Raw genomic sequence first — 230,686 nt, 5'->3', positions numbered from 1 at the left:
AGGTCTGGCTTCCATTTTTGCATTTCTTCTGATTTTAACATTGGTTCTGCTCCGCCCGGTCCTTCCTCGGCCGGTTGGAAAACAAATAAAAGGTCATCTTTAATTGGATTCTCCGTGAAATAAGTAAGTACCCCAAGAGCAATGCTCATGTGAAAATCATGGCCACAAGCATGCATCTTGTCATTATGTGTAGAAGAAAAGGGTAAGCCTGTATCTTCACTTATAGGTAATCCATCAATATCAGTTCTATAACCAATTGTTTTATGAGGATCGATACCGTGGATCTTAACAAACAAACCAGTCTTCCATTTCTTTATGGTCATACGGTCTTGTGGCAAAGATTCAAGGTAATTTAACAAGTATGCCTGTGTTTTAAACTCTTGGAATCCTAGTTCTGGAATTTGATGAAGGTCACGGCGGATTTTGATAAAATGATTCATTTAATTACCTTTCCCCCCTATAAAAGAAGCGTGGAAAGAATCCACGCTTCCACTTTTATTATCTAACCCTAGTACCTCTAGGCAATTCCGCTTTTATAGTTGTCGAAGTTCTTGCATAATTTCAGTTTTCGATTTTGTTTTTTCATCGATGTCTTTTATTTTCCTAGCAGGCATACCAGCTACAACTGTGTACGGCGCTACATCTTGAGTAACTACTGCACCAGCAGCAACTACTGAACCTTGTCCAACTGTTACCCCCTCAAGGACAACGGCATTTGCACCAATAAGAACGTCATCTTCAATTACAACTGGCTTAGCAGATGGTGGTTCAATTACTCCCGCTAATACTGTTCCAGCTCCAATATGACAATTCTTTCCAACCGTTGCTCTGCCGCCAAGGACAACACCCATATCAATCATGGATTTTTCGCCAATCACTGCACCAATATTGATAACAGACCCCATCATAATAACTGCATTATCCCCAATCTCTACTTGATCACGGATAACAACACCTGGCTCGATTCGTGCATTAATATGCTTCATATCTAATAAAGGGATTGCAGAATTACGGCGGTCATTTTCAACTACATAATCTTCAATATTTGCTTTATTCGCTTCTAATATTTCATTAATATCAGACCACTCACCAAAAAGAACACCAGTATTCCCATTAATAAAAGTTTTTGTATCATTACCAAAATCAATACCCTCTAATTGACCTTTTACATAAACCTTTACTGGTGTAGATTTTTTGCTATTTTGAATAAAAGAAATAATTTCATTTGCATCCATCATTTTCATTAGTAGGCCCCCTATTGTTGTCTTTACTAAAAATTACTTTATCAAACAAAAGAACTGAAAACAAGAAAAACCACCTTATTCTTCTGAAGATTCTGCGATATATTCCTTAATTAATTCGACAAAAGCTTTAACTTGCTTTAGTTGAAAGGCTGATTCATAGCCCAAAAGCCATGTATCACGTTTTAAGGGGTGATTATTCTCATCTACAAGCGGTATTTTGAAAATTTCCCTATCAGTTTTCGTTAATGTTATCGCCGGTAGTATAGCATAACCGATACCATTAAAGGCCATTTGTTTACAGGTTTCAATTTGATCGACGACTACTGTTCTTTTTGGTGAAGTCTTAAAATTTCTCATCCACCAATCCTGAATTTCTTGATAATAATTTGAATCACTTTTAAATTGAATGAAGGGACGGTCTGTATGTAACACTTGTTCAGGACTAGTAATTTCCCTGTCAACTAAATATAACGGGTCATTAAAAAGGTGAACCTTAACCCCTTTCCAATCAGGAGTTCCCCGAATAATTCCAATATGAACTTGGTCCTCATATAAGAATTTTAAAATTTCGCTGCTCCATCCGGTCACTAATGAAATCTTAACTTGAGGGTATCTATCAATAAATTTCTTTAACACCTGCGGAAGCCAGTTTTGCCCTACAATCGAAGCAACAGCAATTTTTAAAGTGCCTGACACCCCCGATTGGAGAGAATAAATAGTTTCACGAACCTTTTCTTGCTTGGTAAGTACATCATTGACAAATTCAATGACATGTTCACCAGCAGGAGTTAGTGATAAACCTTTTTGTGAGCGAATAAATAGTTTAGTGCCCCAATCTTTTTCAATTGTTTGCAAGCGTTGTGAAAGGGCGGGTTGTGAAACAAATAGTCGTTCCGACGCCTTTCGCATATTCATTTCCTGAGCCAATACAGATAGTAACTGAAATTCAGATAATGAGGACAAACGGACCACTCCTTAAAAAAAGCCCTGTGAAAGTTACACAGAGCTATCAATCTTTTTCGGTATAAATAATATTAATAGTAAACTAATAACAGCAAATGCAAGGACAACATAATAAACAAAGTGAAGGGAATGGGTCAAACCATTCTGTAAGATACTTCGGGCTGATTCTGAGAGTTGGTCTCGTTCAGTAGATTTTAAGAGGATATTGACATCATCCACTGAATAGGAATGTCTATTTTGGCTGAAATACTGACTTAGCCGATTATTTAGGATAGCTCCCAGTAATGCGGCACCAATGGTATTTCCAAGATTCCGCATAAACATATTAGATGCGGTGGCGATTCCTCTTTGTTCCCAACCAACAGTACTTTGAATCGAGACAATAAATGCTGTTGATGTTAAGCCCATCCCTAATCCTACCAAAAATGAACCAAACGCTGCCCATAGTGGCCCAGATGATGCTGACATTATCACAAAAGTTATACTGCCGATGATTAAGGACACCCCGCCAATAATCGAAGTTTTTCGATAGCCAATGGTAATTAACCATCGTCCTGCTAGAGTGGATGCGATAGGCCAGCCTATTGACATCGTTGTCAATGTAAATCCTGCGACAATAGGGGTTTGTTCCATCACACCTTGGACAAATGTTGGTAAAAAGCTGGAGATTCCAATTAACATAATACCTGTTGTAAGCGATGTTGTGTTAGCGATAAGAATTGAACGTTCTTTCCATAGCGAAAATGGCATAACTGGCTCCTTAGCACGGCTCTCTTGAAGCACGAACAAAAGGAATGTTAAGGCACAAAATGCAAATAAACTAAGTGCCTGCCATGAATCCCAAGCAAAGCGGCTTCCACCCTCCATAAGAATAAACATCAGCGAAGAGATCATGAACGTCATCAATAGCGCACCAAGATAATCTATCTCATGTTTTTTCTTACTGATATCTTCATGTAAAAACATCCAGAGACCCACTAATGAAAGAATCCCAAGTGGAATGTTAATCCAGAAAACATAATGCCAGCTAACATATTGAACAAGTAATCCCCCAACTGCTGGTCCTGTAATTGCCGAAATACCCCAAACACTAGATAGATATCCCTGAATTTTCGCTCTTTCCTCAGTAGTGTAGATATCACCAACGATGGTTGTCGCGATTGGCGTTACAGCCCCAGCGCCAAACCCTTGAATCAAACGAAATACTATCAACATTTTCATGGAAGTAGCGAACCCACATAGTATCGAACCGATTAAAAAGAATATAATACCGATTGTAAGTATTGGTTTCCGACCGAATAAGTCAGATAATTTCCCATAGATGAGCACGGTTACAGAATTCATTAATAAGTACGCAGAAAATACCCAGCTATAAAGGGTGAATCCGCCTAGGTCTGCAACTATGGCCGGCATAGCAGTGGAAACAATCGTGGCTTCAATCGCTCCCATAAACATTGCTAACATCACTGATGCTAATACTAGTGGTTTTTTTGTTAGCTTTTTTCGTGAACTTTCTTTGGTAATCTTTCCAGTAGGGATACTCATATTACCACCTCAAACGTTAAAAAAATCAAGCTCCCATTTCGGGAGCCTAAAAGCATCATTTTTCAGTGTTTTGAATTTTGTTAATTATTTTATTTAATTGATTTAATAAAGTGCTTCTTGGTAATATTCCTTCAAAATAACCATCATCAGTCTCTACACATAAAAAAGGTTGAGTAACAAGTAACTCAAGGCATATTTTAATTGATGCCGAAATTTTCACGCGCGGTACCGAGCTTTTCATAATCTCTTCTACACGCTTTTTTTCAAGTTGTTCAAACTCAATTCGTTCTAATCCTAGAATTGAATCCATAATAATTGGTGTGCTAATTAACCCATGAAGTTTGTAATGGGGATCTAACACAGGAATTGCCGTATAACCGCTTTTTGTTAAAACTAATAAGGCATGTTCGAGGTTATTCCCAATTTGCACATGTGCGACCCGTTCAGAGGGGATCATTAATTCTTTTATCGTTAATTTTAAAAATTCATCGTTAGGAAGACTGATCATCGCCGTAACTCCTCAATTTGTTTTTCTACAGTTACATTCTACCATAGTATCCAGGAGTCTGTGTTAAATTTGGTACCGTAACGTTGGAAACGTTTCCTCCTCCTGCACCATTGTGCACAACATGAAAAAGAAAGGAACCCTTAAGGTCCCTTATTGAATCAAATCAAAAATTTCAATTGTAATCATATCAATATTATCAAATTGATAACGTTTTGGTTTTTCCTTTTCATTATAGACTTCTAATTCAAATGTCTCCGTTTTCGGATGAAATGTTACTTGACACTTCCGATCTCCGTTTACTTCGAAATAGCGTTGTGCTGGTTCACCACTATTTGCTGTTTCCTGAAGATTTTTTAACCTCGTTAATATACCTTGAAGCTGTGACATATGCTTCGACTCCTTTCCAACCAAACAAACATCTACAATTATATTTCTCATTTAGCATTTTTCTATCCGAGTGGATGACTTTCACAATTTTCCAGACGTAATTAAATATGCCAATATTAAAAGAATAAAATAACACTGACCATTTGTCCAAGTAAAAATAATAAAAGAGGGTAATTTTTTCTATGTGACCGAAGTTTGGGTATTAAACATATAACAATCCTTTAAAGTAATTGATCGTTTTGGAATAAGTATTGATAGGCAATATCAATAAATAAATAATCATCCCCATTCATAGGAAAAGAAAAAGTACGAATGGTTTCTCCAGTTTCTATATCAGAGTATAAGTCAGATAAGATCCCTTTCCGCTCATTTCTCATTTTAATAATATTTTCTAAAAAATATGGCCGCCAGCTCCAGTTCTTATGAATGTATTCTGCTTGTTCAATCCATCCATCTATCCCTTTGAAAATATTAACAGATTTCTGGAAGCCATCCTCATCACAGACATACATCCTAAAAGCTATCTGGTCTAATTCCTTTATTAAAGCCTGAAAAAGGGTTTGAAATGTTCCATTCCTGTTTTTCATCACAATCTCTTGGACCTTAGCTTGAAAGGTTTCTGCGGTCGTATAAACAGCCTCTAATTTCTTTTTTTCATAGGAAATAAAGTCATGAAACTTATCTTTTAATCGCTCTTTCAACAAATCATGTTGAATAAAGTCAGGTGCAGGCGGATGTAAATAATATCCCTGATAATAGCGGCCGCCATTTTTCCATGCAAATTGCAGCTGATAACTCATCTCAATATTCTCAAACAAGAGGGTTGCACCTATTTTCCTTGCCAGCAGGGATAACGAATACAATACATCATTAAAATTTATTCCTGTTGATGTTGATTTTAAAGCCTGTAAGTTAATTTTCAAAATATCTGGTTCCAGCTGCCCAATCCGTTCAAAATAATGACTTTCACTATCAATTCTTGCAATGGCTATTTTTATTCCATATGTTCGATAATATTGGAGTAAGTGATCAAATTGATTTAAATCCCCAGAATAATTCCGATCAGATATTTCAAGGACAATTCGAGTGAGATTAAACCCTTTTTTTTCAAAAGAGAGCAGTTCTTGTAAGAAAGGCTCACCATGCCCGTACATTAATAAATCAGCATGTCTATTTAAAAATATACTTACATCCTCATCTAGGGTCAGTGCTTTTTCTAGCGCCATTTTAACTAATAACAAATCTACTTCGTATTTATATTCATCAGGAATTTGATCATCTTGAAAAAAGTTCCCTAAACTAATGATATTCTCTTCAGATTTATATCTCCCTAACACCTCATAGGCAATTACACTTTGTTGATCGGCACTAAAAATCGGTTGAAAATAGGGAAATACATTTTCAAGATCCGATAGTATTTCCAAAGCATCCATCCAAGTACCTCCAAAAATTTTTTCTTATTATACCATACGCTTATGTAAGGTTTATCGTTCTTTTCCAAAAGGATACCATTATAACCGCCTAGAAACAATCATATCCTATACCCAAGTTGTATGATAAGGAGGATATGTTTTGAAAAGACTTTGTTTATTAACCATGATCCTTCCTATGTTTGGATGTAGCCATTTTGATGCTGATACCAATGATAACATTGAAATTAAACAGCCTCTCTCCGCGGTAACAGTAGAAGAGAGCACACCCAACTCTTCTACATCTAATTTAAATAGTACTCCTTACAATATTCAAGATGTAAAAGAGCAAGTGATAAATGTTAAGAATAAAGTAAATAAAAGCAAGTCGGTTACTACCACCCAAAAGAAAAAAGAATCCGTAATGCTGAACGTAGTGCTAATTAAGCAAAATCCTGAGTTACGATACGGTTGTGAAGTCACAAGTCTTGCAATGGTGTTAAATTATGCCGGGGTAAAAACAAGCAAGTTCGACCTTTACAGATCTGTTCGGAAAGATTCAGACCCGTTAATCAAATCACCAAAAGGTGATATTTTACGTTGGGGAAACCCTGCTGATGGCTTTGTTGGGGATATGACTGGCCGAAGAGCAGGTTATGCTGTGTTTGACAAACCAATGATTGACTTAATCAACCAAAAGCTTCCTGGAAGGGCGGTTAATTTAACAAACAATCCCTTCGATCAAGTATTAGAGCATGTATCTGCTGGATATCCTGTTGTAGTTTGGACAACCGGGGATTACCGCCTGCCTGACCGTTGGGAGGGATGGTACCACGAGAAGCAATATATTAAAACTCCCCTTGATTTACATGCCGTCGTCTTAGTAGGGTATGACAACAATTATGTCTACTTGAATGACCCCCTTTCAGGTAGAAAAAAAGTACGGGTTGGTAAACAACAATTTATATCATCGTGGAAAGCATTAAAAAGCCGAGCAGTTAGTTACCATTAGGAAAAGCAGCCAAATTTGGCTGCTTTTATGAATATTTTATCTTTTTATGAATAAACACATACAAAGTACCTTTCCACTTGCATTATTTATCGTTTTTAATGAAAATACAGAAAGATGCTGCTTTTTTGGTAAATAACAGATAGGCTGGTAGAAAAAATGGCTAAAAAACAGACGAGGAGAACGTTTTTAAGACGATCATTTGGCTCAGTCCTTACCCTTCTTGGCTTAAGTTCAGGTGGATTTCTATATGCTAACCGAATAGAGCCTTCCTTACTCGATATACAAGAACTTCAAATAAAACATCCATTAATCCCAAAAAGCTTTGATGGGATAAAACTAGTACAATTTAGTGATACTCATTTAGGTTTTCAGTATAGTCTTCACCAATTTACTAAATTAGCAAAAAAAATTAATAGTCTTCAACCTGATATAATTTTGTTTACTGGAGATTTAATGGATGAGCCCAATCAATATACAGAAATTAATAAATTGCTGCCGATTTTAAAAAGTTTACATGCCCCACTTGGAAAATACTGCATTTTTGGAAATCACGATCATGGCGGATATGGTTCTGATATTTACAGAAATATCATGGAGAACTCTAATTTCAACGTCCTTTTAAATGAATCAGCTCTAGTTAAAATGAGTGATGGAAGCATGATCTGTTTGCTCGGAATTGATGATGCGATGTTAGGGAATCCCAATCTGCCATTGGCATTAAGAAATGTACCTCAAAATACTTTTAAACTATTATTATCGCATGCCCCTGATCTTGCACAAACTGCGGCACAATATCCGGTCCATTGGCAACTTAGCGGCCATAGCCATGGGGGACAGATTAAAATCCCATTTTTGGGAGCACTTGTGACTCCCCCCTTTGGCCAATTATACCCAGAGGGTCTTTATTCAGTTGGTGATGATTCCCCCCTATCACTCTATGTGAACAGAGGAATTGGAACCACTCGTCTCCCCTTTCGCTTTTTGTCAAAACCTGAGTTAACTATTTTTACGCTTAGACACGAAAAGTAATCAAGAAAAAACTCCTTTCCATTATTTTTGATGGGGAGTTTTTTAAAATTAGAAAAAGTTCTTTACAATAATGTTTGTACATTCAATTATTTATATTTTACAATGAAATTAACGTTATATTTCTTTTTATTAATAAAAAAGGTATAATATAGATGTTTTATATAACTGAAAGGAGAACATATTTTGAATCGTGATCAGAAAGGCCCCCTAATCAATCTAAATCTAACCATCGACAACCTCGCACAAGCTATCTTTATTGTGAATCGCCATGCCAAAACAGCACCTAATCCCAAATTATTGTACAAATTAAAACAGGAAACACTTAAGAAATTAATTAACGAAGGTAAAGCGAAAAAAGTGGGTCTCCATTTTTCTGAAAATCCGCGAAATAGTCAACAGCAGTCCGATGTGCTAGTTGAATGTGGAAGGTACACATTCCATATGCCTCCAACGAAAACTGACTTTCTAAATCTACCTCATTTTGGGAAATTAGACGAACGAGTAAGAAATCCAAAAGCAACCCTTTCCCTTAATTCAGCAAAAGCATTACTTCAACTTTATACAGGTATTTCAGATCTAGAGCAAATTCCACCGAAAAATAAAAAAAGCAAAACCTATCAAAAGCCCATCTTCAAAAAATTAGGCGAAAGATACTCTTGAAGCCAGGTCTCCTGGCTTTTTCATTTTGAACATCTGTCCTTTTTCGCAACAGCTTCGTGATGATTTTGTGAACAATATCACTAAAATATAGACGTGTATTCACAGCAGATTTACAATACAGTTATAGATAAATAATTCAAAGAGGTGCTTTACCAATGAAAGGAACTGCGATTCTTTTTCAGAAGCAAAATGTTACATTTATTGAAGATGTTGATCATTCTATTTATGAAGAAATTAAAGAACAGTGTGGTTGTGAACAATGTCATTGCAAACTCGAAAATAAATTAGTTAATTTCGGTGCTGTATCGCCTGTATTTTGGCACGAAGACGAAGTTGACTGGGACTATGGCTACTAAAGACACTGTCATTTTAAATACACCACCACCCTCAAAAAACGATCTGAGAGCTCAGATCGTTTTTTTCATTCCTGTTTGGTAGAATCTTCACCCAAAAATAGTCTATAATCATTTTATACATAAAAAGAAATGAAGATTTACTCGGAAGGATGGACAATGTTGGAGCATTTAATCAATCAACGCGTAAAAAATATCGAAATCTCCGGAATTAGAAAGTTTTTCAATATGGTAGCCGATGTCGATGACTTAATTTCCTTTACGATTGGGCAGCCTGATTTTCCTACTCCAGAGCATGTGAAAATGGCCGGTATTGATGCGATTAAGCAAAACTTCACTTCATACACCCATAATGCAGGAACAATAGAATTAAGGGAAGCTGCTTGTAATTTTGTTAAAACTAAATATGGCTTGGATTATAAACCTGAATCAGAGGTTATTGTTACTGCAGGGGCAAGCGAAGCAATCGATATTGCATTTCGGACTATTTTAACAGAGGGTTCCGAAGTTCTTTTACCGGGGCCGATTTACCCTGGCTATGAACCAATTATTAATATGATGGGAGCCACCGCAGTCCATGTCGATATTCGACAAAATCAGTTTCGCTTTACTCTAGAAATGATTAAACCCTTAATTACTGAGAAGACCCGCTGTATCGTACTCCCCTACCCTTCTAACCCAACGGGAGTGAGTCTTACAGAATCAGAGTTAAGAGAAATAGCCGATTATCTTAAGAATAAAAATATCTTTATCCTGGCAGACGAAATATATAGCGAGCTTACCTATGATCAGCCACATAAGTCAATTGCTGCTTTTCTAAAGGAACAAACCATCCTCATTAATGGTTTATCAAAATCCCATTCAATGACAGGCTGGAGAATCGGCTTTTTATTTGCCCCTGATAGCATCGCAAAACATATTTTAAAGGTTCATCAATATAATATTTCTTGTGCCACTTCCATAGCACAGAAGGCTGCCTATGCGGCATTAACAACAGGTATTGATGATGCGATTGTTATGAAAGAAGAATATTTAAAAAGAAGAGAGTATGTTTACAAGCGTTTAACTGCTATGGGACTTCATGTAGTTAAGCCAGATGGTGCATTTTATTTCTTTATAAAAATCCCTGAAACCATCGCATTAAACAGCTTTGATTTCTGCCTTAAGCTTGTTCAAGATACAAAAGTGGCTGTTGTTCCAGGTAGTGCTTTCTCAGAATATGGTGAGGGCTATTTCCGTTTATCGTTTGCTTGTTCGATGGAATTATTAGAACTCGGCCTAAACCGGCTAGAACCATTCTTGAAAAACTTAAAATAGGGAAAATTCAAGACCCTCACAATGAATGTGAGGGTCTTAAGATGTAAGTATTACTGCCCTTTGTATTTCCCATTATTTTTAGGTGCTTTTTCTTTTTTTTCTTTATCTTTATGAGCTTGATTTGCCGCTGCTGAACCTATTTCAGTGGCGAATTCTTCGTTGGCAACTGCAGAATCAAATCCCTTTTTATTCTTTTGTTTAGCGTCGTTCTTTTTCGTCCTTTTAGCCATGTTACAATTCCTCCTATATCAAGATATCTCTCATAGTTTCAAATAGATAGGAGGAATTTATTCAATCCAATTTATCACTTCCAATATTTATAAAGCGCTTGGGTACCGCTATTTTCTTCTCCTCTTTCTGCCAATTGATCATATAAAGACTTTGCCAAGGAAAGACCTGGCACTTCCATCTCCATTCGTTCTGCTTCATCTATCGCGATTTTCATATCTTTAATAAAATGCTTTATGTAAAAACCAGGTTCAAAATTTCCTGCTAACATTCTAGGAGCAAGATTGCTCAACGACCAGCTGCCAGCAGCTCCCGTGGTTATACTTTTAAGGACATTTTCAGGGTCCAGACCAGCTTTTTCAGCATAATTAATCGCTTCACAGACACCCATCATATTTGAAGCAATCGCAATTTGATTGCACATTTTTGTATGCTGACCTGCACCAGGTTTACCTTGATAGACTACGTTAGTTCCAAGAAGTTCTAAAATAGGCCGCACCTCTTCAAATGCTCCCTTTTCACCCCCAGCCATGATCGAAAGTTTAGCTTCTTTCGCTCCCACATCTCCACCAGATACTGGTGCATCTATAGCCTGAATTCCTTTTTTCTTTGCCTCCTCATAAATTCTAACCGCAAGTGAAGGGGAGGAGGTTGTCATATCGATAAAGTAACTACCTGGAGTTCCATTAAAAATTAAACCATCTTCATCGAAGTATATTTCCTCCACATCTGTTGGATAACCTACCATTGTAAATGTAACCGATGCCTTTTCAGCCACCACTTTGGGAGTTGATGCCCATTCTGCACCTAGATTTAAAAGTTCTTGTGCTTTTTCCTTTGTCCTTGAATAAACAACTAAGGAGTATCCAGCATTTATTAAATGACCTGCCATACTTTTTCCCATAACCCCAGTACCAATAAAACCAACCACCGTATTTTCTGGTGAAAGCAACATCATCATTCCTCTCATGTCTATTTTCTTATTTATTTTAGCATTATCCATTAAAAATATCGCAAAAAAAAAACCGGAGCGTCCCAATCGCTCCAGTCTTTGTGCTCCATCTCCAATATTATGCACATCTTTATTTTGCCCTTTTTCATTCCAACATAATCATAAATTACAACTCTGATGAAAAGTTTGTGAGATAGACACGGCCGAAAACTTCTTGATTATTAAAGACTTCAATCGAAACGGCATTATTCTTTTCAATCATGTTTTTAAGTTCATGAATATGTAAATCTTCTTTTAGTGGAAGCGGGTCCATAAAAATATATTTTTCGCTTTTTCCTTTTACTTCTAAATATTCACCGTTTAACACTTGATCTTCGCCGTATACTATTTCTCTTTTACCAATTGCGGCTGCTAGTTTATCATCATGAATAGTTACTTTCACTTTATATAATTGCTGTCCTGATAATATTTCATTGTTAATTCGAAAACGGAACTGTAATTCATTATTTTTTGTCAACAAAGCATCTGCATAACGATTGACAATTAATTCATTGGAAAACAGTAAACCACAGCCACTCATTAGCATGGACCCACATAGAACCAAGAGCAAAACAGTCAAGAAACGAATATTCTTCAGCATGTAATAACACTCCCTTAATATTTTTACCATAGCCAAATTACATCGGTAATAAACGTAAAGAAAGGTTAATATAGGAAAAAACTTTTTTAAATTGCTTTGATCATCCCTCCATCTACTAAAAATGAACTTCCTGTCATATAAGAATTAGCATCCGATAATAGGAACGCCGCAACATTTGCAAATTCCTCAGGAGTTCCGTATCTCTTTAAAGGAATTCCTTCCTTGGCCTTTAATGCAACGGTTTCTCTGTCAACCCCTAATTTATCTGCGTTTACTTGATCTAAATGATTAACGCGGTCCGTGGCAATCCGACCAGGTGCAATCGTATTAATTAAAATATGATATGGAGCTAACTCTGACGCTAGTGTCTTTGAAAGCCCAACAATGCCAGTCCGGAAAGTGTTTGAGAGTATTAATCCTGGAATCGGTTCTTTAATTGAAGTAGAAGCGATGTTAAGAATTTTCCCGCCTTGTTGTTTTAAATAGGGCAATGCTGTACGAATCATTCGAACATATGATAATAAATTCAATTCAAAGGAACTCTGCCATTCTTCATCTGTTAATTCCTCAAACGAACCTGCAGGGGGACCTCCAGCATTGTTCACTAGCAAATCAATACTTTGAAATGTATCTGCAGTTACTTTTACCAACTGATTAATATCCTCTACATTCATTATGTCAGTTTTTTGGTAGGCTACTTTTCCCATTCCGAGAGATTCAAGCTGACTTGCTTTCTGTCTTAGCTTTTCCTCGTCACGTCCAGAAATCATAACATTTGCTCCCTCTTTTACTAAACGTTCAGCTATTGCAAACCCTAGACCCTGGCTCGAAGCAACAACCAAAGCTGTTTTACCAGTTAAATTCAACTCCATCGTGTTCGATTCCTCCTTCATAAATCTACTACTAGTATACAGGATATATCGAGGGAATACTTGGTAAAATTTCATAAAAAAAGAGACAGATTTATTCTGCCTCTTTTTCTAAAAACTAGAGTTGTTTTTAAAAAGTATGTGCCAAATCTTTTGCTCTTGCAATTGCATTTTCTTTAATTTCTTGCGCCTTGTCTGGCATAGCATTATGACCTTCTACAAACAATCCTTCAAGAGAAGGAACTCCAAAGAAACTCATCATCACACTAATATACCGGTGTCCCATTTCCATCTCTGCTGCAGGCCCCTCTGAGTAAAATCCACCTCGTGCTTGTATGTGCAAGGCTTTTTTATCAGTTAACAAACCTATTGGACCTTTTTCCGTATATTTAAAGGTCTTTCCTGCAACTGCTACTGAATCAAGATATGCCTTCATAATGGGTGGAAACGAGAAATTCCATAGAGGCGTGACAAATACATATTTATCGGCACTCACAAACTGCTCACTTAACTCATTAAGTCGGCTGACTTTTTGCATTTCCTCTCCTGTTAGGTCATCAAAGCTTTGACCGGAACGGAGTTTACCCCAGCCGCTAAATACATCAGCATCAATATGAGGTATATTTTCTTTATACAAATCTAAATGTATAACCTCGTCACCAGAATTAACTTGTTTATAGCTATCAATAAAAGCCTTACCTACTGCCATACTATAGGATTGTGTTTCATCGTGAGGATGTGCAGTGATATACAATACGCGTACCATTCATGCTCCACCTTTCATTTGAATAAAGACATTATTATTATCAGTTTAAAGGCAGGAAAATAATCAAAAAGGATCTGCCCGAAGACAAATCCTTTTTCTTCCATCATTTATTCATTTGTATCAAGGGAGTAAGGGTTCCGACCAATATTACTTCTCATTTCATCAGTCATCTGGAATGTTTCATTAACCAATGACTCATTTGTTGCCTGACCTAGTAGTGAACTCCCATCATAATGTACAGGTTTTTGTTCCATATGTCCTTTCACCTCCACCATTACTACTATAGTATGTATAATTATCACCTAATATATTTCCTGATTTTGTCTATTAATCACCCAAAAGAACTGCCTTAAAATAGGTATTTGGCATTACTAATTATACTCAAAGATCGATAATAAAAAAGACAAATATATGAAAAGTCAAAAAAATATGTGTATGTATCACAAAAAGACCGGCTAATCTTCAGCCGGTCTTTCTGTTTCATATATTTACTTTGTTGCAGCATTAACTGCTTCGATAACCTGATCAGTTGTTTGCATATTTAAAACTTCTTGAGCAAGCTTCTCCATATCAGATTTTTTCAAATTCCTGATTTGAGAACGAGCTTTTAAAATTGATGTAGCACTCATTGAAAATTCATCAAGTCCAAGTCCAATGAGAACTGGAATAGCTGTTTCATCTCCTGCCATTTCCCCGCACATACCTGTCCATTTTCCTTGTGCATGTGCTGCATCAATAACCATTTTTACTAATCGTAAAATGGATGGGCTATATGGCTGGTATAAGTAAGAGACACGCTGATTCATTCGGTCTGCAGCCATTGTATATTGAATTAAATCATTTGTACCGATACTAAAGAAGTCTACTTCTTTTGCAAATTGATCCGCTAAGACGGCAGTTGACGGAATTTCAACCATAATACCAAGTTCAATACCTTCAGCAACTTTCTGGCCTTCTGCAAGAAGTTTTTGCTTTTCTTCTTCAAGAATTGTTTTGGCAGCACGGAACTCATCTAGTGTTGCAATCATTGGGAACATGATTTTTAAGTTTCCATAGTTGCTCGCACGTAACAGTGCTCTAAGCTGAGTTCGGAAGATGCCTTGCTCTTCTAAACATAAGCGAATTGCACGGAAGCCTAAAAATGGATTCATTTCCTTTGGAAGGTCCAAGTAAGGAAGTTCCTTATCTCCACCGATATCCAGAGTACGAACAACCACAGGTTTACCATTTAAACCCTCTAAAACAGCCTTGTAGGATTCAAACTGTTCTTCTTCTGTTGGTAGTTGATCTCTTCCCATATAGAGGAATTCAGTCCGATATAGACCTACACCCTCACCGCCATTTTCAATAACTCCTTTTAAATCCTTTGGAGTTCCGATATTGGCTACTAACTCAACATGGTGATCATCATTTGTTACAGTTGGTTCATTAACAAGCTTGGCCCATTCGGCTTTTTGAACTTCGTACTCATTATGAATTTTACGGTACTGTTCAACAAGCTCAGGTGTTGGGTTAATATGTACCTCACCCTTAAGTCCATCAACAATAACAAGATCTCCATTATTGATTTCCTCTGTCGCTGCCTTTGTTCCAACTACCGCTGGAATTTCCATTGAACGAGCCATGATAGCTGAATGAGAGGTACGTCCACCAATGTTTGTTGTGAATCCCAAGACAAATTGTCTGTTTAATTGAGCTGTGTCGGAAGGAGTTAAGTCTTCAGCAACAATAATCACTTCTTCAGCAATCATACTTGGATTAACAAGCTGCACACCTAATAAATGAGCTAATACACGCTTCGTTACGTCACGAATATCTGCTGCACGTTCTTTCATATATTCATTATCCATCTGTTCAAACATCATAATGAACATATCTGCTGTTTCCTTTAATGCAGATTCAGCATTTACTTTATCAGACTGAATTTTATCTTCAATTGGTGAATTTAATTCAGGGTCACTTAATACAAGTAGATGTGCTTCAAAAATCGCTGCTTTATCAGCTCCAAGGTCTACTTTTGCACGGTCACGAATTGCTTCGAGTTCTGTTTTAGATTTCTCTATAGCCTTGCGGAAACGGTCAACCTCAGCAGCAGCATCATCAATTGTTCTGGATTCAAAAGATAAATCTGGTTCAACAAGACGGTATGCTTTTGCAATAGCGATCCCGTTTGATGCGGCTATTCCCTGTAAAAAAGTCATTATTCTGCCAATCCTTCTTTTTTCAATGTCTCTTCAAGGCTATTTAATGCATCGTTTGAATCGTTTCCTTCTGCAGAAATGGTAATATCAGCTCCTTGGCCAACACCTAAAGACATAACGCCCATAATTGATTTTAAGTTAACTTTTTTACCTTTATATTCTAAATGAATCTCAGAATCAAATCTGCTTGCTGTTTGAACTAATAAAGTTGCTGGTCTAGCGTGAATTCCTGTTTCTGCGACTATTTTAAATTGTTTTTCTGACATGCTAATCAAACTCCTTTAGTATTTATATAAGATAAAACTTGCTTCATTAAAAATAAACATTTCTCATCATTTAGTCAACTAAATCAATAACTAACTAAAGAGTAATAGTAAAATCATTTCTTTCCAACTATTTTTTCCCAAAAAGAAACAAACATGTAATGCTTATTAACTCTGATGATAATGTTTTGATTTATACAATTGCTAGAATATCATTTTCTTCATATTCAAACAACTGAAAAAGCTAATTTATATTTTATGTCACAAATCTGTCAAAAACAATCAAAATCTTTCATTTTTTTAATAAACATAAAAAATCCTTCAACATAACTTCTACAGCATTTTAGTTATCCGGATTTTTTATTACTATATAGAAAAAGAACTCCCTATTGCGAGAGTTCTTCTGTGTCAGCCATTAACTTCTTGGCTCCTCTAGATATTGATACAATACATCTCCGCCCCTTTGACCAATCCCGCGGAAATGTTTAAAGTCTGCCCTTTTCACTAGCACCTGACGAAATTCCATAAACTGATCATTTGTGACATAATACTCAGAAAGTTCCCCTGACATGAGGCGATTCAATATATCTGTAATCATTTCTTCTGTCATTCCAAACACCACCTTCACCTGATTTTATTTTAACGCAACCGCCTTTCCTTAAGCCAGCATTGTAAATTTCTTCAGTGATTTTTGAAAGCGTTTTCTATTCTTTTGTTGCCTTTTTTCTCATATAATTATATTGTTAATAAAGAATTAACATAATTGTCAAATAAAAGGCTTTACGAAACGAAAAAAGTAGTGCAAACTGTTATTTAACTGGATTTTATTTATAGTTTTTGAGGTAAAGGAGAGAGACATTATGAGAAAAGCAGAAGTTGGAAATATCATAGAATTCCGTGGTGGCTTGAAAGGGATTGTTGAAAAGGTAAATGAAAATTCTGTCATTGTCGACCTAACAGTTATGGATAATTATCGTGATTTAGAATTGGATCAGCGGACTGTTGTCAATCACAAAAACTATAAAGTTATAAAAGAAAGCGCTTATTAAAATAATAGTATCCTAGAAAAGGCAGCCCTTATTATGGCTGCCTTTTCTTTTTTGACATTAGCCAAAATAGTTATTGGCCCTTTCCAGCTTCATTTGCCAATTGCTTTTTTGTTTTTACTTTTCCATGTGGATTTTGATCTTGCTTCCGGACAGTCCATTCTCTTTCTTGTTCACTTTTTGATTTGCTCATTTCTTTCACTCCCTTCCTTTTTTATTTTTTTCTTTTCTTTATGTTCTAACCTAACGAAACCGTAAAATTTGAGATGTAATGATTTCCATTCGAAAAACTTATTTGATAAAATATATTTTATGTTTTGTAAAAAGGAGATCGCGTAATGAAGAAATTCTTCCAAGACCCGCGCGTACTAATTGGATTAATTATTGCACATATACTTTTATTTTTTTCATTTCATGATAAAGTGATCTTTTGGTATATTTTTGCTGGTTCGATTTTAATCTTAATCGCTTATGCTATGTTTCAAGAAGAGGTGGATGATAACGTATCCTTTATTCAGTATATTTTTCTTGGGGCACTTACCGGTTTATTATTATATAGTATCTTTTGGGTTGGGATTCGGGGAATGAAGATCCTGCATCTACCCTATGATACAAGTCTTAGGAACCTATATAAATGGTTTGCTCCTACAATATTTTGGCAATATATTGCCCTTGTATTAGTTGCAGCCCCAGGAGAAGAACTTTTCTGGCGGGGGTTTATCCAAAAAAGATTGAGCAAAATGTTTAAGCCTGGGTTCAGTATTTTGGCAGCGTCAATCCTGTACGCTTCTGTCCATATTTATGCCGGCTCATTTTTATTAGTACTTGCAGCCTTTATTTCTGGTTTCGCTTGGGGATATCTGTACCTTTGGAAAAAGAGTATGCCTTTGGTGATTGTTTCTCATATCATTTTTGATTTGATGATGTTTATTTTCTTACCTTTGCATTAAAAAGCAGTTGCTCTCCTGAACAACTGCTTTTTTTTATTTTCTGACACTTGTTGGTAATGGCTTTATCCAAAGTAAAATAAAAAAAATCATACAAATATACCCAAACAAAGGATATAAATAGGAGAGCAGCGTCCCATAATTTACAAGGCTGATTAAATAAGAAACAACAAAAATGAGTGTTACAGATAGGATTGTCGGAATAGACGAATATTGTTTCAACTGCCGATCGAGTCCAAACACATTTCCAATCACAGAGGTGAAAATTTCTCCATAAATAACGAGAACAAAAATCCAAAATAAAAAAGGGGCTAAATTTTTCATGACAATGGCCATTGGGATGTTATATATTTCTAAACTAGGAAGCATGATTAACGAAAAGTGACTTGCAATTAAGATTATAGTTAAAGCAGCCCCTCCAAGAATTCCTCCCCATTTAATCGTCCAATCATCTTTCACTTCTGTAGCAATTGGCACTAAAACTGCTTGAGATAGGCCAAGATTTAATGCCACATAAGAAAATGGGGCGATGACACTCCTCCAGCCATCATCCGCATGCGGAATAAAAAGTAATTGATCGATAAAGTGGGGCATTTGCACTGAAAAGAGCATTAAGATAAGGCTGAAAGTTATCATAAGTGGAACAACAAATGTATTAACTGCAAAAAGACCTTTTGTTCCAACTAACATGACTAAAAAGGATAAAAAAATGGTCAAGAAAACGCCGGCCGCTTTTGGCAAACCTAACTGCTCCTCAAATACAGCCCCTGCTCCGGAAAGCATGACTGCACTAACTCCAAGAAGCATAAAAAGCATAAAAATATTAATGACACGACTTGGCCATTTGCCAAACAAATACTCATTAAACTCTTGATAGGATTTTGCATTTATATGTGCAGCCATTCTCATTAATTTCGACCCCAATGAAATAAAGAGATATCCGCTCATTATTATACTTATTAAGCCAAAGAAACCAAACCGTGAAAAAAATTCAACGATTTCTTTTCCCGTGGCGAAACCAGCCCCTACTACAGTCCCTACATAGACTGCAGCTATCTGAAACGCTTGCGTCCATTCCCTCTTCACATCATCTCCTCCTTATCATCAATATATGATGATAGTGGCAAACAAAGACGAGCTTTTTTCCTTAATTAGAAAGCATTGCCAAAACATTTCTCTTGAAAGTCAAAAAAGGTCAGAGTATACTATCGACATAAGGTCAAATATAGTCAAAGTCAAACAATATTATTCCATAATTTAATAGGAGGTTATTTACTTATGCTTTGTCAAAAATGTAATGAAAATAATGCAAACGTACAATTAAATATGATTATTAATGGGCAGCGTAAGGAAATTAAACTCTGTCATGAATGTTATGCAAAAGAAAAGCAATCTTTAGGAGCAGGGCTGGGTCAAAATATGAACTTTTTCCAAGGTTTCCCGTTCGAAGACTTTTTCATGTCAAGTGCAGCCCATGGGAAAGATGACATCAGTCAACCTGTTACACAAACTGGGGGAAAAAGCGGACATAGCAGTTTTATAGATCAATTCGGACGAAATTTAACTCATCTGGCTAAAGCGGGATTAATTGATCCGGTAATTGGTCGTGATGGAGAAGTAAAGCGTGTTATCGAAATATTAAATAGACGTAATAAAAATAATCCTGTCCTAATTGGTGAACCAGGAGTGGGAAAAACAGCGATAGCTGAGGGTCTTGCGCAGAAAATTGCGGAAGGAGATGTTCCTGGTAAGTTGCGTAATAAAGAGGTTTACTTGCTAGACGTTGCTTCCCTCGTTGCCAATACAGGAATTCGCGGACAATTTGAAGAGAGAATGAAACAACTCATTTCCGAATTACAAGACCGGAAAAATATTATTCTTTTTATTGATGAAATCCACCTTCTTGTTGGTGCTGGTTCCGCAGAAGGATCAATGGATGCAGGAAATATCTTAAAGCCTGCCTTAGCCCGCGGTGAGCTTCAATTGGTTGGTGCAACCACACTTAAGGAGTATCGACAAATCGAGAAAGATTCGGCTTTAGAACGACGCTTCCAGCCGGTACATGTTCTTGAACCAACACCAGAGGCTGCCATTGAAATTTTAAAAGGGATACAAAAGAAATATGAAGATTATCACCAAGTAAACTATTCCGAGCAAGCGATTCTTGCCTGTGTTCACTTGTCACATCGCTATATCCAGGACCGCTTCTTACCTGACAAGGCGATTGATTTACTGGATGAGGCTGGTTCAAAATTAAATCTTAATTCAGATTATCAAAACAATGAACAAATTGAACAGCGCTTAAAAGAGATTGATGTTGAAAAAGAAGAGGCACTGAAAGGCGAGAATTATGAAAAGGCAGCTACACTTCGCGATGAAGAAGCCAAACTGGAAAAAGCATTAAATAAGGTTTCAGGTATAGAGAGACCTCTTGTGGATGTATCTCATATCCAAGAAATCATCGAAGAAAAAACAGGTATTCCAGTTGGAAAACTACAACAAGATGAACAGTTAAAAATGAAATCTTTAGAAGAAAATCTAAAGTCTAAGGTTATCGGTCAGGAAAAAGCAGCAAATAAAGTAGCGAAAGCAATTAGACGCAGTCGGGCCGGTTTAAAATCAAAACATCGCCCAATCGGTTCCTTCTTATTTGTTGGACCCACCGGAGTTGGTAAAACAGAATTAACTAAAACACTTGCCGAAGAACTATTTGGCTCAAAGGATTCGATGATCCGCCTAGATATGAGTGAATACATGGAAAAACACAGTATCTCTAAATTGATTGGCTCACCTCCTGGCTATGTAGGTCACGAAGAAGCAGGACAGCTAACAGAAAAAGTACGCAGAAACCCTTACTGCATTATTCTATTAGATGAAATTGAAAAGGCACATCCAGATGTTCAACATCTATTCCTGCAAATTCTTGAAGATGGGCGCCTGACGGATAGTCAAGGAAGAATTGTCAGCTTTAAGGATTCCGTAATCATTATGACAAGCAATGCTGGCGTAGGACACAAGACCGTTCATGTTGGATTCGGTACAAACGAGGCGATTGAAGAAGCAAGTATCCTTGACTCACTTGGCAGTTTCTTTAAACCTGAATTCCTGAACCGCTTCGACAGTATCATTGAGTTTAATTCACTCAGCAAAGAGCATATCCTTTATATTGTCGATTTAATGATTAATGAGTTACAAGAAATGCTTACGGCACAAAAGATTGAATTAATGGTGACACAAGAAGCGAAAGAAAAACTCGCAAGGCTCGGATATCATCCAGCTTTCGGAGCACGACCGCTCCGCCGTGTCATCCAAGAGCAGCTTGAAGATAAAATAGCGGATTTTATCTTAGAGCAGCCAGAGATTAAAAAATTAACTGCTATTGTTGAAGAAGATGAGCTAAAAGTTGTTTCCCATGTTACTGTGGTTAAATAAATAATAGCGAAGCCCTTCTAGAAATTCTAGAAGGGCTTCGCTTTTTTCTTTTATAGTTTTTTATCATCTACAGAGTTTAACCAATTTTCAATCACACCCACTACGGATTCTACACAACCGGCCTCAAATGGCGAGATTAAATTCGCTGCTTCAACTAACTTAGTGAATGACATACTACCGCCTAATTTACATAGTTTAACATAGTCTGCCCATGCCTCTTCTTGATTTTCTCTCGAGCGCTTCCAGAATTGAAAAGCACAAATTTGTGCAAGTGTATAATCTATATAGTAAAACGGTGAATTATAGATATGTCCTTGGCGCTGCCAGAAGCCGCCATTTTCTAAGTATTCATTCTCGTCGTAATCTTTATGAGGTAAATACTTCTTCTCAATTTCACGCCATTGAAGCTTACGCTCTTTTGGGGTTGCTTCTGGATTTTCATAGACCCAGTGTTGGAATTCATCAACGGATACCCCGTAAGGCAGGAATAATAGGGCATCACTTAGATGAGAAAACTTGTACTTATCGGTGTCTTCCTTAAAGAACAAATCCATCCATGGCCATGTGAAAAATTCCATACTCATGGAATGAATTTCACATGCTTCGTATGTCGGCCAAGCATATTCAGGAATCTCAAAATGACGACTCGAATAAACTTGGAATGCATGACCAGCCTCATGTGTTAGAACATCAATATCTCCAGAGGTACCGTTGAAATTTGAAAAAATGAAAGGTGCTTTATAATTTTCAATAAAAGTACAATAGCCACCGCCAGCTTTTCCCTTCTTCGCTACAAGATCCATCAAATTATTTTCTTGCATAAATTGAAAGAATGCCCCAGTTTCTTGTGAAAGTTCCTCATACATTTGCTGCCCATTTTCAATAATCCATTCCGGAGTGCCCTTTGGAGTGGCGTTTCCCGTTTGAAAATTAAAAGATTCGTCGTAATATTTAAGCTTATCGAGACCGATTCTTTCTTGTTGGCGCCCCTTTAATTTTGTTGCAATTGGTACAATATATTCCTTAACTTGATTACGGAAATTGGCAACCATTTCTGCATTGTAATCGGTTCTCATCATCCGGTAATAACCAAGTTCAACAAAGTTTTTAAAACCAAGTTTCTGAGCGATCTCAGTCCTAACTTTAACAAGGTCATCATAAATACGATCAAACTCTGCTTCATGCTCAACCATAAATCCAAATTTCGCTTCATTTGCCCTTTTTCTCATTTCTCTGTCCGTTGACTGAGCGAACGGTTCTATTTGGGCTAGAGTTCTTTCTTCCCCTTCGAAGTCAATCTTTGCAGATGCCATTAGCTTCGTATATTCCGTTGACAATCGATTTTCTTTCTGAAGTAATGGAACGATTTCTGGTTTGAATGTCTTCAGCTGTCCTTCGGCAAGGGCAAAAAGCTGTTTCCCCCATTTTGCCTCTAATTGAGACCTAAACTTAGAATCAACCAATACTTGGTAATACTTTGTCACTAACCCTTCCACTTCAGGCTGAATTTCATCCATATAATCTTGTTCTTCCTTGTAAAACTCATCATTCGTGTCAATGGAATGACGGATATAACAAAGATTGAACATCGTACCCAAGTCATTTCTTAGTGTATTAATCTCATTCATTACCGCGTTTTGTTCATCTAGTGAAGTTGCGTTTTTAAAACTCTCAATTGCCGAATTAAATTTTTTAGTTACTTCTTCTAAATTTGGCCGTATGTATGTATAGTTTTCAAACCCCATTGAAACAACCCCTTAGTAAATTTTTCTAATATTTCCACCTATTTTATTATATACTATCGCTTAACATTCCTGACAAAAAAAATACGGCCAAATGACCGTATTAGAATTTACCAGCAGGTATTCCCAGCTTTTTTAACAATTCAATCGCTTCTAGTTTTTCAGATTCACTAAGCGATGACATGAGACTATTGATTTGCTCTGCATGTTCAGGGAAAATTTCCTGAATAAATTTTTTCCCGTCTTCTGTGATTTGTGCATAAGTGACACGGCGATCTTTCGGACAGGCAATTCTTCTTAACATTCCTTTTTGTTCAAGCTTGTCGACCACGTAAGTAATACTTCCACTTGCAAGCAAGATTTTCCCGCCAATTTGCTGCATGGGCTGGTCACCCTTATGATACAGAAGTTCCAGAACGGCAAATTCCGTAGGGTTTAACCCGTTTGCCTGGATTACTTTATTTACATGTTCGTTAATAGCTTTATATGCTCTTGAAAGGACGATAAAAAGCTTTAATGAATTAGCAGTTGAATTATTTTCCATAAAAAACTCATCCTTTTAGTTTTATATAAATTTCATTAATATAAGTGACCGGCCCTTATAAATATCTTGATTTCAAGATTATTATAAGGAATTTTTGACTAGTTGTCAATTTACCCAACACAGAGGAGCTACGAATTTTTGTTGAATAAAGAATAAATATTTCTTATTTCCCTCTTTCAATAGTAAGATAAGGTTAGCATATATTTACAACTACTTTAATAAAGAAGGGATGTTTATGAGTCAATCAGCAGTTTTACCATCACGCAAACCCAATACTTCTGAAGCAACCATGTACAAAATTTTATTTATTATTGGATTGTGCCATTTATTAAATGATGCCATTCAGGCTGTCGTTCCTGCGATGTTTCCTATTCTGGAAAAATCAATGGGCTTGAGTTTTACCCAACTTGGGATAATTGCTTTTTCCTTAAATATGGTTTCGTCCGTTATGCAGCCTATTGTCGGGTTTATTACCGATAAAAAACCAATGCCCTACGCACTGCCAGTTGGGCTCACTTTCACTTTAGTCGGTATTCTTGGATTAGGATTTGCTTCAAGCTTCGGATTGATCGTACTGTCAGTTCTGTTCATTGGTCTTGGGTCAGCGGTATTTCATCCAGAGGGTTCTAGAGTTGCCTATATGGCAGCGGGAAATCGCCGTGGATTGGCTCAATCCATATATCAGGTCGGCGGTAACACAGGGCAGGCACTAGCCCCTTTAATTACAGCATTAATTTTAGTTCCTCTTGGGCAAATTGGAGCTTCCTGGTTTACGGTTGTCGCTGCACTTGCGGTAATTTTATTAGTCTATATCGCTAATTGGTACCATCAGAGATTAATAGTTTCTCCAAATGTATTAAAGAAAAAGAAATCTAGTGCAGGAACGAATAAAGGGTTAACGAAAGAGGTAAAAACTACATTAGTTTTGATTCTGTTATTAATTTTTGCTAGAACTTGGTACACTTCTGGAATTACAAATTTTTACACTTTTTATGCAATCAAGGAATATTCTTTGACGATTAAACAGTCTCAGCTCTTCCTCTTCGCTTTTTTAGTTTCGGGAGCAGTTGGTACTTTTTTCGGAGGGCCGCTTTCAGATCGCTTTGGAAAGAAAACCATTATTACGATCTCAATGTTAATGACCGTTCCCTTTTCTATTTTAATTCCGTATACACCGCCCACGCTGGCGTTTATTTTCCTGATTATCACTGGATTTATCTTAATGACTAGTTTCTCAGTTACGGTAGTATACGCTCAGGAATTAGTCCCAGGTAAAATTGGGACGATGTCAGGATTAACAGTTGGCCTTGCATTTGGTATGGGGGCAATTGGTTCTGTAGGCCTTGGTTATATTGCAGACTGGATTGGACTGCAGCCAATGATCCGATGGCTCGGAGTGCTCCCAATACTTGGTATAATAGCTTTCCTTCTTCCGACCGATAAGAAGATTTTGGAATGGAATAAGCAGGAAAAATAAAGGATGGGCACGGAGCCCATCCTTTTATTTTTCCTGGATTTTTTGATATAGTTCTTCCTTTTCCTCGTCTGTTAACATTCTTTCCGCCATTGGGAATAAAACATTTTCCTCTTTGGAGAAATGCTCTGTTAAGATAAAGTAAGCACTTTGAACGAGCTGTGCTGCTTTTTTCATTTCTTCAATGGCCCCCGATTTATTTTCTATATTTGTAAGAAATTCGCCAATTTTGGTTTTTGCTTGGTCATGCTCATACTCCATTACAGCAATAGGTCCTGAAGTTGTTCCGATATAAACACCCATCATCGGAAAAAGAACACCTTCTTCTCTTTCGGAATGGGGGTCTAATGCGGTCTTAAATTCTTTTACACTTGTAATTAATGCTGAGAAATTAGTCTCGATACCTATTTCTTGGTCAATTTTTTGTGTCAACTCGTACATGTCATCTAATTGCTTTAATAACGGTGGATGTTCACCTTTTAATTGCTTCAGTCCTTTACTTAATTCAGCTTGGGGCATGCCTCCAAACGCACTCATACAGCCACTCATCTACAATCACCTCAATCACTTTTATTGGTACAAGTATAAAATCAACCAGTAGTCTATGTAGTGACTTTGCTCACATTTATGTAAAATTGGGAATCAATTAATGAAATTTTGTCAGTTTAATGAAAGTTCACTAATTTTTTTAATAATTTTAACATTTATCACACAAAAAAAGATTAAATGTTTCATATAATAGAGGTAGAAAATTATAAGGGAGGGAAAAGAAATGAAAACCCCAAATTATCACGATTTTTATCAAAAGGCACTAATCCCCATTGGTGTAAATGACCAAATTGCTTTACAGGAATCCAGTGCATATTATGCGAACTCACCTTCAACCCATTGGCTGATTGCCGTAGAAGGGGTTCAACTCCCACAGACAAAAATATATTTTCATTGGAAAGTAAGTATATACCCTGCTGATTGTGAAGGAGACTTCGATTGGAAAAAGCCTTATTATTGTTCTCCAAACTTGGAGTTAATTGATCATGCAAACGCATTTGCATCTTCTCTCGTTACAGCCGGCAAAAACGATAAACTTTCTTCAGCAACGCTTCTAGAGAAGATAAGCTAACCCCTAAAAAATATTACCTTCTGCTTCACCTTCTTTTTACCTTCATTTGTGAAATAACCCACATATAGTAAAAAAGAAAAATTTACATAAAAAAGGTGCTGTCTGCGATTGCAGACAGCACTTTTTTCATTTGAAACTTAAGCTAACCTAAAGACAATTCCATGTCCGCCTTTAGGGTATTCCCATTTAATATTTTGATATGGACAGCCGATCCGACAGCTTCCGCATTCATGGCAGCCCTCATAGCCTACCTGCATGCGTGTTCCTTCCCACTTATAAACCTCAGCAGGGCAAAATACTGTACAAAGCTTATCGGGACATTTTGTCATGCAAACGTCATGATCCAGTACGGTCAAATGAGATTTTGTATCACATTTAAAACGGAGGAGATACTGTTTTTCCTCGATATTTTTCGTTGACATTATTTCACCGCCTTCCAAGCACGATAAATATCTTGTATCACACGGATGGTTCCACGTTCTGAAGTCACACTCTTCATGATTTGTTTTTGTTTTTCCCGCTTCGGTGTTCCATCAACGGTAAAGAATTTGCTCATAGCTTTATTCATCATTGGAACATATTCATTAAAATATTGTGGATACTTCTCAAAGGTATGTGCAGCATCCTTATATTTCTCTAAATCCTTCATTATGAAACTACTATTTAGTGCATCACGATAGCTATTTAAGCTTGATTCACTGAAATCCCCGCGACTATGTGCCTGAACTACGGCTTCTGCAGCCATTTTTCCAGATGACATCGCCATGTTCGAACCTTCACGATGAATCGCATTGACTAGCTGTGCTGCATCTCCAACGACAATAACTCCATTTCCAGCCACTTTAGGAACGGAACGGTAGCCGCCTTCTGGTATGAGATGGGCAAGATATTCAGCCGATTCTCCCCCAGCGAGCATTGGTTTTACCATAGGGTGAGTTTTTAAGTAGTCTAGGAGCTCATATGGCTTTATTTTCGCTTTGATCATACTCGATAGTGTTGTACCTACTCCAATATTTAAGCTTTCTTTATTGGTGTATACAAACGCGGTTCCTAGGTTGCCTTTTGTTGAGTCACCAAAGATTTCAATGGTACACCCCTGATTATCTTCCAAATTAAAACGATCATTGATTTTTTCTTTTGGTAAATTAATCACTTCCATTACTGTTAAAGCAACTTCATCTGGTCGGAATTCCTTATGGAAGCCCAACTGTTTTGAAAGGAGCGAGTTAACCCCGTCTGCAAGCACAACGACATCAGCATATACCTCACCATTTGGACGGTCAGTACGAACTCCAACGACCTTACCGTTTTCAACAATACATTCAGTTACTACTGTTTCATTTATCAGGAGGGCACCTGCATCTACTGCCTTTTTGGCAAACCATTGATCAAACTGTGCACGTAGGACTGTAAAATTATTATATGGTTCTACACCCCATTCGAGACCTTTGTATCCAAATTGAACAACAGATTCTTTATCCATCATCCAAAAACGCTGTTCAATCACAGGTCGTTCCAAAGGTGCTTCCTTCCAAAATTCAGGAATTAATTCTTCCATTTGCTTTCGGTACAATACCCCGCCCATTACGTTTTTAGCCCCTGGGTATTCCCCTCTTTCAAGTAGTAAAACGTTTAGTCCACTTTTTGCACAGGTAAGGGCACATGAAGTACCTGCTGGTCCAGCACCAACGACAATTACATCAAATTTTTCAGACATAACTCATTTCACCGCCCTTTACAGATTTAATCTGCCTAAATTGTTCGGTTAATTTTGGAATGATTTCCAAGGCATCTCCAACAATTCCATATGTCGCAACATCAAAAATTGGCGCATTGGGATCTTTGTTAATCGCGATAATGAAATCAGAATTTTTCATACCAACGACATGCTGAATGGCTCCAGATAAGGCAACGGCAAAATAAATTTTTGGAGTGACTGTCTCACCTGTTTGACCAATTTGAAGGTGATGCGGCAGCCAGCCAGCCTCAACAACATCACGTGTACCACCAACCGTTGCACCAATAGTTTCTGCAAATTCATATAGAAGCTTGAAGTTCTGCAAATCTCCCATTCCCTTTCCGCCACAGACGATGACATGGGCATCAGCTAAATTGACTTTTTTTGTTACGTCATTCACAATTTGCAATACCTTTGTACGCATATCTTCTTCATGAAGTGATATTTTTTCCTCAATGATTTTGCCAGTTCTCCTTGACTCAGGTTCTAATGCCTTCATTACCTTTGGTCTCACTGTTGCCATTTGCGGTCGATGTTTCTTACAAAGGATGGTTGCCATAATATTACCACCAAAGGCAGGTCTGCTTGCTTCTAGTAATCTGTTATCAATATCCACGTCTAGCATGGTTGTATCTGCCGTTAAACCAGTGTTTAAATCTGTAGCTACGGCACTTGCTAAATCTTTCCCATTGGGTGTTGCACCGTAAAGGATGATCTCTGGTTTGTATTTTTTTGCAAGGAGCATTACACCCTTCATATATGATTCTGTACGATAATTCATTAAAACAGGATGATCAACCATATATACAATGTCTGCACCATAAGAAATGATTTTATCAGCCAATGGTCTTATTTCATGACCAAGTAAAAAGCCAGCTAATGGGACTTGTAATTTATCTGCTAACTTTCTTCCTGCACCAAGTAATTCTAGAGAAACGCCTTCGACCCTGCCATCATTTTGTTCAATGAATACCCAGACTCCTCGATAATCGTCTAGATTCATATTAATTTCCCCCCTTGACAAAAAATTGTTCTATATTATTTAGATATCTGGATTGTTAATAGTTCCTTCTTCTCCATCAAAAGGTCCATAAGTTGCTTAACCTGCTCATCTATAGCACCTTCTAGTCTTTTTCCACCTTCTGGACGAGGCGGTGTAAACATCTTCCCTACAATTGTTGGTGAACCTTTTAGTCCGAGCTGCGAGCGTTCAACATTTTCAAAGTCACTTACTGCCCAAATTATCGGTTCATACCTTGCAGCTTTAATCATGTTGGTCATTGGTGAATACTCAATCTCATTAATCTCTTTTTCAACTGTTAATAAGCAAGGTATTTCTGACTGAATCAACTCATAGCCGTTTGTTAATTTTCGTTTTATCAGTACTGTCTTTTCTTTCTGATTGACCTCTGTCACTTCAATTACATTGGTAATTGGCGGTATATCCATCCTTCTTGCGATTCCGGGCCCAACTTGTCCTGTATCACCATCGATTGCATGCTTTCCACAAATAATCATATCCACTGGGTGCTCTTTATTTATTTTTTCTAAAGCTTTTGAAAGAGCGTAACTTGTTGCCAGTGTATCTGCTCCTGCAAAGGCACGGTCTGAAATTAGATATCCTTTATCTGCACCTATTTCTATACTCTTTCTTATGATTTCAGTCGCTTGCGGCGGACCCATTGATAAAACAGAAATAATCCCCCCAGTTTTCTCCTTGATTTTTACCGCCTCCTGAACAGCGTGGGCATCGTAAGGATTCAAGATAGCAGGTGCACTGCGGCGGTCGAGTGTGTTCGTTTTTGGGTTGATTTTAATAATTTTTGTATCGGGTACTTGTTTGACACATACGACAATATGCATGTAGGAATTTCCCTCCTCCATATGATCTCTAGAATTAGTGAAAGCGTTTGCTCCCTTATGGTTGAAAAATGCTTTTATTAACGATATATGTATCGCAACAGAAGCATAGTACCAAACATTGATAGATTTCTAAATTTCTTACTGGATTTTACTTAAACTAGTGATGTGTAAAAGATTCCAAACAAATCTTTATGCAATATCTAAGAGGCAGTGATAAAAGTATTAACAATTTGAAGTTATGACAAGTTGTGGTAAGATATGTAGTTAATCGTGATGTAAATATTTGATTAATAGTACTAATATAACTATATGAAATATTTAGATATAAACAATGATAAAAATCACAGTTCATGTCTAATTTTGTAGATGTCTTGATTAGGATTATTGGATAAGGAAGGAAGTATGTGATGACTGAGGTTATTTTTGGCAGTGTACTTTCAGCGCTATCTACTGGGGCAGGTGCACTACTCATTCTATTTATTCAACATTCTATTACACATCGCTGGAAGGATATTTTATTAGCCTTTAGTGCTGGTATTATGATGGCAGCTTCTACGATAGGTTTAATTCCTGAGGCATTGAAATACGGTGGATTCGCATCACTTTTTGTAGGAATCTGTCTAGGAGTATGGACGCTTACTCTATTAGAAAAAAATATTCCTCATATTGACTTACAACATAACAAATCTGGAATTCAGTTTGACGAGAAAGCTCTATTAATTATTTCTGCGATTACGCTGCATAATATTCCTGAAGGATTATCAGTTGGTGTCAGTTACGCGTCGGAGCAAGGCGATACAGGCAATCTTATCGCTTTGGCAATTGGATTTCAAAATGCACCGGAAGGCCTTCTTGTCGCATTATTTTTAATTAATCAGCGGATAGGTAAGTGGAAGGCCTTCATTATAGCGACCTTGACGGGAGCCATTGAAATCGTTACATCTTTATTAGGATATTTCTTGACATCATATGTTCAAGGTCTTGTACCCTATGGGCTTTCTTTTGCAGCCGGGGCAATGTTATTTATCATTTATAAGGAATTGATACCCGAAAGCCATGGAGACGGAAATGAGCGGGTGTCCACCTATGCATTTATCATGGGACTGCTGGTCATGGTGTACATTATTGATATATTTTCATAGGTTTAAAAAAACGGGGCCTAATCGAAATGGTTGTTTTTGTATTGTTATTATATCAATATTTTAGGCCAAATCATAATCATCTGTTTAAAAGCAAACTTAATTTCATCATTTGGCTTGGAGGATCCTTCCATAGCCTTTTGATACTTGTTTATTAATTCATCCAGCTCTTGACTATATTTTATAGTTACTTCACTCGTAAACCCAAGTGAGTTGGCACTATTAATCATTAGTTGCCTTTTTTTCTTAATCTCTTCAATCATTTCATTATAATTATTACAATGCTCGTACATGTGTTTCCGCTTCCCCCTACCTATTACCCAATTGCAGTAAACCACTAAAATTTAGACTACTTGATGAATTATGACAAGAATTTTACTAAAAGTAAACACATTCGCAAAAGTAGACAAAACTTCCTATTTCTTTTGTTTTTCGACAATTTCTTTGTTTAATATATCGGTTTTGCGACAAAATTCTTCATTTTTCATAAAAACCCTATTCCAGTAAATTAATAAGTTGGGAGCTAAAAAAAACTGGCCGCTTCAACACAGCAGCCAGTTTTCCTCTTACTATTATTGAACTTCTAACTTCTCGTAAATTGGAACCCATCCTTCGGTTGTTACAAATATCCTTACTGCAACAACTTTTCTGTCTTCTTCTAAGGTAAAATAGTGTCTTGTATTTTCGGGTACTGAAATCAAGTCGCCAGGATTTAAATGTACCTCAAAGAACTCACCATCTTTTCCTTGAATGACAAATACACCGTGACCACTGACAATAAAGCGAACTTCATCATCTGTATGATGATGTTCGTTTTTAAAATTTGTCAGCAAAACATCCAAATTCGGCGTATTTTCTGACAGTGAAATGACATCTTGAGCTTTGTAACCCCGTCTAGCAGAGATATCAGCGATTTCTTCAGAAAAAACACTTAATATTTCTTCTTTTTCTCCCTCACTCAAAAGATACTTTTCTACCAAATCACTAGGGAGCTTGCTAATATCCCAATTTTCATAAATAACTTCTTGAGATTCAAGGAAACTTGCAACCTCTTCTTGAACATTTATTTGCTCTTCTTTGTTTTGAAACGTAATATATGCCATTTTATATTCTTCCTTTCCATTTTTGGTTGATTAGACTGCCTTAAATAATTGGGGATGGTTTATGTTCTAATAACCGTAATTGATACCGAAATAAAAACTCAGAAGCTTCAAGTATTTTTTTCGCTTCAAATGCAGTTCTCCCCCATACCGTGATTCCATGGTTACGAATTAAAATAGCACCTGTATCACCTGAAATATGTTCAGAGAATTCAGCAGCCAGAGTCGGTATATGTGCATAATTTCGAATGATCGGTATTTTTAAGGTTGCATCCTCTTCCCACATATCAAATGCTTTAATTAGCTCTTGTCCTTTAAAGGTGACCACACCCTGATCACCATATATTTCTGAAATAACATTATTATCAATTGTATGAACATGAAGACTGCAGCCAGCATTCGTTTTACGATAAATTTCAACATGAAGAAGTGTCTCTGCTGAGGGTTTTAAATGTGTTTGTTCGACAGGATGACCAAACTCATCAACAAGTAAAAAATCTTCATCCGTACGTTTCCGCTTATCCTTACCACTAGCTGTAACCAGAAATTGTAGTGGATGATCATTTACTTTTATCGCTAGATTGCCGCTCGTACCCATAAACCAGTCCCGATTTGCAAGTTCATCTTTTACATTTGCTAGATCATTCCATCTTTCCTTTATCATTTTAGTTCCCTCACCTCAATTCTTTTTTTTATTTCCTCGATACATTCGAAGAACGTACTAAATCCTTGATGATTAATGCCCCATTCCTCACATTTCTCCTGTAGTAAATCTCTTGCTAACACAAAATTAGCATGTTTCGCTGCCTCAAGATCTGTGACCGAATCTCCGATGACAATCTTGAACAGGTCGTTTTCATGGGTCAGCTTTCGAATAATGCTCGGCTTACAGCAGCCACAATTATTGTCACATAACGAATCGCATTCGTTCGGCCAAAGAATTTTAATCCTCTCACCTGAAAAATCAGATTCGTTACAATAAATACCAGCAAATGGTCCAAACTTCTCTAATATCGGATAAACAAAAAAGTCAATCCCACCGCTAACAATATATAAAGGAATCTCTTCTTTATGCGCAAATTCTACAAATTCTTTAAATCCCGGGCGGATTTTTGCATGCTCAATCGCAAACGCAGTCAACTCTTCCTTCAATTGACTAGGTAATAAGGAGAACAATTTTCCTACTCCCTCATTAATGGAAATTTGGCAAGTGAGAATTTGATCTTTAATTTCTTCCCATCCCTGAGGAGCAAATTCTTCCATCATCCGGATAATGTTATCACTTTCCGTTACGGTTCCATCAAAATCACAAAAGATTACAGGTTTTGTCATACTGTTACCTCTGCATTTCCCCATAGCTTTAGTGCCAGCTTAAGTTCTGGATACATTTCAGCCCCTTCAGACAATAACTTGCCTTGGAGATTAGTTTCAATCGCTTGTCGGAATGCAAGACCGCCGCCCCGGGCACCGTCTGGATGTCCATGTACTCCACCTCCAGCATTAATAACCGAATCGATACCAAAATCACCTATTAACAATGGAACCAAGCCAGGATGAATTCCAGCCGATGGAACGGGGAACGACTTTTTAAAACTGTCCTCACTTGTTAATTCATTAGCAATCGACAGTGCCTTTGGTTTTTCTAATGCAACTGTCCCATACGGCGATGGGAACAGTGACAAATCAGCACCGGCATATCGAAGCAGTTTACCTAGTAATAAAGAATGAGATACTCCATATACGGGTGATGATGCCAATGCACCACTGAAAGCAGGATGTGCCATAAGCGGTAAAGCAATTTCATCATCTTCTCTTAATTCCTGCAGCACATCTAACCCATAGGAAAAAACATTGAATAATAAGAGGTCTGCTCCAAGTTCAGCAGCCTTTCTAGCTTTTTCTTTGAGCTGCGAAGTTCTGCCTGTTAGATTAACAGCATATAAAGTGCGGTGTCCTGTTTGGTCATACACTTCTTGCAGTGCTTTTTTCCCTTCGACAATTCTTTTTTCAAATGGTGTTAATTCATTTTCAAACAGGATTTCATCATCCTTAACCAAATCAACACCACCAAGGGCTTGTTGTTTTAACTGTTCGACTAAAAACGTGAGGTCTTTCCCGAGTACGCCTTTAAAGATGCTCATTAATAACGGTCGATTATTAACGTTTAATTTATTCCTTAGTCCATCAATCCCAAATCTTGGACCAGGGAACTGCCTCTTTAATCCCTCATCAAATTGCAAATCAAGTAATTTAATTTTTCCATCCAATGAAAGTTTACCGAAAACGGTTGTTAAGATAGCAGGGAGGTCATTAGAAAAGTTTATCGTTGGATAGGCAATTTTAATCAGTGCTTGCTCTTCTGTTTCTGAGGGATTCGCTTCGACTGATACAACTCTTCCTTTATGTTTACGCAATTGGTTTTGTTCTAATTCAGGCAGATTCGTCCATGACCCAACTGTTAAACCAAGGGCAATTTCTTCTGCCTTCTTGGATGGTTTCTTTTCGTTATTTAGTAGATATGTAGCAATAATTTCAGTCATTATAAAAACACTTCCTTTTATTCAAACATAAAAAAACCTCTTCAACAAAGAAGAGGTTAGCCGCCAACTAACATCTTCTCATCTATCAGCCTTGTTGCTGCAAGAATTAGCACCGTGCTTAAAACTAGATTTAAGTCGGTTGCCGGGCTTCATTGGGCTTTTCCCTCCGCCTGCTCTTGATAAGAAAACGATTCGTATATTATTCAGTTATTAATGTGTGTTTAACTTTAATTTGCATTATCGCAAGAAAAAAATAAAATGTCAATCGATTTAACTGGCTAATCAGAATTTTAAACAAAATTCTGAACGCATAAGTGCAACTACTCTTCTGTCTTCGCCTTAAGGGGCTCGCCATTCGGGGAGTTTTCTTTAAATATTTCTAAACGACTAATTCTTTCGACGGCTTCAGCTAATCGTTCTTCTGTTGAAAGTAGTCCCACCCGAACATACCCTTCTCCAAATTCACCAAATCCAATTCCAGGTGCAACCATAATATGTGCCTGTTCAAGGAGAATATTAGCAAATTCCGTAGAGGAAAAGCCTTCAGGAACCTTAAGCCAGGCAAAAAAGGATCCCCTTGGTGCGCTGACATTCCAACCCAAGGAATGAAGCCCACTTATCAATACATTCCTTCTTCGCTCATACAACTCGTTTAATTCCTTTACACAGTCTTGAGGGCCAATTAAGGCCTCCGCAGCAGCCTCCTGTACGGCTCCAAATAAACTGACATACAAATGGTCTTGTAAAAGTTCAATAGCGGAAATGACGCTCTCATTCCCAATTGCAAAACCAACACGCCAGCCTGCCATATTATAGCTTTTAGATAAGGTATAAATTTCAATTCCAACTTCCTTTGCCCCTTGAACCTGTAAAAAACTTACTGGTTTCTTACCATCAAACCCGATGGCACCATAGGCAAAATCATGAACTATACAGATATCATGTTCATTCGCTAGTTTGATTGTCTCCTCAAAAAATTCATGAGTCGCTACCGCACCAGTTGGATTATTAGGATAATTGAGGAACATTAGTTTTGCTCTATCTAAAACATCCCCATTCAACTCACCATAATCCGGTAGAAAATTATTTTCCTCCCTTAGCGGCATCCTTACCATTTCGGCTTTTGCAAGTGCAACCCCTGACAAATAATCCGGGTAGCCTGGATCAGGCACGAGGATGGTGTCGCCGGGATTTAATAAACACTGCGGAATTTCGACAAGACCCGCCTTACCGCCAAACAGTATAGCCACTTCTTTATCTGGATCAATGGGAATTCCATATTCTCTAAAATAAAAATCAGCAGCAGCTTGTTTTAAATACTGGTGCCCTTGAAAGGGAGAATATTTGTGATTTAATGGATTCACCGCGGCTTCCTGAAGTTTTGCTACGATATGTGCCGGTGTTGGCTGATCGGGGTTCCCTTGCCCCAAATTAATCACATCATACCCCTGTGAAATATATTCCCCGACTTTTTTAACGAGTGAAGCAAAAAACTGCTTAGGAAGACTATTTAAAATCTCTGATGTTGAAAATTGCTTCATGGTTCTCACCTGCTTTAATGATTTATAAAAGTAATTCTATTGTTAAATTCTAGTCACAAATGATATAACTTTTATAACAGCTTGTAAAGAAAAAATTCCGAAAGTTCAAACGAGGTGAAGATTCGTGAAATTAAAAATTTCATGTATACAAATGGATATCGCCTTTGGGGATCCAAATAAAAACTATCAATCTGCTGAAAGACTCATTGAAAAGGCTGTAGCCGGCCAGCCAGATATCATTGTACTACCAGAGCTGTGGACAACAGGGTATGACTTAACTCGTCTAAATGAAATTTCTGATAATCATGCTGGTAAGACCATTGATTTCCTTCAAAAGGCAGCAAAAAGGTACCAAGTAAATTTTGTTGGCGGATCTGTAGCCAACCGAGAAGAAAACGGTATAAAAAATACCTTGCTCATTGTCAATAAGGAGGGTAAACTCGTACACCAGTATAGTAAACTTCACCTGTTTAAGCTAATGGATGAACATGTTTATTTAGAAGCAGGCTCTCAAAAAGGACTATTTGAAATTGAAAATAATAAATTTGCCGGGACTATTTGTTATGACATTCGCTTTCCGGAGTGGATTCGAGCACATACATCTGAAGGGGCTGAGGCACTGTTTGTGGTTGCCGAATGGCCAGCGCAGCGATTGTCTCATTGGAGAGCCCTTTTAATTGCCAGAGCCATTGAAAATCAATGTTATGTCATTGCTTGTAACCGTGCCGGTCAAGATCCTAATAACCAGTTCGCTGGGCATTCCTTAATTATCGATCCGTGGGGAGAGGTAATAGTGGAAGCTGAAGAAAGCGAAGAAATTTTATCTGCAGAAATTGAGACGGATTTAGTCAAAGAGATTCGTAAACAGATCCCTATTTTCATTGATAGAAAACCCGAATACTATAATTAATTTTCAAAAAATATTGACAATATTATTTTATTGCTGATATGATTTTCACCAGTAAAATAAATATTCTCTTATCACGAGCTGGCTGAGGGATTGGCCCTTTGAAGCCCAGCAACCGACCTTAAACAAATTGGATAATAGAGTGCTTCCTGCGCTTAACGATTCCAATAAGGCACGGTGCTAATTCCAACAGAAGGATTATCTTTCTGAGAGATGAGAGGTGCGATAGACAATTTGTCTTCCCGAGCCTCTTTCAAATGAGAAAGAGGCTTTTTTGTGCCTAATGCACAATGAAGCCTCCCAAAAACAAGGAGGAGCCATTATGAGTCTACTAAAACAGAAAACATACCAACCATTAACTAACGAGAGTGCTGTAGAACTTGCACTGGAATTAAATATTTTTCCAGGCACTGCTAAACTCTCCTGCAAAGAGATTGGCGACGGAAATCTCAATCTTGTTTTTCATATTGTCGAAGAATTAAAAGGAAAAAGTATTATTATTAAACAAGCTCTCCCATATGCAAAAGTAGTTGGTGAAAGCTGGCCATTAACACTGAAAAGAGCAAAGATTGAAGCAGATGCCTTAAAAATTTTCGGGCAAATTGCTCCTGAATATGTTCCAGAAGTATTATTCACAGATGATGTCCTTGCTGTAACTATTATGGAGGATCTTTCCCATCTTTTGATCGCAAGAACTGGCTTTATTAAAGGTGAAAGCTATCCATTAATTGGTAAACATCTGGGTGAATATCTTGCTAAGACATTATTTTACACTTCTGATTACGGATTAGGCCCTGGAGTAAAAAAAGAACGTGTCCAACAATTTATTAATCCCGAATTATGCAAAATCACTGAGGACTTGATCTTTACCGACCCATTTATGGATGCAGATACAAACGAATTTGAGGATAGCCTTCGTCCAGCAGTCGAAGCTCTTTGGCATGATGAAGAACTAAAATTTCATGTAAATGTCTTGAAGAAAAGCTTTTTAACGGAGGCTGAGGCCCTCCTGCATGGAGATTTACATACTGGAAGTGTGTTTGCTAGTAATTCTGAAACCAAAGTAATTGACCCTGAATTTGCTTTCTACGGACCTGCAGGCTTTGATATAGGTCAAGTATTTGCGAACCTCCTTTTCCAGGTTATTGTGAATGAAGAAAAACGTGATCTTTTCATCAACCACATTGAAACCGTATGGAATGTGTTTGAGGAACAATATACATTCCTATGGAATACAGAAAATAAAGAGATTGCTGTAAAAACTTCTACATTCTTAAACTATCAGATATCCAAGTTTTTTGGGGATACCCTCGGGTTTGCAGGCTGTGAATTAATCAGAAGAACCATTGGCCTTGCACATGTTGCAGATTTAGATGGGATTGAGGACGAGCAAACCAGAATCACTACTAAACAAAAAACGATTGAACTCGGAAGAATCCTAATAAAACAACGAAATGAAATTAAGGATCTAACATCATTTATCGCAACTATAAAAGAACGTATATAGGTAAGAAAAGCAATCCATTTTGGATTGCTTTTCTAGTCGATTTTTGCCCACATCTCTTCTGGGTTTAGTTCATAAATACCATTCTCTCGAAACATATAGTGATTAATGATAAATTCCCGGCGAATGGTTGCATAGTCATCATGGAATTGTTTTATAAACTCATTTAATTGTTTTTCTTCGTATTTTTCACCCATTTTTAACCCCTGTATCATGTGTTCAAATACGATTAATTTCTTTTTTCGTTGTGCTGGAATATTTTTTAGTTTCCCAGTTTTCGTAAAGAAATTTTCGATGATTTTTTGTCTCTCGAGACTAGACTCGACCATTTCATCCAACTCCTCTCCCTTTTTTTCTAACAGTTCTGTAAACACCTTTGCCTGCTGATTTATCAGTGATTCGTTTAGGTAAAAGTAGATAGTATTCTTGACTCTTCTGTCATAAACCACATGAACTTCCCGTAATTTCTTTAAATGATGTGTAATCGTTGGAGCAGACAGGCCAAGCTTTCCAGCAATCGCCTGACCGTGGAGTGGGCCTTTCGCCAATATGGCTACTATTCGAATTCTTGTTGGATCTCCCATTGTTTTATAAAAAGATACGATTTTATCTAATTGGATCAATTTCCTACCTCACTTTTTTATAATTTCGATAACTATCTAATTAGATATATATCAAATTAACTTTACCATGTCAATAATTAAAAAAAAACACTCCCAAAAGGAAGTGTCTTTGATCTATTCTACTATTTACAACATTGGATTTTCATCTTTTGCTTTTAGACGCTGCCATCTTTTCTCAACTTCAGCTTCAAACTCTTCTAACATTGGCTTGTTCTCTTCTTTTAGTAGATGTTTTGTTTTTCCCATATACTTTAACCAATCCGAAAGTGGAATTCGTTTATTCTTTTCTTCTGGATTGTAAGTGATTGTTGTAACACCCTGTTCGACTTCATAAAGCGGGAAGAAACAAGAGTTTACCGCAGCCTCCACAATGGTTGTGCCAAAACGGTCATCGGATTTCCAGTTAAGTGGGCATGTGATGAGAATTTTACCATAAACGGTTCCAACATTTTGAGCATACCATTGTGCTTTTGCACCCTTTTTCACTAGGTCCTGAGGGAATGCCTCGGAACCAGTAAATACATATGGAATATTCGTTGCTGCCATTATTTGTGCGGTATCTTTATGATGGAAAGCTTTACCACGCTGTGTTTTTCCTACACCAGAAGTACTTGTCATATGACCGATTGGCGTGGAATATGACATTTGTGAGCCGGTATTCATGTAGCCCTCATTATCATATTCAAGCATAATTAGCTTATGACCACGAAGAGCTGTACCAATAGCTGATCCCATTCCGATATCCATTCCGCCATCGCCAGTAATCATTACAAATGTAGCATCATCAGATACTTGAATTTCACCGCGGCGTTTTAATTCCATGAATGCTTCAACTGTACCTGATAATGTTGCAGCACCGTTTTGGAATAAATTATGCATCATTGTTTGCTTATGGGATGTGCTTGGATACGATGTTGTTGTTACATAGGCACATCCAGTTTGGAATAGTGTAACGATGTCTCCTTCAATTCCTTTAAAGAACAACTCAAGACCAGCAAAAATACCACAGCCCGGACATGCACCGTGACCTGATGCAATTCGTTTCGGTTTACCAGTTAAGGCCCTAAGTGGTGGAATTTTCACTTTTAATTTATTGGTTTCTTCATCCATCTTTACATCAATTAATCCGGTTTTAAAGACATCCCCATGTTGTGGTAAAATAACTGGTTTGAGAATTTTCTCAGGATTGCCAGGGATATGTCCATAGTAATCAAAAGGCTTTTCGGCAAAGCCTTTTTCCAATGTATCCAATGCCATATCAAAGAAAGCCTCTGCATCACTTGCATAGAAATCCTTACCTCCAAGTCCAAATACACGACTTAACACAATCGTCTTGTTGTCTTTGTCATCTTGAAGGGCAGATTTCACTTCATGTGTAAGATTAGGCCCATTTGCTCCATAAGAATCCGCGCGTTCCCCAATTAATAATGATTTTACATTCTTAAGAGCTTCGCGAATTTCTTTTGCTGGGAATGGACGAATAATATTCGGGCTGATCACACCAGCCTTTATTCCTTTTTCACGAAGTTGATCCACAACATCTTTAGCAGATTCTGCTGCAGAGTTTAATAGAAATAAAGCTACCTCTGCATCTTCCATTTTATATAAATCTAGTATAGGATATTCTCTTCCAGAAAGCTTCGCGTATTCTTCAGCTACTTCTTTAAATACCTCACCAGCATTATACATTGCTTCTGACTGCTGGAAGTGATTATTAAGGAAATCATCTCCGCTCATATGCGCACCAATTGTTACTGGTTTACTTAAATCCCTGATAAAGTTGTAATCTGTTGGGCATTCTCCCACAAATTGCTGTACAACACTGCGATCCTTAAAGAATTCAACCCGGCGCTTTTGATGGGAAGTAAAGAATCCATCATAAGCAACAATAACTGGTAAACGGACTTTAGAATGTTCCGCAATTTTTAATGCCATAATATTCATATCATATACAGCTTGCGGGGTTTTTGCTGTTAATATGACCCAGCCTGTATTTAAAGCATAATATAAGTCAGAATGATCTCCGCGAATATCTAATGGACCACTGACAGCACGTGTAACAAGATTCATTACCATAGGAAAACGAGTACCTGATTGGACTGGCATCTGCTCAAGCATATACAAGAATCCATTTGCACTTGTTGCATTGATTACCCTTGCACCTGTTGCTGCTGCACCATAGCAAATCCCGGCCGAACCATGCTCACCATCTGCAGGAATCAGTTTAATATCATGTTCTCCACGTGTTTTCATTTGATCTAGAAATTGAGCAACCTCTGTGGAAGGCGTAATTGGGAAGTATCCCATAATATGATAATTGATTTGTGCTGCGGCCATTGCAGCCATTTCATTCCCAGATTCAAAAGTAGAAATTTGTTCTGCAATCCTTTTTGCTGTTAATTTATCTTCTAAAATAGACATTATTGGACCCCTCCTGCAATATACGGAAAGTTTTGCTTTACGCGGTGTTCATCTGCATACCCAAGTAACTCACGAAGATCACCAAGGGCATCTGTTGGACAGGCCTCCACGCATTTCAGGCAGCCCTTACAGTATTGATAATCAATACCTTTAAGGAACATTTGTTTTCTGCCGCGCTTATCCTCCCCTTCTTCCCAAACGAAACAAAAGTCCGGACAAACATTGTCACAAGCTGCACAGTTAATACATTTCTCTTGCTGGAATTCTGGAAGGAATCCTTGCCGTGAACCGCTTAAATCTTTATATATACTATTAGCTTGTGAAACCATGACTCCACCGATTTCCTGGGTCATGTATCCAAGCATTGGCAATGAACGGGTGAAGGATTTTCCTTCCGCACCGGCTGGTACTTCGTATGTTTTAAATTGAACCTCATTATAACCGCGATCAAAAGTACGGATATTTGGTTCAACTAGATGTGGGTATTTTTTTGTGAACGTTTTCCTTATTACATCTCTCATTGATTCTGGATCTAAAAAGTCACAAATGCGATAGAGTGCACCTAGCATGGCTGTATTTACTTTCGTTTTTTCCTCAACGGCAATCGAAAGGGCATCTATTATAGCAAGTGTACCGTATTGCAATTGTAAATCCTTTTTTACTTCATCAAAATCTCTCGAGGTATTAACGAGTACGATACCATCAGCATTTAATCCGCTGACAACATTAACAGTTCTATATAAAGCTTCATGGAAAACCCCAACAATATGTGGTTGTTCAATTGGACTATGGTCTCTAATTTCCACATCTGGTTCACAGAAGCGGATGAAACTCTTTACTGGAGAGCCCTTTTTTTCGGATCCGTAGGATGAAAAATTGGATCCTTTCAAGCCAAGACTCAAAACGCCTGCCTCCGCCAACATTTTTCCAGCAAGGTTAGCACCTAACCCCCCAATTGATTCAAGACGGATTTCAAAAAATCCTAGTTCATTTTTTTTCGGTAAAATAGACATAATGTCCCTCCCTGACTTCGTTCAATAAAACTCCACGAAATAGACATAAAATTTTACTATCCCACAACTATTGTAAAACGAATATTTTTATTAATCTGTGATAAAAGTCAAACACAAAGAAAAAAATTTTGTAACACAAAAATTAATTATTGAATAAACGCAAGTATATATGATCTTCAAGACGACATTTCATTATATAACAGATTATAAATTGTTGTATAACAGAATAAAACAAAAAAGGCCTGCACCGATTATGGTACAGACCTCTAAAAATTTTTATAAATCATTAATGACAATATATGATGCCTTTACAGGTCCATGAACTCCAACGACAAGATTCAATTCAATATCAGCAGAGTTACTCGGTCCAGTAATAAAATTGATGCATGAAGCTACGTGACCAGTTTTCTTATGAATCTCCCGCATCTTTTGAGATGCTTGCGTAATCCGCGGTACTAGTGTACTTTTCGGTATAAGTGCGATATAGGTGGCAGGGAGAAAACTGACAGTTCTCCCCTTATTCTCATCGCTAAACAATACGACCGTTCCGGATTCAGCCAGTGTTATTTCACTAATTGTAATCCCCACATTGGCCTTCTCTGCTTTTGCAATGTTTTGGTGCCCCTTGCTATGATTCCATTCGTAAACTTCTATATTCTGTGCTGGCCATTCCTTTTTTATAAGTGGATCGAGTCCCCACTTGGAAAAGCGTTCATCTTTCCATGTGACAATCGGACCACCGCCAAAGCCAGAAACTACTTCATTTAGGACTGAAGGTAAATCATTGCTATCAGTTACATAAAGGTTTGTATGAATTTTTTTACATTGCTCTTTAAGAACCTCTAACAATTCATCTTGTGTAGCATCCTTTAATACCTCATATTGGGGCTGGAATTTCCAGGCCGGCCTTTCAACGGGGGAGGAAATGCGCGGCCGCCCAAGACTGCCCGCAATTTGGTTTAGAAATTTATCTCGATTGTGAATCGCTCCAACCATGATTATTTGCCTCCTTTTTCACGGTTTTTAAACCAATCTCTGAATCGCTCTTTATTTGGTGCTGGAAAATCACGAATATCTGTCCAAGCCTTTAATGGACCTGGTCCCTTAGAAATCTTCTCACCCACTGTAAAAGGGTTCATTGCAGCAGGTGCCATCTTAGATCCTATGTTATACATGATTGGAGAGGCTGCCCCTAAACCAAAAGCCTTCATTAATAGTTTTTCGGATATTGGTGCTTTTCCCTCTTTTTCAACAATGACTTCTCGGTGTTTATGAAGAAGGTTATGTAACGGGATTTTTACTGGACATACCTCTGTGCAAGCTCCACATAGGGTTGAAGCGTAAGGGAGCTCTTTAAATTCATCGTATCCGCCTAATAATGGAGATAGGACTGCACCGATAGGCCCCGAATAAATAGAGCCATATGAATGTCCGCCCACATGCCGATAAACCGGACATACGTTAATACATGCCGCACAGCGGATACACTGTAAAACAGATTGGAACTCTCCGCCAAGTATTTTGGATCTTCCGTTATCAACAATGACAAGGTGAAATTCCTCAGGGCCATCGACATCTAATGCTTCTTTCGGTCCTGTTAACACAGTAATATAGCTAGTTAATTTCTGACCTACCGCACTTCTCGTTAGTAAACTAACTAAAACTTCCATCTCTTCAAAGGTTGGAACCAGTCTTTCCATTCCCATAACTGTAATTTGTGTTTTAGGTAATGCTGTTACTAAATCAGCATTTCCTTCGTTAGTTACTAGACTAAAAGAACCAGTTTCGGCCACAGCAAAATTACAGCCAGTAATCCCGATATCTGCTGATAGGTATTCCTTTCGAAGCATCTCACGGGCATGCCATGCTAATTCTTCTGGTTTTGATGTTTTTGTGTAACCTAACCTATCCGTAAACACATCACGAATTTGTTCCTTATTTTTATGAAGCGCTGGTACAACAATATGTGATGGGGGATCATGATCATCAATTTGAAGAATGTATTCACCAAGGTCTGTTTCTATAACCTCACATCCCTCTTTTTCCAACATTGCATTTAAACTGATTTCTTCAGTTACCATCGATTTCGATTTAACAATTTTCTTGGCTTCCTTCTTTTTTACAATCCCTTGGATGTACTCATTTGCTTCTTCCTTAGTTTGTGCAAAAAATACATGTCCGCCACGCTTGGCAACATTCTCACTTAGTTGTTCTAAATAATAATCTAAGTTTTCCAGTACATGTTGGCGGATTTCTTCTCCATGCGAGCGCCATTCTTCCCAGTTTCCTAGTTCCTCAGCGGCGACTCTTCTTTTTACACCCATACCGTCCTGTGCTCCAGCAACAGCCCCGCGCATGAAGTCATCATGAATTCCTTTATCAACACGTTCTTTAAAATGTTCTGTGCTAATCTTCATTGCCATACAGTCATTCCTCCATTCTTCTACGTTAATAAAACTTGTCTGTTGATTTCCGCTCCAGGCACTTCAATCAACAGAGTTCCAAAATCAACGGCTATTTAATACCTCGGCAATATGCATTACCTTGATTGGCTTACCAACTCTATCAATTCTTCCGCCGATATTCATCAAACAGGCTGCATCCGCACCGATTAGATACTCAGCCCCAGTTTCTTCAACGTGTCGGACTTTTTCATCCACCATTTGCTCTGAAATTTGAGCCATTTTTACCGCAAAAGTCCCCCCAAAACCACAGCATTGTTCCTTCCCAGGCAATTCAGTAAACCTTAGACCTTTTACATTACTTAATAGAATCATAGGAGCTTTCTTTACACCCAACAATCTTGTCATGTGACAGGAGGTATGATAGGTTACACTTCCTTCAAAACGGGCACCGACATCTTCAATTTTCAAAACATCAACAATGAATTGCGTAAGTTCAAATGATTTTTCAGCAAGTCTTTTTGCTTTTGGTTCCCAAACCGGGTCTCCCTTAAAGATATGCTGATATTCATGGAACATAGTTATGCAGGACCCTGATGGAGAGACTATGTATTCAGCATCGCTAAACGTGTCGATCATTCGTTTCATAGCTTCTTTTGTTTCTTTAACATAACCACTATTATATGATGGTTGCCCGCAACAAACTTGCGATTCAGGAAAATCAATTTCACACCCGAGCCTCTCAAGTAATTCGACAGTGGCCTTTCCTACATTACTTTTGAACATATCTACAATACAAGTTGCAAAAAGTGTAACCTTCATGATTGTCTTCCTCTCCTATTTTTCAAATTTACACGAGTTCCGCTGATGAACTGGTCATCTGATGACTAATTGAAAAAAATTAAGATTTTTATATCATTCATACTACAATAAAAGTAGACCCTATTGAAAGTGCTTCCAGCAAAAAAAAAGAAAATTTTAAAAAACATGCGTTCCAAATTAGTTTGGAGGTTGCATGTTTTTTGGATTAATTATACAAAAAGTTAGCTTGTAAAATTCGCAGATTGAAAATATTTTTGTAATACGGCTTCAACGTTCTCAAGATGTAAAAGCATAAACTTTCTTGCTTTTTCTTCATCCTGTTCTTTAACCGCCTCAAAAATATCCTTATGTTCATCATAAAGTCGTTCCATCGTGGTTTGTTTAGAAAAGAGCCAAACACGACGTGTTTCTTTCATGGTTTCTCCCATTAATCCAGAAACATGATTCATCAAGCTAAGCAGCAAAGGGTTTTGCGCGGCATCGGCAAGAGCAAAATGAAATTGGAGATCAGCTTTTTCGCCCAGTGTTTCATTCCCTTGAGCATTTCTCATTTCTTCAAGTGCTTCCTCCATCATTGCTAAATGGTGACTTGTTCTTTTTTTCGCAGCTGCAGCAGCCGTTCCAATTTCAATAATCTTACGAACCTCTAATAATTGAGCAATGTCTTCTTGATTCATTAAAATAGCTGTTGATAGTGGGAAAGTAATTTGATCTGATTCAAATTCCTTTATGAAAGTACCTTCCCCTTGCTTCATTTCAACGAGCCCCATCGCTCTTAAAGAGGTTAACGCTTCACGGATGGCGGAGCGGCCTACTTGGAAATTTTCTGCAAGTTGTTGTACCGAATCAAGTTTTTCCCCAGGTTTAACCTGACCCGTTCGAATCATTTCATATATGGCCTCTGCTACTTCTTCATAGATCTTTTTTGGTTTTATTTTTTTATAATTCACCGGTCCAGCCCCTAACAAGCATTTGTTTCTTAGATCCATCTTCATTATACAGTTTTTTCAAAAATCTGCCTATATAATCAACTTTATCACTATAAACAAGATTCCACTATTCGTTACGTAATAATATTTAATAATGGAAATTTTTAAAAAAAAGATTGAATTTCTTCGGTTTCGTCCCTATAATTCATTTTAGAAGCAAGAAACATCTAGTCATCTGATGACCTTGTCACCATTTGTAAGCGATTGCTTATTTAAGGGAGGGTAGAATTTATTATTTGGAGAAAAAATCAAAAAAAGCTAATTCGGGGGGATTAAGCTATTATGACATTTACTCAAAACTTTACAGCAGTGGGAGATAATCTCGCATTATCTGCTGTTGTTGCACTAATTCCGATTCTTTACTTTTTCTGGGCTTTAGCCATTAAACGGATGAAAGGCTATCTTGCAGGAGTATCTACACTTGCTATAGCCTTGGTGATTGCTATTTTTGCCTATAAAATGCCTGCAGGTATGGCATTTATGTCGGCCTCACAAGGTGCTGTATATGGAATACTGCCGATTGGCTGGATTATCATTACATCAGTATTCCTCTATAAACTTACTGTAAAGACTGGACAATTTGATATTATTCGAACCTCTGTTGTTTCTATTACGGAGGACCGCCGTTTACAAGCATTATTGGTAGCGTTTTCCTTTGGAGCTTTTCTTGAAGGTGCCGCTGGTTTTGGTGCACCTGTTGCCATTTCCGCTGCTCTTTTGGTAGGATTAGGATTTAATCCTTTATATGCTGCAGGGCTTTGTCTAATTGCTAATACTGCACCTGTTGCATTCGGAGCGATTGGTGCACCGATTATTGCCATGGAAGGGCCAACTGGTATTGCAGCAACAGAGATCTCAAAAATGGTAGGCCGCCAGTTGCCATTTTTATCGGCCTTTATCCCATTCTATCTAGTATTTATCATGGCCGGCTGGAAAAAAACGAAAGAAGTCATGCCAGCTATTCTCGTATCAGGAGTAGCATTTGCTGGTACTCAATTTTTTACCTCTAACTTTATGGGACCAGAACTTCCCGATATCTTATCAGCTTTAGTTTCCTTATTTGCACTAGCTGTCTTCTTAAAATTCTGGAAGCCAAAAACAATCTTCCGATTTTCTTCTGAGCAAGAACTTGCTGCTACATCGGCAAGGAAACTTAAAACACAAGAAGTTAAACATACGGGAGGGCAAATTTTCAAGGCATGGTCACCTTTCCTATTGTTAACAGCAATTATTACATTATGGGGTATTCCTACCGTTAAGCTTGCATTAACTGGTCATTACGAGGGAGCAAACGCCATCTTAAAAGCAGTTAATTCGATTGGGCATGCACTTACATATATTCCAAATGTGCCATTAATAAATAATAAAATCATTAACACCGCAGGAGCTCCAATCCCAGCAATATATAAATTGGAACTTCTTGGAGCAGCCGGTACAGCAATCTTAATCGCAGCAATTTTAACAAAATTCATCGTTGGCATCTCTTGGAAAAATTGGGCTATTACTTTTGGCGAAACCATCAATGAATTAAAATATCCAGTCATTACAATTGCTGCTGTTGTTGGTTTTGCCTATGTTACGAATGCATCTGGAATGAGTACTACTCTTGGAATGACACTTGCCAAAACAGGTTCATTACTATTTCCGTTTTTCTCACCTTTCCTTGGCTGGCTTGGTGTGTTCATTACTGGGTCTGATACTTCTGCAAACTTATTATTCGGTAACCTCCAAAAAATCACTGCGACTTCTATTGGTATGGATCCGGTGTTAGCTCTGGCAGCTAACTCTTCCGGCGGAGTAACCGGAAAAATGATTTCACCACAATCAATAGCTGTTGCCTGTGCCGCTGTTGGACTTGCAGGTAAGGAATCCGAACTGTTCCGCTTCACAATCAAACACAGCTTCTTCCTAGTAATAATTATTGGAATTATGACCTTTGTTCAGAGTCATTACCTCAGTTTTATGATTCCTTAATAATTATTTATTAGGCTGTGTTAAAGATTAATGTTGATTTTGACACTCTGTTGATTGGAGTGGAAGGCACGAAGACTCCTGCGGGAGTACGGGGCAGGGGAGACCCCGCAGGCGCTAAAAGCGCCGAGGAGGCTCCCCGGCACGCCCGCGGAAAGCGAAGTGCCTGGAACGGAAATCAACAGACAAGTTTAACACAGCCATTTATTAAGACCCATGCCAAACCGGCATGGGTCTTTTGTATCGTTTGCTTCTTTTTTTCTCTAAACTAGGCTATAATAAAATATTGTTTTCATTTATGCAAAGGAGTTTTTATATGAATGTTATTTGTTCAACCCTGAATGCTAAGTTTATTCATACCAACCTAGCGATTCGCTGCCTAAAGGCTTATGCAGCACCAGATTTTAATATACAAATCAAGGAATATACCATAAAGGACCCTATTTTAAATATTGTGACAGATCTCTATCAACAGAAACCGAAGGTGATTGGATTTAGCTGTTATATCTGGAACATTGAAGAAACCATTAAAGTGGTGAATCTGTTAAAAAAAGTGGACCCATCGCTAGTTATTGTTCTAGGCGGACCTGAGGTTACTTATGACACACGTGAATGGATGGAAAAAGTACCTGAGGTGGACTTTATTGTTATGGGTGAAGGTGAACAAACCTTTAAACAGTTACTAACTGAAATCCAAAATAATCATAACTTTAAAAAAGTACCTGGAATTGCCTTACGTGAGAATCAACAAATAGTCATTACTCCCCAAATGAATAAGTTGGACTTAAAGGAATTACCTTCACCCTATCGTTTCCCTGAAGATATCGCCAATTTAGGCAAACGAGTCACCTATATTGAGACTAGCCGTGGTTGTCCATTCAGCTGTCAATTTTGCTTGTCATCGATTGAGGTGGGTGTCCGATACTTTGACCGTGAAAAAATTAAAGAAGATATACGCTATTTAATGGCTAATGGGGCAAAAACAATTAAGTTTGTCGATCGTACCTTTAATATTAGCAGGAGTTATGCTATGGAAATGTTTCGTTTCTTAATTGATGAACATCTTCCTGGAACCGTCTTTCAGTTTGAAATTACAGCAGATATCATGCGTCCTGAAGTAATTGAATTTCTTAATCAAGAAGCACCTAAAGGTCTTTTCCGCTTTGAAATCGGTGTTCAATCCACCAATGACTTTACCAATGAACTGGTGATGCGAAAACAAAATTTTTCGAAACTGACTAGGACAGTCTCAATGGTAAAAGAAGGTAGGAAAATAGACCAGCATCTTGATTTAATAGCTGGTTTACCTGAAGAAGATTACGCTTCTTTTCGAAAGACTTTCAATGATGTATTTGAGCTCCGTCCGGAAGAGCTGCAATTAGGTTTTCTAAAAATGCTCAGAGGCACAGGAGTAAGGCTTCGGGCAGATGACCATAAATATATATATATGGATCATTCTCCCTATGAAATCTTAAGCAACAATGTCCTCTCTTTCGACGATATTGTTAGAATTAAGCAAGTTGAGGATGTGTTGGAAAAATACTGGAATGACCATCGGATGGATGCTACTGTGGAATATTTAATAACCAATGTATTTCCTTCACCGTTTGACTTCTTTCAAGAATTTGGTTCTTTCTGGGAAAGCCAAGGCTGGTCCAGAATTGGTCATCAACTTGAAGATTTATTCCGTAGACTGTATACTTTTTTAGAACACCAGGATGTTGCTGAGCTTGATGTTATTGTTGGGCTAATGAAGTATGATTACTTTTTGAAGCACAAATTCAAACCAAGAAAACCTTGGTGGGAAGCAAGCTTTAATAAGGAAAAAAGAACACAAATTTACAAACAAATTTCCGAACATCCGTCTATTTTAGGGGATTCGTTTGTTGAACTTGGCCTCGATGAAAAAGAATTGTATAAACATACGATGCTTGAAGAACTCACCTTTGATTTATCAGAATTCCTAACAAGCGGGAAGATTTTTAAACATCCTTCATGTCTTTTAGCTTATTTTGACCCCATGAACAGTCGTACACAGATTTTTTCATATTTAGAAAAATAACAAGCCGGCGTTGCCGGCTTATTTCTTTTTATTATTTTTCTTCTCTTTTTGTGTCACCTGCATAATGTCATATAATTTTGTGCCGTTAACATCGCCAAATTCGATGCTGAATTCTTCAGTAGGAATACGTGGTGGGGTTTTACGGCGGCTTTTCATTAACTTCTTCCCTTTTTCCCTAGTTTTGAATTTCGATTTTGAAATCTTATCGCATTGTTATTATCAGTGAATTCCGCTGAAAATTCACTTTCTTGAACATTTTTATGAGGTGTTTTTGTATATTTTTCCACTGCATCAAATTCTGCTTTACGTTTTGCCATCAAATAATCCTCCCAGAAAATAGTTTAACCTTACTACCTTAGTTTTGAACAAACTAAAGGTAATCATTCCTTTCCTTTTTTTTCATAAATAAATTTGCTCTACTCGAAGAAAATAAAGAAAAAACAGGAGTGATTTGAAAATGAAAAAAACGAAAAATACACAGTCCGCCGAGCCAGTAAGCTTGAATGAAACGATGCCTCATCAAATCAGTGCCCCTAGCTTTGAGGGTACTGGAATAAAAATGGAGCCTCCCTTTGTTAATGAACATGGTGTTACGATTGGTGATAGTATTTATGCCTCGCCTAATTCTCCTCTAGAGAACTGGACAAAAGATACCGACCCTTCCATTATGGCGGGAGATAAATGGGTTCATCCAACTAATGATATTGGCTGGAACACAAGTGAAAACCGTGAGTTATTGGAAAGTAAAAAGAAACCGCAAGCATATCCTTTTATGCATCCTTCAAAAGATGTAAGTCAAGGAAGTGATTAAGTTCATCATTTTTACCAAACTCTGGATGACACATCCAGAGTTTTTTTTACCAAACAACCTGCAGGCAAACACTGCTATAATAGAAGCAGTTGTTCTTGGAGGTGTCACCCTTGATATTACCTGAATTAGCTGAAAAAATTGTCAAAGAAGTCCAGAAGTTAATTGGTGAAGATATTATTGTTGTAAACACGGAAGGCTATATCATTGCAAGCACTGACTTCGATCGAGTAGGGTCTTTCCATGAAGGAGCTTTGATTGCATTACAACAAAAAAGAAAGATGATCATTACACATGAAGACCAATTAAAGTTAACTGGTGTAAAAGCTGGGATTAATTTACCGATTTTCTTTCAACATGATGTGATTGGAGTAATTGGAATTACTGGCGAACCAAATAAAGTTACCCCTTTTGGTGAAGTAATCCGAAAAATGACTGAACTCCTTATTAGTGAAAATTATTATACCGAACAGTTTGAATGGCATACGCGAGCATTAGAATCATTCATAATGGATTGGGTCCAAGCCAAAGAGTGGAATTACTCTTTCTTAGACCGAGCTAAGCTTCTTTCAATTGACATAACAGTCAAAAGATTGGTTGTAATTATTGAATTTATCGGGTTAAACGCACCACTTTCGAGGGATAGTTGGACAATGATTTTTAATAGGTTTCAGCAAAATTCAAAAGAAGTTGTCGCTAGGTCTGGCAATGATAGAATGGTATTACTCATAAATTGCTCTAATCGACCTACACGGGAGAGTATTGAGAGACGTTTACAGCATTTTTTTCAATTCTTGACAAACAATTTCGGGATTCAAGCGATTGCTGGTGTTGGTCAGGCAACGGATTCTCAGGAAATTAGTGATTCCTATCGACAAGCTGAAAGATCTTTGAACATAGCAAAGTTAAATACCTCGATTATTTTCGATGAAGATTTGACTCTTGAAATGATTTCTGAAGAAATAAATCCCAAAACCAAAGCTGATTTTATTACAAGAACCATTGGACCCCTTTTGAAGGAAACAGAACTATTAGAAACCATTAAAGAATTATTTAAGCAAAATCATTCGTTGAAGAACACATCGAATACCTTACATATACATATCAATACCCTCCACTATCGTTTAAAAAAAGTTGAGGAATTAACACAATTAACCCCTAATAATATCCATGATTTAGTTACATTGTATCTTGGTATTCTCTTTTTGGATGAACAAACAAAAATCAAAAAATATTATTGAGTTTTTTTAGATGTTTATCCATAGCAGGCAGATGCCTGTTTTTTTTATACTTAATTTAGAACATAAAAACACATTTACCTTGTAGGCGTATTCAGTGAATGAAGTGAATGGAGGAAACAGCATGCTTTCCAAAGTAGTAAAAGACAAATTAATCAGCATTGTTTCAAGGGAAAATTTTGATGATGCCAAAACCGAAAGACTTGTTTATTCCTATGATTCAACCCCAAACTTGCAGGCAATGCCGGATGCGGTTGTCAGCCCAAGGAATACAAAGGAAGTTTCAGAAGTTGTTAAGGTATGTAATGAAAATAAAGTGCCTATTGTACCGAGAGGTTCCGGGACAAATCTTTGTGGAGGCACATGCCCAACTGAGGGTGGCGTAGTTATTCTATTCAAGCATATGAACAGTATTGTTGACTTAGATGAAGAAAATTTAACGATTACTGTCCAGCCAGGGGTCATATGCCTCGATGTAGCTAACGCTGCTTCAGCAAAAGGACTTTTTTATCCACCCGATCCAGGTTCAATGAAAATTGCCACAATTGGTGGAGCCATTAACGAAAACTCTGGTGGATTACGTGGACTTAAATATGGAGTCACCCGGGATTATGTGATTGGTCTTGAGGTTGTCATGCCAAACGGAGATATCGTAAGAACAGGTGGAAAACTGGCAAAGGATGTCGCAGGGTATGATCTTACCCGGTTAATGGTAGGTTCAGAAGGAACTCTTGGGATCATCACTGAAGCAATTTTAAAACTTATCCCCATGCCTGAAACTAAGAAAACGATGCTAGCCTTGTATCAGGATCTAGAAGCTGCAGCAAAATCTGTTTCCAAAATTATTGCCAATAAAATTATACCTGTCACACTTGAGTTCCTAGATCAACCTACGATCAGAGTAGTTGAAGACTATTCTCAAATTGGATTACCTACAGACGTTCAAGCAGTTCTATTAATTGAACAAGATGGCTCACCTGAAGTCGTCGAACGTGATATTGAAAAAATCATCAAGGTTTGTAAGCAGGAAGGTGCCGTCTCCGTTCAAGTAGCATCTTCAGAAGAAGAAGCATTAGCCTTAGCTGCTGCAAGGCGCACAGCACTTTCTGCACTTGCACGACTCAAGCCAACTACTGTACTTGAAGATGCTACTGTACCAAGGTCAGAAATAGCGAAAATGGTAAACGCAATTAATAACATTGCTGACAAATACAATCTGCAAATTTGTACCTTTGGCCATGCAGGTGATGGAAATCTCCATCCTACATGCCCAACAGATGCAAGAAATCACGAAGAAATGGAACGTGTCGAGATGGCTTTTGCAGAAATCTTTGAAAGAGCAGTGGAACTTGGAGGAACCATTACAGGTGAGCATGGTGTCGGAGTTATGAAAGCACCGTATCTTGAATGGAAACTGGGTAAAGAAGGAATTGCCGTGATGAAAGCCATTAAACTTGCTTTGGATCCAAATAATATCATGAATCCGGGTAAGGTTTTTGCAAAAAGTTATAGGAAGCGAGTGGTAGTTTCTGGCAAGGGAACAGTTTTCGCAGCAGACGACAAAAAACACATGGTGGTTTCAAAATGACAACAGTGAAAGAAAAAGAAATCATCCAAGAACAGTTTAAAGTCAGAATGAATGAAGATGAATTATTAAATTGTATGCGCTGTGGTTTTTGCTTACCCGCGTGTCCCACATATATTGAATCAGGCTATAAAGAATCACATTCCCCGCGGGGCAGAATCGCCTTAATGAAGGCTGTTACCGATGGTTTAATTGAACCGGATGAAGACTTTGAGCGTTCGCTTAACCTATGTCTTGGCTGCGTGGCATGTGAAACTGTTTGCCCATCTGGAGTAAAGTATGGTCATTTGCTTGAAGAAGCACGTGATATTGTCAGTCAGAATAAGAAATACTCATTATCGACTAGCATCGTTCGAAAAACAGTTTTCGAGGGATTGTTCCCACATCCAAAACGAATGAAAAATGTGACAGGGTTAATTGGGTTTTACCAACGTTCTGGTTTACAAACTATGGCGAGAAAAATTGGATTTTTAGGTATGTTGCCTGAGCATTTAACCTTAATGGAAAAAATACTTCCACCAGTTTCAACGATGAAAGAACTGAAAAATAGACCGGTTCATGCAGAACCAATTGGAAAACAAACACACCGAGTTGCCTTCTTTAGCGGCTGTTTGATGGACTCCATGTTTATGAAAACAAATGATGCTACCATCAAATTACTCCAACTGGCTGGTTGTGAAATTGTTATTCCTGAGGAGCAAACCTGTTGTGGTGCCCTGCACGGTCATTATGGTGAAAAAGGGAGTTCAAAAGATCTTGCCAAGAGAAATATCAAAGCATTTGAGGATTTAAATGTTGATTTTATCATTACGAATGCCGGCGGTTGTGGTGCATTCTTACTTGGTTATGATCACTTATTAAAAGAAGACCCAGAGTGGAGTGACCGCGCTAAGAAGTTTACCGAAAAAATTCAAGATGTAACTGAAATTTTAGTTTCAGTTAACTTCCATGAAAGGGTAAAATTAGAGCTCCCACCTCAGATAATTACTTATCAGGATTCTTGTCATTTAAGAAATGTGATGAAAACTGCATCTGCCCCTAGGCTCCTTCTGCAGTCCATTAAAGGAGCTAAATATGTTGAAATGAATGATGCAGACCGTTGCTGCGGTTCGGCCGGTATATACAATATTATCGAATCAGAAATGTCAATGAAAATGCTTGATTACAAAATGGACCAAGCAAAAAATACCCACGCTTCCACAATTGTTACTACTAACCCTGGCTGCTTATTACAAGTAAAAGTTGGGATTGAAAAGGAAGGACTTGCTGATAAAATGCGAGGTGTTCACATCGTTGACCTCTTATTAGAGGCAGTGAAGGCATAGTAAAAAAGAGCCGTTTGGCTCTTTTTTATTTAATTGGCTGTGTTAAAAATTAATTTTAACACTCTGTTGATTGGAGTGGAAGGCACGAAGACTCCTGCGGGAGTACGGGGCAGGGGAGACCCCGCAGGCGCTAAAAGCGCCGAGGAGGCTCTCCGGCACGCCCGCGGAAAGCGAAGTGCCTGGAACGGAAATCAACAGACAAGTTTAACACAGCCATTTTATTAAAAAATTTATATCCAATAACGAAAAACATTTCCACTTATAAAACAACAAAATAAATTAATAATACCTATACAGAGGTAAAATTATCTCTGTATTGAAAATAAGGAGCTGATTTATATGGCTAATAGCAGTAACAAGTTGTTAGTACCTGGGATTGAACAATATTTAGATCAAGTTAAATACGAAATCGCCCAAGAATTTGGAGTCAATTTAGGGTCAGATACAGTTTCAAGAGCAAATGGATCTGTAGGCGGGGAAATTACAAAACGCCTTGTCCAACAGGCACAAGCACAATTATCTGGACAACAACAATAATTTCATAAATATGGAAAAAGTCCGGAATTACTTCCGGACTTTATTTATCTATTTCTTCCATGAGAATTTTTATTTTTTTGGTCATCATCTTTATTTTCATTGATATGATGTTTATAGTTTTTATCCTCATGTTTGTTTATTTCTTTTTCTTTATTTTTCCATTTACTTTGGTTTTTATCGATACCATTATGATTGTCTTTCTTTTTAGACTTTTCTTGGTATAACGAATTTTTGTTCTCATCTTTTTTTTCTTTGACGGGGTCTCTATGACTGTCTTTCCCGTTAGACTTTTCTTGGTTCTGTGATTTTTTGTTCTCAGCCTTTTTTTCTTTTTGTTTATTATTTTGTTTTATAGGCCGCTCTTGATTTTGTTTTATATTATGTTCATCTATTTTTTTCAATTGTCCAGGTGGATTAACTTTTCCATTTATCCATTTCTTTTCCAATTGCCTTTTGTTTTCTGCAAATGCCTTATTTTGAACGGCCTTATTTTCTGTTTGTTTCTTCACTGGCCCTGAAGGAGTAGAGTGAACAGGCTGTTTCTTTTGTTTAGGTTTACTATCGGTAGTTTTCTTTTTATCTTTCGTTTTCACTTCATTTGTTCTATTAATGGAAACTTTGGTGTTATTATCGTGTAATTTACCAGCTGTAATGCCAAGTTTATGCGCTTTTTTTAATTCTTCTTTAGTAGGATTTACAACTATAAGTTCAACCTTTTGTTTGTCAACTGATGCTTTAATTTCTTCAATGTTTGCTTTAAGTTCCTTTTCCACTTTTTCATCAGGATCGGTGGTCCTTACTGCGGAAATGGTAACGTGTTCTTTTGTACTCAAATAACCTTCTTTATTCATTTCAGCGAAAATCGTTTGTGCTAATTCAGAAACATTTTTCTTTTTCCAATTAGTCAGGTGCGAGACAATCTTCTTACCGTCATTGTTAAATCCTATAATTTCAACAACCTGCATCTTTTTATTAACACCAAGTTCGATACTTGGATTAACATCAATTGACATATAGGCATACGCTTTATTACTTTGATACATTGGGAAAAATGAGCCAAGCATAATAACGAACGCAGCCACTAGTGCCCAAACAGGTTTAAATTTAAAAATGCTATTAAACCAACTAAAAGGTTTTGAGCTTTTAACATGATCTATTGGAAAAAAGTGAATTTCTTCCCCAATTGCATAGGGCTGATTTTGCCTTCTGCTATGTAAAAACTCACCTTCAGGGGTCATAAGCGTTAGGAATTCTTCTTCAATTTCCATTATAATTCCCTTTTTCATGTGTCTAGCACCCCCTTTATATAATCTTTCATATAAACATAATCACTAGATAATATAAGTGCAATGGCAATAATATATTTCCTATTTCGTTCAATCGTCTTCCTGCTGACATCTACCATTTTCTCTAACTGTTTAATGGGCAGCCGTTTATTATTAAATAACATTTCTTTTAATTCTTCGTTTTCGACTAACAATTTTGCAGCGATGATTGCGTTTTTGCGTGCATCGACATGCTTAGGTGAATTCTCAACTAAATCAGAAAAACTTAAATCAAAAGTAGTTAATAATTTCTGAAAATGAACAATTTCATCTTTTCTTAATTGTTCATCATTCTTTTTCTTGTAATCATCTAATGAGAGTTCATTAACAATAATTGTTCCAGCTGTTTCTTCTTCATTTGTATCATTAGTTAAGTCAAAACTTAAATGTTGATTTTTGGATTGCTTACGAATATAGTCAATTACTCTTCTTTTGATTATGACTTCAGAAAAACTCAATAAGGAGTTCCCACGCTCTGTAGAATATTTCTCAATCGCTTCATTGAACGCGATGAGCCCAATACTAAATTCATCATCGGTTTCATAGATATATCGTTTGCATACAGAAGATACTGTTTTTGCTATAAATGGTTTGTAGGAATTAATAATTTCATCAAGTAAATAACGGTCACCTTGTTGAATCAGAAGAACCGTTTCTTCCAAGGTGTTCTTCTTTTTCTTTTTGGCCATAAACAATAAACCTAGCATATGCTCACCTCTATTCGACCAATTATAACATATGAGTGTTATCTTGGACTTTTTTGGGGTAAGCATTTTAAAAAAACAGCCCCAACAAAGGCTATCTTTTCCTGTTTATTGTTATAACCCTTATTTATTTATTTTTCTTTTTCCCAAACCACATCCTTTTATCTTGTTCCTAATGTATAAAAAGTTTATTTTTACTACATAGTTACGCTCCATCTGAAGCAATTTGTGGGGGTTCATTTTAAAAAAATTTTCCCAATAAAAAGCTTCAAACCAGAATATCCTGATTTGAAGCTTTTTATAAGTAATTTTTATTTTTGAAACTTTAAAGACAATAAAAATTTAATTAAAAAACCAATAAGCAACCCAGGGATTAAAAACAGCATCGGTAAAAAAACTGGGCCAGGATGAATTTGAAAAATTGTAACCTTAGGCGATACCATTAATCCTACAGTAACAAAATAGGCACCGAAGACAAATGGAAAAAACGAGTATTTTTCATTTTCAGGCATAGCTGAACGATAACCATCCCACAAGGAAAACAAATAGACACACGGGTAAAACATAAGCCATTGATAATTAAGTACCTTCTCTGCATTGTTAATTTCTCCTAAGAAACTATACATGATTGCCGAATTAAAGTGACTATTTGAATTGATCATTACTTCTAATGTAACAAACAATATTCCTTTGATATATTGACCCATTAACAATTGACTAAAACCAGGAAAAGCAATATTCCAAAAAACAGCTTCAAGTTTGCTCATCTTTTTCATCGTACAGTCCCGCTTCTCGTGGCATATTTTTAAAGCTAAAAATTCACTTAACTTAGTTTATCCATCTCTGCCAAAAAATAGCGGATATTCTATTATTTTTCCCAACTTAATTCTTTTTGAGGATGCGTAAGTAGGTTTTTGAAAATATAATCCAGTTTCGATTAGCTTGGAAATAACTTTTAAAAAGCTGAAGAAATAATGGGTATTTTCCTTGATAAGGATACCAATGAATTTCACTCTTTTTCCGGCCGAGGTCCTCGACAATAGCTTTTTCATGGCAAAAAATTCTTAACCCGGCATCCCCATGGTACCTGCCGATTCCACTTTGTTTTGCCCCTCCAAAGGGAAGGCCATGATGGGCAATACTAATAATAGCGTCATTTATCACTACTGCTCCTGATACGAGTTTAGAGGATACTCTTCTGGCTTTTACATGATCATTTGACCAAACGCTTGCATTTAACCCATAAACCGTATCATTTGCAAGACTTATTACTTCATCTTCACTCTCAAAAGGAATGACTGGCAGAATCGGTCCAAAGGATTCCTCCTGGATTATTTTCATATCATGGTTCACATTTGTAACTACAATAAGCGGTAAAAACATTCCATTGTTCCATTTTTCAGGCATTAGACCGGTCTCAAGTCTTGCTCCCTTGCTCAATGCATCCTCTAACTGGTCTCTTAAAATTTCTATTTGAGCTGGGAAAGTCATCGAACCGACATCGTCATCTTCATTGTTCCCCTGTTTTAAGTTTAAAATTTCTTTTTTTAGTAAAGATAGAAATTTAGGATAAATTGATTTTTCAACATACAGCCTTTCTGCACTCATACATACTTGACCACTGTTAGTAAATGCCGCCCACACTGCCCCTTTTGCCGAACGCTCCAAATGAGCGTCTGCAAATACAATCATTGGATCCTTGCCGCCAAGTTCTAGGGTTGTTGGAATTAGATGTTTTGAAGCAACTTGTTGAATGATTTTCCCAGTCCGGACAGATCCAGTAAAGAAAATATAATCCGGTTTCCCATTTGTGAAAGCTTCCCCAACCTCTTTTCCACCATGTGCAACTTGAACAACTCCCATCGGAAAGCCCGCTTTAGCAAAAAGCCCCTCCATACATTTCCCTACTAGTGGAGTTACTTCTGATGGTTTTAAAATCACTGTATTCCCAGAGGCCAAAGCACTAAGCATCGGGACCATTGCCAATTGAAAGGGATAATTCCATGGCGAAATTACCAAAACCACTCCCCTTGGCATGTATTCAATAAATGATTTCTTTCCTATCAGTAAAAGAGGCGTTTTTACTCTTTGGCGCTGAAGAATTTTCTCCCCATGTTTTATTATGTGATCAATACTGTCCAGGGTTGGCATGATATCAGCTACCAAGGCCTCTGTTACCACTTTTCCAGTGTCCGCAGCGATTGTTTTTGCTATATCTTCCATCTGCTCTACGATAATATCTTTAAGTCTTAATAGATACTTTCCTCTTTCAGACATAGTCAGATTACTCCACTGCTTAAACGCTGTTTTACTCCTATGATAAAAGGAATCGACTTCGTTAACAGATGTTACAGGAATTTCCCCCAGCCGCTCTCCTGTTGCTGGGGCAATTATTTTAAGCTTTTCTTGAATTGCATCCATTTATTATCACCCCCGTTAAATAATTTTAATATGAAAGGTTGGGTTATCTTTTTGTTGTAAGTAAAATTCTGTCATTGGTTTAATTCCATCTTTAAAGTCAGGACAGGCGATCCCTGATTCCCTTAGGTCTGTGACAGCTTGTGTACAATCGAATTGTCCCTTCCAAGTAAAGTAGTCCAATGCTTCTTTCTCTACTCCCAGAAATTTGCGCAACGGTTTAATAGAAAGGAACCATTTCCCGACAGTTAATGGAATCGTTCCTTTTGGTTGTTTGTTTAGCATTTCTTTCATCAGGATTTCATATATTTCTGAAGCACGGTAGGGATGTGGGTCTGTTAGATGATACGTTTTTCCAGCAGCATTGTCTAATTGGCTAAGATACGCAGTTGCTTGAATAATATAATCAATGGGAACAAGGTTCACATAAGCTTCACCTTTCCCTAGTCGAGGTATGAGAGGAAGAAATTTTAACCGATCTAAAAAGTTCATAATAAAATAAGGGCCATCAAATTTAATGGTTTCTCCCGTATCGGAATGGCCTTTGACAATCCCCGGCCGAATGATAGTAACAGGTATTTCTTTTTTTAATGTTTCCACTAAAACCTCTGCTTCATATTTCGTTTGTTCATAATGATTTTTAAAACCAGGTGGTGTAATAAGTTCCGTCTCATAAAGAGTACCTTCTCTATTTCCGACCACATAGGCAGTACTAAAATAAATATATCTATTTAGGTTTGGTAATCTTCGCACCCATTCATTTACGTTTTCCGTACCATTTACATTCACTATTTGCGCTATTTCTCTTGGAACCGCTAAATCATAAATGGCTGCTAGATGAAAAACATGGGTAACCCTTTGTTGTAAGATTTCCTGTTCTTCTTCTGTAATAGCAAGAAACGGTTTGGTTATATCTCCAACAATAATGTGGAAGGTGGACTCATCTAACCCGTATTCCGCTATTATAGCTTCCGATTCTTTTTTTGCTCTTTCAACCATATTAGGCAGGACTAGGACAAAAACAGATCCTATTAATTGATTATTTTTTATTACTTCGCGAATCAATTGATTACAAATGAACCCAGGAAACCCAGTAAAAAAGAAACCATTTCCCAACTTATCTCCTCCTTAGTCTTTATCAAAACGATTGTAATCATTGTAAAGTCCTAAGAAAAGATTTGTCCATGGGTAATTAGTCTGAATTTTCAGTTTAATAAACATTAAGAAAAGTGGCGGATTCTATTCCGCCACTTTTCTTAATCATTTTGGTCCATTGGATTATAGAGTTTAACCGATGGATTTTTCTCTTGAAACCATCTGAGAGCAAAGTCATTTTCAAACAAAAATACATAATGATCATATCTATCTTTCACTAACATTGAACGAGAACTCGATAGATTTTCATCAACCGTTTCACTATCTACCCACCTGGCAATTTTTGAACCCATTCTTTCCATTAAAACTTCGGCATTATATTCATTTCTCATCCGATGCTCAAAAACTTCAAATTGTAATTGACCAACGGCACCTAATAAATAATCATCAGTTTTAACGGTTTTATATAGCTGAATGGCTCCTTCTTGAACCAGTTGCTGAATTCCTTTATAAAAGGACTTCTGCTTCATGACGTTTTTAGCGGAAACCCTAACATATAATTCTGGTGTAAATTGCGGAAGTCTTTCATATTGAAAATCATTTTTCCCGGTAGTCAAAGTATCACCAATTTGATATGTGCCTGTGTCATATAATCCGATAATATCTCCACTAACCGCTTCATCGACAGTATTCCGTTCTTCAGCCATAAATGAAGTTGATTGCGAGAGCTTGATTTGTTTATTCAAACGCGGAATATTCACTGTCATTCCCCGCTCAAATTTCCCAGAACACACACGGACAAAGGCAATCCTATCTCTGTGGGCAGGATTCATATTTGCTTGAATCTTAAACACAAAACCTGAAAATTGTTCCCCTAACGGATCAATTTCTCCTATGGATGAATTGCGCGCCATTGGAGACGGAGCAAACTTTAAGTATGACTCTAAGAATGTTTGAACTCCAAAGGCAGTTAACGCACTTCCAAAAAATACTGGTGTTAAGTTACCTGCTGCAATTCTTTCAGCTGAGAACTCATTCCCTGCTTCATTGAGGAGCATAATTTCATCGAGTGTTTGATCATAAAGTCCAGAATTTTTTAGTGGATGGTCTCCGGCAATTTCTCCGTCATCATTTAACGGTATAAAACGGTCATCATCCTCTACTCGGAACTGTTCCACTCGATTGTTATATCGATCATAAATACCAAGGAATTCTTTCCCCATCCCAATCGGCCAGTTCATCGGATATGATTCTATGCCTAGAACCTCTTCTAATTCAGCTAACAGTTCAAGCGGCGGCTTGCCCTGACGATCGAGTTTATTCATAAATGTGAAAATAGGAATTCCGCGCATCCGGCATACTTTAAATAGTTTGAGTGTTTGTGCCTCTATCCCCTTGGCAGCATCAACGATCATTACAGCACTATCTACAGCCATTAAAGTACGATACGTATCTTCACTGAAATCTTGGTGTCCAGGCGTATCCAAAATGTTAACTCGGAATCCTTCATAGTCAAATTGCATGACACTGGAGGTAACGGAAATCCCCCGTTGCTTTTCAATTTCCATCCAGTCACTGGTTGCAAACTTTCCTGTTTTTTTCGCTTTTACAGTTCCCGCGTCTCGAATAGCGCCTCCGAATAATAATAATTTTTCGGTTAGCGTAGTTTTTCCGGCATCTGGGTGGGAAATAATCGCAAATGTCCGGCGTGACAATACATCTTCTTTAAAATTGTTACCCATTTCGTTTTCCTCTCTTTTGACAATAAAAATTTTTGTCCATAACTTCAATCTTATCTCTCAAACGGAAACTTTGCAATATTTCTTTAAACCCGAAAGCATAAAGAATATAATGAAAGAAAGCGGTAATGATGAAAAATAAATATCGTGATTACATAACACATCGGAGGTACCTGACTTGGATATTACTAAAATCGATCAACAGACTTTGAATTTATTGCATAAAGCCTTTGAAATTATCCTCAACGAAAACAAAATTTCTTATGAAAAAATTGGAATTGCTGAAGAAGATGACCAATTATTGTTCTTGTTTGAAGGAAAAGATGAAAAAGTTCATGTTTTTAAATGGAATAAAGCATCCTGTATCGGTGCCAGTATTGGCTCAATTGCTCAAAGTGTATTACATCCAATCATTCCACATCTTCGCTTATTATCGTAGCTTTTATAAACCACACCAGCGCATTTTAAAAAAAATTGTGCTGGTTTATTTTTTTTATGCGGGCATTTCTAGTTTCCCAACGATTCCCACATCCATTTTTCTGGAAACCCCTTTATAATAGAGGAGAACTCTGTTGAAGGAGATGAAGAAAATTGAAACCAAGTATAAAAAAAGTCTCGAAATTTATTCCGCTCATTGCAGCGTTAATATTAGTTATTGCAGGAATCGTCTGGATTATTCAAACTACCAATAATGAAGTTGCTATACCATTCTCCTCTGTTGAGAAAACTATTCAAGCACAACAAGGGAAAACTGTAAGTATAACTGAAAAACCCGATGGAAGCCTTTATATTCATGCTGGTGAAACGGTATATCTTTCCCATGTCCCACCGAACAGTCAAATGGTAGATAAGTTGGTTGTTAAATACAATATTGAATACTCCTATTCAAAGAGCAGTAAATATGGAAAATGGATATTAGGCGGCGTTATCCTTCTCTTGGCTGGAGCAGCATTCACGCTTCAAAAAACAAAAGGTGGATTGGGAATAAATAATTCAATGAAGAATAGTGTTGCAAAGTCGCGAACCCTTCCCTCCATTAGTTTGAAGGATGTGGGTGGACTCGGGGACGAAATGAAGGAAGAAATATTACAAACTCTCTCGACCCTAAAAGAACCTGAGCGTGCATCAAAATTAGGGATTACACCACCAAAAGGTATTCTTTTGTACGGACCGCCAGGTACAGGTAAAACATTACTCGCTCAAGCAATTGCCCGTGAATTAAACGCCGCTTTCTTTTCGGCAAGCGGTTCGTCATTTAATGAAATGTTTATAGGAGTGGGGGCTAGCCGGGTCCGTTCATTGTTCAAAGCAGCAAGAAAGCAAGGTCCTGCCGTTGTATTCATTGATGAGGTCGATGCTTTAGCAGCAAAAAGAAAGGCACATGGCGGCGAGGAAGCCGAAAAAACCTTAACAGAATTACTTGTACAACTTGATGGCGGACATTCAAATGATGGAATTCTTTTTATTGCTGCCACAAACAGAAAAGACATGTTGGATGAAGCCTTCCTTCGTCCTGGAAGAATCGATTTTTCCTTCCATGTACCACTTCCAGATACAAAAGGAAGAAGAGAGATAATCGCTATCCATGCTAAAGATAAATCATTTGATAAAGATGCTCTTGCACAATTAGATGAATTGGCAGAAAGTACTTCAGGTTTTTCAGGTGCAGAGCTCCAATCACTTTTCGAAACGGCTAGCAGAAGAGCTGTTCGGAACGGCCAAGAGTCCATCCAAAAGCAGGACATTGACTATGCCCTTGATCGAACGATTTTAGGAAGCACTTCCCGGTCATTACAAGATTATGATACAAAACGCAGGGTCGCAATTCATGAGGCTGGTCATGCCATTGTAGCATCATTGACGAAACCTGGTTCCGTTAGGAAAGCAACCATTATCCCTCGTGGAGAGGCGCTCGGTTATGTTGCACCAATTCCAAAGGAATTGCATCTATCTACGACCAGTGACTTATTAGAGCGCGTAGCAATGATATTAGCTGGCGGGGTTGCTGAGAGAATTCATTTAGGAGAACACAGCATCGGCGTAAGTGGCGACGTTCAACAAGCAAAACAAATTATCGAACAAATGGTAGATACCGGTATGCTTCAAGAAGGATTTACATTGACCTTCAAAAAACAAGATAAAGAAGAAAAGATGCAAGAGCTATTTGAAAAAGCTTTACAAAAATCAGAGAGTCTAATTAATAACCATCAATATCAGTATCAACAATTGGTCGATGCATTATTAAAAAAAGAAACACTTGAAGGCTCAGAGATTGAAGAAATAGTTTGGGGAACACCGGCAACCATAAGTGATAATATGGTCTTAGTATAAAGATAACCTATGAAAACCAGGTGCTGTTTATTGGGCACCTGGTTTTCATTTATGATAAAATATCTAATGTTTTTTTTATTTGGTGGTAAACTAAGCATGGACTTCACAAAAAGGAAGTGAATGCATTGTTCGGTAAAACTAAGATTTTTGAAAAAGAGCAGCATAAATATTCTACCGAAGCTAAAGAATATCTTGGAAACCCGCAAAAAACAGAGGGGTTGCTTAACAAAGCGATAAAAATGGCAAATGAGAAAAAAGGAAGTTTAGGCGATGTTTGGGAAAAACTGCAATTATTTTTTGAATTAGTTAAAGCCTATTCAAAAGGTGAATATAAAAATGTCTCACCCAGCACAATTCTTACTGTCATTGGTACCCTTCTTTACTTTGTTTCGCCACTTGACTTAGTACCAGATTTCATTATTGGTCTGGGGATCCTGGATGATGCAGCTTTGATTGGCTTTACTGTAAAGAAAATCTCCAATGAATTAGATGCTTTTAGTAAATGGAAACGGGCTTTTTCAAATGAAAACCCGCTTGATTAAACAAGCGGGCCTCCATTTTACGTTTTTATCTAAAGCAAGCTGCACCGACAATAATCAAGAGGATAAATAATACTACGATTAAAGCAAAACCGCCGCCGTAACCGCATCCTCCATATCCGTATCCGCATCCTCCATATCCGTAACCAAACATTTTTCAAGACCTCCTTTTTATCTAAGTTGATTTCTTAGTAGCACCATGAAGCCCCAATAATGATTAACAAAATAAATAAAACGACCAGTAGGGCAAATCCGCCGCCGTATCCACCAGCTACACCTGACATTTACATTACCTCCTTTTCTTAATTCCATATATCCTATTCACTTGATTAAAAATGTGCGATAGACACATATCCAAATTACCCAGTTTAATAAAAAAGAAGAAGCCCATAATTAAGGAAAAATTCAAGTACAATAAAGGAATTAGCCCTCAGAAAAATATTTTTTACAATTTTATCCTCTTCGAATTGACATTCTTATCTATTTTTCATACCATGTTCACAAATATATATAGATTGGGGCACCAACTTGAGAAATGCTGCTACGCTTTTATTCGTACTTATCATGATCATATACAGAGCAATCACACGGTTTAGTGAGAAAAAGAAAGAAAGCCGCCCCTTGAAAATCGGTCATAGAGGCGCGGCAGGCTACTGTCCAGAGAATACAATTTCATCCTTTAGGAAAGCCGTAGAATTAGGTGTCGACTACCTCGAGCTTGACATTCAAATGACAAAAGATCATGAATTAGTTGTGATACATGATCCAACCGTTAACAGAACAACTAATGGGAAAGGGAAAGTAAAGGATTTTACTTTACAAGAAATTCAAAGTCTTGATGCAGGAAGTTGGTTTCATTGTAATTTTACGGGTGAGAAGATCCCCTCTCTCTCTGAGGTATTTGAGGAGTTTGCAGGGAAAATCGGCTTTTTAATTGAATTAAAAAAACCCTCACTTTATCCCCTGGTTGAGGAAAAACTTGCGGAGGAATTGAAGAAAAGAGAGTTAACATCCGTTGACAAGCAAATTATTGTTCAGTCCTTTGACCGTGGTGCGCTAAAACGGTTTCACGACCTTCTGCCTACCATTCCAATAGGCATTTTGATTAAAAACTCCGGTGTGAAGATGATTTCGAATAAAAATTTAAAGTCCTTTTCAAGCTATGTGTCGTATGTAAATCCCAAAATAACCATGGTGAATAAGCGGTTGATTAAAAGAATTCACCACCATGGCTTTAAAACAATGATTTGGACTGTTAATAAAAAGAATGACTTAAAAACGCTTAATCATTTCCATGTTGAAGGAATTATCAGTGACTTTCCAGATTTATCATAAATAGGAATAGGGTCTATTATTGACTTAATAGACCCACTTACATTCTTTATTAACCTTTTGGTTTAACAATACAGAGAAGCCACGAATTAGATAAATATTACATACAGGATAATAGCCAGCACAATCCGATAAATAGCAAATGGTAATAATCTTATTTTGTTAATAAGCTTTAGGAAAAAGCGTATAGACAAAAGAGCAAAAATAAAGGCACTAATAAATCCTGCAATAAAAATTGGAAGGGCATCCAACGTCATATACTCCCAATTCTTTAATAAAGAGAGAAAACTAGCTCCGGCCATGATTGGCACAGCCATAATAAAGGTAAAGTCCGCGGCAGCACGGTGACTCATCCCCATCAATACTCCTCCAGAAATCGTTGAACCCGAACGAGAAAATCCTGGCCAAAGTGAAAAACATTGAAACAAGCCAACAGTCAATGCTTGTTTATAAGTAATTTGGTCAACTGTTTGTACTTTTGGACGTTTTGGACCAAAAATATCCGCAAGAATCATTAGGATCGCCCCAATAACTAAGCCAATTAAAACAGTTGCAGTTGAAAATAAGTGCTCATCAATATAGTCGTTAAAAAGGACGCCTAGTACACCGGCAGGGATTAATCCCACAATTACTTGAGAAAGTTTTAAACGGCCTTGTACTTGTCCTGAAGCTGCTTGTTTTTTTAAGCGCCCCAATCCTAATAAATCAATAAAGCGATCTTTAAAGGTGACAACAACCGCCAATATGGAACCAAGTTGGATAACGACTTTAAATGTGTTTGCTCCATGCTGTGTTAAAAACTTTTCGGATTGCAGCCACATATCATCCACGATAATCATGTGCCCGGTAGATGATACTGGTGCAAATTCTGTTAATCCTTCTACCAGCCCTAGAATAATAGCTTTAATAATCATAAGTAGTTCCATATCTGATAATCTCCTAACCTTGTTGCAAAAGTTTTGTAAGTGATTAAATTTATAACTCATCCATTTTACTCATTATACAATAACAATGCAATATTTTTTAAATTCCAATTACTCTCCACTATTAATAACGCAATTATTCAAAAATTAGTTTCATGTATTTTTTTCCAAAGAAAAAATGCAGCCTTAAATTATTGCCACATTCAGTGTTTTTTCATTATATTGTTAGTCGTTGATAATTCTCATAACACGCCCATTAAACTTCTTTTTGTAAAATCCTTGCGTTAAATCTGCAACGGCTATTCCGGTTGAACTTTGAGAACCAATAAATTTACCTCCGCCAAGGTAAATCCCTACATGCCCATCTATTTTATAAGTGTCAAAAAAAACTAAATCTCCAGGATGCGCTTCACTTAGGGTAACTCTTTCTCCAGTATTTTTTAGGATATCTGTATGAGCGCCCACTTTAATTCCTGCCTGTCTGAAGGCCCACGCAACAAATCCTGAACAATCAAATCTACCATGGGCAACATCATAAGAGTTTCTTCCCCCGCCAAATACATAAACGGAGTTCCCAATATATTTTTCCCCAGCATGAATGACCACATTAATGGCTTCATTGGTGGTTGTAGGTAATGGAACATCCAAATTCACGGTTTCATTATTTTTATCTGTTCCCTTAGAATTCTGAGCCTCGTTTAATAAGAGCGCTTCTTTTATTGCTAGTGTTCCATCTTTCTGTTGTAAATCAGCTTTCTCAGAAAGTTTTTCCTGCTCTTTCATCCTAAGTTCTGCTTTTAAAGCATCATTTTGCTTTTTTTGTTCTAATATTTGTTCTTGCATCCATAAAAGTTCTGTTTTCATATTTTGCAATTCGTTTAACTTTTTCACCACTGAAGATTGTTTAGTTTGGACTTCATTCTGATCTTCTTTATAATGTTTAACTAGATCTTGGTCTGCTTCCACCATCGAGGCAACAGCACCAAGTCTTTCTACAAAATCACTAAAGCTCGAAGAACCTAGAACAACGTGTATATATCTAACCTGACCACCACTTTCTTGTAGCGATAAGGCACGTTTTTTTATTAATTCATTGCGTTTATTAATTCTCTCTTGAATGGATGCTATTTCTTGCTGAAGATCCTGTACTTGGGATTGTAAGGCTTTTACCTTTTCTTCTGTTTGTTCAATCATTTTTTTATTATCTTTAATGGCTTGCTCAACTCTAATAATTTGTTCAGCTAGTCTAATTAATTCATCTTGGACTTGAAAAATTTCTAAATTTGCTTTTGAAATATCTGTTTGAAGACCTGTTCGCTGATCCTGTACACTTTTAAGATTATTTTCCTTTGCATCTACTGATGGACAAGAAAAAACACTCCCGATTCCCATAATAAAGGTGGTACATAGTGCGATTATCTTCATTTTCAAATTGGTTCCCCTGCCTTCTTAAAATAAACATCCAGCATCTAAGACGAATTATGTATTTTAAATTCTAGGTCACACAACAAAATTCCTATGTAATTACCAAATTAACAATCCATGAATATAAATGGAAATTATTGACTATACGTCAGCAAAATATAAAATAATTCAATATTTAGGTTCCTCCAACAAATAAAAGAACCACAATCTCTATATAAGAAGAGAGATTGTGGCTCTTATGACTTGCAATCGATGCTTATATTCCCCAATTCTTTTAATTCTCCTTAGTTGATAACTAGTAGTTACGGCATCTTTACAAATTCTTTAAGACTACCTTTGCTTCGGTCAACAATGTTTAAATGAGTATCTCTTGCCAATTTAATATATTCCTTCCTAACCTGCTGCCACGCATTGCGCCGGTCACGACCAAAAGTTACGCTTGATTCTGCATTTTTTTCAAAATTATCTTCAAGTTGGTCGACAATCTGAAAAACTGATTTAATTGGCGTTAATGCAAGCTTCTCTAATTGTTCAGATACCTCTAAAATCTTTTTCTTAAGTTCTTCTCTCTCATTCACCGGAAAGTCCTCATCTTTGATTTCTTCTTTACCGAATGAAAATTGATGCATTAGTTCAGAAACCATCTCTTTGTTTGTTTTTTTCGACTGCTCATACAAATTCGCAACCGATTTTCTAAATTGCTTATTGAAATTAATGACTTCTCTTAAGGCATTAATGTATGCATCTTCTCTATTCTCTTGAAGCTGTTCTGCCCGTTCACTTGAAAGCTCAAATTGATCCCAAAAAGTGTGTACAAATGACCCTGCAGCCACCGATTCTTCTGCCGTTGGTACATTCTTTTCTTTAACAGTCTGGACCGTTTCATTTTTCTTCTGTGCCATCCTCTTTCCTCCTCTTTCTATTATTGACTTTCTCTATTGGATCCTTCTTATGGAACGAAGGAATATAGAGCTCAAAGAAACTGGTGTACATTTTGAAAAATTGATCCAATAACGATTGATAGGATTCTAGTTGGTTGGCATAACCATTTAAGTATGTTATTCCTGCTTTAGTAATTGAATATTTTCTTTTAGCAGGACCGCTCCCAGTTGTATCCCATTCTGAAGATAGAAGCTCGTCCTTTTCTAGTTGTCTTAGCAGTCTGTATAAATTCCCCTGGTCAAGCGTCTTAAAACCGAATGCCTCTAGCTTCTGGCTAAGTTCATACCCATGCAGTGACACCCTGCTAAGAAGCAATAAAATAAATGGCAGCACAAAATTTTTTGATGGATTGATCGTTTGATTGTCCTGATTCACCATATTTTTATCACCTCGCCCTGTATATGTGTATTTTACACCTATGAGTAATATTTTGTCAACTCAGCAAATATTTATGAATAAAAGTTAAAAGTTAGAGTCCTCATTTACTGTTATTTGCCAATAAGCTAATAAAAATAAAAAGGTGGTGTGAAATGGAAGCAGCAAGAATAAGTAAATTGGGAGTTCCTTATATGCACTTAGGGACAGGCGAGCCGTTGGTCTTGATCCATGGATTAGGTGAAGTAAAAGAAGGGTGGGAAGACCAATTTGAATTGGCTAATCAGTATGAATTGATCATCCCTGACTTACGTGGTCATGGAAAATGCAGTAAGACGGAAGGCATATCAATAAAAAATTTTGCCTTAGATATCCTCGGTTTGTTATTGGAATTAAAAATTGAAACCGCTCATATTTTGGGTCTTTCAATGGGTGGTGCAGTTGCGCAAGAGATATATCGACAAGCACCGGAACGCTGCCGCACTCTCCTGTTAATTAGTTCATTTCATTATTTTCCTAAGAAACTGAAGAGTGTATTATTTGAACCACGAAAAGAACTTCTCCAGCAGGTTTCATACATGAAAGAACACTCAGATTATGCTGCACGGATGGCACTTTATTCGTGGAATCAGGACACAGTTGAAAAGTTTAATAAGTATTTCCAACCAAAACCGCAGATATTTGTTGACTCATTAGTAGCATGTTTTGAGGTAAATAATTTATCGTTATTACCAATGGTAGATGTTCCGACACTTATTATTGGAGGTCAGTACGACTCCGTCTTGCCTGTTTGGATTCAGGCTTGGATGCACAGGCTTATTCCAAATTCAGAATTTATTATTATGAGAAATACCGGCCATCTGGCCAAATTGGAGGCAAAAGACCGGTTTAATCGACTCTTAAGGACATTCCTTGCTAAACAAAAAGCTGCTTCATAACTTGTTAAAGCGGGATGGAGGGGAGTCCTTCCCGCTTTTACTTCCTTCTTAATTTAATTAAGAAATTCCTAATTTTATTGTGACCGTGAGCAGAGCCATTTATCCGCAAAAATGGCAAACTTTCCAGTTAAGGCTAAAGAAACGTGTCCACCTTCAAATACCTCGTATGTCTTATCCTCACTAGAAACCATGTCAATAACAGGGAGGCTTTGTTTCTCTAGTATCAAGGTATCTCGTGATGTTGAGAAGACAAAGACTGAACAATGGATATTCTTTAAATCTACTTTCCTTCCGCCAATTGTTAGCTCTCCTTTTAGGAGTTTGTTATCTTTATAAAGATCATTAAATAGCTGTTTGAAGGCAGCCCCTGAAAACGATGCGGAGTCTTTTGTCCACTTGTCCATCCGCCGCCATTTTTTAACATATTCATCATCATGTGCACGGGAAATCAGGTTTACCCATGGACTAACGTAGACGGGTGAAAGTCCCCTAAACATTCCGTACATTATTTCAGATGGAATAACACCATAAACCTCAGAAAGTCTATCAAAATTTATTGTCCCTTTTTGGAGTCCGTTTAACCACTTATCCGGAACGATTCCTATACTGAAATCAATTGGTACCGTTGCTAGGACTAAATTCTTAATAGGCAAGTTTGTTAGTGAGGTAAAAATAGCAGCAATTGTGCCTCCTAAACAATAGCCGATCATCGATATTTCTTTTGCACCGGAATGTCCCAACGCACGTTTGACACCATTTTCTAAATAATCAAGGATATAATTATCAAGAGTGATCTCACTATCTTCATAAGCAGGAGAACCCCAATCAAGGAAGTAAACATCATATCCTCTTTCCGTTAATCCTCCTACTACACTACTTCCTTCCCCGACATCTAAAATATACGATTTATTAAGCAGTGAGTAGACTAAAAACACAGGGATTTGATATTTTTTTTCTTTAGCAGGATGATAATATAATGTTGATTTATTTTTTTTCCAAACAATTTCTCTCTTGGTTGGAACAATATCCGGTTTCGGTTCTGTTAAGACTTTATAGACTTGTTCCCACCTTAAAGATTCCTTTTTCAAATCAACTAATGGAATATTTCTTAGTGCTTTAGCTATCATCTTTCTCAGCCCCTTCCATCCTCACTGCCAGTCCCAGTCAGAACAAGCTCATTGTCCCTGTTCTTAATCTGCACTGGCTGTACAAGTTTTTTCAAGGCTGCAAGTTCCTGTTTAATATCTGTTATTTGAGAGATTTCTTGTCTCAAATTTTGAAACTCTGTTTGAATGAAAGCTGATTCTTCCTTTATCTGTTTTATAATCGTCACCATATCTTGAAACATTGCAACGTTACCCGTACTAAGGGATTCTAAACTATCCTGTAATTTCCAAACCTGCTCTTCTAAAATATCAATTTTTTCTTCGGTTTGAAGAGATAATTTTGCTACATTTGCAATATCTTTTTTGGTTGGAATATTCATTACACCTGCCATGAGTTCTTGGTTCTTTCTTAAATGCTCCATATATCTTGCATGACTATCTGTCCCCACACTAAGAAGTCGAACGAACTCATTATTGTCAGTGATCATGTATAGCATGCCATTCAATTGTCTTTCCCACATTTCACTTATTCTTCTAAATCCTTGCAACGGATCATAGTTTTTTTCCTTCGACATGGCTTTTTGCCTCCTTATTTAGGAATTTGTCATCTCTTCTTCTTTCTCCAAATATTTATTAAATGGAAACATCAACGGTTTAATTTGTCGTGCAAATAAATTAACAAAACCTTTTTGATTTTCATATATTAGGTTTCCAACTTGTTTAAGACCTTTGACATATTGCTTCCTGATTTTTTTCCTAAGGACCACATGTTGCTCGATCGTTTCAAGATATTTATCTATTGATTGATTTTTGCTAATAACTTGGCAAGGTGTACTTAGAATCGAAATGGTTCTTTTTTGAAGTTGATCAATCTGGGCATTGATTTCTTCGTATGACTTGAGTGGAAAGAAATGCTGCAGACTCGTGGTGGACATCAAAAATTCCTCTCTTGCAGTCCTTTCCCATTCAGTAAATTCCTTATCAAATCTCTCTGCCATTTCTTTTATGTTTTCTTGATTCCTTTGGATGCTATCAGCAAAAAACAATGCTTCCTTTAGAAATATCTCGTCTCGGAAGTCTGAACGCTTAGACCATTCGTCTAATTCTTGAAATGCTTTGCGCCAGAGAATGTCTAAGCTTGACAGTTGTGCAGCGCTCACCTCTTTTTCTCTAATTTGTTCAGCTTCCTTATTGATAGTATCAAGGATAGGTTCTTGTTCAATTTCTCTTTTCTCAGACATCCTACTCGCATCCTTATATGAAAAATTTTTTCTTCCATTTAAATACCACCAAAGGCCTGACGATAAATTTCTTCAAGTTCGCCTATAAATGGTTGTTTTGGATTTGCAATCGTATCCTGATCGTCAAATGCACGTTCTGCGAGAACTGCTACTTTGCTATCAAATACTTCTTTCCCAACCCCGCTTGCTTCTATACTCATTGGGATTTCTAGTTCCTTTGTTAATTTAATAATTGCATGGACTAGGCTTTCAATACCTTCTTCAGTCGTACCGGCAGGCAGCCCCAGCATTTTAGCAATTTCCGCATAACGTTTATCAGCTATGAAGTTTTCATATTTAGGGTATGTCATGAACTTATTTGGTTTGGCTGCATTATAACGGATTACATGTGGCAAAAGAATCGCATTGGCGCGTCCATGTGGTATATCAAATTCAGCCCCTAAAACATGGGCAAGACTATGGTTTATTCCTAGGAAGGAATTGGCGAAAGCCATCCCTGCTATTGTAGAAGCATTATGCATTTTTTCACGGGCAAGTTCATTACTTCCATCTCGGTAAGCTATTGGCAAATACTTAAAGACAAGTTGAATGGCTTTTAATGCAAGTCCATCTGTAAAGTCATTGGCCAATACGGAAACATACGACTCAATTGCGTGTGTCAACACATCCATCCCTGTATCAGCGGTAACATGCTTCGGAACTGTCATAACAAACTGTGGATCGATAATAGCTACATCCGGTGTCAATTGGAAATCCGCGAGAGGGTATTTTATATTTGTTTTATTATCTGAAATAACAGAGAAGGCTGTGACCTCTGAACCGGTTCCAGATGTAGTTGGAATTGCAATAAACTTTGCTTTTCCACGTAGTGCTGGGAATTTAACTACTCTTTTACTAGGATCAAAGAATTTTTGTGTTAAGCTATGAAAATCAGTTTCTGGATGTTCGTAAAATAGCCACATCGCTTTTGCGGAATCTATCACAGAGCCGCCGCCAAGAGCAATAATACAATCTGGCTGAAATCTTCTCATCCGCTCTGAACCGATTATTACTGTATCAATGCTAGGTTCAGGCTCGACTTCGGAGAATGTTTCAAATTGGATTGTCCTTTGATTCTTGTTTAGATAGTAAACAACCTTGTCAACATACCCATTTTTGACAGCACTGTTGCTTGTGACAATAAATGCCTTTGAGATTCCTGGTATAGAGGCTAGCATTTGGATTGAATTTTTTTCAAAGAATATTTGCGATGGAACTTTAAACCACTGGGTTAATGTTCTTCTCTTTGCAACCTTTTTAATATTTATGAGATTTTGTGTCCCTACATTTTGTGACACAGAGTTCCCTCCATAAGTACCACATCCGATGGTTAATGACGGTAATGATGTATTATAAATATCCCCGATTGCACCATGTGTCGATGGTGTATTGACCATGATTCGCCCTGCCTTCATACGAAGTGCAAACAAATCTACTAAGCATTGGTCCGTAGTATGTATTGATGCTGAATGCCCAAGACCACCATATTCCAAGGTTTCCTCAGCAATTTGCATGCCCTCTTCAAAACTATTAACCCTGTAACAGGCAAGAATCGGACTTAGTTTTTCACATGAGAGCGCATATTTTGGCCCTACACCCTCAAGTTCTCCAATGAGAATCTTGGTATTTTCAGGAACATTCACTCCCGCCAATTTTGCAATCATTGTGGCTGATAATCCGACAATTAAATGATTAATCGTATTCGTCTTTTCAATAATGGCAACCTTCTCTACCCTTAATCTCTCTTCTTTATTAAGGAAATAACAATTATTTGAAATCATTTCCTGTTTCATTTCATCATAAATTTCTTGATCAATAATTAATGCTTGTTCAGAAGCGCAGATCATTCCGTTATCAAAGGTTTTCGACAGGATAATGTCGTTAACAGCCCTTTTGATATTTGCTGTCTTTTCAATATAACAAGGTACATTTCCTGCACCTACCCCAAGTGCTGGTTTACCTGAACTGTAAGCTGCTTTCACCAAATTTGGTCCACCTGTTGCTAGAATAAGAGAAACCTTTGGATGCTTCATTAAGGCCTGAAACGCTTCATGTGAAGGAACTTCAATCCACTGAATGCAATTCTCTGGTGCACCTGCCCTAATGGCTGCCTCCTTCAGTAAAATCGCGGTCTCTGTACAACATTTTTGGCCAAACTGTGGGAATGCGAAAATAATTGGATTCCTTGTTTTAAGCGAAATCAATGATTTAAATATTACAGTAGAGGTTGGATTTGTTATTGGAATAACCGCAGCAATCACACCTACTGGCTCGGCGATCTCTACTATTCCTTCATTATCGTTTTCGTTGATTACACCAACAGTTTTTATATCTCGAATATTGTTATAAATGAACTCAGTAGCAAACATATTTTTGAATACCTTATCTTCATAAACCCCTCTTTTTGTTTCATTTACAGCCAATTTTGCAAGATTCTTATGATTTTGAAGAGCAGTAAGAGCCATTTGTTTGACAATTTCATCAACCATCTCTTGGTTGTATGAACGGAATTCACCAAGTGATTTCTCTGCATTATTTGCTAATGTATCAATCATTGAAGTAATTATTTGTTTATCATGTACTACCTTTTCTTCAACTGCCATATAATATCTCCTCCAAGTTCATTCCTTGATCTTTGATTCTACTAAAAATTGGCCTATATCCTCTTAATAATTACTTGGATATTCACTCCTTTTCTTTTCTGGTTAAAATATAGCACGATGGATAAATCGAAAAATGTCGAATTTTGCGCAAAAATGAATGAATAACCATTCATTTTTAAATAATTCATAAAACGTTCATAAATTTTCCCATATATATAAAAAAGCCCTAAATTCTTTTTGAAAAAGAATTTAAGGCTTCCTTTCATAAATCAACCAGTATTCCGTAGTCCAGCAGATATTCCACTGATAGTTAGCAAAACTTCAATTAATAAGTCTTCGTTTGATCCACCCTGACTTCGCAGTTCTTTTATTAACTCTACTTGTAAAAAGTTTAATGGATCGACATATGGATTTCTTCTAAATACCGATTCTTTAATATTTGGTGTATGATCAAGCAATTCATTATCGCCTGTAATTCGGAGAAGAATTTCTTTGGTACGTTCATATTCTTCAAGAATATTAGTAAATATCCGTTCAGCCATATTTTGGTCTTCAACAAGGGATAAATATTCTCTAGCTGTCGTGATGTCTGCTTTCATTAAGGCCATTTGTAAATTATCAATTGTTGATCGGAAAAACGGCCATTTTTCATACATATCCTGGAGAATAGGCAAATTTTGTTCGCTCTTTGCTGCAAACCCTGTTAAACCGGTTCCGGCTGCATACCATGCAGGAAGCAGTTGGCGGCTTTGCGTCCAAGCAAATACCCATGGAATGGCCCGTAAATCTTCAAATCGTCCTTGATTTTTTCTGCTCATCGGTCTGGAGCCGATGTTTAAATCCCCTATCTCTTTTAGTGGTGTTGCTTCAGTGAAATAGGTAAGAAAATCTGAATCACCAAACACCAATGATTGATATTTTGTTAAGGCTAAACTCGATATTTCTTCAATCGATTCAACCCAAATTGGATCACGTTGGAAACCTTGCTCTGCTTCCTTAGAGATATGTGCAACGGCTAAAAGTAATGTAGAGGTAGCTTGTTCTAAACTACGGTAGGCAATATCCTCAAGCAGATATCTTGAAGATAATACTTCACCTTGCTCGGTAATTTTTACACCATCCCCAATCGTTTCAGCCGGCTGGGATAGGATACTTTTATTTAATGGACCGCCGCCACGGCCTAACGAACCACCACGACCATGGAAAAACTTTAGTCCGATTTGGTACCTTTTCGCCATTTCATGAATCTCAATTTGTGCCTTATATAGTTTCCAATTAGCTGTCAGTGTACCACCATCTTTGCTTCCATCCGAGTACCCAAGCATGATTTCCTGCTGATCACCCAATATTTGCAAATGATTACGATAGACAGGCATCTCGAAAAGTGTTTCCATTATTTTTGGCCCAGCTGTTAAATCGTCGATTGTTTCCAGTAATGGTGCCACGTGTAAATGACTTTCTAAAGTGCCATCTGCGTGAAGGCGATAAATCCCAGCCTCTTTTGCAAGTACCAGTACCTCAAGCAAATCACTCGGTGATTTTGTCATGCTCACAAGATAAACGGAAATAGCTCGCTTTCCGAATTCTTCGTGTGCCTTCTTAATTGTTTGGAACACTTTAATCATTTCCTGTGTTTCCGTTGAGTAGTCTTCATTTAATAGTAAGAGTGGACGAGGATCTAATAATATATTTTGCAATATTTTTAGTTTCTCCTCTTCAGAAAGATCCGCGTAATTCTCGGTGATACTTACTTTGCGTAAAATTTCTGTTATGGCTGCTTCATGTTCGCCGCTATGATTTCGAATATCGAGTGTAGCTAAATGAAACCCAAATAATTGTACTTGGCGGATCAGCTTTTGAATAATTTTTGATTCATGTCCTGCTGGATGATGCTTTTTCAAACTCCTTTTAATCACATACAAGTCTTCTAATAATTCTTCGGAAGATTTATAGCCCAAGTCCGTTTTTCCAACTTGTTTTACACGTTCAATAATAATTGCAAAGGCACGGCGGTATGCCTCACCTTTATTTGGCCATTTTTTGTCATCCGTTAAATAAGTATCCTCTTGCTCAATTAATGTAAGAAGATCCTCACTTACCTCCACCCTTGAAGTGGAATGACTGTATCGTTTCATTAATTCGACTAAAGCTTTTTTATATTTTTTTAAAACGAGTCTTCTTTGTCTTTTCAAGGTCTCCCAAGTGACATCATGTGTAACATTTGGATTTCCATCCCGGTCACCACCGATCCAGGAACCAAAACGTAAGAAATTAGGAACTTCCCATTGTGTATTAGTGAAGTTCTTCTCTAAATATTCTGCCACTTCTTGATGAATTTCAGGCAGTACTTCGAAAAGAGTTTGATCAAAATAATACAAACCATTTCGAACTTCGTCTAAAACAGTAGGCTTGTTCTGTCGTAATTCATCCGTTTGCCAAAGTATTGAAACTTCGTTAAACAAACTTTCTTCCAGCTTTTTTCTTTCTCTTCTTGTTAATAACGGGTGATCGAGGTTTTTAAGAATATCAGCAATTCGCTGCTGAATCTCAAGTATGGAGCGTTTCGTTGCCTCTGTTGGATGAGCTGTAATTACAAGCTCAAGAGATAAAGTATTTAAAGTATCTTGAATGACTTCTTCTTCTATATTATTCTCTTTAAGCAAAAGAATCGCACTTTCAATAGAAGCAGGTTGGACAACCCTTTCCTCTTGAAGCTGGTACTGTCTTCTTCTACGCATACGATGGTTCTGTTCCGCTGCATTAATTAAATGAAAATACATTGAGAATGCTCGAATAACTTGTTTCCTCATCGGAGCATCTAGACTAGAAATTTCTTCTTTTAAGGCATTATAAATTGATTGATCAAAATTTTCTCTTAATGTTTTACACATTAAACGTATTTTTTCCACTTTATCAAATAATGCAGAACCACTGTGATTAATCAGAATATCTCCTAATATTTTACCCAGTAATTTTACATCACGACGCAACGGAAGACTGCTGTCATTTACTTTTACTTCTGTTGTCATACTGCCACCTTCCTTTAATCTCAAAATTCGCTAAATTTTTTATTTATTAATATACCACAATTTTGTTGGACGTGTTAAAGATAAGTTTTCTTTTTTTTTAATAAATTTTTAATTATACGAAAAAAACCTGCATTGTGCAGGTTTTTTAGGGTTATCTAATACGTACTTTTTTAAGATTCTTTATCAAACACAAGCACATATGTCTTTCGATCACCATCATCATACGTAACGACCACAGAAATAATTGTTTTCTTGTCATTTTCCAGTTTTATTGTTTTGCTCGTTCCACCTTCAATCGAGATTTCCGAACGGCTATATTTTGCAATCGGCTTTAGTGTTATTTCATCAGCATCACTTGACACCGTGATATGATAAGTAAACTCATCGCTTGTAAAGGTACTATCCCATGTTCCTTCAGACACTGACAGTGAAGAAAGTAATGCTTTACTTACTTGTTCGGTATTTAAAGAACTTTGCTGCTGGGGTGTTGGCTGCGCAGAATTAGGTCGATTATTTGTTCGTGTACTAGGCTGGATAGATACTGGATTATTTTTCTGATTTGCCGCAGGTGCTTTGATTTCTGCTGGTGTATCTTCGACTGCTTTATCCTCAACAGCTTTCATCCTTGTAACGTGGATGGTATAAATCTTCATTGTGCCATTTTCAGCAGTTACCGTGATCATTATTTCTGTCTGTCCAACGGGAAGCGAAACATCCACCCCATTTTTCCCTGCTATAGTAGAATTCACTTTTATTGTTGATGTTGCTTCTATCGCTGTCGGTTTAAATGTAATGGCAGGAATTTCAATTGGAACATTGACATTATATTCATTAACATCTGAAGAAAATTTGGGTGATAACTCACCTTTTGATAGTTCAATACTTATTAAGAAATTACTCGCATTTTTCTCTCTTGTTACCGTCAGAGTATAGGTATTTGATGAACCAGTTCCATTATTTACAGATATAATAAACTTATTTTCCCCTGTTTGAAGCGCATAAGTCCCTGTTGTCCCCTTGACAATCTCCTGACCGTTAATCGTAATCAATGCATCTGTATTAGAGCTATCTACTAAAAGCTTAATATTTTCAACCTCGTTCCCAACTGTGGCAGTATATTCAAATAAGTCTGCAGCGAATTTCTGGTCGAGCTCCTTTCCTTCAATTTCTAATTTTGAAAGAGTGCTTGCTAGTTGGTTTTCTTGAACTGTTGACGTGTTAGTTTCAGCATAAGCAGATGGTATGGATGATCCAGCTCCCACCCATGCCAGTGAAATAATAAGAAATACATTTAGGGCTTTGTTTGGTTTTGATTGTTTCATCGTTAATCCTCCTGTCCTCTATCTTTCGGGATAGTGGAATTTGGACTAACTTTATCATGGTTTGCTTAAGTTTATCTTAAATTTTTACCTGCGATGAAATTCTTCTAATTTAGTAGAAATGACTGACGCTACCTCATCATCTGATTTTTGGAGTGCTTTTTTGAAAAGGGAATTAGCTAAAGATCCCATTGGTCCTGTTGCATTGATTTCTAGAAAGCCCGTCACACGAGTTTTATTTTTATTTAATGCCTTTGCTTCAAAATAACCCTTACCTAAATATTTTTCATTTGAACGTTTTAAATCAAAAGATACCCTGGATGGTTCGTTCCACTCTTTAATATCTATCAATAAACTAACCTTTTTTTTCATTACTCCAAGATCACTCTTAAATTCCCAACAGATTTGTCGTTCATTTCTTTTTTCATGTTGAATATAGCCAGGTACAAGTGGTGCCCAATTGTTTTCGTCTCGAATAAAGTCCCAAATCACTTCAATCGGGATATCTAATTCTAAATGTTGTAAATCGCTGAGCATTTTATCCCTCTTTCATTTTCAAAGTAAAAGACCCTCTTGCGAAAGAAGGTCTTTTAAAAAATATATGTAGATATTTATATTTATAGAAGAGGCAAGAAGGAGTTTGCCCAAAAAATCACCATTACGTATGATGTTACTTTACTTCTTTCTTGAATATTCCATTAGGAATTCATAAATTCTTTCAGCCGCTTGGGATAGTCGTTCTGGTGGTTGCACCATAGCAATCCGAACATATCCCTCTCCCAGGTTTCCAAACGCATCACCAGGAATGACAGCCACTCCAGCTTGGTCAATTAATTCAAAGGCAAACTCACGGGATTTCCATCCTGCAGGGATTCTTGCCCACACAAACATGGTTGCTGGGGACTTGGCTACTTGCCAACCACTTTTTTCAAGCCCAGAAATCAATACATCGCGACGCAGCTCATATTCATTCACCTGTGTTTTAAGAAAGGCGAAATCTGAAGTTAACGCCCTTACGGCTGCTTTTTGAATCGGATAAAAGACTCCATAATCAATATGGGATTTAAATGAAGCCAAGATGTCAATGGCTTGCTCATTGCCAACGACATAACCGATACGGCAGCCTGCCATATTAAAGGTTTTCGAAAGGGAATTAAATTCAATTCCAATCTCCCTTGCCCCTGGAACCGACATGAAACTAAGCTGTGGATTCCCATCGAAAATCAACTCAGAATACGCGAAATCATGAACAACCAAAATATTGTGCTGCTTAGCAAAGGTAACTACCTTGTCAAAAAATGACTGATCAGCTAAAGCTGTTACAGGGTTACCAGGATAACTGATAATCATCATTTTGGTTTTATCCAGCACATCTAACGGGATTTCTTCTAGCATTGGCAGGAACTTGTTTTCAGCTAATAACGGCATCGGATAGATAATCCCGCCTGCAATGTTTACACTTGCCTCATAAATGGGATACCCGGGATCCGGTACCAATACATAATCACCAGGATTAATGATTGCCGAAGCCAAATGAGCAAGACCATCCTGAGACCCCATCAGCTGCAATACTTCAGATTCTGGGTTGAGGTCAACCGCATATCTTTGCTTATAAAAATAACTTACGGCATGATTAAATTCAGGTATCCCTGTTAGGGTATAGCCATATTTGCTTGAGTCACTAGCACAATCAATCAATGTATCGACAACAAATGACGGCGGTGGAAAATCTGGACTTCCTACACTTAAATCAATGACATCCTTACCAGCTTTGATAGCTTTCAGTTTTCGATTAGCTATCTCTTGAAAAATACTAGCCGACATTTTTTTTACTTTTTCTGATGCAACGAGATGCATAGATATCCCCTCTATCCTAAGAAAAATTTAACTATTCTAACATATTTAAATTATATCAATCTAACGAATTCAATTCTATATATCAATATAATCATTGATTATTATTCAATCATACTTTAGAATCTTAAGATAGGTTTTAATATTCAGAAAAAAGGTTTTGTGTGGGGGTAACTAAAAATGAAGCTGGTTCAGTATTTATTATTTTTTGCGGGACTAACCTTTTTTGGCTTAGGAAATGCAATTGCCGTTAAGGTAAAATATGTGGGCCTGCATCCTTGGGAGGTACTGAATGTTGCGCTATTTGAACATTTTGGTTTAACCATTGGAACATGGGGAGTCATATGCGGACTGATCCTGATAATCATTTCTGTTTTTGTAGCAAGGAGTTATATTAACATAGGTACTATCCTTAATGCCTTATGTATTGGACCTATCATGGACTTTTTCCTCTGGTTAGATATTCTTCCAAAAGCAACAGATACTTGGGTTGATTACCTTATTCTTCTCTGTGGAATCATCATTACAGGGGTCGGCGGCGGGATGTATGTTGCAGCAGGAATCGGTGCGGGTCCTCGTGATGGCTTTATGTTATCCATCTCTGATAAAACTAAGTTATCTGTTAGTCAAGCACGCATTACGGTAGAAAGCATAGTATTATTGATTGGTTTATTGTTAGGTGGTCCTGTTTTTATAGCTACTTTCCTTTATACATTCATTCAAAGTCCAATTTTCCATCATTCTCTAAAGCTATTTAAGGCATTAGTAGAAACAATCACTAAGAATAAACGCCGAACTCAAGATATTGCCCTATGAATAAGACTAGGAAGACACCATATTTTAACCTTTTAAAAAAATAGAAGATGCACACGGCATCTTCTATTTGCATTTTATTTTTTTCGGATTGCGATAATCAGTGCAGCGAAGGAAAGCAACGCTGCTAATCCCGATAAAATTAGTGATAAAGATGTGAATGTTTCTGTTTTCTTTTCAGTCACTTCTGTTTTCGTTTTTGAGTTATCCTTTGTTTGTGCCTTATCACTATGTTCTGATGTTTGACTGCTATGTTGGTCTGTGTTGGAAGTAGTTACAATATCTGTAATAGAATGGGGTGCGTCAGACCCTTCCCCACCAGTCCATTCGACTATACTGCCATCCTTGTAATATTGAAAAGCATCCCAAGCAGCTTTGGTTGCCTTTTCCGGGTTTTTCGCTACAAATACAAATTGTTGGAATTGACCACTTAAAATCCCTTCCCCAGTTGTTTTGAAGGTAAATGTTTTTACTTTACCACTAGCATCCTTTTCAGATGAATAGGTCCAGCCTGGAACGGGTTGATAAGACATAATTTCTACACCAGCTGGTGCTTTGACCGTTACTTTCGTGGTGGCTACATCCTTTTCAACTGGCACTTTTAAAGTATAAGTTTCCCATGCGCCTGTTGAAGATGTTTTTGGCATTACTGTGACATGAGCACTTGCCATACTTGAAAAGAAAAATAAGCTGATTACTGCCGGAATAAATACTTTTGAAATTCTGCCAATCATTTTTTTCATTGTTAACTCTCCTCGAATGTTTTTATTGGCTTCCCACTAGAACGTTGAAATCTGTATCGATACTTTCTAATGACTTTGTTAAAACGTGTACATGTACGTTCCACTTTCCAGCCATGGTAAAATGTAAACCCTTTACTTCGTACTTTCCTTCGGCCGTTTTTGCTAGGTTAACCGTTTCTTTTCCCATATCCATTTCAAGCATTGTAAACGTTAGGTGTAATTGTTCAATATCTTTGATGGGCTGTCCTGCTTTATCTTTTAATGTAACTTCAAATAAATTCGTTCCAATTATATTTGGGGTTGCTGCCAGTGTAATTTGCTTGCCCTCATTTACTATATTGGTTTCCTTGAACGGCCCCGGCGACTGCATGGCTGTTGGTAAATTGGTTAACACGACAGAAAGAATAAGGATGATTAGACCCGTCAAAAGTTCACCCTTTATGGGAGTCCCTAATCCCTTGGCAGTACCCCTTTTTCCTTTAAGAAAATTCACCCCAGCAAGCACTACCATTAGGACAAATAAACTAACTTTACCTATTAATACCTGTCCATAAGTTGTTTGGACCAGGGCTGAAAGGTTGGGAATATATAATAAGCTGCTATATATTCCTGTACAGGTTAAGAGCAGAACAATAATTAAGCCCCATTTGGAGAAGTTTTTTATCATTCTAAGATAATCCTGTTTGAAATCCGTATTTTTTCTTAATGAAAGGAAGCCGATAAAACCAATTAAACTTCCAATCCAAATCGATGCTCCGAATAAATGAAGGAAATCCATTGCAATCGGTAAAAATTGATTTGATTGGGAAGCGGCATGACTTGTCATAGACTTTGTCCATAGCAAGGCACTTCCTAGAATAAAACAAGCCCACAAAATGATTCGTTTCGTGCTCTCGGCCATCCCCATGAAAGAAGTAAGTAGAACAAGCGTAATGAGGAGAGCGATTTGAATAATCCATGAATGCCCATAACTCGTATTCATTAAGACATTTTCAATTAATGGAAAGCTGAACACTTCACTCCATGGGAATCCAGATTCAATCGATGCCTGTAGTGGCAAACTTAATAAAAGGCTAAAGAATAGGAGGGTTAGACTCGCATTAATTAGTCTCCGGAACTTCTTGTCAACTGATTCTATCTCCCTTAATTTATAGGGCATGACCTTCATATAAAAAAAGATTAGCCCGACATAACAAGCATTACTAAAATATTGAAGCCAACGAATGACGATTAGATCGGCCTTGGGTTTGTAACCCTTTGTTACCTTATTGGAAGTTGCTGAATTTTGACCTTCATCACCAACCTGAAATGGAATGACACCTTCGACCGGATGGCCATCACTTGAAACCACCTTCCATTTAATCCGGTAGGATCCATCGGGAAGGCCCTTCTTTAATCCACTCGTTAAGATAGATGGTTGTTTTGGATCAATTCGGCCATTCTTTTTATCGACTCGATTCCCCTCTGAATCAAACACTTTTATGGAGTTAAAGGCCGGTTGGATTGATTCATCAAATTTTATCATAACCTCGGATGGTGCCTTTTCAACTGTTTCATTTTCTAATGGTGTAGACTTTTTTATGTATGCGTGCGCCGAAGAAATAGACGGAAATAAAAATAGAAACAGGGCAAAGATTAGTAGTAATGTACTTATCTTCTGTTTTGTTTGCAACCCATCACACCCTTATCACCAAAATCATTGTTGTAATAACTAAACTTTATGAAAAATAGTTTCTACTGTCGATACAATGATAATGATAAATAGGATTAATAACAATATCTTTATCAGACCAACTTGTGACTAATTGTTGAACTTTGACATTTATTGAGGAATTTTTATTAATAATTATCCTTAAAAAGTTTGGTTTGCAAGTAATAATCATAAAAGGAAGAGATTAGCAAAAACCTCAAAATAGGTTTTTGCTAATCCCTTCCCCTCTTTAAAATTAATTATAATAAATAAGGCATTATTTAATCCTACATCAAACTCTATGCATCATAGGTAAGGAGAATAAATAAATATTTGTGATTGCTAGTATAGTCATAAGTGCGTAATATGGCAGCATAGCTTTTAAAGATGTCATTTTGCCTCTACCCATTCTGTAAACAACATAACAAGTACCTACCAACCCGATTAATATCACTATATACTGAATCATTTGAACGGTTGAAGTTGAGGCGAGACTTAGACTTGCTGGATTTGAAGCTACTCCAAATAATCGAATTGAATTAAACCATACTGCCTTACCTTCAGTGAAGATGTGGAAAAGGTTATGAGCTAGGTGCCCAGCAAGATCTAAAGGAACAATGGCATAGCCAAAACGGGTAAAGTTTTTTTTAATTGAACCTTCCATTCCAAGTAGTAATGCTAGTTTTGCAGTTCCTACCAATAAAAGAATTGGTAATGCCATGGCAATGATAAAGGCAATCGTAAAGTTAACAACATAGTTTTCTGTACCAGTCACAGAACCAATTGCATTCAGAATATCCTGCCATGGTTCAAGCATGGTTATATTTTGTACGAACACGATACCCATAATAACAGCAGCTAAAGAAGCATGCTCAAGCTTCGGATTTTTTAATCCCCACAATTCTTTTGTAGGAATTCTAGTTGTAATTTTAACCGAATTGCTTGGACAGTTTTTCACACAGTTTCCGCAAATATTACATTCTGCACTGGACTCCATTGTTTTAGGGAATTGGAACATTGGGCATCCTTCAACACCCTCGGTTCCTTTGAAGCAAGATTGGACTTTACAGGTTTTACAAATATCAGGAGTCGCCTGTACTTTTAATGCACCAGAGCGTGAATAGTTTCCAGCAAGACCACCAAGGAAACAGAGTGTTTTACAAAAGGTTCTTCTTTCATAAAAAACAGAAGTGGCTACAACCATGGTTACGAGTAAAAGCAATAGGTAACCTGAACCTCGTGGCGACTCTACAATTCCCCACACATGGTCACTGTAAGTAATGGCAATAAAGAATAAATCTATCAACCAAATTCCATATTTTCTTAAAAACTTAGGCATCGGTCGCCTGCTGCCAACAAATTTACGAACAATATCACTTAATTTACCGAACGGACATATGGCACACCAGAAGCGGCCTGTTAGTAAAAATAGGACTGGAATAATCGGCCACCATAACACCCAAGTCATCGTAGTACCAAAGTTTTTACTCGGATCTACGGTACCCATTACTAATTCGTAAACTATGATGGAAAATACAAAAATAACAATCCATTGAAAGATTCCAGGATACCATTTGCTTTTCACAAACTTTTTCACAACTGATATAGATAGGAGATCAAAAGGTTCCTTTTCTGGTAAGTTTTTCTCAGGCATTGCCATTGTTTACATCTCCCTTCCGTCTAAACCATCTATTCCAGACACCTATTAGGACAAATGATAGATTCACTGCCCCATATGTACTTAACACTTTATAGTTTGGTGGTGATTCAACCACTGGTCCATGATGATCGTGATCTTCATCACCACTTCCCTCCATGTCGGTTCCACTTTCATGGTCCATTCCCTCCATATCGGTTCTGCTGTCATGATCCATAGTGGCATGATCACCAACGGATGTTTCCTTTTTTAGATTCTCTGTTGCTTGTTTTAAATTGGGGGTATGAGAATGCCCCTCATCTGCAAATACCCTTACATCGAATGAAAGGATAAATGATAATGCAAAAATAAATAAAAATAGTTTCTTCATTTTTCCACCTCCAAAAAGCTATTTTTGTATCTAATGTTCATATGTTTAATGTAATGGGGAAATTTGCAGATTGTATGCATTTTTGTTGGAGATAATATGGAGTATTGATTTTCTGTTCATTTGTTCATTGATTTGTAAAATCTGGCTTCAATTTTTTGTTACTTTAGCCCAAAATCTCAAAAAAAAGAAGAACCCAAACGGCTCTCCTTTACTACTTTACTTTTTGTGTTGTTATTCTTATAAAGACCAATAAGTTAATGTATCAAAAATTCCTAAGAGAAACATCAAAATACCGGCAATCCTTTGTATCACCATTCCAAACTTTCTCCCTTTTTTCATTAACACTCCACTACCGCCGAGGAACCAAATGATAAAAATAAAAATCAATAGTGGAATTGCAGTTCCAATTGCAAAGATTGGAGGTAGAATAAACCCATTTGCACTAGATAATACGACAGGCATTAAGGTGACAAAGAAAAGTACAAACATAGTCGGACAGAATGCTAATGAAAAACTAAATCCTAACATAAAAGAGCCGAATGGATTTTCACTCTTGTATTCATTTAATCCCTTTAATAGATTTAATGTTCCTGTTAATTTAATAAAACCCATCATAAATAACCCAACTATCATTAATAATGGCCCCATTATCTTCCGAATCGATGGAAAATATAAGGTGAGATTTTGTTCAATTTCCCTTCCGAGAAGCCACACCAAAACACCTAATAAAGAAAATGCTACTATTTTACCGAAAGTGAAAAAGATAACATCCTTCCAAGCGATTTTCTTTTGAATAGAACGGTTACCATAAATTGTTACAGCACTAATATTACCAGTCAATTGACAAGGAGCAAGTGCTCCAATAACTCCTAGAATAAACGCAAAGACTATTGGCCATGCTTCTAAGCTATAGGCTATATTGGAGAACGGTTTACTAACAAATGAGCTAAAATGACTTAATATACTATACATTTAATCACCTTAAATCAATATATACCTTTTATTTGCTTGAAAGTTCACTTTCTGTTACCCATTTATGATTTGTAACTTTTTCTCCCGCACCAACCGGAGTGTAGTCAATCATATATACCGTAGTTTGTTCTGCTGAATTTATTGTGCCAGAGGCACCCTTCATACCTTCCATGTGGTCTGCTTCTAAGGTAACTTGAGTTCCAGGTTTTAATGATGTACTACCAGCATTCATAATTTCTTCTTGAATCACCCATTTATGGTTTTCTACTTTTTCTCCACCTGTAGTTGGAGTATAAGAAACCGCATAGGCTGTTGTAACATATGCTCCCGCTATTGTTGCTTTAGCTCCATTCATCCCTTCCATATGGTCAGCATTGATAATTGCTTGACTTCCCACTTTATAAGTAGGATTCACTTTTTCCTTTAAACCATTAGGAACCTCATCTGAACCTGAGTGTTCCATATGTTCCATTTTCATACTATTATGGTCCATTTTTTTATTTTCATCAGAACTCTTCTCATTACTATTGTTAGCACAGGCAGACAACATTAACATTAAGCCCAATGAAACAAATCCTACCACCAATCTATTACTTTTCATATTTACCTCCTAAAATTATATTTCAAATGGTATTCTACAACAAAAATTTGCAGAAACTATGAATTTTTATCCCTCTAACAATTATCAACAGCTAATATTTATTTAAAACAATGAGCCACTTTTGATATAAAGTGGCTCACAAAGTAATTTATATTTTTTTGAGACTGAAATGATTATGCCCAAACCTCTTCAAGAATATCTCGGAATAGATCATCCAAAATCGGGGTCATATCCTCTTTAGATACTTTAAGGGTCTTGGTATATTCCTCAATCCGATTGATTTCTTTTTCTAAAAAGTCATTTATGGCATTAACCTTCGGCTCAAGGTTGAGTTCATCGCCGCTGATTTTCCTTTCAAGCAAGGTAGAGATTTCCTGCTTTAACGGCCCCTCTTCAATAAGCTCTTCTACCAAGATTTGAAATTTAATTGGCGGGGCCGTATTGTATCTTTCAATCCAAATACAAGCTAAAACGGGTCTAAGGACATAAAAGTACTTTTTAATTTTCACATGGTCTCCACGGAGATAATCGCGAAAATTGCCTTTTGCCATATTTAAGTAATGATAGAGAGCGGATTGCGGTAAAAACACTTGATTCTGGATTGCCTTCAATTTATCTACTAAAGAAAAAGCTTGATAATAAACAATTCCCGAATGGAGCCACTCCATCAGCGGCGGATTGGATTTTCTAAACAGTTTGAGCGCCTTTCGTATTTCCCAGCCATTTATATCAAGGAGGTCATTAATTGGAAGTTCGATCACCTCTCGCTTTTGATCAATGCTCAAATACCAGTCCTTTTTATGGACATAAATGAATCGAACATCGTAATCACTATCCTTAGAAGGAAATCCCCATGCCCGGCTCCCAGATTCAACTGCCAGACAGATTTTCACTTCAAATTGCTCTTCAATTTTATTAATTTCAGCGATTATTTTTTCCTTCAGGGTTATTCACTCCTTAATCCATGCCTTGACCACAGACTTTTACAATAATGGCGATATTCACGATGTAATAGTTGTACTATTTGGCCTCGTTTACCAGGAAATTCATGTCCTTCCAATGTAGAAATGGGGACGATCTCTTGTATGGAATTAGTAACAAACATCTCATCTGCTTCCAGGCTATGTTCCAAAGGATAAAGCCCCTCTTCTACACTCAGATAATGTTTCTTGGCTAACTCACTAACAAACTGTCGTGTAATCCCATTTAAAATCCCCGTTTGTACGGAAGGGGTGTATAAGCAATTCCCTTTTACCCAAAAGATATTAGAGACAATCCCTTCTGCTATGCACCCTTTCTCATTAAGGAAAATCCCTTCTGTATCTACAGCATGTCCGATTTCCTTTTTTGCAAGAACATTATTCATAAAATGATGGGACTTCAGACGTTCACTTCCTTCGGGACTGTTCCGTCTCAACTCCAATAAAACCGCTTTTTTTTCTGTTAAGTCCCCTGCCTGAGGTAATGGTTTAGGAAAAAAAAGAATGTTTTGGTTAGTATACGGTTCTACTTGTAAGCCAATATCACCAATCCCCGCTGAAACATTTAGCCTTAGGTAAGCATTGTTCAAATGGTTTACTTTTAATAATTCTTGCAGGATATTATTCGTTTCTTCTCGCTCAAAACGATAGTTGATGTTTAGAACTTCTAATCCTTGATTTAGTCGCTCTAAATGGTCATCCAGTAAGAAAGGATGTCCTTCATAGACCCGGAACGTTTCAAATAACCCCATTCCATATAAAAAACCATGATCAAACGGGGAAATCATCGCCTCTTCTTTTGTTAAAAATTGTCCGTTTATATATATCACCATAATTAATGACCCTTTTGCACAACGATATTTTTATAATGATGGACAAAGTTTCTCAAAAGATCCTTTCCTGAGGTAGTCAATATAGATTCTGGGTGGAACTGTACTCCTTCAATTGGTAACTCCTTATGACGGATTGCCATAATTTCTCCTTCTTTTGTCCAGGCGGAAATCTCAAAGCATTCCGGCAATGTCTCTCGTTTGACGATTAAGGAATGGTATCGAGTAGCCGGAAAAGGATTTGGCAAGCCCTGAAAAATTGTCTTTCCATCATGATACATATCGGATGTTTTCCCGTGCATCAGCCTTTCCGCGCGAATTACATCGCCATTAAAAGCCTGAGCAATTGCTTGCTGGCCTAGGCACACACCAAATATTGGGATTTTCCCTGCGAATGCTTGAATCGCGTCCAAGCTGATTCCTGCTTCATTTGGACTGCATGGCCCTGGAGACACCATTAAGAATTCAGGCTGTAGTTCTGCAATCTCTTCAATCGATGTTTGATTATTTCGCTTAACCACTAATTCCTCTCCCAATTCACCTAAATATTGCACTAAATTAAAGGTAAAAGAATCGTAATTATCTATCATAAATATCATTTCTCTACCTCCTCTGCCATTTCTTTCGCTTTCCATAGTGCCGCTGCTTTTTTCATTGATTCTTTGTACTCATGCTTTGGATTAGAATCAATAACGATTCCTGCTCCTGCCTGCACATGTGCCATCCCATCTTTAACAAGCATGGTGCGGATAATTATGTTTAATTCTAAATCGCCGCTAAAATCAATCCAGCCAAGCGAACCGGTGTACACTCCTCTTTGAACGGGCTCAAGTTCCTCGATTATTTCCATTGTACGGACTTTAGGTGCACCAGTTATGGTCCCTCCAGGGAAAACAGAATCAATAATATCAAAACTTGATTTGTCATTCGCTAATTCTCCTCTTACATTGGAGACGATATGCATGACATGTGAATACTTTTCAATGACCATAAATTCATTGACCTCGACGGTCCCATACTTACATACCCTGCCAAGATCATTTCTTTCTAAATCCACTAACATCACATGCTCCGCACGCTCTTTTTCATTTTCAATTAATTCATTAGCAAGCTGGATGTCTTCTTCGTGGTCTTTCCCCCTCGATCTAGTACCTGCAATTGGGCGGGTACTTACCACTTGTCCATCTTTTTTCACGAGTAGTTCTGGTGACCCGCTTACAAGTTGAAAGTCTGGCGTATGCAGATAGGCCATATATGGAGATGGATTTAAGGACCTTAATTGTTCATACACTTCAAGTGCTTCTACTTCAATCTGTTTTGATTGGCGGACGGCTAGATTCACCTGAAATACATCGCCTTGTCCAATATATTGCTGAATCTTAGTGACAGCCTGTTTAAACTGATCTTCGGTCATTGAAACCTCTAGATTATTATTGTTACTTTCTCTAGGCTTTTTTGTTTGAATGGAAGGGATATCTTGAATCCATTGATTTTCCCATAAGGAAATTTTTTCTTCCATCCCCTGATCATTTTCAGCTAAAAACATAAGCCACAAAATCTCTTCTTTATGATCAAAGACAAACCATTCCTTCACAATAAAAAAGTAGATTTCTGGCAATCCTAAATCGTCTGATGCTAGTTCTGGAAGTACTTCAATGTAACGAGCGTAATCATAGCTTATGTATCCAATGGCACCTCCCAGGAAACTAGGAAGCCCTTCTATTTTATCAACATGATACCGGCTCATATATTCCATCAATAAGTGTAATGGATTTCCTTCTTGTTTCTCGGTACCATTTTCATTTTGAATTTCAAGCATATGGTTTTTCCCTTTTATTATCGTCTCAGGCTGAAGGGCAGCAATGCTATAACGCCCGCCGCGGCCGCTTTCCAACAACACATGATGGGTGTTTTTCTCAGCCAATACACGATATTGACTGAAAAACCTTGAATAAGTAAAAGGAATTTTCTTACAGTATAAATGTAGTTGTTTCAACCAATTCACTCCTTAACTTTTCTCTTTTCTCATCATACTTGAAAAGGGTGTCAGGCACCACTCTTGTTGTGAAGTTGCAGGTCGATATTTTTTCAATTAATAAAAGGAATTTATTACCCTGCTATGGAAAAGTGTAATAAATTAGTAATATTCAATTTCTTAGGGGGATCAATTATGAAAAAGGAAACCATTCTAGTGGTTGAAGATGAAGAAAAGATCGCTCGGCTTCTTGAGATCGAACTTGAGTACGAAGGATATGTGGTAACTAAGGTAATGGATGGTCTTGAAGCATTTGAAGCATACAAGAAGGGGAAATGGGATTTAGTATTACTTGATGTCATGCTGCCTGGAATTAGCGGAATTGAATTGCTCAGGCGGATTAGGGTAAATGACCAAATCACACCTGTTCTTTTACTAACTGCCAAAAGCTCGGTTGAGGATAAAGTGTCTGGACTGGATTATGGGGCAAATGATTATATAACAAAGCCCTTTCAAATTGAAGAGGTATTAGCTCGGGTCCGTGCTGCTTTAAGGGTGAAAGCTGTAGAGCAGCCTCAAGAAGACGGAAGTTTATTAATATTTGCTGACCTCAAAGTAAATCCAAAAACAAGGGAAGTTTTTCGTGGAGAAGATGAAATTGAATTAACTCCTAGAGAGTTCGATTTGTTGGTTTATTTATTAACAAATAAGCGGCAAGTATTAAATAGAGATCAAATTTTGGAAGCAGTTTGGGGATATGACTTTATCGGTGACACAAATGTAGTGGATGTTTATATTCGATATGTCAGAAAAAAATTAGAACAGCAGAATAAGCCCGCATTAATTCATACCGTCCGTGGTGTCGGGTATGTTTTAAAGGAAGCTAAATGAAACTTAGTAATAAAATAAATTTTTATACTGCTGTGTTATTTGCCGTCTTATTAATCGTGATGAATCTATCTGTTTATTACACCTTTAACAAATTAATTCTCAACAGTGAATTAAACACCTCCGCAAAGGAAATGGAAAAAACGACAAATGATATTGGGAAATCACTTGGCTCTATTTCTGAGGGAGAACTATTACGTTCTTACGTCCCTATCAATGGAATGATCCAATTTGTCACAGAAAATAACAAACCCTTATCAACAGTTACAAGCCCCACAGAACAGGCTTTAATCGGAAGAAAAGCCAAGTTTCACCAAGGGGATGTTAGTACTTTTATTGTTTTTCAAAAAAAGTCTTATACCTTTGAGTCGATGCCTATTATTTTGCTTGATGGAAGTGTGGCAAATCTTCAAGTAACTAAAAGCATTCAGCCGGCAACTGATAACTTAAAAATTCTGAGGCTTGTCTTGATTTTGGTGACACTTCTAGCACTAATTCCTGTAGTTGTTTCCAGCCGGATTCTCAGTAAACTGATTACCAACCCTGTTACATCCATGATTAAGACTATGAAAGAAATTAGACAGAGCGGCTGCTTCAAGAGGCTGACACTTGATGGAAAATCAAAGGATGAACTTTATCAAATGGGAGAAACCTTTAACCATATGATTGATTTACTTGAGACAAATTACGAAAAACAAAAACAGTTCGTTTCAAATGCGTCCCATGAATTTAAAACCCCCTTAACCATTATTGAGAGCTATGCAAGTCTTTTAAATCGGAGAGGTTTAAAGGAACCGGAGCTTTTTGCCGAATCGATTGAAGCGATTCACTCCGAAGCAGTTCGCATGAAAGACATGACTGAACAGCTGTTACTGTTGGCTAAGCATCACGAGCAGTGGAATATCCAAAAGGCTGAGCTTAATCTTAGTGACTTTATGCTGCAAACGGTTAAAGCCTTTCAAAGTGCTTATAATAGAGAAATACATTTTCAGCAGAAAAAATTACAGAAAACAGTTGTTACGGATGAAAAGAAACTAAAGCAGCTGCTGTATATCTTTCTGGATAATGCACGGAAATATAGTGATGATGCCATTACAGTTAATATCGGCATAATGCATGATGAGGCATTTATAAGTGTGGCCGACAAGGGAATCGGCATCCAAAAAGCTGAACTGCCAAAGGTCTTTGACCGTTTTTACCGTGTTGATAAAGCAAGAACTAGAAAAAAAGGCGGTTCTGGACTTGGCTTATCCTTAGCAAAGGAAATTGCTGACGCCATTGGTATCAGGATTCACCTTGAAAGTGAAGAAGGAGTTGGAACCACGGCAACTCTTTTTATTAAAACTAATAAAAATTAATCCATTTCTCAGAATTTTCTAATCTTCATATTAGAAAATAAATGTACTTTACGTGGTGAGGTGATATTATGAAGAAAAAAACTGGGATTTGGGTGATAATAGGCTTTCTCTTTTTTGCCTTTCTCATTTATTTTAGTTGGCAAAGGTTCGGTCCGACCGAGGCATCGGCTGAAATTCTATCAAAACAGGCAGCGCAAAAACTTGTCCAGGACCGCTATCAGGGAACTGTTATTCAAATTAACTTAACTGACAAGCAATACCATATAGATTTAGAGAAAAAGGATACTATTTATCAGATCGAACTAAATGCGATTTCTGGAAAAGTCCTTTCATTTGTCAAAAAAGAATTGAAGTCTCCACCTCTTAATGAACCAGAGGTTACATTTAAATCAGAAGATGAAATTAGAAAAATCATCTTAGCCAAGGTTAAAGGAACGATTACATCCTTTGAAAAAATAGTCAATGAGGACGAAACGATTTACAAGGCTGTTGTAAAAGAAGGAAATAATCAAACTACACTCTCAGTGGATGCACTTACAGGAAAGATTCTTTCCTCCATTACTACTCAAACCAATACCTCCTCTAGGCGGCTTACCGAGAAAGAGGCTCGCGATATTGCAAAAAAACAAGTGAATGGGATTGTTGAACATATTTGGCTGGAGACTAAAGGCGAACAAACCTACTACCTGGTCGAAATTGAGACACAAGATGACAGAGAAGCAATTGTACAAATACATTCCATTACAGGCAATGTTATATCCGTTTCATGGGACGATCGCAGTAGTGATGACGATGATGAAAAGAGTGATGATTCTAAACAACGCGGCAAGGACGATAAAAAGGAAGATGATGACTAAAGTAAAGAACAGATAGTTTACCTAATGATAATTCTCATTAATTTCTAATGTTATTCCCCTTTTTGCTCTAATCTTCACTGGATATTCTATAAGTGTAGTAAACAAACACAAAGGAGGAATTTTTAATGAAAAATAAATTTATTGTTGGTGCATTATCTGGGTTATTAATCTTGGGCGGTGCCGTTGCAGCGGGGGCTTCAAAAAATGATACACGAGCTGAGGACTCTATCCATCAGGAAGATAAAAAAATAAGTACAAATGTAAATGGAAATGACCAAGGCCAAACAACTATTAAAATGGAATCTGATGACAGCAATAGTACAGCAGCGGCAAATCCTAATTTAATAACGGTGGAAAAGGCAACAGAGATTGCACTTAGTGAAGTAAATGGAACAGTTGATGAAATTGAACAAGAATTTGAGCATGGTAGAATGGAATATAAAGTAGAGCTAAACACGAACACGGGTGAAGCAGAGGTAAGGATCGATGCTGAAACTGGAAAAGTTGTTAGTGTTGAGCACGATGATGATAACGATAGTGATGATGATAATAAAACCGATGACGGCGCTCATCAAAATAGACACAGCGGCGATGACGATAATAACTGAGAACAAAACTTGTGAGGAATCCCCGAATAAAGGAACCTATCCCATTGGATAAGTTCCTAGTTTTTTTGAATCATTTATAAAATTAGATTATTGCTAATGACATTCATTTATATGTAAACAGAAAGAATCCCATCCATATATTGGATAGGCTTCTTTTTAGAATAATAGGATCCGTTAATCGATAACTTAAGAAATCTTTTTTAGCTCTTCTGTTAATTTTAGGAATAGTTCCTTATCCCCGTTTAGTAATGTGTGGTCGATTTCCTTGCGGATTTTCTCCCGTCTAAATTCTAGCAGGGCATTTTTTAGAAACATTTCTGCAACAACAGCATCTGTATTCTCATCCGAATGTTGTGGTGAATTAAGTAATTTCTTTTCCATGGAAATCAACTCCTTACGTTTTTTCTAATTATACAGTTAATTTTCTAAAAATTCAAACACTTTATTCAAAAAAAACAAAAAATTTTTCACAAAAAAGATTGGTGTCAGGCACCACACGAAGACACTTGTTCATCCCAGGAAGACAAATGCTGATTTTAGTGAATTTGGCTTTCAAAAAGGGTGTTTCTCTGGTTAAATTTGGTGATGATTTTAAGTAGGATTCCATTAGCAACCAGTAAACCAACTCCAATTAAGAATAAGGTTAGTGGACTTAGGAAGAAAAGCCCACTAACTTGGCTGATAATAAGGCCGACGACAGGTAACACCATAATACCGCCAAATTGTTGTGCTTCCTGAAAAGATTTTACTCTGGCGGAAACCAGCACATTCAAAACAATATTAAAAATTACTAAGGCTGGGATCACCCAAAACATTAAAAGTAACCAGGTTGAATTCATAAATAAAATTTCATTAAAAATTCGATGAGTAATTAGATTTACAATCACGGCATTTAGTAAAAAAGCTGCAAACGTTATGGCGATTGTAGGGATGAAGGATGCAATTACCTTGCCAAAAAACAATTCAGAAACTGTGATCGGAGCAAATAATAATGTTTCCAATGTATTTCTCTCCTTCTCCCCTGCAAAGCTGTTCGAAGAAGTAACCATAGAATTGATAATAGCAGACATTAAGAAAAACGGGATGATCATAAAGTTTAAGAAATAATAAACCGATTTGTAACCAAGTGTGGGAAGCGCAGATAGTGTATTTCTTAACTCTTCATTCGGAAAGTTCTTAATGATGGCATTGATTGGTTTTTCTAAATCCTTTGAGGATTCCCCAATTAATTCTGTATTTAAACCAACATACGCAAATATTGCTGGGAGTAAAACGCATAGAAATAAAGGTAGGATTATCATTGGTACCCATATCTTTTTGGAAGAAAAAGTATTCTTAATATCTTTTTGAGCGACGGTAGCAATAATGTTCTTATTCATGCTTTTCACCCCTTATTTTAAAATATAAAGACTCCAAACTTCTATTAGTAATTTCACACGAATGAATCCACGTTTCGCTTAAAATACTCTTAAGTAGAGCTGGTATTTCATTTTTTGAGGGAAGATTAAACTCAATATTATGCCGATCTTTTCTAATGTAAGCAAAGCCCCTATATGTCTTAGAGTCGATTGGTAAGAGACCAGTTTCAACCAATAAAGTAACATTCGTCAAATATCGATCCTCTAATTCACTTCTAGTTCCCTTCTCAACGATTTGACCATCCTTTAAAAATAGGAAGGTGTCACAAATAGTTTCCAGTTGGTGCAGAACATGTGAACAGATTACAATCGTGACCTTTTCTTCCTTATTTACTTTTTTTAGGTAATGAATCACATCGTTTATCCCTTCAGGGTCTAACCCATTTGTAGGCTCATCCAAGAACAAAAGCGTAGGTTTATGTAGCAAGGCCTTTGCTAGGGTAATTCTTTTTTTCATCCCCGTTGAAAACGTGCCCACCAAATGGTCCTTCTTTTCAATCATTTCAAATTGCTCAAGTAGATGAGTGATACGCTTGGGGTCATAGGCATTATAGATTTTAGAAAAGAAGACCAAATTATCCCAGGCACTCATGTCATGGTACAGGGCGGCACTCTCCGTTACAATCCCCGCCCTCTTTCTAATTTCATCACCCTCTGTTTGAGGGTCATATCCCATTACCCTCATCTTACCGCTCGTAGCATTAATTACTCCATTTAACAAACGAATCATTGTTGTCTTTCCAGCCCCATTTGGTCCAAGCAGACCAATAATACTACCTTCCTTAATCGCGAAAGAAACACCCTTTAAAATATCACGCCCATTAAACGCCTTATCCACATCAAACGCTTCAATAATTGACAACCTACATTCCCCCCAAATTTGGTGTCAGGCACCGCAAAAAGACACTCTCTCAAGTTTTCCACGACGGATGGACACTTCGCCAAAAATAACCATTTTTATTAAATTTTATCAGATTCTTATGGGAGGTTTGTACTGTTATTTTGAAATTTATATAAATTGCTGATATTAATGGGTTTTTATTTTTAGGATATATATTTTTTGGGTATGTACAGATATTTAGGGAACATTATACTCATCTATTTTATTAACAAGAGTAGGTGAGAGATCTTGATGGAACAAACCGTCTTGGCAGGTTATCAACCAGTAAATAACATTAATGTTTATTACGAGTTTTATCCTAATCACACATCTGAAAAAACGTTTGTTTTATTACATGGCTTCCTTTCTTCCACCTTCACATTTCGCCATTTAATTTCTTTATTGAAAAAGGAGTACCAGGTTCTATCTATTGATCTTCCCCCCTTTGGGAAAAGCGCTAAATGTAACCGCTATGTATATTCTTACAAAAATTTAGCCGATACAGTAATCCAGCTTACAGAATCATTAGGGCTTAAAAAAATGACGTTTATTGGTCATTCTATGGGAGGACAAATTGTTTTAAATATCCTCCATATGATGCCAGGACTTGCGGACAAAGCTATTCTTCTCTGCAGTTCAGCTTATCTCAAGCGTTCAAAATTGCCTTTGATTATTACAAGTTACCTACCCTATTTCCATCTTTTCGTAAAATATTGGTTTGCACGGACAGGGGTCAAGAAGAATCTTCAGGACGCACTTTATAATCACGCCATTATTAATGACGAAATGATTAACGGTTACTTACAACCATTTTTAACAGATGAAATTTTTGTAGCTCTTACAAGAATGATTCGTGATCGCGAAGGAGACTTGCCTGCCCAAATTCTTAACCAAATAAAAACACCTTGTTTATTACTATGGGGGGATCATGATAAATCAATGCCCCTTAATATTGGTGAGAAGTTAAACAAGGATTTAACTAATTCAGAGCTCATTGTTTTAAAAGATTCTGGACACGCCCTTCCTGAAGAACGTCCTAGGGAAGTTTTTGATTATATTAAAGGTTTTATTGATAAGTACCATACGGCAGCTGAAGCCTAGTTGCTTTTTCCTAATGGATTGGATTTGGTCTACTATGAAGAAACAAAAAATGAACGGTGCCTGACACCGTTCATTGACTACTTATTTAAACCAGCCTTTTTCTTTGGATTGAGTAATCGCCTCGATACGGTTTTTTACTTCAAGTTTATCGAGGATAATTGAAATATAGTTTCTAACCGTTCCAGTCTTGATACTTAGCTCTTCTGCGATTTCCTTTGTATTTTTACCATCTGCAACGAGCTCCAACACTTCTTTTTCTCTGTCTGTTAATGGATTTTCCTCCCCATACACATCATCCATAAGTTCTGGTGCATAAATTCTCCTTCCTGACATTACACTACGGATTGAACTTGCCAACTCTTCACTCGGACTGTCTTTTAACAAATATCCGTTCACTCCTGCTTTCAACGCACGTTGGAAGTAACCGGTTCTGGCAAAAGTAGTTAATATGATTACTTTACAGCCTAGACCTTTTAGTTCTTCTGCAGCATCTAGACCACTCTTACCTGGCATTTCGATATCCATAATACAGACATCAGGATGGAATTTTTTCACCAATAACACGGCCTCTTCGCCGTTTGAAGCCTTTCCAACCACTTCCATGTCGTCTTCCAAGTTAAGAAGTGAACCAAAAGCGCCTAATAGCATTTGCTGATCCTCAGCAATCACGATTTTAATCATTTTTCTCCTCCTTTTCCATCCTTGGTTTAACATCATTTGGTACTTTTATGATCAATGTGGTTCCTTCTTTGGTTATCATTTCTAGACTCCCATTAATAAATTCCAAGCGCTCTTTCATGCCAATCAGCCCATGGCAGCCTTGCATCGACTCTTTCTCCCCCTTAAATACTCCATCATCGCGAATGGTCATTACCAATTCCTGCATTGATTGAATAATGGATATGAAGCAAGATTTCGCACCACTGTGTTTGACAACATTATTTACAGCTTCCTTCATACACATGCTGAGAATGTTCTCTGTAAACAGAGTAACTTTTGATGGAGTAAAATCTCCTTCACTGCTAAAATTAATTTCAGCCGCGTGAAGGATTTGTTCTACACGAGTAATTTCGTCTCTTAGTCGGATTCCACGCATCGATGACACCATCTTACGTACCTCACTTAATGCTGTTCGGGCTGTTTGCTGAACATCCTTTAATTCATTCCGTGCTTGCTCCGGGTCCTTTGAGATTAACTTTCGGGCCAAATCCGTTTTCAACCCAATAAGTGAGAGCTTTTGTCCAAGGGTATCATGAAGGTCCCGGGCAATCCGCTGCCTTTCCTCTATTTTAACTAACTCTGAAATCCGTTTGTTGGCATCCAGTAACTTTTCTTCCAGTTGACCTCTTTCCTTCCTGTTATGGATGCTAAACGGGAGGAGGATGACACTAATCCAGATGATAATAACAAAGGGTAATTGCTGTAGAAATAATTTTTCTTGCATGACAATACTGAAGTTAATGGATACCGACGTACTAAACAAATGAATAAAATACAACGTTAAAAAAGCAATTCTTTCTTTAATATTGCCGATAAAATATGCAAGAAAAAAAGCAAAGTAAACATAATTGAAAAGACTTGTAGCAGTAATAGAAATACCAATCAGGATCAACGTCCATAGATAGACGGGCCAGCCTTTAGATATAAACGCAATTCTGTAAAGAATAAAGAATAATAATGTGAGTAATATCCCCACTACTATTTCAATGGTTGAGGGGGATTGAAAAATAAAGTAAAACGGTAAAATGCCAAGAACCGTCCAAATATACGGAGCAATTCCATTGTTTTTTTGAAATGTCAGATACTTTTTTATCATAAGGGAACCTCATTTTCAATTAACGTCCTTAATCCTTTTATCATAACTCAAAAATGCCAGGTTGTACTCCAATTCACTCCATTTTAGCTAAAAACTTTCTCTCTTTATACACGATTATCTTTTGAGACAGTTAACTCTGATATCTGTGCATTACATCCATATGTAATATTTCCCCATAATTACATATATAATAAAATAATCGTACTTTTATACCCATTTAGACCATTCAAATATTGGAAATAACAGTTGTTATTATACAACTAGGAGGAATGAATGTTGAGTGAAATATTCAAAAGTTACTCCGGAATTCCTTATTTGCGGTTTGGTGCAGGTGAGCCTTTGGTTTTTATTCACGGTCTAGGTGAAGTAAAGGAGGGCTGGGCAAACCAGTTTGAGTTTGCGAATCAGTATGATTTAATCATCCCTGATTTACGGGGGCATGGAGAGTACACTGCACCAGGGGAGATCTCCATCAAAAACTTTGCCTATGATGTAATTAGTATATTAAAAGAGCTGGGAATTGAAAGTGCACACATATGCGGGTTATCAATGGGGGGAATGGTTGCCCAAGAAATTTATCGTCAAGCTCCTGGAATGTGCCGGTCTTTGATGTTAGTAAGTACTTACCATTATGCTCCAAAGCAATTCGGAACGCTTTTTATTAATTTCAGGAAAGCCTTAGGGGAAATTAAATCACCTGAAATGGTCACAGAAAGATCTGCAAAGGTTTGTCTTTATTCATGGAGTAAAGAAAATATCGAGACCTTCACTAAATTTTACAAGCCAAACCGTGAATTCTTTTTTAAATCAATGGAGGCTTGTTTACAAGTAAATAACATAACATTACTCCCACAGATAAAAGTGCCAACGCTAATTATAGGCGGGCAGTACGATTCTGTTATACCCGTTTGGGTTCAGTTCCTAATGCATAAACAAATTAGACACTCAGAATTTGTCATCTTCAGGAACACCGGCCATGTTGCTAAATTAGAGGCAAAGGATGAATTCAATAAAGTTCTGAGGACATTTTTAAACAAACATAAAAGAGCAAGTTAGGAGTGAGGAAACCTCTCTCCTCTCCTAACCTGCCCTACTGAAATATATCTGTTTATTCCAATCTATATTTAAAAAAGACGATTGGAACGACTAGACGCCCATTGATCAACAATTTCTGCAAATAAACCAGATAATGCAAGACCAACATGCCCTGATTCAACGCAAACATACGTTTTGTCTTCACTCGATACTAAATCCATAATTGGTTTACTTTGCTCTTCTAAAACTAAATTGTCTCTAGACCCTGAAACTACGAATAGATTGGCACGAATATTTTTCAAATCCGCAGCCTTTTTCCCAACCATCAACTCCCCTTTAACCAGCTTGTTACCTATAATCAATTCATTGACAAATTGTTTATAGGCTTCACCAGCAAAAGGCACTTGATCCTGTGTCCATTTATTCATCCGGCGCCATTTTTCAACATAACGGGAATCGTGGGCCCGATTTAAAAGCATGGTATAATTGGTAAAATAGATTGGTGATCCAATGGCTCTAAACATCAATTCCACATATTTAGGGGGAACAACCCCATAAACATCCAGAAAATGATCGATATTAATATCTCCATTTTGGAGACCTTCCACCCATTTTTCCGGCCCTACAAACGTACTGAAATCAATAGGAACCGTGGCTACGATTAAATTTTTTATTGGTTCCTCGGCTACAGATGCGTAGATAGAGGCAATCGTACCGCCTAAACAGTATCCAACGAGTGAAATTTCCTCCGCTTCAGAATGGCGAAGCGCCCGCTTAACAGCCGTTTTTAAATATTTCTCGACATACGTATCGATACCAATCTTTTTGTCTTCATAGCCTGGTGTACCCCAATCCAATAAATACACTTCATAGCCCATTTCAGTTAAGCTTTTTATCACACTTTTCTTAGGATCAATATCTAAAATGTATGGTTTATTAAAAAGCGAATACACAAAAAATAATGGAATCTCATACTTTTTCTGTTTGGCAGGGTAATGCCATAAAACTGATTTATTCTTTCTCCATACTTCAGTCCTTGGAGTCTGAGCAACCTTGGGTTCAGGTTCAGATAAAAGTTTTACGACATTCGCCCAACGGTCCATTTCTTTTTGATAATCAAATTCTGGAATGCTCCCCTTGAACGGTGCTTCTGTTCCCAAGCTCCCCCCTCCATTTCATTTATTTCGATGTCTCTGATTCTGCTAATTCTCGCTCCACTTCTTTGTCCTTTTTAAGAAGACCTTTTAATGACTCAAATTCTTCTTTAAAGTTAGTTAATTTCTTTAACTCTAACTTCATTTCTTGGAGTTCGGCCTTTAATTCTTTGGTCTTTATTTGCTCTTTTTTCGTTTTTACTAACTCTGTTTTAAGCTGCTTTGTTAATTTAATGATTTCTTTTGCAATATCCACAACACTCTCGATTTCTCTAGTTTGCGACTTCATGGAATCCTGCAAATCCAAAATTTGTTCCTCAATAGCTTCAATTTTTTCCTCGGCTTGGACCGTTAATGATGCAATATTAGCTATATCATTTTTAGTTGGTAAATTTAGAACACTTGCAAGTGTTTCCTGATTCTTTTTAAATGCCTCAAGATACCGAGAATTAATTTCCGTTCCGGCATTAGACATTTTTATGAAATCCTTGTTAGCCGTCCAATGATTGATAAAATCATTTATCTGTTTTTCCCATAAAAGACTAAGCTCATGAAAGGATTCAACTGGATCGTAAGGTTTTTTACCAGACATTACTCTCACTCCTTTTTAGTCATTATTTGGATTGATCGGTAGAATCCTTCATATAATTCTGAAATGGCAATATCGCAGATTTCACTTGCTTAGAAAACATATTTACAAATACTTTTTGATTTTCATATAAAACATTGCTGGTTTTCTTAACACTCTCAATATATTTTTCTCTGCCATTTTTTCGATAAGCAATATACTGTTCAACGGTTTCTACATATTTTTCTAAGGAATTTAATTGTCCTGTTAATAATGCTTTAGTTGGGGTTAATAATAAATGAGCTGATTTAGTTTGAATGTCCTCAACAACTTTGTTAATTTCTTCATATGATTTCACAGGAAAGAACTGCTGTAGTGGAGTGGTTGTCATAAGTAATTCTTCGCGCACTGCCTCCTCCCACTCTTTCAGTTCCATCCCAAATTGCGTCGAAACGGTGAGGGCATTTTCCTGATTCTTTTTAAGCATTTCCACGTAGTTCTTGACTGCTTCTAAGAAAAGTGTATCTCGTTTATTTAAGCGATTTTCCCAAGCATCTAATTCATTGAATCCTAACTTCCAAAGAAGGTCTAAGCTTGAGGCATCCTGTTCCTCTTCAACCTCTACTTTTTGATTTTCTGATTCTAATACTTTTTCAGTTTTATTCGTCATGTTTTTTCTCCTCCAAATTCAATTCAAATAATTGTTTTAACTCATTTAGCTCTTCTTCCAAGCTTTTTAGTTTACATGCGTGGATTTCCCGTGTTTCCTTTTCCAATACTGCTTGCAAAGCTCCCAATGATTCACGAATCATTTTTAACTTATTCCGGTTCTCTTTCTGTCTTTTATTCATCCAATAGATAGATTCATCCAAAAGATCTAACTTTTCCTCATAATCTACGATTCTTACAGAAATAGCACTTATTTCATCTTTATTTGGAAGTCCAAGCTGATTTAATCTTCTTGTTGCTAATCTTCTGTGAATTTTTAAATGCTTCACATGTGTTTCCATAGCATTTCCAAATGCAATAGTGAATTTTCTGTTATTTGTGTATGCATGGATTCTCTTATTGATTTCTGTTTCTATTTTTTTATAAAAAGAATCTCTGTCTTGATGCATGGACTCCATGTACATCCCTCTTCACTAACTGACCAGTTTCTTCTATTTACTGTACACTGGCAGTTGTCCCACCGTCAACATCTAGTATATGACCATAAACGTAATTAGAAGCTTTGAGGCTAAGAATAGTGCTGGACCTTTTATGTTATTAAAAATAGCTGCAATTGCTTCGAAGGGTTCATCAAAATCATTAATTAGAATAGTAATATAGTTAATATTATTGTAGTAAACTGAGGTTTTGTAAACCTCCCTCTTTCGACAATCTCTACAAAAGTCTTCGTCCCTTTAAAGAGCGAAAAATTAATGTTGTTAAATTAAACAAACGTCTTCAAAACACTCCTTTAGACCGGAGGAAATGCCAAAAATTACCGGAACGTTTTTTAAATAATATTATCTGGTGTCAGGCACCGAAGAAATACATTTGTCCTCCAAAGAAGGACACTAAAATTAGATATGCTTATATTATTCTGAATTTTACAAAAACTCAAACTTTACAAATAGTGGTAATCTACTTTATGATAAATAATAATAGGAGGGGTATATTTGAGTAGAGTTTCTTTTTGTTGCTCTGAGATTCCTTACTTACGTTTTGGTGCTGGTGAACCTTTAGTCTTTATTCATGGTTTAGGAGAGGTAAAGGAGGGCTGGAACAATCAGTTTGAATTTGCGGATCAGTTTGACTTGATTATTCCCGATTTACGCGGGCATGGTGAGCATACCACGGATGAGAAGATATCTATTCCACAGTTGGCCCATGACATTATTACTCTATTAAATGACCTTCAGGTTGAAAGCGCTCATGTTTGCGGCTTATCCATGGGCGGATTGGTAGCCCAGGAAATTTATCGCCAAGCGCCCCAGATGTGTCGATCATTAATGCTAGTAAGCACCTTTCATTTCATCCCTAGACCCTTGGCAAAGTTAATAATAAACTATCGAAAAGTCCGCTCACTATCTACCACCCCAAGTTTACCCACAAAAACAGCTGCACACATTTCACTTAATTCATGGAAGGGTACAGTTTATCAGAACTTTCATAAATTTTACAAACCTAATCATGAGGTTTTTCTAAAATCAGTTAAAGCATGTCTGGAAGTGAATAATTTAAAACTACTTCCTCAAATAAAAGTCCCTACCTTAATCATGGGGTCTCAATATGATTCGGTTATCCCTGTATGGATCCAACTATTAATGCACAAACAAATACGCCACTCTGAATTTGTGATCCTTAGGAATACTGGTCATATTGCCAAATTAGAACAAAAGGAGGCATTTAATAGAGTTATTCGCAACTTTTTAAAGAAACACTCAAAAGTAAGCTAAGGGAGGGATTTGGTCCTCCCTTCTTCCATGTTCTTTCCTTAGTTCAATTATCATATAATTTACCGTTACTTTTAATAAAGGAGGATTGAATTAATGCCAATAGCTACTGGAAATGGGATCAATCTTTATTATGAGGTTCACGGAGAGGGTGAACCATTGCTTTTAATAATGGGGTTATCACTAAATTCAAAATCTTGGTTCAGGACACTCCCTGCTCTCAGTGAGCACTTTAAAGTAATTATTTTTGATAATCGCGGGACAGGTCTTAGCGGCAAACCAAATTCCCCCTATTCAATTGAGCAAATGGCGGAAGATGCTAAATGTGTCTTGGATGCTGCCGGAGTAGAAACAGCCCATGTATACGGCATTTCTATGGGTGGGATGATTGCACAAAGATTATCACTATTGTATCCTTCTAGGGTCCGTTCTCTTGTGTTAGGTTGTACAACCTCTGGGGGTGCAACCCATGTCCAGCCTAGTGCAGAAGTCTCGATGCTAATGCTTTCAAGGGGTTCTGCGGTTGCAACACCAGAAGAAATGGCTTGGGCCACCGCTCCAATCCTATACAGTCAGTCATTTATAGAAAAACAACGTGAATTAGTAGCAGAGGACATACAAAGAAGAATAGAGATACCTGTTCTCCCTTACGCCTATATTCTTCAACTTCAAGCCTGCTTAGCTCACGATACCTCCAACGTGATTAACCAAATCGAATGCCCTGTTTTGGTTATCCATGGAGACGAAGACAAATTAGTTCCCTATCAAAATGGGGTAACCTTAGCTGAGAAAATTCCAAATGCTGAATTTTTGACAATTACCGGTGCTGGCCACATTTATATAACCGAGGCCAACGATTTAGTAAATGAAAGAGTAATAGAATTTTTAAAAAATCAATAATGATAAAAAAATGCCCGTTCGCTAATTGAATGGGCATTTCCTTAAATTTGGCGGATTCTATTTTAAGCTTTTATCTAGGAATTTCATCATCTCGAAATACTCTTCTAAGTAATTTGAATAGATAGATCGATCGTTCGATAAGCTACCAGAAAGGTTGCTAAGGAGTAGATGGCCTCACTTAACCCAAAGATGAAAATGGAACTCCCGAAAATGAATACATTCAATAACAAGATAATTTGTCCGATTGAAAATGAAGAATGTTTACTTAAGAGGATAGCTATCACTTCTGTTCCATCAAAACAGCCACCGAATCGAATCGTTAAGCCGACACCTAGTCCTAAACTTATTCCGCCAAGGACAATTACTAGGAGGGGGTTAGTGGTGAGGACCGGAAGTGAATCGAATATATAGGTTTCAAACGAAAGAATGAGGATGGCAAATATGCTGAGAATAAGAAACCTTCTTCCTAGAAACCGATAGGCAAGGAGGAAAAAAGGTGTGTTTAATACCAACAAAAACAATCCTATTTCTTCTTTTGTAATATGAGCTAGCAGGATACTTATGCCAATGATTCCTCCATCAATCACATGATTTTCCACCAAAAATAATTGTAAGGATAAGGTTACAAGCGTAGCACCAAAAAAAATGAACAATAGCCGTTTATAAAAAGAACATGCCTCTGCTCTGCTTAAATCCATATAAAAGTTCATCCTGTTACTTATCATACTTGTCCCCTTTATCAACCAAATTCCATAGATTATTTGTTTAAATATATTCAATAAACTCGAGAAACATTCTCTAACCCCCAGATATAAAAAAAGAACCGCTAATAGCAAATGGGTAATATGTACTAGCTGTTCTCTAATGGAGTTATCTAATGGTGTCAGGCACCATCATGCCTGTGAAGTAAGCGGGTGTTTGAATTCATTTGGTAACGTGACGTTTGTTTGATTCTTTATAAAAAGGACATTATTGGTTTTATATAGCTGTTTTTCATATCCTAGTTCATGCTGATCGGGATGAAAATGGAAAAAGACTTTACTGCAATCCAGCGGGACAATCGCACTTAACACTGTTTGAAAATTTACCTTTCGAGAACTGACAATATCATAGAGGTGGATACAATCCCCCTCTCTTTGAAAGATCACCAGTGCGTTCTCATTCTCAAGATAGTAGAGGTCCTGGCTAAAAACCATAATACAATAAAACATGAGGAGCTCCTCACAATTTGAAGTTCCGAATACTTCCGACAGAACCTTACGATTCCTCGCTAAATTATAGATGTACTCTAAATCATCTGGATTGCTAACATCTAATTTTCTCATTTTAGAAGACGATGGAGGCATATGATTATAGTCCAATATAAATTGCACTTCATCTCTAGAAGAAAATCCAAATTTCGGGTAAAAGTCCAATACTGTTTGATTGGCAAACAAATAAATCATATCGACATGTTTATATTCGTCTAACACAATCTCCATCAAGCGTCTCGACAATCCCTTATTTCGATAATCAGGGTGTGTCATGACTGTCCCGATTTGGATTGCTTGTTTAATATCCGCATTTACGACCAAGTTTACAAGATTAACGGATACATTAGCTACCACTCTATTATTAACAACAAATGAATACGGCAAATACTTATCTGTCCAATATCCATTTTTGTACCACGTTTCAAACTCTATTCCAAAAGTATCAGTGGCCAATTGATTAAAGCTTTTCCTTAAATACTCATGATCTTTATAACCTTTTATTAATAATAAGTCTTTCAACAAACTGCTCCCCCTAGATAGAAACAAAAAAGGACGAGCCATTTATCGGCTTATCCTTATGTATATTATTATTTTTTCAACATCCTAAACACTTGCTCAACATCCTTATCACCGCGTCCTGATAGGTTAACAATTAGGATATCTTCGTTAGATAATTCTTTCGCAAGCTTAATAGCATATGCGACGGCATGTGAACTTTCTAACGCAGGGATTATTCCCTCCGTCTTGCTTAACAATTGGAATGCCTCTAGGGCCTCTTGCCCAGTCACTGTTACATACTCTGCTCGCCCGCTTGTTTTCAAATGGCTGTGCTCAGGACCAACACCTGGATAATCCAGCCCCGCAGCAATCGAGTACGTTGGTTTAGGCTCCCCGTTTTCATCAAGTAATGTTAAACATTTAAAGCCATGAATCACCGCTGGAATTCCTTCCGTCAAAGTTGGTGCCTCAGCTGGTTCGACCCCAATTAAGCGCACACCTTTTTCGTCAATATAATGGGCAAAAGCGCCAATGGCATTGCTGCCACCTCCAGCACAAGCAATCACCGCTGTCGGCAGTTTTCCTTCTTTTTCAAGTATCTGCTTTTTCGATTCTTCGCTGATAATTGCCTGGAAGTGCTTGACCATGGTCGGATAAGGATGTGGTCCTACAGCCGAACCAAGTAAATAAAAGGTATTTTTATAGTTTTGCACCAAGTCACCCAAGGCTTCATCTACAGCATCCTTTAAACGCCCTTGGCCTTTATCAACTGGAACTACTTTCGCACCTAATAATTCCATTCGGAAGACATTGAGCGCTTGGCGTTCCGTATCAAGTTTACCCATATAAATAATGCATTCCATCCCAAACATGGCACAGGCAGTTGCTGTGGCCACACCATGCTGTCCTGCACCTGTTTCAGCAATAATTCTCTTTGCTCCCATTCGTTTTGCTAAAAGAATCTGGCCAATGGCATTATTAATTTTGTGTGCACCCGTATGGTTTAAATCTTCTCGTTTCAGATATATTTTTGCCCCTTGATTTTGTTTGGTTAAATTTTCTGCAAACGTTAATGGATTTTCTCTACCAATATATTCTTTTAAGTAATACTTGAATTCCGATATAAATTCAGGGTCATCCTTATATCGATTAAATTGCTCTTCTAATTCGTTCATTACCACTTGCAAATCCTCGGGAACAAAACTTCCGCCAAATTCCCCAAAATAACCTTTGCTCTCTACACTAAGTCTCTCCATGCTCATCTCGACTCCTTCTAAACTATTATTCTAAGTCAATCCTACCACGAATTATTATCTGAATATTCCTGTAATTATATTATCACATTACCCATAATCTGCAAACTGATAACTATACGGCAATAACAGGAAAAAGCCTACACCTTCGTGTAGACCCTTGATCTTGTCCTAATCAACCTTTATTCATATCTCAGGGAATCAATCGGGTCAAGCTTAGAAGCCTTGTTTGCAGGAAGTAGTCCAAACACAATCCCAATAACCATTGAGAACAACATCCCACCTACTACCACCTGCCAAGACACTAAGGATGGCCAACCTGCAAAGAAACTAACAATGGTGGACGTTCCCCAGCCAAGCAAAATCCCGAGCATACCTCCTATAAAAGTTAGTGTCATCGATTCAATTAAAAATTGAGTCAGCACTTGTCCTCGGGTAGCTCCAAGCGCCATACGAATCCCGATTTCCCTTGTCCTTTCGGTCACGGATACAAGCATGATATTCATAACACCAATTCCACCAACAAATAATGAGATTCCTGCTATACTCCCGATAATTAATGTCATGATTTTTGTGATTTGTCCTACCCCTTGAGCGATTTCTTCCATATTAATAACTTGGTAGGATTTATCTGTATTATGCAGATTATTTAATAATTTAGCAGCCTTTTTACCTGCGACCTGCAGTTGTTCAGCTGACGATGCTTGCAGGGTTACTTGGGTAAAATCACTGCTACCGTAAATCGTTTTCCAAGTTTGGAAAGGCAGATAAACCTCCATTGACCCAAATGATAGAAGACCAGTTGGTTTCTCTAAAACCCCAATGATTTCAATCGGTTGATTGGCAACCATAACAACCTTTCCAACTGGATTTTTCCCTTTAAATAGTTCCTCTTGCAATTTATTACTGATTAATGCTGCACGGCGGCCGCCAAGAAAATCAGAGGTTGACAAGCTCCTTCCCTTAGCAACTTTCAACTCATTTAATTTTATATAGGCCTGATTAATTCCAGTTGAAGAGGCATCCACGGAATCTTTTTGAAATTTAACAGAAGACAATTGGGTGCTGGAAGCTACGACATTTTTAATTTCGGAAATTTGTTCAAGCGCCCTGATATCTTCTTGTTTGAACGGAGCTTGCTGAAATATATTAGGGTTTGCTCTAATTTCCTCGTCTGAGGGCTGATAAAATAATTCAATCGTATTCCCGGGACCTGTAATTTGTGATTTCAGCATCGCTTCCCCGCCCTGTCCGATGGCTACGACGATAATAACAGCTCCCACCCCAATAATAATCCCAAGCATTGTTAGAATACTCCGCATTTTATGGGCTTTTAGTGAACTTAGTGCCATAATAAGATTTTCCATAAAACTCATCCTGCCGGCCCCCTAACACCATCAAAAGGCGACTGAATCATTCCATCCCTAACCATAATTGTTCTGTTCGCGTATTCAGCCACTTCTGATTCATGGGTAACAATAATAATCGTTACTCCTTCATTATTCAGTTCACTAAATTGTTCCATAATGTCCTTGCTTGTTTTTGAATCAAGGGCACCTGTGGGTTCATCCGCTAGAATAATCTTTGGTGTATTGACAATAGCTCTCGCTATGGCAACACGTTGCTTCTGTCCTCCAGATAGAGCATTAGGCAGATGGTTCATGCGGTCGGCAAGACCTACTTTCATTAATGCCTCTTCTGCACGAGCCTGGCGCTCTTTTTTGGAGATTCCTGCATAAATCATTGGTAATTCAACGTTTTTTAAGGCCGTCAAGCGCGGGAGCAAATGAAACTGCTGAAAGACAAAGCCAATCGATTGATTTCTAACCCTGGCCAATTCCTTGTCATTATAATGAGAGACATTTTCCCCGCCAAGATAATACTCACCCTCTGTCGGTTTATCCAAACAACCAATAATATTCATTAAGGTTGACTTTCCTGAGCCAGATGGACCCATGATGGCAGCAAATTCACCTTTATGAATGGATAGACTAATACCATTTAGGACAGGTACACTTTCTTTTCCCAACAAAAACGATCTTGAGATGGATTCTAGCTGGATCATTTAACGGTCACATCCAACCCATCTTTTAGTTTGTCAGGTCCATTAATGATGACTTTGTCTCCTTTTGTAACACCTTCAACGATTTCAATCTTCTTTCCTGATGTAATGCCAGTTTTGACATTTTGTTTTTGCGCTTTTCCATCCTTTACGAGATATACAAAGGGCTGATCCCCCTCATCAAATAACGCATCGAGCGGCAGGACCATCGCTGTCTTTTTATCTGTTTCTATCTCCATGATGACTTGGAAGCCTGGTTTCAACGTTTTTGTATCACCGGAAATCTTTACTGTGACAGGATACTGCACAGCCTGTGTACCATTTTGCAAACTCGCTTGGTTCTGCTCTGGCAAAATAGATGTCTTCGTGATTTCACCCAGCCACTCTTTGCCCGGCAATGCCTCTGATTTGATGATCACTCTTTGACCCTTGTTAACTTTAAGAGTATCGTATTCGGACAGTAGTCCTGATGCTGTCATCCCTGCTAATTTCCCAATATGTATAATAGGTTCGCTTGTTGCATCAAGTGATGTTGCTGGCTTTTTGGCTGTCAAAACAATTCCAGCCATTGTACTCTTAATCTCTAAATCATCCTGGCGTTTACTAATCAAGTCTTTTTGAAGTTCAGTTTGTTTAAGTTCAATGTTAGCTAGCTCTTTTTCCATCTCCAGCTGTTCAAATTCAGGAGAAAGCTGCTTTTTCGCTTCCTTTTTTCCAACCTGCTCACCTAAGGTCTTTTCTTTGTCTTCAAGTTGCTCCAATTTCTTATCGATTTGGTTTATTTTTAAATTAGCGGATTCGACCGCTAATTTATTCTGCTCAATCTCCAACTCAAGCTGAGGATTTTCTAATTGAGCCAAGACAGCACCTTTCTTGACTGTCTCTCCTTCCTTGACGAGCAGCTTCTTGATTTCCCCTTTGTCTGGTGTCGCATAGACCAGTTGTTCTTGAGGGAGCTTTACTGTTCCAGGAATCATTAATAGAGAGGAGATTTCTTCTTGGCTGATTTCCATGGTCTTAACGGAAGGCCCCTTTGCAAGGACCTGCCGGTAGACACTTACAGAAATCATTATGATAATTAATAAAATTACACTAATGCTAATCCAAATTTTCTTCTTCATTATAGCTTCGGCGCTCCCTGTAAAAGAGTACCGACCAAAGCAAAGCCAATACTAACTACGAAGAAAATCACCGCAATTGTCCATGCCAGCCCTTTAGAAATTTGCGCTGTTTTATGAAGTCCCAAGGCAGTCAAAATAGCAGACCAGATTCCAAATACTTCGATGGAACCTAAAACACCAGCTTTATCCTGATTGAGAAGCCCTGCCAAACTGGTAATATATATTTCTGGATCCCCGCCGATGGCATATCTGATTCCCATATTCAATATAAGTCCTGCTGCACCAATAATCATGATAAAAGTATTCATAGATAATAATTGTTTAAAAGAAACAGTGGAACTAGCAATCTTGACAATCGCTAATTGAATAGCACTGCTCACTAAAACACCAATAATAGGCGTAATGATGCCCGTAACTAATACTGTTACTTTTGTTATGGTTAACACCAAATCAACTTGATCTTCAGGCACTCCCTGAGCAATTAAAGTAGCAGCGTCTAGTGATAGAGCCATAAACGCCATACCAATGGCATAAAGGATACTAATAATAGTTAATGGTACCCAAATTTTCGGACTTTGCTTAATTCGCTCAAACTGCACCCCAGGACTCGTAAACATTCCTAATAACTTAGGACTCTCTTTTTGTATATTTACTTCTGTTTGCAATTCCAAATCCAACACCCCTTCTCTCCTCTTATGTAAATTATTCCATTTAAGTATACGACAAACTAAGCCGAAAGTTTCATTTTTTTAATGTCCCCATCTGGTGCCTGACACCAAAGGTAATACTATTATTTGTCTTCTATTCCAAGTTTTTGATATAATTTTAGTTAAACTAATTGAAAGGCTGTGTTAAACGTTAATGTTGATTTTAGTACTCTGTTGATTGGAGTGGAAGGCGCGAAGACTCCTGCGGGAGTACGGGGCAGGGGAGACCCCGCAGGCGCTGTAAGCGCCGAGGAGGCTCCCCGCAACGCCCGCGGAAAGCGAAGCGCCTGGAACGGAAATCAACAGACAAGTTTAACACAGCCAATTGAAAAAAGGGGAAAATAATGTCAAAAAGAAAATTCCAATATGGGTTAATCCAAATCCTTCTAATATTAACCATCATCTTTGTTTCAACAAAGATTTCATTTTTATTTATGCCGATCGGTATCTTTTTCTCTACTCTTTTTTTCCCAATTCTGATAACCGGATTTCTCTTTTTCTTACTAAATCCAATCGTTAATTTTCTTCAGCGCCAAAAAGTGCCAAGAATTCTTGCCATCCTAATAATTTATGTAGTGTTTATTGGTATTCTTGTTTTAGCGATTGGCAACTTGGTTCCTGCCATCACAGAGCAATTTACCGCACTTGCTAATGCACTTCCTGATTATGCCAACAAAACCTTGCAGTATTTTGATAAGCTTTCACGAAGTTCTGAATTCAAATGGATCATGGAGGAGCAAAATGATCTTTTGGAAACCGGTAAAGAAAAACTGATTGCCTATGCGAATACCTTGCCGGATAGGATCACTGGCGGTATTTCCAATATCCTTGGTGTGTTTGCCAATATTGCTGTCATCCTAGCTACAGTTCCGTTTTTACTGTTCTATATGTTTAAGGACGGACATAAGTTCCCTAAGGCTGTAACTAAATTCCTTCCTGTATCATATCGAGAAGCAGGATTGCTTATGTTGAAAGAGACAGGTGAAACACTTTCCTCCTATATACAAGGGCAAGTTATTGTTGCCCTATCAGTAGGAATACTTGCTTTTATTGGCTACCTGATTATCGATCTGCCATTTGCACTAGTTATGGCCGTAATTGTTGCGTTTACCAACATCATCCCATATGTCGGCCCCATTCTTGGTGGTGCACCCGCTGTGATTGTTGCTTTATTTGATTCACCCACAAAAGCTTTATTAGTTATTTTAATTATTGTGATAGCCCAGCAGGTGGAAGGGAATGTATTATCTCCGCTCATTCTTGGAAAATCACTTGATACCCACCCCGCGACAATCATTATCGTCTTGCTCGCTGCCGGAAATTTAGCTGGTATCTTGGGGATGGTTTTGGCTGTACCGTTTTATGCAGTAGTCAAGACCATTGTTTTAAATGTAATCAAGTTTCTGAAGGCTCGAAAGAGGGCAACCATAACAAACGAACCTTAGGATTCCTTAATAAATATCTAATTCAAAAAACTGTTAGGATCAATGATTCCTAACAGTTTTTTATGTTTTTATGCTGGAAATCACAAAATACATTACTCGTATTTCTTAGGATCGACAAAAGCCTTATAGAGCAAATAAATGACCATACAGATTGCTGTTGTAATAAATCCCCAGCCTAGTGTAATTTGTTCAATAATTAAATAGTTATTACATAATTGCACGGGGGAATATATATATAACCACCCCATTGCGGAAAACATGATAATAAAAAAATAAAAAGTGATATGCTTACCAACAGGTCTAAGTTTTTTCCAGCTATCCCTTAGTGGGATCCCTGCCAATATAGGTAAACTAGTAAATTTAAACACTTCCATACTCTGTAAAGTTAATGCTTCATCCATTGACCTTGGCAGTGTCCAATAAGCGACGATGATGATAAACAATATGATTCCTGGTATTCCATTTCCGTTCCATTTTTCAAAAAATCGTGGGAAACGTAGTTGAAAAATACGGGCAAGGAGAAATCCGGTGAAAATTAACAGCGGCATTTGCATATGCATGTGAATAATCATGACAGATTCCATTAAGTTTGCCACAGGAGGCAGTGCAAGGAATAGGAGGATCAATAAGCCATATAGTGATTGCTTCATAACTATTCCCCCGCTTCCATGTCAAGAATCCCTGTAAGCCTTTTAGCAGCTTCATCCGTTTTTTTGTAGTCTAAAACATCTAGAAGTCTGCCTTTTTTATCAACAATATAAAAAGCTGAATTATGGGCAAAATTACCGTATTCATCGGGAATGACAATCACACCAAATGCTTTTAACAATGCATCTAATTCTGTTTTATTTGCAATTCTTGCCATCCTCCATGTTTCACCGTCACTATTAAAATAGCCTCTATATTTTTCCAACGTGGCTGGGTTATCCCTAGAAGGATCGAAGCTGATACTTAAAAAGACAATATCTTTGCCCATATATTTGCTTGGTACCTTATCATAAACTTTCGACATATTCATTTCTAATTGAGGACAAACCGTTGTACAGGACGTATACAAAAAGGTAATAAATACATATTTGCCTTCAAATTCAGAAATAGAATATTCCCTCCCTTTGCTGTCTTCTAAGGTTACATTAGGGAATTGGGGTTTATCGTCAATTAGTTCTTTTACCCGCGCAGTTTCTGCCGTGAAAGCTGTGAAACCATCTGTTCCGAAATAAAACAATGCACAGCCAAATAAGATAACAAGCAAACATGCAAATGTATGATGTCTATTTTTGATCATGAAGATCACTTCCCACATCTATTTTTTGAAGTGGAAAGAGATAGCCCTAGCCACCCGAGCTATCTCTCTCATTGAAAACCTTCCAGATAAAGCGCCTACTGGCTTTTAGCTTTTCGTAATCACCATGTTTTAAACGGTGGTGACCCAGGAGGGGCATTGACGATAAATTCCGTTAATGGGATAACATAGGCCATGGCTACAACTAATAGCATAACAACAATCCAAAGGCCCCAACGCTCTGTCCAGTATGGTGTTTTGGTTGCATTTTCTTCCTCTTCCGCAATCGGAAATTCTGTTTCACCTTTTGGCGCAAAGAACATCATATTGACAACAGCATACACTTGAAGAATAACACCGATAATTAATAGTGTTCCTCCCACAGCTAAGCACATTAAATACGGGTCCCAGCTTAATGCTGTTACATTATCGCCGTAGGTTGTATAGGAAGTTCTTCGCGGAGAACCAAGTAATCCAACCCAATGCATAGCACCTGACATAAATATCATACCAATTGTCCAGATCCAAGTTTGTATTACGCCTAATCTATTTATTTGTGGAGTTAGAACACGTTTTGAAATATAAGGAACTAACCAATAACTAATTCCAAAGAAAGTCATTACCACCGACATTCCGAGTGTTAAATGGAAATGCCCAACAATCCACATGGTATTATGAACAACTTGGTCTAGCTGGTTTGTACTTTGGGCAATCCCTCCTGCACCTGCTGGAATAAAGGCGACCATAGCAATAAATGGTGCTAGGAAACGAACATCCCCCCATGGCATTTTCTTATACCAGCCAATTAGACCTTTTCCACCTTGTTTCCTGGCAGTCCGCTCAAATATAGCAAACATAGCGAATGCGGTCATTAATGATGGGAAACCAATCGCCAAACTCATAAATACATGCATAAATTTAACTGCTTCAGAAATTCCTGGGTCGATAATCTGATGATGGAATCCACCAGTGATGTTCATTACAACTAAGGCAATAATAACCACACGGGTTAAGGTATCACTCCAACGTCTTCCACCGATAATTTTTGGTACAACAACATACCATGCAGACACGGCCGTTAAATACCAAATATTAACCAGCGTGTGTCCAAACGCCCAAAATAGTGTCCGAGCAACCATGACATTAATTGTTTCAACCCACCCAAAGGCCCATGGAATAATGGTTAAAACTTCAATTGCAACTGGGATTAGAGCAAAGAACAAAAGGATAAACACACCGGTTGCAAAGTAAGCAAGAATAGGCACATGTTGACCTTTGTTGTTTTTTCTCCAATTAGCGACATTGATAAACGCCCCAATGCAGCACATCCAAACGCCTAAAGCAATGAATACTAACCCGATATAGAAAGCCGGATGTGCTGCCATCGGCGGATAAAATGTATACATAACTGATGCTTCGTTCATTAGAATTGGCACTATGCATAGAATAAAGCCGACAATCTTCATTCCAAAACCAATCCAAGCTATCTTCCTTATTTTCGGCAGCAGTCCTCCTAAAGTATGGGAAAGTGATGCATAAAAGTATCCAATCGTAAAGAAGGCAGTTAAGACAACAACTAATAATAAACCATGTGCTGTTAATACTTGATAATAGTTACGCCATGATGGCAGTTCTAGAAGTCCTGACCTATTTAGTCCTTGCAGCAGTCCTAATATTCCGCCCAGAAGTAGTGCTGTAAATGCTACAATGATATATGTTTTTGTTAAAACGGCATCTTCCTTACTGATTCCCATTACTTTATTTGCTTGATCTTTTAGTGTATGTGATTTTGCTGTTTGCATTTTCTTTCCCCCCTTTATTTAACCGTAATCGTTGTACTCATTGCTTGGTGACCAGCACCACAGTATTCGTTACATAACACTAAGTAAGTGCCTGGTTTATCAAACTTTTGGGTGATTTTTTGAATATGTCCTGGCATTACCATTGCATTCACGTTTGTTCCAGCTACCTCAAAGCCGTGGACCACATCTTTGGAGGTTAGTGTAAAATGCACTGTAGAACCAGCAGGAACTTCAAAATTACCTGGATTAAAGCTAAATACTTGTAAAGTCATCACAACTTCATATTCATTTTCACCAATTTTAGTAACACCTGGTTTATCGAATGGTGCGATTTGGTCCACTTTTTGTGGATCAATAATTTCCTTATTGCTTGGTGGAGCCATATCCAAGGCAAATGCTTGATAGCCTGTGATAAACATGAAAATCATGATTATCCCAAAACTTAAGGTCAGCCAAATTTTTTCATCAAGATGCATCTTCATTCCAAATCCCCCCTAAACTCTAGACATGTAAAGTCCATATAATAAGAAATACGTAAGTAGAATGACTACTCCCACAACACTTACGGAAATCCATGTTCCTTTTAACGGTGCTTCTTGAACTTCGCCTGCCTTCTTTTTGTTGTTTCCTTTTGCAGCTCCCATTCCGAATCATCCCCTTTGTGATTTTCATACTTATATCATAGTTGGGAACCATTCTCAGTGTAGTGAACCGCATCACACATCTTCTCATTTAAAAAAATAAATACGTTTAAAAGATCCGATTAATAAAAAAAAGTCCAATCGATTGTAGGCATTGTATTTGCCTACAGCGATCAGACTTTTTCATATAATTTCTTTTAGCGATGGAAGATCGGTAAGGTAACCACAATCATCATGAGGAAGATAATGGTTATATAATTAACTGAGTATAAGAAATTCACTTGGGCCCATTTATGGTTATCTTTGATAAAAAAACCGCTGATACTTACCACCAACCACCCTGCGTTTAGCAAAGCAGCTATGACCATAAAGGTTGTTCCAAGTGAATCTAAAAAGAATGGCAATGGAAACAAGCAAGCAATATACATGACCATTTGCCGTTTAGTCACGGAGAGTCCACGAACAACGGGAAGCATCGCCACCCCAGCCGCTTTATATTCTTTATATTTCTTAATGGCTATCGCAAAGGTATGCGGCATTTGAAAAATAAACAAGATTAAAAACAAGATCATTGGTACCTTTTGAAATCCAGGTGCGATCGCTGTCCAGCCAATTAAAGGTGTAACCGCACCAGACACACTGCCAATTATGGTATTAAAGGTATACTTTCGTTTCGACCACATGGTATAGGGAAAACAATAAGTAAACCATCCGACGAAACCATATAACGCAGCTTCGAATGTCGTAAACAGTAATAAAATAAACCCAACTACGGTAAGTGAAATTCCAATGATTAATACTTGCTTAAGTGAGAAATTCCCAGTCACTGTTGGACGATTCTTTGTACGATCCATTACTGTATCAATATCAACATCGTACCAGTTATTGAGCGCAAGTGCCCCGGCAATCACCATTGTACTTCCGAAAATAGTTAAAAGTAATAAATCCACATTACTTGAGAGAGGGACATCCGTAAAATATAAAGCTAACCAGAATCCTGCAAAAACCGGCAGGACATTAGCGGTTAAAACATTTGCTTTAAATAGTAACTTTAGATCAGTCATTAAACTAGATAGATTTCGTTGATTAACTATAATAGACCTTCCATCCTTCTGTAGAGAAGGTACCTCATTATTACTCATATAATATCCTCTCCTAAGAAGTAATTCTAAACAAATTTAATACTATCATACCATATTTAGATTATCATAATAATTGGTGTCAGGCACCCGAAAATGATTGTTGTATATTACCAATTGTCCCAAACCTGATGAGATTTTTGAGGATGTTCCCCACATCTTAGATAAAAAAGGCGTAGAGAATCACCTTTTTTAATGATTCTTTACGCCTTTTATTTATCGGACTTCGCTTAACACCTCTTGATTTATTAAGGAAGGCGGCTGTTTTCCCTGGAGACCACGCACTAGATTTTCAGCTGCAAGTTTAGCCATTTTCAATCGTGTTTCATAGGTTGCAGAACCAATATGCGGCAATGTGACTACGTTATCCATTGACAATAGCGGGTGATCTGGGTTTACTGGTTCTTGTGTATACACGTCAAGTCCCGCAGCTAAAATCTCTCCGTTTTGAAGAGCCCAAACTAAGGCATCCTCGTCTACAGTAGCCCCGCGCGAACCATTGACAAAAATGGCTGATTTCTTCATTAATTTAAATTCCTTTTCCCCGATGAGTTTAACAGTGTTTGGAGTTAGCGGCGTCATTAAGCAAATGAAATCAGCTTGCTGACAAATTTCTTCAAGTGAACAATAGGTTGCATGAAAGGTTTGTTCGGCTTCTGGATTTCGCGAACGATTATGATACAAAATAGGCATATCAAAGCCAAAATGAGCCCGTTTGGCAATAGCCGAACCTACTCCTCCCATTCCGATAATTCCTAATGTCTTATGATGAACATCTACGCCAAATTGCTCTTCACTAATTTTCGATGTCCACTTCCCTGACTTGACCAACTGGTTTAATTCTGGCATTCTTCTTGCTGTTGCTAGTAATAAGCCAAAAATGGTATCTGCAACACTATCATATAAAACACTAGGTGTATTGGTTGCCATAATTCTTCGTTTTGTTATTTTCTCAAGATCTAAATTATCGTAGCCAACTGAAATATTGCTAATTACTTTTAGGTTAGGGGCCTGCTCTAAAAACTTCTCATCAATTTTTAAACTCGAGCCTAGAATTCCTTCTGCATCCTTTAATTCTTGGTAAAATTCAGGAAGTGTGGTTGCATCTAAGTCTTCAAAATAAATGACTTCACAGGCTTTACGTACATACTCCAAAACTGTTGGATCGACTTTTTTATAGACAATAACTTTTGGTTTCAACAAATATTCCTCACCTTCATTATTAGATCCTTCATAGAAGCTTTAATTACATAATCAATATACACTTATTCAAGTGGAAAATAATAGATTTTTGATTGTAGCATCAAGATAGAAACATTGTTTTCTACACTTTTATGATAAAAATAGATTATAGCAAAATGCCGGAGGAGATAAAGTGACGAATCCTAGAAATACCTATGAAGAGGAATCATCCAAAGTAATCATTCCGCTGCCTGAAGAATTTGACCTGAAAGCAAACCTTGGTTATCTAGAGCGGAATAAAAATGAATGTATGTATGAAGTTGAAAATGATACCATTACAAGGGTCATTGCAATTGATGAAATTCCAACCCTTGTCAGAATAAAAGTCAATGATTCAAATCAAATGGTTGTACACTTTTTAAAAGGTAAACCGCAGGAGACTATAGATGTCGTCCAATATATTCGAGAATGGTTTGACCTTGATAATGACTTAACTCCCTTTTATCAAATGGCAAAAACAGACCCATTCCTTAAAATGATTGTAGAAAAGTTTTATGGATTACGTCTCATCGGAATCCCTGATTTGTTTGAGGCGCTCTGTTGGGGTGTCTTAGGGCAGCAAATTAACTTAAGCTTCGCCTACACATTAAAGAAGCAATTTGTAGAAAAATTCGGTGAGTCAATCGAATGGGAAGGCAAAAAATATTGGATATTCCCCTCCTACAAAAGAATTGCTAAACTCACACCTATTGACCTGGCAGATATTAAAATGACTGTTAAAAAGAGTGAATATATTATTGGGATTGCGCAATTAATGGCCAGCGGTGAATTATCCAAAGAAAAATTAAGGGAAGCCGAAAACTTTAAAGAGGTCGAAAAAAGCTTAATTAAAATACGTGGGATTGGTCCATGGACAGCTAATTATGTGCTGATGCGCTGCCTGCGCTTCCCTGCCGCCTTCCCTATCGATGATGCAGGTTTAATCAATGCTATTAAAACCCTACTTAATATGGATAGAAAGCCAACCAAAGAGGAAATCCTAAAGATTTCTATCCCATGGAGAAATTGGGAATCCTATGCAACCTTTTATTTATGGCGTGTTCTCTATTAATTAAGAAAAGCGCAAGCGCCCTGGTCAGCGGCGTATGGCCTCCTCGAAAGAGCTAACGCTCTTTCTTCGTGCGATGAATCAAAAATTATTATTGACCTGCTTATGCCTATGAAAAAACCGAAAATATTAAGTTTCGAAATGAATCTTTAATTTTTTCGGTTTTTTAAGTTATCGATTATTGGTCCTGCTATGGTTGTATCATACCGTGCTTTCCTCCTCTAAAATGGTATCAACTGGTTTCTTTGCCTTAGACCTTCCATCTGCGACAAGAATGGCTGAATACAAAACTAAGGCAATTCCTAACACCTGCCATCCCCGTAGTTGTTCCCCCAGAAAAAGTACTCCAGTTACTACTGCAATGATAGGTTCAATCGTTGCTAAAATGGACGCCTTACTTGCTTCTAAATGCTTTAGTCCTGAAGTATACAAAACAAAAGCTGCGACCGTTGATACGAGCGCCAGCAACACCGCTGCCACCCAAACATCAGCATATTGAAATTGATCAGTCTTTTTTATTATGTCACTTGTCAATAACATGAATATACTCGTATAAAGAAATGTGTACGTTGTAATGGTCAATGCAGAATACCTTTGGGTTACAGGTTTACTGAAAATACTGTACAACGCATAACAAAATCCAGATAAAATCCCCATGACCAAGGTTTTCATTTGTATACCTTCTTGGCCTAGTGGCAGCAGGCCTACAACAAAGGCACAACCTGTAATAGCAAGAGCAAGTGCCCACCCTTTACGAATAGTCAGGGACTCCTTAAAAAAGAGCCGAGACAAGATGGTTACAAACAGAGGACCTGTATATAAAAGTGTTACTGCAAGGGATAAACTCGATTGAGAAAAAACTTCGAAATAAAAAAAATTAAATAAAGCGACACTTAAAATTCCTGCACAGGCGAAAAAAATGTGATCTTTTAATCTGGTACGTAACTGATCCCGATAAAATGCTGTCATAATTAGAATTAAGATAACAAAGGTAAAAATACCTCGAATGGCAACTACGTCCCAAGCCGTAAAGCCGCGAGCATACAAAGGGGCAATAAATAAACCAATAAGTCCCCAACATACCGCACCAGCAATTGTAATAATGTAAACTCTTAAACTCGTCCGTTTTTCCATTTTCCACCTCTTATTTCCAAAGGAAATGACTCTGATTATTCACTTCGCCATTAACCAGGTCAAACCCTCCCAATTTATTATTCAAAGTGGATCATAGGTCATTTAGTTCATAATGACCCTAATAAAAATACAATCGTAAGAGGAAAACTACATCTGATCATAGTAATAGGTTCATTTAACTCTAAAAAAAGAAAAAAATCCCAAAATCATTGAAATTTTAGGATTTCTTATGATGAACCTGTGAGGGATTCGAACCAATCAACTAATTAGATAGAAAGAATCATCCACTTTTCTTTTTAATGTCCTGCCATCATGGTTGCATTCACTTCTTTTGTTTCTTCATCTTGGACATGTTCCCGCTGTTGTTTTGGTCTACTAAGGATTGTTCCTAAAAGCGCCCCTGCCAATGCAATCCCTGCAGCTAGAAGGAACGTGTCACCATAGGCAGAAACGGCAGCTTCAATTGGGTCAGCTATTAATGTCACATGATCAGTAATTCTTGACGTTAGGAACCCAGTCATGCCTGCTACTGCAAATGAAACCATTACTTGTTGGGCCGCAGTTGTTAATGGTGTGACGCGATTTACAAGACGTTTTGGAGCGGATTGAAGGACATGAGTATTAATTGCCATCATGGACAGACCCATTCCTGCTCCCATCATCACCAAACATGAAATGATAAATCCAGTTGTAGTATCCATAGAAATTCGTGAAAGCATAGCTAGCGATGCCGTAATAATAGACAAGCCTGTTATCGCTAAAGGACGAGCACCTATTTTATCATATAAACGCCCTCCGATTGGCATCATAACACCTGATGCTAGAGCTTGCGGGAGAAGAATTAAACCAGTATCCAATGCACCGTAACCTCTTACTGTTTGTAAGAATAACGGGACAATAATCATAACCCCAAATAATGCGATTTGGGAAAACCATGCAATCACAATCCCTTTTCGAAAGTCGGATGATCCAAAAACTCTCAACTCTAATAAAGGCTCCTTTTGACGAAGTTCGACGATAATAAATAGAATGAGAGCAACTCCACCTACAAATAATCCGGTAAGAGTTTCCGTTGAAGTCCAGCTTTTGCCCCCTTCACTCACTCCATAGGCAAGCATGGAGAATGTGATAGGGGCTAATATGATACCTAAATAATCAAGGGATGCAACGGTCTTGCGTTCAACTTTTGGTAAAAATTTCAATCCAACCAAAATGGCAATAATACCGATTGGCAAATTAATAAGGAAAATCCAATTCCAGGTAACGTATTCTACAAGATATCCTGCTAAAACAGGCCCTAGTGCAGGTGCTAAAAGCATCGGAACCCCAAGTGTTCCCATTACAGCCCCTATTTTATCCGGAGGAGCAAGTCGGAAAATAATGGCCATTCCTATTGGCGCTACCATTCCTCCCCCCAATCCTTGAATAACCCGATAGAGGATAAGCTGTTCAGGGTTTCGGGCAACAGAGCATAGAACGGAACCAAGTGTAAACAAGGCGATTGTAATTAAAAATATCTTTTTTGCCCCAAATCGGTCCGTCATCCAACCTGCTAAAGGAATGACAGCTGATAATGCGAGTGTATAACCTGTTATGGACCATTGCATGGTCGAAACATCCGATTTAAAATCTTCCACTATTCCAGGCAAGGCAACATTCATCGCCGTACTATCAAGAATTACCATTATCATACCAACAATGACAGCTAGTAGTGGTCCTATGATGTTTTTAATGGAGAATGCTTTATTGTTATTTTCTGTTTTTACTGACATACGATCTCCTTCTCCTTTTCAAGTGCTGGTATATAGCTACAATTTGGCAAGCACAGATACAGTATTCACTGCTTCGGGAATAATACCCGAAAAAAAAAGAATATCAAACACTACTTTTGGGTAGTACCTGATATTCGAATGACATTTCAAAATGATCATTGGTTAATTTCTTAAGGTTTTTAATGCACCGCTCCAAGCAGCAACTTGATCAAGCATTGCATTTACATTAGTAACGTGCAGGTCAGCTGGTTTAAATGTAGTATAATTTTCAAAGTCAGTAAATAATGACAATGTAGGATGGACACGGACATCTGCAACCATTAACTCACCCAAAATTCCTCGTAAATGTTCAGCAGCACGAGCACCACCAGTTGACCCATAACTAACGATACCTGCTGCTTTGTTATTCCATGGCTCACGAGCTAAATCAAGTGCATTTTTTAAGGCTCCCGTTATGCTGTGATTATATTCTTGAACGATGAATACGAAACCATCTAGTCTGTTAAGTTTTTCATTCCAAGCTGCAATTCCAGGTTCTGTCCCATCAGTTGTCCCAAAAAACGGTAATTGATAATCCGCAATATCTACAATTTCATAGTTTGCATCTCCACGTTGGTCAGCAATTCCTTTAACCCATTTTCCCACTTGCGGGCTTACTCGCCCTTCCCTTGTACTACCTAAAATAATTCCAATATTTAATTTCTCATTTGTCATGTTTCTTCCTCCTAATTACCCTTTTAAATTAATTTTAATTCTGTCCACCCATAATTTTTCATGAAAACATGTTCAACAGGTCAGATATGTTAATAATAGTAATAATAGCTGCCAGTATAGCTAGTATGAACGCCGGAAGGGCCTGACTGAAAGGATCTTTTGCCCAAACATGAGCAATCACTCCGCCAAGCATGGTGATCGCAAGCCATACCCCAGCTAATGCTGTTACTCCAGGATTCCAAAAACCGATAACTAAACCAGCAACCCCTACAAGTTGTACCCAGCCAGTAACCACTCGGAACCATTGTGGCAGGTTGAGGTGCTTGAATGCTTCAACTTGCTGTTTATTACCAGTTATCTTCATGAACCCTGTCATCAAGAAAACTAGAGCTAACAGGCTTTGAAGAACGATAGATATAATGAACAAGATAATTCCCCCCTGTATATTTTTTTTCACAATATCCTTTATAAGGTACAATGGTACTAACGGATATTGAGTTAAATTTTAGTGAGCTTACTCAATATAAGTTTGCTCAATATGAGTTTATTCGATATCTTTAAACGTGTCAAGGAGGATTTTTTATGACGAACCAACATTCTTCAAAAGCATCAGCAATAGAAGCTATCTATGCCTTAATTAAGACTTCTCATTATATTCAGAGAGAATTTGAAGCACATATTTCAGATCTCGATATGCCGTTTCAAATATCAGGACCCAGACTTCGCCTTCTACTTGCTGTTTCTGAAGTAGGGAAAATACGAATGAGTGAGTTAGCGGCCAAATTAGGAGTTAAGGCTCGAACGGTTACTGACTTTGTGGACGCGCTAGAAAAGGATGGACTTCTTGTCCGGCTGCCTGATCCAATAGACCGACGCGCTACTTTGATACAGCTGACTGACATGGCCCAAATGCAAATTAAAAAAGTACGATTGCTTGAAGAAGAAGCAGCAGAAATATTATTAAAGAATCTGACTCAAGAGCAGCGACACCAACTTATTGAACTTCTATCCAAACTTACAAATTATAAAGAAGTTCAATGCTCATTAGATGAATGAATGTAAAAAAACCGATTCTCCTTTAGACAAGGAAAATCGGTTTTTTACATTCATTCAATATTAAAATACATAAAATTTATGATTCACCAGCGAACGTTCTTTTTATGTATTTTTGCCTTATATCAATTTGTATCCTTCTTAAACCCCACGTTAATAGGAATAACTTAGAGCTTCGGGTCACTTTCTAATAATTTTATCTCCTATTCGAGAATATGGCTCGTCCAGGCTGCACAGATACCTGTTACTGCTTCAAAGAACGCAATAAAAAAGCCAACAAACGTTGATTTCTCTCGGTTTGTCGGCACTTGTATGACCTGTGAGGGGTTCGAACCCCCGACCTCAACCCTGTCAAGGTTGCGCTCTCCCAACTGAGCTAACAGATCAAATATTTAACTACAAATCTAATTATAGTAAAAATAAAAAAAATGTCAATACCATTTTAAGTTTCCCCTTATAAATATCCATTATAACTAACACAAATAAGAACATTAGTTCTATTCGTCTTGAATAAAGAACAAATGTTTGGATATAATAATATTATAAACCAAGAAAGGCGTGATCCAGATGGAAGGACTGTTTATACGTTCAATTGAGGAAAATATTCCATTAGAAATGATTTACCTAGCCGAAAACCAAGAATTATCCCAACGGAAGTTGATTGTGAAGGAAATGAATGACGAATATATTCGCGCCTTTTGTCTGCTTCGAAAACAAATGCGCACCTTCAAACGTGAAAATATCCTATCCATTATGCCTGAATCCCGTACTAACCACCGCTATCTTCACTAATTCTCACACCCACATTCACACCATATTCCTCCCCCCTATTATTAAAAGCATTTCCACTTTAGTTTTGTTATAATGCAGTGGTAGAGATCGAATCACAGGGGGTTTTATCACATGGAGTTTCCAAAAGGAACCATCAAAGAACTTACCATTTTTAGTGCAGAACTTGGAGAGGATGTTCAACTCCTTGTTTATCTGCCAGCAAACTTCTCACCGTTATATAAATACTCTCTGTTAATTGCCCAGGATGGCCGAGACTATTTTCAGCTTGGTAGAATCGTGCGATTGGCAGACGAGTTTCTTTTTCAAAGAGAAATTGAAAATTTAATCATTGTCGGGGTACCCTATAAAAACGTAGAAGACCGACGCAAGAAATATCATCCAAAGGGCTCCCAGAATCAACAATACATCCGGTTCCTAGCCCATGAATTAGTTCCTTTTCTTGACCATGAGTTTCCTACCTATCAAATGGGCTCAACAAGAGCACTAATCGGCGACTCCCTTGGCGGTGCTGTTTCTTTAATGACAGCGCTTCAATACCCGCATACATTTGGAAAAGTCCTTTTACACTCTCCATATGTGGATGATAGTATTTTGAGCGCCGTTAAAAACTTCTCAGAGGGACAATTATTACAACTCTATCATGTAATCGGGAATCAAGAAACGGAAGTTCAGACAACAGACGGCAGTCTTAAAGATTTCCTAACCCCGAACAGGGAGCTTTCAAAAATAATTTCAAAGAAACCCATTACATATTTTTATGAAGAGTTTAGTGGTAATCATACCTGGACCTACTGGCAGCCTGATTTACGGCGCGCCCTTAAAATGCTGTTTTAATTAACCCCTATCAACATCATGATAAGTCATTTAATATATTTTGAAAATTTGCTATAATATTAGGAAGGTTAATTTTTGTTTTTATTATAAAGGCTGTGTTAGAGGTTAAAGTTGATTTTTAGCACTCTGTTGATTGGAGTGGAAGGCACGAAGACTCCTGCGGGAGTACGGGGCAGGGGAGACCCCGCAGGAGCAAAGCGACGAGGAGGCTCCCCGGCACGCCCGCGGAAAGCGAAGTGCCTGGAACGGAAATCAACAGACAAGTTTAACACAGCCATTATAAGTTCATCTAAATGGAGGTATACGTATGAAATTTGGAGTTGTTATTTTTCCATCAAAAAAACTACAGGATTTAGCTAATTCCTATCGAAAACGTTATGACCCGCATTATGCTTTAATTACGCCGCATCTAACATTAAAAGATGCATTTGAGGCGTCCGAAGAAGAAGCGAAAGAATATGCTGATAAATTAAGAAGATTAGCTGCCCATCACCAGGCATTTACATTAAAAACTTCGAAAATCAGCTCATTTAAACCCGTAAACAATGTTATTTATTTTAAAGTTGAAAAATCGGACGAACTAACCGCTTTGCATAACGAAGTTAATCAAGAATTTACCGAGCAAAACTTAGAATATGCATTTGTTCCGCATATTACCATTGGTCAACAGCTTTCCAATGATGAACATTCTGATGTATTTGGCTCCCTCCGTATGACAGCGATTAACCATGAAGAAACGATTGATCGTTTCCATCTTCTTTATCAATTAGAAAATGGTTCCTGGACTGTTTATGAAACATTTCGTCTTGGAAAGGAATAGTTTAAGTGAATGTAAAGATTGTTGAAAATCAAAAAGAACTTGAAGATGCTTATTTTATTAGGAAAACTGTTTTCGTTGAAGAACAGGCTGTCCCACTTGAAGAGGAAATCGACTCCTTTGAAAACGATGCAAAACATTTTGTCATGTACCATGAAGGATCTCCAGTTGGTGCTGGCCGCTTTCGTTTCGTTGATGGCTATGGAAAAGTCGAACGAATCTGTGTCTTGAAAGAGGCAAGAAAAACAGGGGCCGGAAAAGCGATTATGAATAAGATTGAAGCCTATGCACGTGACAACGATATTCATCAATTAAAGCTTAATGCCCAAACCCAGGCCATTCCATTTTACTCGGGACTTGGTTACGAAGTTGTTTCAGAAGAATTTATGGATGCAGGAATTCCACATAAGACGATGGTGAAAAAAATATAACCTCATGAAGCACTTGACGCGGCAGCGTTAAGTGCTTTTTTGGTAATTCCATCAATGTCAAAGAACCTCTTTTAGTTCCTCCAAGGTTTTGATATGATAGAACATGTCTTGATTTTTGGATATAGAGGATAAAAAATTATGAAAACAGCGATTTATGAAAATCAGAATATTGTCCTTGAGCAATTAAGCAGGGAGCAATATCAGAAAATATTTCTTGCCGGAAAAAATGGTCATTTAAGTTGTCCAATCTGTAACGAAAACGTTCGCTTGTTTTTAGGTATACACAAGGAACCACATTTTTTCCATACACATTCACCTGAAAAACATTGTCCAGAGCCCGAAATCGTGATCGATGTCAAGGCTGATATACAACCAACCACTGAATTGAATGGATTTAGCATCCCAAAGGGTAGGACGATTACAATACCCCCGCAAAGCATTGACCAATTCAAAGCCGCTAAAACGATTGAATATTCTGTTCCATTTAACCTGCCAGATAAAAACAATCTGGAGGAACTCTCACCTTTTTTACAACAACTTGCAAGAAATGGAGTTGTTCTTGATGAAAGTCAGGCTGCCGCTGTCAAAGAGACGGATGGCTCACTGTTGGTACTTGCTGGTGCCGGAAGTGGTAAAACTCGGGTATTAACAGTCCGAACAGCATTTATGCTGGCTGAAAAACTCATCGACCCGAAAACGATCATGCTTGTCACTTTCACATCAAAAGCGGCAGCAGAAATGAAGCATCGGCTGCTTTCCTATCCACAAATAAAACGCGATAAAATTAATCAACTTGTTACTGGTACTTTTCACAGTATTTTTTATCGCATCCTGATGTTCCACGACGCACATATTTGGTCATCAGACAAACTATTAAAAAAAGAATGGCAGCGTGACAAAATCCTGAAGGAAGAAGGAAAAGAACTTGATCTGTCTGAAAAAGAGTTTGCCTATGATTTAGCTCTTCAGCAAATCGGCCTATGGAAGAACTCTCTGTTAATGCCCGATGAAGTGAAGCCCAATTCTGATTGGGAAGAAAAAACCGCCTTTTTATATAAAAAATATGAGGCCTATAAGAAAAAAGAGGGACTGTTTGATTTTGATGATATGTTGATTGGCTGCTATCATCTGTTTATCTCATCCCCCTCCCTGCTTGACCAGTACCAAAATCGTTTTCATCATTTTTTAATTGATGAGTTTCAGGATATAAATAAGGTTCAATACGAACTCATTAAACTATTATCTGCAAAACATAAAAATGTTTGTGCAGTTGGTGATGATGATCAAGCCATTTATTCATTTAGAGGAAGTGACCCAAGTTATTTACTACAGTTTGAAAAGGATTTTCCCAATGCAAAATTGGTCACACTTGATCAAAATTATCGATCTTCACATGAAATTGTTTCCTCTGCTAACCAGATGATTGCGGCGAATAAAATCAGAAGAGCAAAGAAAATGAAGGCACAGTTTTCTTCAGGAGCACTTCCAACGTTATTTTTTCCCTATAATGAAGAGGAGGAAGCAACGATGATTGTCACAGATATACAAGAGCGTATTTCTCATGGAGCAAACCCTTCCGACTTTGCCATTCTCTATCGAACCAATGCCGGCTCGCGTGCGGTGTTTGAAAGATTGGCCGGCTCTAACCTTCCATTTAAGATTGATCTAGATGCAGAAGCTTTTTACGATCGTTATATTGTTAGAAGCGCCCTTTCCTTTCTAAAGGTAAGCCTAAATGAGGATGACCCACAGGCTATGTCTGAGGTATTACCTTTGTTATTTCTAAGGCAAACGGTCCTTAAAGAATTAAAAGCACAAAGCATCTTGAAGGATTGCAGTCTGCTTGAAGCGCTTAGCCACTTAACTACCGCTCATGCTTTTCAAGAAAAAAAATTAAAAAAAGCGGTCACAATTATTCGGGGATTGAAGCATTCACCCCCACACTCAGCACTTGAAAAAGTCGAAAAAGATATAGGCTTCCTTGATTTTTTAAAAAAACGGGGTAACGAGTCAAATAAGCTTGAAAAAGGCTCTGACGATCTAAAAGACTTAAAAGTGGCTGCAAAAAGCTTCGATAAAATTGAAGCGTTCCTTGCTCATGCAGAACATATGTCGGCAATGAACAAAGAAATTAAAAATTTAAGTAAACATTTTCATGAAGCTATTAGTCTTAGTACGATTCACCGCTCAAAAGGTCTCGAATATAAAACGGTTTATATTGTCGGTGCTGTCGACGGCAGTTTACCGCACGATTTTGCACTGGAAGCGTATCGAAATGGCGACTTTACTGCACTTGAAGAAGAAAGAAGATTATTTTACGTAGCGATGACTCGAGCTAAAGATCAGCTTTTTATCTCCGTTCCAGAAAATAGACGAGGCAAAAAGGCACATCGCTCGCGCTTTATAGCGCCCCTTAATAAAAAGAAGAAGACCACTTCCTAATTTAGGAAGGAGGTCTTCTTCTTTTTATTTTTTATTAATCATATTAGAGATTGTATTAAGATCCAGTTGCTTTCCATCATTAATAATGGATTTAACAATTTGATCTTCCATTTCTTGACTTACCGGTTTATTTGCAATTTGAGAAACACGACGAATTACATTGCGGACAGTTTTTTCATCCTGAAAATTGGCGTTTTGTAATGAATTAGCTAATTCAAAGATATCTTTCATATTCACGCCTGTTTTCTTTTCAATGTTTTTAAAAAATCCATTATCCATATTCAAAGATCACGCTCCTTCATAAACTACTTCTATTGTATGAAGGATGGGTAATTTGGTGAATAAAATTGGAAAAGCGTACGTGCATCTAGGCACTATTCAGTAAAAAAAGTGAAAGGGCTGGCTTCTTTTTCAGGCCAACCCATTTCCCTACAGCAAGCACTACCTATTAATAGAAGCTTGCACCAACGATGATTAAAAGGATGAATAATACGACGATTAATACAAAAGTTGAACCGTAGCCAAATCCACCGCCGTAACCGTAACCACAGCCGCCATATCCAAACATAGAATGTCACCTCACTTCTGTAATCTCATTAATAACATATGAAATTACATTCTACTGTGTGTAGGCGCGCCATCTATTTCAGTAAATTGGATTCAAAAATGTTTAGTTTAACCCTTAGGTTTAAATATTAATGCACCGATAAATCCGAAAATAATTGCTGCTGAAACACCAGAGCTGGTCACTTGAAACATCCCAGTCAACACGCCAATAAGGCCATGTTTCTCTGCATCCTGCATGGCTCCATGAACTAAGGAATTACCAAAACTGGTAATTGGAATGGTAGCACCAGCCCCAGCAAAGTCAACGAGTGGTTCATAAAGTCCGAAACCATCTAATACAGCGCCAATTACCACGAGCAAACTTAGTGTATGGCCAGGAGTAAGCTTTGCAACATCAAATAAAAGCTGCCCAATTACGCAGATTAGCCCGCCAATTACAAATGCCCAAAAAAACATTGCTAACATAGGATCACCCCTTATCTTCGTTCATTTCAATAGCAACAGCATGTGCAATACATGGAATGGATTCGTTTTGCTGAAAGCTGAGCGGGGACAGCAATGCACCTGTTGCGACTACTAAAATCCGTTTATATGTACCCTTTTTCAATTGGTTCAATAAATGTCCGTACAAGACTGTTGCTGAGCACCCAGCCCCACTTCCTCCAGACTGTACCGGCTGATCATCCTTATACATTAATAACCCGCAATCTTGGAATTGTCCTCGTTCTAATTCGAGTCCACTTTTGTTTATTAATTCAAAGGCTGTATCATGACCGACCCTGCCTAAGTCTCCTGTAACAATCAAATCATAATAGGAGGGGTCTAATTGCAAATCACGGAAATGAGCAATAATGGTATCGGCTGCGGCAGGAGCCATCGCCCCTCCCATATTAAAGGGATCTGTTAATCCCATATCAATCACTTTTCCGATCGTAGCCGCGGTTGTAACCGGAAATACCTGCCCAGGTTCATTAGGCTGCACAAGTGCCACGCCTGCTCCTGTTATCGTCCATTGTGCAGTCGGCGGTTTTTGACCTCCATACTCGGTTGGGTAGCGAAACTGTTTTTCTACCGCTGCATTATGGCTCGATGCACCTGTCAGGACGTAATTTGCTCCCTGGTAATTTACAACAAATGAAGCCAGTGCCAACCCTTCCATGGATGTAGAACATGCACCAAATAGACCGAAATGAGGAATCTGCATGGTTCTTGCGGCAAAACTTGTTGGTGTTATTTGATTAATTAAATCTCCAGCAAATAAAAATTGGATCTGTTCCTTTTCCATATTTCTTTTATTTAATGCTGTTTTAATCGCCTCTTCTAATAGTAACCGGTGTGCTTTTTCATATGTTTCCTTCCCCATCCATAAGTCTTCATATAGTAAATCGAAATCCTCTGCTAAATTACCATTGGCTTCAAACGGTCCACCAGTAACTCCGGTAGAAGTGATCATTGGCCGATTTGTAAAAATCCATGATTGGTGCCCTTTTAACAATTACAATACCCCCCAAATCACCAGCAGGGTCTTAATCAGTGCCACAACAAATGCCGAGAAAACACCGAAGAGTATGACTGACCCTGCAAGCTTAAACATATTTCCACCCACTCCTAAAACAAAGCCTTCTGTTCGATGCTCTATTGCTGCAGATATTACTGCATTTCCGAAGCCTGTAACGGGCACAGCACTCCCTGCCCCTGCAAATTGTCCAAGTCGATCGTATACTCCAAATCCAGTTAGTAGCATAGACAAAAATACCATGGTTGCTACCGTTGGATTTCCTACACTCTGTTCAGTAAAATCAAAATAATAAATATAAAAATAACTGATGGCTTGACCGATCACACATATTATACCGCCAACAAAAAATGCTTTTATACAGTTCTTCAGAACAGGTCGTTTAATTTCATGCTTCTGTTGAAGTTGTTGATAGTTGCGCTGCTGGGGTGTCATATTTTTTTGTTTACTCGTTGCCATCTATTTTCTTCCTTTCTTACTTCAATTCTTTTGTCATCTTAACGATTTCGTTAAAACGTTTTTCAGCATTCTTCCCTGTATATTTTGAGGATTTCATTTTCTCATCAAGTCTGACTGTTTCTAGAAAAATTTTATAGTCACTTGAGATTGTAAAGTTTTCATCTGGATATTTTCGTTCCAGCATTTTGTTGATATTTTTTTCAATTTTTTTCATTTTAAATCGATATAAATGTTTAACTTTATAAACAACTAGTGTATCTTTCTTTCCTTCCACAACAGCCACATCATATAATTCTGGAAACGAGCTGACATCCTGCTCAATGTCTTTAATCTGATCTTTACTTTTATTCTTTTGTGTTACGATTGGGCTAGGATTCGTTTTTTTCATAAGTGTTAATTGGCTATCCGTAACCTGTTGGTTTTGGTCACAGGAGGAAAGTAACATTAAACAAGTAAGTAAAACCCATCGATGAGTAGCTCTCATATGATTCCCATCCCTTGTTCCATTTTATATTTACCGCTACTATATAGTTTTTTCGACAATGATTAAAATTATGAGGAATAACTTTTATTTTATCTTTTGTTTAAGAAAAATAAAAACTGCCAGCTAATCTGACAGTTCCTCTTACTTACTTTGAAGTTTTTTTCCCACAGCCACAACCTGTTCCTTTTTGCTTTATTGATTTTGATGGTTGATACATGTTAGTTGATTGTGACGATTGAATTGATTGTGAATACTCAGTTGATTGAGCTCTCCTTTTCTTTTGACTCATGATACTCTCTCCCTCGCTCTTAATACTATGTCCACTGCTATAGAATATGAACAACCTATAATCCTTGTCTCAGCGAAAAACACTATTTTTCGATAAAAAACTGCACAATCGACTCCATTATGGATGCACATCCCGCAACCGCCAATATTAAGATAATTGGAAACGAAAAGTCCGGGAATAACATTGATAAACAAACAATTCCAATGGAAGTCCATATTCCTGTACACCAATAACAGCTAATAAGTTCTCCAAAAAATTTTTTAACTCCCTTATCTTTCGGTACGTAATAAACTTCCATTTCTCCGTACTCATTTTTTTCTTTTATTTCATTGAAAAACGGAACCCGAATAAACTCGGTAATCTTATCAAAAACAAGTAACCTTGTCAGCCTAAAGCTCGCCAGCGATAGTAGAAGTAAGTTTAATAAGGTTATTTTCATTTTAGAGGATCCTTTCAAAGAGCTTTTCTTAGCCTAATTTGCTTAAATAAGGCGATTGTCCGTGTCCCAAGAGTGCTCTGTGAAATATGTTAGTATTGTAAGATATATATCGGAATAAGGAGGAAAAATAAATGGGTTGTGGAAATAATCATGATTTTCGTCACGGGAATTGCGTTTGTGAAGTCGTTCGTGCCATTAAGGACATCCAGGACAATGCAGTTGAAGAAGACGAATGCCCTGAGTGTTCCAGTTGTTTTGCTGAGCCCCTCGGGTCATTGGTGTCTCCCGTAAGGAGAGATCCTGTCGATACTCGCGTATTTGTATTAAGTACTGCAGATGGCTCTCCATTCCATGCATTCTTTAGTAACGAAAATAATGCATGTGTGTCTATCTACTTCCGTGTAGAAGATGTATTTGATAATTGTTGCGCTACACTTCGTGTGTTAGTACCAGGACGCCGCGAAGGTGGTACTTTCTGTCCAGTTAACTTGGTTTCAGGCGGAGATAAATGCTGTATCAACCTTGATAAAGTTTGTCAAGTTGAACGTTTCCGCGCAAGTAACGACTGTATTACAGTTGACTTAAGCTGCTTCTGTGCAGTGCAATGTATTGCTGATGTAAACTTAGGAATTTGTAACTAAAAATGTAGCCAGTCGGTAAAACGGCTGGCTTTTTTATGTTCCAACTATTTCCCTATCCCAATCAAGATGATATTTGTAAGTTCATGTACGGGCACAGTTTTAGTTGTTTTATCATGAAAGCGAATGGTCACATCTTGACCATCGTAATCGATCAGATACCCTTGATAATTATTTTCCTCCGTAACAAAAACACATGGAGCAGGCGGGAGGACCTTCGGATAGTTCTTTAAATATTCTATGCGTTCTTCTATACTCATTTCTTTAAAAGGCTTAACCCGCTTAAAAGATGTAAGCTGCCTTTTTTGAGGTGGTTTAGATGCTGTACCCTGTGAATTCGTGTGTGGTTTTGTAGATGGATTCTCTATTTTAGATCCTATCTCTTTTTTTGCGAGAGAAATTTCTTTATTATTATTTTCTTCATTTAACGGCATTTCTTTCTCTATGTCCACTAGTAGTTCCTGTTTTGCAGTGAATATGTCCTGCATGTTCATGGCAGGAGTTCTTGAAAACGGTTGATGTATATAGAGTAGTGGTCCATTGCTCTTTTTTGTCGACATGCTCAGTACCTCCATTTACGTAATCCTACAATTATATTTATGCGGAATGCCTAATCGCGTTCATACGAAAACTAAGAAATTTCTACATAAAAAGGCCCGCATTATTTGCGGGCCTTTCAAATTATAGGATATGGTATCCAGAATCAACGTGAATGTTTTCTCCAGTAATTCCTCTTGATAGATCACTGAAAAGAAACACGGCAGTGTCTCCCACTTCTTCTGGAGTGGTTGCTCGACGTAATGGAGCTCTTTCTTCAATTTCTTTTAAGATGGAATTAAAATCACTTATTCCTTTTGCGGATAAGGTACGAATTGGACCTGCAGAAATCGAATTAACACGAATGTTTTCTTTACCAAGGTCAGCAGCTAAGTAACGAACACTAGCATCAAGAGAAGCTTTAGCTACTCCCATAACATTATAGTTCTGGATGGCACGTTCTCCGCCTAAGTATGTCAATGTGACAATACTTCCTCCCTCAGTCATTAATCCTCTTGCTTCTTTCGCTACAGCTGTTAAGGAATATGAGCTGATATTGTGAGCGAGCAAAAAGCCCTCTCTAGTTGTGCTTAAATACTCCCCGCTTAGTTCTTCTTTATTTGCAAATGCGATGCAGTGTGCTACTCCATGAATGGAACCAACTGATTCTTTGATTTCAGCAAAGCATCTTGCAACTTCTTCATCGTTTGTTACATCACATGGTAAAACAATTGTCCCTTCGGCTTCTAACGAACCTGCTAGTTCTCGGACACTGCTTTCTAACCTTTCACCTGCATAGGTAAAAATTAATCTTGCTCCTGCATTGTGCAATGAGCGGGCAATTCCCCACGCGATACTGCGTTTATTGGCTACACCCATTACTACGTATGTTTTTCCAGATAATGAAAGGTTCATATAAAAGAGTCCTCCTACAATTACACATGATATTAGTACTTGGTACTAATTTTACACTAATTTGTCATAAATGAAAAGTTTCCCTTTTTCAAAAATAAACTCAGGTTTCGCAGAATTCCAATTCTCTTTTCAACTCATCAACATATTCCTTCGAGCCTGTAACGATTAAACGGTCATTCATCTCTAGTTCTGTATCTCCATGCGGAACGATGGAATCCTTTCCCCGAAAAATTCGGACAAAAATAATATCACCCGTAAACGGAAACCTCCTTATTGACATCCCATCAAATTGGCTATTCATCATGACAATTTCATAAAGTCCTGTCTCTTGGTTGGTAAGTATATTGATTAGGGTTGGAGATTCAATCAATGCCCGAAGTAACACTTTTGTTGACATAAATGTAGAAAATACCTCTACATTATGTCCTCGTAAGTTTTCCTCTATATCTGGACTTTCAATTCGCGCAATAACCCTAGATACTCCTCTTTCTTTCGCAACAACGGACAATGCTGCATTCACCTTCTCATCACCAGTTGATAATACGACAACTTCTGATTGAAAGACTTTTGTATTCTCCAACGTTTCGAGTGAATAGTCTGGAATTTCAACGATATCAAATAGTGAATCGGCAATTTGTTTTTCTGATTTCTCCATTCGGGTATGATAAAGGATTGGATCATACAGTCCTGACTTTAATTCTCGTGAAACAGGCATTGTCGTCTGATTGGCACCTAAGAATGCTATACTAACTGTTTTATTTGCAACCACTTCTTTAGGAAATAACTTTTTAAAAACAATGGGTGTAAAAATAGAAGTGATTACTGCCACTAAAATTAGTGTTCCACTCATCTCCGCTGATATGATTTCTAGTCTTTCTCCAATTGTAGCGGCCGCGATGACCAGTGAAAGAGTAGAAGTAAGCAAAAAGCCAGACGCAATGACCGTTTTCAAATCATACCAAATTTTTAATAAGTAAACTGGTAAGAGTTTTGAAAAAAGCAACCCTACTAATAAAAGCGGTATTAATAACAAAAGCTTTTTTTCACTAAAAAGCGACCAAATATCTAAATTTACTCCTACCATCACAAAAAAGATAGGAATCAAGAAGCCATACCCAAAAGAATCTAACTTATGTATAAGCTCTTGGTTGGGTGCTAACAGGGATACAAGTACTCCTGCTAGAAAGGCTCCTAAGATATTTTCAGCACCCACGGTTTCAGAAAGCCCCACTAAAACAATAATTAGTGTAAAAACTGCCCTGGTTCCAATTTGGACGGTCCCCGTTGACAAAGATTCAATAAATGTACGATTTTTAAATCTTTTTCCAAGAAAATAAAGAACGATACCAGCCGCAAACAAAATAAGTAACAGCCACGTATTCCCATGTCCTGATTCATTTAACGAAACAAACACAGCGAGTAAAATCATGGTCACTAAATCTGCAATGACCGCAACCAATAAAATAATTTGGCCGATTACAGTTTTCATCAAATGGGCCTCTTTCAAGGTTGGAACCACTACACCCAAAGATATCGTCGAAATGATTAGCGTCATTAAAAAGGCATTTTCAATAAAACCTGCCATGACAAAGACAATAGATAGACCGAGAGAGAAGATAAAAACCCCTGCAAAGATTAGTGACGCCACAACAAATGAATTGGGCTCCTTTTTCCCATTTGGAAGCACCTTACGCTTATTTCCTCCAGCAAAAGCTTTAAAATCGATTTCAAGACCGCTTAAAAACATAAGAAAAATAAAACCAAGTGTTGATAAGGTGGAAAGCCAAATATCTTTATGAACTACATCGAAACCACTCTTCCCTATGACAAGTCCCATAATTATTTCAGCGACCACTACAGGGATAAAATTCAATTTAAATCGATGTAAAAAAATCGGGGTGATAAATGCCATTGTTACTACAATTAATAAAGAAATAACTGAAACATTTTGCTCCATATTATGACTCCCTTCATTCATTAGGTAGGAATTCTTTTTATAAAATCCAACGCTTCGACTAAAAATATGGTGGACAAGGAGTTGATCCAATGAAAATTGATGTAATCGGTGATATCCATGGATGTTTAGCAGAATTTAAGGAACTCACCTTAAAGCTTGGCTATAAATGGGAAAATGGAATCCCCCTTCACGAAAACAGAGTACTTGGTTTTTTAGGTGATTTAACAGACCGTGGACCTGCTTCACTACATGTAATCGAAATTGTTTGGCAGTTGGTGATGAAAGAAAAAAAGGCTTACTACACACCAGGGAATCATTGTAATAAGTTATATCGTTTCTTCCTAGGCAACAAAGTTCAGATTGCACATGGGCTAGAAACAACCGTTGCTGAGTATGAATCATTATATAAAAAAGAACAGCAATCCATTCGAAAAAAATTTATTGAACTCTACGAAAACGCTCCACTCTATTTAGTATTAGACAACAAGAAGCTTGTTATCGCGCATGCAGGGATTAAACAAGAATTTATCGGACAATCCCATGGAAAAGTTAAGGATTTTGTTCTTTACGGGGATATCACAGGGAAAAAGCACCCGGATGGTTCTCCAATTCGAAGGGATTGGGCAAAGGAGTATCATGGTGAGCCATGTATCATTTATGGTCATACGCCAGTTAAAGAGCCAAGGTACATAAATAATACGTACAATATTGATACTGGCGCTGTCTTTGGCGGAAAACTTACAGCCTTAAGATATCCCGAAATGGAATTGTTGTCAGTTACATCTACTATGCCATATGTGGAGGAAAAATTTAAACAATTTGATTAGGAGTATTTCTAATACACAAAAAAGGCTGCCTCTTAATCATGGAGGTCAGCCTCTAATAAGTTAAACATATCTTTAGGTAATGGAGCAGTAAATATCATTTCATCGTTTAAAAATGGGTGAATAAAGGATATTTTTTTACAATGTAGTGCCTGTCGATTTATTTGTGATACATCTCCTCCATATAAATCGTCTCCAAGTAAGGGATGCTTCAAAAAAGACAAATGAACTCTAATTTGATGGGTTCGCCCCGTATCAAGCGTAAGTTCCAAATGCGTAAACCCATTATATCTCGCAAGAACCTGATAATGAGTACAAGCATATTTACCATCCTTACGAACTTCCCTCTCAATGATACTGTCATCTTTACGGCCAATAGGAGCCACTATCGTATCATTATCTTGTTGCATTTCCCCCTCAGCAAATGCCTCATATGTCCGCTTAACTTGGCCGCTCTGCTGCATTAAACTAAACAAATGATGTACATGGCGGTGTTTAGCAATCAGGACAATTCCTGAAGTATCCCTGTCGAGCCGTGTGACAATGTGCGTAGTAGCATGTAGACCGCAACGCTGATAATAGCCAATCAGTGCATTTGCCAAACTGCCTGCAGGATGTTCCCGCGACGGAATCGTGTTCATTCCTGCTGGTTTATTCATTACCAACAAATACTCATCTTCATAAAGAATCGGTAAAGGAATATTTTCACCAGAAAGCCCCTCGCTCGGACTTTCACTAGGAAAAATTACCGTTAATTTATCTCTCCATGCTAAACGATAGCGGACATTTACTTCTTCTCCATTTACTAGGATATTACCACCTTTGAACTTTATATCTGTTAAAGCTGTTCGAGAAATTTCTTTCTCTTTTAAAAATTCCCTAACCAATTTTCCTTCATTGCTCTCACCAATGACCCACTTCATTTGAAAATGCTGAGACATTACAACGACACCAGCCTCTTAATCTGAAATAAAAGAATCATGCACTCTTTTCCAAAACGGAAATGGGCGGAAGCGAGCAAAGCGAATTTTTTCTTCCGGCACTCTAAATTGAATTGATTTAACATCTTTATGAAGCATTGTCAGATGGTCAATTGTTACCTGAAAATCTGATCGATTGACTGGCTTAAGCATACAATTATGGTGAGCTGGAAGAATTAGCGGCGAGCCAATCGTCCTAAAAACCTTGTTATTAATCGATGCCATCTCCGCAATCTGAAGGGCTGCTATTGATGGATGAATAATCGCCCCGCCAAGGGCCTTATTATAGGCCGTACTGCCTGAAGGGGTCGAAACACATAAGCCGTCACCACGGAACCTTTCGAAATGCTGTCCACGAATCTCCACGTCCATAACCAGTGTTCCCTCTACACTTTTTACAGTTGATTCATTTAAGGCAAGATACCTTGATTCCTTCCCAGCATGAGAATAACGAATTATGACCTCTAACAGGGGGTATTCGACAACCTGATACGGTGTTTTCGCAATCGCAATCACTAGTTTCTCAATTTCATCCGGAATCCAATCCGCATAAAATCCAAGATGACCGGTGTGAATTCCAACAAAAGCAGTTTTATCTAAACGGCTGCTATAGCGATGGAATGCATAAAGAAGCGTGCCATCACCACCAATGGAAACAACTATATCAGGTTGGTCTTCATCGTATATAAGATCGAAATCAAGTAAATACGTCCTCATTTTGTGCATTAATATATTTGATTTTTGATCTCCTTTTGATGTAATCGCAAATTTCATAAATTATTGGCTCCTTATGCGAATGGCTTTTCAATCGACGATCGTATTTGCTCAATCCTTCTCTTCTTGTTTCAATTCTTTCTTCCTTGTAAAAAAGGCCTGGGCATCTTGAATTTCACCACGAATTAATGACATTTCCTCATCTAAACGAAATGCAGCTTCAGCTGCTCTCTGCAGCCGCATTTGAATGTCACTTGGAAATAGCCCTTTGTACTTATAGCTCAATGTATGTTCAATTGTCGCCCAAAAATTCATTGCAAGCGTTCGTATCTGAATTTCCGCAAGGATATTCTTTTCACCATGAATAGTTTGAACAGGGTAGCGAATAACAACATGATACGACCGATAACCGCTTGTCTTTTTATGTGAAATATAATCTCTAACTTCAACGATTTCAAAATCATTCCGATTTTGCAATAAATCGACTACAGTGTGAATGTCATCAACAAATTGACACATAATGCGCATTCCCGCAATATCCTGCATTTCTTCTTCGAGTCTTTCAAGTGGTATCCCTTTTTGATTTGCCTTATCAAGGATACTTGCAATGGGTTTAACTCTTCCCGTAACGAATTCAATTGGTGAATGAGTAGCATCAAGTTCGAACTGACCTCTCATCCCCTTTAATTTTACTTTTAACTCTGAAACCGCCTGTTTATAGGGGGCTAGAAATTGGTCCCAATGCTTCATGATTTCACCTCTAAGACAAGTTATGTTAAGAAAATACGCTCTCTACTTTTGTAACCATTTCTTTCCCATAATTACTATTACCCGAAATATTAGTTAGCACATAATTAAATTCATCCTGGAAGTTTTCTAGTTCCTTTTTCTCTTCCTTGAAAGTAACCCAAACAGGTAATTGTTTTTCATTTGCAATCTTTAAGTGCGGCCAGAATTGTTCATGTAGAACGATATATGTATAATCATCTTTATCTTCCATTAAATAAATGAAAGAAAATTGGTCAGAATCTACAAGAATCTGCTCTCCAGGAACCAAATCAAGGATGCTCTCATTTGTTTCTAACATTAGTTTTTCTTCAATTATGTATGACTTTTCGATTAAAATTCTTTTCTTCATTGTTTATACCTCCATTATTCACCACCTTATTTTAGCATAATTCACGATTTCTCCCAAGGATGATGTTGAGGTTATAAAAGAGCTATTAAAGATGATCCCCCTTTAGAAAGGTTGATGAAAACATGACGCAAAATATTGAAATTGAATTTAAAAATATCCTAACTAAAAATGAATATGAACGATTGCTTAGGTTTTTCAAGGTGGATAAAAATCAAATTTTTAAACAGGAAAACCATTACTTTGATACACCAAATTTTTCTTTAAAAAGGAAAGAAACTGCACTAAGAATTCGTAAAAAAGGTTTTAACTACGAAATGACTTTAAAACAGCCAGCAACGGTCGGTCTTCTAGAGACCAATCAGACAATCAGTGAAGATGATGCACAATTGGCCATTCGTACGGGAAAACTTCCAACAGGAATCATTCAACGTCTTATAGAAGAAAGTGAGGTCCCTTATTCAACAATTGAATACTTTGGTTCATTAATAACAGAACGAGTTGAATTTGAGTATCAGCAAGGATTATTGGTATTGGACCATAGTATCTATCTAGATACAGAAGATTATGAATTGGAATATGAGGTTGAAAACTATCAGAATGGAGAGAAACTCTTTATTGAACTTCTAGAACAATTTAAGATCCCTACTCGTTTAACAGAAAATAAAATTCGCCGTTTCTATTATCGAAAATACCTGCAATCAAATGGGAATGAATCTTAATTGTATTTAAATGTAGAAATAATTTAATTGGAGTTATTTTCAACTTCCTAATTCTTGCTTTTTCTATTAAGAATTGCTCATTTAACATACATTATAAATATGTTTAATTGACTAATTTCCATTTTCAAAGCAATTCATTTGAGATATGAAATATGCATTGATAAAATAAATCTACATACTACATTTAAGGGAGTTGGCAACATGATTGAAAGAAAGCTTTCACCATTTGAATCCATTGGTGAAGAAACATTACACCGTCTTGTGGACACTTTTTATGGCCTTGTTGCACAACATCCTGACCTAGCTCCAATATTCCCAAATCAATTTACAGAAATTGCTCGGAAACAAAAGCAATTCTTAACTCAATATTTAGGCGGTCCTTCATTGTATACTGAAGAACATGGCCATCCGATGATGCGTGCACGTCATTTGCCATTTCCAGTTACCCCTATACGTGCCAAAGCCTGGCTTTCATGCATGTCACAAGCTATGGACAAAATAGGCTTGGAGGGTCCCTTAAGAGATGAATTTTTTTCACGACTTTATCTTACGGCACAACATATGATTAATACGCCTAACGATGGCGAGACAACAGGTGAAGATAGTGAATAGTTCAAAATCTTCGAGTGCAAAGCGGCAATGCAGTGATAAAAAGCCGATTGAGATTTACATGTTTATTGATCCTTTATGTCCTGAATGTTGGGCACTAGAGCCGATTTTAAAGAAGTTGCAAATCGAATATGGACGTTATTTTTCAATTAAGCATATTTTAAGTGGACGATTAGCCGATTTAAATATAAGTAAGAAAAAGAATTTTGAGAATATCGCTCAGGTGTGGGAGAAAACTGCTAGCAGGTCAGGAATGTCATGTGATGGAAGCCTATGGTTAGAGAATCCTGTCGATTCTCCCTACACTGTTTCCATTGCTTTAAAAGCAGCAGAATTACAAGGGCGACGGGCTGGACTCCGTTTTTTGCGGAGAATCCAAGAGGGATTATTTTTAGAGAAACTAAATGTTTCTAAACTTGAGGTGTTAAAAGATTGCGCTCGGAGCCTTGGTTTGGATGTAGAGGAATTCATGTATGATATCCATTCTGAAAGTGCAGCAAAAGCTTTCCAATGTGATCTGAAAATTACTTCAGAAATGGATGTACAAGAGATTCCTACCCTAGTATTTTTTAATGAAAATGTGGAGGATGAGGGAATTAAGATTACAGGTTCCTACCCATATGAGGTATATGTCCAAATCTTAGAAGAAATGCTTTCTGAAAAACCAATCCAATCTCCTCCGCCGCCTTTAGAAACGTTTTTGAAATTTTTTAAATTTGTAGCATCAAAAGAAATTGCTGTTGTTTATAATATGTCGATTTCACAAATTGAAAAGGAAATGAAAAAACTTCTTTTAAAGCAAGTGGTGGAACAAATTCCAGCAAAGTATGGTACATTTTGGAGATATATCGAACAATGAAGCATGCCGTATAACGGCGTGCTTTATTTTTTCAATAGCTCTGTATAACTAACCTGTTTATTTCCGCTCCAGGCACTTCGCTTTCCGCGGGCGAGCCGGTGAGCCTCCTCGTCGCTGCGCTCCTGCGGGGTCTCCCCTGCCCCGTCCTCCCGCAGGAGTCTTCGTGCCTTCCGCTCCAATCAACAGGATGCCAAAATAATAAACAATAAACTTTAACTTAGCCTTTTTAATAAACAAAAATGCCTTGCAGATTTTACTGCAAGGCATTTTTCTATTATACGAACAAAGGGGATGGGAGAAATTTTTCACTGTCAAACAAAGGGGTTTGTGTTTGTTGTGATCAACTTCATGTATATAATATAGCACGCTATTCTTAAGTGCGGCAATAAGTTTGTGTTTTATTTCACATAATTGTCAAATTATCATAAATTCACGGAATGGACAATAGACATAGGAGTAAGAGTAATGAAAACTCACTTTTATGAGGGGAGCCTGTTTATATGAGAAAATTCCCTTTAATGCTTATGATTGTTTTTATTTTAATTGCCTTCTTTCTTCAAATCCTTGCTTTGTTAAAGATTTTCCCTTTATTGTTAAGTATCCCCATTTTATTTGTTTCAATATTTATCTTCGTTAATTATCTTAACGATCGGAAAAAATTTAGAGGATTTTAAAAAGGGATGGCAGCCAGTTTGGCACCATCCCTTTCATTATGCTTGAGTTAATAATTGCTCTAATTCATTCAATTTTTCTTCAAAAACCTTACAAGCATTTTTTATTGGCTCTGCACTAGTCATATCAACTCCAGCTTTTTTCAAAACCTCAATCGGATAATCTGAGCTTCCTGCACTTAGGAAGTCAATATACCTTTTCACAGCAGGTTCGCCTTCTTCTAAAATTTGCTTGCTAAGGGCTGTAGCTGCACTAAAACCAGTTGCATACTGATAAACATAATAATTGTAATAAAAATGTGGAATTCTCGCCCATTCTAATCCGATTTCCTCATCTATCACAATATCTTCTTCGCCAAAATATTTTTTATTTAATGCGTAATAACTTTCAGTTAATGCCTCAGCAGTTAAGGCTTCATTATTTTGTGCTTTTTGATGGATCATATGTTCAAACTCAGCAAACATTGTTTGACGGAACACGGTCCCTCTAAATCCTTCTAGGTAATGGTTGAGTAAGTATATACGTTTTTGTTCATCATCAATTGTTTTTAATAAATAGTCGTTTAAAAGTGCTTCATTACATGTCGAAGCCACCTCGGCAACGAAAATTGAATAATTGCCGTAAGGATACGGTTGTGATTTTCGAGTATAGTAACTGTGCACGGAATGGCCAAATTCATGGGCAAGCGTAAATAAGTTATTTACATTATCCTGCCAGTTCATTAGAATGTATGGATGTGTCCCATATGCTCCTGATGAATAGGCGCCGCTCCGTTTTCCTTTATTCTCATGTACATCAACCCAGCGGTTTTCAAAGCCCTCAGTTAATATTTTTGAATATTCCTCACCTAGGGGGGCTAATCCTTTAATGACTAAGTCCTTCGCTTCTTCGTATTTGATTTCCATTTTTACATCTTTAACAAGGGGTGTAAATAAATCATACATATGAAGTTCATCAAGTCCGAGTACTTTTTTTCGAAGCTTTATATATCGATGTAATAAATGAAGGTTGTCGGTTACCGTATTTACAAGGTTATCGTACACACTTTCTGGGATATTGTTAGCAGAAAGCGCAGCATGTCTAGCTGAATCATACTTTCTTACTCGTGCATTAAAATTATCCTTCTTCACATTGCCGCTTAATGTACTTGAAAATGTATTTTTAAAATCACCATATGTCTTGTATACAGCTTTGAAGGCATCGTGTCTTACCCGCGGGTCTTCACTTTCCAAAAAGCGAATATAGCGGCCATGAGTAATTTCTACCTCAGTACCATTTTCATCTTTAATAGCTGGAAATTCAAGGTCTGCATTATTCAACATCCCGAACGTATTACTAGAAGCATCCATTACCTCGCTGGCTTCTGCTAGCAATGCTTCCTGTTCTGCCGTGAGGACATGTGGTCTTTGCAGATTAATTTCAGCTAGTGCATGCTCATAGAGCTTTAATTCTGATTTTTTACTTAAGAAACTAGTTACTTGGTTCTCATCTAAAGAAAGAATTTCAGGGACAATAAAAGCTAATTGGCTGGCAGCTTGAGAATACATATTTTTCATTCTGTCATCCAGGCCTTGATAAAAAGAGTTTGTTGTATCCTGGTCATAGCGCATATGCGAATATGTATACAGCTTTCCAATTCGTTCTAACAGTTTATCTTGAAATTGAAGCGCCTTATATAGCGTCTCTGCACTTTCACCTAATTTCCCTTCAAATTCTTTAATTCCTGGGATTTGGCTTTTTACTTCTTGAAATTCCTTTTCCCATTCCTGATCATTCGAAAAAATATCTTCTAATTTCCATGTATCTTGTTCAGGGATCTCACTTCTTGCAGGCAGTGATTTTATTGCTGTTTCATTTGCCATCCTTCATCCTCCATTCTATATTTACCTGTGATAGGAAGTATCATTACATAGTATTCTCCTTATCTTTCCAATCTCCTTTTAGCAATTCACAGAAAGGAAACTATTTACACCTTTTATAGTATGCCCTTATATTAGTTTTCATTTATCTATTCGATAGGAAACGCTGGTATTTTTGAAAAAATAAAACCTTCACTTCTTCTTTTTCGCGATTTGTCCTAGGAATAAATATTTTCTGTTTCAATTGAAATGTGCTTGCTCCCATTTTCGAAATAATACCTAATTGCTCTAACAATAAAAGGTAATCAAGTATCACATATAACGATTTCCCTGTTTTAACCTGTGGTAAATTTCTTAAGACAATTTCTTTTCTACGAATCCTTTTATTGAAATGGAAGGATACTTCCTGCAGCGTTATTAAATCACCAATATTTTTGTTGTCAATACAATCAATAAATAAGTAGGTTTGCCATATAATCGGTGAAGTTTGAATGACTAACGAATGAGGGATTGGAAGGCCAATTTCAGGTGGTAGCAGGAAGAGATTAAGGTTTCTTTTATAAATTTCATGGAGAAATGAATGATGCTGTTTACTAGGATGTAAGGTCCAATTAAGAAGAAATTTTTCAATTTGCTTGTTCCAACTAGAAAAATCTATTTGTTTGTTGATCTTTGGTTCTAATAATTCATTCATGTTCATTTTTCGTATTGGATAAAAAGTATGATGAGCAAATGCATTTTTTATCGAGTAAGGGGAAATGGATCCAATAAAATGAAATTGCTGTTTTTCAGGGCAATAGGAAGGTATATAAAACATTCCTGCAGTAGATGTTCTTAAAAATAGGTATTGAAAGTTGGACAAAGTAACCATATTATTTCTTTTCGTATGGATTTGGCTGCTAGATATAATCCATATGGGATGATATCCGTTTTGAAGATATGAATTGGTCCTTTTGATAAGTTTACTTTCTGGAATCGTTGAACATTGATACTCTAATGCAAATTTCTCTCCATTAAACTTGAACATTATATCAGGTCTCTGCTGAATCTCTTTATCATAGTACTCTAATATTGAAGGGATCTTTTGTTTCACCAGCCACTGATACAGTTGACGTTTCCCTTCCATGTGATAAATAGATTCATTCTCATAAAAATCATGACAAACTCCGCCTTGCTTATGGGCAAAATGAAATATGCGCTGATCGCCTAATTTGAGCAATACGCTTTCCCCACAAATAGGGCAAAAAAATTCTTCCTTACTGCGAAGTTCTAAAAGAAAATCTTTTTTGTAATCAAGGCCAAGACAGATACATTCACCCATTTTTGTTTGAGCCGTTAACAATTATTCCACTCCTCCTTTCTCTATCTAAATTCGTCAAAATTCGATAAAAACCTTTTAAAGCATAAAAAAAAACTCGCCAATTGACGAGTTTTTTTTTAGTTTAGAGTAACGGCGAAAGTAGTCTCGCCGTCGATTCCAGTACCTTAAAACCAAGATGTCTGCCATCAAAGGTTTCTTTATCCAATTGTTTGGAAAATTCAAGGTCATTTAAATATTCCTCAACGAGCTGTTGTGTGCTATTTGTACGGAATAAGAAAGCATTTACCTCGAAATTTAAATGAAAACTTCTCATATCCATATTGGATGTACCAATCGAGGCCAATTCATAATCAACAATGACAATCTTACTGTGCATAAACCCCCGCTCATATTCATAAACTTTAACTCCTGCGTCCAAAAGTTCTGGAAAGTAAGACCTTGAAGCATGAAAGACAATCCGTTTATCCGGTTTATTTGGTACAAGAAGTCGTACATCAATGCCACTAAGTGCAGCTACTTTTATAGCTGAAAAAATGTCTTCATCAGGAATAAAATAAGGGGAGGCAATCCAAACTGATTTCTCTGCACTTGCAATCATGGAGAAAAAAATATTCTTAATCACACTCCACTCATTATCCGGTCCTCCAGCAATGAGCTGTACCCCGCCATGACTTTCATGATTAATTTGAGGTGATAGGTATTCGGCCGTTAAGAAACTGTGATTGGTCATATAATACCAGTCTTGTAAAAAAATTAACTGCAGCGTTCTTACTGCCTCTCCTCGAAGCATTAGATGAGTATCACGCCAGAACCCTATCTGTTTATTTCTCCCCAGATATTCATCTCCAATATTTAGCCCGCCTACAAAGCCGATATTTCCATCAATGATGATCATTTTACGGTGATTACGGAAATTAAATTTATTATTTAAAAACGGGAGTTTTACAGGTCCAAACGTGACCATTTCAATCCCCTCATTTTTGAGTTCACTAATATAAGATTTTGAAAGCTGCCAAGAACCCACTGCGTCATATAAAAAACGTACCTTAACACCTTGATGGGCTTTCTCAATCAGTAGATTTTTAATTTCCTGCCCAATATGATCGTGACGAACAATATAATATTCCAGATGGATATGATGTCTAGCCTTTTTTAATTGCTCAATAATATGCTGAAAGGTTTCCTCACCGTTTGTTAATATTTTTGTAGCAGTGTCAAAGGAGATTGGGCTATTCCCTAGTTTTTGAGCCAAGTTAAATAATTTCCCTTGATGTTCACCCATTAAACTAAGTTTTTCGTCATTTCTCGGATCTTCTTCCCCTTCGACAGTCAAAAAAGCTTGCTTATCTAGGAAATATTTTTTTCTAAACATCTTTTCCTTACGATAGTTTCTTCCAAAGAGGAGGTAAAAAATAAAACCAACCAACGGAAAGCTCCCTAATACGACTAACCATGTAATCGTTTGTGTTGGATGGCGGCGGTTTTCAAGGAAAATTACAAAGCCTATGAATATGACCGACAGTGTAACAAGTACACTCAGGATTCCAAATATTCCACTAGCTAAACGATCCTTAAAGAAAAACCAAAGTATGGATAATACCAACAAAAATAGAATAACCCTTACCGTGTTTTTCAGTGTCCTCACCTGCCAGAATTTATTTCCAAAATAATTAATGCTAAAAATACCGATTTCAAAATTGAAATCGGTTCATTAGTTAGCGGAAATGTTTTCGTAATTCAACAAAAACATTATCAGAAATTATCTCTTTCCCATACTCTTGAATTCGATGTATCGTAAGTTGTGTCTCAAAACCGTATTCAAGCAAAATACTTAATATATCATCAATTTCATCTTCTTCAAATAAGTCTTCAGGAAATTCTGTAAATAGATAATATTTCCCCTCAAAATGATAAAGCCTTGTGACTAAGTCATCTAAACCTGCCCGATTAGATAAACTAATGACATCCTCAAAATCTCTAAAACCGATAAGGAATTCTAAGGTCTCTTCCTCATGCAATATATCTTCCTCATCTGTATGATTAGGATTGAAATGATGATCCAGAATCTCATCAATGTGATCATCAACCGGAAGATCTTTTAGTTTGTCATTTGGAATGGGTAATTCAAACTTTTGACCATCCTTTGATAGTTGTGCTTTAGTAACCAGGATTTCTAAACCTTTATCAAGTGCTTGAACTTGGATCCATAGAGGGCCTTCAATAACAAACTCTTCTTCATCATGAACTTCATCCATCATTTCCCAAAAGAGTTCTTCACTTCGTTCCCGATTGTACCAGATTTCCTCACGGTCAAAGCCTCGTTCTTCTATATCACCATATGAAATGTAAAATTTTACTGTATTTTCATTAATGCGTTCAATCTCCATCTAAACCTCTCCCTTCCGTTTGCCAGATTGAAGGGACTAAATACCCCCAAGCAGATACTGCCTTAGCATTTACTTATATCTAAAAGAATTATCAAAGGGCTAAAAGTAAATACTCGTGTACTTTATTTTATGATAAAAGTACTAATAAGGGAAATAAAAAAGGCTAAAATCTAAAAACCGTGATAATGCCTAAAATTAGCAGTACGATATTCTTTTTATTGTAGCAAAGTCACACTGAAACTACAAATAATAACCTATAATTTTTAAATACAAAAAAAGACCTCCTAAATGAAGGCCTATTTATTTAATTAACCATTCGCTGTGCTTCGCGCAGCTGGAACGTTCTGACTCTTCTTGGAAGGAACCGTCTGATTTCATCCTCATTATACCCAACCTGTAATCGCTTTTCATCAATGATGATCGGGCGTCGTAATAGCCCTGGATTTTCTTTGATTAACCCAAATAAATCTTGTAACGGCATGGCATCCAGGTTAACGTCTAATTTTTGAAATGTCTTTGATCTAGTAGAAATAATTTCATCGGTACCATCTTCGGTCATTCGAAGAATCTCTTTAATCTCTTCCATGGTTAATGGTTCTGAGAAAATATTTCTCTCTGTGTATGGAATTTCATGTTCTTCTAACCACGATTTTGCTTTTCTACATGATGTACAACTTGGTGAAGTGTATAGTGTTACCATTCGATCTTCACACTCCTCTTTTAATTGAGACTATTATTTAATATCCATTATATTGAATCAAACGATTTGGTTATAATCAGGTAATACCAATTTCAATAATAATTATAAATAAGTAATTTATATCATTGATTATACACCACTGTTTCTTAAAAGGGTATCCCTTTTTCCAAAAAATATTGTTAGAGCAAAACATTCAAAAATTTCGATTATACTATATTAGACGAATAATTCACCTAAAAGTTTCATTTTTTTAATTAATTTATCTGTATTTTTGCACTCATAATTATTCATCTGTTATAATGTTCGCCTACAATAATTGATAAAACGAGGGTCTTCATGAAATAAATTACTTATAAGATTGAGTTACCCTACTTTCAAGAGAATTAAACCTTAAATCTATTCTCAATTATAAAATCGAAATGAAAACGCATTCATTTGATTATTGAAAACTTGTCGATGTAATTTAATTTCCTCTTTAAATCAACGGTAAGTTCTTTTACAATAAAGAAGGGATATTAAATTTGCACCACAAATATCTAATTAATGGAGGGGTTATTACCATGGGCTCATACATATTGGATTTAACGATTGTTGCTTTATTAATTGTAGGAATCACAGCCTTAATGGGTGTTATTACGAACAGTTTTGGTGAGAAGGTATTCGGTGGTAAAAATCGAAGTGAATTTGTTGATGAAAGTGCCAAATACCAGACTGGATGGAAAACAGTTGGGGGAAATCGGAAATAAGAACCCTTAAATATTGCCATTAACAGGTAAAAAAAAACGATCTCAAAAGCGAGATCGTTTTTTTATGATTATCTAGATTGTGCTTGGTATTGTTTGAATTCTTTCTCAGAACATAATACAAAGTGACCAGGTGTAACTTCTCTAAATTCCACTGGTTCATTAGGATCGTAATTATGACTTGCCGGGTCATACGATTTCCGTTTACGAGTCCGTTCACTGATTGGATCTGGTGATGGAATTGCTGATAAAAGTGATTGTGTATAAGGATGAAGTGGGTTTTTATAGAGATCATCCGCAGATGCAAGCTCGACCATTTTACCAAAATACATAACACCGATCCGATCACTAATATATTTAACCATAGAAAGATCATGAGCAATAAACAGATAGGTCAAGCTCTTCTCTTTTTGCAGTTTTCTCATCAGGTTTACAACCTGAGCTTGGATAGAAACATCCAGTGCTGAAATCGGTTCATCAGCAATTATAAATTCAGGTTGAACAGCAAGGGCACGTGCAATTCCAATCCGTTGACGCTGACCACCACTAAACTCATGTGGATAACGGTTTGCATGCTCTCTATTCAAGCCCACGGTTTCTAGGAGCTCATATACTTGCTCCATCCTGTCTTCCTTAGACTTTGCTAAACCATGAATATCAATTCCCTCGGCAATAACATCTGCTATTTTTAATCTAGGATTTAAAGATGCATAAGGGTCTTGAAAGATCATTTGCATTTTTCGGTTGAATTCTTTTAATTGTTTCTTTGATTTTTTCCCATGAACATTTACTCCATCGTATAAAACTTCTCCACCAGTAGCATCATACAAACGGATAATTGTACGTCCTGTTGTGGATTTACCACAGCCTGACTCACCAACAAGGCCCATTACTTCACCTTTATAAATATCAAAGGATACATTATCAACAGCTTTTACTTCATTTGTTTTACCTTCATTAAAATATTGCTTGAGATTTTTGATCTCAAGTAATTTTTCATTTACAGCCATTTATTTCCCCTCCTTATTTTCAGGGAATGAAGCTTGACCAGCATTTCCAACTTTGACTAAATCAGCATTACCAGAAAATTGATTTTGCCGTCTTAGAACAGCAGCTGGCGGTTCGACTTTTGGTGCATCTGGATGCAGCAGCCATGTTGCAGCATAATGCGTATCCGACACTTTGAAGAACGGTGGTTCTTGCTCTAAATCTATCTTCATTACAAATGGATTACGTGGTGCAAACGCATCCCCTTTTGGTGGATCTAATAAATCTGGTGGTGTTCCCGGAATAGAGAATAGTTCATCATCTTGGGTATCCATATCAGGCATCGAACTAATTAATCCCCATGTATACGGATGCTTTGGATTATAGAAAATCTCATCAGCAGTCCCAATTTCAACTATTTTTCCTCCGTACATAACAGCAACACGGTCAGCTACATTTGCCACCACACCGAGATCGTGTGTAATAAAAATAATTGATGTATCAATTTTCTTTTGCAAATCTTTCATTAATTCAAGAATTTGTGCTTGAATGGTTACGTCAAGTGCAGTTGTAGGTTCATCCGCAATGAGTACTTTCGGGTTACATGCCAAAGCAATAGCGATAACAACCCTTTGTCTCATACCACCAGAGAACTGATGCGGATATTGATCCACACGTAACTCCGCCTTAGGAATACCAACTAGCTTTAATAATTCAATTGCTCTTTCCTTTGCTGCGTGTCTGCTCATGTTTTGGTGCTTAATAAGTGGTTCCATAATCTGGTTGCCAATTTTCATAGTTGGATTTAAAGATGTCATCGGATCCTGAAAAATCATTGATATATCTTTTCCACGGATTTTTTGCATGTCTTTATCTTTTAATTTTGTTAAATCCTTACCACCAAATAAAATCTGTCCGCCTTTAATCTCTGAATTGTGCTCAGGAAGTAACCGCATGATTGATTTCGTGGTTACAGATTTACCTGAACCAGATTCACCTACAATAGCTAAGGTTTCACCATTATATAAATCAAAACTTACGCCACGGATAGCTTTAACTTCTCCTGAAAAAGTATGAAACGATATATTTAAGTCTTTAACTTCTAAAATTTTCTCCATTTACATCCACCTGCCTTCTAATCACGCATTTTTGGATCCAATGCATCACGTAATCCGTCTGCAACAAGGTTGAAGCATACCATGATTAACGCAATCATAATGGAAGGAATAATCATTTGATAAGGAAAAGCAATCATCGATTTAAATCCTGCATTTACTAATGTTCCAAGAGATGCATGAGGTTCCTGTAATCCTAACCCGATAAAACTTAAAAATGCTTCGAAGAAAATGGCATTCGGGATAGAAAACATCGTATTAATAATAATTACTCCAAACATATTTGGAATCATGTGTTTAAAAATGATAGACGAATTTGACGCACCTAAGGTTTTTGCAGCAAGTACAAATTCTTGACCTTTAAATTTTAATACTTGCGCACGTACCACACGAGCCATACTAGTCCATCCTGTAATGGTTAAGGCAATAATAATTGGGATAATACCTGGTTTTAACACGAGTATCATCAATACAACAACAATCAGGTTCGGAATACCCACAATAACCTCGATAATCCTCTGCATTACACTATCTATTCGTCCACCTAGATAACCCGATATGGCTCCATATGCAACCCCAATAGCCATATCGATTAAAGCAGCCATAAAAGCGATAAATAACGATACTTGTGTACCTTTCCAAACACGTGCAAATTGATCTCGGCCTAAATTATCCGTACCGAACCAATAATAGGCATCCACTTTACGAACTTCATACGCGTTATAAACAGTACCATCTCTTCTTGACAATGTTCCATCAAAAGGAAGCCAGTGAACATCTTCTAAACCTTGAATTCGCGGTGGTAAATTATTATGTTTTGTGTTTTGCGTATCGTAAGAATATGGCGTAATCATTGGACCAACAAAGGCCATTAATATCATTATAACTAGAATGACCATGCTGACTACAGCACCTTTATTTTTCCTGACTCTTAGCCATGAATCTTGCCAGAAATTCAAACTTGGTTTGGCAATCTTTTCACTTTTTGATGGATCAATATGGACAGGAGCAAACATATCCTTTGAAATTGTTATGTCTTTGTTGCTCATTTAGTTTTCCCCCCCGATACACGAATACGTGGGTCGATGATTCCATAAAGAATATCAACAATTAAGATTACTACGATAAATAGGACCGCAAATAAAATGTTAGTACCCATAATAACGGGGTAATCATTCATATTAATAGATTTAACGAACTGCTCACCAATTCCTGGGATTCCAAAAATTTGCTCAATAACAAGTGAGCCAGTCATTAAACTAACAGCTAATGGCCCTAAAACAGTAACTACAGGTATTAACGCATTTCTTAAAGCATGCTTAAAGCTAATCTGCCAGCGGCTCGCACCTTTAGCTCTCGCCAAAGTTATATAATCAGACCCTAATACTTCAACCATTTCAGTACGCATAAAACGCGCTGCAATCGAGATTGGAAACATCGCTAGTGCAATAGTAGGAAGAATTGTATATTCAGGTCCTTTCCATAACATTACTGGAAGCCAGCCTAACTTTACCGAAATATAATACTGCATTAATCCAGCAAAAATAAATGATGGGATTGATTTACCAACTACTGCGATAAAAGTAGAACCGTAATCTATCCAAGTGTTTTGCTTTAGAGCAGCAATTACACCTAATAAAATACCTAAAATTGAGCCTACAACCATTGCTTGAAAACCTAATTGTGCAGAAGGTCCAAGGCGATTAGCAATAAGTTCTGTCACAGGGGTATTATCAAATTGGAAGGAAACTCCTAAATCCCCTTTTACCAAGTTCATCATATAGTTAAAATATTGAACAGGCAGGGGGTCGTTCAAGCCATATTTATCCAGCAAAATATTTCGCTGAACTTCAGATAGCTTTTCGAAGTTATTAAAAGGACTACCTGGAATTAGCTTCATGAGGAAAAAGGTAAGCGATGTTACAATAAAAAGTGTAATAATCATATAGCCAACACGTTTTAGTATATATTTGACCATGCCTACACCTCCTAATTATTTTGAATTTTCGACATCTTACGACAATTCTAACACAGGTAAAAAGAGAGTATATTGGTAAATATACTCTCTTTTTATTTGATTAGTTATAGTTACTATTTTGTGATTTTAATCCACTGGTAACTATAGTCAGGACCAAATGCATGGTGAGCAAAACCTTGAACCTTAGGATTGATTAATAGGTTCACTGAACGTTGGTATAATGGTGCAATAGCCGCATCATCTTCTAACAAGATTTTTTCTGCATCTTGAAGAGCTTTCCAACGATCTTGTGGCTTAGCTACAAGTTCTTCACTAGCTGATTTGATTAACTTATCAAATTCAGGATTGCTATAGCTCATGTGGTTTTGTCCGCCGTTAGTAATCCAAAGATCCATATAAGTCATTGGGTCAGCGTAGTCAGGTCCCCAACCACCCATTAATAAATCATAATCTTCAGCATCTTCACGAGCGATACGAATTTTGAAAGGAACTGCTTCGATTGTAATTTTTAATCCTGGTAAGTTTTTCTCTAACTGATCTTTAACGAATGCATCAGTTACTTTTGAAGTTTCAGTATCTTGACCAACATAAGTAAACTTAACTTCTTTAAGTCCTGTTTCTTTAAGACCTTGTTCCCAAAGCTTTTTAGCTTCTTCTTTGTTAGTGCTTAAGTAAGTTCCTGTAGTTTCACGGAAGTCTTTATTATTTGTGTCAAAAGAGAATCCTTTTGGAACTAAGAAATCAGCAGGGATGGATCCGTTTGCTAATACATCTTCAGTTAAAGCTTTTTTGTCAACAGTTAAAGCAATTGCTTTACGGATATTAACATTCTTTAATGCTGGGTTCTTTTCGTTCATTTTTAACCACCAGATTGATGGTTCTTGATAGCGAAGTAAATCTTTTTGTCCTTCAAATTGTGAAAGAATTGCCGCTTGTGCAAGTTTTGGTGTGATATCAGCTTCACCAGCAGTATACGCGTTTGCAGATGCTTGTGGATCTTTAGAAACGTTAAAGTTAATTTTCTCTAAAGTAACGTCCTTTGCATTTACATAATCAGCATTCTTTTCTAATACCCACTCAGTTCCTGTTGGACCATCCCATTTAGTCATTTTAAACGGACCATTGTAAAGTAGGTGTGTTGCATCTTTCGCATAGTTATCGCCTTCCGCTTCAACAAACTTTTTGTTTTGTGGGAAGAACAATGGGAAAGTTAAGTAAGATTCGATGTATGGAAGTGGTCTTACTAATGTAATTTCCAAAGTATAATCATCTACTGCTTTAATACCTAAATCATCAAGTTTTGCTTTTCCAGCAACAATTTCAGATGCATTTTTAATTTTGCCTTCCATGAAGTATGCACCGTATGGAGCAGCAACTTTAGGATCAATTGCACGTTGCCATGCAAATACAAAGTCATGTGCAGTTACAGGGTCACCATTTGACCATTTTGTATCTTGTTTTAATTTAATTGTGATAACAGATTTATCATCATTATAAGTTGGTGCTGCTTCAGCAACGCCAGGAATAACTTTTTGGTCTGGATCTAAACGATATAAACCTTCGTTTGTAGCATTTAACATTGTGAAGCTCAATACGTCTTGAGACATTACGCTGTCCATTGAAGGAATTTCTGCAGACTCAAGAACATTTAGAACTTGCTCATCTGCTAATTGGGTTTCTTCAGTGCCGGCTTTATTATCGCCTTCATTTTTGGACGAACCTTCATTCTTGTTTCCGCCCGAACATGCTGCAAGGAACATGCTGAGAACTAGTGATAGTACTAATAGTAGTGAAAGTTTTGATTTCTTCACTAGTAGACCTCCCTTTTCTATTATTCTGAAAAATTACTACATTCTCTATTATACATATTTTCTAGAAATTGTACATTATTTTTTTGAAGTTTATTTACAGTTCAGAAACATTCTTTACGTTATCATTACATTTTCCTATGTTATAATTTAGACTTATACGGATTTTTAATATAATATACTTAAGTAAACCCCTATTAAATCAATCTTTTGGAGGTTATTTAGTGAATTATCAACTTAAGAAAAAACTCCTAATTATAGCATTCATACAACTAGTGATTATTTTTATTTCTTTTATTAATAATCACAAAGTGTCCTTGTTAAGCTATATCAATATATCTTTTTATTTTTCAGCAGGACTCTTGCTTACTTCCTTGCTTGTTTATACTATCCATTCAGGCTTTTATGACGTCATTTCAAAATCTTTCAGTTTTGCGTTTCAAAGAGGTCATAATAAAAGACGATTTGATGAAATACCTCCTTTATCAGAACTTGTTACATTCAACCAAAAGCCCTTAGCTTTTTACGGGCTTATTAATGGACTGTTTATGCTTATTGCCCTGGTCATATATTATTTTTAACTGACTTGAAAATAATTATTCGTTTCATTATAATAAGTACAATTGTATAGTTGCTTAAAAGGCGATGATAAAGAGTAGTACGTATTTACATTCGGATCAGAGAGTTTGTGGGTGGTGGAAACAAACACGAATAAATACGGAATGGACTTTGGAGCCTCTATCTGAACAAATTATTTCTATGTTATATATAAGTAGGATTAGACGTAACCTTGCGTTAAAAGGTGGCTAAATTGTCTTCGAGATGGTTTTAGCAATGAGTGACTCTTTTTTGAGTAATTTAGGGTGGTACCGCGAACCATTCGTCCCTATTCGTTTTAGGGGATGAATGGTTTTTTTATATATTTTTTAGGAGGAAATGATTATGAAAACGATTTTTTCTGGTATTCAGCCAAGTGGAACGATAACACTCGGTAACTATATTGGAGCGTTGAAACAATTTGTAGAAATGCAAAACGAATACAATTGCTTTTTTTGTATCGTAGACCAGCATGCCATTACCGTTCCGCAGGACCCAGGAATTCTGCGGAAAAATATCCGAAGTTTAGCTGCATTGTATCTAGCAGTTGGAATTGATCCAAACAAAGCCACATTGTTTGTTCAGTCGGAGGTTCCTGCTCATGCTCAAGCGGGATGGTTGATGCAGTGTGTAGCCTATATCGGAGAATTAGAAAGAATGACTCAATTCAAAGATAAATCCACAGGGAAAGAGGCAGTACAGGCAAGTTTATTAACTTACCCTCCTCTTATGGCAGCCGATATTCTTCTATATAATACAGATTTAGTTCCTGTTGGCGAAGATCAGAAGCAGCATATGGAATTAACTCGTGACTTAGCAGAACGTTTTAATAAAAAATACAGAGACATTTTAACTATTCCTGAAATAAGTATTCCTAAGGTTGGTGCAAGAATTATGTCTCTGCAAGAACCAACGAAAAAAATGAGCAAATCCGATCCAAACCAAAAAGCTAATATCACACCTTTAGATGATCCGAAGCAAATGGTGAAAAAAATCAAGAGTGCTGTGACAGATTCTGAAGGGATTGTTAAATTCGATAAAGAAAACAAACCTGGTATATCAAACCTATTATCAATTTACTCTATCTTGGGTGGAAAAACTATTTCTGAAATTGAAGGAATGTACGAAGGGAAAGGCTACGGTGATTTTAAAAGTGACCTAGCCGATGTCGTTGTCAACTTCTTTACACCAATACAAGAAAGATACTATGAATTACTTGATTCACCCGAACTTGACCGTATATTGGATGAAGGTGCAGAAAAAGCAAACTTAGTGGCTAATAAGACTTTGAAGAAAATGGAAAACGCTATGGGGTTAGGCCGTAAGAAGAGGTAGAATTTAAAAAAGCCTGAATCCCAACAGATATGTGTAGCATATCTGTTGGGTCAGGCTTTTAATTTACTTTTGGACCGTGTTCCATTTCCCAAAGTTTTTCAAAAAACGGCTGTCCTTTTATTAGATTTTCACAAAATGTTTCATGCCTCTTCGACCATCCATACTTTGTTTCCTCAAATAACTGTTCCCATGCGGCTTCAAAATTTAAAGCTTGAATCGTTGAATAATTTTCCGGACACCATTCAGTGTACCAATACCTAACTTCTGCCTCATTACTCGATGAGAGTAGTTGGTCTAGTGCCATAAATAATAGTTGTTTTAATTGACGTTCTTTTCTTGTTAAACCTCTCATTAATTCCGGCTCAGGTGAGAGAATGTGATAGTCTTTTGATTTTGGCTGCTCATAAAAGTGGTATTTATTAGCCTCATGTTGACTTATCATTTCGTAAACTAACTGCTCTTGTCTTGGAATTAATCGGCTTTTACGGATTGGAATATTATAGCCAATGGTATCAATGGCTAATATACCAATTCCATCTGTAACTACAAAACAATAGTCAAGTTGAACTCTTTCATGATTCTTCCTCAAATATGCTTTCTGAAAGATATCATCTAAGAGCTGTTGAGGTAATTCTGACAAATCATTTTCAATGTAATTAAACAAAATCGGTTCAACTTTCATCAATGGCACTTGGTCTAATAACTCCACGCCATCATCCTTACGCCATTCATGGAAATGGCATACATTGTAACCGTTTTCTTCCCCTTCAAACCAATTCACCCATACATCATGAAGATACAACATTGTACAACCCCTCACTTCAAGAAACTGTTTGTAAATCAGTATGGGCAGACCTTAGTTAAATTATTCCTTTATATATATTTTGCTCCAATTACATTTATGAACTGCAATCAACAATGAACTTTAAAATGCCACAAAAAAAATCCACCAGGTAATGGTAGATCTTTAACGTTTAGATTTTGGATTAAAGGCATCCTTTAGACCTTCACCGATAAAGTTAATAGATAAAATGGTTATTGTGATTATTAATGCTGGCGGTACCCAAATCCAAAGTTTGAATTGAAGAACATCAGGCTCATTAGCTGAATTCAACATATTTCCCCAACTCGGAATTTCTTGCGGTACACCAAAGCCAAGAAAACTTAAACCTGTTTCAGCAACAATCATCGTTGCAAATGTAATCGTTGCTTGAACAATAATAGTAGATAAAATGTTGGGAAGAAGATGTTTCACAATAACTTTTGTTGGTGAACAACCTATAGAAATGGCTGCTGTAATGTATTCATTTTCTTTTTCGGCGAGAATCTTACTGCGGACAATCCGGGCAATCCCCCCCCAACTTAGCAAGCTTATTGTTCCAATTAATACCCACAATCCGTTAACTTTTCCAAAAAGGATAGCATTTAGAACAATGACAAATACAAGGAATGGAAAGTTTAAGATAAAATCGGTAAATCTCATTAATAAGCTATCAACCGCTCCGCCGAAATACCCTGAGATTGAGCCGATTAAAGTTCCCAGTATAATAACAAAAAATGTACAACTAATCCCTACTAACAAAGAGATACGTCCGCCATAAAGCAATCTTGTAAAAACATCGCGTCCAGATTTATCTGTTCCCAGCCAATGTTCACTACTTGGCTCTAACGACATTTGCCCAATGTTGATTCTAGTTATATCTGCCGTAGTGATATAGGGTGCGAGGATTGAAACAATCGTAACAAGCAGTAAAAAGAAAAGGCTAATCATTGCCAATTTATTTTTCACAAATTTCTTTCGTGCTATTGCAAAAGGAGATAAACTTTTTTTCGGGGGTGTTACTAACATATTTTTCTCATTTTGCGTTGCTATTTGCATCTTTTCCTCCCCCTTAATCTAGCCTAATTCTCGGATCTACAACACCATATAAGACATCCGCTATTAAATTGCCGATTAATGTTAAGAATGAGAATAACATTGTCAATGTCAATAATACTGGATAATCCCTCGTCCCTACAGACTGTAGGAATAGTTGTCCTAAACCAGGATAAGTAAAAATTGTCTCAGTAATAATGGCACCACTAATAATGGCGACGATATCAAATCCTAAAAATGTTATAAGTGGAATAATTGAGTTTCTTAAAATATGAACATTATAAATCTTTCGTTCCGGCGTACCCTTTGCACGTGCTGTGCGGACATAGTCCTTACGGCTATTTTCGATAATATCGTTACGTAAAAATTGGGTATAACTAGCTGTACTTAATAATCCTAGTACGACCGCAGGCAGAAAGACATGATGTAAACGGCTTAACCACCATTCAATGGTTCCTTCGGTCACACTAATATCGACTGAACCATTGGATGGAAACCAGCCTAGCGTAAAGGAAAAGAAGAAGATAGCGAATACCCCAGCAATAAAGGATGGGATGGCCAATCCTATGTAGTTTAATCCTCCAATTAGATTATCAGTCAGAGTATAAGGCTTTCGTCCTGCATAGGAGCCCATTATAAATGCGAGAATATAGGTTATTAATATGGATGAAAAACCTAAAAGTATTGTGTTAGGGAGCCGCTCACCAATAACCTCGGATACCTCTATTTTGAAACGTGTTGACTTTCCAAAATCCCCCTCAACGAATCCACTAATCCAACGGAAATACTGCTGGGGCAGCGGGTCATTATACCCCAATTTCTCTCGCATTTCTGCGATATACTCAGGATTCGTATTTCTAGGATCTATTTCTCCACTTAGTGAATCTCCAGGCATTAATTTTGCCAATGTAAATACTACAATGGAGGTAAGGAGTAACATTGGAATCATTCCCAATATTCTTCGAAATGCATATTTCAGCATGTGCATTCTCCTTGTCTATTAAGCTTTGGTACACACTCTGTGTAAATCCAATACCAGGTTATTCAAATGGGAGAAGTACGCCTTCTCCCATTTGAAGATTAATATTGTGTTAGTATTTTTTAGCAGAACCTATTGCTTAATCCACCATTCGTTTGGACGATTCATACCAGATACATCAAATTTAACGTCCTGCACTCGCTTGCTGACTGCCATTGTTTCTTCTAGTTCAGCAATTGGTAATGCTGGTAGATCTTGCATGAATAGCTTTTGCCATTGGACATAAAGATCCTTACGTTTATCGTTATCTGTTCCTACAATATTGATATCAAGTGCTTGATCTAGCAATTTATCACTATCAGCATTTACCCAGCGTGGGTAGTTCCAAACTGCTTTCGATCCCCAAAGTGGAGTCGGATCTGGGTCTGACCCAGTTGACCAGCCACCGAAGAATACTTCCATTGATTTATCAGCTTTATCAAGCATTTCATAATAAAGGTTTACATCTGTCATTGTTAATTTCGTTTTCAAACCAACTGCTTCCCAATATTGAGTCATTGCCTTAGCGCGCGATTCAAATGTAGGGTTATCCGTTGCATAGTGGCTGAAATTAACAACAAATTTCTTCCCATTTGGATCTTCACGGAAGCCATCGCCATCAATATCTTTGTATCCCGCTTCATCTAATAATGCTTTAGCTTTTTCCGGATCATATTTGTATTGCTCTAAATCTTCATTAGGGGCTGCAATCCAATGGTTTGTAGGTATTGGACGGTTGACTGGCTTACCTACACCAAAGAAGAACGCCTTAACCCATTCCTCTCGATTGATTGCATAATACATTGCTTCACGAAGCTTCTTCTCTTGGTATTTAGGTTCGTTCATGATGTTTTTCTCGCCATCCCAGGTACCTAATCTGAAACCAACATAGTAGTAGCTTACGCCTGGATAGGTAACAGCATTTACATTATCGAGTGCTTTGACTTGATCAATAATACTAGGATGAAAAGAAGTCATATCAAGCGTCCCGTTTTTAAGTTCTCCAACAGAAAGTGAAGGATCAATCACTTTAATAACTACTTTTTCGATATGTGGTTTGCCGCCAAAGTAATCATCAAATCGTTCCATTTCTATGGATTCACCTGGAATTACTTTCGTTACTTTAAATGGTCCTAAACCAACTGGCTTGGTCCGAACTTGTGCGGATGCCATCATATCTTTTACTGCAAGTCCTTTAAATTCCGTACGGTTCATCGGGTATGTCCAAAGATTATCCAAGTTGTTTACACGAGCTTTATCAAAAGTAATTTGGATGTGGTAATCATCCACTACTTTGATACCAGCGATTTCTTTCGCTTTGCCGTCATGATAATCTTGTGCACCTACAATGTTTCTTACGTTATCAAAACGTGGACCATCATAATCCTTGTCGGCGATAACTTTCAATGCAAATTCCCAGTCTTTCACTGATAACTCATCGCCATTGTGCCACTTTACACCTTGCTTGATTTCGAAATCAAAAACTTTATTGTCTGTTGTTTTCCATGAGGCGATATGAGGCTGTGCTTTTAAATTCTCGTCATAATCAATTAGGTTTTCATCAAAGAAATCAATGACATACTGATCAGATGCATTACCATAAAAAGAATAGTTAAATTTACCCTCTGGTGCGGAATCTAGTGCATAAACTAGTGTCCCGCCATCTTGTGGTTTTCCGGCCGTTTCGCCAGTCTTACCATCATCTTCGTTTTTGCTTGTCCCTGTTTTTTCTCCGCCGCTGCAGGCCGCTAAAAATGCGGATAGAACCAGCATTAATGCGGCTAGCATAAGCATACTTCTCTTCTTCATTTGTTTACCCCCCTATAGTTTTTATTTTTCCTTTCGTTACTGTCTAGTGAAAGCGTACATGTGCATTCGCTTTTCTAGTAAAGGTGGCAAGCAACTCGATGAGAGGGCTTCACCTCCTTTAATACCGGCAAAATTTTAGAACATTGCTCCATTGCCATGGGGCAGCGGGGATGAAATCGGCATCCTGTTGGAGGATTAATTGGGCTCGGCACATCACCTTTTAAGATAATCCGCTCTTTTTTCACCCTGGGATCAGGAGATGGAATTGCTGAAATTAATGCTTGTGTATATGGGTGGAGAGGTACAGCATATAAATCTTCTATATCCGCAACCTCGACCATATTACCTAGATACATAACACCAATTCGATCACTCATGTGTTTAACAACACTTAAATCATGTGCTATAAAAAGAAAGGTAAGATTAAATTCTTCCTGCAAGTCTTTTAACAAATTTAAAACCTGAGATTGGACTGAGACGTCGAGTGCTGAAACAGGTTCGTCGGCAATAATTAATTTCGGCTTTAATGCTAACGCTCTAGCAATTCCGATTCTTTGACGCTGGCCCCCAGAAAATTCATGTGCATACTTGTAATAGGCATCTGGCGGTAATCCTACTTTATTTAACAAATCCATGACTTCCTGTTTTAATACATCCTTACTTTTTTTAGAAAAGTTATAAATAGGCTCAGCTATAATGTCCCCAACCATTTGCATCGGATTCAAAGAAGCATAAGGGTCCTGAAACACCATTTGCATATCCTTTCGAATCTCGCGAAGTGATTTGCCTGATACTTTGGTAATGTCTTTACCATTAAAAAGAATTTGACCCTCTGTTGGTTTTAATAGTCGAAGGATTGTTCTGCCTGCAGTTGATTTACCGCATCCAGATTCACCAACTAGCCCAAGCGTTTCCCCTTTTTTAATCTCAAAAGAGATATTATCCACTGCTTTTACATTTCCAATCGTGCGTTTTAAAAATCCGCCTTTAACAGGATAATAGGTTTTAAGATTCTTAATCTCTAATAGATTCTCTGACTTCATGGGAGAATGGTCATTCTGTTTATGTACTGAAACAGTCTTCATGATCTCACCCCTTCAATTGGTTTACTTGTTTCAAAGAGTAAACATGCAACTTCGTGGCCATGTTCTACCTCTTCAAGTAAAGGGGTATTTGTCATGCATTCAGGCATTGCTTTTGGACATCGATTTGCAAAACGGCAGCCCACTTTTGGCATATTAATAAGCGAGGGTACGATACCCTTTATCGAACTTAACCGTTCATCTTGTCCATCCATTTTTGGGATAGCCCCCAATAGTAGACTAGTATATGGATGTTTGGGATTATGGAAAAGCGTATCAACATCCGTACGTTCAACAATCCTTCCGGCATACATCACCATAACTTCATCACACATTTCAGCAATCACGCCTAAGTCATGGGTTATTAAAATGATAGACATGTCATTTACTGCCTGAATTTCTTGAAGAAGTTCTAATATCTGAGCTTGAACAGTAACATCCAGTGCAGTCGTTGGTTCATCAGCAATTAATAATTTAGGCTGACAAGCTATAGCAATTGCGATCATCACTCTTTGTCTCATCCCGCCGGATAGTTGATGTGGATACTCATCAACCAGTTTTTCAGGTCGTGAGATTCCGACACTTTTTAATAAGGCAATTGATTTTAGCCTGGCTTCTTGCTTCGAAATTTTCAAGTGATTAAAAAGGACTTCCTGTAATTGATAGCCTATTGTAAAAACTGGATTTAATGAAGTCATGGGCTCTTGGAAAATCATCGAGACGTCTTTCCCTCGAATTTTATTGATTTGAGATTCGGTCATTTTCTCAAGATTTATTCCATCAAAAATAACCTCACCTGTTTTTATTTTTCCGCTCCCCTTAGGCAAAAGCTTCATTATTGAGAGACTCATAACGGATTTGCCACAACCGGACTCTCCAACAATTCCAACAACTTGACCTGGCTTAACATTAAATGAAACATTATCTACTGCATTATAATCAGTTCCGTCAATATCAAATGCCGTCTCTAAGTTTTTCACCTCGAGCAATGGTGCCTCTTTTTGCAACGATCTTTTTGTGCTCATAGTACACCTACTAACTTTTTAAATTATTCTGTTTATTCAAACTATTTACTTGAAATTTTATTACAGAATTGTTACAATTACAAGATTTATTTGAATTTTATATAATATATGTCAGTCTATTTTTTTAAGTCTAGCTTTATTGGCTTTTTACGATGTCATTCTTATAGTGTTCTAGGTACTTTATTGCGGGGATGGAAAAAGATAGTTTCGTAGAATAATGATTGGTTTTGTAAAAGTGTTCAACAATATCATATCCAAAAGAGTAACCGAGAAGTCTTGGCAGTCTTCCCCCTCCGTATAGTAATTCATCATGTCCTCTTTCATTTTTCTTCGTACCTAGTTGTTTTTTTATATATTTATCCCAAAATTTTAGTAACTCTTTTTTATTATACATACGGCACCATGTGGCTAAATATTCCGAACCACAATTTTTTAAAACGGCATATTCAGCAAGTCCTTCTATAATTATCGAATCAAGCAAGGTATAGTCTTCCATTCTTTTATTCAACTTACTTAGCCTGCAGACGTGATGATATTCATGGACCATTAGTGCCTCTATTTCTTTAGGATTCTCAAAATGCGAGAGAAAAAGAAACATTTTATCAGGAAACGAGACACCAGCTTTACTTTTAACTTCCTTAAGAAAGAAACCGCCTGCTTGTGCTACGGGAAAAAGAAATACTGGTATGTCAGGACCATTCCATTTCTCTTTATAGTGATTAAAGAGTTGTTCCACTTGAGCCCATGCCTTTTGTTCTTTCATTCGGTCAATAATAATCCGAGCAGATCTAGAGGGACGGTACATACCAAAATTCAATAATTGATTGTATATTTCCTTTGGCGTTTGCTTTACAAAGAATGGCTCTAGTTTTTCACACAACTTTAAAGGTCTGTCAAACTCCTCTTCTATCCAATAATCTGTTCGAATGATTCCCATTTTTACACCCCATTTACCTAGCCTCTTCTGAACAGTTTATGAAGGTAATCGAAAGAGGTTCATAGATAAAATGGTAAAAAAACGACCAGAAATATTTGTCTGGTCGTTCGTAGGTGTTTATTCGTATTTTTTAAATACAATCGTAGCGTTGTGTCCGCCAAAACCTAATGAATTACTCATTGCTGCTTTAATTTCCTTTTGACGTGCTTTATTTGGTACATAATCTAAATCACATTCTGGATCTGGTGTTTCATAGTTAATGGTAGGTGGAAGCATACTGTCTCTTATCGCTAATACCGAAAAAATTGCTTCTACACCGCCAGCCGCACCCAGAAGATGCCCTGTCATCGATTTTGTTGAACTAATCGCTAATTTATAAGCATGCTCACCGAAAACCTCTTTAACAGCAAGAGTTTCAAACTTGTCATTATATTCTGTACTAGTCCCATGGGCGTTAACATAGTCAATTTCATCCGGATTTAATCCGCTATCATTAATGGCCATTTTCATAGCACGGGCGCCGCCTTCACCACCTGGTGCCGGTGCCGTAATATGGTAGGCATCCCCAGTTGCACCATAGCCAACAATTTCAGCATAGATCTTGGCACCTCGCGCTAAGGCATGTTCAAGTTCTTCTAAGACAATAATTCCTGCACCTTCGCCAATGACAAATCCATCACGATTTTTATCGAATGGTCTACTAGCTGTTTTTGGGTCTGGATTGGTGGACAAAGCAGTATTTGCACAGAAGCCTGCGACCGACATTTTTGTAATCGGTGCTTCCGCTCCGCCTGTAACCATAGCATCTGCATCACCGCGTTGAATGACTTTAAAGGCGTCACCAATCGAATTTGTTCCAGTTGCACAGGCGGTTACTGTACATGAATTGAAGCCTCTCGCACCTAATGTAATGGAAACTTGTCCTGTTGCCATATCTGGAATTAACATTGGAACAAAAAATGGACTAACACGCTTGTATCCTCTGTTTTGAAATATTTCAAATTGCTGTTCAAAGGTTTCCATTCCGCCAATTCCAGAACCAATCCATACTCCTACACGATGGGAGTTTTCTTCGTTAATTGTTAAATTAGCATCTTTCACTGCCATTAATGCCGACGCAACCGCAAATTGTGTAAAACGATCCATTTTACGTGCATCTTTTCTATCCATAAATTCCTCAGGATTAAAATCAGTGGATTCAGCAGCAACTTTTGCCGGATATTCATCAGCATTAACTCTTGTCAGCGGCCCAACCCCAGATTGACCTTCTAAAATATTTTTCCAAGTAGTTTCGGCATCATTTCCAAGCGGCGTTACTGCACCTATGCCTGTTACTACAACCCTGCGCTTTTCCATATTATCTATCTCCTTCATTTCTTATCTTTTTGTTCATACTGTTCTTTATCTTCCCCATTTGATTGCAATTGCACCCCAAGTTAGGCCTCCACCGAAACCTACCATGACAATAATGTCATCATCCTTAATTCTTCCCTCTTCCAAATCTTCTACAATAGAAATGGGAATCGACGCTGCAGAAGTGTTACCGTATTTATTAATGGTTTTTGACATTTTTTCAACTGGTAATTCTAATCTTTGTCTAGACGCTTCCATAATTCGAATATTTGCCTGATGAGGAATGAGGAAATCGACATCATCTTTTGATAAACCTGCTTTTTCGAGAACATTAATACAGCTTTCCCCCATTTGCCTAACAGCAAATTTGAAAACTTCTCTACCGTTCATAATAATATATTCATCCTGGTACAGATGCTTAGATCCTGTCCCATCAGCTCCAAGTTCGAAGGATAGAATTCCACGGTCTTCCGAAACAGGGCCGATAATTGTCGCTCCAGCACCGTCCCCAAATAATACTGCCGTATTGCGGTCAGACCAATCTGTAATTTTCGAAAGTTTTTCCACTCCAACGACAAGTACATATTTATAAACTTCAGTTTCAACGAATTGTTTACCCGTCACAATACCGTACATAAAACCAGCACAAGCTGCACTTACATCCATTGCTGCAGCCTTCTTTGCTCCCAATCTTTCTTGAATTCTGCATGCAACCGAAGGAAACGGAGTGTCTGGAGTTACCGTAGCTACCAATATTAAATCAATCTCTTCGGCAGTGATCCCCGCATCTTGAATCGCCTTTTGGGCAGCTTCAAATGCCATGTCTGAAGTGTTAACATCGTCGGCTGCGATTCTCCTCTCTTCAATTCCTGTCATTGTACGAATCCATTCATCAGATGTATCCATAATTTTTTCTAAATCCTTATTGGTGACAATTTTCTCTGGTAAATACCTACCGATACCTACAATCCCTGCTCTCATACGGTCCATCTCCTTTATTTATGACAACATTATATATCCTATTGTTTAATATCAATTATTATGACTTGGTCCTAATTTTATCAAATAAAGTCCATTTTAAGCAACTGTTTAAGGCAAATATTGAAAAAGAAATAAGCTCCCGCGTCCGAGAGCTTATTTCTTTTTACATTTCTTTACGCCCCTCAGCTAAACCAAGTTCGTATGCCTCTTGCATAACCTTTGAAAAAAGATCCATAAACGGCTGAATTAAATCCATTGATAATTCAACACCGGCCTTGTCCAGTTGTTCTTTAGCCTCTGGTAAGTATTTCATCGCGATCTGCATAAATTCTAAAGATTTATCCTGACTAATCATATTATCTCCTTCTAAATGTAATTAGCGAAATGAATCCTATCTTTCATCATCCCTATTTCCAACATATTCTATACAAAAATCAGGACACTTTACAACTGATTTGCATACAATCGCTGGACATGATCCTTTTGTTCCTGAATGGATTTTTTTAATGAAGTTACTTTTTTAACGGAAACTTTTACAATGTCAGAATTCAAATCCAATGATTCATAACCATTTTTCGCCCGATGATTTTCGGCGATATTTAGATGATCAGCACATCTCAACCATTGATTCTTCTGGCCACTTTCAAGCACAAAACTACCTGGCTCTCCTGTTTCAATAATATCTACAATAGACTCTAGCGCATCATTTATAAAAAGGACATCATTGGACCATTCTCTTTCATCAGTTGTAATCTCTATTTCTTGATATTTTGAACTTAATACTTTTTGAAATAAAAAAGTATTCGATTGCCATGGGCCATAAACTGCGGGTAAGTAAATAGACTGCGTATTATTTTCTACTCCCTTTATTAAATCTAGGAATCCCTCTATTTCCTTACCCCTAAATGTACTCGTCAGAATTTGGACAGGGAGAATAAGAACATTGTTAACTTCATTCCTATTACCCTCCAGATATTGAACCATCTGCTTAGTTACATTTCCATCCTCTAAAATTTGTTCTTTTTTGCTCATAAAAAGATCATATATTGAAATGATTAGACTGGTATTGGGTGTGGATTTTTCTTGGTCAATCCCCCACTCCGATAATGATTGTTCTATTAAGTTTGCATTTCGGCCTACTTCAAGCCTTTTTTCTTCTAGAAATTCTATTTGACCTGTCTCTGCTGGATGAATACCCGTTACCTCTAGCCCTTTATTTAACAAACTCTTGCAAATATGAAAATTCACAAAGTCAAACAAACCAAAAAGAATTGCCTTGTCCATATATTTTTCCTCCCCACACTAACCTTAATGAATCCTATGCGCATCGTTAAGGAATTATTTCTTGTGGGGAGGATGAAGTTTATAAGACCGATTCATGACGGTTGAAGAACTTTATCATAATTATTGCTAGTCGTTGTTTTTTCTCTGGAAGAATAAATGTTGGATTTATCTCGGACCCACTAATTAGTTGTTGATACAAATTGGACTGGTTATAAGATTTTGCCCCAGACAAGACATGGATTATTTTAACTGGACAGTCAAATGGTTGTTTAATGTTTTCTTCCCTGCTAAGAAATGTGTTTTCAAGTACGTTCTGCTCCATTTGATGCGCTAATGATAATTCCCTCAGCAGCTTCTTATAAAAAAATTTATGTTCCTTTTCTTGTTCAAGATGATGTTTTAAGGATAGAATCGGATTAAGTAAAATAATCGACCTAATCCTGTGCTTCATCTTTTCCATTAGTTTCAAAGCAACCAATGCCCCCATACCTTCTGCCAAAACATGAATTTTGTTATTAAGGATCTCGCTTCGGATTACATGCTGATATAATCTCTCTGCGAGTTCAACAGCATTATCGCTTCCCCAGTTTCGCCCATAAAGATTCGAGGAAAAAATGGTGTACCCTTTTTCTTTTAGCTGGTTGATAATTGCCAACTTACCTTCGTTTTGTGTCCAAAAGCATTTACAGTCATCGACAAAATGCCTTTCATCTCCAAGTATTAAGATCCCAAATCCTGTGGGCTTCTCTGGGTAATGAATAATATTCCATTGGGTATCCATCTGAAAATTACGATTTTCCATCGTTAAATCTCCTTTTCCATATTTCCTCACAGTATTGTATGCCGGCATATTAAAGTTGAAAGGGGTTTTGCCTATTTATACGCGGCACAGATGGAATTCAAGCAGGAAAAAAAAGAAGAAGAGCACGGTAAGCCGGAAAGGACAACTTACCACGAAAGGAAGTTTAGCTTTATCATTTCTGAATCATATGATAATATAATTAAAGATGTAAAATAGGTTGTTAGAGGTGAAGAATAATGCGATTTTTTTGGACCCTTTTCTGGTCATTTCTATTAGTGCAAATGCTTACATATGTAGTGAGCTCAATGACTGCTGGTGCAAAATATGATTTCGTTACTGGTACTGTTGCTGCAGTTGGTGTTACTATTCTAATTTACGTAGTAACTGCATTGATTCCAAATGAGCCAGTTTCCAAACATTAAAAAAAGTCATCCAAGCGGATGACTTTTTTTAATGGATCACGATTTAACAGCTAATGAAATTTCTCCATTGTTAATACCTATCTCCACTTTGGATTGATCAAGTAACTTTCCGGCAATTATTTCACGAGCAAGTTTTGTCTCGATATTTCTTTGGATAAAACGTTTTAACGGTCTAGCACCATATATTGGATCAAATCCATTTACAGCAATAAATTCTTTAGCTTCCTCATTGATGAAAATATCTATTTGTTGATGTTTTAAACGATTCTGCAATTCTCTCATCATTTTTGCAACAATATTCTTTATCTCGTCTAGTGATAGTGGCTTAAAGAGAATTGTTTCGTCTATGCGATTTAAAAACTCTGGTCGGAAATGCCCCCTCAATTGACTCATCACTTTTTCTCTTACCACTTCAGAGATTTCACTTTCATTTTCACTTCGTTCTAGCAAAAATTGTGAGCCAATATTTGATGTCATAATTATCACTGTATTTTTAAAGTCAACTACACGCCCTTGCGAGTCTGTAATTCTTCCGTCATCAAGCGCTTGAAGGAGAATATTAAAGACCTCAGGATGGGCTTTTTCTATTTCATCCATTAAGATAACCGAGTATGGTCTTCTCCTCACTGCTTCCGTTAATTGTCCGCCTTCTTCATAGCCAACATATCCAGGGGGTGCACCAATCAAGCGGGAAACGGCATGCTTCTCCATATACTCAGACATATCAATCCGGACTATATGTTCTTCACTGTCGAATAAAGACTCCGCAAGGGCTTTTGCTAACTCCGTTTTTCCAACCCCAGTTGGACCTAAAAATAAAAATGATCCGATTGGCCGGTTAGGGTCTTTAATTCCAGCACGAGCCCTTAGGACCGCATCTGCCACTAAATTTACAGCTTCATTCTGACCAATCACTCTTTCATGAAGGATCAATTCTAATCGGAGCAGCTTCTCTCTTTCGCCTTCGACTAGTTTAGAAAGCGGAATTCCCGTCCATCTAGATACGATGTTCGATATTTCTTCACCTGTTACTTCTTCACGAAGTAATTTTTCATCCTTAACTGAGGCGGTTTCGAGTTCCTTCAGTTCTTTTTCTGCTAATGGAATTTGACCATGCCGAAGTTCTGCCGCACGATTTAAATCATATTTATCCTCTGCTTGTTGAAGTTCCCTGCGAAGTTTCTCTAAATTCTCCCTTTTCTCCTGCAATTTCTGAATACTTTGTTTCTCTTGCAGCCATTTTGCCTTCATTTCATTAGCTGTCTCTTTTAGGTCAGCAAGTTCCTTAAGAAGAACTTCGAGCCGTAACTTGCTTCCTTCATCCACCTCTTTACTTAAAGCTGCTTCTTCAATTTCTAATTGCATAATTCTTCGTGTTACTTCATCCAATTCTGTTGGCATGGAATCTATTTCAGTCCGGATTAAAGCACATGCTTCGTCAACAAGATCAATGGCTTTATCGGGCAAGAACCGATCCGTAATATAACGATCTGATAATGTTGCAGCTGCCACCAAAGCATGATCATGGATTTTTACACCATGGTGTACTTCATAACGCTCTTTTAAGCCTCGTAGTATTGAAATAGTATCTTCTACGTTTGGTTCTTGGACGAGTACCTGCTGAAATCTTCGTTCAAGTGCAGGATCTTTTTCAATATATTTTCGGTGTTCATCAAGTGTTGTTGCTCCTATGCAATGAAGTTCACCACGTGCAAGCATCGGTTTTAACATATTTCCAGCATCCATTGCACCTTCCGTTTTCCCTGCGCCAACAATCGTATGAATTTCATCGATAAATAATAAGATCCTGCCTTCACTCTTTTTAACCTCATTTAATACCGCCTTTAATCGTTCTTCAAACTCACCCCTAAATTTAGCACCAGCAATTAATGCACTCATATCTAATGAAAAAATGGTTTTATCCTTTAAACCCTCTGGAACATCTTTTCGAACGATCCTTTGTGCCAGCCCTTCTACAATGGCTGTTTTTCCTACACCAGGTTCACCGATTAACACCGGATTATTCTTTGTTTTTCTTGATAATATCCTAATGACATTTCGGATTTCAGAATCACGTCCAATAACAGGATCCACTTTTCCTTCTCTAACTTCTGCAACAAGATCCCGTCCATATTTTTTTAAGGCATCGTATCCTGCTTCGGGATTTTGTGATGTCACTCTTTGATTCCCCCTTATATCTTTTATCGCTTGTAAAACATGCTCTGGCTGCTTTCCTAAAGCTCGTAATATCTTTCGTATTTCTGTGTCATCTGAATAAGCCGCAGCTAACAGAATATGCTCGACAGATAAATATTCATCTGAAAATTTTTGCATATATTCTTCAGCTTTTACAAGTAACTTTTGCAGCCTTGCTGTAATATATAGTTTTCCTTGTTCAACACCACTGCCTGTAACCACTGGTTTTTTTGACAGAGATTCCATAAGGTTCTTTTTGGTTCTTTCAGAAGATACTCCCGCTCTCTCTAATATGCTAGAAATGAGGCTATCTTCATGCTCCATTAACGAGATAAATAAATGAGGTTCATCAATCTCTTGATGATTTTTCTTTACCGCTACCGATTGGGCATCCATCATTCCTTTCTGTAACCGTTCTGTCATTCGATTCATATCCATTTTTCAACACCCTCTTTGACCAAGTTTGACCTTTATTTTTATTATAAAACAATCCCGTCTAAAAAGGAAATTTTCACGGTTTAGATAATACAGTCTTTAGTCCAGAGTTACACAAAAGAAAAAGCCACCCAATGGATGACCTTTTCTGTATTAAATTTATGGTTTTCTCTGATATGTCCAAACTCGTTCATCATTGGAAGTCTCTGGGAAGGCATCCCCTGCTTTTAACTTGATCTTTTTCGGATTATTGACATTGCTTCCCGTATCTCCCACTTCAATATAAACACCATTATTAGGTGCTTTACTTCCAGATTTAAACTGGCGATTTTGACCCATTCTTTTTCCCTCCTTTTCTTCACATTGTTATTATTTCCGTTTCAGGCTCTGTCATTATTGGCATTTCTTACAAATTCCTATACTAATCGACATTATTTCCTAAGAAATAAACAAAGTCGGCACGAAGTTATGACGATTGTATGAACTTATTACTCATTTATTGCTAATTATTCTTTGTTAACAATATAATTATAGTATTATCTTGTAAATATAACCTTGACTGTCAATTTTTTAGACAAATTTTCGTACCTTTAAAGGTGGTTATGAGTATGCAGTCAGTAAGAGAAATACCGGTAACACTGTCCCATCTTTTTGATACAGTTCACCATATAAAGAAAGTTGAAAAAGGGAATTTTTTATTTCAAGAAGGATCTACTGCTGATGAATTGTACATAGTACAAAGTGGAATTCTTCAAATCAGCAAAATCATTCCTGACGGAAGGGAGCTCACTCTGAGAATGTGCTCGAGTGGTGATTTTGTCGGTGAATTAAATTTATTCTCTCCTTCTTCCAGATATTTATTAAGTGCTCGTGTCGTTGAGAGTGGAGAGGTAGCCGTTATTATGAAAGACACACTTGAAGAAAGGCTATCACAAAACCAATCACTTTCATTTGAGTTCATTAAGTGGATGAGCCAACAATACCGAAAGACCCAAACAAAGTTCCGTGATTTGGTTCTTCACGGTAAAAAAGGGGCTTTGTACTCCACACTTATTCGAATTACCAATAGTTATGGTATCAAGACCAATAAAGGAATACTAATCGAGCTGCCGCTTACCAATCAAGAGTTGGCTAATTTTTGCGGTACTTCACGGGAAGTTGTCAATCGCTTGTTAAGCGATTTACGAAAGAACGGAATTGTATCCATTGAAAAGGGCATGATTACCATTCATGATTTAGACTATTTAAAAAGGGAAATCGATTGTGAGGACTGTCCAATAGAAATCTGTAAAGTGGATTAGGAATTCTTTTGATTTTGTCCATGCTAATGGGCCTGTTGATTTCCACTCCAGGTGCTTCGCTCCAATCAACAGGGGTCAATCAACATTAAAGATTATTGTACCCAAAAAAGGCTATCGAAGGTTTTTCGATAGCCTTTTTTGGTCATTTGACCGATTTTTTTATGTTAATATGCTTAGTTGGATGGCTGATATCGTAAAGAATACTGCTGAATTAATGATTTCGTAAATGCCAATTTGTTTTGGGGATAAGGACCTGCCGTAAAAAACAATCGCTCTTAGTAAACTAGGGATATATGCTAAGGCAACAATCCAGACACCAAAACCGAAGCAAGAAATGACTAACACAATATGGTAAAACCATGAAATCCATTTAAATTGAGTGTTCTTCTTTTCCCTAATCATTGTTTTTACATAAAAGGTACAACCAACAAAAAATAGGACCGATATTAAAAAGGTGAAAACAAGTGTCTCGAAATTTATTTCTCCATCTGTTAAAAAACTGCTTGCTAATCCGGCAATTGAAAAGGCAAAAACCGCACTGAGATCATTCATAAACGCCCGGTCTTGATTCTTTGAAGTATAAATAGCATTAATTATAAAAAACGGCAGCATCAGAAGGCCAAAATATATTATTGTCGGTCTTTCCAACAAAGGAAAAAGTAAAAATAGCAGCGAGGGAATCATGTATAAAAGAGTCCATTTAGTATAAAAAGTGAGTTTTTTCCTTTTACATAAAAGGAGCATCGGATAGGTTGCCAAGTACAATAAGAGCCAGCCGATGAAAAACGGGATATGTTGCCAAATAAATCCTCCATTAATAACACCAAGCCAAAAAGGGATGATTAGCATTGCCCATGCACCATGTTGTTTCGGTAAAAATAACTTCATTATTTTCACTCCTTTATCCTAACTAGCCTAAATATAAGCTAGCTAAGTAAAAAAATATGTGAAACACATCACATATTTCCCAAAAAAAGAAGGCTATCGCCTTCTCTTTGTGACATTTTCTTAACTATTTTGATCTATTTTTTGTACAAGTTCTTGAAGTAATTTAAAAGTCCAAGTTATCGCCCTTTTATCATCAATATGAAAACAAGGAATATTGGTTTTCAACGTGATTACCTTTTCCATTTTATCTTTCCAGTATACAATAGCAGTAATATTGGAAACGCTTTTTAATAAAGAAAAGTCATTTTCATCTCTTAATAACAGCAACTTTGGAAAAGCCTCTAGTTTGTAGCCTTCGATTAAAATCACATCTGGCTGAAAAAACTTCATCAATTCTATCTGGTCTTCAAGTGAATAATAATGGTTCTCGGCTTGGAGGAGCAAACTTCCATCTCCTTCGACGATTGATGCAATTGCTCCTGCCTTTACATGTTTTTCTGTATCTTTCAGAGGTAGATAGTCTGGTCTGCCACCATGTCCGTGGTGCTTTATGGTAACTGTTTTTACCCCATTTTCTGTTAAAAGATTAATCAACTTTGTAGTGATTGTTGTCTTTCCACTATTTTGATACCCGACCACTTGAAAGATGACAGGAGTTACCAAGGCCATTCACTGCCAACTTGATCTTCAAGCAGCAGGACATCTACTTCACTGCCAGCAGCATAGCCTCTGGTTCCGCCCGGAAGAATCATCAAGGAATTAGCTCCAGAAAGGCTCATAATGATGTTAGACTTGTCCAGCCCACTCGGTGTTGTCTTAAGTCTTCCCGCATCGATAAATGTTGAACTTCGAACAAACCTAGTGAATGGATTTGCTTTAGGAAAATCCACCTCTAAAAGAGCTTTTTCAATTCGAAGATGCGGTTTTTCTGAAAATAGCATTCTTCGGATGATGGGACGGGCAAACAATTCGAACCCTACATAACATGCTGATGGATTTCCCGAAAGCCCAAATAGAAGTTTGCGATGATACTGTGCCACCGTCGTCACACTTCCAGGCCGCATGGCAACTTTATTAAAGAAAACCTCCGCACCAAGCTTTTCATAAATAGCAGGCAGATAATCAAAATCACCCACTGAAACCCCGCCGGTTGTAATTAACAAGTCAACATCGTTTAATGCATTTTTCACTGCTTCAAAGCAAGTTTCAAACTCATCCGGAAGTTTGCCTAAATAGCGGACAATCCCTCCTGCTCTTTCTATTTGCGCTGCAATCATATGGGAATTACTGTTTCGAATTTTCCCAGGAACTAGGGGCTCGTTCACCTCTAATAATTCCGTGCCTGTGGCAAATAAACCTACAAGAGGTTTTTTTGCTACGGCTACACGGTCATATCCAAATGTCGCAAGCATGGCTTGTATCCCTGGATTGATCAACGTCCCTTTTCTTACCAAAATTTCTCCTTGCCTAGCATCCTCTCCACTGAATGAAACATTATCGCCTTTTTTAAAGCTGCGTTTAATTGACATATAGGGAATTCCATTCTTTTCGTACCCCTGTGTAAGTTCGAACATAACCACTGCATCTGTACCCTCAGGCATCATCGCTCCAGTCATAATTCTTACAGCTTGGAATGCACCAATTACTTTTTTTGAAACCATGCCAGCACCAATATGATCGACAACTTCAAACTCAACAATATTCGTTTGTGAGGCATCACAGGTATCGATAGACCTGACAGCAAATCCATCGTAGGGAGCCCGATCAAAATGAGGAACATCACTTGTCGCTATTAAATCCTCAGATAAAAAGCGGCCATAGCTTTCATTTATTGAAATCTGTTCGGTTACACCCGGTAATTGGTATTCCATAATTTTTTGGACAGCTTCCCCAACGGGTATTGGTTTTCTTCTTTCAAACAAAATCATCAACTCCTGCCTTAACCATATTTATTTTTGATATGTATCATTATCATTGAATAATCTTCATTATAAGCTTATTAGAAACTTAGAAACATATCAAATGTCACAATTCAAAGGAATTCAGACATAAAAATGTAAATCATATCGAATGTGTGATTTAGGTCACCTAATTTTTTGCTTTTTTACATTATGATTAACGTAGATTTACTCAACAGGATTTTTTTAAGGAGGAATATACGATGAGTTTCACTATTACTGCAAATTCATTAGTTAAAGATATTGTAAATGAATTACCAAAAACAAGTGACGTGTTTAAAAAGAACAGGATTGATTTTTGCTGTGGAGGGAACATTCCACTAGCAACTGCTGTTTCTCAAAATAATCTTAATCTCGATACTTTATTAGAGGAATTAAAAGAAGTATTTGAAACATATGAAAATGCCGAAAAAGACGTTGAAGTTTGGACTAACTCTGATTCAACTACAATTATTAATCATGTCATCTCCAATTACCATCGTGTATCAGAAGAGGAACTAACGATGCTTAGTCCGTATGTAACAAAAGTATCACGTGTACACGGTGATAACCACCCCGAATTATTACAGGTGAATGAACTCTTTTATGAATTTAAAAAAGAATTGATGGAACATATGGCAAAAGAGGAAGCTGTTGTATTTCCTTTAATTAAGCAGCTAGCCGATGGAACGGTTGAGAACCGAGAAGAAGCTATTCAAATGATTGTTGAATTAGAAAAAGAACATGACCATGCCGGAGAAATTTTAAGGAAAATTCGTGCTGTTACATCTGACTTTACTCTTCCTTTGGATGCTTGTGGTACGTATCGTCTTGTTTATGCCCGTTTAGAAGCATTAGAAGGATTAACTTTTATGCATGTACATCTTGAAAACAACATTCTATTTCCTAGATATATTTAATGATAAAAACAGCCTGTATCCCAGGCTGTTTTTCATTTGAAAAAACTCTCTTCTGATGAAGAGAGTTTAACCGCCAATATAAGACATTTCTATTTTTTTACGATTTTTGTACGTTTCGGCAGTTCTTTCGTCTGAATATCGATCATCTCGAGCATTCCAAATCGCAGTTACTCGTTCCCGGATTTCTGCATCAGTGGCACCATTTCTCATAAAGTTACGAATATCATGCCCATTCCCATTAAACAAACATGTAAAAATCTGACCATTCGCTGATAAACGAGATCGTGTACAACTTGTGCAAAAAGATTCAGACACAGAAGTAATGAATCCCACATTCACATCTTTATCTTTATAACGATATAGTTTCGCCACTTCCCCATAATAGGCAGGGTCTACTGGCTCGAGCTCAAATCGTTCTTTTAATAGATAATAAATCTGTTTCTTAGTAATGACATCATCCATTTTCCAGCCATTTGTAGAGCCAACATCCATATATTCGATATAACGCAACTCCAGTCCATTCTCTTTGCAATATTCTGCCATAGGAATGATTTCAGTATCATTCAAGCCTTTCTTTACAACCATATTAATTTTGACCCCAAGCCCAGCTTGTTTGGCAGCTTCAATGCCCTCCAATACAGGTCCAGTGGCTACCCCGCGCCCGTTAATTTCCCCAAACAATTCATCATTTAAAGTATCAAGGCTGACATTAACGCGTTTAAGACCGGCATTCTTTAACTCTTTTGCCAATTTTGGCAAGAGTACACCGTTTGTCGTTAATCCGATATCATGTAAATCCTCAATTGCGGATAATTTCTTAACAAGAATAGGTAAATCTTTCCGAAGAAGAGGCTCCCCTCCTGTTAAACGAATTTTTTCCACTCCCAAACTTACAAATATTTTCGCAAGGCGTTCAATCTCTTCATATGACAGCAAAGCGCTTTTTGGAAGAAATTCAAAATCAGGCCCGAATTGGTCTGCTGGCATACAGTACTGGCAGCGGAAATTGCATCGATCGATTACAGAAATCCTTAAGTCATGCAAGGGTCTATTTAATTTATCTTTAATAATGGTTTTTTCCATTAATCTCAACTCCATTATTTTTAAGGAACCTGTTTTTAGTGTATCAGTCATTCGTAGAAAAGACTGTTACATTATTCACTATGACAATACTTATAATTGTATAAGTCTTATCTTAGCAGAAGTTTGCCTATCTAGAAATACTTTAGGTCCTTATAAGTTTTCACTATATTGTCATTGTTTACTTCTATTTTATGCCTTCTAATAGGATAAAATATTATTAACAAACAAATCATGAAGATTTCAAAATAGATGGTTATTAAAATGATGCGTAGAGGTGAAACCGATGACAATACCAATGAAACCAACTCATTCCATTGAAATAAAAGAATTACTTAGATTTGCAGATCGGAAATTTAAAAGTGAAAGAGGAAGCTTTTTATTTCAAGAAGGAATGGTTGCTGAAGAACTTTATATTATCATTTCTGGAAAAGTTCAAATTAGTAAAATCACATCAGATGGTCGTGAACTTTCGTTAAGAATTTGTGGAGAAAATGATATTTGCGGAGAATTAACCCTATTTACGGATAATCCTAGGTATTTATTGAGTGCAATGGTTCTTGAAGAAGGAGAAGTTGCTGCAATAAAAAAAGATGTCATTGAAAGCGAAATTTTTCAAAATAGTAAACTTGCCTTTGAATTCATGAAATGGATGAGTGATCATTTCCGTAAAACGCAAACAAAGTTTCGCGATCTTGTCCTAAATGGGAAACGAGGGGCACTATTTTCAACTCTTATCCGAATGACAAATAGTTATGGTATTCAAAAAGATAACGGAATTCTAATTGATCTTCCGCTTACAAACCAAGAACTGGCTAATTTCTGCGGTACATCCCGTGAAAGTACAAACCGGATTCTAAGTGAACTAAAAAAGGATAAAATCATTTCTGTTAAAAAAGGAAAAATATCCATTTTGGATTTACAATACTTAAAAAATGAAATCGATTGTGAAAATTGTTCGGCAGTCTATTGCAATATTGAATAGTATGGCATGCCGTCTTTTTTTATTTTCCATAACATTACATACAAGGCTGTCTCATTATAATGGGCCAGCCTTGTCCTATTTATCTAATTATCCTGAACTTGCTTCTCTCTTAATGCTTTTGGAATATAAACGCAGAATGGCTCGCTTTCTAGATAATCTCCTGTCATCGCATAGGCCCTTGACCTTGACCCTCCGCACACATGACGGAATTCACAAACACCGCATTTTCCTTTAAAGAGGTCAGGGTTCCTTAGTGATTTAAATATTGGTGATTCACGGTAAATTTCTGCCAAGGGGGTTTCACGAATATTCCCCGCTTTCACTGGTAATAGTCCACTTGGATATACATCTCCAATATGGGAGATAAAAACAAAACCGTTACCATCATTAACACCTTTTGGAGCCCGTCCCAATCCGTCAATGGAACCTGTTAATCCTTTTTCTGTTAAAGCACTTAAATACTCGATATCATCGGTTGTTTCTTTCGCTTCACGCATTTTCTGTTGAATCACAACCCGTCGGTAGTGCATTGCCTCTGTCGTTTTGATATCAAAAGAAACGCGCTTACTTAAATCGTATAACCATCTGAAAACTTTTTCATGTTGAACAGAAGAAATCATATCCGATTCTTGACCTCTTCCTGTTGGAACTAGGAAAAAGACACTCCAAAGCACACAGCCTAATTCCTCTACCATTTTTGCCATTTCATCAAGATAGTCAATATTGTAACGGGAAATTACCGTATTAATTTGAATAGGTAATCCTACTTCATGCAAATATTTTATTTTTTCCATGGTAAGGTCGAAGGAACCTGCCGTTCCCCTAAAATGATCATGAATCTCGGCTTTAGGACCATCGATACTAAATGCCCAACGTGCTAGACCGACTTCTTTCGCCTTTTCAATAGCTTCTTTGGTTACATTCGGTGTCGCACTTGGCGTCATTGATACCCGTACACCTTTTTCAACTGCATATTTTGCAATTTCAAAAACATCTTCTCTCATCAACGGGTCCCCGCCTGTAAAAACAAGCATTGGATTGTTCATTTCATATATTTGATCAATTAAATTTTTTCCTTCTTCTAACGATAATTCACGTGGATCTCTTCTATACTGGGCATCCGCACGGCAGTGCAGGCACTTTAATTGGCAAGCTCTAGTGAGTTCCCAAATAACGATAAATGGGTCTTTATTAAAATCTCGGCTAAAATTCATATTGAATATGCCTCCTAATACTGGCTTTTAATCAGATAGCCTTATTAAAATGTATTATAAAGGTGGTTATGTTCGAAAAAAGTGAACTTTCTCACATTCCAAGCAAATAAATATGTCTAAAAAATGAAGAATAAAAAAACAGCAGAAAATTCTGCTGTTTTCTAGCGAATACCTAAGGCAATTTTCGCATAACGTGACATCATATCTTTATTCCAAGGAGGATTGAAAACAATATTTACTTCAACCTCTTTTATTTCTGGGATATCAGCCAATGCTCGTTTAACTTGGTCCACAATCGTACCCGCAAGCGGGCAGCCCATTGATGTTAATGTCATCGTAATGGTTACGTTCCCTTCTTCATCCATTTCCGTATCATATACTAACCCTAAGTTTACGATATCTACTCCTAGTTCAGGGTCAATAACTAACTCTAACGCACCCAATATATTCTCTTTTAGTTCTTCATTCATTTTTCTTTCACTCCTCAAATGTCTTTGACCTAAAATTATTATAGCAAATATCTTTGATATCATTAAAATTGAGACTTCATAAAAAAAAGTATATAGTTTTTTTATACCTTTTGGTGTGAATTTTTTTACAGTTTCGTTATAAACTTGTTAACATAGTGAATATAGAAATAATAAGGGTCCTTGGAGTATGAAAATTCTTTATTAGCAGTGTATCATGAATATAAAATTTTTCCTAAAGCACCATTTATATTAGCGATGAAATTAATATTAGAAGGAGTTCTTATGGCAAATAGACACTTAATTGCATTAGATTTAGATGGAACTTTATTGAAAGATGATAAGACGATATCTTTAAAAACAAAAGAAATTATTAAAAAGGCAAGAGAATTAGGTCATATCGTCATGATTGCAACGGGGCGGCCTTTTCGTTCCTGCGAGATGTACTATCGTGAATTGAATTTAGACACACCGATTGTTAATTTTAATGGTGCGTTTATGCATTACCCCGGAAAGCCAAACTGGGGCTATCACCAACCACTAGATATCAAGGTTGCACATGAAATTGTTGAAGCGTGTAGGAGCTTTCATTTTCATAATATTATCGCTGAAGTAATTGATGATGTGTATTTCCACTATCATGATGAAAAGCTTTTAGACATTTTTAATTTTGGAAATCCTAACATTACTACCGGAGATTTAGCAGATTATTTAAAGGAATCACCAACAAGTTTGTTAATTCATACAGATGAAGATCAGTTAAAAACCATTCGCGATCATTTATCTGCAGTCCATGCGGAAGTGATTGATCACCGTAGTTGGGCAGCACCTTGGCATGTGGTTGAGATTATTAAAGTTGGCTTAAACAAGGCTGTCGGGCTAAAAAAAGCGTCTGATTACTTTAGCATTCCTGCTGAGCGGGTTATTGCGTTTGGCGACGAAGACAACGACTTAGAAATGCTTGAATATGCCGGTCACGGAATTGCGATGGGAAATGCCATTGATAAGGTAAAAAACATTGCCAATCATGTTACCTTAAGCAATGAAGAAGATGGAGTGGGTAAATATTTGGCAGATTTGTTAAATATAAAATTTTAACCCCCTTCGCCATTGTTTACCTAAATGAACAGCCCCATTTTGGTACATACTATTTTTTGAGGCAGCGATGCTGTTTCAAAAAGAAGCCTTGAGCATATTGGAGGGATTCGAATGGGTAAACGAAACAAATCAAAACGCTTTGTCCAGCAAGGAGCGGATACGGTCAGTAAACATGCGGAACGTATTCCCTATCACATGACCTATGCTGAAGCGGAAGCTCAGAAGATGGCCAATGTGCAAGAATCCTCGCTTGGAGGAATATAATCATGGGAAACCAATTGTTCCAAGAAGCACGAAGATTTGTTGAAATGGCAAACTCAGCCAACCCTGCTGAACTTGATTCTGCTGTGGCGAAAGCGAAAAATGCATTAAGTTCTGCTTATGCAAATTCCACTGTAGCAGAGCAGGCACAGCTCCAACAAATGCAACAAGAGCTTGATCAATTGTCTTAACAAGAAAAGCGGAAAGAGGAAGCGCTAATAAGGCGCTTCCTCTTTTCTTGTTACTCTTTTCTAAAGAAACCATAGATATTAGTAGTTTGAATAATATTTGTAAATGCGTTGGGGTCGACTTCCTTAAGGATTCTTTCCAAATCAAACAGTTCGTATCGTGTAATGACAATCATTAACATTTCTCTCGCTTCGTTTGAAAATGCCCCTTTGGCAGGAAGGATTGTAATTCCTCTTACAAGTTTTTCTTGTATGGCTTTTTTCATTACATCCGCCTTTTTTGTAATAATCATTGCCGTAAGTTTTGCATGCCTAGTATGGATAGCGTCAATCACTCTTGTCGAAGTATATAATGTTACAAGCGTATAAAGAGCTTTTTCCCAGCCATACAAAAATCCTGCTGTTAAAATAATCACTCCATTTATGACCAACATATAGGGTCCAATCGGCTTGTCTTTCATTCTCGATAAAACCATAGCAATGATGTCTACACCGCCTGTTGATGCTCCCCATTTCAACGTAATTCCAACACCAACGGCTTGGATGACTCCACCAAAAACTGCATTTAGAAGGATATCATTTGAAACCTGTTTAATTGGGATAAGTATCAAAAATAATGAAGACAGTGCAACGCTAATAAAGCTGTAGACTGTAAAAGATTTTCCTACCTTTTTCCATCCTAAAATAGCCACAGGAATATTCAGCAATAATAATAAAAATCCTAGAGACACATTTATTGGTGTATAGTCACTTAACACTTTTGAAAGTAATTGGGCTATTCCTGTAAATCCACTTGAGTAAATATTTGCAGGTACCAAAAATAAATTCATCGCTAAGGCGCCCAACAAGGAACCCGCTGCTACCACTCCAAGCTTCTTTATCTGAAGCCAAATCATATCTATTACCCCTTTACCTGAGAGAATATGAATCCATTGAAATGTTTTCTGTGATAGATAATTGTATTTTTATTGTTAAACCGATAAACTGAAACTATAAATTGTTTGAAAGCAGGTGAGCTATATGCAGGTACGAATACTAGCTGATAGCGCATGCGATTTACCAAAAAGTTTTTATGAAGAGCACCAAGTGACATTATTTCCTTTAAAAGTAGAGATTAATGGCAATGAGTATGAAGATGTAAAATCAATTGATCCGAACACTGTATATGAAACAATTCGCAGTGGAATTGTTCCAAAAACATCTCAAGTCTCTCCACTTCTGTTCGAGGAAGTATTTACCGAAATGGCAGAAAAAGTTGAAGACGGGATATACATAGCCTTTTCTTCAAAATTATCTGGTACATATTCAACTGCTGTTATGATTCTTGACCAAGTGAAGGAAAAATATCCAAATTTTAATTTAACAATTGTCGATACCAAATGTGCTTCGCTTGGAATTGGTCTTGTGGTTCGAGAAGCAGCCGTTCTTGCTGCTAAAAATATTGAAAAAGAAAAAATCTTAGAAGATGTGCAATTTAGATGCACTCATATGGAACATCTTTTTACAGTGGAAGATCTTGATTATTTAGCAAAAGGAGGGCGTGTATCCAAAGCCTCTGCATTTCTAGGAGGATTATTGAATATTAAGCCTATCCTCAATGTAGAGGACGGCAGACTCGTCCCAATTGAAAAAATACGCGGGAAGAAAAAAGTGATGCGACGGATCATTGAAATCATGAAGGACCGCGGCTCAGCAATGAATAATCAAGTCATTGGAATTAGCCACGCGGATTGTGAAGAATACGCTATAGAAATGAAAGTGATGATTGAAGAAGAATTCCATCCGATCGAAGTTTTTATATCATCAATCGGTTCGGCTATTGGGTCCCATACAGGTGCTGGTACCATCTCCATTTTCTTCTTAAATGAACTGCCTTCAGCAAAATGAAAAATAAGTGGGGTGTTTATACCCCACTCATTTTTCATTCCTCTATTTATTTATGATCTGTCTTCTTGGAATATTGATTTTTTCCAGCTTGACGGTTTTTTTCACGCATCATATTCTTTTCATGGCGAAGGGCATTGTTGTCTTTCGCTTTTTTGTCGTTGTCTGAAGTGTGCGGCATAACCTTACCCCTTTCAAATAGTTTCACACTTAGTTTCTGTCAATTTGAAAAGAGTATGTAAAAACATTAATCTTTCTTCACATATGTCCAGCTGCCCTCTTGGTATACCCTGCCCTCTTTCATAAGTTTTCCAAGCGCTCGTTTAAAGGCACCCTTACTTAAGTTAAATCGATCTTTGATATCTTCAGGCATGCTTTTATCGTTATATGGCATAGCACCATTTCTGCTCATCAAATACTCATAAATTTGTTCCGCATCAACATCTTGCGTTTCCTCTTTTCTTGCCAGCAAGGAAACATTGATCGTACCATCTTCTTTTACATCAATAATCCGCCCTTCAACTTTTTCTCCAATCCGCGGCTCTTGCTGTCTTTGCGACTCATGTATGAATCCTTTAAAACCTTCGATGGTGTAAATCCAACTTCCGACTTTGGCCGTTCTATAAATATGTCCTTGCACATTTTTATTAAAATTTGCTCTTGTCGCTTTTACAGAAATAGATTCAATCACTGGGTCCGTGGCTAGCTTTGCGTAAAGGAGATAATTGCTGCTTAGCTTTAAGGTAATATAAACTAAATCTCCAGGTTTGGGCCAAACGGATTTATGTACAGGCAAATCATCAATACCTAACAAGATATCCTTTGGAAGTCCAATATTTAAAAAGACACCAATCCTTGGATTTGAGTCGGTTACCTTCACCCAAGCATAATGTCCAATCGCTATATCAGGAATATTGGTTGAAGCAGAGATTCGACCTTCTGAATCAACATATAGAAAAACCTCAACTTGATCATTTTCTTCAAATTCTTGATGGGCTTGATTAAAATGAAGTAATACATCCTCATTTCCATCTGTTAAAAAATACCCAAACGAAGCTTTCCTAGCTACAGTTAATGTGGTTGTTTGACCAATTAATTCATTTAAAGACATATATATATCCTCTTTTCTTTTCATGGAGAATTAGTTTATCTCATTCGGAGCGCCTATTTATCCGTTTGAACGTGCGCTTCCTTTTTAAATAGTTGTTTGAACTGCTATATTTTACTATAATGTACCCATAAAGGGAAACTTTAGCAGGCATGAGCTTAATATAATGTTTATAAAATGGAGGTTTTGTTATGTCCAAAGATAGTTCATTTGATATTGTATCTCAAGTTGACTTATCGGAAGTGTCAAATGCGATTGCCCAAACAATGAAGGAAATTGGTACACGCTATGATTTTAAAGGCAGCAAAAGTGAAGTCTCACTGGATAAAGATAAAGAGGAACTGGTCCTTGTTTCCGATGATGAATATAAAATGGACCAACTAAAGGATGTTTTATTTAGCAAATTAATTAAACGTGGAGTTCCAGTAAGGAATCTTGACTACGGAAAAGTCGAAGGAGCATCAGGCGGAACCGTTCGTCAACGAGCTAAACTAGTTCAAGGAATTGACAAAGAAAATGCTAAAAAAATTAATACCATCATTAAAAATAGCGGCGTCAAGGTGAAGAGTCAGGTTCAGGACGACCAAGTACGTGTTAGCGGTAAAAACCGGGATGATTTACAAAAGATCATCTCCCTTGTTCGCGAGGCTGACTTAACAGTGGATGTCCAGTTTATTAACTATCGATGAAGAACAAAAGGCGCAAGCGCCCGTTTAGCGGCGTATGGACTGGAGCTCTCCAACCAAGATAAAGGAAACACGAAGAGCGATAGCGATTCGATGTTGACTTATCGTAGGGCGGAGAGCGAAGTACACTAGCCGCTGGGCGCTGGAGCTAGATTCAGCGAACTATTTCTATTTATCAACAATTAAATATTTTATTATTTACTATACAGTAAAAACGGCGGAAGGATGAATAAATCCTTTCGCTTTTTTTATCATTATTATTTTTCATAATTTGACCCATTTATCTAAAACTAATAAGGAGTAAACACTTGGAGGTTTTAGGTAATGAGCAATAATAAAAATCAACAAAAGAAGACCTTTCCAGCACAACATCAAAATCATCAGCCTGGCATAGAAAGTGAAATGAATCCACTGCCCATCTCGGTCGACCCCAATTATCAACCAAGTGGAAAATTAACTGGTAAAACTGCGATTATTACTGGTGGTGACAGTGGGATTGGCAAATCAGTTGCGATTTATTTTGCCAAAGAAGGGGCAGACGTAGCGATTATTTATTTGGAGGAGCATCAAGATGCAGAAGAAACCAAGCAATTAATTGAAGCGGAAGGACGAAGATGCCAGCTTTATTCCGGCGACATAGGCAGTGAAGATTTTTGTAAGGATACCGTGAATAAGATTCATTCTGAATTTGGCAGGCTAGATATACTTGTTAATAACGCAGCGGAACAACATCCGCAAAAAAGTTTATTATCAATCACTTCACAACAATTGGAAAAGACGTTCCGAACAAATATTTTCTCCTTTTTCTATATGACCAAAATGGCTCTCCCTTTTTTTAAAAAAGGGGCATCGATTATTAACACTGCTTCCATTACGGCCTACAAGGGGCATGAACAATTAGTGGACTATTCTTCAACCAAAGGAGCAGTAGTTTCCTTTACCCGCTCTTTAGCACTGTCCCTTGCACCTCAAGGAATTCGGGTAAACGGTGTGGCTCCAGGTCCAATATGGACACCACTGATTCCTTCGACTTTTACAGCAGATCAAGTTGCTACCTTTGGTTCAAATACGGCAATGGGTAGAGCAGGACAACCTTATGAATTAGCAGCCAGTTATGTTTTTCTTGCCTCAGATGACTCATCCTATATGAGTGGGCAAATGATTCATGTAAATGGCGGGGAAATTATTAACGGATAAGAAAAGCGCAAGCGCCCTGTTCAGCGGCGTATGGCCTGGAGCTCTCCAACCGAGATAAAGGAAACACGAAGAGCCGAAGGCGCATTCGTGCTTGACTTATCGTAGGGCGGAGAGCGAAGGACATTAGCAGCTAGGGCGCTGGAGCTAGACAGTAATCTAAGTTCAAAAACCTATACTATGTTATCATAAAAAAATGTCGGGGAAAGCCCCCGACATTTTATCGCTTGTTTTTTCTTAATTTAAGAATAAATAACGTAAATAACAGGTAAACAACAACTAACCCTGCAATTAATGGAAAATTGATGCCGCTTTTTTCAGTTGCAACATACACTTCCGAATTATCCCGATCTAAAATAATCATATATTTATTATCATGACTATTAACTTTATCTCCTCCAAGTAAGCCCCTCAGTTCTTTTCCATCTTCAATTTGTTCATTTGTTAATGTTACGCTTTGAGACTTACTCGAATTATTGATCGCAATAATGGATGTTTCCCCTTTATACACTCGTTTATAAACAGCCATTCCCTTTTGATCATAGAGCATCTCCATGGTTCCTCTAGTTAAGGATGGAAGTTGATTCCTTAATTCGCCCACCTTGGTAATGTAATCAATCAATTCTTTTTCAGCCCTGAAGCTCATTTGCCCGCGGTTATCCGGAATACCTCCTCCATTTAAAGCAATTTCGGTCCCATAATTAATAATAGGAACTCCCGGGGTGGTATAAAGGTACAACAATGCTGTTTTCCAGCGTGAGCCTGGGAATTGTTTTTTTGCGACAATGTCGCTCGTAAATCTTGTGGTATATTCGTTATCCAAAAAATTTGGTCTTAAAAATGATTGCTGATTTTTATCTACATCCGAGTATAGTGAACTAAAGGATTGATCAGTACTTGCAAAAGTATTTCTTAATTTTTCACTATATTGATACGTAACAACACTGTCTATCCCAGCACCTGTATATGCTTGCATATCTATAGGATTATCTTTGGAAATGACCCCTAACAGGAAAAAGTCTTTCTTTACCTTCTTAACTTCAGTTGAAAAATCAGTCCAAAAGCTGAGTGGAACATAATTTACTTCCGGTAAGCTCATCCCATCAATATCTGTTTTATTGATCCACCATTTTGCTGTGTCTATTAAGTATTTCTTTACTTCTGGGCTGTCCTGATTAAGATCGGGCAATCCATCAATCCAGCCTTGCTCAAGTTCCTTCTGATTTTCATTTCCAGATGCGATATCTTGTTTTACATGAAACCAGTCTTTTTTGCTGGTATCACTTAGCCAAGGATGGTCAACTGCTACATTATTTGTAACAAAATCAAAGATCACTTTCATTTCTCGTTTATGAGCTTCTTTTACTAACGTTTGGAAAGTCTTCATAGTTCCAAAATGTTCGTCAACTTTGTAGAAATCCTTAACCCAAAAGCCATGGTATCCATTCTTACCATTGTCAAAAATGGGGGTTAATCGAATCGCAGTAAATCCCATGTCATGTATGTAATCTAACTTATCTATAATTCCCTGAATATCTCCGCCATTATATGTTAATGGATCTTTTGCATTTACATCAATGTCATTATTCCGATCTCCATTGTTGAAACGGTCAATCATAATGGAATAAACCGATTCATCCTGCCATAAGCGTTCTTTCTTTTCAACGGCCGCATGTGCAGAAAGCGATGAGTTTAGTAATAACAAGATTAAAATAAGTGTAATTTTTTTCATATAGTTATATCCTCCTCTAAAAAAGGGAAGAGGATATCCTCTTCCCTACACTATTTTAATCTAATCAAGTTTTTATTCCAAATTTAAATTCTTCCTTCTCTCAGAAAATCAACCTAATTCACTAGGTTAATATTATACTCCTTAAACCATGTGTGCAGTTGCACAAGGTACGCCAATAATTGAGGACCTGTCATCAACTGACCAAACCAAGGTTCTTGAAATGAATTTCCACCAGACTTCACGATATTTTCAAGTTGCTCTTTATTAAAAAATTCATGTAATGCGGAGGATTTATCCTGTAAAATATTCTCCACCTGTTTTTGGACAGCAATGGTGTAAGCAGGATTGTGGGTCTTCGGATAGGGGCTTTTTTTCCGATACAGTACTTCTTCCGGTAAAATACCTTCAAATGCTTTTCGGAGGATCCCCTTTTCTCTCCCGCGATACATTTTAATTTCCCACGGGATATTCCATACATATTCTACAAGTCGGTGATCAGCAAATGGAACCCTGACTTCTAGACTTGCACCCATGCTCATCCGGTCTTTCCGATCAAGCAATGTAGTCATAAAGCTTATCATATTAATATAAAATAGCTCTCTCCGTTTTGATTCCTCCAAGCTTTCACCATCTAATCTTGGCGTTTCGGCGATCGCCTGATCATACTTTTCCATAACATAATCATTCAATTTAAGTTTATCTCGCCAATGTGATTTCAACAAATTTTGTCGTTCCACTAATGACCGCATCCACGGAAACCCTGCTCGTTCAAGGTCTTGTTTTCGATGAAACCAAGGGTACCCGCCGAAAATCTCATCCGCACATTCCCCTGAAAGACTGACAACAAAATCCTGTTTGATTTCCTTACAAAACCAAAGTAACGAAGAATCAACATCTGCCATCCCAGGAAGGTCTCTTACATGGGTCGCTTCCACCAAGTCATTAACCAATTGCTCCTGAGTAATAATTTTGTTATGGTGAATGGTATTAAATTTATCCGTAATCATTTGAATATATTTTCCATCCGCATCTGGTTGAAATTCAGTTGAGGAAAAATATTTGTCATTTCCTTCATAATCAATGGAGTAGGTGTGGAGCTGCCCTTTGTTTTGGTCCTGAAAACCTTTCGCAGCAATCGCTGTAATGATGCTTGAATCTAAACCGCCAGACAAGAATGTACTTAATGGAACATCCGAAACTAGCTGCCTCGTTACAGCATCTGTTACTAAATAGCGGACCTTTTCTGCCGTCTCCTCCACGCTGTCCTTATGTTCTTCACTTTTTACATTCCAATAACGCCAAATTTTTAGACCATTCTTCGATAATGTTAGAGCATGTGCTGGTCTTAGCTCATTTATTCCCTTAAAGACTCCGGAACCTGGCGATCTAGATGGACCAATTCCAAAGATTTCAGCAAGACCTTCTTGATTGATTTCAGTTTTCACCTCTGGATGGGCTAAAATAGCCTTGATTTCAGAAGCAAATAAAAGACCCTTCTCATGTTCCTTGAAGAATAAAGGTTTTACCCCTAAACGATCGCGTCCAATAAAGAGCTGTTCCTTCTTGCTATCCCAGACAGCAAATGCATAAATTCCGTTCAAATAATTTACACATTCTTCCGCCCATTCTATATAGGCAGATAATAGAACTTCTGTATCAGAATGACCTTTAAATGAATATCCTTTAGTATGGAGAACTTTGCGGATATCTTCTGTATTATACAATTCCCCATTATAGCAAATGGTGTAATTATATCCGTCTTTTTGTTTGGACATTGGCTGTCTTCCCCCTTCAGGGTCAACAACAATCAGTCTTTTATGACCAAAAGCCACATTTGCATCAGACCAGATGTTTGTTTCATCAGGGCCTCTTTTTGCCAGAGTATTTGTCATTTTGGTCAGTGTTTCTACTTCGTTTTTGAGTGACCTATCAAAATTAATCCAGCCTGTAATGCCACACATTTCCTTTCACACTCCTCATTAACAGAACTACTGTACATGAATCATGTTTTATAGTATTCAGCCCATAAGAATTGGTTAATTGTCCAAAAAAAAAGCGGAAGCTGGGTAAGGAAGTCAGATTTTTAAGATAAAAAAATAATACTTTATTTTTCAGTTATAAAATTTCATGAAGATGTCTAAAAAGAATATGATATCATCTGGCACGGAGGTTAATAATGAATCGACAACAACGAATGAGACTATACGATTATCAAGAGAGGGCCTACACAGAAGGAACGGTTGAACAAATTAATGACCAATGGATCTTCTTTGATGAGGAAACGGAAGAAGCTGAAATGTTAGATGATTACCTTCAGCAAGAAATTGAAGTCTTCCGAATGAACCGTTGGAAGAAAGGTAAATTGTATGAAACAGGAAAAATCCGGATTGGAAATGAAGCAACCATGCTCCGAAATCATGATTTAGTCAGGATTAGGAAACATTTAGTTTATTCGCTTGAAAGGCTTTTAGATGGGGTAAATGATGATGCTTTTTTTCAATTTGTTACCACTCTAAACTCCTTAAACTTTTCCATTTACGATTGCATCTACTGTTATAATCATTTATCTTTCTTATCGGATGAAAATCGCAAAGATGGGGTAAATTTTATAGTTTTCGATAATCAGGATCAAATTTGTAATGTCCAACACCATTTTTGCTATTACGAAAAGGTGAATGATCGATTTGAATTTACATTAAATACAGGAAAACGATTAGTGATAGAGAAAATGATTTCATAGATAAAAGGCATGGGACATTCAAAAGGCTGCCGAATTGTTCGACAGCCTTTACAAGATAACATTAAAATTATGGGTTTAAAAATGACATTGGCAATCTTCCACCCAGATATAAAACAAGAACCCATGCAACGACAAACTGAATCCAAAATACAGAAGTTCTTCTGTTATTAGCCACACGGCTAAGAATCATTTCGAATAATCCGATTACCCAAAGTCCGACAACCGCTTTTAATACATACCAAACATCAATTTTGTAAACCGAAAATAGAAGCCCTGCACCAGTTGCAATAATAAGCAAATATAATACTCGTAAAATCATTTTAACAATTTTTGCACCTTTTTCTTTTCCACCCTTATGTAAAAAAAGTGCTACTACAAATAGAATTAATGCTAAAAGCCAAGCCGTAATATGACCGTGAATCAAGTTAGTTCCTCCTTATGTATAAAATTTCTTTTAATTCGAACCTTATCATACCATAAACAGTTTATAAACACGAAAAAAAGCAAGTCAAATAAAGTTACAAATAGGAGAATGCTATAAATTATTTTTCAAGTATAGCTTTATTCTTGAATAGTATTCTTCAGTGTCCCAATTTTTTCAATTGTGACTGCCATTTGATCACCTGGAGATAAAAATTTAGGGGGCTTAAACCCTTTCCCTACACCAGCTGGTGTCCCAGTTGCAATAATATCACCAGGTTCCAGTGTCATTCCATCTGATAAAATGGAGATAACCTCTTCAATCGGAAAAATAAAGTTCTTAGTATTTGAATTCTGTCTTAATTCTCCGTTTACTTTCGTTTCGATATTTAGGGAATTCGGATTATCGATAGAACTTTTATGAACAATGCAAGGTCCCATCGGACAGGTTGTGTCAAGGCTTTTGCCGATGAAAAACTGCTTGTGCCTCGATTGCAAATCTCGTGCGGTTACATCATTAATAATGGTATAGCCAAAAATGTAATCCAATGCCTCATCTTTTTTTATTGCCCGCCCCTTTTTACCAATGATGACGGCAAGCTCGCCTTCATAATCAAGTTGAGCCGTTATATTTTTGTGATTTAGGACCATTTCATTAGGCCCAATAACTGTTGTTGGTGCTTTTGTAAAGACCATAATATGTTCAGGGATATCGGCCTCACTCCCCATTTCAATCGCATGTTCTGCGTAATTTTTCCCTACACAAAAAATATTCTTACTCGGTCTCGGAATAGGAGCAAGCAAAGTTACCTGTTCAATTGGGACGTAAAAAGATGAAGTTTGTCCGCAATTAGTAACCCAATCAAGAACCTCTTTCACCTTTTCAATAAAGAGATCTCCTAAGTCGATACATTTAAGCAGGGAAGGAGGAAAACTTCTTATGCCCATTCTTTCTTCTTCAGCAAGGTTTAACAAAAGGACTGCGGCCTCAGTTTGGTCAAGCAATCCAACGAACAATTCATTGTTATATTCTACTGTCACAAATTTCACTCTTTTTCACCTCAATATGATTGTCTCACAATTAATATATTAAAAGAAATAACTCCCTCGAACAAATTTAGTGAACAAGAAAAAGCCGAACCCTATTTAAAGGAAATTCAGCCCCTAACCATTCATAAATTTAATGCCTCTTATTACCTGAGATTATTTAAACAATGACGCTGGAATATGAATCCCTGATGCCTCTAGGCGATCATAAAATTTGGGGCGGACACCAGTCGGTATAAGTTGTCCAATAATTTTCCCCTCAGAATTAATTCCTTTTTGTTTAAAGGAAAAGATGTCTTGCAGAACGATATTTTCTCCTTCCATTCCTTGAACTTCAGTAATATTGATAATTTTCCTTGTTCCATCCATTAAACGAGTTTGCTGGATAATCACATCGATTGCTCCTGCAATTTGCTCTCGAATGTCTTTAATAGAATTATTCAATCCTGCTAAAAGGACCATGGTTTCCAAACGGCTAATCATATCCCTTGGACTATATGAGTGCCCTGTAGCAAGTGAACCATCATGGCCAGAATTCATTGCCTGAAGCATATCAAGCGCTTCTCCACCACGGATTTCTCCGATAATAACACGGTCAGGTCTCATTCGTAACGATTTCTTGAGAAGCTCTCGAATCGAAATGGCTCTTTTACCTTTTATTTCGGAAGGTCGAAGTTCTAGTGAGATTACATGACCCTGTCCCAACTGAATTTCGGCAGCATCCTCAACCGTTACGATTTTTTCTTCATCAGGTATAAAATTGGAAAGGGCATTCAGAGTGGTTGTTTTACCAGACCTCGTACCACCGCTAACAAACATATTCAAGCGGGCTTTCACGCATGCATCTAGAAAAAATGCCATTTCTTCTGTCACTGTCCCAAAGTTGATTAGATCTTCAATTTGGTAGGGATCCTTTGAAAATTTCCTGATTGTAATGGCTGGTCCATTTAATGCAAGGGGAGGAATGATGGCATTAACACGTAAGCCATTAGGCAGCCTAGCATCTACCATTGGCGAACTTTCATCGATTTTCCATCCAAGTGGGGCAAGAATTTTGTCTATCATTGTCTTGACATGTTCATTGTCACGGAATTGTACTGACGTTAATACCAATTTTCCTTTACGTTCACAGTACACCTGGTTAGGTCCATTTACCATAACCTCTGAAACATCTTCATCTAAAATAAGGGGATTTATGGGTCCAAAACAGGTTAAGTAGTCGATTAGTTTCCACCTCCATAAAATAGAGATAGTCCCGCCTTTACCAAAGGGGGGATAGAATTCATAGAATATCCATAGATACATAGAACAACTATGCAGACATGAATATCCATTATGAAACACCCTAATCTTTCGGTAACTGGCTGGCTTAGTGCAAATGCACCTTAGCCCCTATAGCTTTGCGTCACTGATTTTCATCAGGTTTGCCTTTATCGAGAAACAGTGTTTATTTCCGACTGATCTCTTACTCATATAATAGTCCCTTTCTAAACAACCGAAAACCCAACTTATTTATTATTTTCTGTACAAGCAAATAGGTAATTATAACTATTTCTAATCGATCGTTCTACAAATGAATATTAAAAATCGTATACGATTCTTGATTTCAATAATTTTGGGCGTATCAATCACATTACCTTTACCCATACATAGGATGTAGAAGATACTATGAAAAAAGGGTGTTGAAAATGCCAGCAATTGTTGGAGTTGCACAGGTCATTACGCTTGGCAGCAGTTCTGTTTTCCATATTGGCGATGTATATAAAATTATGCCATTTTCTACCGCAAAAACATTTTCTGGCGCTGGTTCCTTTAACACTGGGGAAAGCTTACAACTTCAAAATAATGTAAGTTCAACTAATACAAGTGATTCAGATGTTTACGATCAAGGGATTGCACTTAATGCTTAATGAATGGGTGATTTTAAATGAACTTTTATATCCAGCAGTCCATTCAGATTAATTTCATAAAAATTGGCGGGATTACCAATTCCTCAGTCTTACAAATAGGCAGTGCTGGGATTATTAAACCGATGGCTCATTTATATAATACTGGCGGATTTACTGGACCTGCACCACAAACAATCAAATCTTCAGGCTCTTTATTAGGGACACCATCAGTGCCCCTACAAGCCGCAGTAAGAAAACAGGATAAATAGGCCGCCGATCTTATGATAATCAATACGTTTATTGGAGAAATAATTGTGAGGTGATTACATGTATCAGGATTATTCCCAATATCTTCAATGGCTGCAGATGTGTATTCAAGCTCAGGAGCAAAGAATTCAGTCTTTAGAGAGCACTCTCCAAAAAATGCAAGCAGAAATCAAACAATTATATGAAAAACAGGCCATCCATGTAGACAAAATTGAGTATAAATTTGATCAACTAAAGGTAGAGACTCTTGAAGGTACGTTAAACATTGGTCTAAATCCATCCGAATTAGCAGGAATTGAAGACTTTGCCGTACAAAATCAATCCTTATCCACCCCAATATCACCAAAAGATCAAATGCAAAGATCAATGAAAATCGAGGAAGCCATTTATAGATATTTAGAATCGGATTTACCTCCTATGGTGGAAGCTACTCAGAGAGAATTGAACGTTCTGCCAAATGACGAGTATTTAGCATTCATAAAACAAGACATCATTAAACAGCTTCCGAGTAGGATAGAACATCATTTAAACACCCATCCTGCGGACAATCGCACGATTGCAGATGCCCCTTCAGATGATTTAATTATTGAAGCATTAAAGAAGGAAATACAAAACGGGGTAATGGTCTTTTTTAGTAATTTACCTGATAACCTGAAAGGGATGCATACAGAATGAACTTTGTAGTTTATAACCGTGAACTCTTTGTCCAAAACATCAAAATCACCGGGGTGGCAAGTTCCTCGTTAGTAATGGTGGGAGATACAGAAACAATCCAGTTAGCCTCTACTTTTGATACCCCTGCGGAATCATTAATTATAGGTCCTTTTGTTCCGCTATCACCGGAGTGAACAACATGTTGCAGAGAACCTCTTGTGTAGATACAATTAATATTAAAATCGTCTCTTTTTCCTCTACGGTACAGATAGGGGATTCCTGTATTTTAAATGGTCTTTCAAGAGCACTCGCGGTCCAAAGGGAGAGCGAAGTGTTTTATGGAAATGAAGGGAATTTATCCTCTTACCAGGTCTATTCCGAACCTATTCCATTTCTCCCTATTAATGAATCTTTCACATATTCCCGTCAAAATCCTAACCCACTAATTAAGGTTGGCCGAATTGATATTACGGGGATATCTTCAGCTTCCCACTTGCACGTTGGAAGCAGCAACCATGTTTCCATGGAAGCTAGAATTAAACATATTCGACAGTTATATCCAAGTCCTAGAAATGGCAGAAACGAAGGAGAACAAGGACAAAGATAAATGCATAAGTTACTCTTAAGGATAAAAGTAACTTTTCTAAAAAGGATGTTTGTTATGCCAGCGATTATCGGTCCCGTCCAAATCGTTCATGTAAGTGGCGGTATTGTTCAATTTGGCGATACGGTATATATCTCTCCAAAAAGTGCCTCTAAGACAAATGCAGGCTCAGGTGCATTTAACACCGGTGGAATCGTCGTAACGAATTCGGGATTAAGCGGAACCAATGTACTTGATACGAACTTAATCGATCAGCCAATTGTGGGTAATAATTAAAAAAATGACATAAACCATAAGATGGTCTATGTCATTTTTTATTGAATTACTCTCTCTCAACCTTCAAAATATGAGCCCCGTCAAAGAAAAACAAATACCTCTCATTGACCTTCCTTTTCCAGATTTGTTCAATTGCACGGGTATATAAGTTAATTTGCATCTTATAGCGATTTTCAAGAATTGTCTTGGCTTGGTCAAACCCGCCTTTATAGCGATCAGTTATCCGATCTGACTTATAATCCACTAAAACCAGCCCATCTTCATCCTCTAAGATACAGTCAATAATCCCTTGCACAAACACAGATTCATCTTCCTCGTTCCAATTAGGATACACATCACGAGCATGCATAGAAAGTGTAAATGGAACTTCTCTGTTGAGTGTTTTAGCATTAAAGTACCTTCGCCCCAATTTGGAATCAAAAAATTGAATAATCAAATTTTTATCGATTACTGCAGCTTGTTCCAGGGTTAATAATTCATTATGGACCATCCATGTTAATTGTTCCTGAAGAGATTCTTGATTCACTGGCTTAGTTAAATCGACGTGCTGCATGACCATATGCATAGCAGTGCCTCGTTCGGCTGAGCTTAATTGCTTTTCCTGCATAAATTTAGGACGTTTTACTATTGATTTTTTAAAGTGGTTCACTAGATCGGTCCCACTTTGTTCATCTGCCATTTCCCTTTGTCGCTTTATTTCTGAAACAGATTGTTTCGAACGATGGTTTGCTGCATTCGAAAAAGAATATTCCCAATCTAAGCGGGACCGAATTTCTTCAGCAAATGGTGACGCAGTCTCGACAAGTTCCCCTTTTTGTACTCGTTCAAGAAGTTGATTTTCTTCTAGTTCTTCTTCTGTTTCTTTCTGTTTCACCTCTTCAGCACTTAGCAAAGAGATTTTCCATAAAGAAGGGTGACTCGTGATATCTTCAGGTATCAGGGGATTTATCGTTTCTTTATTCCTTAATTCTTTACTGTCCTGATGACGAACAAGGGCCGGACCAATCCAATCAATATAGCTTGAAACTGCTGCCCTTTCGTAATCTTTCAACAGCCATTCAGTATTTGCTGCCACATCATTCCATTGGTCAATTCTTTTGAGTGTATCTTTTAATGTTGCAGTTAAATAAAGTTTTTCTTTTGCCCTTGTCATGGCTACATATAAGACACGCATTTCTTCGGCTAGCATTTCCATTTTCTTTTTTCGCTTAAAAGCAATTTGCGGTAAAGAAGGATACGAAATTCTTTTTTCTGCATTTACATACTTAGAAGCAAATCCATATTCTTTATCAAGCATATATGGTTTACGAATATCTGCCATATTAAAGGTTCGGGCCATTCCCGCCATGAATACGACAGGAAATTCAAGCCCTTTGCTACTATGAATAGTCATAATTCGAACAACATCCTCTTGCTCTCCAAGTGCCCTTGCTGCCCCAAGGTCGTCCCCTCTTTCCATCATACGTTCAATAAACCGCAGGAACCGGAACAGACCACGGAAAGAAGTATGTTCATATTGCCGTGCTCGATCATATAGTGCACGCAGGTTTGCTTGACGCTGCTTTCCTCCTGGTAAGCCTCCGACAAAATCATAAAACTGGGTATCTCTGTATAACTGCCAAATTAACTCAGACAAAGAACCCTGTCTTGCCATAGAGCGCCATTCTGTTAAAAAGTCATAAAAGCGGCGCAGTTTTTCGTAAAATGCAGCCGTATTTTCAGCTTGTTTACTTTTGCAAAAAGCGGTAACTGCCTCCCAAAATGAACCTCGCTTTTGTTGAATACGAATGATGGATAGTTCCTCCTCATTCAACCCAACGATGGGGGACCGTAATACAGCGGCAAGAGGGATGTCTTGGAATGGATTATCAATAACACGCAGGAGTGATATCATAATGGCCACTTCCGTTGCGTTAAAGTACCCTGTTGAGAGGCTGGCATAAACGGGAATCCCTTGCTGCTTGAATTCTTCAATGATCTGCGGTGCCCATGTCATCGAACGAAGTAGAATAACTGTATCTCGATACATGAGCGGCCGAGTAGATTTCGTTTTTGGATTATATACTGGTGCTCCAGTAGCAACTAACTCCTTAATTTTAGAAGCAATAACCCTTGCTTCGAGTTGGGATTGTTCCAATCCAACTGCATCAAATTCTTCTAGTTCTGCCTCTGCCTCACCTTCAGATGGCGCAGTTGATGATTCCTTTTCTTCAACGTTTTGGTTAATAAGCAGAAGTTCAACCGGAAAGGGCTCATCTTCTGGATAGGGTGCGCCAGCACGTAACTCTGCTGCCTCGTCATATTCGATTTCGCCAACCTTGACACCCATAATTTGTTTAAATAAATAATTGGTCGCATCAAGTACTTCACTTCTGCTTCGGAAATTGCGTGCTAAATCAATACGTAATCCAGTCGACTCTCCGTCAACTTTAAAGCGGGTATACTTGCCTAAGAAAAGGTTAGGCTCAGCCAATCGAAAGCGGTAAATGGACTGTTTAACATCTCCGACCATAAACATATTTCCATTTTGCTCTTCTTTCTTCGTGACAAGTTTCAGGATCGTTTCCTGCACCATATTTGTATCTTGATATTCATCACAATAGACTTCTTTAAAATGCCTTTGGTATGCCAGAGCCGCTTCCGATGGGAGAAATTCACCCTCAGTTGAGATTTCCTTTGTCAAAATGCCAAGGCAGTAATGTTCTAAATCAGCATAATCGACAAGTCCTTTTTCTCTTTTAACCTTTGCAAACCGCTGCGAAAATTCCTTCACAAGATGAACCAATGTTTCTATTAATGGCCGCATCTCCTCCATATCACGTAAAAAGCTTTCAGGTTTTCGAGAGAATAATTCCCCTTTTATATCTTGAATTTTTTTCTTTGCCTTATCGCGAATTTTTTGGGCCTTCTCCGTTAGTTCTTTATCAAAGTGATCACCTTTCACTTGTTTTGCCCGTGAAAAAGACCAGGTCATTAATGCTTGATAAAGTGTTTCCCAAGAATCCTTTTTGGCAAGCAGGAGAGTATCAATTACCATTAAATCATCTAGAAAATTTTCGGCTCTAGGTGCTGGTCCGCCTGAAAGTTTCGTTAATTCTAACCCTCGGTTGATCATTTCTCTAGCCGCTTCTAATTGTAGTTCAATATCAAAAAGCAGGTCCTGTATAAAGGGAAGATCCTCAATATTATGAATCGATGAAGTATCATACATATTTATTATGGACCGTAAATATTGATCTGGCTCTGGATTTGAGCTAGCAAAATCGTAAATAGACCGAACAATATCCATTAAGGCAGCATCGCTGCGGTCATTAGTGAATGAATCCACCAGGTTAAAAAAGGCTGCATTATCTTTTTGGCCATATTCTTCCTCAAATAACTCGTCCATCACTTCATCCCGGATTAATTGCGCCTCTGTTTCATCAGCAATTCGAAACCCTGGATCTACGTCGATTAGGTAATAATATTTTCGGATGACTTCCATACAAAAGGAGTGAAGAGTTGAAATGGATGCTTTGTTTAATAAACTAAGCTGCTTTCTTAAATGGCGAGAACTTGGGTCCGCATCAATAGCTTTTTCTAGCGCCTCCCCTATTCGATGCCGCATTTCAGCTGCCGATGCATTCGTAAAGGTCACTACTAATAATTCATCCACATCAATCGGATCTTCCTTTGAAAGAATTTTTTGAATGATTCTTTCCACGAGGACTGCCGTCTTTCCCGAACCAGCCGCTGCCGCGACGAGTATGTCTCTATCTTTTGCCATTATTGCCTTCCATTGGTCATCAGTCCATGTTGCATTTTCTGGCTTGGGGGGAATAACAACCTTACTCATATTCTCGAACCTCCTTCCTAATCAATTCTAGTACATCTTCCTTCGAGTGCGGTGTGAGAACCCGGAATTGATTAGTCTCAATAGCCTCGTCAAATTGACAAACTGATTTAAAAGAACAAAATGTACAAGGTGTTTTATCCTTTAATTTATATGGTGCTAGATCAATCTGACCATCGATAATAGCGTTACCTGTTTTTAGATATAATTTACGGACATAAGTTTTCAGGTCATCAAACTCTGATAGACTGGCAACTTTTGATTTTTTCGATAAATTTCCATCTTTTTTGATGCCAGCTGCAATAATTTCTGAATCACCCGATTCGAGTGTTTTGTCCATAAGCCGAATTACGTTTTGATCACTTACCATTAATCCGTTCATTTTAAACTTTTTCATCATTTCCTTTTCGATTTCATCAATCGTCAACATTTTGGTTGTATTAATAAAAGGATTATGAACATGGAAATAGAGAACACCTGCAGGACTGGCTTTCATTTCTACCAATTCATTCGAATGGGTCATGACAATATCAAGGTAGGTTAACATTTGCAGTGCAAGCCCATAATACACTTCGCTAAAATTGACGTCCTTTTCACTTGACTTGTAGTCGATAACTCGTAGAAAGACACTGTCATCTGCAGCTTTTGCCTGATCGACTCGATCAATTCTACCAGCTAACTCCATTCTTTTCCCATTTTTCAGTGAGAATGATAATGGCGGCAGTTTTCCGTTTGGTCCAAATCCTAATTCCAAACCAATAGGTGAAAAACCACTCACTTTAGCATGCTCACTTAAAACAACAGAGGCACGGGTAATAATTTGCTCCAATTTCCTTTTTATATAATGATGTCTCTCTGAACTTAATAATATTTCATTTTGCAGTTTAGGGGCTAAAGTCATGACTGCTTCCTTCGAGAGCTCTTCACATTGTTTCCTTGAAAGCTCTGCCCAAGAAAGGTTTTGTTCATTGACAATATCCGCAATCTGTTTTAAGGCTGCATGAAACAACTCCCCGATATCAGGAGCCTCTAACCGATATACTTGGCGGTCGCGGAGCTTTAAACCGTGCTGAGCGAAATGAGAAAAAGCACAAGAGTTATATAGTTCCATTCTGGAAACACTCGCTTGAATGGCTTCGCCATATAATTCATCTGCGGTCTCTGTTGAAAGTTTTACGACTGGGTTCGAATAAAACAGGCTTGAAAACACTTTTTGGGCCTTGTCCTTCCCTGAACTCTCGAGATAGTAGTTATAAACATCCCACCAAACATCAGAAATAGGATATCCTCGTTTTTTCCATTGCAGTTGGGAATTGAGATAAGACAACGTAGTTGTAAAATTTGAAATAAAACCTAGTTGAGTCCGTTCCGAAACTTGTGATGGATCTGAAACGTAGAAAAGCTCATTTGCATTTGGAAACATATCTTTTAATCTCTTAATATACGAGGAAGGAATTAACGCTTTTCCTTCATCATTCGCAAGTGGAAAACACACAAAAAGAGCTTCAGATGGTGCGGTAAAAGCTTTATAGGCTAGATAGTTTTCATCGAGCAACCTTGTCCTGCTGCTCGGTGCAATATTGACCCCAGCTGCCAAAAGCATTTCCCTGTCTTCATCTGAAAGAATCCCTTCATCCGAAATTTTCGCCGGCAGTATTCCTTCAGTGACACCCACCACAAAGACAATTTTTATTTCATTGAGCCTTGATTTTTCTAAATCCCCAACCAAAACCTGGTCCAGTGCAGGTGGAATAAGTGAAAAATGTAAGGATTCAAAACCTGACTCTAACACCGCCGCGAATGACTTTAATGAGACTGGCTCATCCCCAAGTATTTCAACATATTCATCGAGCAGATCAATGACAGCATTCCAGACTTGTTCGTGCTCACGCATTTTTACAAGATTACCCTTTTCCTCGGCATCTGCCTTCCACTTTTCAAGCTTTGCGGGGACATCCAATTCCTCTAGTAATAAATAGATGGCTTCGCAGAGTTTTCTTCCTGAATCCGCTTTTTTCAATCGTCTTGATAGACGTAATAACGGCGCTGTTATCATCAGTTTTAATTCATTTAACTCTTGTTCCATTTCTTTTTCTGCATCGGTTTGAGAGTTAACCTCTAATTCCAGCCCTCTAATTCGTCGATAGCTCCAACGATCTTTTTTCGTCCATTTACTTCCGTTTATTCCGTAAGCCAGACAATAATTTTCTAGCTTGTCCATTCTCTCGCGCATTTTTGCGGTATTTTCCTGGATAGGGAATAATAATTCTGTCTTAATCACTCTAAATACCGGTTCATAGCGCCAATAAGAATTAATCACTTCAAGACTTGATCGGATTAATTCAATTAAAGGATGGTTCAGCATCGTCCTTTTTTGATCAATAAAATAGGGAATCTGATGATCGTTGAAAACTGGTTCAACAATCTCATGATAGTCCCCCCCATTTCTGATTAACAATGCGATATCCCGGTACCTGAAACCCTTTGTTCTAACAAAATCACGAATCTCTCTGGCAATCCCTTCGATCTCGGCTCTTCTATTTACTGCTTGGCAAATATTAATTTGGGACGTATCCAAATATGGTACAACAGGCCGCGTATCAAATTTTTCTTCCAGATGACGCAATGATGGCTTAGTCCACTTTTTTTGCTCTTTTAAAAAGACTGGCTGCTCCATCTCGATCCCGTTTGCTTTAGCTAAATCATAAATGGAAAAACAAGTTCCACCGGATAAGCGGAATAAGTCTAGTTCATCAGGAGCTGAACCAACGGATAATTGATCGGTGGTTAGTGCGATTGATACGGTTTTACAATGCTTCATTAATTCCAACATTACACCATATTCCTGAGGTGAAAAACTATCAAAACCATCGATATATATTTCTGCATCCTTTAAATAGGTTGAATGGGACACTTTCTCCGCTAAGAGTGTAAAGTAATCCTCTGAATCAATATATTTACCAAAAATTTCATCCTCGAACTTTTTATAAATAATTTCTAAATCTTTGATTTTATCATTTAAGGCATTGGCGGCCGTTGCATCACCATTTGATTGAAATGCGTTATGAATTAACTCCTCTGGCCTTATACAATATCTTTTAAATTCAGTTATCATTTGCTCAAGCTGTTTGATAAATCCAGTTTTATCGGCAGCACGCTGAAAAAGTCCTAGCTGTTCCTTTTGCTCTTCAATAATTTTGCGAATGAGCATACTCATGCCTACACTGCTTAAATGAATTCGGCTAATCCCGCCTGTTTCTTGCAAAATCCGCCACGCTAGTCGTGAAAAACTATATACTTGAGCGCGGATCATTCCGCCGATAGCAGGGTCTGTTGCCAAGCGATATTCAGATAAAAAAGTCATCTGTTCAGGAACAATATAAATGATCGGTGTACCTTCTGGCTTTTCTTGTAGCCGCTCTTTTATTTCTTCTATGAACATAGCAGTCTTGCCGCTTCCTGAACGCCCGATTACCATTCTTAATGACATGTAAAAACCTCGCTTTCCACAACCACTCTTAAACTTTTATATCTCCCATTCTATCACAAAATAAGCACAAACGTTTGGAATACCCATATACAGATTCAAGCCATAAATGGTAAATTCTACGGTTTTATAACAGGAAGTTGATCTCCGCTCCAGGTGCGAGCGGTTCGCGGGCGTGCCGGGGAGCCTCCTCGGCGCTTAAGCGCCTGCGGGGTCTCCCCTGCCCCGTACTCCCGCAGGAGTCTCGCACCTTCCGCTCCAATCAACTTGTGCAAATATCAATAATGCTTAACATGCCAAGACAAAAAAAACACGATTGTTCATCGTGTATAGTGCCTTCATCTCTTTATTTAAAAATGGACGTCCATTTCATTTAATGGCCAGTAGCGTAAATCGACTTTTCCTACTACTTGACTAGCGTTTATAAAACCAAATTGTCGGCTGTCCCAACTTCCTAAACGATTATCACCAAGAACAAATAATTTTCCGTCAGGGACTGTATTTTCACCGGTAATTTCTTTTAAGCTGAAATCACCAGTAATCCTTATTCCAGGAGATTTTTGTTTATACACATTTAAAAACGGTTCATCATACTTATGCCCATTAATATACAATAGGTCATTTCGGTATTCAATCTTGTCACCTGGCAGGCCAATAATTCGTTTGACAAAATCCTCTTTTTCATTGGCATGAAAAACAATCACATCGAATCGATTCAATTCCCCCACTTGATAACCCAGTTTATTAACTACCAGCTTGTTCCCATCCTGAAGCGTTGGCATCATTGATTCGCCTTCTACTACATAATTTGAAAAGAAAAATGTACGAATAAAAGCAAAAATAATGATTCCAATCGCAAAAGCCTTAGCCCATTCCATGCCTTCCTTTTTCCATTCAATCTTCATTAACGCTCCTCCGTCTCTCCTGTTTATAGTTTCTATCTATTTCACCATTATGGTCAGTTTCCATGCTCTTATTCATTCTGCCCTCAATTCTTTTACCAACAAACCAAAGAATGAATATAATAAGCAATACTACAACAGTCCGAAGCGGCTTCGTCAGCAATGACTGGATATCATAGCCTACAAAACTAATTGTGAATATCATCACCATCTTCCCGATACACACAGCTAGCATGTATTGAGAAAGACGAATTTTAGAAAGACCTGCAACTATATTCACTACAGCTGAGGGGGTAAATGGAAAACATAGCATTAAAAAGAGGGGGCCGAATCCATGACGATCCAGCCAATCCATTAATTTACGAACCTGAGGGTGCTTGGACAAGAAAGATAATAACTTTTGCTGCCCAAACTTTCTGATAAGTAAAAATACGAGCATAGCCCCCATACAAGCACCGAGCCATGAGTATAAAAATCCTAACCAAAGTCCAAAAGCACTGGCATTAGCCATTACAAATATAAACAATGGGAGAAACGGCAAAAATGCCTCAATGACAATAAGCATTATGCCAGGTATGGGGCCAAGGGCTCGGTATTCCCGAATTAAATTCATTATATGTTCAAGCGTAAACCATGCTCTTAATGATTCAATATCCATCCTATTTCTCCTCATTTTTTTACGAATTAGCAGTGTAAATATTACTTTGTGATAAATTGATGAAGTGCCTCTTTATTTTTTTCAACATTGATATCTAATACGGCTCCTTCTCCAGCTATACGCGCATCTGAATAGCTATTTTCAACAGGAATTCGTAACGTATCAATATTTCCACGATCATTTGAAAAGAAATCCTTCGCCATAAATGTTATGTCTGAAGTTTTCATATTTGTATTCACATAAGGAGTCACTACACCAATCAGTTTAGGGAGCTTTGGAATTGTTTGCAGTCCCATCAATTGATCCCCGATTGCCTTAACCGCCTTTTGTTGACGTTCTACCCTTCCAAAATCCCCGATAGCATCATGACGGTAGCGGACATAACCAAGCATTTCCTCTCCATTTAATTTTTGCAGACCTGGCTCTAAAGTTACATCAATATTTTTTGACATTTTTTTCTCTACATCGATTTCTACCCCATTTGGGAATGCTTCATCAATAAGTTGCACAAAGCCTTGAAAATCGACAATGACATAATATTGAAGGTCAATATCAAAATTGTGCTTAATTGTTTGCCTCATTAATTCTGGTCCACCGCGTGCGAATGCTGAATTAACTTTGTGTTTACCATGCCCTGGAATTTCGAGGTAACTGTCCCTCATAATTGAGGTTAATTTAAAGGTTCCTTTGTCTTCATTATAATGAACAATCATGATAGTATCTGCGCGAGACTTTTCTTTTCCTCTTGCATCACTGCCAAGCAAAAGGATATTCGTTCCCCCATACTGATCTTTTTGCCCTTCGAAGGTATAGACAACATTTGATGCGTTTTTATCAATTTTTTTTAATGATTGGTTAACGCCCTGCTTGTACTGAAAATAAGCATAGCCTGCAACTGCCCCAATTAAAAGTAAGAATATCAGTAACACTGATGGCCATCGTTTCTTTCTCTTCACTTGATGTTTATCAGATCTCATTTGATTATCACCTATTCATCCATGTTTTTTATGCTCCTATTTATAAGACTGTTTTTTCTTTTTAGGGGTTTCTTCATTTAATTCATTTTCCCCCATCAGATATCCTTCTATTAATAAAAACTTTCTCATATAACAACTGCAATTTTCAATAAATAAAACTCGACCAAATGACGAGTTTTGTTTATGTATAGTCCTATTGCTTTTAATGTTCCTTTTTTGTAAAATAAAAAGGAACATTTGTTCTCATAAAAGTGAAAGGTGTGGCTGAAAATGACCAGAATCCCCGAAGATGATCGAGACATAATGGAGAAGGCAATGTATTTGCCAATGGTTCTAATTATCTTAAACCGGGATTTATCCGTTGTCGAAAAGAGCCCTTTTAAACTCAAACAACCCTATTTAGATTTGATTGAGGAAACGATGAAGGAAATTCAGAAGGAATTGGCGGAAGTTAAACAATATATGAAAAAAAATAAACTTCAAGTAATTGAAAAAAAACGGGACGATGCTTTTACTTTATACAGGTTTATTTATAAAGGCTACGAAGAAAACCATAATTACTTTAACCCAAGGATACGTAATAAGGTCCAAGAAATAATGGAGGCCTACTTATTAAAAAAACATCTGTCCCGTTAATTGTATAGAAATAACCAACCTTATTCGGGACCCTTCGAATGGGCATCGTACTCTAGGGAGCTTTCCAGAGCATTTATTAACTGGGGTCCATTTGCTTTATTAGAGAACTTTCTCCCATTACTTTCTATTCTTTGCATGAGCTTTGTTTTTAATAATGACGTTCTTAACATCTGTCCTTCTATTGTACTTACCGGAACTGGAAATATATGTGATTGCTTGTTACGGAAAATGATCATTGTCTTTTGTGCGGCTACGCGGCGATAACATTCCACATGTTCAAATGCTATCCAAATACACTCAGGTTTTAACGGCGAAACTGTAGGGAAAAAATAGATGTGGTAAGTTGGTTCAATGATAATTGAAAGTTTTCGGAAATAACCAATTAGCTGCCGTGTACCTCTTTTCCTGCTTTCGTAATCGACACCATAATAATTGCAACTTTTTTTAATCAGATCCAAGGGCTTAAGGGGTAACAAGAATTCATCTTCTACTTCAACTACACGTGAATAAATTTTACTTCCATAAACCACCGGTTCTACAAACATCGTACGTGAATTGATTTCATAATCTTCGATCTCGGTTTGCTTCAATTCATTCAACTCCCTTTTCATTTTATCCATCATTATCTTAACACTCCTTGTTTTTTATTCCCTTACTTTTCTGAACTGTTCCTAAATTATTCACAAAATTTAGGAGAAATAAATATTTATCTGAAAATTTTAAAATTAATGATATTCTTCAAAAAAAACCATATAATTTTAAAAAGCATCAGAGGTGATTTTCATGAATGAAAAATCATACACGGAATTAATGAAACTTGGTGCCATGAAACGCAATCGCTTGAAAGAGAATTTTGTCCAGGATTTATACATCGACATGCTGTTGTCCGAAATTCAGCTAACAGTCGAAAAAGAAAAATTACTGCAAAAAATCGACGCGGCCATTGATTCCCGAGACAAAAAATCTTTTCTCCTGTTATCCATGCAACTAAAGGAAATTTACAAAAAGTTTGGAACGTAAAAAACTTTAACTGCCGTCAGGACTGACGGCTTTTTTCGTTTCATCAAATGCTTGTCTAATGAAGGAACATAATATTTAAAAATATTTCCACTTCCTTTGAGTAATTTTATGTAACAAAAAAGGCTGTAGACATATATTGATGTCTCAGCCCTTTTTATGTTGGCACCTATTTATTCCTTTGGTTCACTTCATACTCTTCAAGCATCGATATCCGATCAAGCATGGAAGGATGAGTATACCTGAAGATTTTTACTAATAACGGCGGATTTACTTGACTTAAACCAGAACGAGTTAATTCCTGAAAAGAAGTAATCGCAGCCTCTGAATTTTTAGTCATTTCAATCGCATATTTATCGGCGCGTGTTTCCTGATAACGAGAAGTAAAATTAGTAAATGGACTGGCAGCAAACAGAAGCATCGAAAGGATCATAAAAAATAATGGAAGTGAACGAATATCTCTTACATCCGAGATTTTCAATTCGCTGCCCCATCGTTTGGTTGCCCAATTCATAATCCTATAGGTCAAATACAAACCGAGCAGTGATATCAACAGGTACCCAGCTATTCCAAAATAAATATGTTTTTCTACATAATGGCACATTTCATGAGCCATTATGAATAAGATTTGATTATCCGATAGTTTATTTAAGGTAGTATCCCATAGGACAATCCGGGCATTAGAACCGATCCCCGTGACATAGGCATTTAAAGCATTGGTTTCTTCTGACTTATTCACTTCAAATACATGGGTAGCTGGAATTTGAGCCCTTTCGGCCAGTGTCAAGATTTTTGTTTCCAATGCTTTATCTTTTAAAGGATAAAAGTCATTATATAACGGGTCAATCACAACTGGCTGGAGAAACATCATAAATAATGTAAATGGAATAGATAAAAGCCACCCATACAGCCACCAGCGTTTTTGACTTTTCTTCATCAACCAGTATAATACCGGGACAATGATCAGCCAGGTCCCATAATTAAGCCAAAAATCTATTACCTCATCTTTCATCCAGGAAGCAAACGACTGGGTCGAAATATTATAGGTTTTTGATAAATTAAAACTAATATAGCTTAATGGAAATGTCGCCAAATAAGCGAAAACAGATAACCAAATCAAATAAATAGCTGTTTGCAGCAGTTTATACTTAGTGGAGTTTTCAGCCCAATTCTTGATTGCTTTAGATAAACCGAATAATAATATTAAGAAGTAAATGAGCCATTCTAAGGGAGTAGATAAGAAAAATAATAAATTTCTTATTTTGGAGTACTCCTCACTCAACATAAGTTCCCTGCCATTCAAAAAGGTGGACGGGTCCGCCCTCGACCCTTCATATTCAAATGGAAGGCTCGAATCAGCAAAATAGAATAAATACCAATAAATAATCAATCCATATAGAATGTAGCCCACGACCGCATAGACTCCCATTTTTCTCGCCACGATTTATCCCCCTTTTTGTACAAACTCTCTATACTTAGTTTAGTTAAAAAAGGACAAATTAGAACAATTAAAATGCAAGTGCCTCGGCACTGGAGCCTAGATAATAAAAAAGCCGGTTTTAAATACCGACTTACATAAGATATGAATATATGGATAGAACAGCGATAGATCCAATGACTACTACGATGACATTAGCCCCTAATATTGCCGCAATAAAAGCAGCTACGGCCCCTATTACCCCATACCAGATATCTTCCTTCTGAATAAAAATAATCGCTGGGAAAATTAAAGCCCCTAGTGTAGCATAAGGAACATTTTTTAGAACTCCTTGAATAAAAGGAGGCAGTTCTTTCCCTTTAAATAAAACAAAAGGTATCATACGCGGTATATATGTAACCAAACCCATCCCAAGAATCATCCAAACGATTTCAGCTTTCATTTCTTACACTCCGATTCCTTTTAATTACTTCAACTGATTCGATAATGACGGCTGATAAAATGGTTGCGGTAACAATTGCCCAGCCTTGAGCCATGAGGTCTCCAATGGTAAAAATCGAATTAAATATCGCGCCCAGTACTGCTAGAAATACTACCTTTACGCTTTTTTTCATGGATGGGACTAGAAGTCCAATAAACATGGCATATAGCGCGACCCCCATGCTTTCCTGCAGGGTTTGAGGCAGGTTAGCTCCAATCAAATGACCCAGTCCAGAAAATACTACCCAACTAGAATATGATACCGAGATAACACCAAATAAAAAGCCAGTTGCCGCCGGTCCCTCTTTTGTAGCAACCACTGAAAATGTTTCATCCGTTATCCCAAATGAATAAATTAACTTATTAATTAGATGGTCCTCTTCAACTTTTTCATTCAAGGATGTACTCATTAGGAAATGACGAATATTTACAATAAACGTTGTTAAAATAATTTCAAATATTCCTGTACCATAGGCGATCAGACTAAGTGATATGTATTGGGATGCACCTGCAAATACAATTAAACTCATTAACACCGTTTCGGATAGAGATAGTCCCGAAGTCTTAGCGAGAAGACCAAAGGTCAGTGCAATTGGAAAATAGCCAATTCCAATACTTATCCCGGCTTGAAGTCCTTTTTTAAATTCCGACGATTCTTTACTAAAAGCTAAATCCGCCAACTCTATTCCTCCCCTTGTTGCACTTACACATTTAAGAATAAATAATAGCAAATTTTCAGTCAAAATAAAATAAAAAAACATGGCGCCAAGCACCATGTTTCGTTATTTTCCTTTAAAGGCTGGCTTTCTTTTTTCAGCGAAAGCTTGCAATGCTTCGATTCGATCTTCTGTTGGGAGTGTTACTTCGTATGCTTTTCTTTCTATTTGTAATCCTGTGTTTAGATCCGTATTCATCCCATTTTTAATAGCAAACTTGGCTTGTTGCAATGCAATAGGCCCATTTGCCAGTAATTGCGAACAAAAGGCTGAACACGCTGTCATTAAATCTTTTCTCTCTACAACTTTTGTCAGCAGTCCAAAGGCATAAGCCTCATCCGCGGACAAGCGGCGTGCTGTCAAAATGAGTTCCAAGGCCTTCGCCTGACCTATTAAGCGTGGTAAACGTTGTGTCCCTCCTGCACCTGGAATGATAGCAAGACTCGTTTCCGTTAACCCCAATAGTGCTTCTCTTGCTGCAAAACGGAAATCACAAGCCAAAGCTAACTCCATTCCTCCACCAAAAGCAAATCCATTTATTGCGGCAATAGTTGGTTGGGGCAGACTATCAATTGCCGTAAAAACCTCATTAATTTTATATAGATTTCGCTTCACTTGTTCGTCAGTTAATGATTTTCGTTCCTTTAAATCAGCCCCTACGCTAAATGCCTTTTCACCGGCACCAATAAAAAGAACAGCCTGAACTTTTGGATTTATTCTAATTTCTTCAACCGTTTTCTGTAAATCGAGTAATGTCTCATAATTAAACGCATTTAAAGAATCGGCCCGATTAATTGTGACAACTGCCAAATGATTATTAAACTCCAGCAAAATTGGCTCCACCATGCTCCCCCTTAATAGGGCAGGTTAACACAACCTGTCCTCTGAAATAAATTCTAGTTTCTGGTTTCGACTACCTGTGTCTTTAGTGCCCTTCTTAAGATTTTCCCAGTTGTATTCTTTGGAAGTTCATCAATGAATTCAATTGAAGAAGGAATTTTATATTTGGCTAAGTGCTCCTTGCAATAATCTAGTAATTGTTCTGTTGTTAGCTCAGGGTCCCTGCTGACAACAAAGGCTTGTACAGCCTCCCCGAGATCTAGGTCTGGAACGCCGAGAACAGCCACTTCGACAACATCTGGATGGTTATAAATAACCTCTTCCACTTCACGCGGATAGACATTATAGCCGCCTACTAGGATGAGATCCTTTTTTCGATCGACAATATAAAAGTACCCATCTTCATCCATTCTGGCAAGGTCCCCAGTATGAAGCCAGCCATTTCGAATAGTCGTTATGGTTTCTTCGGGCATTTTATAGTACCCTTTCATGACATTAGGACCTCTCACAACCAATTCTCCTACCTCGCCAATGGAGACTTCTTCACCAAGCTCATTAAAGATTTTATTTTCAACGTGGAGGATGGATGTCCCGATTGACCCTGGCTTTCGAGGGCGGTCAAGCGGATTAAAGCAAGTAACAGGAGAAGCCTCAGACAACCCATAGCCTTCAGAAATGACAACAGTAAACTTTTGTTCAAAATTCTTTAAAAGGGCTACGGGTAAGGAAGCCCCTCCTGAGATACATAGGCGTAAAGATTTTAAGTCTTCAGGATTTCCATCAGGATATTGAAGAAGGAAATTATACATGGTTGGGACACCTGCAAAAACAGTAGCTCTATTTTCTTTAACTAATCCAAAAATTTCCTTTGGACTGAATTTTGGAGTTATTAATAGCGTTGCTCCACTTAATAATGGTGCATTTAAGGCAACAGTCAAACAGAAAACATGGAACATAGGAAGGACAGTTACTACCTTATCATCGGAATTCATTTTCAAATATTCGCTTACATCTTTAGCATTACTATATAAATTTCTATGCGTTAACATTGCACCCTTAGGTTGACCTGTCGTACCTGATGTATAAAGAATGACAGCTGTATCATCGTCCTGGAGCTCAGGTCCCTTAAAGGTTAAGTCTCCAGCTGCAATTACCAATGAAAACGATTTCATTTTTGGAGAGCATGATAGATTCTCTATTTTCGATTCTACATTGCTATTTGGAGCTGTTTCACAAAAAATATAATGTTCTACTTTGGGAAGGGAGGTGTGAATTTTTTCAACTAATGGGATTGCCAGGTCAAGCCCGATAACTGCTTTAACGTCACCATTATTTAATATATAGCCAATCTCATCGGCAGTATAGATAGGATTTACTGGGATAACAGTTGCCCCCAATCGTAATGCACCATATAAGCTGATTACAAAGTGCGGCGAGTTCCCCAGCAATATGGCAATATGATCCCCTTTTTTCACCCCTAATTTTTCTAAACCGGATGCAAATTTAGTAATCGCACCATCTAATTCAGCATAAGTACAGATTTGGTTCATAAAATAATAGGCTGGTTTAGCAGCAAAGTTCTTCGCTGATTCTTCAAACTTTGATAAAAGATTCATATTCTCCCTCCTGTTGAATGAATGTTCATTCACAAAATTACAGCAATTTTCTAAACTTATTATATTAAAAGTACAGAACCTATACAAGTATAATACTTGAAAATTCAGATAAAAAGATAGCACAGCATTTGAAAATGCTGTGCCTCACTTCTTAATATAACAAATTTAAAAAATCTTTCTTGTCAATATTTCCAAAGTAATGGGTAGTGTCAACATCTGCAAGAGCCTTTTCGATTTCATTTTTTTCATATCGCGCGCCCGTTAACTTTGCCTCAATTTCACTTACATCCCCCACACCAAAAAAGTCGCCATAGATTTTACAATTTTCAATGACCCCCTTATTGACCTCTAAACGAACATCAATACTGCCTACAGGGAAGCGGTGCGAATGCTGTAAATTGAACTTAGGCGATCTTCCATAGTTCCAATCCCAGTTTTGGTAACGTTCTTTTGAAAGTTGGTGAATTTTTTCCCAATCTTCTTCCGTAAGAAGATATTCTGGCACTTCCTCTTGCCCCTCAAATATATTCTTTAACAGTAAGGATCTGAATTCACCAACTTCTATCTTTTCAGTAAGAAACTCAGAAATATTGGCAACCCGGCTGCGGACAGATTTAATTCCTTTGGACTCGATTTTATCCTTTTTAACTTTTAACGCTGAGACGACATTTTCTATTTCGGAATTCAGCATTAACGTCCCATGGCTAAACATTCTACCCTTGGTTGAAAATTGGGCATTTCCAGAAATTTTTCTGCCTCCGACCTCAATGTCATTTCTGCCGCTTAATTCGGCGTTTACTCCTAATTTGTTTAATACCTTCACAACCGGTTCAGTAAATTTACGGAAATTATGAAAACTCTCCCCGTCATCCTTTGTGATAAAACTAAAGTTTAAATTACCAAGATCATGATAGACCGCACCGCCGCCGGACAGTCTCCGGACAACTTTAATGCCGTTACCTTCCACATACTCTGTATTAATTTCTTCAATGGTATTTTGGTTCTTACCGATTATGATAGACGGTTCATTTATATAAAATAATAAATACGTTTCATTAATATCAAGATTTTTCAGCGCGTATTCCTCAATCGCCAAATTTATCCTTGGATCAGTGACTCCTTTATTATCAATAAATAACATAATAGTTGATGGCCCCTTTTTATAGTGAAATAGATTGAAATTCTTCTGCAAGCCTAATTATACCCGCAAACTGACTTGATGCTTCAGTAATTAACTGAGGTAAGGACCCATAGTGAGGCAAATGTGTTAAAACTAATTGCTTCACTTCTGCTTTATGTGCAAACTTTCCCGCGTCAATACTGTTCATGTGCCCTGCTGATTTTCCATTTTGATGTCCATAAAAGTTACATTCACAAAGTAGTAAATCAGCATTGCGACTGAACTCAATAAACTCCTCTTTATACGAACTATCACCTGTATAAACAATTGCTTTTCCATCTGCTTCTATTCTCATTGCGTAGCACGGGGCCGGGTGGTCTGTTCTAAGAAAAGAAACATGAAATGGACCTATGGTGAGAACCTCACTAGGATTATAAGAAACCCCTTTTGTTATATCTTTATAGGTTAATTTGTTAAATTCAGATTGATCCAAATCATGACCATATAGAGGCAATGTTTGAGTCTTCTTTCCTAAAAATCCTTGGATTAATCTTGCATGCTGTAAGACGCCAATATCTGCGATGTGGTCAGGATGGTAATGCGAAAGGATTACCGCATCTAGTTTCTCAGGCTGAGTAACATTTTGTATCTTAGAAAGTACCCCGCTTCCACAATCCATTAACAATTGAAAGCCATCATGTTCAAGCAGATAACCAGAACTAGCTTCATTCTGCTTCGGATATCCACCCCAATAACCAATAACCGTAAGTTTCAAAATAACGCCTCCACCTTCATAGTGTAAATTACAAGCAGAAGAAAGAAGCTGCCAGCAATGTACAGCTTCGTTTTAGAAATTTTCTTTTTTTAAATAATCTAATACATTTTGGACGGCTGCCTCGCCTTGATCAATACAATCAGGAAGTCCGACACCGCCATAAGAAGCACCTGCTAAAAATACCCCAGGCAGTTCGGCATTCATATGCTCTATGATGTCCGTTACACGTTGTTTATGTCCCACTGTATATTGAGGCATAGAATTTTTCCAGCGGGAAATAATTGAAAAATCAGGATTCGTCGTGATATCCATGATCTTTTTCAAGTCATCCAAGACAATCTTGATAATCCGGTCATCAGAGAGATCGACGATTGTTTCTTCTCCTGCTCGTCCCACATAACAACGTAAGAGTACTTTCCCTTTTGGTGCTGAATGAGCCCATTTTTTATGTGTCCACGTACAAGCAGTAATTGAATAATCGTTGTTTCTAGAAACGACGAAACCTGTTCCGTCAATATCATTTTTCACAGCTTCTTCAGGAAAAGCTAGAGCAACGGTGGCTACTGATGTAGAAGGGACTGTTTTAAAAGGATCAAAAAAGTGATAATCCGCAAACATTGACTGTGTTATCTTATGAGAAGTAGCTGCGATAATGCTATCCGCCACTAATGTTTCCCCATTATTGAGATATACATCATATTTATTACCGTGCTTAGTAATTTTATCAACTCGATGACCTTTTAAGATCGTTTTTGGATCTATTTTGGCTTCTATGGCCTCAGCAAACGATTGTAATCCAGTTTTAAAGGTTAAAAATGCACCTTTCGCTTTTTCCTTGCTAACAGGCGTTTTCGGTTGGGAAGGAGTGGATTTTTTCATACCAATGATCAGGCTTCTGTATTTCTGTTCTACTTCATAAAATTGTGGAAAAGTAGACATGAGGCTTAATTGATCAATATCTCCCGCATAAATCCCAGACAATAAAGGTTCAATTAAGTTTTCAACCACTTCATCTCCAAGTCTTCTTCTGAAGAATTCACCTAAGGATTGGTCTTTTCCACTTTCTGATTTTGGTAGAATGAAATCCGCTGCAGCTCTTAATTTACCAGGAATGGAAAAAAGATCAGTTGTGAGAAAAGGTCCAACTTCGGTTGGTATTCCCATAATTGAACCACCGGGCATAGAGTGAAGTTTCTCATTAACTAAAACGTATGATTTACCTGTAGAATTATGGACTAATTGATCTTCCATTCCTACTTCCTTTGCAAGCCTGCTAATACTTAACTTCCGGGCTAAAAATGAATCCGGCCCTCTCTCAATTGTAAAACCGTCCCTAATAACAGTTTGCATTTTGCCGCCGAGACGATGTGATGCTTCGATAAGTTTCAACTCAATAGGGAGATTCTCTTCCTGAATTGCTTTTTGAAGATAAAAAGCTGAGGTAAGCCCAGAAATCCCTCCCCCGATAATGATAATTTTTTGTTTTTCTTCCGCCACGGTGGTCACCTTCCTTCAACACACATTCTTAAGCCTATTCTGCAGTCATTTTTAGGACGACGGTCGATAATGCATCAATAAATTCTTCCTTAGCATTAGGCATTTCCGGACGATAATAATTAACACCTAATTCTTCCGTCACTTTTCTACATTCAAAATCATTATCATACAACACTTCAAGGTGTTCACATACAAACCCTACTGGTGCATATACAAATGCTTTATAATGATGGGCATGGTACAAATCCCTGGTTAAATCCTGAACATCAGGACCAAGCCATGGTTCTGGAGTTTGCCCAGCACTTTGCCATCCTACCACATAATTTTTTATTCCTGCCTGTTTTGCAATAAGGTCAGCAGTTTCTTGAAGCTGGCTTGGGTATGGATCCCCAAACTGTAGAATCTTTTCAGGCAGACTATGTGCGGAAACAATCAGAACAGATTGATCCTTCTCATCTTGAGGCATTCCTGCAAATACTTCCTTTACCTTGTCCACCCAATAATCAATAAACTTCGGTTCCTGATACCAACTGTCAATGGCTCTTATTTTAAGCTTTCCGCCTAATTTTTCTGCTTCTTCTCTGGCTCTTCCATTATAGGATTTAATACTGAAAGTAGAATAGTGAGGAGCAAGAACGATACTAATAGCTTCTTCGATTCCATCATCATGCATTTGTTTCACTGCATCTTCGATAAAGGGGGTAATGTGTTTTAACCCAAGATACATTTTGAATTCTATCTCCTGTTGAACACTATTTAAATGTTCTTCGAGCTTTTCTGCTTGCAGCAGGGTAATCTTTGCTAAAGGGGAAATCCCTCCAATAGCCTCATACCGGCTTCGAAGTTCTTCTATCATTTCTGGAGTGGGCTTCCGTCCATGCCTAATGTGGGTATAGTATCCCTCTAAATCATCTAATGTATATGGGGTACCGTAAGCCATTACAAGTAGACCCATTTTCTTTTTTGTCATGTTCGCACCTCATTTATAAATCTGTTCGCTAGTTCCCATTCAAATGTTTGGGCTGGGTCACTAAAAGTTGTGATGCCCCTAATGACCCATTAGATCAGCCCATCTTATTGTGCCAAAAAATTGAACTCCTTACCAATTTTAAGCCTTATAATGGGATATTATCGATTTAATTTTGATGCTGAATACTCATGGACAAATGAAGTTAATTTTTTTAATGTTTCTGGATTAACAGAAGGGAATACCCCATGACCTAAATTAAAAATATAGCCATCGCGTTCCATTCCTTGGTCTAAAATCGCCGTTGCTCTTTCTTCAATAACATCCCATGGGGCTAACAAAATAGCTGGATCCAGGTTTCCTTGAACCGTTTTATCGATTCCCATTTCTCTTGCTTGGTGAATTGGTAAACGCCAATCTAAGCCTACCACATCAAGCGGAAGGTCATTCCATTCTAATGCAAGATGACTCGCACCCACACCGAACATAATTAACGGAACATTTTCCTCTTTTAATGATGTAAAGATCCGGTTCATGATAGGTTTAATGAAGTAACGATAATCCTCCACATTTAATGCTCCTACCCATGAATCAAAAATCTGAATTGCCCTTGCACCGGCTTTGATTTGCGACTTTACGTATGTAATGATCATATCGCCAAGTTTGTCCATTAATGCAAACCATGCCTTCGGCTCCGTGTACATAAACGCCTTGGTCTTATTATAGTTTTTAGAAGGGCCTCCTTCGATCATATAACTTGCCAGTGTAAAAGGTGCACCGGAAAAGCCGATTAGCGGCACGGATAACTGCTCCTGTGTTAATAATTTAATGGTGTCCAATACATAGGGAACGTCTTCCTCAGGATTAATTTCACCCAGTTTTTCCACATCCTCTAAAGAACGAATGGGATTGTCAATAACAGGTCCAATCCCTCCCTTTATTTCTACCTCCATGCCAATCGCAGGAAGGGGTGTCATAATATCTTTATAAAGTATCGCCGCATCAACGTTATATTGTTCAACAGGTAAGCGAGTTACATACGCACATAACTCAGGCTGGTGGGTGATTTCAAAAAGGGAGTACTTTTCTTTAATCGCTCTATACTCCGGCTGCGATCTGCCTGCCTGACGCATATACCAAACAGGGACATGATCAATCTTCTCTCCCCTTGCTGCTTTTAAAAATGTTTCATTAATTGTTCTTGCCATTACTATAGTCCACCTTTCAAAACACATGTCTGTTGTCCATTTTAATATATATAGCTTGAATTTAAAACTTACTGATTCTTAATAAACTGTATTTACTATATCTATTAATCCTATTTGTGTATAGCTAACGATATTAACTGTCAAAAAAGTGTCGTTTTTACGTTTTAAAATTTGTTAAATTCGACAGAATGCTTCGCAATATTTTTTCACTTTTTCCTCTCACCACTCAGGGCGATTTTCATATCCTGTATTACATCCAACAGGGCTATAGCCCCCTGGATGAAGAAAGGAGGGAATAGTATGATTGTCGAGCTTACTGCTCTTCATTGGATCTATGTGACGTTTATTGTCCTTATTATCGGATTTATGGTCATGAGAAGGGACACGTCGATTGTATGTATTGTAGGTATTTTCCTCATTGCTATTACCGCAACAGGTTCGTTAAGTCATTCAATCAGCAGCATTTTTAACAGTTTCAGTTATGCCATTACAGAATTATTATCTACCATTCTTGTTATTTCAATAATTGTTGCGATGAGTAACACATTAACCGTAACTGGAATAAATGATGTTATGATTTCACCTTTTCGAAAGTTAATCCGTAACCCAACTCTAGCGTATTGGACGATTGGGATATTAATGATGGTGATCTCCTGGTTTTTCTGGCCGTCCCCTGCTGTTGCACTTCTAGGTGCTGTTCTTCTTCCGGTTGCGATTCGGGCAGGACTTCCGGCACTTGGTGTTGCCATGGCAATGAACTTGTTTGGTCATGGAATCGCTTTATCCGGTGACTTTGTCATTCAAGCTGCTCCTAAGTTAACCTCTGATGCAGCCGGTATACCCATTCAAGATGTCATTAATGCAAGCATTCCATTAGTGTTTATTATGGGGCTTGTTACAACTGTTACGGCCTTCTATTTCTTACGAAGGGATATGAAGCGCGGTATACTCACTACTTCAACCTCAGTCAGCGTGGATTCTCCTGCTGAAGGATCCACTGATCAATCTTCACTTTTATCACTTGCCCAAAAACGTTTCTTTGCTTTTTTAGTGCCATTATTGTTTGCTGCGGATGTTGCTGCTATGTCAATCCTTGATTTAGCCGGTGGGGATGCCACCGCATTAATCGGCGGTACTTCCATTCTCATTCTTTTGTTAATTACTCTAACCAGCCATAAAAATAAAGGTTTAGAAAAAACAACTCAATATCTAATCGAAGGATTCCAATTTGGATTTAAGGTTTTCGGACCTGTTATTCCAATCGCTGCGTTTTTCTACCTAGGTGATGCCGGATTTGGAAAAATTATTGGCGACTTTTTACCAAAGGCTTCGCAAGGTATTGTAAATGACTTAGGCGTATCCCTCGCTAATATCGTACCGTTAAGTAAAGAAGTTGGGGCGATTACCCTAACAACTGTGGGTGCAATCACTGGTTTGGATGGTTCCGGCTTTTCAGGAATTTCTCTTGCCGGCTCGGTAGCAAGCCTATTTGCAGTTGCCATCGGCAAAGGCGCAGCCACATTGACAGCCCTTGGGCAGATTGCTGCCATCTGGGTTGGCGGAGGTACGCTTGTACCATGGGCGTTAATCCCAGCAGCTGCCATCTGTAATGTGGACCCATTTGAACTGGCAAGACGAAACCTTCTGCCAGTTGTGATTGGTCTTGTTGTAACGACAATTGCGGCGATGTTCCTCATTTAATCCATGTAAAGAGGCTGATCTCTGACCAGCCTCTTTGTTATTTTATCCTTTTTTTAAAGTAGTTGTATAATAGAATCCAGATAACTACCCAGAGATAACCTAAAGCATAGCCGCCCAATACGTCCGATGGATAATGAACTTGTAAAATAATTCGGCTTGCACCAATCAATAAAAGTAAGATGGCAGTAATAACTGCAATGATTACTTTCCCTGCTTTGGATCTTGCTTCTTCCATTAATAGATACGCAATCATAAAATATACAATCATTCCAACCATAGCATGACCGCTAGGGTAACTATAACTTTTTACACTGACAAGATGTTCAAGGTCTGGTCTGGGACGCTCAAAAAAATCTTTAAATAACTTACTAGCTTCATTTCCAATCGCCGTTGATAAGGCCAATGCAGCAGCACCGACATAATTTCTCTTTTTTATTAATAGCCAGGCAAGCGCTAGTATTGCTACAATTCCTATCCCTATTTTATCACCCATTGCCGTTATTTTAATAAAAAATGGAATGGCAAGTTCAGGCACATGTGCAGCTAGCCCGGCAACTTTTATATCAATCCAAAAATTACTGTTCATTGCAACCTTCATGCACGTAAATACTGCCCATAAAAATGCAAAAATAATAAATAAATAGGAAACACTTCTCTTGTTTTTTGGTTCCATCCTCCAAACCCTTTCTTCTTTCTCAGCTAATAAAAATTCTAGTAAAAGTATAATTAAAAAGAATATAAAAATCTACTTTATAATATAAAAGTGTTAAAATAGTTAGAAAATACTTTCTTCATTTCTGAAATGTTTGGGGGATTAGATATGTTAAACAAACTGTTTACTGCACTTGAAGGTTCCTATGACGAAATGGTTGCTATCCGCCGTTATTTACATCAGCATCCGGAATTATCTTTTCAGGAGTATAACACCGCAAAGTATATTCAATCATTTTATGAAGAACTCCAAATTGAAGTCAAAGGTAATGTTGGCGGAAATGGAGTGGTTGCGAAGGTTTATGGAAAAAAGCCCGGCAAAACGGTGGCATTACGAGCAGATTTTGATGCTCTTCCTATTCAGGACGAGAAGAATGTTCCCTATAAATCCTTAGTACCTGGAGTAATGCACGCTTGTGGCCATGATGGCCATACTGCGACACTCCTAGTCCTCGCAAAAACATTAAACGACTTTAAAGAGGAATTAGAAGGCACGTATGTCTTTATCCATCAGCATGCAGAGGAGTATGCCCCAGGTGGTGCGATTTCAATGATTGAAGATGGCTGCTTAGAGGGTGTAGATGTGATTTTTGGGACTCATTTATGGGCTAGTGAACCTACCGGTACGATACAATATCGAACCGGACCCATCATGGCGGCGGCAGATCGATTTGAAATTGATATTCAAGGTAAAGGCGGGCACGGTGCCCAGCCACATAAAACCCAGGACGCCATCGTTATAGCATCCCAGCTTGTCTTAAATCTCCAGCAGATTGTCAGTCGCAGGGTAAATCCGATTGATTCTGCTGTTGTCACTGTCGGCTCATTCACAGCTCAAAATGCATTTAACATTATTGCGGACAAAGCTCAACTCATCGGCACTGTTCGTACCTTTAATGATGACGTCCGCCAATTTATTGAAGATGAAATGGACAGAATTATCTCAGGCACATGTGCTATGACGGGAAGTTCTTATCATTTTAATTATGAGCGGGGTTATCCAGCAGTAGTCAATCATGCAAATGAAACAGCATTTTTGGCGTCATGTGCAGAACAAGTATTTGAAGTAATAAACATTGAAGAAACTGAGCCGCAAATGGGCGGAGAAGATTTTGCTTATTATTTGCAATATGTGCCTGGTACTTTCTTCTTTACCGGTGCGAAACCTACCAGTTCTGATATTGGCTACCCGCACCACCATCCTAAATTTGATATTGATGAAAAAGCAATGTTGATTGCTGCGAAAACATTAGGAGCAGCAGCTATAAACATCCATGGAAACAAATAAGAAAATCCCCTGCCCTCAAATTGGGTCAGGGGATTTTTGCAGTAACCTTAATCGATAGGCGTTCATGGCTGTTTCTCCTAGATGCTTGAGAAGGTTGTTATTGGCATAAGCACCGACAAACGCACCAATTCCTGGAACAAGCTGAAGCATTTTTGCAAGGTCGATATAGTCCCGGTACTCCTGCTGGAATTTGCGCCAATCCATTTCCACGAGGGTCTCTTTGCGTTTTTCCCAATTTTCAATTTCTGCTAATGTATTCTTACGAATATCTTCACTCGAAAACGCTAGTTGAAAAACATGAAGGATAAATAGTCTCTCGGCATACTCCTTTGTATTAAAACCATAGATGGAGGCTGCTTCAAATAGAAATTTCATCTTAATCGAAAGGAGAAGAGGAAAGTCAGCCAGCCCAAGCAAAATTCCA

General features: G+C 37.4%; 240 protein-coding genes, 1 tRNA gene, 3 riboswitches and 1 other annotated feature (2 of these 245 running past the window's edge). Of the genes, 72 read left to right on the top strand and 169 right to left on the bottom strand.

All coding sequences use genetic code 11. The features are described from left to right. From AC4QJR_RS08095 to AC4QJR_RS08065, 7 genes are all read right to left on the bottom strand, one after another. On the bottom strand, nucleotides 1-440 hold the 5' portion of the coding sequence (locus AC4QJR_RS08095) for an N-acetyldiaminopimelate deacetylase (RefSeq protein ID WP_496525862.1). The gene continues 682 nt to the left of window position 1, outside the view; only the first 440 of its 1,122 coding nucleotides appear in the window; the start codon lies at nucleotides 438-440; its stop codon lies off the left edge, out of view. A 93-nt stretch (nucleotides 441-533) separates the two neighbouring features. Then, nucleotides 534-1,244 (bottom strand): 2,3,4,5-tetrahydropyridine-2,6-dicarboxylate N-acetyltransferase, encoded by a 711-nt coding sequence (dapD, locus tag AC4QJR_RS08090; protein WP_098572589.1) that lies wholly within the window; start codon nucleotides 1,242-1,244, stop codon nucleotides 534-536. Between the two features lie 75 nt (nucleotides 1,245-1,319). Further along, nucleotides 1,320-2,207 carry a transcriptional regulator CcpC gene (ccpC, locus tag AC4QJR_RS08085; RefSeq protein ID WP_098572588.1) on the bottom strand — a complete coding sequence of 296 codons (888 nt, stop codon included), beginning with the start codon at nucleotides 2,205-2,207 and terminating at the stop codon, nucleotides 1,320-1,322. Nucleotides 2,208-2,240: 33 nt separating this feature from the next. Beyond that, nucleotides 2,241-3,752 (bottom strand): MDR family MFS transporter, encoded by a 1,512-nt coding sequence (locus tag AC4QJR_RS08080; protein WP_496525861.1) that lies wholly within the window; start codon nucleotides 3,750-3,752, stop codon nucleotides 2,241-2,243. A gap of 55 nt (nucleotides 3,753-3,807) precedes the next feature. After that, on the bottom strand, nucleotides 3,808-4,260 hold the full coding sequence (gene cbpB / locus AC4QJR_RS08075; protein WP_496525860.1) for a cyclic-di-AMP-binding protein CbpB: 453 nt from the start codon (nucleotides 4,258-4,260) through the stop codon (nucleotides 3,808-3,810). 150 nt (nucleotides 4,261-4,410) lie between these two features. Further along, a complete protein-coding gene (locus AC4QJR_RS08070; RefSeq protein WP_026566292.1) occupies nucleotides 4,411-4,647 on the bottom strand; it encodes a YkuJ family protein in 237 nt (78 codons plus the stop codon). A gap of 221 nt (nucleotides 4,648-4,868) precedes the next feature. Then, nucleotides 4,869-6,080, bottom strand: a complete 1,212-nt coding sequence (locus tag AC4QJR_RS08065) for an EAL domain-containing protein (RefSeq protein ID WP_098572585.1) — start codon at nucleotides 6,078-6,080, stop codon at nucleotides 4,869-4,871. Nucleotides 6,081-6,219: 139 nt separating this feature from the next. On the opposite strand from AC4QJR_RS08065, the gene AC4QJR_RS08060 reads away from it, so the two are divergent. From AC4QJR_RS08060 to AC4QJR_RS08040, 5 genes are all read left to right on the top strand, one after another. Then, nucleotides 6,220-7,068 (top strand): C39 family peptidase, encoded by an 849-nt coding sequence (locus AC4QJR_RS08060; RefSeq protein WP_496525859.1) that lies wholly within the window; start codon nucleotides 6,220-6,222, stop codon nucleotides 7,066-7,068. A 156-nt stretch (nucleotides 7,069-7,224) separates the two neighbouring features. Then, entirely contained in the window at nucleotides 7,225-8,097 is an 873-nt protein-coding gene (locus AC4QJR_RS08055) for a metallophosphoesterase (protein ID WP_496525858.1), read from the top strand. A 183-nt stretch (nucleotides 8,098-8,280) separates the two neighbouring features. Then, on the top strand, nucleotides 8,281-8,757 hold the full coding sequence (locus AC4QJR_RS08050) for a YkyB family protein (RefSeq protein ID WP_098572583.1): 477 nt from the start codon (nucleotides 8,281-8,283) through the stop codon (nucleotides 8,755-8,757). Nucleotides 8,758-8,912: 155 nt separating this feature from the next. Beyond that, nucleotides 8,913-9,113, top strand: coding sequence for a protein YkzT (locus AC4QJR_RS08045; RefSeq protein ID WP_496525857.1), 201 nt, complete (start codon nucleotides 8,913-8,915; stop codon nucleotides 9,111-9,113). Nucleotides 9,114-9,272: 159 nt separating this feature from the next. After that, the gene (locus tag AC4QJR_RS08040; RefSeq protein WP_496526640.1) at nucleotides 9,273-10,427 is read left to right on the top strand and encodes an aminotransferase A; all 1,155 of its coding nucleotides are present in this window, start codon (nucleotides 9,273-9,275) and stop codon (nucleotides 10,425-10,427) included. A 50-nt stretch (nucleotides 10,428-10,477) separates the two neighbouring features. Here the strand turns inward: AC4QJR_RS08040 and AC4QJR_RS08035 are convergent, their stop codons facing one another. The 9 genes from AC4QJR_RS08035 to ykzS all read right to left on the bottom strand — a co-directional run bounded on the left by AC4QJR_RS08035 (nucleotide 10,478) and on the right by ykzS (nucleotide 16,956). Further along, nucleotides 10,478-10,657 carry a hypothetical protein gene (locus AC4QJR_RS08035; RefSeq protein WP_496525856.1) on the bottom strand — a complete coding sequence of 60 codons (180 nt, stop codon included), beginning with the start codon at nucleotides 10,655-10,657 and terminating at the stop codon, nucleotides 10,478-10,480. A gap of 74 nt (nucleotides 10,658-10,731) precedes the next feature. Beyond that, nucleotides 10,732-11,610, bottom strand: coding sequence for an NAD(P)-dependent oxidoreductase (locus AC4QJR_RS08030; RefSeq protein ID WP_375374732.1), 879 nt, complete (start codon nucleotides 11,608-11,610; stop codon nucleotides 10,732-10,734). Nucleotides 11,611-11,773: 163 nt separating this feature from the next. Then, nucleotides 11,774-12,247 carry a hypothetical protein gene (locus AC4QJR_RS08025; protein WP_496525855.1) on the bottom strand — a complete coding sequence of 158 codons (474 nt, stop codon included), beginning with the start codon at nucleotides 12,245-12,247 and terminating at the stop codon, nucleotides 11,774-11,776. 86 nt (nucleotides 12,248-12,333) lie between these two features. Further along, nucleotides 12,334-13,119, bottom strand: a complete 786-nt coding sequence (locus AC4QJR_RS08020; RefSeq protein ID WP_496525854.1) for an SDR family oxidoreductase — start codon at nucleotides 13,117-13,119, stop codon at nucleotides 12,334-12,336. 127 nt (nucleotides 13,120-13,246) lie between these two features. After that, complete coding sequence (locus tag AC4QJR_RS08015; RefSeq protein WP_496525853.1) at nucleotides 13,247-13,882, bottom strand: FMN-dependent NADH-azoreductase; 636 nt, start codon at nucleotides 13,880-13,882, stop codon at nucleotides 13,247-13,249. Nucleotides 13,883-13,989: 107 nt separating this feature from the next. After that, nucleotides 13,990-14,136 carry a hypothetical protein gene (locus AC4QJR_RS08010; RefSeq protein WP_180230028.1) on the bottom strand — a complete coding sequence of 49 codons (147 nt, stop codon included), beginning with the start codon at nucleotides 14,134-14,136 and terminating at the stop codon, nucleotides 13,990-13,992. Between the two features lie 234 nt (nucleotides 14,137-14,370). Continuing rightward, the gene (gene ptsP, locus AC4QJR_RS08005) at nucleotides 14,371-16,083 is read right to left on the bottom strand and encodes a phosphoenolpyruvate--protein phosphotransferase (RefSeq protein WP_251456272.1); all 1,713 of its coding nucleotides are present in this window, start codon (nucleotides 16,081-16,083) and stop codon (nucleotides 14,371-14,373) included. Next, complete coding sequence (locus AC4QJR_RS08000; RefSeq protein WP_496525852.1) at nucleotides 16,083-16,349, bottom strand: phosphocarrier protein HPr; 267 nt, start codon at nucleotides 16,347-16,349, stop codon at nucleotides 16,083-16,085. The genes ptsP and AC4QJR_RS08000 overlap by 1 nt, the downstream gene beginning before the upstream one ends. A 412-nt stretch (nucleotides 16,350-16,761) precedes the next feature. Then, nucleotides 16,762-16,956, bottom strand: coding sequence for a protein YkzS (ykzS, locus tag AC4QJR_RS07995; protein WP_098572576.1), 195 nt, complete (start codon nucleotides 16,954-16,956; stop codon nucleotides 16,762-16,764). 250 nt (nucleotides 16,957-17,206) lie between these two features. On the opposite strand from ykzS, the gene AC4QJR_RS07990 reads away from it, so the two are divergent. Then, nucleotides 17,207-17,395 (top strand): YkvS family protein, encoded by a 189-nt coding sequence (locus tag AC4QJR_RS07990; RefSeq protein WP_026566278.1) that lies wholly within the window; start codon nucleotides 17,207-17,209, stop codon nucleotides 17,393-17,395. Between the two features lie 70 nt (nucleotides 17,396-17,465). On the opposite strand, the gene AC4QJR_RS07985 is transcribed toward AC4QJR_RS07990, so the two are convergent. Further along, the gene (locus AC4QJR_RS07985; protein WP_222127323.1) at nucleotides 17,466-17,585 is read right to left on the bottom strand and encodes a DUF6254 family protein; all 120 of its coding nucleotides are present in this window, start codon (nucleotides 17,583-17,585) and stop codon (nucleotides 17,466-17,468) included. A 145-nt stretch (nucleotides 17,586-17,730) separates the two neighbouring features. Here AC4QJR_RS07985 and AC4QJR_RS07980 point away from each other — a divergent pair, with 145 nt between their 5' ends. Next, nucleotides 17,731-18,342 carry a CPBP family intramembrane glutamic endopeptidase gene (locus tag AC4QJR_RS07980; protein ID WP_496525851.1) on the top strand — a complete coding sequence of 204 codons (612 nt, stop codon included), beginning with the start codon at nucleotides 17,731-17,733 and terminating at the stop codon, nucleotides 18,340-18,342. Between the two features lie 33 nt (nucleotides 18,343-18,375). Here AC4QJR_RS07980 and AC4QJR_RS07975 read toward each other — a convergent pair whose 3' ends face one another. Then, nucleotides 18,376-19,425 (bottom strand): YkvI family membrane protein, encoded by a 1,050-nt coding sequence (locus AC4QJR_RS07975; RefSeq protein WP_098572574.1) that lies wholly within the window; start codon nucleotides 19,423-19,425, stop codon nucleotides 18,376-18,378. Nucleotides 19,426-19,617: 192 nt separating this feature from the next. On the opposite strand from AC4QJR_RS07975, the gene AC4QJR_RS07970 reads away from it, so the two are divergent. Further along, on the top strand, nucleotides 19,618-21,771 hold the full coding sequence (locus AC4QJR_RS07970; RefSeq protein WP_496525850.1) for an ATP-dependent Clp protease ATP-binding subunit: 2,154 nt from the start codon (nucleotides 19,618-19,620) through the stop codon (nucleotides 21,769-21,771). A 50-nt stretch (nucleotides 21,772-21,821) separates the two neighbouring features. Here AC4QJR_RS07970 and AC4QJR_RS07965 read toward each other — a convergent pair whose 3' ends face one another. Both AC4QJR_RS07965 and AC4QJR_RS07960 read right to left on the bottom strand, forming a co-directional pair. Beyond that, a complete protein-coding gene (locus AC4QJR_RS07965) occupies nucleotides 21,822-23,516 on the bottom strand; it encodes a M3 family oligoendopeptidase (protein WP_496525849.1) in 1,695 nt (564 codons plus the stop codon). Between the two features lie 100 nt (nucleotides 23,517-23,616). Next, nucleotides 23,617-24,057, bottom strand: a complete 441-nt coding sequence (locus AC4QJR_RS07960) for a MarR family winged helix-turn-helix transcriptional regulator (protein WP_251456282.1) — start codon at nucleotides 24,055-24,057, stop codon at nucleotides 23,617-23,619. 235 nt (nucleotides 24,058-24,292) lie between these two features. Here AC4QJR_RS07960 and AC4QJR_RS07955 point away from each other — a divergent pair, with 235 nt between their 5' ends. Beyond that, nucleotides 24,293-25,534: an MFS transporter gene (locus AC4QJR_RS07955; protein ID WP_496525848.1), complete on the top strand. Its 1,242-nt coding sequence runs from the start codon at nucleotides 24,293-24,295 to the stop codon at nucleotides 25,532-25,534. Nucleotides 25,535-25,558: 24 nt separating this feature from the next. Here the strand turns inward: AC4QJR_RS07955 and AC4QJR_RS07950 are convergent, their stop codons facing one another. Beyond that, nucleotides 25,559-26,080: a hemerythrin domain-containing protein gene (locus AC4QJR_RS07950; protein ID WP_257148469.1), complete on the bottom strand. Its 522-nt coding sequence runs from the start codon at nucleotides 26,078-26,080 to the stop codon at nucleotides 25,559-25,561. A gap of 223 nt (nucleotides 26,081-26,303) precedes the next feature. Between AC4QJR_RS07950 and AC4QJR_RS07945 the strand changes: the two genes are divergently transcribed. Then, nucleotides 26,304-26,651 (top strand): hypothetical protein, encoded by a 348-nt coding sequence (locus AC4QJR_RS07945; RefSeq protein ID WP_496525847.1) that lies wholly within the window; start codon nucleotides 26,304-26,306, stop codon nucleotides 26,649-26,651. A gap of 137 nt (nucleotides 26,652-26,788) precedes the next feature. Here the strand turns inward: AC4QJR_RS07945 and AC4QJR_RS07940 are convergent, their stop codons facing one another. The 4 genes from AC4QJR_RS07940 to AC4QJR_RS07925 are packed head-to-tail and all read right to left on the bottom strand — an operon-like array spanning nucleotide 26,789 to nucleotide 30,252. After that, nucleotides 26,789-27,073 (bottom strand): ferredoxin family protein, encoded by a 285-nt coding sequence (locus AC4QJR_RS07940; RefSeq protein ID WP_026566270.1) that lies wholly within the window; start codon nucleotides 27,071-27,073, stop codon nucleotides 26,789-26,791. Then, nucleotides 27,073-28,368 carry an FAD-dependent oxidoreductase gene (locus tag AC4QJR_RS07935; protein ID WP_098572568.1) on the bottom strand — a complete coding sequence of 432 codons (1,296 nt, stop codon included), beginning with the start codon at nucleotides 28,366-28,368 and terminating at the stop codon, nucleotides 27,073-27,075. The genes AC4QJR_RS07940 and AC4QJR_RS07935 overlap by 1 nt, the downstream gene beginning before the upstream one ends. Continuing rightward, entirely contained in the window at nucleotides 28,361-29,392 is a 1,032-nt protein-coding gene (locus AC4QJR_RS07930; RefSeq protein ID WP_496525846.1) for an electron transfer flavoprotein subunit alpha/FixB family protein, read from the bottom strand. Before AC4QJR_RS07930 ends, AC4QJR_RS07935 begins: the two co-directional genes overlap by 8 nt. 35 nt (nucleotides 29,393-29,427) lie before the next feature. Beyond that, complete coding sequence (locus AC4QJR_RS07925; protein WP_098572566.1) at nucleotides 29,428-30,252, bottom strand: electron transfer flavoprotein subunit beta/FixA family protein; 825 nt, start codon at nucleotides 30,250-30,252, stop codon at nucleotides 29,428-29,430. 407 nt (nucleotides 30,253-30,659) lie between these two features. On the opposite strand from AC4QJR_RS07925, the gene AC4QJR_RS07920 reads away from it, so the two are divergent. Next, nucleotides 30,660-31,394, top strand: a complete 735-nt coding sequence (locus AC4QJR_RS07920; protein WP_098572565.1) for a ZIP family metal transporter — start codon at nucleotides 30,660-30,662, stop codon at nucleotides 31,392-31,394. 47 nt (nucleotides 31,395-31,441) lie between these two features. On the opposite strand, the gene AC4QJR_RS07915 is transcribed toward AC4QJR_RS07920, so the two are convergent. The 6 genes from AC4QJR_RS07915 to AC4QJR_RS07890 form a co-directional block, all read right to left on the bottom strand. After that, nucleotides 31,442-31,684 (bottom strand): aspartyl-phosphate phosphatase Spo0E family protein, encoded by a 243-nt coding sequence (locus AC4QJR_RS07915; protein ID WP_098572564.1) that lies wholly within the window; start codon nucleotides 31,682-31,684, stop codon nucleotides 31,442-31,444. A gap of 279 nt (nucleotides 31,685-31,963) precedes the next feature. Then, entirely contained in the window at nucleotides 31,964-32,494 is a 531-nt protein-coding gene (locus AC4QJR_RS07910) for a 1,2-dihydroxy-3-keto-5-methylthiopentene dioxygenase (RefSeq protein WP_098572563.1), read from the bottom strand. Nucleotides 32,495-32,534: 40 nt separating this feature from the next. Then, a complete protein-coding gene (locus tag AC4QJR_RS07905; RefSeq protein WP_496525845.1) occupies nucleotides 32,535-33,155 on the bottom strand; it encodes a methylthioribulose 1-phosphate dehydratase in 621 nt (206 codons plus the stop codon). After that, nucleotides 33,152-33,823 (bottom strand): 2-hydroxy-3-keto-5-methylthiopentenyl-1-phosphate phosphatase, encoded by a 672-nt coding sequence (locus tag AC4QJR_RS07900; protein WP_496525844.1) that lies wholly within the window; start codon nucleotides 33,821-33,823, stop codon nucleotides 33,152-33,154. Before AC4QJR_RS07900 ends, AC4QJR_RS07905 begins: the two co-directional genes overlap by 4 nt. Next, nucleotides 33,820-35,031 (bottom strand): 2,3-diketo-5-methylthiopentyl-1-phosphate enolase, encoded by a 1,212-nt coding sequence (gene mtnW, locus AC4QJR_RS07895; RefSeq protein WP_496525843.1) that lies wholly within the window; start codon nucleotides 35,029-35,031, stop codon nucleotides 33,820-33,822. The genes AC4QJR_RS07900 and mtnW overlap by 4 nt, the downstream gene beginning before the upstream one ends. 75 nt (nucleotides 35,032-35,106) lie before the next feature. Further along, a riboswitch (SAM riboswitch) is annotated at nucleotides 35,107-35,217 on the bottom strand. A 134-nt stretch (nucleotides 35,218-35,351) separates the two neighbouring features. Next, nucleotides 35,352-36,572, bottom strand: a complete 1,221-nt coding sequence (locus AC4QJR_RS07890) for a pyridoxal phosphate-dependent aminotransferase (protein WP_496525842.1) — start codon at nucleotides 36,570-36,572, stop codon at nucleotides 35,352-35,354. A 124-nt stretch (nucleotides 36,573-36,696) separates the two neighbouring features. Here AC4QJR_RS07890 and AC4QJR_RS07885 point away from each other — a divergent pair, with 124 nt between their 5' ends. Both AC4QJR_RS07885 and mtnK read left to right on the top strand, forming a co-directional pair. Continuing rightward, entirely contained in the window at nucleotides 36,697-37,482 is a 786-nt protein-coding gene (locus AC4QJR_RS07885) for a carbon-nitrogen family hydrolase (protein ID WP_375374717.1), read from the top strand. Nucleotides 37,483-37,547: 65 nt separating this feature from the next. Continuing rightward, a riboswitch (SAM riboswitch) is annotated at nucleotides 37,548-37,699 on the top strand. A 102-nt stretch (nucleotides 37,700-37,801) separates the two neighbouring features. Next, nucleotides 37,802-38,986 carry an S-methyl-5-thioribose kinase gene (gene mtnK, locus AC4QJR_RS07880; RefSeq protein ID WP_496525841.1) on the top strand — a complete coding sequence of 395 codons (1,185 nt, stop codon included), beginning with the start codon at nucleotides 37,802-37,804 and terminating at the stop codon, nucleotides 38,984-38,986. A 32-nt stretch (nucleotides 38,987-39,018) separates the two neighbouring features. Here the strand turns inward: mtnK and AC4QJR_RS07875 are convergent, their stop codons facing one another. The 7 genes from AC4QJR_RS07875 to AC4QJR_RS07845 form a co-directional block, all read right to left on the bottom strand. Further along, entirely contained in the window at nucleotides 39,019-39,603 is a 585-nt protein-coding gene (locus tag AC4QJR_RS07875; protein ID WP_496526639.1) for a DUF2087 domain-containing protein, read from the bottom strand. A 129-nt stretch (nucleotides 39,604-39,732) separates the two neighbouring features. Further along, nucleotides 39,733-42,027 carry a thiamine pyrophosphate-dependent enzyme gene (locus tag AC4QJR_RS07870; RefSeq protein WP_375376747.1) on the bottom strand — a complete coding sequence of 765 codons (2,295 nt, stop codon included), beginning with the start codon at nucleotides 42,025-42,027 and terminating at the stop codon, nucleotides 39,733-39,735. Beyond that, nucleotides 42,027-43,040, bottom strand: a complete 1,014-nt coding sequence (locus AC4QJR_RS07865; protein WP_496525840.1) for a 2-oxoacid:acceptor oxidoreductase family protein — start codon at nucleotides 43,038-43,040, stop codon at nucleotides 42,027-42,029. Before AC4QJR_RS07865 ends, AC4QJR_RS07870 begins: the two co-directional genes overlap by 1 nt. 276 nt (nucleotides 43,041-43,316) lie before the next feature. Continuing rightward, nucleotides 43,317-44,036 carry a LutC/YkgG family protein gene (locus AC4QJR_RS07860; protein ID WP_496525839.1) on the bottom strand — a complete coding sequence of 240 codons (720 nt, stop codon included), beginning with the start codon at nucleotides 44,034-44,036 and terminating at the stop codon, nucleotides 43,317-43,319. 2 nt (nucleotides 44,037-44,038) lie between these two features. Continuing rightward, nucleotides 44,039-45,463, bottom strand: a complete 1,425-nt coding sequence (locus AC4QJR_RS07855; RefSeq protein WP_496525838.1) for a LutB/LldF family L-lactate oxidation iron-sulfur protein — start codon at nucleotides 45,461-45,463, stop codon at nucleotides 44,039-44,041. A gap of 84 nt (nucleotides 45,464-45,547) precedes the next feature. Next, nucleotides 45,548-46,264 carry a (Fe-S)-binding protein gene (locus AC4QJR_RS07850; protein ID WP_098572552.1) on the bottom strand — a complete coding sequence of 239 codons (717 nt, stop codon included), beginning with the start codon at nucleotides 46,262-46,264 and terminating at the stop codon, nucleotides 45,548-45,550. Between the two features lie 221 nt (nucleotides 46,265-46,485). Continuing rightward, the gene (locus AC4QJR_RS07845) at nucleotides 46,486-47,214 is read right to left on the bottom strand and encodes a FadR/GntR family transcriptional regulator (protein ID WP_311315792.1); all 729 of its coding nucleotides are present in this window, start codon (nucleotides 47,212-47,214) and stop codon (nucleotides 46,486-46,488) included. A 321-nt stretch (nucleotides 47,215-47,535) separates the two neighbouring features. Here AC4QJR_RS07845 and AC4QJR_RS07840 point away from each other — a divergent pair, with 321 nt between their 5' ends. Further along, nucleotides 47,536-49,227, top strand: a complete 1,692-nt coding sequence (locus tag AC4QJR_RS07840; protein WP_098572550.1) for an L-lactate permease — start codon at nucleotides 47,536-47,538, stop codon at nucleotides 49,225-49,227. Between the two features lie 313 nt (nucleotides 49,228-49,540). Beyond that, nucleotides 49,541-51,286, top strand: a complete 1,746-nt coding sequence (locus AC4QJR_RS07835) for a B12-binding domain-containing radical SAM protein (RefSeq protein ID WP_496525837.1) — start codon at nucleotides 49,541-49,543, stop codon at nucleotides 51,284-51,286. An 18-nt stretch (nucleotides 51,287-51,304) separates the two neighbouring features. Here AC4QJR_RS07835 and ykzE read toward each other — a convergent pair whose 3' ends face one another. After that, nucleotides 51,305-51,442, bottom strand: a complete 138-nt coding sequence (gene ykzE, locus AC4QJR_RS07830; RefSeq protein ID WP_180230027.1) for a protein YkzE — start codon at nucleotides 51,440-51,442, stop codon at nucleotides 51,305-51,307. Next, a complete protein-coding gene (gene ykzP / locus AC4QJR_RS07825; protein WP_166257651.1) occupies nucleotides 51,442-51,603 on the bottom strand; it encodes a protein YkzP in 162 nt (53 codons plus the stop codon). Before ykzP ends, ykzE begins: the two co-directional genes overlap by 1 nt. Nucleotides 51,604-51,743: 140 nt before the next feature. Here ykzP and AC4QJR_RS07820 point away from each other — a divergent pair, with 140 nt between their 5' ends. The 5 genes from AC4QJR_RS07820 (at nucleotide 51,744) to AC4QJR_RS07800 (ending at nucleotide 56,779) form a co-directional block, all read left to right on the top strand. Beyond that, nucleotides 51,744-52,097, top strand: a complete 354-nt coding sequence (locus AC4QJR_RS07820; protein ID WP_496525836.1) for a DUF3905 domain-containing protein — start codon at nucleotides 51,744-51,746, stop codon at nucleotides 52,095-52,097. 110 nt (nucleotides 52,098-52,207) lie between these two features. Beyond that, nucleotides 52,208-53,335, top strand: coding sequence for a CdaR family transcriptional regulator (locus tag AC4QJR_RS07815; protein WP_496525835.1), 1,128 nt, complete (start codon nucleotides 52,208-52,210; stop codon nucleotides 53,333-53,335). A gap of 121 nt (nucleotides 53,336-53,456) precedes the next feature. After that, nucleotides 53,457-54,920: a glycolate oxidase subunit GlcD gene (glcD, locus tag AC4QJR_RS07810; protein ID WP_496525834.1), complete on the top strand. Its 1,464-nt coding sequence runs from the start codon at nucleotides 53,457-53,459 to the stop codon at nucleotides 54,918-54,920. Next, on the top strand, nucleotides 54,917-56,242 hold the full coding sequence (locus tag AC4QJR_RS07805; RefSeq protein ID WP_496525833.1) for a (Fe-S)-binding protein: 1,326 nt from the start codon (nucleotides 54,917-54,919) through the stop codon (nucleotides 56,240-56,242). Before glcD ends, AC4QJR_RS07805 begins: the two co-directional genes overlap by 4 nt. A gap of 339 nt (nucleotides 56,243-56,581) precedes the next feature. Further along, nucleotides 56,582-56,779, top strand: a complete 198-nt coding sequence (locus tag AC4QJR_RS07800) for an alpha/beta-type small acid-soluble spore protein (RefSeq protein ID WP_026566245.1) — start codon at nucleotides 56,582-56,584, stop codon at nucleotides 56,777-56,779. Nucleotides 56,780-56,823: 44 nt separating this feature from the next. Here AC4QJR_RS07800 and AC4QJR_RS07795 read toward each other — a convergent pair whose 3' ends face one another. The 6 genes from AC4QJR_RS07795 to AC4QJR_RS07770 all read right to left on the bottom strand — a co-directional run bounded on the left by AC4QJR_RS07795 (nucleotide 56,824) and on the right by AC4QJR_RS07770 (nucleotide 64,063). Then, a complete protein-coding gene (locus AC4QJR_RS07795) occupies nucleotides 56,824-58,065 on the bottom strand; it encodes an anti-sigma factor domain-containing protein (protein WP_496525832.1) in 1,242 nt (413 codons plus the stop codon). Beyond that, the gene (gene sigI / locus AC4QJR_RS07790; protein WP_496525831.1) at nucleotides 58,062-58,811 is read right to left on the bottom strand and encodes an RNA polymerase sigma factor SigI; all 750 of its coding nucleotides are present in this window, start codon (nucleotides 58,809-58,811) and stop codon (nucleotides 58,062-58,064) included. The genes AC4QJR_RS07795 and sigI overlap by 4 nt, the downstream gene beginning before the upstream one ends. A 308-nt stretch (nucleotides 58,812-59,119) precedes the next feature. Then, on the bottom strand, nucleotides 59,120-59,584 hold the full coding sequence (locus AC4QJR_RS07785) for a hypothetical protein (protein ID WP_098572542.1): 465 nt from the start codon (nucleotides 59,582-59,584) through the stop codon (nucleotides 59,120-59,122). A gap of 106 nt (nucleotides 59,585-59,690) precedes the next feature. Further along, on the bottom strand, nucleotides 59,691-61,229 hold the full coding sequence (locus tag AC4QJR_RS07780; protein ID WP_496525830.1) for an aldehyde dehydrogenase family protein: 1,539 nt from the start codon (nucleotides 61,227-61,229) through the stop codon (nucleotides 59,691-59,693). Nucleotides 61,230-61,244: 15 nt separating this feature from the next. After that, entirely contained in the window at nucleotides 61,245-62,342 is a 1,098-nt protein-coding gene (locus AC4QJR_RS07775) for an SDR family oxidoreductase (RefSeq protein WP_496525829.1), read from the bottom strand. A 140-nt stretch (nucleotides 62,343-62,482) separates the two neighbouring features. Next, the gene (locus AC4QJR_RS07770) at nucleotides 62,483-64,063 is read right to left on the bottom strand and encodes a peptide chain release factor 3 (RefSeq protein WP_496525828.1); all 1,581 of its coding nucleotides are present in this window, start codon (nucleotides 64,061-64,063) and stop codon (nucleotides 62,483-62,485) included. Between the two features lie 175 nt (nucleotides 64,064-64,238). Here AC4QJR_RS07770 and AC4QJR_RS07765 point away from each other — a divergent pair, with 175 nt between their 5' ends. From AC4QJR_RS07765 to AC4QJR_RS07755, 3 genes are all read left to right on the top strand, one after another. Further along, the gene (locus AC4QJR_RS07765; RefSeq protein WP_098572540.1) at nucleotides 64,239-64,499 is read left to right on the top strand and encodes a hypothetical protein; all 261 of its coding nucleotides are present in this window, start codon (nucleotides 64,239-64,241) and stop codon (nucleotides 64,497-64,499) included. Nucleotides 64,500-64,651: 152 nt separating this feature from the next. Beyond that, a complete protein-coding gene (locus AC4QJR_RS07760; protein ID WP_098572539.1) occupies nucleotides 64,652-66,391 on the top strand; it encodes an AAA family ATPase in 1,740 nt (579 codons plus the stop codon). 125 nt (nucleotides 66,392-66,516) lie between these two features. Next, entirely contained in the window at nucleotides 66,517-66,933 is a 417-nt protein-coding gene (locus AC4QJR_RS07755; RefSeq protein WP_098572538.1) for a YkvA family protein, read from the top strand. 25 nt (nucleotides 66,934-66,958) lie between these two features. Here the strand turns inward: AC4QJR_RS07755 and AC4QJR_RS07750 are convergent, their stop codons facing one another. Then, complete coding sequence (locus tag AC4QJR_RS07750) at nucleotides 66,959-67,084, bottom strand: YjcZ family sporulation protein (RefSeq protein WP_081825507.1); 126 nt, start codon at nucleotides 67,082-67,084, stop codon at nucleotides 66,959-66,961. Nucleotides 67,085-67,118: 34 nt separating this feature from the next. Continuing rightward, a complete protein-coding gene (locus AC4QJR_RS07745) occupies nucleotides 67,119-67,214 on the bottom strand; it encodes a YjcZ family sporulation protein (RefSeq protein WP_098572537.1) in 96 nt (31 codons plus the stop codon). A gap of 244 nt (nucleotides 67,215-67,458) precedes the next feature. Between AC4QJR_RS07745 and AC4QJR_RS07740 the strand changes: the two genes are divergently transcribed. Then, nucleotides 67,459-68,265 carry a glycerophosphodiester phosphodiesterase gene (locus AC4QJR_RS07740; protein WP_496525827.1) on the top strand — a complete coding sequence of 269 codons (807 nt, stop codon included), beginning with the start codon at nucleotides 67,459-67,461 and terminating at the stop codon, nucleotides 68,263-68,265. A gap of 86 nt (nucleotides 68,266-68,351) precedes the next feature. On the opposite strand, the gene AC4QJR_RS07735 is transcribed toward AC4QJR_RS07740, so the two are convergent. The 4 genes from AC4QJR_RS07735 to phaQ form a co-directional block, all read right to left on the bottom strand. Then, on the bottom strand, nucleotides 68,352-69,188 hold the full coding sequence (locus AC4QJR_RS07735) for an undecaprenyl-diphosphate phosphatase (protein ID WP_098572535.1): 837 nt from the start codon (nucleotides 69,186-69,188) through the stop codon (nucleotides 68,352-68,354). Between the two features lie 222 nt (nucleotides 69,189-69,410). After that, nucleotides 69,411-70,610 carry a coiled-coil domain-containing protein gene (locus AC4QJR_RS07730; RefSeq protein ID WP_496526638.1) on the bottom strand — a complete coding sequence of 400 codons (1,200 nt, stop codon included), beginning with the start codon at nucleotides 70,608-70,610 and terminating at the stop codon, nucleotides 69,411-69,413. A gap of 302 nt (nucleotides 70,611-70,912) precedes the next feature. Continuing rightward, nucleotides 70,913-71,512, bottom strand: a complete 600-nt coding sequence (phaP, locus tag AC4QJR_RS07725) for a polyhydroxyalkanoic acid inclusion protein PhaP (RefSeq protein WP_496525826.1) — start codon at nucleotides 71,510-71,512, stop codon at nucleotides 70,913-70,915. Continuing rightward, a complete protein-coding gene (gene phaQ, locus AC4QJR_RS07720) occupies nucleotides 71,493-71,930 on the bottom strand; it encodes a poly-beta-hydroxybutyrate-responsive repressor (RefSeq protein WP_496525825.1) in 438 nt (145 codons plus the stop codon). Before phaQ ends, phaP (AC4QJR_RS07725) begins: the two co-directional genes overlap by 20 nt. 152 nt (nucleotides 71,931-72,082) lie before the next feature. Here phaQ and AC4QJR_RS07715 point away from each other — a divergent pair, with 152 nt between their 5' ends. After that, complete coding sequence (locus AC4QJR_RS07715) at nucleotides 72,083-72,865, top strand: alpha/beta fold hydrolase (protein ID WP_496525824.1); 783 nt, start codon at nucleotides 72,083-72,085, stop codon at nucleotides 72,863-72,865. Between the two features lie 74 nt (nucleotides 72,866-72,939). On the opposite strand, the gene AC4QJR_RS07710 is transcribed toward AC4QJR_RS07715, so the two are convergent. The 8 genes from AC4QJR_RS07710 to AC4QJR_RS07675 all read right to left on the bottom strand — a co-directional run bounded on the left by AC4QJR_RS07710 (nucleotide 72,940) and on the right by AC4QJR_RS07675 (nucleotide 84,059). Beyond that, nucleotides 72,940-73,992, bottom strand: a complete 1,053-nt coding sequence (locus AC4QJR_RS07710) for an alpha/beta fold hydrolase (protein ID WP_496525823.1) — start codon at nucleotides 73,990-73,992, stop codon at nucleotides 72,940-72,942. 5 nt (nucleotides 73,993-73,997) lie between these two features. Then, nucleotides 73,998-74,546 (bottom strand): hypothetical protein, encoded by a 549-nt coding sequence (locus AC4QJR_RS07705; protein WP_496525822.1) that lies wholly within the window; start codon nucleotides 74,544-74,546, stop codon nucleotides 73,998-74,000. Between the two features lie 18 nt (nucleotides 74,547-74,564). Continuing rightward, on the bottom strand, nucleotides 74,565-75,212 hold the full coding sequence (locus AC4QJR_RS07700; protein WP_496525821.1) for a hypothetical protein: 648 nt from the start codon (nucleotides 75,210-75,212) through the stop codon (nucleotides 74,565-74,567). Nucleotides 75,213-75,250: 38 nt separating this feature from the next. Continuing rightward, nucleotides 75,251-77,854 carry a bifunctional acetaldehyde-CoA/alcohol dehydrogenase gene (adhE, locus tag AC4QJR_RS07695; protein ID WP_496525820.1) on the bottom strand — a complete coding sequence of 868 codons (2,604 nt, stop codon included), beginning with the start codon at nucleotides 77,852-77,854 and terminating at the stop codon, nucleotides 75,251-75,253. 269 nt (nucleotides 77,855-78,123) lie between these two features. Next, entirely contained in the window at nucleotides 78,124-80,883 is a 2,760-nt protein-coding gene (ppc, locus tag AC4QJR_RS07690; protein WP_496525819.1) for a phosphoenolpyruvate carboxylase, read from the bottom strand. 170 nt (nucleotides 80,884-81,053) lie between these two features. Further along, a complete protein-coding gene (locus AC4QJR_RS07685; protein WP_496525818.1) occupies nucleotides 81,054-82,205 on the bottom strand; it encodes a cadherin-like beta sandwich domain-containing protein in 1,152 nt (383 codons plus the stop codon). A gap of 84 nt (nucleotides 82,206-82,289) precedes the next feature. Continuing rightward, nucleotides 82,290-82,739, bottom strand: coding sequence for an SRPBCC family protein (locus AC4QJR_RS07680; RefSeq protein ID WP_496525817.1), 450 nt, complete (start codon nucleotides 82,737-82,739; stop codon nucleotides 82,290-82,292). Nucleotides 82,740-82,877: 138 nt separating this feature from the next. After that, nucleotides 82,878-84,059 (bottom strand): LL-diaminopimelate aminotransferase, encoded by a 1,182-nt coding sequence (locus tag AC4QJR_RS07675; RefSeq protein WP_496525816.1) that lies wholly within the window; start codon nucleotides 84,057-84,059, stop codon nucleotides 82,878-82,880. A gap of 177 nt (nucleotides 84,060-84,236) precedes the next feature. Between AC4QJR_RS07675 and AC4QJR_RS07670 the strand changes: the two genes are divergently transcribed. Further along, the gene (locus AC4QJR_RS07670) at nucleotides 84,237-84,872 is read left to right on the top strand and encodes a YczE/YyaS/YitT family protein (protein WP_496525815.1); all 636 of its coding nucleotides are present in this window, start codon (nucleotides 84,237-84,239) and stop codon (nucleotides 84,870-84,872) included. A gap of 74 nt (nucleotides 84,873-84,946) precedes the next feature. Here the strand turns inward: AC4QJR_RS07670 and AC4QJR_RS07665 are convergent, their stop codons facing one another. The 10 genes from AC4QJR_RS07665 to pabB all read right to left on the bottom strand — a co-directional run bounded on the left by AC4QJR_RS07665 (nucleotide 84,947) and on the right by pabB (nucleotide 94,708). After that, a complete protein-coding gene (locus AC4QJR_RS07665) occupies nucleotides 84,947-85,603 on the bottom strand; it encodes a YcnI family copper-binding membrane protein (RefSeq protein ID WP_496526637.1) in 657 nt (218 codons plus the stop codon). A 31-nt stretch (nucleotides 85,604-85,634) separates the two neighbouring features. Next, nucleotides 85,635-87,284: a copper resistance CopC/CopD family protein gene (locus AC4QJR_RS07660; RefSeq protein WP_496525814.1), complete on the bottom strand. Its 1,650-nt coding sequence runs from the start codon at nucleotides 87,282-87,284 to the stop codon at nucleotides 85,635-85,637. A gap of 310 nt (nucleotides 87,285-87,594) precedes the next feature. Then, nucleotides 87,595-88,962, bottom strand: a complete 1,368-nt coding sequence (locus AC4QJR_RS07655) for a 4Fe-4S binding protein (RefSeq protein ID WP_496525813.1) — start codon at nucleotides 88,960-88,962, stop codon at nucleotides 87,595-87,597. Beyond that, nucleotides 88,949-89,329: a hypothetical protein gene (locus AC4QJR_RS07650; RefSeq protein WP_375376776.1), complete on the bottom strand. Its 381-nt coding sequence runs from the start codon at nucleotides 89,327-89,329 to the stop codon at nucleotides 88,949-88,951. The genes AC4QJR_RS07655 and AC4QJR_RS07650 overlap by 14 nt, the downstream gene beginning before the upstream one ends. A gap of 237 nt (nucleotides 89,330-89,566) precedes the next feature. Next, nucleotides 89,567-90,301, bottom strand: a complete 735-nt coding sequence (locus AC4QJR_RS07645) for an urease accessory protein UreH domain-containing protein (RefSeq protein WP_496525812.1) — start codon at nucleotides 90,299-90,301, stop codon at nucleotides 89,567-89,569. Nucleotides 90,302-90,329: 28 nt separating this feature from the next. After that, nucleotides 90,330-90,902 (bottom strand): YdhK family protein, encoded by a 573-nt coding sequence (locus AC4QJR_RS07640; RefSeq protein ID WP_496525811.1) that lies wholly within the window; start codon nucleotides 90,900-90,902, stop codon nucleotides 90,330-90,332. A gap of 173 nt (nucleotides 90,903-91,075) precedes the next feature. Continuing rightward, entirely contained in the window at nucleotides 91,076-91,846 is a 771-nt protein-coding gene (locus AC4QJR_RS07635; protein ID WP_496526636.1) for a nucleotidyltransferase domain-containing protein, read from the bottom strand. 2 nt (nucleotides 91,847-91,848) lie between these two features. Beyond that, a complete protein-coding gene (pabC, locus tag AC4QJR_RS07630) occupies nucleotides 91,849-92,715 on the bottom strand; it encodes an aminodeoxychorismate lyase (protein ID WP_496525810.1) in 867 nt (288 codons plus the stop codon). 2 nt (nucleotides 92,716-92,717) lie between these two features. After that, nucleotides 92,718-93,311: an aminodeoxychorismate/anthranilate synthase component II gene (gene pabA, locus AC4QJR_RS07625; RefSeq protein ID WP_496525809.1), complete on the bottom strand. Its 594-nt coding sequence runs from the start codon at nucleotides 93,309-93,311 to the stop codon at nucleotides 92,718-92,720. Next, nucleotides 93,308-94,708 (bottom strand): aminodeoxychorismate synthase, component I, encoded by a 1,401-nt coding sequence (gene pabB / locus AC4QJR_RS07620; protein WP_496525808.1) that lies wholly within the window; start codon nucleotides 94,706-94,708, stop codon nucleotides 93,308-93,310. Before pabB ends, pabA begins: the two co-directional genes overlap by 4 nt. Nucleotides 94,709-94,882: 174 nt before the next feature. On the opposite strand from pabB, the gene AC4QJR_RS07615 reads away from it, so the two are divergent. The 4 genes from AC4QJR_RS07615 to AC4QJR_RS07600 all read left to right on the top strand — a co-directional run bounded on the left by AC4QJR_RS07615 (nucleotide 94,883) and on the right by AC4QJR_RS07600 (nucleotide 98,398). Next, nucleotides 94,883-95,578 carry a response regulator transcription factor gene (locus tag AC4QJR_RS07615; RefSeq protein ID WP_496525807.1) on the top strand — a complete coding sequence of 232 codons (696 nt, stop codon included), beginning with the start codon at nucleotides 94,883-94,885 and terminating at the stop codon, nucleotides 95,576-95,578. Next, a complete protein-coding gene (locus tag AC4QJR_RS07610; RefSeq protein ID WP_496525806.1) occupies nucleotides 95,575-96,933 on the top strand; it encodes a HAMP domain-containing sensor histidine kinase in 1,359 nt (452 codons plus the stop codon). The genes AC4QJR_RS07615 and AC4QJR_RS07610 overlap by 4 nt, the downstream gene beginning before the upstream one ends. Before the next feature lie 68 nt (nucleotides 96,934-97,001). After that, nucleotides 97,002-97,790, top strand: coding sequence for a PepSY domain-containing protein (locus tag AC4QJR_RS07605; RefSeq protein WP_496525805.1), 789 nt, complete (start codon nucleotides 97,002-97,004; stop codon nucleotides 97,788-97,790). 125 nt (nucleotides 97,791-97,915) lie between these two features. Further along, complete coding sequence (locus AC4QJR_RS07600; RefSeq protein ID WP_496525804.1) at nucleotides 97,916-98,398, top strand: PepSY domain-containing protein; 483 nt, start codon at nucleotides 97,916-97,918, stop codon at nucleotides 98,396-98,398. A 186-nt stretch (nucleotides 98,399-98,584) separates the two neighbouring features. Here the strand turns inward: AC4QJR_RS07600 and AC4QJR_RS07595 are convergent, their stop codons facing one another. The 3 genes from AC4QJR_RS07595 to AC4QJR_RS07585 form a co-directional block, all read right to left on the bottom strand. Continuing rightward, nucleotides 98,585-98,779 (bottom strand): IDEAL domain-containing protein, encoded by a 195-nt coding sequence (locus tag AC4QJR_RS07595; protein ID WP_098572509.1) that lies wholly within the window; start codon nucleotides 98,777-98,779, stop codon nucleotides 98,585-98,587. A 155-nt stretch (nucleotides 98,780-98,934) separates the two neighbouring features. Further along, a complete protein-coding gene (locus AC4QJR_RS07590) occupies nucleotides 98,935-99,777 on the bottom strand; it encodes an ABC transporter permease subunit (protein ID WP_496525803.1) in 843 nt (280 codons plus the stop codon). Then, nucleotides 99,770-100,678 carry an ABC transporter ATP-binding protein gene (locus AC4QJR_RS07585; protein WP_180230025.1) on the bottom strand — a complete coding sequence of 303 codons (909 nt, stop codon included), beginning with the start codon at nucleotides 100,676-100,678 and terminating at the stop codon, nucleotides 99,770-99,772. The genes AC4QJR_RS07590 and AC4QJR_RS07585 overlap by 8 nt, the downstream gene beginning before the upstream one ends. A 270-nt stretch (nucleotides 100,679-100,948) precedes the next feature. Here AC4QJR_RS07585 and AC4QJR_RS07580 point away from each other — a divergent pair, with 270 nt between their 5' ends. After that, complete coding sequence (locus AC4QJR_RS07580; RefSeq protein WP_496526635.1) at nucleotides 100,949-101,797, top strand: alpha/beta fold hydrolase; 849 nt, start codon at nucleotides 100,949-100,951, stop codon at nucleotides 101,795-101,797. Between the two features lie 81 nt (nucleotides 101,798-101,878). Here AC4QJR_RS07580 and AC4QJR_RS07575 read toward each other — a convergent pair whose 3' ends face one another. Together AC4QJR_RS07575 and AC4QJR_RS07570 are read right to left on the bottom strand one after the other, a co-directional pair. Further along, nucleotides 101,879-102,478 (bottom strand): response regulator, encoded by a 600-nt coding sequence (locus tag AC4QJR_RS07575; RefSeq protein WP_496525802.1) that lies wholly within the window; start codon nucleotides 102,476-102,478, stop codon nucleotides 101,879-101,881. Continuing rightward, the gene (locus AC4QJR_RS07570; RefSeq protein WP_496525801.1) at nucleotides 102,471-103,613 is read right to left on the bottom strand and encodes a sensor histidine kinase; all 1,143 of its coding nucleotides are present in this window, start codon (nucleotides 103,611-103,613) and stop codon (nucleotides 102,471-102,473) included. Before AC4QJR_RS07570 ends, AC4QJR_RS07575 begins: the two co-directional genes overlap by 8 nt. 273 nt (nucleotides 103,614-103,886) lie before the next feature. On the opposite strand from AC4QJR_RS07570, the gene AC4QJR_RS07565 reads away from it, so the two are divergent. Then, nucleotides 103,887-104,669, top strand: coding sequence for an alpha/beta fold hydrolase (locus tag AC4QJR_RS07565; protein WP_496525800.1), 783 nt, complete (start codon nucleotides 103,887-103,889; stop codon nucleotides 104,667-104,669). Between the two features lie 68 nt (nucleotides 104,670-104,737). Here AC4QJR_RS07565 and AC4QJR_RS07560 read toward each other — a convergent pair whose 3' ends face one another. The 4 genes from AC4QJR_RS07560 to AC4QJR_RS07545 are packed head-to-tail and all read right to left on the bottom strand — an operon-like array spanning nucleotide 104,738 to nucleotide 107,497. Then, nucleotides 104,738-105,808 (bottom strand): alpha/beta fold hydrolase, encoded by a 1,071-nt coding sequence (locus AC4QJR_RS07560; RefSeq protein WP_496525799.1) that lies wholly within the window; start codon nucleotides 105,806-105,808, stop codon nucleotides 104,738-104,740. 19 nt (nucleotides 105,809-105,827) lie between these two features. Further along, nucleotides 105,828-106,394, bottom strand: a complete 567-nt coding sequence (locus AC4QJR_RS07555) for a polyhydroxyalkanoate biosynthesis repressor PhaR (protein WP_496525798.1) — start codon at nucleotides 106,392-106,394, stop codon at nucleotides 105,828-105,830. A gap of 22 nt (nucleotides 106,395-106,416) precedes the next feature. After that, a complete protein-coding gene (gene phaP, locus AC4QJR_RS07550; RefSeq protein WP_496525797.1) occupies nucleotides 106,417-107,040 on the bottom strand; it encodes a polyhydroxyalkanoic acid inclusion protein PhaP in 624 nt (207 codons plus the stop codon). After that, the gene (locus AC4QJR_RS07545) at nucleotides 107,030-107,497 is read right to left on the bottom strand and encodes a hypothetical protein (RefSeq protein WP_375376794.1); all 468 of its coding nucleotides are present in this window, start codon (nucleotides 107,495-107,497) and stop codon (nucleotides 107,030-107,032) included. The genes phaP (AC4QJR_RS07550) and AC4QJR_RS07545 overlap by 11 nt, the downstream gene beginning before the upstream one ends. 534 nt (nucleotides 107,498-108,031) lie before the next feature. On the opposite strand from AC4QJR_RS07545, the gene AC4QJR_RS07540 reads away from it, so the two are divergent. Both AC4QJR_RS07540 and AC4QJR_RS07535 read left to right on the top strand, forming a co-directional pair. Next, nucleotides 108,032-108,811: an alpha/beta fold hydrolase gene (locus AC4QJR_RS07540; protein ID WP_496525796.1), complete on the top strand. Its 780-nt coding sequence runs from the start codon at nucleotides 108,032-108,034 to the stop codon at nucleotides 108,809-108,811. A 93-nt stretch (nucleotides 108,812-108,904) separates the two neighbouring features. Next, nucleotides 108,905-109,708 (top strand): alpha/beta fold hydrolase, encoded by an 804-nt coding sequence (locus AC4QJR_RS07535; RefSeq protein ID WP_496525795.1) that lies wholly within the window; start codon nucleotides 108,905-108,907, stop codon nucleotides 109,706-109,708. 104 nt (nucleotides 109,709-109,812) lie between these two features. Here AC4QJR_RS07535 and AC4QJR_RS07530 read toward each other — a convergent pair whose 3' ends face one another. The 7 genes from AC4QJR_RS07530 to yknW all read right to left on the bottom strand — a co-directional run bounded on the left by AC4QJR_RS07530 (nucleotide 109,813) and on the right by yknW (nucleotide 116,575). After that, nucleotides 109,813-110,406, bottom strand: a complete 594-nt coding sequence (locus tag AC4QJR_RS07530; RefSeq protein WP_496525794.1) for a YitT family protein — start codon at nucleotides 110,404-110,406, stop codon at nucleotides 109,813-109,815. A gap of 195 nt (nucleotides 110,407-110,601) precedes the next feature. Continuing rightward, nucleotides 110,602-111,483 carry a GNAT family N-acetyltransferase gene (locus AC4QJR_RS07525; protein ID WP_496525793.1) on the bottom strand — a complete coding sequence of 294 codons (882 nt, stop codon included), beginning with the start codon at nucleotides 111,481-111,483 and terminating at the stop codon, nucleotides 110,602-110,604. Between the two features lie 65 nt (nucleotides 111,484-111,548). After that, complete coding sequence (gene trpB / locus AC4QJR_RS07520; RefSeq protein ID WP_496526634.1) at nucleotides 111,549-112,715, bottom strand: tryptophan synthase subunit beta; 1,167 nt, start codon at nucleotides 112,713-112,715, stop codon at nucleotides 111,549-111,551. 179 nt (nucleotides 112,716-112,894) lie between these two features. After that, nucleotides 112,895-114,088 (bottom strand): ABC transporter permease, encoded by a 1,194-nt coding sequence (locus tag AC4QJR_RS07515; RefSeq protein WP_496525792.1) that lies wholly within the window; start codon nucleotides 114,086-114,088, stop codon nucleotides 112,895-112,897. Beyond that, nucleotides 114,085-114,777, bottom strand: a complete 693-nt coding sequence (locus AC4QJR_RS07510) for an ABC transporter ATP-binding protein (RefSeq protein WP_251456402.1) — start codon at nucleotides 114,775-114,777, stop codon at nucleotides 114,085-114,087. The genes AC4QJR_RS07515 and AC4QJR_RS07510 overlap by 4 nt, the downstream gene beginning before the upstream one ends. Then, nucleotides 114,774-115,895, bottom strand: a complete 1,122-nt coding sequence (locus tag AC4QJR_RS07505; protein WP_496525791.1) for an efflux RND transporter periplasmic adaptor subunit — start codon at nucleotides 115,893-115,895, stop codon at nucleotides 114,774-114,776. Before AC4QJR_RS07505 ends, AC4QJR_RS07510 begins: the two co-directional genes overlap by 4 nt. Continuing rightward, the gene (yknW, locus tag AC4QJR_RS07500) at nucleotides 115,895-116,575 is read right to left on the bottom strand and encodes a YknW family membrane protein (RefSeq protein ID WP_496525790.1); all 681 of its coding nucleotides are present in this window, start codon (nucleotides 116,573-116,575) and stop codon (nucleotides 115,895-115,897) included. The genes AC4QJR_RS07505 and yknW overlap by 1 nt, the downstream gene beginning before the upstream one ends. Nucleotides 116,576-116,946: 371 nt before the next feature. On the opposite strand from yknW, the gene AC4QJR_RS07495 reads away from it, so the two are divergent. Beyond that, nucleotides 116,947-118,047 (top strand): AI-2E family transporter, encoded by a 1,101-nt coding sequence (locus AC4QJR_RS07495; protein WP_251456410.1) that lies wholly within the window; start codon nucleotides 116,947-116,949, stop codon nucleotides 118,045-118,047. Between the two features lie 92 nt (nucleotides 118,048-118,139). On the opposite strand, the gene AC4QJR_RS07490 is transcribed toward AC4QJR_RS07495, so the two are convergent. The 7 genes from AC4QJR_RS07490 to AC4QJR_RS07460 all read right to left on the bottom strand — a co-directional run bounded on the left by AC4QJR_RS07490 (nucleotide 118,140) and on the right by AC4QJR_RS07460 (nucleotide 124,111). Next, nucleotides 118,140-118,697, bottom strand: a complete 558-nt coding sequence (locus tag AC4QJR_RS07490) for a hypothetical protein (RefSeq protein ID WP_496525789.1) — start codon at nucleotides 118,695-118,697, stop codon at nucleotides 118,140-118,142. A 2-nt stretch (nucleotides 118,698-118,699) separates the two neighbouring features. Beyond that, the gene (locus AC4QJR_RS07485) at nucleotides 118,700-119,332 is read right to left on the bottom strand and encodes an SCO family protein (RefSeq protein ID WP_496525788.1); all 633 of its coding nucleotides are present in this window, start codon (nucleotides 119,330-119,332) and stop codon (nucleotides 118,700-118,702) included. A gap of 119 nt (nucleotides 119,333-119,451) precedes the next feature. Further along, entirely contained in the window at nucleotides 119,452-121,131 is a 1,680-nt protein-coding gene (locus AC4QJR_RS07480) for a cbb3-type cytochrome c oxidase subunit I (RefSeq protein WP_496525787.1), read from the bottom strand. Between the two features lie 14 nt (nucleotides 121,132-121,145). After that, nucleotides 121,146-121,613 (bottom strand): cytochrome c oxidase subunit II, encoded by a 468-nt coding sequence (locus AC4QJR_RS07475; RefSeq protein ID WP_251456415.1) that lies wholly within the window; start codon nucleotides 121,611-121,613, stop codon nucleotides 121,146-121,148. Nucleotides 121,614-121,625: 12 nt separating this feature from the next. Then, the gene (locus AC4QJR_RS07470) at nucleotides 121,626-121,775 is read right to left on the bottom strand and encodes a cytochrome c oxidase subunit 2A (protein WP_098572485.1); all 150 of its coding nucleotides are present in this window, start codon (nucleotides 121,773-121,775) and stop codon (nucleotides 121,626-121,628) included. A gap of 194 nt (nucleotides 121,776-121,969) precedes the next feature. Continuing rightward, nucleotides 121,970-122,914 (bottom strand): heme o synthase, encoded by a 945-nt coding sequence (gene cyoE / locus AC4QJR_RS07465; protein ID WP_285850887.1) that lies wholly within the window; start codon nucleotides 122,912-122,914, stop codon nucleotides 121,970-121,972. Between the two features lie 213 nt (nucleotides 122,915-123,127). Further along, the gene (locus AC4QJR_RS07460; RefSeq protein WP_496526633.1) at nucleotides 123,128-124,111 is read right to left on the bottom strand and encodes a 2-hydroxyacid dehydrogenase; all 984 of its coding nucleotides are present in this window, start codon (nucleotides 124,109-124,111) and stop codon (nucleotides 123,128-123,130) included. 220 nt (nucleotides 124,112-124,331) lie between these two features. Here AC4QJR_RS07460 and AC4QJR_RS07455 point away from each other — a divergent pair, with 220 nt between their 5' ends. Next, nucleotides 124,332-125,204, top strand: a complete 873-nt coding sequence (locus AC4QJR_RS07455) for a DNA-3-methyladenine glycosylase family protein (protein WP_373561679.1) — start codon at nucleotides 124,332-124,334, stop codon at nucleotides 125,202-125,204. Between the two features lie 198 nt (nucleotides 125,205-125,402). Here AC4QJR_RS07455 and AC4QJR_RS07450 read toward each other — a convergent pair whose 3' ends face one another. The 4 genes from AC4QJR_RS07450 to AC4QJR_RS07435 all read right to left on the bottom strand — a co-directional run bounded on the left by AC4QJR_RS07450 (nucleotide 125,403) and on the right by AC4QJR_RS07435 (nucleotide 129,248). Further along, nucleotides 125,403-126,335, bottom strand: coding sequence for a DMT family transporter (locus AC4QJR_RS07450; RefSeq protein ID WP_496525786.1), 933 nt, complete (start codon nucleotides 126,333-126,335; stop codon nucleotides 125,403-125,405). Nucleotides 126,336-126,631: 296 nt separating this feature from the next. Beyond that, nucleotides 126,632-128,107: an MDR family MFS transporter gene (locus AC4QJR_RS07445; protein ID WP_496525785.1), complete on the bottom strand. Its 1,476-nt coding sequence runs from the start codon at nucleotides 128,105-128,107 to the stop codon at nucleotides 126,632-126,634. A 162-nt stretch (nucleotides 128,108-128,269) separates the two neighbouring features. Then, on the bottom strand, nucleotides 128,270-128,821 hold the full coding sequence (locus AC4QJR_RS07440; protein ID WP_496525784.1) for an NADPH-dependent FMN reductase: 552 nt from the start codon (nucleotides 128,819-128,821) through the stop codon (nucleotides 128,270-128,272). A gap of 58 nt (nucleotides 128,822-128,879) precedes the next feature. Next, the gene (locus AC4QJR_RS07435) at nucleotides 128,880-129,248 is read right to left on the bottom strand and encodes a DoxX family protein (protein ID WP_496525783.1); all 369 of its coding nucleotides are present in this window, start codon (nucleotides 129,246-129,248) and stop codon (nucleotides 128,880-128,882) included. Nucleotides 129,249-129,403: 155 nt separating this feature from the next. On the opposite strand from AC4QJR_RS07435, the gene AC4QJR_RS07430 reads away from it, so the two are divergent. Next, nucleotides 129,404-129,877: a MarR family winged helix-turn-helix transcriptional regulator gene (locus AC4QJR_RS07430; RefSeq protein WP_496525782.1), complete on the top strand. Its 474-nt coding sequence runs from the start codon at nucleotides 129,404-129,406 to the stop codon at nucleotides 129,875-129,877. Between the two features lie 310 nt (nucleotides 129,878-130,187). On the opposite strand, the gene AC4QJR_RS07425 is transcribed toward AC4QJR_RS07430, so the two are convergent. Then, nucleotides 130,188-130,260 (bottom strand) — tRNA-Val (locus AC4QJR_RS07425). A 181-nt stretch (nucleotides 130,261-130,441) separates the two neighbouring features. On the opposite strand from AC4QJR_RS07425, the gene AC4QJR_RS07420 reads away from it, so the two are divergent. The 5 genes from AC4QJR_RS07420 (at nucleotide 130,442) to AC4QJR_RS07400 (ending at nucleotide 135,190) form a co-directional block, all read left to right on the top strand. Next, complete coding sequence (locus AC4QJR_RS07420) at nucleotides 130,442-130,666, top strand: hypothetical protein (RefSeq protein WP_496525781.1); 225 nt, start codon at nucleotides 130,442-130,444, stop codon at nucleotides 130,664-130,666. Nucleotides 130,667-130,777: 111 nt separating this feature from the next. After that, on the top strand, nucleotides 130,778-131,500 hold the full coding sequence (locus AC4QJR_RS07415; protein ID WP_496525780.1) for an alpha/beta hydrolase: 723 nt from the start codon (nucleotides 130,778-130,780) through the stop codon (nucleotides 131,498-131,500). Nucleotides 131,501-131,807: 307 nt separating this feature from the next. Further along, entirely contained in the window at nucleotides 131,808-132,320 is a 513-nt protein-coding gene (locus AC4QJR_RS07410) for a YjcG family protein (RefSeq protein WP_098572476.1), read from the top strand. A 5-nt stretch (nucleotides 132,321-132,325) separates the two neighbouring features. Then, nucleotides 132,326-132,748, top strand: a complete 423-nt coding sequence (locus AC4QJR_RS07405; RefSeq protein WP_251456438.1) for a GNAT family N-acetyltransferase — start codon at nucleotides 132,326-132,328, stop codon at nucleotides 132,746-132,748. Nucleotides 132,749-132,886: 138 nt separating this feature from the next. Next, nucleotides 132,887-135,190, top strand: coding sequence for a UvrD-helicase domain-containing protein (locus tag AC4QJR_RS07400; protein WP_496525779.1), 2,304 nt, complete (start codon nucleotides 132,887-132,889; stop codon nucleotides 135,188-135,190). Nucleotides 135,191-135,214: 24 nt separating this feature from the next. Here AC4QJR_RS07400 and spoVIF read toward each other — a convergent pair whose 3' ends face one another. The 8 genes from spoVIF to AC4QJR_RS07360 form a co-directional block, all read right to left on the bottom strand. Continuing rightward, nucleotides 135,215-135,469 (bottom strand): sporulation-specific transcription regulator SpoVIF, encoded by a 255-nt coding sequence (spoVIF, locus tag AC4QJR_RS07395; protein ID WP_251456753.1) that lies wholly within the window; start codon nucleotides 135,467-135,469, stop codon nucleotides 135,215-135,217. 169 nt (nucleotides 135,470-135,638) lie between these two features. Next, entirely contained in the window at nucleotides 135,639-135,758 is a 120-nt protein-coding gene (locus AC4QJR_RS07390; protein ID WP_098572473.1) for a YjcZ family sporulation protein, read from the bottom strand. 107 nt (nucleotides 135,759-135,865) lie between these two features. Continuing rightward, nucleotides 135,866-136,222 carry a stage V sporulation protein AE gene (gene spoVAE, locus AC4QJR_RS07385; RefSeq protein ID WP_026566163.1) on the bottom strand — a complete coding sequence of 119 codons (357 nt, stop codon included), beginning with the start codon at nucleotides 136,220-136,222 and terminating at the stop codon, nucleotides 135,866-135,868. 4 nt (nucleotides 136,223-136,226) lie between these two features. Continuing rightward, nucleotides 136,227-137,252: a stage V sporulation protein AD gene (gene spoVAD / locus AC4QJR_RS07380; protein WP_496525778.1), complete on the bottom strand. Its 1,026-nt coding sequence runs from the start codon at nucleotides 137,250-137,252 to the stop codon at nucleotides 136,227-136,229. Beyond that, on the bottom strand, nucleotides 137,253-137,732 hold the full coding sequence (gene spoVAC / locus AC4QJR_RS07375; RefSeq protein ID WP_098572471.1) for a stage V sporulation protein AC: 480 nt from the start codon (nucleotides 137,730-137,732) through the stop codon (nucleotides 137,253-137,255). Nucleotides 137,733-137,748: 16 nt separating this feature from the next. Next, nucleotides 137,749-138,216 carry a sporulation protein gene (locus AC4QJR_RS07370; protein ID WP_496525777.1) on the bottom strand — a complete coding sequence of 156 codons (468 nt, stop codon included), beginning with the start codon at nucleotides 138,214-138,216 and terminating at the stop codon, nucleotides 137,749-137,751. 145 nt (nucleotides 138,217-138,361) lie between these two features. Next, nucleotides 138,362-138,505, bottom strand: a complete 144-nt coding sequence (locus AC4QJR_RS07365; RefSeq protein WP_180230021.1) for a hypothetical protein — start codon at nucleotides 138,503-138,505, stop codon at nucleotides 138,362-138,364. A gap of 82 nt (nucleotides 138,506-138,587) precedes the next feature. Next, nucleotides 138,588-138,944: a DUF1360 domain-containing protein gene (locus tag AC4QJR_RS07360; RefSeq protein WP_098572469.1), complete on the bottom strand. Its 357-nt coding sequence runs from the start codon at nucleotides 138,942-138,944 to the stop codon at nucleotides 138,588-138,590. 131 nt (nucleotides 138,945-139,075) lie between these two features. Between AC4QJR_RS07360 and AC4QJR_RS07355 the strand changes: the two genes are divergently transcribed. Continuing rightward, nucleotides 139,076-139,585, top strand: coding sequence for a CotY/CotZ family spore coat protein (locus AC4QJR_RS07355; protein WP_098572468.1), 510 nt, complete (start codon nucleotides 139,076-139,078; stop codon nucleotides 139,583-139,585). Nucleotides 139,586-139,629: 44 nt separating this feature from the next. Here AC4QJR_RS07355 and AC4QJR_RS07350 read toward each other — a convergent pair whose 3' ends face one another. The 3 genes from AC4QJR_RS07350 to AC4QJR_RS07340 form a co-directional block, all read right to left on the bottom strand. Continuing rightward, nucleotides 139,630-140,142: a CotO family spore coat protein gene (locus tag AC4QJR_RS07350; protein ID WP_375376108.1), complete on the bottom strand. Its 513-nt coding sequence runs from the start codon at nucleotides 140,140-140,142 to the stop codon at nucleotides 139,630-139,632. A 121-nt stretch (nucleotides 140,143-140,263) separates the two neighbouring features. Further along, the gene (gene fabI, locus AC4QJR_RS07345; RefSeq protein WP_251456444.1) at nucleotides 140,264-141,034 is read right to left on the bottom strand and encodes an enoyl-ACP reductase FabI; all 771 of its coding nucleotides are present in this window, start codon (nucleotides 141,032-141,034) and stop codon (nucleotides 140,264-140,266) included. Between the two features lie 100 nt (nucleotides 141,035-141,134). Then, nucleotides 141,135-142,991: a monovalent cation:proton antiporter family protein gene (locus tag AC4QJR_RS07340; RefSeq protein ID WP_496525776.1), complete on the bottom strand. Its 1,857-nt coding sequence runs from the start codon at nucleotides 142,989-142,991 to the stop codon at nucleotides 141,135-141,137. Between the two features lie 89 nt (nucleotides 142,992-143,080). Here AC4QJR_RS07340 and prpE point away from each other — a divergent pair, with 89 nt between their 5' ends. Further along, the gene (gene prpE, locus AC4QJR_RS07335) at nucleotides 143,081-143,818 is read left to right on the top strand and encodes a bis(5'-nucleosyl)-tetraphosphatase PrpE (protein ID WP_496525775.1); all 738 of its coding nucleotides are present in this window, start codon (nucleotides 143,081-143,083) and stop codon (nucleotides 143,816-143,818) included. A 32-nt stretch (nucleotides 143,819-143,850) separates the two neighbouring features. On the opposite strand, the gene AC4QJR_RS07330 is transcribed toward prpE, so the two are convergent. From AC4QJR_RS07330 to AC4QJR_RS07315, 4 genes are read right to left on the bottom strand one after another with little or no spacing between them, the layout of a single operon-like run. Continuing rightward, nucleotides 143,851-144,756, bottom strand: a complete 906-nt coding sequence (locus AC4QJR_RS07330) for an RluA family pseudouridine synthase (RefSeq protein WP_496525774.1) — start codon at nucleotides 144,754-144,756, stop codon at nucleotides 143,851-143,853. An 18-nt stretch (nucleotides 144,757-144,774) separates the two neighbouring features. Continuing rightward, nucleotides 144,775-145,569, bottom strand: coding sequence for an NAD kinase (locus AC4QJR_RS07325; protein WP_098572462.1), 795 nt, complete (start codon nucleotides 145,567-145,569; stop codon nucleotides 144,775-144,777). A 51-nt stretch (nucleotides 145,570-145,620) separates the two neighbouring features. After that, nucleotides 145,621-146,259 carry a GTP diphosphokinase gene (gene yjbM, locus AC4QJR_RS07320; RefSeq protein ID WP_098572461.1) on the bottom strand — a complete coding sequence of 213 codons (639 nt, stop codon included), beginning with the start codon at nucleotides 146,257-146,259 and terminating at the stop codon, nucleotides 145,621-145,623. A 25-nt stretch (nucleotides 146,260-146,284) separates the two neighbouring features. After that, nucleotides 146,285-146,647, bottom strand: a complete 363-nt coding sequence (locus tag AC4QJR_RS07315) for a UPF0738 family protein (protein WP_251456450.1) — start codon at nucleotides 146,645-146,647, stop codon at nucleotides 146,285-146,287. Between the two features lie 122 nt (nucleotides 146,648-146,769). On the opposite strand from AC4QJR_RS07315, the gene AC4QJR_RS07310 reads away from it, so the two are divergent. From AC4QJR_RS07310 to AC4QJR_RS07295, 4 genes are all read left to right on the top strand, one after another. Continuing rightward, on the top strand, nucleotides 146,770-147,366 hold the full coding sequence (locus AC4QJR_RS07310; RefSeq protein WP_496525773.1) for a CYTH domain-containing protein: 597 nt from the start codon (nucleotides 146,770-146,772) through the stop codon (nucleotides 147,364-147,366). A 201-nt stretch (nucleotides 147,367-147,567) separates the two neighbouring features. Next, complete coding sequence (locus AC4QJR_RS07305; RefSeq protein ID WP_375376102.1) at nucleotides 147,568-147,978, top strand: globin domain-containing protein; 411 nt, start codon at nucleotides 147,568-147,570, stop codon at nucleotides 147,976-147,978. Continuing rightward, nucleotides 147,947-148,834, top strand: a complete 888-nt coding sequence (locus tag AC4QJR_RS07300) for a ClpXP adapter SpxH family protein (protein WP_098572457.1) — start codon at nucleotides 147,947-147,949, stop codon at nucleotides 148,832-148,834. Before AC4QJR_RS07305 ends, AC4QJR_RS07300 begins: the two co-directional genes overlap by 32 nt. A 500-nt stretch (nucleotides 148,835-149,334) precedes the next feature. Further along, nucleotides 149,335-149,508 (top strand): hypothetical protein, encoded by a 174-nt coding sequence (locus tag AC4QJR_RS07295; protein ID WP_496525772.1) that lies wholly within the window; start codon nucleotides 149,335-149,337, stop codon nucleotides 149,506-149,508. Between the two features lie 36 nt (nucleotides 149,509-149,544). Here the strand turns inward: AC4QJR_RS07295 and pepF are convergent, their stop codons facing one another. The 5 genes from pepF to spxA all read right to left on the bottom strand — a co-directional run bounded on the left by pepF (nucleotide 149,545) and on the right by spxA (nucleotide 155,773). Beyond that, complete coding sequence (pepF, locus tag AC4QJR_RS07290; protein WP_496525771.1) at nucleotides 149,545-151,368, bottom strand: oligoendopeptidase F; 1,824 nt, start codon at nucleotides 151,366-151,368, stop codon at nucleotides 149,545-149,547. Between the two features lie 142 nt (nucleotides 151,369-151,510). Continuing rightward, nucleotides 151,511-152,707: a competence protein CoiA gene (locus AC4QJR_RS07285; protein WP_496525770.1), complete on the bottom strand. Its 1,197-nt coding sequence runs from the start codon at nucleotides 152,705-152,707 to the stop codon at nucleotides 151,511-151,513. Nucleotides 152,708-152,807: 100 nt separating this feature from the next. Further along, nucleotides 152,808-154,322: a cardiolipin synthase gene (cls, locus tag AC4QJR_RS07280; protein WP_496526632.1), complete on the bottom strand. Its 1,515-nt coding sequence runs from the start codon at nucleotides 154,320-154,322 to the stop codon at nucleotides 152,808-152,810. A 79-nt stretch (nucleotides 154,323-154,401) separates the two neighbouring features. Then, entirely contained in the window at nucleotides 154,402-155,073 is a 672-nt protein-coding gene (mecA, locus tag AC4QJR_RS07275) for an adaptor protein MecA (RefSeq protein ID WP_098572454.1), read from the bottom strand. Nucleotides 155,074-155,377: 304 nt separating this feature from the next. After that, the gene (spxA, locus tag AC4QJR_RS07270) at nucleotides 155,378-155,773 is read right to left on the bottom strand and encodes a transcriptional regulator SpxA (protein ID WP_026566143.1); all 396 of its coding nucleotides are present in this window, start codon (nucleotides 155,771-155,773) and stop codon (nucleotides 155,378-155,380) included. Nucleotides 155,774-156,333: 560 nt separating this feature from the next. On the opposite strand from spxA, the gene AC4QJR_RS07265 reads away from it, so the two are divergent. Next, nucleotides 156,334-156,519, top strand: a complete 186-nt coding sequence (locus tag AC4QJR_RS07265) for a hypothetical protein (protein WP_026566142.1) — start codon at nucleotides 156,334-156,336, stop codon at nucleotides 156,517-156,519. A 68-nt stretch (nucleotides 156,520-156,587) separates the two neighbouring features. On the opposite strand, the gene AC4QJR_RS07260 is transcribed toward AC4QJR_RS07265, so the two are convergent. The 5 genes from AC4QJR_RS07260 to AC4QJR_RS07240 form a co-directional block, all read right to left on the bottom strand. Next, nucleotides 156,588-157,526, bottom strand: a complete 939-nt coding sequence (locus AC4QJR_RS07260; protein WP_251456455.1) for an ABC transporter ATP-binding protein — start codon at nucleotides 157,524-157,526, stop codon at nucleotides 156,588-156,590. Next, a complete protein-coding gene (locus AC4QJR_RS07255) occupies nucleotides 157,527-158,621 on the bottom strand; it encodes an ABC transporter ATP-binding protein (protein ID WP_098572452.1) in 1,095 nt (364 codons plus the stop codon). A gap of 17 nt (nucleotides 158,622-158,638) precedes the next feature. After that, nucleotides 158,639-159,667 carry an oligopeptide ABC transporter permease gene (gene opp3C, locus AC4QJR_RS07250; protein ID WP_098572451.1) on the bottom strand — a complete coding sequence of 343 codons (1,029 nt, stop codon included), beginning with the start codon at nucleotides 159,665-159,667 and terminating at the stop codon, nucleotides 158,639-158,641. Further along, complete coding sequence (gene opp3b, locus AC4QJR_RS07245; protein WP_098572450.1) at nucleotides 159,664-160,596, bottom strand: oligopeptide ABC transporter permease; 933 nt, start codon at nucleotides 160,594-160,596, stop codon at nucleotides 159,664-159,666. Before opp3b ends, opp3C begins: the two co-directional genes overlap by 4 nt. 113 nt (nucleotides 160,597-160,709) lie before the next feature. Then, a complete protein-coding gene (locus AC4QJR_RS07240; protein WP_496525769.1) occupies nucleotides 160,710-162,407 on the bottom strand; it encodes a peptide ABC transporter substrate-binding protein in 1,698 nt (565 codons plus the stop codon). Nucleotides 162,408-162,628: 221 nt separating this feature from the next. Here AC4QJR_RS07240 and AC4QJR_RS07235 point away from each other — a divergent pair, with 221 nt between their 5' ends. Further along, nucleotides 162,629-162,985, top strand: coding sequence for a DUF3899 domain-containing protein (locus AC4QJR_RS07235; protein ID WP_098572448.1), 357 nt, complete (start codon nucleotides 162,629-162,631; stop codon nucleotides 162,983-162,985). A gap of 55 nt (nucleotides 162,986-163,040) precedes the next feature. Further along, nucleotides 163,041-163,295: a binding site (T-box leader), on the top strand. Between the two features lie 48 nt (nucleotides 163,296-163,343). Further along, on the top strand, nucleotides 163,344-164,336 hold the full coding sequence (gene trpS, locus AC4QJR_RS07230; RefSeq protein WP_251456755.1) for a tryptophan--tRNA ligase: 993 nt from the start codon (nucleotides 163,344-163,346) through the stop codon (nucleotides 164,334-164,336). Nucleotides 164,337-164,394: 58 nt separating this feature from the next. Here the strand turns inward: trpS and AC4QJR_RS07225 are convergent, their stop codons facing one another. From AC4QJR_RS07225 to AC4QJR_RS07170, 12 genes are all read right to left on the bottom strand, one after another. Then, a complete protein-coding gene (locus AC4QJR_RS07225; RefSeq protein WP_098572447.1) occupies nucleotides 164,395-165,141 on the bottom strand; it encodes a YjbA family protein in 747 nt (248 codons plus the stop codon). Nucleotides 165,142-165,303: 162 nt separating this feature from the next. Next, nucleotides 165,304-166,215: an oligopeptide ABC transporter permease gene (gene opp4C, locus AC4QJR_RS07220; RefSeq protein ID WP_375376095.1), complete on the bottom strand. Its 912-nt coding sequence runs from the start codon at nucleotides 166,213-166,215 to the stop codon at nucleotides 165,304-165,306. A gap of 13 nt (nucleotides 166,216-166,228) precedes the next feature. Then, nucleotides 166,229-167,194 carry an oligopeptide ABC transporter permease gene (opp4B, locus tag AC4QJR_RS07215; protein ID WP_098572445.1) on the bottom strand — a complete coding sequence of 322 codons (966 nt, stop codon included), beginning with the start codon at nucleotides 167,192-167,194 and terminating at the stop codon, nucleotides 166,229-166,231. 129 nt (nucleotides 167,195-167,323) lie between these two features. Next, nucleotides 167,324-169,039, bottom strand: a complete 1,716-nt coding sequence (opp4A, locus tag AC4QJR_RS07210; protein ID WP_098572444.1) for an oligopeptide ABC transporter substrate-binding protein — start codon at nucleotides 169,037-169,039, stop codon at nucleotides 167,324-167,326. Between the two features lie 74 nt (nucleotides 169,040-169,113). Further along, the gene (locus AC4QJR_RS07205) at nucleotides 169,114-170,124 is read right to left on the bottom strand and encodes an ABC transporter ATP-binding protein (RefSeq protein WP_496525768.1); all 1,011 of its coding nucleotides are present in this window, start codon (nucleotides 170,122-170,124) and stop codon (nucleotides 169,114-169,116) included. Then, nucleotides 170,121-171,146, bottom strand: coding sequence for an ABC transporter ATP-binding protein (locus AC4QJR_RS07200; RefSeq protein WP_496525767.1), 1,026 nt, complete (start codon nucleotides 171,144-171,146; stop codon nucleotides 170,121-170,123). Before AC4QJR_RS07200 ends, AC4QJR_RS07205 begins: the two co-directional genes overlap by 4 nt. A gap of 136 nt (nucleotides 171,147-171,282) precedes the next feature. Further along, a complete protein-coding gene (locus AC4QJR_RS07195) occupies nucleotides 171,283-172,083 on the bottom strand; it encodes a DUF2268 domain-containing putative Zn-dependent protease (protein WP_496525766.1) in 801 nt (266 codons plus the stop codon). A 117-nt stretch (nucleotides 172,084-172,200) separates the two neighbouring features. Next, the gene (gene fabF, locus AC4QJR_RS07190; protein WP_098572441.1) at nucleotides 172,201-173,439 is read right to left on the bottom strand and encodes a beta-ketoacyl-ACP synthase II; all 1,239 of its coding nucleotides are present in this window, start codon (nucleotides 173,437-173,439) and stop codon (nucleotides 172,201-172,203) included. A gap of 45 nt (nucleotides 173,440-173,484) precedes the next feature. Then, nucleotides 173,485-174,417, bottom strand: a complete 933-nt coding sequence (locus AC4QJR_RS07185; protein ID WP_098572440.1) for a beta-ketoacyl-ACP synthase III — start codon at nucleotides 174,415-174,417, stop codon at nucleotides 173,485-173,487. Nucleotides 174,418-174,580: 163 nt separating this feature from the next. Next, nucleotides 174,581-174,769 carry a ComZ family protein gene (locus tag AC4QJR_RS07180; protein ID WP_218936504.1) on the bottom strand — a complete coding sequence of 63 codons (189 nt, stop codon included), beginning with the start codon at nucleotides 174,767-174,769 and terminating at the stop codon, nucleotides 174,581-174,583. Nucleotides 174,770-174,861: 92 nt separating this feature from the next. Continuing rightward, entirely contained in the window at nucleotides 174,862-175,701 is an 840-nt protein-coding gene (locus AC4QJR_RS07175) for a hypothetical protein (protein ID WP_496525765.1), read from the bottom strand. 79 nt (nucleotides 175,702-175,780) lie between these two features. Further along, nucleotides 175,781-176,503 carry a hydrolase gene (locus AC4QJR_RS07170; protein ID WP_496525764.1) on the bottom strand — a complete coding sequence of 241 codons (723 nt, stop codon included), beginning with the start codon at nucleotides 176,501-176,503 and terminating at the stop codon, nucleotides 175,781-175,783. 236 nt (nucleotides 176,504-176,739) lie between these two features. On the opposite strand from AC4QJR_RS07170, the gene AC4QJR_RS07165 reads away from it, so the two are divergent. Continuing rightward, nucleotides 176,740-176,925, top strand: a complete 186-nt coding sequence (locus AC4QJR_RS07165; RefSeq protein ID WP_026566124.1) for a YjzD family protein — start codon at nucleotides 176,740-176,742, stop codon at nucleotides 176,923-176,925. Between the two features lie 36 nt (nucleotides 176,926-176,961). Here the strand turns inward: AC4QJR_RS07165 and clpB are convergent, their stop codons facing one another. Continuing rightward, nucleotides 176,962-179,559, bottom strand: a complete 2,598-nt coding sequence (gene clpB, locus AC4QJR_RS07160; RefSeq protein ID WP_496525763.1) for an ATP-dependent chaperone ClpB — start codon at nucleotides 179,557-179,559, stop codon at nucleotides 176,962-176,964. 156 nt (nucleotides 179,560-179,715) lie between these two features. Continuing rightward, complete coding sequence (locus AC4QJR_RS07155) at nucleotides 179,716-179,895, bottom strand: YjzC family protein (RefSeq protein ID WP_026566122.1); 180 nt, start codon at nucleotides 179,893-179,895, stop codon at nucleotides 179,716-179,718. A gap of 269 nt (nucleotides 179,896-180,164) precedes the next feature. On the opposite strand from AC4QJR_RS07155, the gene AC4QJR_RS07150 reads away from it, so the two are divergent. Further along, nucleotides 180,165-180,857: a Crp/Fnr family transcriptional regulator gene (locus AC4QJR_RS07150; protein WP_098572435.1), complete on the top strand. Its 693-nt coding sequence runs from the start codon at nucleotides 180,165-180,167 to the stop codon at nucleotides 180,855-180,857. A gap of 159 nt (nucleotides 180,858-181,016) precedes the next feature. Here the strand turns inward: AC4QJR_RS07150 and AC4QJR_RS07145 are convergent, their stop codons facing one another. From AC4QJR_RS07145 to AC4QJR_RS07135, 3 genes are all read right to left on the bottom strand, one after another. After that, nucleotides 181,017-181,745, bottom strand: coding sequence for a YwiC-like family protein (locus AC4QJR_RS07145; RefSeq protein ID WP_496525762.1), 729 nt, complete (start codon nucleotides 181,743-181,745; stop codon nucleotides 181,017-181,019). Between the two features lie 120 nt (nucleotides 181,746-181,865). After that, a complete protein-coding gene (gene mobB / locus AC4QJR_RS07140) occupies nucleotides 181,866-182,414 on the bottom strand; it encodes a molybdopterin-guanine dinucleotide biosynthesis protein B (protein ID WP_496525761.1) in 549 nt (182 codons plus the stop codon). Next, nucleotides 182,402-183,667, bottom strand: coding sequence for a molybdopterin molybdotransferase MoeA (locus tag AC4QJR_RS07135; RefSeq protein WP_496525760.1), 1,266 nt, complete (start codon nucleotides 183,665-183,667; stop codon nucleotides 182,402-182,404). Before AC4QJR_RS07135 ends, mobB begins: the two co-directional genes overlap by 13 nt. A 239-nt stretch (nucleotides 183,668-183,906) precedes the next feature. On the opposite strand from AC4QJR_RS07135, the gene ric reads away from it, so the two are divergent. Next, nucleotides 183,907-184,602 carry an iron-sulfur cluster repair di-iron protein gene (gene ric / locus AC4QJR_RS07130; protein WP_375376082.1) on the top strand — a complete coding sequence of 232 codons (696 nt, stop codon included), beginning with the start codon at nucleotides 183,907-183,909 and terminating at the stop codon, nucleotides 184,600-184,602. Between the two features lie 66 nt (nucleotides 184,603-184,668). Here the strand turns inward: ric and moaA are convergent, their stop codons facing one another. Beyond that, on the bottom strand, nucleotides 184,669-185,685 hold the full coding sequence (gene moaA, locus AC4QJR_RS07125) for a GTP 3',8-cyclase MoaA (protein WP_496525759.1): 1,017 nt from the start codon (nucleotides 185,683-185,685) through the stop codon (nucleotides 184,669-184,671). Nucleotides 185,686-185,968: 283 nt separating this feature from the next. Between moaA and AC4QJR_RS07120 the strand changes: the two genes are divergently transcribed. Continuing rightward, nucleotides 185,969-186,667, top strand: a complete 699-nt coding sequence (locus tag AC4QJR_RS07120; RefSeq protein WP_098572430.1) for a Crp/Fnr family transcriptional regulator — start codon at nucleotides 185,969-185,971, stop codon at nucleotides 186,665-186,667. A gap of 83 nt (nucleotides 186,668-186,750) precedes the next feature. Here the strand turns inward: AC4QJR_RS07120 and AC4QJR_RS07115 are convergent, their stop codons facing one another. Together AC4QJR_RS07115 and AC4QJR_RS07110 are read right to left on the bottom strand one after the other, a co-directional pair. Then, on the bottom strand, nucleotides 186,751-187,881 hold the full coding sequence (locus AC4QJR_RS07115) for a TIGR04053 family radical SAM/SPASM domain-containing protein (RefSeq protein ID WP_496525758.1): 1,131 nt from the start codon (nucleotides 187,879-187,881) through the stop codon (nucleotides 186,751-186,753). Nucleotides 187,882-188,042: 161 nt separating this feature from the next. After that, nucleotides 188,043-188,351, bottom strand: coding sequence for a metal-sulfur cluster assembly factor (locus AC4QJR_RS07110; protein WP_098572428.1), 309 nt, complete (start codon nucleotides 188,349-188,351; stop codon nucleotides 188,043-188,045). A 282-nt stretch (nucleotides 188,352-188,633) separates the two neighbouring features. Here AC4QJR_RS07110 and AC4QJR_RS07105 point away from each other — a divergent pair, with 282 nt between their 5' ends. The 3 genes from AC4QJR_RS07105 to AC4QJR_RS07095 all read left to right on the top strand — a co-directional run bounded on the left by AC4QJR_RS07105 (nucleotide 188,634) and on the right by AC4QJR_RS07095 (nucleotide 189,898). Next, nucleotides 188,634-189,446, top strand: coding sequence for a Cof-type HAD-IIB family hydrolase (locus AC4QJR_RS07105; protein ID WP_496525757.1), 813 nt, complete (start codon nucleotides 188,634-188,636; stop codon nucleotides 189,444-189,446). A 111-nt stretch (nucleotides 189,447-189,557) separates the two neighbouring features. Next, nucleotides 189,558-189,710, top strand: coding sequence for a hypothetical protein (locus AC4QJR_RS07100; protein ID WP_180230019.1), 153 nt, complete (start codon nucleotides 189,558-189,560; stop codon nucleotides 189,708-189,710). 2 nt (nucleotides 189,711-189,712) lie between these two features. Beyond that, nucleotides 189,713-189,898: a DUF3813 domain-containing protein gene (locus AC4QJR_RS07095; protein WP_098572427.1), complete on the top strand. Its 186-nt coding sequence runs from the start codon at nucleotides 189,713-189,715 to the stop codon at nucleotides 189,896-189,898. Nucleotides 189,899-189,948: 50 nt separating this feature from the next. Here AC4QJR_RS07095 and AC4QJR_RS07090 read toward each other — a convergent pair whose 3' ends face one another. After that, complete coding sequence (locus AC4QJR_RS07090; protein WP_098572426.1) at nucleotides 189,949-190,791, bottom strand: YitT family protein; 843 nt, start codon at nucleotides 190,789-190,791, stop codon at nucleotides 189,949-189,951. A gap of 124 nt (nucleotides 190,792-190,915) precedes the next feature. Here AC4QJR_RS07090 and AC4QJR_RS07085 point away from each other — a divergent pair, with 124 nt between their 5' ends. Beyond that, on the top strand, nucleotides 190,916-191,782 hold the full coding sequence (locus AC4QJR_RS07085; protein ID WP_496525756.1) for a DegV family protein: 867 nt from the start codon (nucleotides 190,916-190,918) through the stop codon (nucleotides 191,780-191,782). A gap of 46 nt (nucleotides 191,783-191,828) precedes the next feature. Here the strand turns inward: AC4QJR_RS07085 and AC4QJR_RS07080 are convergent, their stop codons facing one another. Together AC4QJR_RS07080 and AC4QJR_RS07075 are read right to left on the bottom strand one after the other, a co-directional pair. Then, nucleotides 191,829-191,960 carry a DUF3941 domain-containing protein gene (locus AC4QJR_RS07080; protein ID WP_081825501.1) on the bottom strand — a complete coding sequence of 44 codons (132 nt, stop codon included), beginning with the start codon at nucleotides 191,958-191,960 and terminating at the stop codon, nucleotides 191,829-191,831. Nucleotides 191,961-192,026: 66 nt separating this feature from the next. Further along, nucleotides 192,027-192,890, bottom strand: coding sequence for a CvfB family protein (locus tag AC4QJR_RS07075; protein ID WP_496525755.1), 864 nt, complete (start codon nucleotides 192,888-192,890; stop codon nucleotides 192,027-192,029). A 188-nt stretch (nucleotides 192,891-193,078) separates the two neighbouring features. On the opposite strand from AC4QJR_RS07075, the gene AC4QJR_RS07070 reads away from it, so the two are divergent. Then, nucleotides 193,079-193,576, top strand: coding sequence for a YajQ family cyclic di-GMP-binding protein (locus AC4QJR_RS07070; RefSeq protein ID WP_251456499.1), 498 nt, complete (start codon nucleotides 193,079-193,081; stop codon nucleotides 193,574-193,576). Nucleotides 193,577-193,897: 321 nt separating this feature from the next. Continuing rightward, nucleotides 193,898-194,770, top strand: a complete 873-nt coding sequence (locus tag AC4QJR_RS07065; protein WP_496525754.1) for an SDR family oxidoreductase — start codon at nucleotides 193,898-193,900, stop codon at nucleotides 194,768-194,770. Between the two features lie 217 nt (nucleotides 194,771-194,987). Here the strand turns inward: AC4QJR_RS07065 and AC4QJR_RS07060 are convergent, their stop codons facing one another. Together AC4QJR_RS07060 and asnB are read right to left on the bottom strand one after the other, a co-directional pair. Then, nucleotides 194,988-196,499, bottom strand: a complete 1,512-nt coding sequence (locus tag AC4QJR_RS07060) for an alpha-amylase family glycosyl hydrolase (RefSeq protein WP_098572421.1) — start codon at nucleotides 196,497-196,499, stop codon at nucleotides 194,988-194,990. A 113-nt stretch (nucleotides 196,500-196,612) separates the two neighbouring features. Beyond that, on the bottom strand, nucleotides 196,613-198,460 hold the full coding sequence (gene asnB / locus AC4QJR_RS07055; RefSeq protein ID WP_496525753.1) for an asparagine synthase (glutamine-hydrolyzing): 1,848 nt from the start codon (nucleotides 198,458-198,460) through the stop codon (nucleotides 196,613-196,615). Between the two features lie 215 nt (nucleotides 198,461-198,675). On the opposite strand from asnB, the gene AC4QJR_RS07050 reads away from it, so the two are divergent. Beyond that, entirely contained in the window at nucleotides 198,676-199,239 is a 564-nt protein-coding gene (locus tag AC4QJR_RS07050) for a DUF2777 domain-containing protein (RefSeq protein WP_098572419.1), read from the top strand. Between the two features lie 67 nt (nucleotides 199,240-199,306). On the opposite strand, the gene AC4QJR_RS07045 is transcribed toward AC4QJR_RS07050, so the two are convergent. The 3 genes from AC4QJR_RS07045 to AC4QJR_RS07035 form a co-directional block, all read right to left on the bottom strand. Further along, the gene (locus tag AC4QJR_RS07045) at nucleotides 199,307-199,663 is read right to left on the bottom strand and encodes a YisL family protein (protein WP_496525752.1); all 357 of its coding nucleotides are present in this window, start codon (nucleotides 199,661-199,663) and stop codon (nucleotides 199,307-199,309) included. Nucleotides 199,664-199,800: 137 nt separating this feature from the next. Further along, nucleotides 199,801-200,709, bottom strand: coding sequence for a fumarylacetoacetate hydrolase family protein (locus AC4QJR_RS07040; RefSeq protein ID WP_496525751.1), 909 nt, complete (start codon nucleotides 200,707-200,709; stop codon nucleotides 199,801-199,803). A gap of 153 nt (nucleotides 200,710-200,862) precedes the next feature. Then, a complete protein-coding gene (locus tag AC4QJR_RS07035; protein ID WP_496525750.1) occupies nucleotides 200,863-202,011 on the bottom strand; it encodes a TadA family conjugal transfer-associated ATPase in 1,149 nt (382 codons plus the stop codon). A 47-nt stretch (nucleotides 202,012-202,058) separates the two neighbouring features. Beyond that, nucleotides 202,059-202,145, bottom strand: a riboswitch (cyclic di-GMP riboswitch). Between the two features lie 249 nt (nucleotides 202,146-202,394). On the opposite strand from AC4QJR_RS07035, the gene AC4QJR_RS07030 reads away from it, so the two are divergent. From AC4QJR_RS07030 to AC4QJR_RS07005, 6 genes are read left to right on the top strand one after another with little or no spacing between them, the layout of a single operon-like run. Next, nucleotides 202,395-202,616: a spore germination protein gene (locus AC4QJR_RS07030; protein WP_098572417.1), complete on the top strand. Its 222-nt coding sequence runs from the start codon at nucleotides 202,395-202,397 to the stop codon at nucleotides 202,614-202,616. A 17-nt stretch (nucleotides 202,617-202,633) separates the two neighbouring features. Then, entirely contained in the window at nucleotides 202,634-202,864 is a 231-nt protein-coding gene (locus tag AC4QJR_RS07025) for a spore germination protein GerPB (protein WP_098572416.1), read from the top strand. A 58-nt stretch (nucleotides 202,865-202,922) separates the two neighbouring features. Continuing rightward, on the top strand, nucleotides 202,923-203,537 hold the full coding sequence (gerPC, locus tag AC4QJR_RS07020; RefSeq protein WP_496525749.1) for a spore germination protein GerPC: 615 nt from the start codon (nucleotides 202,923-202,925) through the stop codon (nucleotides 203,535-203,537). Beyond that, complete coding sequence (locus AC4QJR_RS07015; protein WP_098572414.1) at nucleotides 203,534-203,710, top strand: spore germination protein GerPD; 177 nt, start codon at nucleotides 203,534-203,536, stop codon at nucleotides 203,708-203,710. Before gerPC ends, AC4QJR_RS07015 begins: the two co-directional genes overlap by 4 nt. Before the next feature lie 5 nt (nucleotides 203,711-203,715). Next, a complete protein-coding gene (locus AC4QJR_RS07010; RefSeq protein ID WP_496525748.1) occupies nucleotides 203,716-204,123 on the top strand; it encodes a spore germination protein GerPE in 408 nt (135 codons plus the stop codon). Nucleotides 204,124-204,177: 54 nt separating this feature from the next. Beyond that, entirely contained in the window at nucleotides 204,178-204,396 is a 219-nt protein-coding gene (locus AC4QJR_RS07005) for a spore germination protein (protein ID WP_098572718.1), read from the top strand. A 46-nt stretch (nucleotides 204,397-204,442) separates the two neighbouring features. Here the strand turns inward: AC4QJR_RS07005 and addA are convergent, their stop codons facing one another. The 5 genes from addA to AC4QJR_RS06980 all read right to left on the bottom strand — a co-directional run bounded on the left by addA (nucleotide 204,443) and on the right by AC4QJR_RS06980 (nucleotide 214,252). Beyond that, nucleotides 204,443-208,231 (bottom strand): helicase-exonuclease AddAB subunit AddA, encoded by a 3,789-nt coding sequence (gene addA, locus AC4QJR_RS07000; protein WP_496525747.1) that lies wholly within the window; start codon nucleotides 208,229-208,231, stop codon nucleotides 204,443-204,445. Further along, nucleotides 208,224-211,718: a helicase-exonuclease AddAB subunit AddB gene (gene addB, locus AC4QJR_RS06995; protein WP_496525746.1), complete on the bottom strand. Its 3,495-nt coding sequence runs from the start codon at nucleotides 211,716-211,718 to the stop codon at nucleotides 208,224-208,226. Before addB ends, addA begins: the two co-directional genes overlap by 8 nt. 347 nt (nucleotides 211,719-212,065) lie before the next feature. Beyond that, complete coding sequence (lepB, locus tag AC4QJR_RS06990) at nucleotides 212,066-212,620, bottom strand: signal peptidase I (protein ID WP_251456525.1); 555 nt, start codon at nucleotides 212,618-212,620, stop codon at nucleotides 212,066-212,068. Then, nucleotides 212,610-213,275 carry a TVP38/TMEM64 family protein gene (locus AC4QJR_RS06985; protein WP_098572194.1) on the bottom strand — a complete coding sequence of 222 codons (666 nt, stop codon included), beginning with the start codon at nucleotides 213,273-213,275 and terminating at the stop codon, nucleotides 212,610-212,612. The genes lepB and AC4QJR_RS06985 overlap by 11 nt, the downstream gene beginning before the upstream one ends. 41 nt (nucleotides 213,276-213,316) lie before the next feature. Further along, nucleotides 213,317-214,252: an LCP family protein gene (locus AC4QJR_RS06980; protein ID WP_098572193.1), complete on the bottom strand. Its 936-nt coding sequence runs from the start codon at nucleotides 214,250-214,252 to the stop codon at nucleotides 213,317-213,319. 270 nt (nucleotides 214,253-214,522) lie between these two features. Here AC4QJR_RS06980 and AC4QJR_RS06975 point away from each other — a divergent pair, with 270 nt between their 5' ends. Then, nucleotides 214,523-214,888 (top strand): YhjD family protein, encoded by a 366-nt coding sequence (locus AC4QJR_RS06975; RefSeq protein WP_098572192.1) that lies wholly within the window; start codon nucleotides 214,523-214,525, stop codon nucleotides 214,886-214,888. A gap of 20 nt (nucleotides 214,889-214,908) precedes the next feature. On the opposite strand, the gene AC4QJR_RS06970 is transcribed toward AC4QJR_RS06975, so the two are convergent. Next, entirely contained in the window at nucleotides 214,909-215,511 is a 603-nt protein-coding gene (locus AC4QJR_RS06970; RefSeq protein WP_496525745.1) for a competence protein ComK, read from the bottom strand. A gap of 160 nt (nucleotides 215,512-215,671) precedes the next feature. On the opposite strand from AC4QJR_RS06970, the gene AC4QJR_RS06965 reads away from it, so the two are divergent. Continuing rightward, a complete protein-coding gene (locus tag AC4QJR_RS06965) occupies nucleotides 215,672-215,908 on the top strand; it encodes an IDEAL domain-containing protein (protein WP_251456531.1) in 237 nt (78 codons plus the stop codon). A 166-nt stretch (nucleotides 215,909-216,074) separates the two neighbouring features. On the opposite strand, the gene AC4QJR_RS06960 is transcribed toward AC4QJR_RS06965, so the two are convergent. From AC4QJR_RS06960 to hemE, 10 genes are all read right to left on the bottom strand, one after another. Beyond that, nucleotides 216,075-217,346, bottom strand: coding sequence for a M48 family metallopeptidase (locus AC4QJR_RS06960; RefSeq protein WP_496525744.1), 1,272 nt, complete (start codon nucleotides 217,344-217,346; stop codon nucleotides 216,075-216,077). Nucleotides 217,347-217,476: 130 nt separating this feature from the next. Continuing rightward, nucleotides 217,477-217,785, bottom strand: coding sequence for an AzlD domain-containing protein (locus tag AC4QJR_RS06955; protein WP_496525743.1), 309 nt, complete (start codon nucleotides 217,783-217,785; stop codon nucleotides 217,477-217,479). Beyond that, complete coding sequence (locus AC4QJR_RS06950) at nucleotides 217,775-218,503, bottom strand: AzlC family ABC transporter permease (protein ID WP_098572205.1); 729 nt, start codon at nucleotides 218,501-218,503, stop codon at nucleotides 217,775-217,777. Before AC4QJR_RS06950 ends, AC4QJR_RS06955 begins: the two co-directional genes overlap by 11 nt. A 102-nt stretch (nucleotides 218,504-218,605) precedes the next feature. Continuing rightward, nucleotides 218,606-219,382, bottom strand: a complete 777-nt coding sequence (locus AC4QJR_RS06945) for an enoyl-CoA hydratase-related protein (RefSeq protein ID WP_251456538.1) — start codon at nucleotides 219,380-219,382, stop codon at nucleotides 218,606-218,608. A 53-nt stretch (nucleotides 219,383-219,435) separates the two neighbouring features. Continuing rightward, entirely contained in the window at nucleotides 219,436-220,995 is a 1,560-nt protein-coding gene (locus AC4QJR_RS06940) for a fatty acid--CoA ligase family protein (RefSeq protein WP_496525742.1), read from the bottom strand. 151 nt (nucleotides 220,996-221,146) lie between these two features. Continuing rightward, nucleotides 221,147-222,136 carry a lipoate--protein ligase gene (lplA, locus tag AC4QJR_RS06935; RefSeq protein ID WP_496525741.1) on the bottom strand — a complete coding sequence of 330 codons (990 nt, stop codon included), beginning with the start codon at nucleotides 222,134-222,136 and terminating at the stop codon, nucleotides 221,147-221,149. 19 nt (nucleotides 222,137-222,155) lie between these two features. After that, nucleotides 222,156-222,890: an MBL fold metallo-hydrolase gene (locus AC4QJR_RS06930; protein ID WP_496525740.1), complete on the bottom strand. Its 735-nt coding sequence runs from the start codon at nucleotides 222,888-222,890 to the stop codon at nucleotides 222,156-222,158. A gap of 72 nt (nucleotides 222,891-222,962) precedes the next feature. Next, on the bottom strand, nucleotides 222,963-224,387 hold the full coding sequence (hemY, locus tag AC4QJR_RS06925) for a protoporphyrinogen oxidase (protein ID WP_496525739.1): 1,425 nt from the start codon (nucleotides 224,385-224,387) through the stop codon (nucleotides 222,963-222,965). Between the two features lie 34 nt (nucleotides 224,388-224,421). Next, nucleotides 224,422-225,357 (bottom strand): ferrochelatase, encoded by a 936-nt coding sequence (hemH, locus tag AC4QJR_RS06920; protein WP_098572183.1) that lies wholly within the window; start codon nucleotides 225,355-225,357, stop codon nucleotides 224,422-224,424. A 158-nt stretch (nucleotides 225,358-225,515) separates the two neighbouring features. Then, nucleotides 225,516-226,562, bottom strand: coding sequence for a uroporphyrinogen decarboxylase (gene hemE / locus AC4QJR_RS06915; RefSeq protein ID WP_496525738.1), 1,047 nt, complete (start codon nucleotides 226,560-226,562; stop codon nucleotides 225,516-225,518). A gap of 300 nt (nucleotides 226,563-226,862) precedes the next feature. Here hemE and AC4QJR_RS06910 point away from each other — a divergent pair, with 300 nt between their 5' ends. Next, nucleotides 226,863-228,263 (top strand): hypothetical protein, encoded by a 1,401-nt coding sequence (locus AC4QJR_RS06910; RefSeq protein WP_098572181.1) that lies wholly within the window; start codon nucleotides 226,863-226,865, stop codon nucleotides 228,261-228,263. 37 nt (nucleotides 228,264-228,300) lie between these two features. On the opposite strand, the gene AC4QJR_RS06905 is transcribed toward AC4QJR_RS06910, so the two are convergent. After that, entirely contained in the window at nucleotides 228,301-228,936 is a 636-nt protein-coding gene (locus AC4QJR_RS06905; RefSeq protein WP_496525737.1) for a phosphatase PAP2 family protein, read from the bottom strand. Nucleotides 228,937-229,083: 147 nt separating this feature from the next. Here AC4QJR_RS06905 and AC4QJR_RS06900 point away from each other — a divergent pair, with 147 nt between their 5' ends. Then, entirely contained in the window at nucleotides 229,084-230,262 is a 1,179-nt protein-coding gene (locus tag AC4QJR_RS06900; RefSeq protein ID WP_496525736.1) for a M20 family metallopeptidase, read from the top strand. 15 nt (nucleotides 230,263-230,277) lie between these two features. On the opposite strand, the gene AC4QJR_RS06895 is transcribed toward AC4QJR_RS06900, so the two are convergent. Continuing rightward, nucleotides 230,278-230,686, bottom strand: partial view of an EcsC family protein gene (locus AC4QJR_RS06895; protein ID WP_098572204.1) — the 3' portion only. The gene runs 317 nt beyond the window's last position; 409 of the gene's 726 nt are visible here — the last part of the coding sequence; the start codon falls outside the window, past its right edge; the stop codon is at nucleotides 230,278-230,280.

It is taken from the genome of Neobacillus sp. BP17, assembly GCF_059579525.1.
Note: the sequence above shows the minus strand (reverse complement) of the source record. Positions and strands in the feature narration are given on the sequence as shown.

Bases quoted from the DNA above. Each gene is read 5' to 3' on its own strand.
- dapD (WP_098572589.1), bottom strand. From the start codon at position 1,244: ATGAAAATGATGGATGCAAATGAAATTATTTCTTTTATTCAAAATAGC.
- AC4QJR_RS08080 (WP_496525861.1), bottom strand. From the start codon at position 3,752: ATGAGTATCCCTACTGGAAAGATTACCAAAGAAAGTTCACGAAAAAAG.
- cbpB (WP_496525860.1), bottom strand. From the start codon at position 4,260: ATGATCAGTCTTCCTAACGATGAATTTTTAAAATTAACGATAAAAGAA.
- AC4QJR_RS08070 (WP_026566292.1), bottom strand. From the start codon at position 4,647: ATGTCACAGCTTCAAGGTATATTAACGAGGTTAAAAAATCTTCAGGAA.
- AC4QJR_RS08065 (WP_098572585.1), bottom strand. From the start codon at position 6,080: ATGGATGCTTTGGAAATACTATCGGATCTTGAAAATGTATTTCCCTAT.
- AC4QJR_RS08055 (WP_496525858.1), top strand. From the start codon at position 7,225: ATGGCTAAAAAACAGACGAGGAGAACGTTTTTAAGACGATCATTTGGC.
- AC4QJR_RS08045 (WP_496525857.1), top strand. From the start codon at position 8,913: ATGAAAGGAACTGCGATTCTTTTTCAGAAGCAAAATGTTACATTTATT.
- AC4QJR_RS08035 (WP_496525856.1), bottom strand. From the start codon at position 10,657: ATGGCTAAAAGGACGAAAAAGAACGACGCTAAACAAAAGAATAAAAAG.
- AC4QJR_RS08030 (WP_375374732.1), bottom strand. From the start codon at position 11,610: ATGTTGCTTTCACCAGAAAATACGGTGGTTGGTTTTATTGGTACTGGG.
- AC4QJR_RS08025 (WP_496525855.1), bottom strand. From the start codon at position 12,247: ATGCTGAAGAATATTCGTTTCTTGACTGTTTTGCTCTTGGTTCTATGT.
- AC4QJR_RS08020 (WP_496525854.1), bottom strand. From the start codon at position 13,119: ATGGAGTTGAATTTAACTGGTAAAACAGCTTTGGTTGTTGCTTCGAGC.
- AC4QJR_RS08015 (WP_496525853.1), bottom strand. From the start codon at position 13,882: ATGGTACGCGTATTGTATATCACTGCACATCCTCACGATGAAACACAA.
- AC4QJR_RS08010 (WP_180230028.1), bottom strand. From the start codon at position 14,136: ATGGAACAAAAACCTGTACATTATGATGGGAGTTCACTACTAGGTCAG.
- ptsP (WP_251456272.1), bottom strand. From the start codon at position 16,083: ATGACTTTTTTACAGGGAATAGCCGCATCAAACGGGATCGCTATTGCA.
- AC4QJR_RS08000 (WP_496525852.1), bottom strand. From the start codon at position 16,349: ATGTCAGAAAAACAATTTAAAATAGTCGCAGAAACAGGAATTCACGCT.
- ykzS (WP_098572576.1), bottom strand. From the start codon at position 16,956: ATGACAGAAGAAATGATTACAGATATATTGAATCGCCTCATGTCAGGG.
- AC4QJR_RS07990 (WP_026566278.1), top strand. From the start codon at position 17,207: ATGAGAAAAGCAGAAGTTGGAAATATCATAGAATTCCGTGGTGGCTTG.
- AC4QJR_RS07985 (WP_222127323.1), bottom strand. From the start codon at position 17,585: ATGAGCAAATCAAAAAGTGAACAAGAAAGAGAATGGACTGTCCGGAAG.
- AC4QJR_RS07980 (WP_496525851.1), top strand. From the start codon at position 17,731: ATGAAGAAATTCTTCCAAGACCCGCGCGTACTAATTGGATTAATTATT.
- AC4QJR_RS07970 (WP_496525850.1), top strand. From the start codon at position 19,618: ATGCTTTGTCAAAAATGTAATGAAAATAATGCAAACGTACAATTAAAT.
- AC4QJR_RS07965 (WP_496525849.1), bottom strand. From the start codon at position 23,516: ATGGGGTTTGAAAACTATACATACATACGGCCAAATTTAGAAGAAGTA.
- AC4QJR_RS07960 (WP_251456282.1), bottom strand. From the start codon at position 24,057: ATGGAAAATAATTCAACTGCTAATTCATTAAAGCTTTTTATCGTCCTT.
- AC4QJR_RS07955 (WP_496525848.1), top strand. From the start codon at position 24,293: ATGAGTCAATCAGCAGTTTTACCATCACGCAAACCCAATACTTCTGAA.
- AC4QJR_RS07950 (WP_257148469.1), bottom strand. From the start codon at position 26,080: ATGAGTGGCTGTATGAGTGCGTTTGGAGGCATGCCCCAAGCTGAATTA.
- AC4QJR_RS07945 (WP_496525847.1), top strand. From the start codon at position 26,304: ATGAAAACCCCAAATTATCACGATTTTTATCAAAAGGCACTAATCCCC.
- AC4QJR_RS07940 (WP_026566270.1), bottom strand. From the start codon at position 27,073: ATGTCAACGAAAAATATCGAGGAAAAACAGTATCTCCTCCGTTTTAAA.
- AC4QJR_RS07935 (WP_098572568.1), bottom strand. From the start codon at position 28,368: ATGTCTGAAAAATTTGATGTAATTGTCGTTGGTGCTGGACCAGCAGGT.
- AC4QJR_RS07930 (WP_496525846.1), bottom strand. From the start codon at position 29,392: ATGAATCTAGACGATTATCGAGGAGTCTGGGTATTCATTGAACAAAAT.
- AC4QJR_RS07925 (WP_098572566.1), bottom strand. From the start codon at position 30,252: ATGCATATTGTCGTATGTGTCAAACAAGTACCCGATACAAAAATTATT.
- AC4QJR_RS07920 (WP_098572565.1), top strand. From the start codon at position 30,660: ATGACTGAGGTTATTTTTGGCAGTGTACTTTCAGCGCTATCTACTGGG.
- AC4QJR_RS07915 (WP_098572564.1), bottom strand. From the start codon at position 31,684: ATGTACGAGCATTGTAATAATTATAATGAAATGATTGAAGAGATTAAG.
- AC4QJR_RS07910 (WP_098572563.1), bottom strand. From the start codon at position 32,494: ATGGCATATATTACGTTTCAAAACAAAGAAGAGCAAATAAATGTTCAA.
- AC4QJR_RS07905 (WP_496525845.1), bottom strand. From the start codon at position 33,155: ATGATAAAGGAAAGATGGAATGATCTAGCAAATGTAAAAGATGAACTT.
- AC4QJR_RS07900 (WP_496525844.1), bottom strand. From the start codon at position 33,823: ATGACAAAACCTGTAATCTTTTGTGATTTTGATGGAACCGTAACGGAA.
- mtnW (WP_496525843.1), bottom strand. From the start codon at position 35,031: ATGACTGAAATTATTGCTACATATCTACTAAATAACGAAAAGAAACCA.
- AC4QJR_RS07890 (WP_496525842.1), bottom strand. From the start codon at position 36,572: ATGAAGCAATTTTCAACATCAGAGATTTTAAATAGTCTTCCTAAGCAG.
- mtnK (WP_496525841.1), top strand. From the start codon at position 37,802: ATGAGTCTACTAAAACAGAAAACATACCAACCATTAACTAACGAGAGT.
- AC4QJR_RS07870 (WP_375376747.1), bottom strand. From the start codon at position 42,027: ATGTCTATTTTAGAAGATAAATTAACAGCAAAAAGGATTGCAGAACAA.
- AC4QJR_RS07865 (WP_496525840.1), bottom strand. From the start codon at position 43,040: ATGTCTATTTTACCGAAAAAAAATGAACTAGGATTTTTTGAAATCCGT.
- AC4QJR_RS07860 (WP_496525839.1), bottom strand. From the start codon at position 44,036: ATGGTTGGAGCGATTCACAATCGAGATAAATTTCTAAACCAAATTGCG.
- AC4QJR_RS07855 (WP_496525838.1), bottom strand. From the start codon at position 45,463: ATGGCAATGAAGATTAGCACAGAACATTTTAAAGAACGTGTTGATAAA.
- AC4QJR_RS07850 (WP_098572552.1), bottom strand. From the start codon at position 46,264: ATGAAGGTTACACTTTTTGCAACTTGTATTGTAGATATGTTCAAAAGT.
- AC4QJR_RS07840 (WP_098572550.1), top strand. From the start codon at position 47,536: ATGACATTTACTCAAAACTTTACAGCAGTGGGAGATAATCTCGCATTA.
- AC4QJR_RS07835 (WP_496525837.1), top strand. From the start codon at position 49,541: ATGAATGTTATTTGTTCAACCCTGAATGCTAAGTTTATTCATACCAAC.
- ykzE (WP_180230027.1), bottom strand. From the start codon at position 51,442: ATGAAAAGCCGCCGTAAAACCCCACCACGTATTCCTACTGAAGAATTC.
- ykzP (WP_166257651.1), bottom strand. From the start codon at position 51,603: ATGGCAAAACGTAAAGCAGAATTTGATGCAGTGGAAAAATATACAAAA.
- AC4QJR_RS07820 (WP_496525836.1), top strand. From the start codon at position 51,744: ATGAAAAAAACGAAAAATACACAGTCCGCCGAGCCAGTAAGCTTGAAT.
- glcD (WP_496525834.1), top strand. From the start codon at position 53,457: ATGCTTTCCAAAGTAGTAAAAGACAAATTAATCAGCATTGTTTCAAGG.
- AC4QJR_RS07805 (WP_496525833.1), top strand. From the start codon at position 54,917: ATGACAACAGTGAAAGAAAAAGAAATCATCCAAGAACAGTTTAAAGTC.
- AC4QJR_RS07800 (WP_026566245.1), top strand. From the start codon at position 56,582: ATGGCTAATAGCAGTAACAAGTTGTTAGTACCTGGGATTGAACAATAT.
- AC4QJR_RS07795 (WP_496525832.1), bottom strand. From the start codon at position 58,065: ATGAAAAAGGGAATTATAATGGAAATTGAAGAAGAATTCCTAACGCTT.
- sigI (WP_496525831.1), bottom strand. From the start codon at position 58,811: ATGCTAGGTTTATTGTTTATGGCCAAAAAGAAAAAGAAGAACACCTTG.
- AC4QJR_RS07785 (WP_098572542.1), bottom strand. From the start codon at position 59,584: ATGAAAAAGATGAGCAAACTTGAAGCTGTTTTTTGGAATATTGCTTTT.
- AC4QJR_RS07780 (WP_496525830.1), bottom strand. From the start codon at position 61,229: ATGGATGCAATTCAAGAAAAGCTTAAAATAATTGCCCCAGCAACAGGA.
- AC4QJR_RS07770 (WP_496525828.1), bottom strand. From the start codon at position 64,063: ATGGGTAACAATTTTAAAGAAGATGTATTGTCACGCCGGACATTTGCG.
- AC4QJR_RS07750 (WP_081825507.1), bottom strand. From the start codon at position 67,084: ATGTTTGGTTACGGATATGGAGGATGCGGATACGGATATGGAGGATGC.
- AC4QJR_RS07745 (WP_098572537.1), bottom strand. From the start codon at position 67,214: ATGTCAGGTGTAGCTGGTGGATACGGCGGCGGATTTGCCCTACTGGTC.
- AC4QJR_RS07735 (WP_098572535.1), bottom strand. From the start codon at position 69,188: ATGGAACTACTTATGATTATTAAAGCTATTATTCTAGGGCTGGTAGAA.
- AC4QJR_RS07730 (WP_496526638.1), bottom strand. From the start codon at position 70,610: ATGAAGATAATCGCACTATGTACCACCTTTATTATGGGAATCGGGAGT.
- phaP (WP_496525826.1), bottom strand. From the start codon at position 71,512: ATGGCACAGAAGAAAAATGAAACGGTCCAGACTGTTAAAGAAAAGAAT.
- phaQ (WP_496525825.1), bottom strand. From the start codon at position 71,930: ATGGTGAATCAGGACAATCAAACGATCAATCCATCAAAAAATTTTGTG.
- AC4QJR_RS07715 (WP_496525824.1), top strand. From the start codon at position 72,083: ATGGAAGCAGCAAGAATAAGTAAATTGGGAGTTCCTTATATGCACTTA.
- AC4QJR_RS07710 (WP_496525823.1), bottom strand. From the start codon at position 73,992: ATGATAGCTAAAGCACTAAGAAATATTCCATTAGTTGATTTGAAAAAG.
- AC4QJR_RS07705 (WP_496525822.1), bottom strand. From the start codon at position 74,546: ATGTCGAAGGAAAAAAACTATGATCCGTTGCAAGGATTTAGAAGAATA.
- AC4QJR_RS07700 (WP_496525821.1), bottom strand. From the start codon at position 75,212: ATGTCTGAGAAAAGAGAAATTGAACAAGAACCTATCCTTGATACTATC.
- adhE (WP_496525820.1), bottom strand. From the start codon at position 77,854: ATGGCAGTTGAAGAAAAGGTAGTACATGATAAACAAATAATTACTTCA.
- ppc (WP_496525819.1), bottom strand. From the start codon at position 80,883: ATGACAACAGAAGTAAAAGTAAATGACAGCAGTCTTCCGTTGCGTCGT.
- AC4QJR_RS07685 (WP_496525818.1), bottom strand. From the start codon at position 82,205: ATGAAACAATCAAAACCAAACAAAGCCCTAAATGTATTTCTTATTATT.
- AC4QJR_RS07680 (WP_496525817.1), bottom strand. From the start codon at position 82,739: ATGCTCAGCGATTTACAACATTTAGAATTAGATATCCCGATTGAAGTG.
- AC4QJR_RS07675 (WP_496525816.1), bottom strand. From the start codon at position 84,059: ATGCATCTCGTTGCATCAGAAAAAGTAAAAAAAATGTCGGCTAGTATT.
- AC4QJR_RS07670 (WP_496525815.1), top strand. From the start codon at position 84,237: ATGAAGCTGGTTCAGTATTTATTATTTTTTGCGGGACTAACCTTTTTT.
- AC4QJR_RS07665 (WP_496526637.1), bottom strand. From the start codon at position 85,603: ATGATTGGCAGAATTTCAAAAGTATTTATTCCGGCAGTAATCAGCTTA.
- AC4QJR_RS07655 (WP_496525813.1), bottom strand. From the start codon at position 88,962: ATGGCAATGCCTGAGAAAAACTTACCAGAAAAGGAACCTTTTGATCTC.
- AC4QJR_RS07650 (WP_375376776.1), bottom strand. From the start codon at position 89,329: ATGAAGAAACTATTTTTATTTATTTTTGCATTATCATTTATCCTTTCA.
- AC4QJR_RS07645 (WP_496525812.1), bottom strand. From the start codon at position 90,301: ATGTATAGTATATTAAGTCATTTTAGCTCATTTGTTAGTAAACCGTTC.
- AC4QJR_RS07640 (WP_496525811.1), bottom strand. From the start codon at position 90,902: ATGAAAAGTAATAGATTGGTGGTAGGATTTGTTTCATTGGGCTTAATG.
- pabC (WP_496525810.1), bottom strand. From the start codon at position 92,715: ATGGTGATATATATAAACGGACAATTTTTAACAAAAGAAGAGGCGATG.
- pabA (WP_496525809.1), bottom strand. From the start codon at position 93,311: ATGATATTTATGATAGATAATTACGATTCTTTTACCTTTAATTTAGTG.
- AC4QJR_RS07615 (WP_496525807.1), top strand. From the start codon at position 94,883: ATGAAAAAGGAAACCATTCTAGTGGTTGAAGATGAAGAAAAGATCGCT.
- AC4QJR_RS07610 (WP_496525806.1), top strand. From the start codon at position 95,575: ATGAAACTTAGTAATAAAATAAATTTTTATACTGCTGTGTTATTTGCC.
- AC4QJR_RS07605 (WP_496525805.1), top strand. From the start codon at position 97,002: ATGAAGAAAAAAACTGGGATTTGGGTGATAATAGGCTTTCTCTTTTTT.
- AC4QJR_RS07600 (WP_496525804.1), top strand. From the start codon at position 97,916: ATGAAAAATAAATTTATTGTTGGTGCATTATCTGGGTTATTAATCTTG.
- AC4QJR_RS07595 (WP_098572509.1), bottom strand. From the start codon at position 98,779: ATGGAAAAGAAATTACTTAATTCACCACAACATTCGGATGAGAATACA.
- AC4QJR_RS07590 (WP_496525803.1), bottom strand. From the start codon at position 99,777: ATGAATAAGAACATTATTGCTACCGTCGCTCAAAAAGATATTAAGAAT.
- AC4QJR_RS07580 (WP_496526635.1), top strand. From the start codon at position 100,949: ATGGAACAAACCGTCTTGGCAGGTTATCAACCAGTAAATAACATTAAT.
- AC4QJR_RS07575 (WP_496525802.1), bottom strand. From the start codon at position 102,478: ATGATTAAAATCGTGATTGCTGAGGATCAGCAAATGCTATTAGGCGCT.
- AC4QJR_RS07570 (WP_496525801.1), bottom strand. From the start codon at position 103,613: ATGATAAAAAAGTATCTGACATTTCAAAAAAACAATGGAATTGCTCCG.
- AC4QJR_RS07565 (WP_496525800.1), top strand. From the start codon at position 103,887: ATGTTGAGTGAAATATTCAAAAGTTACTCCGGAATTCCTTATTTGCGG.
- AC4QJR_RS07555 (WP_496525798.1), bottom strand. From the start codon at position 106,394: ATGTCTGGTAAAAAACCTTACGATCCAGTTGAATCCTTTCATGAGCTT.
- phaP (WP_496525797.1), bottom strand. From the start codon at position 107,040: ATGACGAATAAAACTGAAAAAGTATTAGAATCAGAAAATCAAAAAGTA.
- AC4QJR_RS07545 (WP_375376794.1), bottom strand. From the start codon at position 107,497: ATGGAGTCCATGCATCAAGACAGAGATTCTTTTTATAAAAAAATAGAA.
- AC4QJR_RS07535 (WP_496525795.1), top strand. From the start codon at position 108,905: ATGCCAATAGCTACTGGAAATGGGATCAATCTTTATTATGAGGTTCAC.
- AC4QJR_RS07530 (WP_496525794.1), bottom strand. From the start codon at position 110,406: ATGGATTTAAGCAGAGCAGAGGCATGTTCTTTTTATAAACGGCTATTG.
- trpB (WP_496526634.1), bottom strand. From the start codon at position 112,715: ATGGAGAGACTTAGTGTAGAGAGCAAAGGTTATTTTGGGGAATTTGGC.
- AC4QJR_RS07515 (WP_496525792.1), bottom strand. From the start codon at position 114,088: ATGAGTTTTATGGAAAATCTTATTATGGCACTAAGTTCACTAAAAGCC.
- AC4QJR_RS07510 (WP_251456402.1), bottom strand. From the start codon at position 114,777: ATGATCCAGCTAGAATCCATCTCAAGATCGTTTTTGTTGGGAAAAGAA.
- AC4QJR_RS07505 (WP_496525791.1), bottom strand. From the start codon at position 115,895: ATGAAGAAGAAAATTTGGATTAGCATTAGTGTAATTTTATTAATTATC.
- AC4QJR_RS07495 (WP_251456410.1), top strand. From the start codon at position 116,947: ATGTCAAAAAGAAAATTCCAATATGGGTTAATCCAAATCCTTCTAATA.
- AC4QJR_RS07490 (WP_496525789.1), bottom strand. From the start codon at position 118,697: ATGAAGCAATCACTATATGGCTTATTGATCCTCCTATTCCTTGCACTG.
- AC4QJR_RS07485 (WP_496525788.1), bottom strand. From the start codon at position 119,332: ATGATCAAAAATAGACATCATACATTTGCATGTTTGCTTGTTATCTTA.
- AC4QJR_RS07480 (WP_496525787.1), bottom strand. From the start codon at position 121,131: ATGCAAACAGCAAAATCACATACACTAAAAGATCAAGCAAATAAAGTA.
- AC4QJR_RS07475 (WP_251456415.1), bottom strand. From the start codon at position 121,613: ATGAAGATGCATCTTGATGAAAAAATTTGGCTGACCTTAAGTTTTGGG.
- AC4QJR_RS07470 (WP_098572485.1), bottom strand. From the start codon at position 121,775: ATGGGAGCTGCAAAAGGAAACAACAAAAAGAAGGCAGGCGAAGTTCAA.
- cyoE (WP_285850887.1), bottom strand. From the start codon at position 122,914: ATGAGTAATAATGAGGTACCTTCTCTACAGAAGGATGGAAGGTCTATT.
- AC4QJR_RS07450 (WP_496525786.1), bottom strand. From the start codon at position 126,335: ATGGAAAAACGGACGAGTTTAAGAGTTTACATTATTACAATTGCTGGT.
- AC4QJR_RS07445 (WP_496525785.1), bottom strand. From the start codon at position 128,107: ATGTCAGTAAAAACAGAAAATAACAATAAAGCATTCTCCATTAAAAAC.
- AC4QJR_RS07440 (WP_496525784.1), bottom strand. From the start codon at position 128,821: ATGACAAATGAGAAATTAAATATTGGAATTATTTTAGGTAGTACAAGG.
- AC4QJR_RS07430 (WP_496525782.1), top strand. From the start codon at position 129,404: ATGACGAACCAACATTCTTCAAAAGCATCAGCAATAGAAGCTATCTAT.
- AC4QJR_RS07420 (WP_496525781.1), top strand. From the start codon at position 130,442: ATGGAAGGACTGTTTATACGTTCAATTGAGGAAAATATTCCATTAGAA.
- AC4QJR_RS07415 (WP_496525780.1), top strand. From the start codon at position 130,778: ATGGAGTTTCCAAAAGGAACCATCAAAGAACTTACCATTTTTAGTGCA.
- AC4QJR_RS07410 (WP_098572476.1), top strand. From the start codon at position 131,808: ATGAAATTTGGAGTTGTTATTTTTCCATCAAAAAAACTACAGGATTTA.
- AC4QJR_RS07400 (WP_496525779.1), top strand. From the start codon at position 132,887: ATGAAAACAGCGATTTATGAAAATCAGAATATTGTCCTTGAGCAATTA.
- spoVIF (WP_251456753.1), bottom strand. From the start codon at position 135,469: ATGGATAATGGATTTTTTAAAAACATTGAAAAGAAAACAGGCGTGAAT.
- AC4QJR_RS07390 (WP_098572473.1), bottom strand. From the start codon at position 135,758: ATGTTTGGATATGGCGGCTGTGGTTACGGTTACGGCGGTGGATTTGGC.
- spoVAE (WP_026566163.1), bottom strand. From the start codon at position 136,222: ATGTTAGCAATGTTTTTTTGGGCATTTGTAATTGGCGGGCTAATCTGC.
- spoVAC (WP_098572471.1), bottom strand. From the start codon at position 137,732: ATGGCAACGAGTAAACAAAAAAATATGACACCCCAGCAGCGCAACTAT.
- AC4QJR_RS07370 (WP_496525777.1), bottom strand. From the start codon at position 138,216: ATGAGAGCTACTCATCGATGGGTTTTACTTACTTGTTTAATGTTACTT.
- AC4QJR_RS07365 (WP_180230021.1), bottom strand. From the start codon at position 138,505: ATGAGTCAAAAGAAAAGGAGAGCTCAATCAACTGAGTATTCACAATCA.
- AC4QJR_RS07360 (WP_098572469.1), bottom strand. From the start codon at position 138,944: ATGAAAATAACCTTATTAAACTTACTTCTACTATCGCTGGCGAGCTTT.
- AC4QJR_RS07355 (WP_098572468.1), top strand. From the start codon at position 139,076: ATGGGTTGTGGAAATAATCATGATTTTCGTCACGGGAATTGCGTTTGT.
- AC4QJR_RS07350 (WP_375376108.1), bottom strand. From the start codon at position 140,142: ATGTCGACAAAAAAGAGCAATGGACCACTACTCTATATACATCAACCG.
- fabI (WP_251456444.1), bottom strand. From the start codon at position 141,034: ATGAACCTTTCATTATCTGGAAAAACATACGTAGTAATGGGTGTAGCC.
- AC4QJR_RS07340 (WP_496525776.1), bottom strand. From the start codon at position 142,991: ATGGAGCAAAATGTTTCAGTTATTTCTTTATTAATTGTAGTAACAATG.
- prpE (WP_496525775.1), top strand. From the start codon at position 143,081: ATGAAAATTGATGTAATCGGTGATATCCATGGATGTTTAGCAGAATTT.
- AC4QJR_RS07330 (WP_496525774.1), bottom strand. From the start codon at position 144,756: ATGTCTCAGCATTTTCAAATGAAGTGGGTCATTGGTGAGAGCAATGAA.
- AC4QJR_RS07325 (WP_098572462.1), bottom strand. From the start codon at position 145,569: ATGAAATTTGCGATTACATCAAAAGGAGATCAAAAATCAAATATATTA.
- yjbM (WP_098572461.1), bottom strand. From the start codon at position 146,259: ATGAAGCATTGGGACCAATTTCTAGCCCCCTATAAACAGGCGGTTTCA.
- AC4QJR_RS07315 (WP_251456450.1), bottom strand. From the start codon at position 146,647: ATGAAGAAAAGAATTTTAATCGAAAAGTCATACATAATTGAAGAAAAA.
- AC4QJR_RS07310 (WP_496525773.1), top strand. From the start codon at position 146,770: ATGACGCAAAATATTGAAATTGAATTTAAAAATATCCTAACTAAAAAT.
- AC4QJR_RS07305 (WP_375376102.1), top strand. From the start codon at position 147,568: ATGATTGAAAGAAAGCTTTCACCATTTGAATCCATTGGTGAAGAAACA.
- AC4QJR_RS07300 (WP_098572457.1), top strand. From the start codon at position 147,947: ATGGCGAGACAACAGGTGAAGATAGTGAATAGTTCAAAATCTTCGAGT.
- AC4QJR_RS07295 (WP_496525772.1), top strand. From the start codon at position 149,335: ATGAGAAAATTCCCTTTAATGCTTATGATTGTTTTTATTTTAATTGCC.
- pepF (WP_496525771.1), bottom strand. From the start codon at position 151,368: ATGGCAAATGAAACAGCAATAAAATCACTGCCTGCAAGAAGTGAGATC.
- mecA (WP_098572454.1), bottom strand. From the start codon at position 155,073: ATGGAGATTGAACGCATTAATGAAAATACAGTAAAATTTTACATTTCA.
- spxA (WP_026566143.1), bottom strand. From the start codon at position 155,773: ATGGTAACACTATACACTTCACCAAGTTGTACATCATGTAGAAAAGCA.
- AC4QJR_RS07265 (WP_026566142.1), top strand. From the start codon at position 156,334: ATGGGCTCATACATATTGGATTTAACGATTGTTGCTTTATTAATTGTA.
- AC4QJR_RS07260 (WP_251456455.1), bottom strand. From the start codon at position 157,526: ATGGCTGTAAATGAAAAATTACTTGAGATCAAAAATCTCAAGCAATAT.
- AC4QJR_RS07255 (WP_098572452.1), bottom strand. From the start codon at position 158,621: ATGGAGAAAATTTTAGAAGTTAAAGACTTAAATATATCGTTTCATACT.
- opp3C (WP_098572451.1), bottom strand. From the start codon at position 159,667: ATGAGCAACAAAGACATAACAATTTCAAAGGATATGTTTGCTCCTGTC.
- opp3b (WP_098572450.1), bottom strand. From the start codon at position 160,596: ATGGTCAAATATATACTAAAACGTGTTGGCTATATGATTATTACACTT.
- AC4QJR_RS07225 (WP_098572447.1), bottom strand. From the start codon at position 165,141: ATGTTGTATCTTCATGATGTATGGGTGAATTGGTTTGAAGGGGAAGAA.
- opp4C (WP_375376095.1), bottom strand. From the start codon at position 166,215: ATGCAAATAGCAACGCAAAATGAGAAAAATATGTTAGTAACACCCCCG.
- opp4B (WP_098572445.1), bottom strand. From the start codon at position 167,194: ATGCTGAAATATGCATTTCGAAGAATATTGGGAATGATTCCAATGTTA.
- opp4A (WP_098572444.1), bottom strand. From the start codon at position 169,039: ATGAAGAAGAGAAGTATGCTTATGCTAGCCGCATTAATGCTGGTTCTA.
- AC4QJR_RS07205 (WP_496525768.1), bottom strand. From the start codon at position 170,124: ATGAAGACTGTTTCAGTACATAAACAGAATGACCATTCTCCCATGAAG.
- AC4QJR_RS07200 (WP_496525767.1), bottom strand. From the start codon at position 171,146: ATGAGCACAAAAAGATCGTTGCAAAAAGAGGCACCATTGCTCGAGGTG.
- AC4QJR_RS07195 (WP_496525766.1), bottom strand. From the start codon at position 172,083: ATGGGAATCATTCGAACAGATTATTGGATAGAAGAGGAGTTTGACAGA.
- fabF (WP_098572441.1), bottom strand. From the start codon at position 173,439: ATGGAAAAGCGCAGGGTTGTAGTAACAGGCATAGGTGCAGTAACGCCG.
- AC4QJR_RS07185 (WP_098572440.1), bottom strand. From the start codon at position 174,417: ATGAGAGCAGGGATTGTAGGTATCGGTAGGTATTTACCAGAGAAAATT.
- AC4QJR_RS07175 (WP_496525765.1), bottom strand. From the start codon at position 175,701: ATGGACAAGGCAATTCTTTTTGGTTTGTTTGACTTTGTGAATTTTCAT.
- AC4QJR_RS07170 (WP_496525764.1), bottom strand. From the start codon at position 176,503: ATGGAAAATCGTAATTTTCAGATGGATACCCAATGGAATATTATTCAT.
- AC4QJR_RS07165 (WP_026566124.1), top strand. From the start codon at position 176,740: ATGCGATTTTTTTGGACCCTTTTCTGGTCATTTCTATTAGTGCAAATG.
- clpB (WP_496525763.1), bottom strand. From the start codon at position 179,559: ATGGATATGAATCGAATGACAGAACGGTTACAGAAAGGAATGATGGAT.
- AC4QJR_RS07155 (WP_026566122.1), bottom strand. From the start codon at position 179,895: ATGGGTCAAAATCGCCAGTTTAAATCTGGAAGTAAAGCACCTAATAAT.
- AC4QJR_RS07150 (WP_098572435.1), top strand. From the start codon at position 180,165: ATGCAGTCAGTAAGAGAAATACCGGTAACACTGTCCCATCTTTTTGAT.
- AC4QJR_RS07145 (WP_496525762.1), bottom strand. From the start codon at position 181,745: ATGAAGTTATTTTTACCGAAACAACATGGTGCATGGGCAATGCTAATC.
- mobB (WP_496525761.1), bottom strand. From the start codon at position 182,414: ATGGCCTTGGTAACTCCTGTCATCTTTCAAGTGGTCGGGTATCAAAAT.
- ric (WP_375376082.1), top strand. From the start codon at position 183,907: ATGAGTTTCACTATTACTGCAAATTCATTAGTTAAAGATATTGTAAAT.
- moaA (WP_496525759.1), bottom strand. From the start codon at position 185,685: ATGGAAAAAACCATTATTAAAGATAAATTAAATAGACCCTTGCATGAC.
- AC4QJR_RS07120 (WP_098572430.1), top strand. From the start codon at position 185,969: ATGACAATACCAATGAAACCAACTCATTCCATTGAAATAAAAGAATTA.
- AC4QJR_RS07115 (WP_496525758.1), bottom strand. From the start codon at position 187,881: ATGAATTTTAGCCGAGATTTTAATAAAGACCCATTTATCGTTATTTGG.
- AC4QJR_RS07110 (WP_098572428.1), bottom strand. From the start codon at position 188,351: ATGAATGAAGAACTAAAAGAGAATATATTGGGTGCGTTAGAGTTAGTT.
- AC4QJR_RS07105 (WP_496525757.1), top strand. From the start codon at position 188,634: ATGGCAAATAGACACTTAATTGCATTAGATTTAGATGGAACTTTATTG.
- AC4QJR_RS07100 (WP_180230019.1), top strand. From the start codon at position 189,558: ATGGGTAAACGAAACAAATCAAAACGCTTTGTCCAGCAAGGAGCGGAT.
- AC4QJR_RS07095 (WP_098572427.1), top strand. From the start codon at position 189,713: ATGGGAAACCAATTGTTCCAAGAAGCACGAAGATTTGTTGAAATGGCA.
- AC4QJR_RS07090 (WP_098572426.1), bottom strand. From the start codon at position 190,791: ATGATTTGGCTTCAGATAAAGAAGCTTGGAGTGGTAGCAGCGGGTTCC.
- AC4QJR_RS07085 (WP_496525756.1), top strand. From the start codon at position 190,916: ATGCAGGTACGAATACTAGCTGATAGCGCATGCGATTTACCAAAAAGT.
- AC4QJR_RS07080 (WP_081825501.1), bottom strand. From the start codon at position 191,960: ATGCCGCACACTTCAGACAACGACAAAAAAGCGAAAGACAACAATGCC.
- AC4QJR_RS07075 (WP_496525755.1), bottom strand. From the start codon at position 192,890: ATGTCTTTAAATGAATTAATTGGTCAAACAACCACATTAACTGTAGCT.
- AC4QJR_RS07070 (WP_251456499.1), top strand. From the start codon at position 193,079: ATGTCCAAAGATAGTTCATTTGATATTGTATCTCAAGTTGACTTATCG.
- AC4QJR_RS07065 (WP_496525754.1), top strand. From the start codon at position 193,898: ATGAGCAATAATAAAAATCAACAAAAGAAGACCTTTCCAGCACAACAT.
- AC4QJR_RS07060 (WP_098572421.1), bottom strand. From the start codon at position 196,499: ATGAAAAAAATTACACTTATTTTAATCTTGTTATTACTAAACTCATCG.
- asnB (WP_496525753.1), bottom strand. From the start codon at position 198,460: ATGTGTGGCATTACAGGCTGGATTAATTTTGATAGGTCACTCAAAAAC.
- AC4QJR_RS07050 (WP_098572419.1), top strand. From the start codon at position 198,676: ATGAATCGACAACAACGAATGAGACTATACGATTATCAAGAGAGGGCC.
- AC4QJR_RS07035 (WP_496525750.1), bottom strand. From the start codon at position 202,011: ATGTATCTATGGATATTCTATGAATTCTATCCCCCCTTTGGTAAAGGC.
- AC4QJR_RS07030 (WP_098572417.1), top strand. From the start codon at position 202,395: ATGCCAGCAATTGTTGGAGTTGCACAGGTCATTACGCTTGGCAGCAGT.
- AC4QJR_RS07025 (WP_098572416.1), top strand. From the start codon at position 202,634: ATGAACTTTTATATCCAGCAGTCCATTCAGATTAATTTCATAAAAATT.
- gerPC (WP_496525749.1), top strand. From the start codon at position 202,923: ATGTATCAGGATTATTCCCAATATCTTCAATGGCTGCAGATGTGTATT.
- AC4QJR_RS07015 (WP_098572414.1), top strand. From the start codon at position 203,534: ATGAACTTTGTAGTTTATAACCGTGAACTCTTTGTCCAAAACATCAAA.
- AC4QJR_RS07010 (WP_496525748.1), top strand. From the start codon at position 203,716: ATGTTGCAGAGAACCTCTTGTGTAGATACAATTAATATTAAAATCGTC.
- AC4QJR_RS07005 (WP_098572718.1), top strand. From the start codon at position 204,178: ATGCCAGCGATTATCGGTCCCGTCCAAATCGTTCATGTAAGTGGCGGT.
- addA (WP_496525747.1), bottom strand. From the start codon at position 208,231: ATGAGTAAGGTTGTTATTCCCCCCAAGCCAGAAAATGCAACATGGACT.
- addB (WP_496525746.1), bottom strand. From the start codon at position 211,718: ATGTCATTAAGAATGGTAATCGGGCGTTCAGGAAGCGGCAAGACTGCT.
- lepB (WP_251456525.1), bottom strand. From the start codon at position 212,620: ATGAAGATTGAATGGAAAAAGGAAGGCATGGAATGGGCTAAGGCTTTT.
- AC4QJR_RS06985 (WP_098572194.1), bottom strand. From the start codon at position 213,275: ATGGATATTGAATCATTAAGAGCATGGTTTACGCTTGAACATATAATG.
- AC4QJR_RS06980 (WP_098572193.1), bottom strand. From the start codon at position 214,252: ATGAGATCTGATAAACATCAAGTGAAGAGAAAGAAACGATGGCCATCA.
- AC4QJR_RS06975 (WP_098572192.1), top strand. From the start codon at position 214,523: ATGACCAGAATCCCCGAAGATGATCGAGACATAATGGAGAAGGCAATG.
- AC4QJR_RS06970 (WP_496525745.1), bottom strand. From the start codon at position 215,511: ATGATGGATAAAATGAAAAGGGAGTTGAATGAATTGAAGCAAACCGAG.
- AC4QJR_RS06965 (WP_251456531.1), top strand. From the start codon at position 215,672: ATGAATGAAAAATCATACACGGAATTAATGAAACTTGGTGCCATGAAA.
- AC4QJR_RS06955 (WP_496525743.1), bottom strand. From the start codon at position 217,785: ATGAAAGCTGAAATCGTTTGGATGATTCTTGGGATGGGTTTGGTTACA.
- AC4QJR_RS06940 (WP_496525742.1), bottom strand. From the start codon at position 220,995: ATGAATCTTTTATCAAAGTTTGAAGAATCAGCGAAGAACTTTGCTGCT.
- lplA (WP_496525741.1), bottom strand. From the start codon at position 222,136: ATGTTATTTATTGATAATAAAGGAGTCACTGATCCAAGGATAAATTTG.
- hemH (WP_098572183.1), bottom strand. From the start codon at position 225,357: ATGACAAAAAAGAAAATGGGTCTACTTGTAATGGCTTACGGTACCCCA.
- hemE (WP_496525738.1), bottom strand. From the start codon at position 226,562: ATGGCAAGAACAATTAATGAAACATTTTTAAAAGCAGCAAGGGGAGAG.
- AC4QJR_RS06910 (WP_098572181.1), top strand. From the start codon at position 226,863: ATGATTGTCGAGCTTACTGCTCTTCATTGGATCTATGTGACGTTTATT.
- AC4QJR_RS06905 (WP_496525737.1), bottom strand. From the start codon at position 228,936: ATGGAACCAAAAAACAAGAGAAGTGTTTCCTATTTATTTATTATTTTT.
- AC4QJR_RS06900 (WP_496525736.1), top strand. From the start codon at position 229,084: ATGTTAAACAAACTGTTTACTGCACTTGAAGGTTCCTATGACGAAATG.